At 60.3% G+C, this 230,686-nt stretch carries 205 protein-coding genes, 4 tRNA genes, 5 pseudogenes, 1 CRISPR repeat array and 1 riboswitch (2 of these 216 only partly in view); of the genes and pseudogenes, 71 read left to right on the forward strand and 143 right to left on the reverse strand.

Going from position 1 to position 230,686, the window contains the following annotated elements; translation table 11 throughout:
• Positions 1-338, forward strand: the 3' portion of a protein-coding gene (locus tag OGM61_00320) for a helix-turn-helix domain-containing protein (protein ID UYI84548.1). Its footprint begins 319 nt before the window's first position; the window shows 338 of its 657 coding nt (coding positions 320-657); its start codon lies off the left edge, out of view; its stop codon occupies positions 336-338.
• A gap of 80 nt (positions 339-418) precedes the next feature.
• Here OGM61_00320 and OGM61_00325 read toward each other — a convergent pair whose 3' ends face one another.
• From OGM61_00325 to OGM61_00335, 3 genes are all read right to left on the reverse strand, one after another.
• Positions 419-814 (reverse strand): hypothetical protein, encoded by a 396-nt coding sequence (locus OGM61_00325; GenBank protein ID UYI84549.1) that lies wholly within the window; start codon positions 812-814, stop codon positions 419-421.
• A gap of 19 nt (positions 815-833) precedes the next feature.
• Positions 834-1,148 carry a hypothetical protein gene (locus OGM61_00330; GenBank protein ID UYI84550.1) on the reverse strand — a complete coding sequence of 105 codons (315 nt, stop codon included), beginning with the start codon at positions 1,146-1,148 and terminating at the stop codon, positions 834-836.
• A gap of 266 nt (positions 1,149-1,414) precedes the next feature.
• The gene (locus OGM61_00335) at positions 1,415-2,989 is read right to left on the reverse strand and encodes a D-alanyl-D-alanine carboxypeptidase (GenBank protein ID UYI84551.1); all 1,575 of its coding nucleotides are present in this window, start codon (positions 2,987-2,989) and stop codon (positions 1,415-1,417) included.
• A 155-nt stretch (positions 2,990-3,144) separates the two neighbouring features.
• Between OGM61_00335 and OGM61_00340 the strand changes: the two genes are divergently transcribed.
• From OGM61_00340 to efp, 5 genes are all read left to right on the forward strand, one after another.
• Entirely contained in the window at positions 3,145-3,837 is a 693-nt protein-coding gene (locus OGM61_00340; GenBank protein ID UYI84552.1) for a response regulator transcription factor, read from the forward strand.
• 3 nt (positions 3,838-3,840) lie between these two features.
• Complete coding sequence (locus OGM61_00345) at positions 3,841-5,313, forward strand: HAMP domain-containing histidine kinase (protein ID UYI84553.1); 1,473 nt, start codon at positions 3,841-3,843, stop codon at positions 5,311-5,313.
• On the forward strand, positions 5,310-5,777 hold the full coding sequence (locus tag OGM61_00350; protein ID UYI84554.1) for a hypothetical protein: 468 nt from the start codon (positions 5,310-5,312) through the stop codon (positions 5,775-5,777). Before OGM61_00345 ends, OGM61_00350 begins: the two co-directional genes overlap by 4 nt.
• A 33-nt stretch (positions 5,778-5,810) precedes the next feature.
• Complete coding sequence (locus OGM61_00355) at positions 5,811-6,884, forward strand: Xaa-Pro peptidase family protein (GenBank protein ID UYI84555.1); 1,074 nt, start codon at positions 5,811-5,813, stop codon at positions 6,882-6,884.
• Between the two features lie 81 nt (positions 6,885-6,965).
• Positions 6,966-7,529: an elongation factor P gene (efp, locus tag OGM61_00360; protein UYI84556.1), complete on the forward strand. Its 564-nt coding sequence runs from the start codon at positions 6,966-6,968 to the stop codon at positions 7,527-7,529.
• 344 nt (positions 7,530-7,873) lie between these two features.
• Here efp and OGM61_00365 read toward each other — a convergent pair whose 3' ends face one another.
• Both OGM61_00365 and OGM61_00370 read right to left on the reverse strand, forming a co-directional pair.
• Entirely contained in the window at positions 7,874-9,094 is a 1,221-nt protein-coding gene (locus OGM61_00365) for a hypothetical protein (protein ID UYI84557.1), read from the reverse strand.
• Between the two features lie 174 nt (positions 9,095-9,268).
• On the reverse strand, positions 9,269-9,394 hold the full coding sequence (locus OGM61_00370; protein UYI84558.1) for a hypothetical protein: 126 nt from the start codon (positions 9,392-9,394) through the stop codon (positions 9,269-9,271).
• A gap of 289 nt (positions 9,395-9,683) precedes the next feature.
• On the opposite strand from OGM61_00370, the gene OGM61_00375 reads away from it, so the two are divergent.
• Positions 9,684-10,625, forward strand: coding sequence for a hypothetical protein (locus tag OGM61_00375; GenBank protein UYI84559.1), 942 nt, complete (start codon positions 9,684-9,686; stop codon positions 10,623-10,625).
• Positions 10,626-10,794: 169 nt separating this feature from the next.
• Positions 10,795-12,876, forward strand: coding sequence for an S-layer homology domain-containing protein (locus OGM61_00380; protein UYI84560.1), 2,082 nt, complete (start codon positions 10,795-10,797; stop codon positions 12,874-12,876).
• Positions 12,877-12,934: 58 nt separating this feature from the next.
• Here the strand turns inward: OGM61_00380 and OGM61_00385 are convergent, their stop codons facing one another.
• Entirely contained in the window at positions 12,935-13,510 is a 576-nt protein-coding gene (locus tag OGM61_00385; protein UYI84561.1) for a TetR/AcrR family transcriptional regulator, read from the reverse strand.
• A gap of 156 nt (positions 13,511-13,666) precedes the next feature.
• On the reverse strand, positions 13,667-15,019 hold the full coding sequence (locus tag OGM61_00390) for an S-layer homology domain-containing protein (GenBank protein ID UYI84562.1): 1,353 nt from the start codon (positions 15,017-15,019) through the stop codon (positions 13,667-13,669).
• Between the two features lie 544 nt (positions 15,020-15,563).
• Here OGM61_00390 and OGM61_00395 point away from each other — a divergent pair.
• From OGM61_00395 to OGM61_00470, 16 genes are all read left to right on the forward strand, one after another.
• Positions 15,564-15,953: a hypothetical protein gene (locus OGM61_00395; protein ID UYI84563.1), complete on the forward strand. Its 390-nt coding sequence runs from the start codon at positions 15,564-15,566 to the stop codon at positions 15,951-15,953.
• A complete protein-coding gene (locus OGM61_00400; protein UYI84564.1) occupies positions 15,950-16,186 on the forward strand; it encodes a hypothetical protein in 237 nt (78 codons plus the stop codon). The genes OGM61_00395 and OGM61_00400 overlap by 4 nt, the downstream gene beginning before the upstream one ends.
• Positions 16,183-16,392: a hypothetical protein gene (locus tag OGM61_00405; protein UYI84565.1), complete on the forward strand. Its 210-nt coding sequence runs from the start codon at positions 16,183-16,185 to the stop codon at positions 16,390-16,392. The genes OGM61_00400 and OGM61_00405 overlap by 4 nt, the downstream gene beginning before the upstream one ends.
• A 12-nt stretch (positions 16,393-16,404) precedes the next feature.
• The gene (locus OGM61_00410; protein ID UYI84566.1) at positions 16,405-17,802 is read left to right on the forward strand and encodes a phage terminase large subunit; all 1,398 of its coding nucleotides are present in this window, start codon (positions 16,405-16,407) and stop codon (positions 17,800-17,802) included.
• A gap of 101 nt (positions 17,803-17,903) precedes the next feature.
• Positions 17,904-19,694, forward strand: coding sequence for a hypothetical protein (locus tag OGM61_00415; GenBank protein ID UYI84567.1), 1,791 nt, complete (start codon positions 17,904-17,906; stop codon positions 19,692-19,694).
• A 21-nt stretch (positions 19,695-19,715) separates the two neighbouring features.
• Complete coding sequence (locus tag OGM61_00420) at positions 19,716-20,246, forward strand: hypothetical protein (GenBank protein ID UYI84568.1); 531 nt, start codon at positions 19,716-19,718, stop codon at positions 20,244-20,246.
• The gene (locus tag OGM61_00425) at positions 20,243-20,641 is read left to right on the forward strand and encodes a ribosomal-processing cysteine protease Prp (protein UYI84569.1); all 399 of its coding nucleotides are present in this window, start codon (positions 20,243-20,245) and stop codon (positions 20,639-20,641) included. Before OGM61_00420 ends, OGM61_00425 begins: the two co-directional genes overlap by 4 nt.
• A gap of 2 nt (positions 20,642-20,643) precedes the next feature.
• The gene (locus OGM61_00430) at positions 20,644-21,858 is read left to right on the forward strand and encodes a N4-gp56 family major capsid protein (protein UYI84570.1); all 1,215 of its coding nucleotides are present in this window, start codon (positions 20,644-20,646) and stop codon (positions 21,856-21,858) included.
• A gap of 65 nt (positions 21,859-21,923) precedes the next feature.
• Positions 21,924-22,202, forward strand: a complete 279-nt coding sequence (locus tag OGM61_00435; protein UYI84571.1) for a hypothetical protein — start codon at positions 21,924-21,926, stop codon at positions 22,200-22,202.
• Positions 22,203-22,204: 2 nt separating this feature from the next.
• Entirely contained in the window at positions 22,205-22,888 is a 684-nt protein-coding gene (locus OGM61_00440; protein ID UYI84572.1) for a collagen-like protein, read from the forward strand.
• A 1-nt stretch (position 22,889) separates the two neighbouring features.
• Positions 22,890-24,875 carry a tyrosine-protein phosphatase gene (locus OGM61_00445; protein ID UYI84573.1) on the forward strand — a complete coding sequence of 662 codons (1,986 nt, stop codon included), beginning with the start codon at positions 22,890-22,892 and terminating at the stop codon, positions 24,873-24,875.
• Between the two features lie 85 nt (positions 24,876-24,960).
• A complete protein-coding gene (locus tag OGM61_00450) occupies positions 24,961-25,653 on the forward strand; it encodes an N-acetylmuramoyl-L-alanine amidase (GenBank protein UYI84574.1) in 693 nt (230 codons plus the stop codon).
• Positions 25,654-26,124: a phage holin family protein gene (locus tag OGM61_00455; protein UYI84575.1), complete on the forward strand. Its 471-nt coding sequence runs from the start codon at positions 25,654-25,656 to the stop codon at positions 26,122-26,124. It begins immediately after the preceding gene.
• Entirely contained in the window at positions 26,121-26,333 is a 213-nt protein-coding gene (locus OGM61_00460) for a hypothetical protein (protein UYI84576.1), read from the forward strand. Before OGM61_00455 ends, OGM61_00460 begins: the two co-directional genes overlap by 4 nt.
• 11 nt (positions 26,334-26,344) lie before the next feature.
• Positions 26,345-27,646, forward strand: coding sequence for a hypothetical protein (locus tag OGM61_00465; protein ID UYI84577.1), 1,302 nt, complete (start codon positions 26,345-26,347; stop codon positions 27,644-27,646).
• A gap of 14 nt (positions 27,647-27,660) precedes the next feature.
• Positions 27,661-28,554, forward strand: a complete 894-nt coding sequence (locus OGM61_00470; GenBank protein ID UYI84578.1) for a hypothetical protein — start codon at positions 27,661-27,663, stop codon at positions 28,552-28,554.
• A 142-nt stretch (positions 28,555-28,696) separates the two neighbouring features.
• On the opposite strand, the gene OGM61_00475 is transcribed toward OGM61_00470, so the two are convergent.
• A complete protein-coding gene (locus OGM61_00475; GenBank protein ID UYI84579.1) occupies positions 28,697-32,023 on the reverse strand; it encodes a leucine-rich repeat protein in 3,327 nt (1,108 codons plus the stop codon).
• A 259-nt stretch (positions 32,024-32,282) separates the two neighbouring features.
• On the opposite strand from OGM61_00475, the gene OGM61_00480 reads away from it, so the two are divergent.
• Complete coding sequence (locus OGM61_00480) at positions 32,283-34,817, forward strand: leucine-rich repeat protein (GenBank protein ID UYI84580.1); 2,535 nt, start codon at positions 32,283-32,285, stop codon at positions 34,815-34,817.
• Positions 34,818-35,438: 621 nt separating this feature from the next.
• Positions 35,439-35,561, forward strand: coding sequence for a hypothetical protein (locus OGM61_00485; protein ID UYI84581.1), 123 nt, complete (start codon positions 35,439-35,441; stop codon positions 35,559-35,561).
• Positions 35,562-36,055: 494 nt separating this feature from the next.
• On the opposite strand, the gene OGM61_00490 is transcribed toward OGM61_00485, so the two are convergent.
• From OGM61_00490 to OGM61_00500, 3 genes are all read right to left on the reverse strand, one after another.
• Positions 36,056-36,982: a 3-phosphoglycerate dehydrogenase gene (locus tag OGM61_00490; GenBank protein ID UYI84582.1), complete on the reverse strand. Its 927-nt coding sequence runs from the start codon at positions 36,980-36,982 to the stop codon at positions 36,056-36,058.
• Between the two features lie 67 nt (positions 36,983-37,049).
• Positions 37,050-37,547, reverse strand: a complete 498-nt coding sequence (locus OGM61_00495; protein UYI84583.1) for a S1 RNA-binding domain-containing protein — start codon at positions 37,545-37,547, stop codon at positions 37,050-37,052.
• Positions 37,548-37,566: 19 nt separating this feature from the next.
• Positions 37,567-37,845 carry a septum formation initiator family protein gene (locus OGM61_00500; GenBank protein ID UYI84584.1) on the reverse strand — a complete coding sequence of 93 codons (279 nt, stop codon included), beginning with the start codon at positions 37,843-37,845 and terminating at the stop codon, positions 37,567-37,569.
• On the opposite strand from OGM61_00500, the gene OGM61_00505 reads away from it, so the two are divergent.
• Positions 37,835-38,362, forward strand: a complete 528-nt coding sequence (locus OGM61_00505; protein UYI84585.1) for a hypothetical protein — start codon at positions 37,835-37,837, stop codon at positions 38,360-38,362. The two genes, OGM61_00500 and OGM61_00505, sit on opposite strands and share 11 nt — an antisense overlap.
• Here OGM61_00505 and OGM61_00510 read toward each other — a convergent pair.
• From OGM61_00510 to OGM61_00550, 9 genes and pseudogenes are all read right to left on the reverse strand, one after another.
• A complete protein-coding gene (locus tag OGM61_00510; protein ID UYI84586.1) occupies positions 38,305-38,598 on the reverse strand; it encodes a sporulation protein in 294 nt (97 codons plus the stop codon). The two genes, OGM61_00505 and OGM61_00510, sit on opposite strands and share 58 nt — an antisense overlap.
• A gap of 344 nt (positions 38,599-38,942) precedes the next feature.
• A complete protein-coding gene (gene rsmA, locus OGM61_00515) occupies positions 38,943-39,815 on the reverse strand; it encodes a 16S rRNA (adenine(1518)-N(6)/adenine(1519)-N(6))-dimethyltransferase RsmA (GenBank protein ID UYI84587.1) in 873 nt (290 codons plus the stop codon).
• Positions 39,816-39,825: 10 nt separating this feature from the next.
• The gene (locus tag OGM61_00520; GenBank protein UYI85600.1) at positions 39,826-40,185 is read right to left on the reverse strand and encodes a GNAT family N-acetyltransferase; all 360 of its coding nucleotides are present in this window, start codon (positions 40,183-40,185) and stop codon (positions 39,826-39,828) included.
• A gap of 195 nt (positions 40,186-40,380) precedes the next feature.
• Positions 40,381-41,076 (reverse strand): annotated as a pseudogene (gene trmD / locus OGM61_00525) (tRNA (guanosine(37)-N1)-methyltransferase TrmD).
• Positions 41,077-41,116: 40 nt separating this feature from the next.
• Complete coding sequence (rimM, locus tag OGM61_00530; GenBank protein ID UYI84588.1) at positions 41,117-41,602, reverse strand: ribosome maturation factor RimM; 486 nt, start codon at positions 41,600-41,602, stop codon at positions 41,117-41,119.
• Positions 41,603-41,671: 69 nt separating this feature from the next.
• Complete coding sequence (locus tag OGM61_00535) at positions 41,672-41,902, reverse strand: KH domain-containing protein (GenBank protein ID UYI84589.1); 231 nt, start codon at positions 41,900-41,902, stop codon at positions 41,672-41,674.
• 15 nt (positions 41,903-41,917) lie between these two features.
• Positions 41,918-42,160, reverse strand: a complete 243-nt coding sequence (gene rpsP / locus OGM61_00540) for a 30S ribosomal protein S16 (protein ID UYI84590.1) — start codon at positions 42,158-42,160, stop codon at positions 41,918-41,920.
• A 62-nt stretch (positions 42,161-42,222) separates the two neighbouring features.
• Positions 42,223-43,608 carry a signal recognition particle protein gene (ffh, locus tag OGM61_00545; protein UYI84591.1) on the reverse strand — a complete coding sequence of 462 codons (1,386 nt, stop codon included), beginning with the start codon at positions 43,606-43,608 and terminating at the stop codon, positions 42,223-42,225.
• Between the two features lie 5 nt (positions 43,609-43,613).
• Positions 43,614-43,964 (reverse strand): YlxM family DNA-binding protein, encoded by a 351-nt coding sequence (locus tag OGM61_00550; GenBank protein UYI84592.1) that lies wholly within the window; start codon positions 43,962-43,964, stop codon positions 43,614-43,616.
• Between the two features lie 158 nt (positions 43,965-44,122).
• Between OGM61_00550 and OGM61_00555 the strand changes: the two genes are divergently transcribed.
• The 5 genes from OGM61_00555 (at position 44,123) to OGM61_00575 (ending at position 55,246) form a co-directional block, all read left to right on the forward strand.
• On the forward strand, positions 44,123-51,253 hold the full coding sequence (locus tag OGM61_00555) for a hypothetical protein (protein ID UYI84593.1): 7,131 nt from the start codon (positions 44,123-44,125) through the stop codon (positions 51,251-51,253).
• Between the two features lie 62 nt (positions 51,254-51,315).
• Complete coding sequence (locus OGM61_00560) at positions 51,316-52,605, forward strand: insulinase family protein (protein UYI84594.1); 1,290 nt, start codon at positions 51,316-51,318, stop codon at positions 52,603-52,605.
• The gene (locus tag OGM61_00565; GenBank protein UYI84595.1) at positions 52,595-53,884 is read left to right on the forward strand and encodes an insulinase family protein; all 1,290 of its coding nucleotides are present in this window, start codon (positions 52,595-52,597) and stop codon (positions 53,882-53,884) included. Before OGM61_00560 ends, OGM61_00565 begins: the two co-directional genes overlap by 11 nt.
• On the forward strand, positions 53,865-54,731 hold the full coding sequence (lgt, locus tag OGM61_00570; GenBank protein ID UYI84596.1) for a prolipoprotein diacylglyceryl transferase: 867 nt from the start codon (positions 53,865-53,867) through the stop codon (positions 54,729-54,731). Before OGM61_00565 ends, lgt begins: the two co-directional genes overlap by 20 nt.
• Before the next feature lie 38 nt (positions 54,732-54,769).
• The gene (locus OGM61_00575) at positions 54,770-55,246 is read left to right on the forward strand and encodes a hypothetical protein (protein ID UYI84597.1); all 477 of its coding nucleotides are present in this window, start codon (positions 54,770-54,772) and stop codon (positions 55,244-55,246) included.
• A 120-nt stretch (positions 55,247-55,366) separates the two neighbouring features.
• On the opposite strand, the gene OGM61_00580 is transcribed toward OGM61_00575, so the two are convergent.
• The 3 genes from OGM61_00580 to OGM61_00590 form a co-directional block, all read right to left on the reverse strand.
• The gene (locus OGM61_00580; protein UYI84598.1) at positions 55,367-57,175 is read right to left on the reverse strand and encodes a S8 family serine peptidase; all 1,809 of its coding nucleotides are present in this window, start codon (positions 57,173-57,175) and stop codon (positions 55,367-55,369) included.
• Between the two features lie 11 nt (positions 57,176-57,186).
• Positions 57,187-58,050: a glycoside hydrolase family 25 protein gene (locus OGM61_00585; GenBank protein UYI84599.1), complete on the reverse strand. Its 864-nt coding sequence runs from the start codon at positions 58,048-58,050 to the stop codon at positions 57,187-57,189.
• Positions 58,051-58,128: 78 nt separating this feature from the next.
• A complete protein-coding gene (locus OGM61_00590) occupies positions 58,129-58,338 on the reverse strand; it encodes a hypothetical protein (GenBank protein UYI84600.1) in 210 nt (69 codons plus the stop codon).
• Positions 58,339-58,424: 86 nt separating this feature from the next.
• Between OGM61_00590 and OGM61_00595 the strand changes: the two genes are divergently transcribed.
• Both OGM61_00595 and OGM61_00600 read left to right on the forward strand, forming a co-directional pair.
• Positions 58,425-58,500, forward strand: a tRNA-Thr gene (locus OGM61_00595).
• 21 nt (positions 58,501-58,521) lie between these two features.
• Positions 58,522-58,606 (forward strand) — tRNA-Tyr (locus OGM61_00600).
• A 278-nt stretch (positions 58,607-58,884) separates the two neighbouring features.
• Here the strand turns inward: OGM61_00600 and OGM61_00605 are convergent.
• Entirely contained in the window at positions 58,885-59,052 is a 168-nt protein-coding gene (locus tag OGM61_00605; protein UYI84601.1) for a hypothetical protein, read from the reverse strand.
• 332 nt (positions 59,053-59,384) lie between these two features.
• On the opposite strand from OGM61_00605, the gene gdhA reads away from it, so the two are divergent.
• The gene (gene gdhA, locus OGM61_00610; GenBank protein UYI84602.1) at positions 59,385-60,734 is read left to right on the forward strand and encodes an NADP-specific glutamate dehydrogenase; all 1,350 of its coding nucleotides are present in this window, start codon (positions 59,385-59,387) and stop codon (positions 60,732-60,734) included.
• A 347-nt stretch (positions 60,735-61,081) separates the two neighbouring features.
• On the opposite strand, the gene OGM61_00615 is transcribed toward gdhA, so the two are convergent.
• The 8 genes from OGM61_00615 to OGM61_00650 form a co-directional block, all read right to left on the reverse strand.
• On the reverse strand, positions 61,082-62,410 hold the full coding sequence (locus OGM61_00615; protein ID UYI84603.1) for a HAMP domain-containing histidine kinase: 1,329 nt from the start codon (positions 62,408-62,410) through the stop codon (positions 61,082-61,084).
• On the reverse strand, positions 62,403-63,104 hold the full coding sequence (locus OGM61_00620; protein ID UYI84604.1) for a response regulator transcription factor: 702 nt from the start codon (positions 63,102-63,104) through the stop codon (positions 62,403-62,405). Before OGM61_00620 ends, OGM61_00615 begins: the two co-directional genes overlap by 8 nt.
• A gap of 147 nt (positions 63,105-63,251) precedes the next feature.
• Positions 63,252-64,931 carry a leucine-rich repeat protein gene (locus OGM61_00625; protein UYI84605.1) on the reverse strand — a complete coding sequence of 560 codons (1,680 nt, stop codon included), beginning with the start codon at positions 64,929-64,931 and terminating at the stop codon, positions 63,252-63,254.
• 140 nt (positions 64,932-65,071) lie between these two features.
• Complete coding sequence (locus tag OGM61_00630; GenBank protein UYI84606.1) at positions 65,072-67,837, reverse strand: S-layer homology domain-containing protein; 2,766 nt, start codon at positions 67,835-67,837, stop codon at positions 65,072-65,074.
• 292 nt (positions 67,838-68,129) lie between these two features.
• Positions 68,130-69,701, reverse strand: a complete 1,572-nt coding sequence (locus tag OGM61_00635) for an S-layer homology domain-containing protein (protein ID UYI84607.1) — start codon at positions 69,699-69,701, stop codon at positions 68,130-68,132.
• A 173-nt stretch (positions 69,702-69,874) separates the two neighbouring features.
• Positions 69,875-71,251 carry an argininosuccinate lyase gene (gene argH, locus OGM61_00640; GenBank protein ID UYI84608.1) on the reverse strand — a complete coding sequence of 459 codons (1,377 nt, stop codon included), beginning with the start codon at positions 71,249-71,251 and terminating at the stop codon, positions 69,875-69,877.
• A gap of 142 nt (positions 71,252-71,393) precedes the next feature.
• Positions 71,394-72,614, reverse strand: a complete 1,221-nt coding sequence (locus tag OGM61_00645; protein ID UYI84609.1) for an argininosuccinate synthase — start codon at positions 72,612-72,614, stop codon at positions 71,394-71,396.
• Between the two features lie 219 nt (positions 72,615-72,833).
• Positions 72,834-74,576: an NAD(+) synthase gene (locus OGM61_00650; protein ID UYI84610.1), complete on the reverse strand. Its 1,743-nt coding sequence runs from the start codon at positions 74,574-74,576 to the stop codon at positions 72,834-72,836.
• A gap of 159 nt (positions 74,577-74,735) precedes the next feature.
• On the opposite strand from OGM61_00650, the gene OGM61_00655 reads away from it, so the two are divergent.
• The 4 genes from OGM61_00655 to OGM61_00670 all read left to right on the forward strand — a co-directional run bounded on the left by OGM61_00655 (position 74,736) and on the right by OGM61_00670 (position 79,433).
• Positions 74,736-75,371: a cyclodeaminase/cyclohydrolase family protein gene (locus tag OGM61_00655; GenBank protein UYI84611.1), complete on the forward strand. Its 636-nt coding sequence runs from the start codon at positions 74,736-74,738 to the stop codon at positions 75,369-75,371.
• A 3-nt stretch (positions 75,372-75,374) separates the two neighbouring features.
• Entirely contained in the window at positions 75,375-76,211 is an 837-nt protein-coding gene (locus OGM61_00660; protein ID UYI84612.1) for a bifunctional 5,10-methylenetetrahydrofolate dehydrogenase/5,10-methenyltetrahydrofolate cyclohydrolase, read from the forward strand.
• Between the two features lie 89 nt (positions 76,212-76,300).
• Positions 76,301-78,748 carry an HAD-IC family P-type ATPase gene (locus OGM61_00665; GenBank protein UYI84613.1) on the forward strand — a complete coding sequence of 816 codons (2,448 nt, stop codon included), beginning with the start codon at positions 76,301-76,303 and terminating at the stop codon, positions 78,746-78,748.
• A gap of 202 nt (positions 78,749-78,950) precedes the next feature.
• A complete protein-coding gene (locus tag OGM61_00670) occupies positions 78,951-79,433 on the forward strand; it encodes a hypothetical protein (protein ID UYI84614.1) in 483 nt (160 codons plus the stop codon).
• Between the two features lie 438 nt (positions 79,434-79,871).
• Here OGM61_00670 and OGM61_00675 read toward each other — a convergent pair whose 3' ends face one another.
• Both OGM61_00675 and OGM61_00680 read right to left on the reverse strand, forming a co-directional pair.
• Positions 79,872-80,762 carry a cation diffusion facilitator family transporter gene (locus OGM61_00675; protein UYI84615.1) on the reverse strand — a complete coding sequence of 297 codons (891 nt, stop codon included), beginning with the start codon at positions 80,760-80,762 and terminating at the stop codon, positions 79,872-79,874.
• Positions 80,763-80,929: 167 nt separating this feature from the next.
• Complete coding sequence (locus OGM61_00680; GenBank protein UYI84616.1) at positions 80,930-81,556, reverse strand: helix-turn-helix transcriptional regulator; 627 nt, start codon at positions 81,554-81,556, stop codon at positions 80,930-80,932.
• A 220-nt stretch (positions 81,557-81,776) separates the two neighbouring features.
• On the opposite strand from OGM61_00680, the gene OGM61_00685 reads away from it, so the two are divergent.
• Entirely contained in the window at positions 81,777-84,470 is a 2,694-nt protein-coding gene (locus OGM61_00685) for a hypothetical protein (protein UYI84617.1), read from the forward strand.
• 356 nt (positions 84,471-84,826) lie between these two features.
• Here the strand turns inward: OGM61_00685 and spo0A are convergent, their stop codons facing one another.
• The 4 genes and pseudogenes from spo0A to OGM61_00705 all read right to left on the reverse strand — a co-directional run bounded on the left by spo0A (position 84,827) and on the right by OGM61_00705 (position 90,256).
• Positions 84,827-85,612, reverse strand: a complete 786-nt coding sequence (spo0A, locus tag OGM61_00690) for a sporulation transcription factor Spo0A (protein UYI84618.1) — start codon at positions 85,610-85,612, stop codon at positions 84,827-84,829.
• Positions 85,613-86,042: 430 nt separating this feature from the next.
• A complete protein-coding gene (locus tag OGM61_00695; protein ID UYI84619.1) occupies positions 86,043-88,574 on the reverse strand; it encodes a SulP family inorganic anion transporter in 2,532 nt (843 codons plus the stop codon).
• Positions 88,575-88,765: 191 nt separating this feature from the next.
• Positions 88,766-88,897: pseudogene (locus OGM61_00700) on the reverse strand (amidohydrolase family protein).
• Between the two features lie 366 nt (positions 88,898-89,263).
• Positions 89,264-90,256 (reverse strand): PDZ domain-containing protein, encoded by a 993-nt coding sequence (locus tag OGM61_00705; protein ID UYI84620.1) that lies wholly within the window; start codon positions 90,254-90,256, stop codon positions 89,264-89,266.
• 183 nt (positions 90,257-90,439) lie between these two features.
• Between OGM61_00705 and OGM61_00710 the strand changes: the two genes are divergently transcribed.
• Both OGM61_00710 and OGM61_00715 read left to right on the forward strand, forming a co-directional pair.
• Positions 90,440-91,720, forward strand: a complete 1,281-nt coding sequence (locus OGM61_00710; protein UYI84621.1) for a M14 family metallopeptidase — start codon at positions 90,440-90,442, stop codon at positions 91,718-91,720.
• Between the two features lie 144 nt (positions 91,721-91,864).
• Entirely contained in the window at positions 91,865-92,389 is a 525-nt protein-coding gene (locus tag OGM61_00715; protein ID UYI84622.1) for a hypothetical protein, read from the forward strand.
• On the opposite strand, the gene OGM61_00720 is transcribed toward OGM61_00715, so the two are convergent.
• Genes OGM61_00720 through OGM61_00730 form a run of 3 tightly spaced genes read right to left on the reverse strand, consistent with a single transcriptional unit; the run spans position 92,362 to position 96,425 of the window.
• A complete protein-coding gene (locus tag OGM61_00720; protein UYI84623.1) occupies positions 92,362-94,059 on the reverse strand; it encodes a [FeFe] hydrogenase, group A in 1,698 nt (565 codons plus the stop codon). The genes OGM61_00715 and OGM61_00720 overlap by 28 nt on opposite strands.
• A gap of 3 nt (positions 94,060-94,062) precedes the next feature.
• A complete protein-coding gene (locus OGM61_00725) occupies positions 94,063-95,892 on the reverse strand; it encodes an NADH-quinone oxidoreductase subunit NuoF (protein ID UYI85601.1) in 1,830 nt (609 codons plus the stop codon).
• 53 nt (positions 95,893-95,945) lie between these two features.
• A complete protein-coding gene (locus OGM61_00730; GenBank protein ID UYI84624.1) occupies positions 95,946-96,425 on the reverse strand; it encodes an NAD(P)H-dependent oxidoreductase subunit E in 480 nt (159 codons plus the stop codon).
• A 428-nt stretch (positions 96,426-96,853) separates the two neighbouring features.
• On the opposite strand from OGM61_00730, the gene OGM61_00735 reads away from it, so the two are divergent.
• From OGM61_00735 to OGM61_00745, 3 genes are read left to right on the forward strand one after another with little or no spacing between them, the layout of a single operon-like run.
• Positions 96,854-97,852 carry an ABC transporter substrate-binding protein gene (locus OGM61_00735; GenBank protein UYI84625.1) on the forward strand — a complete coding sequence of 333 codons (999 nt, stop codon included), beginning with the start codon at positions 96,854-96,856 and terminating at the stop codon, positions 97,850-97,852.
• Entirely contained in the window at positions 97,849-98,595 is a 747-nt protein-coding gene (locus OGM61_00740; protein UYI84626.1) for an ABC transporter permease subunit, read from the forward strand. Before OGM61_00735 ends, OGM61_00740 begins: the two co-directional genes overlap by 4 nt.
• Positions 98,592-99,188, forward strand: coding sequence for an ATP-binding cassette domain-containing protein (locus OGM61_00745; GenBank protein UYI84627.1), 597 nt, complete (start codon positions 98,592-98,594; stop codon positions 99,186-99,188). The genes OGM61_00740 and OGM61_00745 overlap by 4 nt, the downstream gene beginning before the upstream one ends.
• A 135-nt stretch (positions 99,189-99,323) precedes the next feature.
• On the opposite strand, the gene OGM61_00750 is transcribed toward OGM61_00745, so the two are convergent.
• The 5 genes from OGM61_00750 to OGM61_00770 form a co-directional block, all read right to left on the reverse strand.
• Positions 99,324-101,084, reverse strand: a complete 1,761-nt coding sequence (locus OGM61_00750; GenBank protein UYI84628.1) for a recombinase family protein — start codon at positions 101,082-101,084, stop codon at positions 99,324-99,326.
• Positions 101,081-101,497, reverse strand: coding sequence for a recombinase family protein (locus OGM61_00755; protein UYI84629.1), 417 nt, complete (start codon positions 101,495-101,497; stop codon positions 101,081-101,083). Before OGM61_00755 ends, OGM61_00750 begins: the two co-directional genes overlap by 4 nt.
• Before the next feature lie 69 nt (positions 101,498-101,566).
• On the reverse strand, positions 101,567-101,833 hold the full coding sequence (locus tag OGM61_00760) for a transposon-encoded TnpW family protein (GenBank protein UYI84630.1): 267 nt from the start codon (positions 101,831-101,833) through the stop codon (positions 101,567-101,569).
• 324 nt (positions 101,834-102,157) lie between these two features.
• Positions 102,158-102,397: a helix-turn-helix domain-containing protein gene (locus tag OGM61_00765; GenBank protein UYI84631.1), complete on the reverse strand. Its 240-nt coding sequence runs from the start codon at positions 102,395-102,397 to the stop codon at positions 102,158-102,160.
• The gene (locus tag OGM61_00770; protein UYI84632.1) at positions 102,394-102,816 is read right to left on the reverse strand and encodes a sigma-70 family RNA polymerase sigma factor; all 423 of its coding nucleotides are present in this window, start codon (positions 102,814-102,816) and stop codon (positions 102,394-102,396) included. Before OGM61_00770 ends, OGM61_00765 begins: the two co-directional genes overlap by 4 nt.
• On the opposite strand from OGM61_00770, the gene OGM61_00775 reads away from it, so the two are divergent.
• From OGM61_00775 to OGM61_00795, 5 genes are all read left to right on the forward strand, one after another.
• Entirely contained in the window at positions 102,805-103,104 is a 300-nt protein-coding gene (locus tag OGM61_00775) for a hypothetical protein (GenBank protein UYI84633.1), read from the forward strand. The two genes, OGM61_00770 and OGM61_00775, sit on opposite strands and share 12 nt — an antisense overlap.
• Before the next feature lie 121 nt (positions 103,105-103,225).
• Positions 103,226-103,819: a type IV toxin-antitoxin system AbiEi family antitoxin domain-containing protein gene (locus OGM61_00780; protein UYI84634.1), complete on the forward strand. Its 594-nt coding sequence runs from the start codon at positions 103,226-103,228 to the stop codon at positions 103,817-103,819.
• Positions 103,816-104,661 (forward strand): nucleotidyl transferase AbiEii/AbiGii toxin family protein, encoded by an 846-nt coding sequence (locus tag OGM61_00785; GenBank protein ID UYI84635.1) that lies wholly within the window; start codon positions 103,816-103,818, stop codon positions 104,659-104,661. The genes OGM61_00780 and OGM61_00785 overlap by 4 nt, the downstream gene beginning before the upstream one ends.
• Before the next feature lie 18 nt (positions 104,662-104,679).
• On the forward strand, positions 104,680-105,072 hold the full coding sequence (locus tag OGM61_00790) for a hypothetical protein (protein UYI84636.1): 393 nt from the start codon (positions 104,680-104,682) through the stop codon (positions 105,070-105,072).
• Positions 105,073-105,238: 166 nt separating this feature from the next.
• Entirely contained in the window at positions 105,239-107,071 is a 1,833-nt protein-coding gene (locus OGM61_00795; GenBank protein UYI84637.1) for a PIN domain-containing protein, read from the forward strand.
• A 56-nt stretch (positions 107,072-107,127) separates the two neighbouring features.
• On the opposite strand, the gene OGM61_00800 is transcribed toward OGM61_00795, so the two are convergent.
• The 15 genes and pseudogenes from OGM61_00800 to hprK form a co-directional block, all read right to left on the reverse strand.
• Positions 107,128-107,346 carry a transposon-transfer assisting family protein gene (locus tag OGM61_00800; GenBank protein ID UYI84638.1) on the reverse strand — a complete coding sequence of 73 codons (219 nt, stop codon included), beginning with the start codon at positions 107,344-107,346 and terminating at the stop codon, positions 107,128-107,130.
• A gap of 2 nt (positions 107,347-107,348) precedes the next feature.
• A complete protein-coding gene (locus tag OGM61_00805; GenBank protein UYI84639.1) occupies positions 107,349-108,299 on the reverse strand; it encodes a hypothetical protein in 951 nt (316 codons plus the stop codon).
• A gap of 3 nt (positions 108,300-108,302) precedes the next feature.
• Positions 108,303-108,824, reverse strand: a pseudogene (locus OGM61_00810) (DUF4316 domain-containing protein).
• Positions 108,825-109,085: 261 nt separating this feature from the next.
• Positions 109,086-110,111: a helix-turn-helix domain-containing protein gene (locus OGM61_00815; GenBank protein UYI84640.1), complete on the reverse strand. Its 1,026-nt coding sequence runs from the start codon at positions 110,109-110,111 to the stop codon at positions 109,086-109,088.
• Between the two features lie 20 nt (positions 110,112-110,131).
• Positions 110,132-110,347, reverse strand: coding sequence for a hypothetical protein (locus tag OGM61_00820; GenBank protein UYI84641.1), 216 nt, complete (start codon positions 110,345-110,347; stop codon positions 110,132-110,134).
• A 250-nt stretch (positions 110,348-110,597) separates the two neighbouring features.
• Positions 110,598-111,155 (reverse strand): hypothetical protein, encoded by a 558-nt coding sequence (locus OGM61_00825; GenBank protein UYI84642.1) that lies wholly within the window; start codon positions 111,153-111,155, stop codon positions 110,598-110,600.
• 148 nt (positions 111,156-111,303) lie between these two features.
• Positions 111,304-113,349: a TRAP transporter permease gene (locus OGM61_00830; GenBank protein UYI84643.1), complete on the reverse strand. Its 2,046-nt coding sequence runs from the start codon at positions 113,347-113,349 to the stop codon at positions 111,304-111,306.
• A gap of 103 nt (positions 113,350-113,452) precedes the next feature.
• Positions 113,453-114,463, reverse strand: coding sequence for a TAXI family TRAP transporter solute-binding subunit (locus tag OGM61_00835; protein ID UYI84644.1), 1,011 nt, complete (start codon positions 114,461-114,463; stop codon positions 113,453-113,455).
• Positions 114,464-114,737: 274 nt separating this feature from the next.
• The gene (locus OGM61_00840) at positions 114,738-116,018 is read right to left on the reverse strand and encodes a hemolysin family protein (protein UYI84645.1); all 1,281 of its coding nucleotides are present in this window, start codon (positions 116,016-116,018) and stop codon (positions 114,738-114,740) included.
• Positions 116,015-117,310, reverse strand: a complete 1,296-nt coding sequence (locus tag OGM61_00845) for a hemolysin family protein (protein ID UYI84646.1) — start codon at positions 117,308-117,310, stop codon at positions 116,015-116,017. Before OGM61_00845 ends, OGM61_00840 begins: the two co-directional genes overlap by 4 nt.
• A 131-nt stretch (positions 117,311-117,441) precedes the next feature.
• On the reverse strand, positions 117,442-120,960 hold the full coding sequence (locus OGM61_00850) for a DNA polymerase III subunit alpha (GenBank protein ID UYI84647.1): 3,519 nt from the start codon (positions 120,958-120,960) through the stop codon (positions 117,442-117,444).
• 12 nt (positions 120,961-120,972) lie between these two features.
• Positions 120,973-121,872 (reverse strand): DNA-binding protein WhiA, encoded by a 900-nt coding sequence (whiA, locus tag OGM61_00855; GenBank protein UYI84648.1) that lies wholly within the window; start codon positions 121,870-121,872, stop codon positions 120,973-120,975.
• Positions 121,873-121,884: 12 nt separating this feature from the next.
• Positions 121,885-122,748, reverse strand: coding sequence for an RNase adapter RapZ (gene rapZ / locus OGM61_00860; protein ID UYI84649.1), 864 nt, complete (start codon positions 122,746-122,748; stop codon positions 121,885-121,887).
• A 4-nt stretch (positions 122,749-122,752) separates the two neighbouring features.
• Positions 122,753-123,670, reverse strand: a complete 918-nt coding sequence (murB, locus tag OGM61_00865; GenBank protein ID UYI84650.1) for a UDP-N-acetylmuramate dehydrogenase — start codon at positions 123,668-123,670, stop codon at positions 122,753-122,755.
• 21 nt (positions 123,671-123,691) lie between these two features.
• Positions 123,692-124,636: an HPr(Ser) kinase/phosphatase gene (gene hprK / locus OGM61_00870; protein ID UYI84651.1), complete on the reverse strand. Its 945-nt coding sequence runs from the start codon at positions 124,634-124,636 to the stop codon at positions 123,692-123,694.
• 260 nt (positions 124,637-124,896) lie between these two features.
• Here hprK and rpmB point away from each other — a divergent pair, with 260 nt between their 5' ends.
• Complete coding sequence (gene rpmB / locus OGM61_00875) at positions 124,897-125,085, forward strand: 50S ribosomal protein L28 (GenBank protein UYI84652.1); 189 nt, start codon at positions 124,897-124,899, stop codon at positions 125,083-125,085.
• A gap of 320 nt (positions 125,086-125,405) precedes the next feature.
• Here rpmB and OGM61_00880 read toward each other — a convergent pair whose 3' ends face one another.
• A complete protein-coding gene (locus OGM61_00880; protein ID UYI84653.1) occupies positions 125,406-126,797 on the reverse strand; it encodes an MATE family efflux transporter in 1,392 nt (463 codons plus the stop codon).
• Positions 126,798-126,922: 125 nt separating this feature from the next.
• On the opposite strand from OGM61_00880, the gene OGM61_00885 reads away from it, so the two are divergent.
• A tRNA-Arg gene (locus OGM61_00885) sits at positions 126,923-126,999 on the forward strand.
• Positions 127,000-127,237: 238 nt separating this feature from the next.
• Here OGM61_00885 and OGM61_00890 read toward each other — a convergent pair.
• From OGM61_00890 to OGM61_00920, 7 genes are all read right to left on the reverse strand, one after another.
• A complete protein-coding gene (locus tag OGM61_00890) occupies positions 127,238-128,233 on the reverse strand; it encodes an electron transfer flavoprotein subunit alpha/FixB family protein (GenBank protein ID UYI84654.1) in 996 nt (331 codons plus the stop codon).
• 13 nt (positions 128,234-128,246) lie between these two features.
• The gene (locus OGM61_00895) at positions 128,247-129,041 is read right to left on the reverse strand and encodes an electron transfer flavoprotein subunit beta/FixA family protein (GenBank protein ID UYI84655.1); all 795 of its coding nucleotides are present in this window, start codon (positions 129,039-129,041) and stop codon (positions 128,247-128,249) included.
• 3 nt (positions 129,042-129,044) lie between these two features.
• Positions 129,045-130,478 carry an FAD-binding oxidoreductase gene (locus OGM61_00900; GenBank protein UYI84656.1) on the reverse strand — a complete coding sequence of 478 codons (1,434 nt, stop codon included), beginning with the start codon at positions 130,476-130,478 and terminating at the stop codon, positions 129,045-129,047.
• Between the two features lie 21 nt (positions 130,479-130,499).
• Positions 130,500-130,913, reverse strand: a complete 414-nt coding sequence (locus OGM61_00905; protein ID UYI84657.1) for a hypothetical protein — start codon at positions 130,911-130,913, stop codon at positions 130,500-130,502.
• Between the two features lie 126 nt (positions 130,914-131,039).
• Positions 131,040-134,093, reverse strand: a complete 3,054-nt coding sequence (locus tag OGM61_00910; protein UYI84658.1) for an S-layer homology domain-containing protein — start codon at positions 134,091-134,093, stop codon at positions 131,040-131,042.
• A 372-nt stretch (positions 134,094-134,465) separates the two neighbouring features.
• Entirely contained in the window at positions 134,466-134,603 is a 138-nt protein-coding gene (locus OGM61_00915) for a hypothetical protein (GenBank protein UYI84659.1), read from the reverse strand.
• A 4-nt stretch (positions 134,604-134,607) separates the two neighbouring features.
• Positions 134,608-135,009, reverse strand: a complete 402-nt coding sequence (locus OGM61_00920) for a hypothetical protein (GenBank protein UYI84660.1) — start codon at positions 135,007-135,009, stop codon at positions 134,608-134,610.
• Positions 135,010-135,183: 174 nt separating this feature from the next.
• On the opposite strand from OGM61_00920, the gene OGM61_00925 reads away from it, so the two are divergent.
• Together OGM61_00925 and OGM61_00930 are read left to right on the forward strand one after the other, a co-directional pair.
• Positions 135,184-136,110: a hypothetical protein gene (locus OGM61_00925; protein UYI84661.1), complete on the forward strand. Its 927-nt coding sequence runs from the start codon at positions 135,184-135,186 to the stop codon at positions 136,108-136,110.
• A 116-nt stretch (positions 136,111-136,226) separates the two neighbouring features.
• The gene (locus OGM61_00930) at positions 136,227-136,583 is read left to right on the forward strand and encodes a hypothetical protein (GenBank protein ID UYI84662.1); all 357 of its coding nucleotides are present in this window, start codon (positions 136,227-136,229) and stop codon (positions 136,581-136,583) included.
• A 78-nt stretch (positions 136,584-136,661) separates the two neighbouring features.
• Here the strand turns inward: OGM61_00930 and OGM61_00935 are convergent, their stop codons facing one another.
• Positions 136,662-136,790, reverse strand: a complete 129-nt coding sequence (locus OGM61_00935) for a hypothetical protein (protein ID UYI84663.1) — start codon at positions 136,788-136,790, stop codon at positions 136,662-136,664.
• Between the two features lie 88 nt (positions 136,791-136,878).
• Here OGM61_00935 and OGM61_00940 point away from each other — a divergent pair, with 88 nt between their 5' ends.
• The 6 genes from OGM61_00940 (at position 136,879) to OGM61_00965 (ending at position 143,434) form a co-directional block, all read left to right on the forward strand.
• Positions 136,879-137,196 (forward strand): metal-sensing transcriptional repressor, encoded by a 318-nt coding sequence (locus OGM61_00940; protein ID UYI84664.1) that lies wholly within the window; start codon positions 136,879-136,881, stop codon positions 137,194-137,196.
• A gap of 25 nt (positions 137,197-137,221) precedes the next feature.
• Positions 137,222-139,744 (forward strand): heavy metal translocating P-type ATPase, encoded by a 2,523-nt coding sequence (locus OGM61_00945; protein UYI84665.1) that lies wholly within the window; start codon positions 137,222-137,224, stop codon positions 139,742-139,744.
• A gap of 44 nt (positions 139,745-139,788) precedes the next feature.
• Positions 139,789-139,959: a hypothetical protein gene (locus OGM61_00950; GenBank protein ID UYI84666.1), complete on the forward strand. Its 171-nt coding sequence runs from the start codon at positions 139,789-139,791 to the stop codon at positions 139,957-139,959.
• 117 nt (positions 139,960-140,076) lie between these two features.
• Entirely contained in the window at positions 140,077-141,396 is a 1,320-nt protein-coding gene (locus OGM61_00955; GenBank protein UYI84667.1) for an SPFH domain-containing protein, read from the forward strand.
• 30 nt (positions 141,397-141,426) lie between these two features.
• A complete protein-coding gene (locus tag OGM61_00960; protein ID UYI84668.1) occupies positions 141,427-142,584 on the forward strand; it encodes a hypothetical protein in 1,158 nt (385 codons plus the stop codon).
• Positions 142,585-142,597: 13 nt separating this feature from the next.
• Positions 142,598-143,434 carry a TPM domain-containing protein gene (locus OGM61_00965; GenBank protein ID UYI84669.1) on the forward strand — a complete coding sequence of 279 codons (837 nt, stop codon included), beginning with the start codon at positions 142,598-142,600 and terminating at the stop codon, positions 143,432-143,434.
• A 47-nt stretch (positions 143,435-143,481) separates the two neighbouring features.
• Here OGM61_00965 and OGM61_00970 read toward each other — a convergent pair whose 3' ends face one another.
• From OGM61_00970 to OGM61_01005, 8 genes and pseudogenes are all read right to left on the reverse strand, one after another.
• The gene (locus OGM61_00970; GenBank protein UYI84670.1) at positions 143,482-143,664 is read right to left on the reverse strand and encodes a hypothetical protein; all 183 of its coding nucleotides are present in this window, start codon (positions 143,662-143,664) and stop codon (positions 143,482-143,484) included.
• Positions 143,651-143,818 (reverse strand): annotated as a pseudogene (locus OGM61_00975) (MerR family DNA-binding transcriptional regulator). The gene OGM61_00970 and the pseudogene OGM61_00975 overlap by 14 nt, the downstream one beginning before the upstream one ends.
• 1 nt (position 143,819) lies before the next feature.
• Positions 143,820-145,166 (reverse strand): MATE family efflux transporter, encoded by a 1,347-nt coding sequence (locus OGM61_00980; GenBank protein UYI84671.1) that lies wholly within the window; start codon positions 145,164-145,166, stop codon positions 143,820-143,822.
• A gap of 111 nt (positions 145,167-145,277) precedes the next feature.
• Positions 145,278-145,769 carry a GNAT family N-acetyltransferase gene (locus OGM61_00985; GenBank protein ID UYI84672.1) on the reverse strand — a complete coding sequence of 164 codons (492 nt, stop codon included), beginning with the start codon at positions 145,767-145,769 and terminating at the stop codon, positions 145,278-145,280.
• Positions 145,770-145,771: 2 nt separating this feature from the next.
• Positions 145,772-146,437: an HAD hydrolase-like protein gene (locus OGM61_00990; protein ID UYI84673.1), complete on the reverse strand. Its 666-nt coding sequence runs from the start codon at positions 146,435-146,437 to the stop codon at positions 145,772-145,774.
• 131 nt (positions 146,438-146,568) lie between these two features.
• Complete coding sequence (locus OGM61_00995; protein ID UYI84674.1) at positions 146,569-147,330, reverse strand: conjugal transfer protein TraX; 762 nt, start codon at positions 147,328-147,330, stop codon at positions 146,569-146,571.
• A 24-nt stretch (positions 147,331-147,354) separates the two neighbouring features.
• Positions 147,355-148,170 carry a MerR family transcriptional regulator gene (locus OGM61_01000; protein ID UYI84675.1) on the reverse strand — a complete coding sequence of 272 codons (816 nt, stop codon included), beginning with the start codon at positions 148,168-148,170 and terminating at the stop codon, positions 147,355-147,357.
• Positions 148,171-148,563: 393 nt separating this feature from the next.
• On the reverse strand, positions 148,564-148,989 hold the full coding sequence (locus OGM61_01005) for a metal-dependent transcriptional regulator (GenBank protein ID UYI84676.1): 426 nt from the start codon (positions 148,987-148,989) through the stop codon (positions 148,564-148,566).
• A 223-nt stretch (positions 148,990-149,212) separates the two neighbouring features.
• On the opposite strand from OGM61_01005, the gene OGM61_01010 reads away from it, so the two are divergent.
• From OGM61_01010 to OGM61_01030, 5 genes are all read left to right on the forward strand, one after another.
• Entirely contained in the window at positions 149,213-149,425 is a 213-nt protein-coding gene (locus tag OGM61_01010) for a ferrous iron transport protein A (GenBank protein UYI84677.1), read from the forward strand.
• A 13-nt stretch (positions 149,426-149,438) separates the two neighbouring features.
• On the forward strand, positions 149,439-149,663 hold the full coding sequence (locus OGM61_01015; GenBank protein ID UYI84678.1) for a ferrous iron transport protein A: 225 nt from the start codon (positions 149,439-149,441) through the stop codon (positions 149,661-149,663).
• A gap of 76 nt (positions 149,664-149,739) precedes the next feature.
• Positions 149,740-152,223: a ferrous iron transport protein B gene (feoB, locus tag OGM61_01020; protein ID UYI84679.1), complete on the forward strand. Its 2,484-nt coding sequence runs from the start codon at positions 149,740-149,742 to the stop codon at positions 152,221-152,223.
• Positions 152,224-152,262: 39 nt separating this feature from the next.
• Positions 152,263-152,442: a FeoB-associated Cys-rich membrane protein gene (locus OGM61_01025; protein ID UYI84680.1), complete on the forward strand. Its 180-nt coding sequence runs from the start codon at positions 152,263-152,265 to the stop codon at positions 152,440-152,442.
• 193 nt (positions 152,443-152,635) lie between these two features.
• On the forward strand, positions 152,636-153,517 hold the full coding sequence (locus tag OGM61_01030; GenBank protein UYI84681.1) for a DUF1002 domain-containing protein: 882 nt from the start codon (positions 152,636-152,638) through the stop codon (positions 153,515-153,517).
• A 66-nt stretch (positions 153,518-153,583) separates the two neighbouring features.
• Here OGM61_01030 and OGM61_01035 read toward each other — a convergent pair whose 3' ends face one another.
• From OGM61_01035 to OGM61_01050, 4 genes are all read right to left on the reverse strand, one after another.
• Positions 153,584-154,978 carry an MATE family efflux transporter gene (locus tag OGM61_01035; protein UYI84682.1) on the reverse strand — a complete coding sequence of 465 codons (1,395 nt, stop codon included), beginning with the start codon at positions 154,976-154,978 and terminating at the stop codon, positions 153,584-153,586.
• A 227-nt stretch (positions 154,979-155,205) separates the two neighbouring features.
• Positions 155,206-156,558 (reverse strand): MFS transporter, encoded by a 1,353-nt coding sequence (locus OGM61_01040; GenBank protein ID UYI84683.1) that lies wholly within the window; start codon positions 156,556-156,558, stop codon positions 155,206-155,208.
• Positions 156,559-157,115: 557 nt separating this feature from the next.
• A complete protein-coding gene (locus OGM61_01045) occupies positions 157,116-157,910 on the reverse strand; it encodes an HAD-IIA family hydrolase (protein ID UYI84684.1) in 795 nt (264 codons plus the stop codon).
• 88 nt (positions 157,911-157,998) lie between these two features.
• Positions 157,999-158,475: a GNAT family N-acetyltransferase gene (locus OGM61_01050; protein ID UYI84685.1), complete on the reverse strand. Its 477-nt coding sequence runs from the start codon at positions 158,473-158,475 to the stop codon at positions 157,999-158,001.
• 146 nt (positions 158,476-158,621) lie between these two features.
• Between OGM61_01050 and OGM61_01055 the strand changes: the two genes are divergently transcribed.
• Complete coding sequence (locus tag OGM61_01055) at positions 158,622-159,524, forward strand: DMT family transporter (GenBank protein UYI84686.1); 903 nt, start codon at positions 158,622-158,624, stop codon at positions 159,522-159,524.
• A 67-nt stretch (positions 159,525-159,591) separates the two neighbouring features.
• Here the strand turns inward: OGM61_01055 and OGM61_01060 are convergent, their stop codons facing one another.
• The 3 genes and pseudogenes from OGM61_01060 to OGM61_01070 all read right to left on the reverse strand — a co-directional run bounded on the left by OGM61_01060 (position 159,592) and on the right by OGM61_01070 (position 161,064).
• Positions 159,592-160,005, reverse strand: coding sequence for an EamA family transporter (locus OGM61_01060; GenBank protein UYI84687.1), 414 nt, complete (start codon positions 160,003-160,005; stop codon positions 159,592-159,594).
• A 264-nt stretch (positions 160,006-160,269) separates the two neighbouring features.
• The gene (locus tag OGM61_01065; protein ID UYI84688.1) at positions 160,270-160,815 is read right to left on the reverse strand and encodes a TIGR00730 family Rossman fold protein; all 546 of its coding nucleotides are present in this window, start codon (positions 160,813-160,815) and stop codon (positions 160,270-160,272) included.
• 66 nt (positions 160,816-160,881) lie between these two features.
• Positions 160,882-161,064, reverse strand: a pseudogene (locus OGM61_01070) (GNAT family N-acetyltransferase).
• A gap of 253 nt (positions 161,065-161,317) precedes the next feature.
• On the opposite strand from OGM61_01070, the gene OGM61_01075 reads away from it, so the two are divergent.
• Complete coding sequence (locus tag OGM61_01075) at positions 161,318-162,853, forward strand: transposase (protein UYI84689.1); 1,536 nt, start codon at positions 161,318-161,320, stop codon at positions 162,851-162,853.
• A 435-nt stretch (positions 162,854-163,288) separates the two neighbouring features.
• Here the strand turns inward: OGM61_01075 and OGM61_01080 are convergent, their stop codons facing one another.
• From OGM61_01080 to deoD, 23 genes are all read right to left on the reverse strand, one after another.
• Positions 163,289-164,899: a recombinase family protein gene (locus OGM61_01080; protein UYI84690.1), complete on the reverse strand. Its 1,611-nt coding sequence runs from the start codon at positions 164,897-164,899 to the stop codon at positions 163,289-163,291.
• 111 nt (positions 164,900-165,010) lie between these two features.
• Entirely contained in the window at positions 165,011-165,199 is a 189-nt protein-coding gene (locus OGM61_01085; GenBank protein ID UYI84691.1) for a transposon-encoded TnpW family protein, read from the reverse strand.
• The gene (locus tag OGM61_01090) at positions 165,196-166,050 is read right to left on the reverse strand and encodes an ATP-binding protein (protein UYI84692.1); all 855 of its coding nucleotides are present in this window, start codon (positions 166,048-166,050) and stop codon (positions 165,196-165,198) included. Before OGM61_01090 ends, OGM61_01085 begins: the two co-directional genes overlap by 4 nt.
• The gene (locus OGM61_01095) at positions 166,047-166,796 is read right to left on the reverse strand and encodes a phage replisome organizer N-terminal domain-containing protein (protein ID UYI84693.1); all 750 of its coding nucleotides are present in this window, start codon (positions 166,794-166,796) and stop codon (positions 166,047-166,049) included. The genes OGM61_01090 and OGM61_01095 overlap by 4 nt, the downstream gene beginning before the upstream one ends.
• The gene (locus tag OGM61_01100) at positions 166,786-166,998 is read right to left on the reverse strand and encodes a hypothetical protein (protein ID UYI84694.1); all 213 of its coding nucleotides are present in this window, start codon (positions 166,996-166,998) and stop codon (positions 166,786-166,788) included. Before OGM61_01100 ends, OGM61_01095 begins: the two co-directional genes overlap by 11 nt.
• 185 nt (positions 166,999-167,183) lie before the next feature.
• Positions 167,184-168,806 (reverse strand): relaxase/mobilization nuclease domain-containing protein, encoded by a 1,623-nt coding sequence (locus tag OGM61_01105; protein UYI84695.1) that lies wholly within the window; start codon positions 168,804-168,806, stop codon positions 167,184-167,186.
• A complete protein-coding gene (gene mobC / locus OGM61_01110) occupies positions 168,778-169,176 on the reverse strand; it encodes a plasmid mobilization relaxosome protein MobC (protein ID UYI84696.1) in 399 nt (132 codons plus the stop codon). Before mobC ends, OGM61_01105 begins: the two co-directional genes overlap by 29 nt.
• A gap of 624 nt (positions 169,177-169,800) precedes the next feature.
• The gene (locus tag OGM61_01115) at positions 169,801-170,004 is read right to left on the reverse strand and encodes a helix-turn-helix domain-containing protein (protein UYI84697.1); all 204 of its coding nucleotides are present in this window, start codon (positions 170,002-170,004) and stop codon (positions 169,801-169,803) included.
• Positions 169,994-170,440, reverse strand: coding sequence for a sigma-70 family RNA polymerase sigma factor (locus OGM61_01120; GenBank protein UYI84698.1), 447 nt, complete (start codon positions 170,438-170,440; stop codon positions 169,994-169,996). Before OGM61_01120 ends, OGM61_01115 begins: the two co-directional genes overlap by 11 nt.
• A gap of 204 nt (positions 170,441-170,644) precedes the next feature.
• Positions 170,645-171,412, reverse strand: a complete 768-nt coding sequence (locus OGM61_01125) for a class I SAM-dependent methyltransferase (protein UYI84699.1) — start codon at positions 171,410-171,412, stop codon at positions 170,645-170,647.
• A gap of 50 nt (positions 171,413-171,462) precedes the next feature.
• A complete protein-coding gene (gene tet(W), locus OGM61_01130; GenBank protein UYI84700.1) occupies positions 171,463-173,382 on the reverse strand; it encodes a tetracycline resistance ribosomal protection protein Tet(W) in 1,920 nt (639 codons plus the stop codon).
• A gap of 384 nt (positions 173,383-173,766) precedes the next feature.
• The gene (locus tag OGM61_01135; GenBank protein UYI84701.1) at positions 173,767-174,288 is read right to left on the reverse strand and encodes an ATP-binding protein; all 522 of its coding nucleotides are present in this window, start codon (positions 174,286-174,288) and stop codon (positions 173,767-173,769) included.
• 292 nt (positions 174,289-174,580) lie between these two features.
• Positions 174,581-174,814: direct repeats of the CRISPR family, unit length 33 nt; unit sequence GATGCAAGCCGCACAGGCTACGCTGAGGCAAAG.
• Positions 174,815-174,934: 120 nt separating this feature from the next.
• On the reverse strand, positions 174,935-175,621 hold the full coding sequence (gene rplA, locus OGM61_01140; GenBank protein ID UYI84702.1) for a 50S ribosomal protein L1: 687 nt from the start codon (positions 175,619-175,621) through the stop codon (positions 174,935-174,937).
• 73 nt (positions 175,622-175,694) lie between these two features.
• Complete coding sequence (gene rplK, locus OGM61_01145) at positions 175,695-176,120, reverse strand: 50S ribosomal protein L11 (protein UYI84703.1); 426 nt, start codon at positions 176,118-176,120, stop codon at positions 175,695-175,697.
• Positions 176,121-176,147: 27 nt separating this feature from the next.
• The gene (gene nusG, locus OGM61_01150; GenBank protein UYI84704.1) at positions 176,148-176,672 is read right to left on the reverse strand and encodes a transcription termination/antitermination protein NusG; all 525 of its coding nucleotides are present in this window, start codon (positions 176,670-176,672) and stop codon (positions 176,148-176,150) included.
• Between the two features lies 1 nt (position 176,673).
• The gene (gene secE / locus OGM61_01155; protein UYI84705.1) at positions 176,674-176,940 is read right to left on the reverse strand and encodes a preprotein translocase subunit SecE; all 267 of its coding nucleotides are present in this window, start codon (positions 176,938-176,940) and stop codon (positions 176,674-176,676) included.
• Positions 176,941-176,965: 25 nt separating this feature from the next.
• On the reverse strand, positions 176,966-177,130 hold the full coding sequence (rpmG, locus tag OGM61_01160) for a 50S ribosomal protein L33 (protein ID UYI84706.1): 165 nt from the start codon (positions 177,128-177,130) through the stop codon (positions 176,966-176,968).
• Positions 177,131-177,360: 230 nt separating this feature from the next.
• A complete protein-coding gene (locus tag OGM61_01165) occupies positions 177,361-178,896 on the reverse strand; it encodes a Na+/H+ antiporter NhaC family protein (protein ID UYI85549.1) in 1,536 nt (511 codons plus the stop codon).
• 271 nt (positions 178,897-179,167) lie between these two features.
• Positions 179,168-179,334, reverse strand: a riboswitch (Lysine riboswitch).
• 314 nt (positions 179,335-179,648) lie between these two features.
• On the reverse strand, positions 179,649-180,680 hold the full coding sequence (locus tag OGM61_01170; GenBank protein ID UYI84707.1) for an ABC transporter permease: 1,032 nt from the start codon (positions 180,678-180,680) through the stop codon (positions 179,649-179,651).
• On the reverse strand, positions 180,677-181,981 hold the full coding sequence (locus OGM61_01175; GenBank protein UYI84708.1) for an ABC transporter permease: 1,305 nt from the start codon (positions 181,979-181,981) through the stop codon (positions 180,677-180,679). The genes OGM61_01170 and OGM61_01175 overlap by 4 nt, the downstream gene beginning before the upstream one ends.
• A complete protein-coding gene (locus tag OGM61_01180; protein ID UYI84709.1) occupies positions 181,978-183,525 on the reverse strand; it encodes an ABC transporter ATP-binding protein in 1,548 nt (515 codons plus the stop codon). Before OGM61_01180 ends, OGM61_01175 begins: the two co-directional genes overlap by 4 nt.
• Positions 183,526-183,925: 400 nt before the next feature.
• Positions 183,926-185,071 (reverse strand): BMP family ABC transporter substrate-binding protein, encoded by a 1,146-nt coding sequence (locus OGM61_01185; protein UYI84710.1) that lies wholly within the window; start codon positions 185,069-185,071, stop codon positions 183,926-183,928.
• 180 nt (positions 185,072-185,251) lie between these two features.
• Entirely contained in the window at positions 185,252-185,977 is a 726-nt protein-coding gene (gene deoD / locus OGM61_01190) for a purine-nucleoside phosphorylase (GenBank protein ID UYI84711.1), read from the reverse strand.
• Positions 185,978-186,128: 151 nt separating this feature from the next.
• On the opposite strand from deoD, the gene udk reads away from it, so the two are divergent.
• From udk to OGM61_01205, 3 genes are read left to right on the forward strand one after another with little or no spacing between them, the layout of a single operon-like run.
• Positions 186,129-186,743, forward strand: coding sequence for a uridine kinase (gene udk, locus OGM61_01195; protein ID UYI84712.1), 615 nt, complete (start codon positions 186,129-186,131; stop codon positions 186,741-186,743).
• Positions 186,744-187,334 (forward strand): thymidine kinase, encoded by a 591-nt coding sequence (locus tag OGM61_01200; GenBank protein UYI84713.1) that lies wholly within the window; start codon positions 186,744-186,746, stop codon positions 187,332-187,334.
• A complete protein-coding gene (locus tag OGM61_01205) occupies positions 187,331-187,753 on the forward strand; it encodes a VanZ family protein (protein ID UYI84714.1) in 423 nt (140 codons plus the stop codon). Before OGM61_01200 ends, OGM61_01205 begins: the two co-directional genes overlap by 4 nt.
• A gap of 64 nt (positions 187,754-187,817) precedes the next feature.
• Here OGM61_01205 and OGM61_01210 read toward each other — a convergent pair whose 3' ends face one another.
• The 8 genes from OGM61_01210 to OGM61_01245 form a co-directional block, all read right to left on the reverse strand.
• Complete coding sequence (locus OGM61_01210; GenBank protein ID UYI84715.1) at positions 187,818-188,492, reverse strand: hypothetical protein; 675 nt, start codon at positions 188,490-188,492, stop codon at positions 187,818-187,820.
• A gap of 27 nt (positions 188,493-188,519) precedes the next feature.
• Positions 188,520-188,759, reverse strand: a complete 240-nt coding sequence (locus tag OGM61_01215) for a helix-turn-helix domain-containing protein (protein ID UYI84716.1) — start codon at positions 188,757-188,759, stop codon at positions 188,520-188,522.
• Positions 188,760-189,120: 361 nt separating this feature from the next.
• A complete protein-coding gene (gene erm(B) / locus OGM61_01220) occupies positions 189,121-189,858 on the reverse strand; it encodes a 23S rRNA (adenine(2058)-N(6))-methyltransferase Erm(B) (GenBank protein ID UYI84717.1) in 738 nt (245 codons plus the stop codon).
• Between the two features lie 124 nt (positions 189,859-189,982).
• Positions 189,983-190,066 carry a 23S rRNA methyltransferase attenuation leader peptide gene (locus OGM61_01225; protein UYI85550.1) on the reverse strand — a complete coding sequence of 28 codons (84 nt, stop codon included), beginning with the start codon at positions 190,064-190,066 and terminating at the stop codon, positions 189,983-189,985.
• Positions 190,067-190,473: 407 nt separating this feature from the next.
• The gene (locus tag OGM61_01230) at positions 190,474-192,093 is read right to left on the reverse strand and encodes a hypothetical protein (protein ID UYI84718.1); all 1,620 of its coding nucleotides are present in this window, start codon (positions 192,091-192,093) and stop codon (positions 190,474-190,476) included.
• Positions 192,094-192,324: 231 nt separating this feature from the next.
• Positions 192,325-194,919 (reverse strand): ATP-dependent chaperone ClpB, encoded by a 2,595-nt coding sequence (gene clpB, locus OGM61_01235; protein UYI84719.1) that lies wholly within the window; start codon positions 194,917-194,919, stop codon positions 192,325-192,327.
• 60 nt (positions 194,920-194,979) lie between these two features.
• A complete protein-coding gene (locus tag OGM61_01240; GenBank protein UYI84720.1) occupies positions 194,980-195,621 on the reverse strand; it encodes a ribbon-helix-helix domain-containing protein in 642 nt (213 codons plus the stop codon).
• Positions 195,622-195,780: 159 nt separating this feature from the next.
• On the reverse strand, positions 195,781-197,037 hold the full coding sequence (locus tag OGM61_01245) for a chloride channel protein (protein ID UYI85551.1): 1,257 nt from the start codon (positions 197,035-197,037) through the stop codon (positions 195,781-195,783).
• Between the two features lie 558 nt (positions 197,038-197,595).
• Between OGM61_01245 and OGM61_01250 the strand changes: the two genes are divergently transcribed.
• Positions 197,596-197,684 (forward strand) — tRNA-Ser (locus OGM61_01250).
• A 129-nt stretch (positions 197,685-197,813) separates the two neighbouring features.
• On the opposite strand, the gene OGM61_01255 is transcribed toward OGM61_01250, so the two are convergent.
• The 27 genes from OGM61_01255 to OGM61_01385 form a co-directional block, all read right to left on the reverse strand.
• On the reverse strand, positions 197,814-199,052 hold the full coding sequence (locus OGM61_01255) for a site-specific integrase (protein UYI84721.1): 1,239 nt from the start codon (positions 199,050-199,052) through the stop codon (positions 197,814-197,816).
• Positions 199,053-199,160: 108 nt separating this feature from the next.
• Positions 199,161-199,391: a helix-turn-helix domain-containing protein gene (locus tag OGM61_01260; GenBank protein UYI84722.1), complete on the reverse strand. Its 231-nt coding sequence runs from the start codon at positions 199,389-199,391 to the stop codon at positions 199,161-199,163.
• Positions 199,382-199,609 (reverse strand): hypothetical protein, encoded by a 228-nt coding sequence (locus tag OGM61_01265; protein UYI84723.1) that lies wholly within the window; start codon positions 199,607-199,609, stop codon positions 199,382-199,384. Before OGM61_01265 ends, OGM61_01260 begins: the two co-directional genes overlap by 10 nt.
• A 65-nt stretch (positions 199,610-199,674) precedes the next feature.
• Positions 199,675-200,160 carry a hypothetical protein gene (locus OGM61_01270; GenBank protein ID UYI84724.1) on the reverse strand — a complete coding sequence of 162 codons (486 nt, stop codon included), beginning with the start codon at positions 200,158-200,160 and terminating at the stop codon, positions 199,675-199,677.
• Between the two features lie 544 nt (positions 200,161-200,704).
• A complete protein-coding gene (locus OGM61_01275) occupies positions 200,705-200,947 on the reverse strand; it encodes a hypothetical protein (protein UYI84725.1) in 243 nt (80 codons plus the stop codon).
• Between the two features lie 459 nt (positions 200,948-201,406).
• Positions 201,407-202,021, reverse strand: coding sequence for a helix-turn-helix domain-containing protein (locus tag OGM61_01280; protein UYI84726.1), 615 nt, complete (start codon positions 202,019-202,021; stop codon positions 201,407-201,409).
• A gap of 239 nt (positions 202,022-202,260) precedes the next feature.
• On the reverse strand, positions 202,261-203,235 hold the full coding sequence (locus tag OGM61_01285) for a WYL domain-containing protein (protein UYI85552.1): 975 nt from the start codon (positions 203,233-203,235) through the stop codon (positions 202,261-202,263).
• A gap of 66 nt (positions 203,236-203,301) precedes the next feature.
• Complete coding sequence (locus tag OGM61_01290) at positions 203,302-203,943, reverse strand: phospholipase D-like domain-containing protein (GenBank protein ID UYI84727.1); 642 nt, start codon at positions 203,941-203,943, stop codon at positions 203,302-203,304.
• Complete coding sequence (locus OGM61_01295; GenBank protein ID UYI84728.1) at positions 203,940-205,685, reverse strand: DUF1998 domain-containing protein; 1,746 nt, start codon at positions 205,683-205,685, stop codon at positions 203,940-203,942. The genes OGM61_01290 and OGM61_01295 overlap by 4 nt, the downstream gene beginning before the upstream one ends.
• A 6-nt stretch (positions 205,686-205,691) precedes the next feature.
• Entirely contained in the window at positions 205,692-209,033 is a 3,342-nt protein-coding gene (gene drmA, locus OGM61_01300) for a DISARM system helicase DrmA (protein UYI84729.1), read from the reverse strand.
• A gap of 12 nt (positions 209,034-209,045) precedes the next feature.
• Positions 209,046-211,664, reverse strand: coding sequence for a DISARM system SNF2-like helicase DrmD (gene drmD, locus OGM61_01305; protein ID UYI84730.1), 2,619 nt, complete (start codon positions 211,662-211,664; stop codon positions 209,046-209,048).
• Positions 211,642-212,943 carry a DNA cytosine methyltransferase gene (locus OGM61_01310; GenBank protein ID UYI84731.1) on the reverse strand — a complete coding sequence of 434 codons (1,302 nt, stop codon included), beginning with the start codon at positions 212,941-212,943 and terminating at the stop codon, positions 211,642-211,644. Before OGM61_01310 ends, drmD begins: the two co-directional genes overlap by 23 nt.
• A 26-nt stretch (positions 212,944-212,969) precedes the next feature.
• Positions 212,970-215,906: a DEAD/DEAH box helicase family protein gene (locus tag OGM61_01315; protein ID UYI84732.1), complete on the reverse strand. Its 2,937-nt coding sequence runs from the start codon at positions 215,904-215,906 to the stop codon at positions 212,970-212,972.
• A gap of 2 nt (positions 215,907-215,908) precedes the next feature.
• Positions 215,909-218,011, reverse strand: a complete 2,103-nt coding sequence (locus tag OGM61_01320) for a site-specific DNA-methyltransferase (GenBank protein UYI84733.1) — start codon at positions 218,009-218,011, stop codon at positions 215,909-215,911.
• 49 nt (positions 218,012-218,060) lie between these two features.
• The gene (locus OGM61_01325) at positions 218,061-218,267 is read right to left on the reverse strand and encodes a helix-turn-helix transcriptional regulator (GenBank protein UYI84734.1); all 207 of its coding nucleotides are present in this window, start codon (positions 218,265-218,267) and stop codon (positions 218,061-218,063) included.
• Between the two features lie 263 nt (positions 218,268-218,530).
• Entirely contained in the window at positions 218,531-220,342 is a 1,812-nt protein-coding gene (locus OGM61_01330) for a CHAP domain-containing protein (protein ID UYI84735.1), read from the reverse strand.
• Between the two features lie 29 nt (positions 220,343-220,371).
• Positions 220,372-221,157, reverse strand: a complete 786-nt coding sequence (locus OGM61_01335) for a class B sortase (protein ID UYI84736.1) — start codon at positions 221,155-221,157, stop codon at positions 220,372-220,374.
• A 33-nt stretch (positions 221,158-221,190) separates the two neighbouring features.
• On the reverse strand, positions 221,191-223,530 hold the full coding sequence (locus OGM61_01340) for an ATP-binding protein (protein ID UYI84737.1): 2,340 nt from the start codon (positions 223,528-223,530) through the stop codon (positions 221,191-221,193).
• The gene (locus OGM61_01345) at positions 223,523-223,888 is read right to left on the reverse strand and encodes a PrgI family protein (protein ID UYI84738.1); all 366 of its coding nucleotides are present in this window, start codon (positions 223,886-223,888) and stop codon (positions 223,523-223,525) included. The genes OGM61_01340 and OGM61_01345 overlap by 8 nt, the downstream gene beginning before the upstream one ends.
• A 183-nt stretch (positions 223,889-224,071) precedes the next feature.
• Entirely contained in the window at positions 224,072-225,367 is a 1,296-nt protein-coding gene (locus OGM61_01350; protein ID UYI84739.1) for an ATP-binding protein, read from the reverse strand.
• A gap of 100 nt (positions 225,368-225,467) precedes the next feature.
• Positions 225,468-226,304: a hypothetical protein gene (locus tag OGM61_01355; protein ID UYI84740.1), complete on the reverse strand. Its 837-nt coding sequence runs from the start codon at positions 226,302-226,304 to the stop codon at positions 225,468-225,470.
• A 56-nt stretch (positions 226,305-226,360) separates the two neighbouring features.
• Positions 226,361-226,711, reverse strand: coding sequence for a glutamyl-tRNA amidotransferase (locus OGM61_01360; GenBank protein ID UYI84741.1), 351 nt, complete (start codon positions 226,709-226,711; stop codon positions 226,361-226,363).
• The gene (locus OGM61_01365; GenBank protein UYI84742.1) at positions 226,698-228,524 is read right to left on the reverse strand and encodes a type IV secretory system conjugative DNA transfer family protein; all 1,827 of its coding nucleotides are present in this window, start codon (positions 228,522-228,524) and stop codon (positions 226,698-226,700) included. Before OGM61_01365 ends, OGM61_01360 begins: the two co-directional genes overlap by 14 nt.
• Entirely contained in the window at positions 228,511-228,702 is a 192-nt protein-coding gene (locus OGM61_01370) for a hypothetical protein (protein UYI84743.1), read from the reverse strand. The genes OGM61_01365 and OGM61_01370 overlap by 14 nt, the downstream gene beginning before the upstream one ends.
• Positions 228,703-228,717: 15 nt before the next feature.
• Positions 228,718-229,617, reverse strand: coding sequence for a hypothetical protein (locus OGM61_01375; GenBank protein ID UYI84744.1), 900 nt, complete (start codon positions 229,615-229,617; stop codon positions 228,718-228,720).
• A gap of 2 nt (positions 229,618-229,619) precedes the next feature.
• A complete protein-coding gene (locus OGM61_01380) occupies positions 229,620-230,450 on the reverse strand; it encodes a DUF3801 domain-containing protein (GenBank protein ID UYI84745.1) in 831 nt (276 codons plus the stop codon).
• Positions 230,341-230,686, reverse strand: the 3' end of a protein-coding gene (locus tag OGM61_01385; GenBank protein ID UYI84746.1) for a relaxase/mobilization nuclease domain-containing protein. 1,040 nt of this gene lie beyond the right edge of the window; 346 of the gene's 1,386 nt are visible here — the last part of the coding sequence; the start codon falls outside the window, past its right edge — the gene reads right to left on this strand; the stop codon is at positions 230,341-230,343. Before OGM61_01385 ends, OGM61_01380 begins: the two co-directional genes overlap by 110 nt.

The raw sequence follows: 230,686 nt of genomic DNA on the forward strand, positions 1-230,686 counted from the left end.
GGGAAAATGAAAAGAGTTATCCGGATTTACAGATTCTCATAGCAATGAGCAATCAATTTGATGTATCGCTTGATACATTACTGAAGGGGGATTCCAAAATGGTAAAAGCTATTGACAAGGAGCGCGTATTGGGAAAAATAAAGCATGAGAAATCACTCGTAGACTTCTTTACGGGTGCTGGTACAGGACTTGTTGCCTCTTGCTTTCTCTCGTCAGCGTCAACAATTAGGACTGTAGTAATGATTGTTGGCTTTGTCATGATAGGCATTGGTTGGTATAAAAGGGCTAAATCCGATAAAGAAGTGTTTAAGTATATGGAGGAGCGCGGACAGGAGTGACTTTATATGAGCATTTCTCTACTGTGCCATTAAAAAGATGCCCCTGTGAGGATTGACCTCACAGGGGCTTTCTTATTTTCTCAGGCGCTGAGAGTGCCGTTTCGTAGTGCCTCCACCAGCAGCAGCACTTGCCATTTGGGGATGGTGTACTCGTTGCCATCCAGCAGCAACAGCCAGTATACCTGCCGCTCCAGTAGCAGGGTCTTGTCCGCGTTCCATCGCTTGATGCCGACCTCGTAGACACCATCTCCCGACAGCTCCACATCGAACCGTCGGCCTTTCGGTGTCTTTGGCGGCCACTGGTATTGCAGGAACTTGCGGGCAAAGCGGTACTTGGGGTCTGGACCCATGATGCGGGACACATAGGGATACGCCCGCGTGTTGGGGATATGCGGCACGAATATGGAGTAGCCCCAGTACCAAATGTCATCGTCGTCCTCACACAGAGGAGCATTATTTCTGTGGCTCGTGTCCATCGGAGTTGCCCTCTGCCACCTACGACTCAAACCCCGGCGGCGTCAGCTTCCGAAGGATTTCCGCCGCTTCCTCGGCGGTGTAGTGATTGTAGAGGCCTGCTGACGGATTACTCTTTTCCTCATAGAGTATGTTTGCGATTTCAAGGTTTTCCTCGTCACCCATGTTACGAGCCTTGTTTCGCAAGCGTCCCAGTTCACGAAGCTCTACTTCTTCAACAGAGAGCTCACCAGAAAGGATTGCCTTTTGCCTGTCGCTGTAAAACGGCGCGAAGGGTGCCACATAGTCTGGACTATCCTTATTCGTGTAAAGGAAATGCGGCGTACCTTTTTTCATAAAAACACCTCCTGTCATAGAAAATTCTACAACAGGAGGTGCGTGCTTTGTAGCACATAACTTTGAAAATGCAGTCTTTCTTTTTTTGATGCTGAAAGCACAATCATTCACTTATGGAACGACCACGCTTCCTTCCCTCAATCCCACATCAAATCTTAGATATCCGGGCCGTCCAGAGGGCCGGAATTGTAAACAAATGATAAAGAATCGCCCGCCGGAGCACCGGCGGGCGATTCTGGGTGGGACTCGTTTGCGCGCGGGCGCGCTCAGCGGCGGCCGCTGCCGACGTGGTCGCGGTCGAATTCATGCAGCGTCTCGCGCATCTGCGCGCGGCGGCGGGCCTCCTCGGCCTCCATCTGCGCGCGGCGGCGGCGACGGCGCTCGGCCTCGATCTGCTTGCGGCGGCGCACCAGCCACAGCACATAGCCGATGACGGCCAGCACGACGAGCAGCAGCACGACGAGCACAATGGGATTCGTGAAAAAGGCGCGCAGGTGGCCGCCGATGTACGCCCCCTTCGACACGGCGACATCGACTGCCGCGACAAGCTTGACCGTGCCGTAGACCGTGCCGTCATACGACACCGTGAGCTCGCCGACCTCGTCCCCCGCCTTGACGGGGGCTTCGAGCGGTTTGCCGTCGCGCTCGGAATAGAGCGTGACCTGCTGCTCAAACTGCGGCGCGCCGCCCGCATCGGCCGACGGCAGCACGGCCGAGATGCTCTGCGCCGGGCGGACGGTCACGCTGTCACTGTCGCGCCCATAGCGCACGGGAACTTCGCAGATGAGGTCGCTCGCGCTGACGATATCGCGCCAGCCGTAGTTGGCAAACACCCAGCGGTAGGCCGTGAGCGTGTCGGAAAAGCTGCCGAAATCGGTCGTGCCGTTGGCGCGGGTCGTGCCCTTGCCGCCGAGCACGACGCACAGCAGGCGCACGCCGTCCTTCTCCGCCGTGGAGATGAGGCAGTAGCCCGCGGCATCGGTGTGGCCAGTCTTGACGCCCTTGGCGTATTCGTAATAATAGCCGCGGTACATCGGGGACTCGGGATTGATGAGGCCGTTCGTGTTCGAGAGCGTGCGCTCGTCGGACAGGTTCGTGGCCGGGACGGTGTGCTTGACCGTGTTGCAGATCGTGGCGAAGAGCTCGTGGCTGAGCGCTTCTTTCGTGATGCGGTAGAGGTCGTGCGCCGTGGTATAATGATCGTCGTTCGGCAGGCCGTGGGGGTTGACAAAGTGCGTGCCCGTGCAGCCGAGGGCCTGCGCGCGCTCGTTCATGCGCTGCACGAACGCCGAGATGCTGCCGCAGACATACTCCGCGACGACGTTGCACGCCTCGTTGGCCGAGGAGATCATGGCGCAGTAGAGAAAGTCCTCAAACGTCATGGTCTCGCCGACCTTGATGTCGGCATTGCTCGCGCCCTCGACCATGTCGGCATTGCAGTCGTCATAGGCGGTGACGGTGTCGCTCAAGTTCACGTCGCCGCGCTCGACCGCCTCGACCGCGAGCAGGAGCGTCATGATCTTCGTCAGGCTCGCGGGGTAGGCTTTGGCGTCGATGTTGCGGGTATAGTAATACTGGCCGCTGTCCTCGTCGGCGAGCAGGACGCAGTTGGCCTGCAGCTTTTCATCGAGCGCGGACTTGACCGCGTCGCTGCCGAAAACATACGACCCCTCCTGCGCCTGGACAGTGCTCTGGGGCACGCCGTCGGACGAGACGTTTGCGGTGCTCTGGGGGGTATCGGCCGAATTGTCTGCGGTGTTTTTCGCGGCGGCGGCCGGGAAAGCCGCCGTCAGCAGCAGGCAGACGATGAGCAGCAGCGGCAAAATGCGATATTTTTTCATATCTTTCTCCATGGAACTATGATATAATGGAATATCCGGCCGGAGACGGCGCTGCCGCGCGGCCGGGACAAATGGCAGTGTCTTGCCCCATTATAATAATTCCGGCGGCGAAAAGCAAATCATTTCCGCGAAAAGACGCAAACGGAGGGACCGCGATGAAAATACTGGTTGTGGACGACGAAAAAACCATCGTCAAGGGCATCAAATTCAACCTCGAAAACGAGGGCTATCAGGTGGACGTGTGCTATGACGGCGAGACCGCCGTGGACATGGCGCGCCGCGGCGAGTACGCCGTGATCCTGCTCGACCTCATGATGCCGAAGCTCGACGGGCTCGGCGCATGCCAGCAGATCCGGCAGTTTTCCACCGTGCCGATCATCATGCTCACGGCTCGCAGCGAGGACGCAGACAAGCTCATCGGCTTTGAATCCGGCGCGGACGACTATATCACGAAGCCGTTTAACATCCTCGAGCTCAAGGCGCGCATCCGCGCGCTCATTCGCCGCTCGAGCATGGCCCCCGCCGCCCCGGCCGAGCCGGACGGCGGCAAGCTCGTGCGCGGCCACATCGAGATCGACCCCGAGCGCCGCAGCGCCCGCCGCTTCGGCCAGAACGTGGAGCTGACGCTCAAGGAGTTCGACCTCATCGAGCTGCTCATGCGCAACCCCGGCAAGGTCTACTCGCGCGAGCAGCTGCTCGACCTCGTGTGGGGCTACGACTATCAGGGCGATATCCGCACCGTGGACGTGCACATCCGCCGCCTGCGCGAGAAGCTCGAGCGCAACCCCGCCGCACCCGAATACATCATCACCAAGTGGGGCGTGGGCTACTACTTCGCCGAGGCCTGACGGATGAAGCAGCATCCGTTTCGCCTCCGGCTGCCGCACAGGCTGGTATCGAGCGTGCAGTTTCGCTTCGCCGTGACGTTCACGATCCTCGTGGCGATCCTGCTCGCGCTCATGAACACCTACCCCACGCGCGCCTCGCGCGACATCGTATTCACCGAAAAGCAGAGCGCGCTGACAAACCGCGCCGCCGTCGTGTCGTCCTCCCTGTCGCTGCTCGACAATCTCACGCCGGACAACACCCGGCAGGTGCTCGCCCTGCTCGACCTGCGCGACCTGACGCGCATCATCGTGACCGACAGCGAGGGGCTGGCCGTGTATGACTCCGCGAGCGAAAACAACATCCGCGGCAAATACGTGCTCTACCCCGAGCTCGTGCGCGCGCTCGACGGACAGGCCGTGTTCTACTCGCACTACACGACCGGCGCGTTTCTCAGCCGCGCGGCCATGCCCGTCATGAACAGCGGCCGGACCGTCGGCGCCGTGTACGTTTGCGAGAGCGACGGCGAGCGCGCTGCGCTCATCGGCAGCATCCAGCGCCGGCTCGCCACGATCACGATCGGCATCGGCGCGGCCGCGCTCGTGGTGCTGTGGTTTTCCATCAAGATGCTCACGCGGCGCATCACGCAGCTGGCCGACGGCGTGCGCACCGTGCAGCGCGGCGACTACAGCTTCCGCCTGACGCTCTCGGGGCACGACGAGCTGACCGAGCTCGGGCAGGAATTCAACAACCTCACCGAACGGCTCGAGACGACCGAGGCCCAGCGCCGCCGGTTCGTCTCCGACGCATCGCACGAGCTCAAGACGCCGCTGGCGTCCATCCGCCTGCTGTCGGACAGCATCTCCCAGAGCGCGGACATGGACAGCACGACGATGCGCGAGTTCGTGGCCGACATCGGCAGCGAGGCCGAGCGCCTGCAGCGCACGACCGAGAAGCTGCTCGACCTGTCGCGGCGCGACGACGGCGTGCAGCCGGACGTGACGATCGTCGACCTGCAGCAGGCCGTGCACGGGACGCTGCACCTGCTGCGCCCGCTGGCCGACCGGAGCAGCGTGACGATCACGTGCCTCATGAGCGAGGGCGTGACCGTGCGCGCGTCCGAGGACGACATTTACCACATCGTCTTTAACCTCGTTGAAAACGCCATCAAGTACAATCTTCCGGGCGGGGACGTGACCGTGCGTGTCGAGACGCGCGGCGAGCAGAGCATCCTGTCCGTGGCCGACACCGGCATCGGCATCCCCGAGGCCGACCGGCCGAACATCTTCAACCGCTTTTACCGCGTGGACAAGGCCCGCTCGCGCGAGCACGGCGGCAGCGGTCTCGGCCTGTCGATCGTGCACGACGCGGCCGCGCTCTACGGCGGCGTCGTGACCGTGGACGGCGTGGAACCGCACGGCACGTGCTTTACCGTGACGTTCCCGCGCGCGGCGGCGAGCGGCGCGCCGGAGACGCAAAAGGAGGTGCCGGAGACATGAAGCGCTGGCTTCCCCTGCTGCTGACCCTCGCGCTCGCGCTCGGCTGCGCGGGCTGCGCCAGGCGGCAGACCGTGACGGTATACCGCATCGCAAAAGAGGGCGCTGCCCTCCTGCAGACGGAGACGATCACCGTGCCCGACGGCACGGATCCGGTGCAGGTGATGATCGACGCGCTCGGCGCGGCGCCCGGCGACAGCACGTGCTTCAACCCCGTGCGCGGGTGGCTGACGCTCGGCGGCTACCGCATCGACGATGCGGGCACGCTCTGGCTGACGGTGACAAGCTCCGACACGGCGAGCGGCATCGCGCGCACGCAGGCGCTGGCCTGTCTGGTGCTGTCCGGCACGGCGCTCGACGGCGTGTCGGCCGTCGGACTGGAAGACACGGACGGCGACGCACTGTACGCCCCGCTGACCGCAAATGACCTCGCCCTGACCGACCCGGCCACGGACGCACAATCCTGAACGCAGACCCATTCCCACGGAGGTGTATTTTTCATGCTCAACAACATTGCCCGCATCCAGCGCGCGCTGACACAGGCGCACCTGGACGCCATCCTGCTCACCGACGAAAACGACCGCCGGTTCGCCACCGGCTTCCCGTCCTCGGACGGCGCCGTGATCGTGACGGTGCACCAGGCATTTTTCATCACCGACGCCCGCTACATCGAGGCCGCGCGCGCCGCGCTGACCGGCATCGCCCAGGTGCTGCTGTGCTCGCGCGAGGCGCCGATGCGCACGCTCGTGCAGGGCATCCTGCGCGAGGCGAACGTGCAGATCCTCGGCGGCGAGGAGCAGACAACGAGCTATGCCGAGTTCACAGCCTATGAGCAGCTCTTCGGCCTGAAGCTGCAGCCGGCGCAGAACCTGATCCGCAACCTGCGCGCGGCCAAGCAGCCGGAGGAGCTGGCGATGATGTATCAGGCGCAGCAGATCACGGACGAGACGTTCGCGCAGATCTGCACTGTCATCCGCCCCGGCATGACCGAGCGCGAGATCGCGGCCGAGCTCATCTACCGCATGCTGCGTCTCGGCGCAGAGGGCACGAGCTTTGACCCCATCGTGCTCACCGGCCCGGACACGAGCATGCCCCACGGCGTGCCCGGCGACCGGCGCGTGGCCGCGGGCGACTTTGTGACGATGGACTTTGGCTGCCGCAAAAACGGCTACTGCTCGGACATGACGCGCACCGTCGCCGTCGGCATGCCGAGCGACGAGATGCGCAGCGTGTACCAGATCGTGCTCAATGCGCAGCTGGCCGGCATCGCCGCGGCAAAGGCCGGCGTGACCGGCGAGCGCGTGGACGGCGCTGCGCGCAAGGTCATCAGCGACGCGGGCTACGGCGCGTACTTCGGTCACAGCTTCGGCCACAGTCTGGGGCTCGACATTCACGAGCACCCCATCGCCGCCCCCGGCGTGCACGCGAAGCTGCCGGAGCACACCGTCATCTCCGCCGAGCCGGGCATCTACCTGCCCGGAAAATTCGGCGTGCGCATCGAGGACGTGATGCATCTGACGGCCGACGGCGCGGAAATTCTCACCCGAAGCCCGAAAAATCTCATCATTCTGTAAATACCCGCTTGTCAAACCACGCAAAATCGTGTAAACTATATAAGATTTTTGATTCTGATCATTCTTGAGGAGGATTCCTATATGATTACTGCAGGCGATTTCCGCAACGGCGTTACTTTCGAAATGGACGGCCAGGTCATGCAGGTCGTCGAGTTCCAGCACGTCAAGCCCGGCAAGGGCGCGGCTTTCGTGCGCACCAAGATGAAAAACGTCATCACCGGCGCCGTGACCGAGACGTCCTTCAACCCCACCGCCAAGTTCGAGAGCGCCACCATCGACCGCAAGACGATGGAGTACAGCTATAACGACGGCAACCTTTACTACTTCATGGACCCCGAGACCTACGAGCTCATCCCCATCGACGAGAGCGCGCTCGGCAGCAACTTCCGCTTCGTGAAGGAGAACATGGAGTGCGTCATCAGCTCCTACAAGGGCAAGGTGTTCCTGGTCGAGCCGCCCACGTTCGTCGAGCTCGAAGTGACCGACACCGATCCGGGCTTCGCCGGCAACACGGCCACCAACGCCACCAAGCCCGCCACCCTCGAGACCGGCGCTGAGATCAAGGTGCCGCTGTTCATCAACCCCGGCGACCGCATCCGCGTCGACACCCGCGTGGGCGAGTATCTCGAGCGCGCGAAGGGCTGAGAAACAACAAGATAGGAAAAAGGCGCTGCCGCGGCAGCGCCTTTTTTGTTTGCGGGTGCGGGCGGAGCGCGGTGCATGGGCGGCAGCGCCGGAAGAAACCGCGGCCCTTCCACGGCATCCGTCGCGGCGTACCGCCGCGCCACCTTCTCCTCAGGGAGAAGGCATCGCCTTGCGGCGATGCGTGATCTCATCCGAGGCGGGCCTTGCCCCCTCGGGCTCCCCTGCTACGCAAACATATATAAAATCATGCACCATTTCCCCGCGAGGAGCAAGGAGAAGGCTTGAAAAGAACCAGCGCGCCGGGCAAAGCCGGCGCGCTGGTCATTTTTTCTTTCGCATCCGCGTTATTCGGCGCTTTCCGTCTCCGGGGTCTCGGTCTGCGCTGCGGCGGCGTTGGCCGCGTTGACGTCATGATCCAGATCCTTGATGAAGCAGCGGCGGCGCTTGTGCTGCTCTTTCTCGAGCCGCTTCCACTGCGCGAGGATGTGGTCATTGAGCTCGAGCATCGGGCCGGTCTCGGCAAAGCGCACGCCGTGGCGGTTGCAGCTCTGACAGACATGATCCATCATGACGGCATTGATGCCCTCGGCCTGCAGATCAGGCCGCACGGCCGTGAGCAGCATGATGAGCGTGTCGCTGTGGTGCAGGTCGTTGAGCACGCCCGCCCAGCCGAACGGGAACAGGCGGCCGTCGGAGTGCTTGAGCGCGACCGAGGGGTCAAGCGCCGTGACGCCGAAGGCCACGAGCTGATCCTGCTCGTCAACCACGAAGCAGACAAAGTCCGGGTCTACGAGCGGGATGAACTTGTTGGCATAGCGCTCAATCTGCTCGTCCGAGAGCTCCACGACACCGTAGAGCGGCGCATAGGCCGCGTTGACCAGCTCAAAGACCTGGCGGACAAACGGGCCGTACTCGCTCTTGTGGTGCACGGTGGCCACGTGCAGGTGCTTGCGCTTGAGGATGAACTCCGAGAGCTTGTGCAGGCGCTCGGCCTCCGCGCCGCCCGGTTCGGGCACGGTGATGCGGTACTCGATCCAGTCAACATCCTTGCGGTAGCCGAGTCGGGTGAGGTGCTCGAGATAATACGGCGCGTTGTAGTTGGTGAAAAACAGGCTTCGGCGGTCAAAGCCCTCGACGAGCATACCCTCGCGGTCCATGTCCGTGAAGCCGAGCGGGCCGTGCACCTGGTCGCAGCCCTTTTCGCGCGCCCAGCGCTCGACCGTGCCGAACAGCGCCGCCGAAACCTCGGAATCATCCACGAAGTCCACCTGGCTGAAGCGCATGCGGTGCGTGCCGAACTTGTCATTGGCCTTGTGGCTGAGGATCGCGCCGATGCGGCCGACGATCTCTCCGTCGCGCCGGGCCAGCCAGCAGCGCGCCTCGCAATAATCAAACGCGGGGTTTTTGCCCGGCGTCCAGTCCGAGAGGTCATCGCCGTAGAACGAGGGAATGTAGTTTGGATTATCGGCATAGAGCCGATTGGGATACTGCATAAACTGGCGCAGCTCGTGCTTGGTCGTGACCTCGGTCACGACGACCGGGCTGTGCTTTTCAAACTTCTGCATGAGAATATGCTCCTTACAGCAACAATGACCAGTGGGGTCTGGTCTGGCGATAGTATAGCGCGCATTTCGCCGGATTTCAACCTCTGCGTGCGTGGTTATTCACCCAATCGGTACGGTTCGACACAAAAAATCCCCCGGAGCGGTGCTCCGGGGGACCATTTTTCCTGTTTCTGCTTACAGGAGCTCGGGATACCATTTGTCGATCGCGTCAACGATCGCGGCAGCCTTGCCCTCCTTGCAGATCTCCAGAATGTCGGATGCGAGGCCGAGGCCCCAGTGGACGAATGCATTTGCGTTCATGCTGCTTTACCCCTTTCTTGATGTTCCGCCGCCGCACACACTTCGGCGCCGGACAGATTGGCGGCAATACCGGTTACAGGTTTATTTTACCGGATCCGCACCGGATGTCAAGCGGACAAACAGCGCCATGTGCGCAATTTTCCTTACCGCTTTCTTAGCGCGTTCCTGACAGGTTTTCGCGGCTTTTCCCGCCGCGCGGCTTGCACTGCGCACCGGAATCGGCTATAATGAGCGTTGCGCCTGGTTTGTGTAAAAAAAAGGCGCGACCATCGTGAGGGGGGAACAGCATATGCAATGCCGCGAATGCCATGCGGAGCTGCCGCAGGGCGCGCGCCGCTGCCCGCAGTGCGGGCGGCCGGTCCTGCACGAAAAGATCTGGAACAACAAACGGCTGCGTGCGCTGCTCATCGGCATCACCATCGTGCTCATCGCCGTCGGCGCGGGATTCGCCGTCGTCGCCTCGCAGGACGCGGCCGTGAACAGCCGCGTCAAGGACGCGATCTGCAACTTCCAGTTTGACACCGCCGAGACCCTGCGCGGCGACGTCAAGCTCTTTCCCGCCGGGGACAATAGCCTGCGCACGGAGATCATCCGAACCGGCCGGCTCTATCAGGCCGGGCAGTACACGCAGGCGCTCATGTATCTCGACGACCTGCGCGAGACCTACACCGACGCAGGCCTTGCGGCCTACAGCGGCGTGCTCGACACCATAGAGGCCAAGAGCCTGCCGCAGATCTACGCCGCGGCCGCGGAGGCCTACAGCGCGCAGGATTACCAGACCGCGCTGGCAGACTACACCGTGCTCGCCGCGCGCAATTATTCCGACAGCGACAAGCGCCTGTTTCTCACCAACGCCCACCTGTGCGACAGCCTGGGCCAGCTTGCGCTCGCGTCCGGCATGACCAACGCGCAGGCCGCGCAGAAGCTCATGGAGCTTATCGGCTTTTCCGACACCAATCAGGTTATCATGCGCGACGACAGCTACGCGCAGGCGTTTTTGACCGGAAGCTGGAGCAGCGACGCGGGCGAGCTGACCGTTGCCGACGACGGCACCGTGACCTGCTCCCTGCCCGGCCTGAGCGGAAAGGAATGCTCCCTGCGCGATGGCGCCATCTACGCCGGAACGGGCGAAGACGCCGTGGCGTTTTACCGCTTTTCCGTGCTCAGCGACCGTATGATGATCGCCGACGCCGTTGGCGACGGCCGTGCTTACACCATGTTCCGGCAATAAACACCGCACATTTTCTGCCCCGCAGCGCCCATGGGCGCTGCGGGGCATTTTTTTGCCGGTCCTGAACAGGCGGATGGAAATTGTTCCTTGCTATTTCTATTTTTCATACGTATAATAAAATTGGTTGTATCTGAACTTGCAGACCGACAAAAATGGGAGGAGAAAGAACATGAAAAAGCGCATCATCAGCCTGCTGCTGTGTCTGGTGCTGACCGTGTCGCTCGTGCCGGCCGCCGCCGCGGCGGACACGGGGGACGCCAGGACCGTCACGGTACGCTACGCTTCCGGTCACGGGATCGACACCCACGACTATGAAGCGGCCTTTACGTACAGCGATGATCTGTTCACCCGGAGCGGCTACACGTACCGCAAGGATCTCGCGCTGATGTCCATGGGCCTCGCGTTCGCGGCCTATACGAGCAAGGACTCCGAAAAGACGGACAACTACGCCACCGGCAACCGCAACTTTGTGTCCATGGCCGAGCAGTGCGGCTTTGAGAATATCCGGTCGAACAAATGGATGTTCCAGCCCGCCGAGGCCGACTCCATCGGCATCAGCTGCGCCAGCAAGACCATCCGCGACAACGGCGGCAGCTACACGCTCATCGCCGTCGGCGTGCGCGGCAACAACTACCACGCCGAGTGGGGCGGCAACGCCCGGCTCGATGCTGCGGGCGAGCACAAGGGCTTCGCCCTCGGCCGCGACCAGGTGCTCGACTACCTGCGCGGCTACATTGCCGACACCGGCATCTCCGGCCGGGTGAAGATCTGGATCGCGGGCTACAGCCGCGGCGCGGCCGTGTCCAACATGGTCGGCGGCGCGCTCGACAACGGCTACAGCCTCGGCGCGGGCGTCAGCCTCAGCCCGCACGACCTGTACTGCTACTGCTATGAGCCGCCCATGGGCGCGATGAAAGAGCAGGTGCAGGGCCGCGTGTATGACAACATCCAGAATCTCGTCAATGAAAACGACCTCGTGACCTACGTCGCGTTCGACAACTGGGACTTCGCCCGCTACGGCGTCGACCGCGTCGTGCCGACCAAGGGTGACGACAACTACCTCACCTACAAGGCCGCCATGCTCAGGGAATTCGTGAAGATCCCGAACAACGGCGGCATCTACTGGCCCGACTACTTCCAGGCCTGGGGCATTGACCCGAAGGACATCACGAGCGGCGATCTGGGCAAGATCTTCAAGGTCAACATGACGCAGAAGGAATTCTACGCTGACCTCTGCGAGGCGATCACGACGTGCCTCGCCTCCTCACGCGAAGACTATGCGGAGAACATGCAGGACTTCCTTGTGGCCCTGCTGGCGGATATTTTCGGTGCGGCCGATAAGGACACCTCCGGCGTGGCCGAGGACTTCGCCAAAAAGGTGCAGGACAACTGGAAGAAACTCTTCTACTCGCTGACCATCCCCGGCATGATCAAAAACGGCACGGCCGCCAAGCTCCTGACCGGCTATCTGGTCGAGGCGCTGCAGGAAAACGGCGTTCTGACCTACGACCTTGCGGGCATCGAGGCCGCGATGGGTATGCTCGCGCCGCGCCTGTCGAAAATGGCGCTCAAATACCCCGGCACAACGATGACGCTGCTGGCAAACCTGCTCGTGATCGGGCTGGCCCACTGCGGCGAGCCGGGCCTCGCCTGGCTGCGCAGCCTGCCGGACGACTACATGACCAGCAAGCAGACCGTAAGCTACACGGGCCTGTTTGACGACGTGGCTGCGGACGCATGGTATGCCCCCGCCGTGGACTACGTCAAGTACGGCCGGATCATGAACGGCATGGGCAGCAACCGCTTCCAGCCCAACACACAGATGACGCGCGCCATGTTCGCGCAGGTGCTCTACGCGCTCGAGGGCGCGCCGTCCGTGCGCGGTCTGAGCTGCCCGTTTACCGACGCGGGCGGCAGCTGGTACACCGACGCCGTCATCTGGGCGTACAACGCGGGCGTGGTCGCCGGTGTGTCCCCGACGCAGTTTGCGCCGAACGAAGCGCTGACCCGCGAGCAGATGGTGACCATGCTCTACGGCTACGCCGGCCGCGAGCAGGCGCTCAGCGGCCCGGACGGCGCGCTCGCGGGCTATCAGGATCAGGCGCGCGTGTCCACATGGGCGCGTGAGGCCATGGCCTGGGCCGTGGGCACCGGCGTGATCGCCGGCACGTCCGCGACCACCCTCGCACCGCAGAAGACCGGCACACGCGCCGAAGTTGCGACCGTGCTGATGCGGTTTTGCGAGCAGTGATCCTGCAATCGAAAAAAACACCCGGATCTCGTGAGAGATCCGGGTGTTTTTATGCGGTTTACTGGCCGTTGGCCGCCGCCGCTTTCGCGCTGCGGCAGTTGGCGCGCAGCACCGGCATGAGCGCCGTGAGCGCAATGTCCAGCTTGCGGGAATAGTCCCCTTCCATGCCGTTGTTGATCCAGTCGATGAGCATGCCGAACATCATGTCCGTGTACATGCGGATGATCGCCTCGAGATCCTCGGGCGCGATGTCCATGTTCTGCGCGTAGCGCGTGATGACCTGGCGGGCATAGTAATCGCTCGTCTCCCACGTGAAGCGCTCGAGCTCTTCCTTGCCGTAGCCGTGGTAGATGTTCAGGATGGCCTGCCGGTCGTTCGAGAGGTTCGCCGCCAGCGTCAGAAAGCCCTCGCGCATGGTCTCGAAGTTGCCGTTCGTGTCCAGAAACTGCTGCACGCGCAGCTCAAACACGTACTGCGTGAGCACGTAAACATCCGTGAAATAATAGTAGAACGTCTTGCGGCTGCAGCCAACGGCGTCCGTGATCATCTTGACCGTGATGCGGTCGATCGTGTAGTCGTTGAGCAGGTGCATATATGCATCCGCGAGCGCCGTGCGCGTCCGGTTCTGCTTCATGAAGTGTGCCTCCGTTCCTGCGCCGGGCAAACACCGGCGCTGTTTTTTCTGGCCCTATAGTAACCCACATGTCACCATAATTCATTGGTCATTATTGCGATGATGTAACATTTTTGCACACTTTGCGAAACGATTCTACCCGTTTGTCCGGATTTTTCAGGAATCCAGCTCTCCCTGCAGGCGGCAGGTGCGCATCATGAACAGGGCAAGCTGCGCGCGGTTGGCGCCGGTATTCGGGCTGAGCTCCGTGCTGCTCGTGCCGTAAAGGATGCCCATGGAGACCGCCCACGTCGTGGCGGAATACGCCCAGTCGGGCACGGTGTTCCAGTCCGTATAGCCGCCGATTGGGCGCGGGCGGACGCCCTTTTCCGGGCCGTAGGCGCGGTAGAGCATCGTGACCAGCTGCGCGCGCGTGAGGCGGGCATCCGGCGCAAAGTGCGTGTCGTCCGTGCCGAGCACGACCTCGTTGGCATAGGCCCAGCGCACGGCGGCAGCATACCAGGTGTCGTCCGAAACGTCCACAAACGGCGCCTCCGGCAGTTCGGACACGTCCGGCTCGCCGGCCATCCGATAGAGGATCGACACGAGCATGGCGCGCGTCGTCTGCCCCATGGGGTCGAACTGGTTCTTGCCGACGCCGTTCATAAGACCGAAGAGCACGCAATAGTCAATGCCCTCGTGCATCCAGCTGCTCGCTGCCGGCATATCGTCAAACACGCCGCCGGCACAGTATTCGTCACCGACGCAGGGATCCGGGATCCTGGCCGTTTCCGTCTTGCCGCAGTCGACGCAGGTGCGCTCCATGTTCACGGCGCCGTCGTCCGTCTCGATGGCCGTCCAGGCGCTCCAGTGGTGCACCGGATAGTAGTACTGCACCGCCTCCGTGACGCGCTCGCTGCCCTTGAAATAATGCACGGTGCTGCCGTTCGTGAGCGTCATGGAATAGATCGACTTCACGGCCGGATCGAGCACGCGGTACTCCGTGGCCGAGATCTGGCCGATGATCATGACATAGTGGCCGTTGGCCGAGTAGCCGTTGAGGTGGATGATCGGCGGGCTGTAGCTGCCCGCGCCGTCGACGTAGCGCGCGATGCCCTCGGCGAGCGAGGTCTTGCTGTACGTCGCGCCGCTGAAGGCGACGTCATCCGGCGTGGTGGCAAAGGGTGTGCCGGAGTGGCCGCGGCTGCGCCAGTAATCGCCGAGCGCGCCGGGCGTGGCGTCCAGGCCGAGGTACGACAGCGCCATGGAGATGCACGCCGTGAAGCACTCGTGGTTGGCATAGTTCGTGTAGCTGCCCCAGTAATCCGAGCAGAACAGATCGCTGTAGGCCGGCACCTGGCAGACGTAGCGGACCGTGCCCGTCTTCACGTCGGCGTTTTTCGTATATTCCACGCTCGCATAGGGCGCGGCATCGACCCGGTCGGCCGCCGCAGCACCCACCGTCAGACAGGGCAGCAGCCCCGCCAGCAGGCACAGCGTCAGCGCCAGACTGAGGATTCGTTTCTTCATAGATGACTCCTTATGTTCCGGTATTTTGCCTGGTTGTTGACATAACGCATACACACAATTGTTTATCTTACACCAGCTGTTACGGAATTGCAACCTTTTTTGCTTTCTCTGCCAACTTTCGTGGGGCGCGGCGGGCAAATTGCGCCCGGTTTTGGCGCGGAAAGTGGGGACGCAGAGATTTCGACAGAATCCGAAAATGGCGTTATGTAAACCTATGAGGCGGAGAATCCGGTCGCGATCACGCGGACGTGCGCGGACGGTGCGGAATATTTTTCGTGACGTACATAATATTTCACTTGACATATATGCAAATGCATAATAAAATGGAAATAGAAGGGGCCGCTTCCGACACTGTGCGGCCAAGCGCAGCCGATCTCCGGCGCGAAGCCGGGCAAATGCGCGGCTTCCACAGCCAAAGCTGCCGCTTCGGCGGGGAAAATGCCGCCGAACCGGCGGAGGAGCAGTGTTATGTAAACCGTAAGGAGGTGAGGGACCGCCGGAATGAAAAAACGGAAACGATCCGTGGCCGGGCGCGGCCCGGGGCATGGCATGGATTGAACTGCACCAGTCGCTGCCGCAGCACCGCAAGCTGCTGGCCCTGCGCGACGCGCTGGGGCTGCGCACGCCGGCGGCACTCGGGCACATGTGCCTGCTGTGGCTGTGGGCACTGGACAATGCGCCGGACGGCGACCTATCCGCCCTGCCGGCAAGGCAGCTGGCGGAGATCTGCCAGTTCAGCGAGCGCCGGGCCGGCGACCTCGCGGTGGCGCTGCGCACGTCCGGGTTTGTGGACGCGGACTGGCGGCTGCACGACTGGGGCGACTACACCGGCCGCCTGATCGACCAGCGGGCGGCCAGCCGCGAGCGGCAGCGGCGGCGACGCGCACGGCTGCGCGCGGCGGCCATGGAAGAAAACAAGGAGGATGGTACATGAAAAAGCAGACGAACACCGACCTGCGGCGAAAGCTGCGCGAGCAGCGCGCGGCGTATGAGGAGCTGCTGGGCCTGTCGGGCGCGATTTTGGCTGCGCTGTGCGTGCGCTGCGGCGACGGCGCGACGCTGCGGCTGCCGAAGCAGGCCGTGCACGACGCGCTGGAGACCTACGAATTTGCGGCGGCTGCCGACGGCGAGGACTACGTGCTCTCGTACCGGGAGCGCGCGACATGATCGACCTCGAGGACGAGAAGGAGCGCATCCTCGAGCAGCTGGCGGCCATGGTGGCCGATGCGTCCGTGAAGCCGGAGCTGCGGCTCAAGGCGGCGGGCATGGTGCTCGGCCACGAGCGGGGCAAGGCCGCGCCCGCGAAGGACGAGGGCGCGGCCGAGCCGGAGGTGCTGCGCTTCGAGGGCGCGCTCGAGCAGTGGAGTCGGTAGTGAGGAGGCGCGATGGCACGCAAAAACGAACCCTATATTAACGAACCCTATATTTATAAGGTACTGCGGCGCGAGACGCCGAACCCGCGGCAGCAGGCGTTCTTCCGCGCGGAGGCGGCCAACATCGCCTACGGCGGGGCGCGCGGCGGCGGCAAGAGCTGGGCCATGCGGCGCAAGCTCGTGCTGCTGGCGATGCGCTATCCGGGGCTGAAGCTGCTGCTGCTGCGCCGGACGCTGCCGGAGCTGCGCGCCAACCACATCCTGCCGCTGCAGCGGGAGCTGGCGGGCTATGCCGCGTGGAGCGGCGCGGAGCGCGCGTTCCGGTTCCCGAACGGGTCGCGGCTCGTGATGGGCTACTGCGACAGCGACAGCGACTGCGCCCAGTATCAGGGGCAGGAGTACGAGGTGATCGGCTTCGAGGAGGCGACGAACTTCGAGCCCGACTGGCTGACGTTCATCGCCACCTGCCTGCGCACGACGCGCACGGACTTCGCCCCGCGCATCTACTACACGTGCAACCCCGGCGGGCCGGGCCACGCCTACATCAAGCGCCTGTTCATCGACCGCGCGTTTCACGACGGCGAAGACCCGGCAGACTATGTGTTCATCCCGGCGAAGGTCTACGACAACCAGGTGCTCATGCAGCGCGACCCCGGCTATCTCAAGCGGCTGGAGGCGCTGCCGCCCGCACGGCGGCGCGCGCATCTTGAGGGAGACTGGAACGTGTACGAGGGGCAGGTATTCGCCGAGTGGCGCGACGACCCCGCGCACTACGCCGACGGGAAGTGGACGCACGTGATCGAGCCGTTCGACATTCCGAACACGTGGCGGGTGTACCGCAGCTTCGACTTCGGGTACGCCAAGCCGTTTTCCGTGGGCTGGTGGGCGGTGGACTTCGACGGGCGGCTGTACCGCATCCTCGAGCTCTACGGCTGCGTGCCCGGCGAGCCGGACACCGGCGTGCGCTGGACGCCGGAGCAGATCTTCGAGCAGATCCGCACCACGGAGGCCACGCACCCCTATCTGCGCGGCCGGGATATCCGCGGCGTGGCCGACCCCGCGATCTGGGACGCATCGCGCGGCGACAGCATCGCCGACATTGCCGACCGGTACGGCGTGTACTTCGAGCCGGGCGACCACAAGCGCCTGCCCGGCTGGATGCAGGTGCACTATCGGCTGGCGTTCGACGCTGCCGGGCTGCCAATGCTGTATGTCTTCCGCAACTGCCGGGACACGCGGCGCACGCTGCCGCTGCTGCGCTACGACGCACACGCGCCCGAGGACGTGGACACGCGGCAGGAGGACCACATCGCCGACGAGATCCGGTATCTGTGCCAGTCCGACCCCATCGCGCCGCGGCCCGTGGTACAACGGACGCCGAAAGTGTTCGACCCGCTGAGCAGTTATTAGTTATGTAAACATAAAAAGACTGCGACGGCAGTCTCTTTTTCTCGCAAAATGCGAAAAGTTATGTAAACCATTTCGCCGGAAACGGCAGCAAAGGAGAGTCTATGACAAACGAGAAAACGAACCCCATGCCCTACCGCGCGGCGGATGCGGCGGCAGGTGCGGCAGAGGCGGCCGGGCCGGACATGGCCGCGCCCGTGATCACGCCGGACGACGTGGCGCGCGGCACGGAGCTTCTGCGCCGGTACAAGGACGGCAAGCGCGCGCTCGAGGCGCGCATCATCGCCGACGAGCAGTGGTACCGCCTGCGGCACTGGCAGTATCTGCGCGACCGCCGGCGCGAGCAGGGCGGCGACGTGGTAGAGCCGACGAGCGCGTGGCTGTTCAACGCCATTGTCTCGAAGCACGCCGACGCGATGGACAGCTTCCCGGAGGCGGTGATCCTGCCGCGCAGCGAGCAGGATGAACCGGACGCGAAGGCGCTGTCGGCCATCGTGCCGGCCGTGCTGGAAAAGACGCACTTTGAGCAGGTGTGGTCCGATGCGTGGTGGTACAAGCTCAAGCACGGGTGCGCGGCCTACGGCGTGTTCTGGGACAGCGCCGGGAGCAACGGCCTCGGCGACGTGGCCGTGCGCCAGCTCGACCTGCTGAACCTGTTCTGGGAGCCGGGCATCACGGACATTCAGGCCAGCCGCAACCTCTTCGTGTGCGCGCTCATGGACAACGACGACATTTCCGCCGCCTGGCCCGACGCGCGGCCCGGCAACTGCGGCGTGGAGCTGGCGCAGTATCTGTATGACGACGCGGTGGACACCTCGAACAAGAGTATCGTCGTCGACTGGTACTACAAAAAGCCGCTGCCCGGCGGCGGCACGGCGCTGCACCTGATCAAATTCACCGGGCGCGACCTGCTCTACGCCAGCGAGAACGACCCCGCCATGGCCGGCGGCTTCTACCCGCACGGGCAGTACCCGATCGTGTTCGACGTGCTCTACCCCGAGGCCGGCACGCCGTGCGGCTTCGGCATGATTGCCGTGAGCAAAGACCCGCAGCAGTACATCGACCGCCTGAGCGGCAACCTGCTGGAGATGAGCATGAAGGCCTCCACCCCGCGCTTCTGGGTCAAGAAGGGCTGCGGCGTGAACGCGCAGGAATTTCTCGACTGGTCGAAGCCGCTCGTCGAGGTTGAGGGCAGCATCGACGACGAACGGCTGCGCCAGATCAGCCTCTACAACCTCGACGGCCAGTGGGTGAACATGCTGCAGCTGAAGATCGACGAGCTCAAGGAGACGAGCAACAGCCGCGACGTGACGCAGGGCAGCGTGTCCGGCGGCGTGACGGCGGCGAGCGCCATCGCGGCGCTGCAGGAGGCCGGCAGCAAGTCCAGCCGTGACACGCTGCGCGCGAGCTACCGCGCGTTCGAGCGCGTGGTCGAGCTCGTGATCGAGCTCATCCGCGCGTACTACACCGAGACGCGGCCGTTTCGCGTGGCGGCGCCGGGCGCGCAGGGCTATGCGTTCTGCACGTACTCCAACGCCGGGCTGCAGGCTAGGACCGTGGGCATGGACGCCGACGGCATGGCGCTGCTGCGCGCGCCGGCATTCGACGTGTCGGTGCACGCGCAGAAGGAGAGCCCGTACGCGACCGCGTCACAAAACGAGCTGGCACGGCAGCTGTATCAGCTGGGCGTGTTTAACCCCGCGTTCGCGCAGCAGGCCGTGCCGATGCTGGAGATGATGCAGTTTCCGGGGCGCGACAAGGTGCTTGAGGCCGTGCGCAGCAGCATCGTGCCGCCGCAGCCGGAGACGCCGGACGCGGGCACGGACACGTCCGCCGACCCGCTGCTGCGGGCGCAGGCAGAGAAAAACCGCGTCATCACAGCGAGCGCCCGCTGAGGGCAGAAGGGAGCACAGAGTATGAACGAACAAAACATCCCCACCGCGCCGGAGCAGAGCGCATCCGCAGCACCCGAAACGGCCGCGCCGCGTGCGCCGGCCGAGGAGGCCGTGACCGTCGGCGCGCTGCGCGGCGCGATCGAGCGCAAGGCCCAGCAGCGGGCGCGCCGCGCGGCCGAGGAATCCGCCGCGCGCTGGTCGCGCGAGGCGGACGAGCTGGCGGCGCAGTGCCCGGACTTTGACCTGGGCGCAGCGCTGAGCGATGCACAGTTTTGCGCGCTGCTGCGCGCCGGTGTGGACGTGCGCACGGCGTGGTTCGCGCTGCACGCGCAGGCGCTGCTGGAGGCGGCCTGCGTGCGCGCGGGCCGCAGCGCCGAGCAGCGCGTGGCCGAACACATCCGCGCCCGCGGCCTGCGCCCGGCCGAAAACGGCCTGGGCGGCGGCGGGGCCGGCATCGTGGTGCGGCCGGACGTGTCGCGCATGAGCCGCGCCGACCGCGCGGCACTCGCCGCGCGCGCGGAGCGCGGCGAGCGCGTGAAGCTGAGCCTGTGACCCGCTTCGCGTACATCCGCCGGGACGGGCGGTGCGTGCTGCGCGCGGACGGCCACGCAGACTTCTGCCCGGGCAGAGACATCGTGTGCGCCGGGGCGTCGGCGCTCGTGTGCGCGCTGGCAGGCGCGCTCGATGCGCTGGGCGCGCAGGGCGTGCAGCGCGCGCTCTGCGCCGGGCACGCAGCCATCGCAGCGGACGACCGGGCCGATGTGCGCGCGGCGTTTACCGTGGCCGTGACAGGCCTGCGGCAGCTCGCCGCGGCCTACCCCGGCCACGTTGCGGAGGACACCGGCCGCGTCCCCGCGCAGGAGACAAAACCCAACGGCAGCGCAGCGGCCGGGCGCTGCCCCGGCGCTGTCCCCGGAAGCGGACAGCAGAGAAAAAAGGAGACATGAGTATGGAAAACATCCACATGGACCTGCGCCTGTTTGACGCAAACACGCAGGTGACCACCCAGCAGAGCCTGACCGAGGAGATGAAGACGTTCTACTCGGACTACCTCATCGACGCGGCCGAGCCCGAGCTCGTGCACGACCAGTTCGCGCAGAAGCACCCCATCCCCGCAAACGGCGGCAAGACGATCCAGTTCCGCCGCTTCGCCCCGCTCGGCAAGGCGCTGACCGCCCTGACCGAGGGCGTGACCCCCGACGGCCAGAGCCTGAGCATGACCACCGTCGAGGCGGCCGTGCGCCAGTACGGCGGCTACATCCAGATGAGCGACCTGCTGCTGCTGACCGCCATCGACAACAACCTCACCATGGCCACGAAGCTGCTCGGCGCGCAGGCCGGCCGCACGCTCGACACGATCACCCGCGAGGTGCTCGTCGGCGGCGACAACGTGCAGTATGCCGACGAGTCCGTGTCCGCGCGCTACCTGCTGCAGGGCGGCAACGCCAGCGCCGCCGACAACAACTACCTGACCGTCGACTGCATCCGCCGCGCCGTGCGCGCGCTCAAAAACGCCAACTGCCGCCGCATCGACGGCGCGTTCCCGGTCATCATCCACCCCGACGTGGCCTATGACCTCATGAACGACCCGAAGTGGCTCGCCCCCCACCAGTACGTTGACACCGAGCACATGTACGAGGGCGAGATCGGCAAGATTGAGGGCTGCCGCTTCGTCGAGAGCACGGAGGCAAAGATCTTCCACGCGGCCGATCTTGCCGGCGACAGCCGCACCCTGCTCACGGCCGGCGCGGTGAGCGGCAAGACCACCTTCCCGTTCGACGGCGGCACGGTCCAGGCCGGCGCACTCGTCGGCCGCCAGGTACTCATCGGCAATGCGTGCGTGACCGTCACGGCCAACACCGCAAGCTCCATGACCGTCGACGCCGCCGTCACGGCCGAGGACAACGCCATCATCTACCCCGGCGAGGCCGGCGCGCAGGGCCGCGACGTGTACGTCACGCTCGTGCTCGGCGCCGACGGCTACGGCACGACCGAGATCACCGGCGGCGGTCTGGAGCACATCGTCAAGCAGCTCGGCTCTGCCGGCACGGGCGACCCGCTCAACCAGCGCGCAAGCGTCGGCTGGAAGGCCACGAAGGTCGCCGTGCGTCTCGACGACAGCGCCATCCGCCGCATCGAGACCTGCAGCACCTACACCGAGTAAAGAAATCCACCCATGCCTCCCGCCCGCGCGGCGGGAGGCGCACCTACAACAAGGAGGAAACAACTATGGCAACCAGAAAAAAGACCGACCGCGCCGCCGCTGAGGCCTGGCTGAGCGAACCCGTGACCGTGCGTCTGTTCCGCGACAACGGCAGCTACAAGGAGGACAAGGTCGTGACCGTCAACGGCGAGACCGTGCGCATCCCGCGCGGCGAGGACGTGATCATCCCGCGCCGCTTCGCGCTCGTGCTCGCCCAGGGTGAGGCGCAGGACGCGCGCACCGGCGCGCTCATCGAGCGCGAGACCGCCCGCTTTGCCGCCGAGAGCGGTGCGCTGGGGCTCTGACCATGGCGACGCTTCAGCAGGCGCTCACGCGCATCGACACGATCTGCCCCAACGCATGGGACGACGCGGCAAAGCTGCTGTGGCTCAACGAATGCGAGAGCATGATCCAGACGCGCATCCTCGGCACTGCGCCCGAGGCGTGCATCACCTATGACGCGGACACCGCGCGCAGCACCGTGCTGCTCGTGCCCGCGCCGTTCGACCGGCTGTACGTGTACTACGTCATCGCCATGTGCGACTACGCCGCGCACGAGACGGCGCACTACGCCGACAGCATGATGCTCTTTAACGCGGCGCTCGACGAGTACGCCAAGTGGTATCAGCGCACGAACGGTACCGCGGCCGCGACCCCCGGCGCGGCGGCGCAGATCGCCGCCAACAGCGCCGCCCGGCACATGCACGAAAACAAGGGCGTGCTCGACGGCATCACGGCCGCGCGGGCCGCCGCGTGGGACGCGAAGGTCTCCCCCGCCGCGCTCGGCCCGGCCGTGAACACGGCGCTGCAGGCGGCAAAGGACTCCGGCGCGTTCCGCGGGGACAAGGGCGATCCCGGCGAAAAAGGCGAACCCGGCGCACCCGGTAAGACACCTGTCAGAGGCACGGACTATTGGACGGTAGCTGATAAGCAGGAGATTGTCAACAGCGTCATAGCCGCCCTGCCTGATGGCACGGAGGTGAGCTACTGAGATGAAAAAGCTCTACGAAGAAACCGCCGTACAGGACATTGCAGCAGCTATCCGCGAGAAAAATGGCACTGCAACGAAATACAAAGTCGCGGAGATGGGCGATGCTGTGAGGCGCTGCTTGAACACCGGAGTGGAAACCGAAGTGTACACATTTGACCAGTGCCGCGCAGAGGTAGACAGGTATCTGAAAAACGTCACTTACGACCCCTCGGACTACGCTGTCTCGCAGATACCCGAATATGTGACGACAGTGAGCGCAAACCGACCTGTTGGCGTAGACATTGTGATGAAGTCCGCCGGAACGCTGACAATCGTGGACGGGTACACAGGTAACAGTGTTTCGCAGCCGGTCAGCGCAGGAGCAATCACAATCTATAACTGCACACCGGGCTCGATATCAACTTTTGTGCTGCTTGTTGGCGGAAAAGTTATCCAGCAGGGCGTCATTAAACCGACCGGAGCGTGCCGCATGATTCATTTGCTGAACGTGGGCAACGTGCGCGATCTTGGAGGCTGGGATTGCGATGGTGGCAGGGTAAAGTACGGGCTGCTCTTCAGGGGCGGCGAGATGTATGGATATCTGACCGATGACGGCAGACAACAGGCGATTGATATGCTCGGAATCCTCAAGGAAATTGACCTGCGTTTTGCGTCTGAACTGAACGGCAGGACAGAAAGTGGCTTTGGACCGACCGTAGATATGCTGTGGGTTGATATGACATGGAACGACCTTGCGTATCAGAAGTCAAGCGGGAATATCAAGGCGATCTTCGACCCGCTCTTCGATTATGTCATCGCAAACAAGCCGACATACTTCCACTGCTCTGCGGGCGCAGATCGAACGGGCGTGGTCGCTCTGCTGTGCGAAGCGATACTTGGGGTATCACAATCCGACTGTGATAAGGATTACGAACTCTCGAGTTTTAATTCTGGCGTCAGCACAGATGCGGAAGCCCGTCGCAGGAACGAAACGCCGTGGACGCGCGAGATTAACTACTTGAATGCCTATCCTGGTGCGACATTCCGCGATAAGGTGGTTAATTTTATGGTGTCGTGCGGCATTACAATCGAAAAAATCAACGCTTTCCGAGCAGCTATGATCGACGGGACGCCGGAGACAGTGACGGCAGATATCGCAACGTACAGCATCACAAAAACACTCACTGATGTCACAGTCAGCAACGGAGCGGCATCTGTGCAGCAGTACCAGCCGTTCGTAGCAAGCATCACTCCCACGAACGGCAAATTGATTGAATCCATCAAAGTGACGATGGGCGGGAAGGACGTGACTGCTGCTGTATTGCGTGGCAGCACGGACGTGCTGAGGCGAGCTGTACGGGTCGCTTTGACAAAATGCACAAGTAGCAACCCACGCGCGTATGTCATCGACGGGCAGTCTTATTGTACTGCGATAACTGCCGACACGGGGTGCGAAGTCAGTAATGTAAAAATCATGATGGGAGGTGAGGACGTGTCCACATTTTACAAAGATGGGGTCATAGCTATTCCAGAGGTGATCGGCGATATTGTTATCACGGCAACCGCTGTAGCCCAAGCCCCAGCATATACAAACCTGCTTGATGCCGCGATTGACATGGATGGAAACGTCATCGGGCATACGCCTATGTATAAAAATATGCGATACAATAGCAGCAGCGGTGCACCTGTTGCACACTCAGGGACGAATATCACGGGCTTGCTCCCGGTCAAAAAGGGTGATGTCGTGCGTATTCGATGGAAAGGGAACACTGATGTGTCATATCAATCTATCAAGTTTTTCAAGTCTGACCGAACCCAAGTCAAAGTCGGATATACATCTTTGGCCAATATCGAAAAAGGCCAAGCAGGGCCTGTTATAAACTTTAATGCTGCCAATGGAGTTGCCGATTTTGAGTTTACCAGCTCAAATGGCGCAGCCTATTTTTCAATCGTGCTCTACGACACGCTGGAAAATGTAATTGTTACTACAAACGAAGAAATCATATAAGCCTCAAAAGAGCCTCTTGTTGATTTTACAGGATGCCCTACAGCATCGGATTGATGAGATGCAGAGATGAAGGAGGTAACAGCTGATGGAATTTGTTTCTTGCGATCCGTCAAATTACCGCGCCGGGCGCACGCAGCCGGTGCGGTACATTGTGATGCACTACACGGCAAACAACGGCGACACTGCGCGCAACAACTGCGATTACTACCACCGCGTGGGCGGCCTGCAGGCCAGCGCGCACTATTTTTGCGACGAGTATGGCGCGATGCAGTCCGTGCTCGAGTGCGACACGGCGTGGCACTGCGGCGCGCGGGCGTACTGGCACCCCGAGTGCCGCAATGCCAACAGCATCGGCATCGAGATGTGCAGCCGCAAGCGCGCCGACGGCAGCTACTACATCCTGCCGGAGACCGTGGCAAACGCCGCGACCTTGGCAAAAGGCATCATGCAGCGCTATGGCATCGACACGGAGCACGTTGTGCGGCACTACGACGTGACGGGCAAGCGCTGCCCCATGCCGTGGGTGGACGACCCGGCGCAGTGGACGGCATTTCTGGCCACGCTGATGCCGGAACACCCGAACGAAGAGGAGGAAGGACCCATGACACGATACAACAAAATCGACGACATGCCCGCGTGGGCGCGCAGCGATGCGCAGCGGCTCATCGACCGCGGCGCACTGCGGGGCAATGAACGCGGCGAGCTGGATCTCTCGCCGGACATGCTGCGCACGCTGATCGTGTGCCAGCGGATGGTCGATCAGGCAAAGGAGACATAAATGGACCGACTCACAACGATCAAAGCGGCCGCCTGCACGGCGGCCGCAGCGCTGACGGCCTTCTGGGGCTGGACGGGCTGGCTGGCGGCGGCATGGTTTCTGGCCATGCTGCTCGACTATGCCACCGGCAGCGCCGCCGCCCTGCGCGCCGGAACGTGGAGCAGCCGCGCCGCCCGCGAGGGCCTGTGGCACAAGGCGGGCAGCGTGGCGGGCGTGCTCGTGGCGGCGCTGCTGGACTTTGCCCTGCGCGTGCTGCTCGGCAGCGTGCCGGGGCTGGGCATCGACTACGACGTGCTGCTGTGCCCGCTCGTGACGGCGTGGTATCTGCTGACGGAGCTGGGCAGCATCGCCGAAAACGCGGGCGCGCTCGGCGCGCCGATGCCGCAGTTTCTCATGCGGGCGATCGCCGCCCTGCGCGCCGGCATTTCCGACCGCGGCGGCGGAGACGGGAACGGAGGCGGCGCGGCATGACGGACTTTTCCCCGCTGAATTTCCCGCTGCCGGAGCGCACCGGCGCCGAGGGGCTCGACGCGCGCGTGACGGCGCTGGAGGAGACGATCGTCCGGCTGCTGGAGGCGCTGCAGTACACACTGACGAACCTCGGGCGCGAGAACTTCAACCCCGCCGCGCTCGAACGGCTGCGCGCCGAGCTGCGCAGCGGGCAGACCACGAACCAGTAAGGAGGCAGGCAATGCATCTACCCACATTTCCCCGCGCCATGCCCGTGACGCGGCGCGTACAGACCGACTTTCGCGGCTACGACCACCGGCCGGGCTGCCCGGAGGGCGGCATCTACGAGATGACGAACGGCTCGGCAGCCGACGCGCCGCTGTTTTCCACGCGGCCGGGCCGCACGCTGACCTATCCGACCGGCGGCGGCAGCGCGAACGGCATCGACACGCCCTTTCGCGTGGGCGACGCCGTGACGTTCAGCGGCTTTTCCACGCCGGAGGACAACGGCACCTACATCATCCGCGCCATCGCGGGCGCGGTGCTCGTGTTCGACCCCGACACGTTCTCTGCCGTCGGAGCGGTCGAGCACATCACGGTCACGCGGCGCATGCCCATGGCGCTGCACGCATGCACATACGCCAACCGCATCTGGGCCTGCGCGCAGGACACCGTCTGGTGCACGAAGCTCGGCGACCCGCTGAGCTGGTACTGGTACGAGGCGGACGAAAACGGCACGGTCGCCACGGCGGCATGGAGCGTGGACGTCGGCACGCCGGGCAACTTTTCCGGCTGCGCGGCGACGGGCAGCGGCGTGGTGTTTCTCAAGCCGGACGGGCTCTGGCGGCTCTACGGCACGAAGCCGGGCAACTTCCAGCTCATCGCCTCGGCGGCGCTCGGCACGGAGAAAAACTCCGGCCGCTCGCTCGTGACGGCGGCGGAGACGCTCTACTATCTCTCCCCCGCCGGGCCGGCGCGCACCTCCGGCGGACGGCCGGTGCGCATCGGCGACGCGCTCGGGCGCACGCTCACGGCCGGCGCGGCGGGCACGGACGGTACGCGCTGGTATCTCTCGGCGCACGATCCGCAAAACGCATGGCACCTGTTCGTATACGACACGCGCAGCGGCCTGTGGAGCCGCGAGGACGCATTTCACGCATCCGGGTTCGCCCGGCACGACGGCGCGCTCTACGCGCAGGATCCGAGCGGCGTCTGGCGCTTCGGCACGGGCAGCACGGCGCAGCTGGAGAGCATGCTGGAGACGGGCGATTTCGTCAGCGGCAGCCCGGACTGCAAGCGCCTGCTGCGCGTGCAGCTGCGGCTGGAGGCGGACGCAGGCGCAAGTGTCACGGCGGCGGTGCAGTATGACTCCGACGGCGTGTGGCACACGCTGGCGACCGTGGCGGCAGGCGCGAAGCGCTCCGTCACGCTGCCGGTGCTGCCGCGCCGGTGCGACCACTTTCGCCTGCGGCTGACGGGCACGGGGGCGTGGCGGCTGCTGTCGCTCGCGCGCACGGAGACCGCCGCCGGACCGCAGCACTGAAGAAAGGAGACCTTATGGCCACAAAATACAAATACGACAAGGACACCGACTACGCCGCGCTCATGGAGCGGGCGGCGCAGCGCGGCGACAACGCGGCCGCCGCGATCTATGAGCAGCAGCGCAACGCGAAGATCCGCGGCGAGGGCATGACCGATGTGACGCAGTCGAACGACTACGCGCAGTATCTGCCGCTCGAGGACGTGCCGGACTACGACGACACGCACCGCCGCCAGGCAGAGTCCCTGCTGACCGAGCGCGACACGACCGGACAGCGCGCGCGCATCGACCAGATGCTCGACGCGCTGCTCGGCGAGGAATTCGACTACGACCCGGCATCGGACAAGCTCTACGCCGCCTACCGCCAGCAGTATGAGCGGCAGGCGGATCTCGCATCGGCCAACGCCCTCGGCGCGGCGGCCGCGCTGACGGGCGGACGGGCCTCGACGGCGGCCGTGGCGGCGGCGCAGCAGGCGGGCGGATACTACCGCGCGATGCTCGCGGGCAAGCTGCCGGAGCTGGCGCAGCTCGCCTACGAGCGCTACAACGGCGAACGCAAGACGCGCCTGAGCGCGATCGACGCGATGCTCGACGCGGCCGACAGCCGCGATGGCGTGACGAAGGCGCAGATCGCCGCGCTGCTCGACATGGACGACGCGGACTACGACCGCGCGGACAGCAAGCTGCAGCAGCAGGCCAAAGACGCGGCCGACCGCAAGGCCGCCGCCGACAAGAAGGCCAAGGAGGAAAAGGCCGCGCAGGAAGCAGCGGACAAGGCCGCGCGCAGTGAGGCGCGGCGGCAGATCACGCTCATCCTGCGCAACGGCGGCACCGTGCCCAACGACCTCTGGGAGCAGAGCGGCTACAGCGCTGTGACGATCGCGGCCATGCTGCGCGGGCGGAAGGGTTAAGCGTTATGTAAACTTAGCGCCGGTTTCGCTGCAATCAGTCGCTGTCGTGCCTTTCACTGAAAAATAGTTATGTAAACCGCGTGAAGGAAAGAAGTCCCGGAAGCGAAAACGCTTCCGGGACTTTTGCGTGCTGTGTCTGCGCTCAGGCCGTGGCCTGCTTATAGCGCATGAGGATGGTTGCGACCTGCGCGCGCGTGGTGCTGCCGCCGGGTTCGAGATAGTCCGTCTTGTCGTGCGGAAGGCCCTTGATAAGGCCGTTGCCGACGGCCCAGGCCATCGCGTCGCGGGCATAGGCCGACACGCTGCCGGCGTCGGGGTAAGCGGCGAGCGAGGCGGCGTTGCCGGTGGCGTCCGGCGCGTACTTGGCCGTGTACCGGTACAGGATGGCGGCGAGCTGCTCGCGCGTGATCTGGCCGCTGGGGTCAAACGTCGTGGCGCTCGTGCCGTTGACGATGCCCGTGAGCTTCGCCCACAAGATGGCGTTGGTATACCACTGGCCGCGCGGCACATCGTCAAACGGGGCGCGGAGCTTGGCCAGCTCATAGCCCTCAACGACCTTCGGCTCGCCCTGGATGCGGTAGAGGATGCACACGAGCTGTGCGCGCGTGCACGTGCCGCTCGGGTCGACAGTCGTGGCCGAAAGGCCGTTGATATAGCCGCTGTAGATGCAGTAATCCAGCCCCGCGTGCGCCCAGGTGCCCGGCGCGGGCATATCGCGGAAGGCGTAGCCCGGGCAGGTCGGCCCGCCGGGGCAGACAGACGGCAAACCGGTAGCAGGAATGGTTTCTGCCTTTGTCTCTCCACAGACGGAACAAGTATAAACTCGAACCCCGGATGTTGTTGCAGTCGGCTTAATAACGACCTCTCCTGCATTCATCTTATGGCCAAACGCTGCCACTTCATTGCGGTGTTCTACAGCTCCGCATTTTGCACATGTATACAGGTCATAACCATCTTCCGTGCAAGTTGCAGGAGCACGCTTTGTCAGCTGCCAAGTATGCACATGCACACCGGTCGCCGGAATCGTCTCCGTTTTGGTATCCCCGCACACAGTACAGGTATAGGTGCGGACACCTGCCATATCTTCTGTCGGCTTCGTTGTCACTGTCCCGCTGTTCCATTTGTGTCCCAGCGGTTCTGAAGCGTCATATCGCTGTGTCGTGCCGCAGACACTACATGTGCACAGGATATAACCGCCCGTCGTGCAAGTGGCCGGAATCTCCTTGGCAACAAACGTATGCTCACCCGTTGCAGGGATTGTCTCCGTCTTCGTCGCGCCGCAGTCCGTGCAAGTATAGGTGCGGACACCAGCATGAATGCAGTCCGGTTTCGTGGTCACGATGCCGGAATCCCAGGTATGGTCCCGCAGCTTCGGGATGTCCTCGCCCACGCGCGTGTTGCAGCGCGCGCAGATGTGATAGCGGTATCCGGTGGTCGTATACGTCGGCTCCTGCGTGACGACCCACTCGCCCCAGTCGTGGCCGAGGGCGGGGATGGTATCGTTATAATCTTTGCCGCAGCGCGGGCACGTGCCCTTGTAGTGGCCGGGCTCGGTGCAGGTCGGGTCGGTGTGCACGTCGGCATAGCTGTAGTCATGGCCCTTGGCGGGGATGACCTCGTCGATCTTCACGCCGCAGCGCGCGCACGTGCCGACGACGCGGCCGGGCTTCGTGCAGGTGGCGTCCGGGAGCAGATCGCAGCGGCTCAGGTCATGGCCGAGCGCGGCGATCTTCTCGGTGCGGGTCGCGCCGCAGGCCGAGCACTTGTAAAACACCGTACCCTGCTCGGTGCAGGAGGCCGGGTAGGTCTGCGTCACCCAGGTGTGGTCGGTGGCGGCGACATAGGTGTCGTCCACAGGGGCATAGGTGCAGCCCTTCACCGTGCAGGCGTGGTGCGTGTAGCCCTGCTTGGTGCAGGTGGGGGCGACGACCGTGTCGGCGAACTGGGCGATGTGGTCGCCGTGCCAGAGACCGGTCTTGTAGCCCTGCCACGTGCCGTCGTTCTTGAGCTCGGCGGCCCAGGTGTAGCTGCCCTGCGTGTAATAGACCACGCAGTCATCCGGGAAGGAACGGTTGGAGTCCGCCGCGCCGTAGATGCTCTTGGCGGGGTTGTTTTTGAAGACGGCGCGCTTGAGCTGCGTGACCTTTGCGATCTGGGTCAGGCCGGAGCTGATGTCGCCCGCAATCTCTTCGTTCCCATCCGGATCGTCCGGGGCGATGACACTCTTGAGTACCAACTCGATGGCGCGCTGCAGCGCGGCGTCCACACTGGTGAAGGCGCGGGCCTGAATCGTGTCGATCTTGTCGCCGAAGTAAGCCTCCTCGAGCAGCTCGCAGCCGGCAAAGGCGCAGCGGTCGATCTGCGCGACGCGGTTGGAGAGATCGACGGACTTCATGTGGTTATCGCCGGCAAACGCGGCCTTGCCGATCGTGAGCTTCTTGTCTCCGGGACTGAAGGTGAGCTCCTCCATATAATAGTCGCACATGAAGGCGTAGTCACCGATGCTCGTGACCTGCGAGGGGATGTTGAGCTTCTTGTGGTGGTTGACGAACGCGAACGCGCCCGTGTCGATGACCTGCAGGCTCGACGGCAGGCCGAGCGTCGTGTCCTCCTGACCAAGGATGCGGTCCCACGCGAAGGCCCACGGGCCGATATACGTCAGGCAGTTCGGCAGGCGCAGCTCGGCAAGCATGGTGCAGCTGTAAAACGCATGATCCTCGATGCGCTTGAGGCGGCTGCAGGCGCCCGCGCGCACGAAGGTGAGCGTGTCGCAGCCGTAGAAGGCGTACTGATCGATGAGCTCGAGCTTGCGCGGCATGTTGATGGCCGAGAGGTACTCGTCCGCATAAAACGCATGGTCGCCGATGGTGGCGATGCCGTCGTCGAGGAACATGCACGTCAGGTACTGGCAGTCCTTGAAGGCGCGGTCGCCGACGTTCGTGACGCCGGTGAACGACTGTTTTTTTCCATCCCACTCCTCGGTGGTCGCACCGGCGATATAGGCCAGAGCCAGATACTCCTCGCCGAGGTTTTCCACGACGGTCGCGCCGAGCTTCTGCCCCTTGTCGTTATACTCCGTGACCTCCACGTTGCCCATCCACGGGGCTTTCTGACCCTTGACCGCGTAGTCCGCCATCGGGCCGTCGCCGAAGATGTACACGCCGTAATACTGCGCGTCCTCGCGATAGTCGTGGATCTGCCAGACCTGCTGCAGGAAGGGGTTGTCCTGCACGACCGTGGGGTTCGTGACCTCGTAAATTTTATAATGTACGCTGGCCTCGTTCCCGGCGGGGCCGCAGTCGCCGTGGGCGACTTCGTTGCCGAAGAGCTTTTTGATCTGATCCGGCTGCTTGATGAAGTCCTCGAACGCACCCGCGATCGTGCCCGCCTGCGCCGGCGGGGCGCACACGCTCAGCAGTCCGGCCGCGAGCACAAAGCACAGCAGCAGCGACAACACTCGTTTTTTCATATGGTTCCTCCCTCCGAAATGGACATTCCGGTAACAATGTCTACACGGCCAGTATACAGGACGTACCCCGCTTTTGCAACGGGTCGTGCGCGCATGGGCACGAAAAAATGCACATTTTATTTACACAAATGCAACAAAATGTAACACTCAAAACGTTTTTTCGGCGATCCCCATTGCACGCTTTCCCAGGCATATGGTATATTTTCGACAGATAGGTATTACGGTTGTACACATACATCACAACAAAGGAGGACAAAGGATGAAAAAGCGCGTGCTCTCGCTGGCACTGTGTCTCGTTCTGGTCGTGGGGCTGTTCTCCGGCCTGACCGTGAACGCATCGGCCGGCAAAATCGACGATCTGAAAAAGGAGATCGCCGAGAAGCTCATCAAGGAGAAGATCGAGCAGCTCAAGGAGGAGTTTGAGATTCCGGATCTCGACACGGATGCCATTCTCAGCAGCTTTGCGAACTCAGCCACAGAGGGCGACTTCGGTGTGAACAACTGCCTGCACTGGGAGGTCTCCACGGGCGTGCTCAGCGGCAAGACGCTGACCATCTCCGGCACCGGCGCCATGCCCGACTTTGATTTTCCCAACGGCAACCTCGCCCCGTGGTGGAACTATGAGGCGCTGGGTATGCTCACGAGCTTCGGCAACTTCAAGCTGGAGGGCGAGCTGAAAAAGGTCGTCATCAAAGACGGCGTCACGAACGTGGGCGACTACGCGCTGTTCTTCCTGCCGGCCGCCACGCAGGTCACGCTGCCGGACAGCGTGACGAGCATCGGCCGCTACGGCATCGCCATGTGCTCCAAACTCACGGGCATGTCCATCCCCAAGGGCGTGACCGGGATCGGCGACTTCGGTCTCGCGGGCAACGGCCTGACCGCCGTCACGCTGCCCGACGGGCTGCAGAGCCTCGGCCGCGGCGCGTTCGACTCCTGCGCCAGCCTCACGAACACCACTCTGCCCGCCGCCATCACGGCCGTGCCCGGCAAGTGCTTTGCCGACTGCACGAAGCTGCTGAACGTCAAATACGCCGGCACCGTGACTGCCATCGGCGATCTCGCATTTGAAAGCTGCAAGGCGCTCACCGCAGCGCCCATCCCCGAGACGGTGACCGAGATCGGCGCGTCCGCCTTCACCGGCTGCACCGCGCTGACGGATGTCACCATTCCCGCGGGCGTGAGCACCATCCCCGAGGACTGCTTCCGCGGCTGCACCGCGCTGGCCGACATCGACCTGCCCGGCACGGTGACGCATGTCGGCTACAACGCCTTCACTGGCTGCACCGCGCTTAAGGACGTGCGCTGCTATGGCGCGGCCCCGGCGGTCGAGCCGGGCAACTCGGAAGCGCACAGCTTTGAGCCCGCCACCGTCACCATCCACTACAACCCCGCCATGAACTGGACGCTCGACGCGGACGGCAAGTGGCAGGGCTACACCGTCAGCGACAAGGGCGCGTGCACGCACACCGACTACGGCACGACGGAAAACACCGTGCCCGCCACCTGCGGCGAGGCCGGCCGCGTCGACACCAGCTGCTCCAACTGCGGTGAGGTCATCTCGACCAGAGAGCTCCCGCCCACCGGCGCGCACGTCTGGGGCAACGGCGTTGTGACCACCGCCCCGACCGAGACCACGCCCGGCGTGCGCACCTTCACCTGCAGCGGCTGCGACCAGACCCGGACGGAGGCCATCCCCGCCACGGGCACGCACGACTACAAGTTCACCAAAACCGTCGCCCCCACGTGCACGGACGGCGGCTATGACCTCTACACCTGCAGCGGCTGCGGCGCGACCGAACGGCGCACCCTGACCGACGCGGCCGGCCACAAGTGGGACGGCGGCACCGTGACCACCGCCCCGACCGAGACCACCCCCGGCGTGCGCACCTACACCTGCACCGTCTGCAGCCAGACCCGGACGGAGACCATCCCCGCCACGGGCGCGCACGACTACCGGTTCACCAAAACCTTCGCCCCCACGTGCACGGACGGCGGCTATGACCTCTACACCTGCAGCGGCTGCGGCGCGACCGAACGGCGCAACCTGACCGACGCGGCTGGCCACAAGTGGGACAACGGCACCGTGACCACCGCGCCGACCGAGACCACGCCCGGCGTGCGCACCTACACCTGCACCGTCTGCGGCGATATCCGCGAGGAGACCATCCCCGCCACAGGCGCAAGCACCTGCACCGGCGGCCCGAGCTGCCCGAGCTACGGCCTGCACGATGTGGCCGGGCCGGACTACTGGGCGCACAAGGGCATCGACTACTGCGTGCGCAACAGGCTGATGAACGGCGTCGGCGCGGGCACGTTCTCGCCAGACACGGCCTGCACGCGCGCACAGATCGTGAAGATCCTCTATAACCTCTCCGGCAATCAGACCGACTACAGCTACTACTACCTGCCGTTCACCGACGTCGCCCCCGGCGCGTGGTACTACAACGCCGTCGCCTGGGCGTACTACAACGACGTCACTTCCGGCACGAGCGCGACTATGTTCACGCCCAACGCCGCCATCACGCGCCAGCAGCTGGTCACGTTCCTGTACCGGTACACGGTCAAGTACGCGCCGGAATTCACCGGGAACGCCGCGCCGATCAGCGCCTTCCCCGATGCCGACAGTGTGGCCAACTGGGCCTACGCCGCGATGTCCTGGGCCGTCGGCAATGGCCTCATCCAGGGCAATGCGCACGACAACGGCCTGGACTACCTCGACCCGAATGGCAGCGCCACGCGCGCGCAGACGGCCACCATCATCATGCGCTACTGCCAGCTCATCGGCGCGTGAGCCGGCACTGCCGCCCCATAGCACCCCGCCCCGGGAGCGAACGCTCCCGGGGCTTTTGCGCGCGGTGTGGGATGGTGTGTGGGGCGCGCAGCGCGGTGCAGGGCGGCGCGGTGCAGGATGGTGCGATGCAGGCAGCGCGGGCAGACGGAGCGAGCGGAGCGCGCGGTGCGGGACAGCGCGGGCAGGCAAAAATGTGCGGCTGCGGCGGACAGGTGTGCCCGGCCGGCAGAGCCGCCGCGGAGGGCCGGGAAAGGCCATGGGAAACAGCGGCTTGTTTACATAACATCGTTAATTGCACCGCATTTATGTTGAAAAGTCTGTTGGCAATGTGGAAAAATGGTTTCCATAACGCCGATTTTGGCCGCGAAACCCGGCAACCGGCGCGCAGGTATCCATATCGGAGTCGAAAAAGCGAGCAGCAGAACGGCAATTGCATTTGACAACAATTTGACATCAAAGTTCATGACAAATTCAATCAATTTGTTACACATCGTGGGCATGTGTCCATTGAGTTTTGGCCGTTTCTTGCATATAATGCACTTGTAACCGGCAATACCAACCATCCGATGTCGTCTATTGTGTGGGACGGCGTTGGAAATCTTACGAAAGGGGTAAAGTAACATGGGTCTTATTCAGACTGGTCTTGGCATCGCTTCCGATATCCTCGGCAAGTGCGGTGAGGACAAGGCGAAGGCGATCGTTGATGCGATCTCCGATGCGCTGCCGAACTGGCTCGCCATGTAAAAACAGCATAGGAAAATCCCGGAGCTTCGGCTCCGGGATTTTTTTGTCGGAAAAACGGATGCTTCCCGCGTGCCCTACACAGCCCGCAGCATCGAAGCGCACAGAAAACGGCTGCAGCCGCCGGTGGTACTGGAAAAATGACAAACAGTTGCGAATTTCATCTAAACGTTACATTCTTCGTTATTTGTCCGTTGCGTTTTTCCTGTTTTTCGGGTATTGTGGCCTTGTAACCGGTAATATCAACCATCCGGTGTCGCCGAATGTGTGCGGCGGCATTGGAAATCTGACGAAAGGGGTAAACAGACTATGTTGTATGGCGCTCTGGAACTGACTGCGAAAATTCTCGGCATCTGCAAGGAGTACGAAGCACAGGAAATCGTGCAGGAGATCGCAAACTCTCTGACCATGCCGATCGACTGATCTGGTTTGCAGCAGCCCCGGAGCAGAAATGCTCCGGGGCTTTCTGCCGCGGCCCTTACACCGGGGAGACCCCGTCAGGATCCTATGACTTCCTTCTGCTCGGGCACGCCGGTATATTCGAACACGTAGTCCACGGCGCGGTTGCTCACGCGCTCGAGCGACTCATACGTGCTGCCGCCGATGTGGAAGGTCGCGATAAAGTTATCCAGATGGATGAGCGGGTCATCACACGCCGGGGGCTCGTGCACGAACACGTCGCTCGCCGCGGCGCGGATCTGCCCCGTGGTGAGGGCGATATAGAGATCGTGCTCGTTGACGATGCCGCCGCGCGAAGTATTGACGAGCAGCAGGTCCGGATTCGCGGCGGCAAACACCGGCGCGTTGATGAGATCGCGCGTGGCATCGCAGAGCGTGATGCTCACGTTCACGAAGTCCGAACGGCGGAAAAGCTCCGGCAGCGTCGCCACCTGCTCATAGCCCCAGGCGGCGCACTCGGCGGCCGTGCGCCGCGGATTCCAGCACAGGACGCGCACGTCGAACGCCGCGCGCAGGATGTCCGCCACGCGGTGGGCGATGTTGCCCGTGCCGACGAGGCCGAGCGTGCGGCCGGTCATCTCGTGGCACACAAACTCCTCCGCGCCGAAGTGGTCGAAGCGGCCGGCACACAGGCCGTTGTTGACAAATTTCAGTTGCCGGTTAAGCGCCAGCAGATCCGCCACGGCCAGCTCCGCGACGGCCGGCGCGCCGAGGCCCGGCACATTCGGCACGGGCACGCCGTACTCGGCGGCAGCAGCGGTGTCGATCGTGTCGCGGCTGACGCCGTGCATGGCGATGACCTTCAGGTTCGGCGCGCGCGCGATGACCGCGCGCGGCACGACCGCGCGGCGGATAATCATGGCGGCGAGCTGCTCGGGGTGGTCGAAATTGTCCACGATCTCAAAATGGCGCGCGAGCCGGGCATAGGCCGACGGCGCGATGTGTTCACTCAAGTAGACCTGCATGATGGGCTCCTTCCTTCGGAAAAAGGCCCCACTGCAAACGCAGTGGGGCCTGATGCCGTCTTTGGTTTTATCCGCGGCCGCTGCCGCGGCGGCGGCCGCGCGTGCGGTCGCTGTAGAGGCGGTTGCCGGCCATGCGGCTGTCCGACTCCTGCATGAACTGCTTGAGCCGGTCTTCAAACGCAGCGTCCCCGCTCGGGCCGCTGACCTGTCCCGCCGGCTGGGCCGAACGGTTGTTCGGGCGCGCGGCGCGCGGTGCGCCGCCGTTATGATTCGGGCGGCTGCCGCCCGGGCGGCCGCCGTGCATCGGGCGGTTGTTCGGACGCTCGGGCGCGGGCTCTGCCTTCTTGATGGACAGATTGATCTTCCCATCCGGCGTCACGGCCAGCACGCGCACCTTCACCTGATCACCCAGCTTCAAAAACTCGTTGACGTCGTTGACGTAGGTGTTGGCGATCTCGGATATGTGCACCAGACCGCTCCTGCCGTCCGGCAGGCTCACAAACGCGCCAAACTTCGTGATACCGGTGACGGTACCCTCCACAACTGCTCCGACTTCCACCTGCATACGGTTCGTTTCTCCTTGCTCAATCACTCGTGTCGTAAAAAATCTTTTCACCGGGCTTGACCAGACCGAGCTTTTCGCGCGCGACCGACTCGATCATGTCGTCGTCCTCGCTGTGGTCGATCTGATATTGCAGCTCGGCGTTGGCCTGGGTCATTTCGGACACCTGCTGCTGCAGCGTCGCCGCGCGATCCTGAAGCTGCCGGGTCTGCCGGTGCACCACAAACAGGCTGATGAGCGCGTACACCATCAGCACCGCGATGACCAGCGTTGTAAAGATGCTTGCCTTTTTGAATTTCACAGTCTGCAGAACCTCCCCCCGGATCGTATCTGCTTCCAGTAATACAGTCTATTCTAAAACATCTGCGGCGATTTTGGAAGCGTTTTTTTGCAAAAATCCAAACTTTTTTTGCAAATTTCTGTCCGGGGGCGGCAAATTGGCGCGTTTTTTGCGCGCAGCGGCGGGAAAATTGCTCCAGCGGCGGCAAAACCTGTCCGCTGACCCAGGCAAAGTAGCCCGTCCAGCCGGCCGCGATGGCGAGAAACATGAACAGGCGCACCTGCCCCGAGCCGGCCGCCATGCCGAAGGCGAACACCGTCAGCCCCACCGCCAGGCAGAACACGGCGTCGAGCACCGCGCGGAGAAAGGCCCGGCGCGCATGGCGGCGCGGCACGCGCAGCACATCGAACAGCAGCCCGAGCGCCGCGCCGAGCCCCAGCGCCAGCGCCACCTGCCCGAGCTGGGCGAGCGGGTGCAGGCTCATCCGCCGAACAGGCGCGACCAGAAGCCGCCGCCGGACGCCGTCTCCTCCGTGTAGTCGAGCGCGTCAAACGCGCCGTCGATGGCCAGCTCCCCCGTGTCGATCGCAAGGCGGCCGACGCGCAGCCCCTCCCCGTGCACGGTGAGCATCCCGCGCGACGTGCGCATGGAGACCTCCGTGTCGTCGAAGCGCACGACCTCGTCCACGCCCGTGACGGTCAGATGGCTGCGCTCGTCGAGCGTGACCGCGTGCGGCCGGCGCTGCGGCGCGGCCTTCTTGTCCTCGTATGGCATAGGCTCCCCTCCCGGTTCTGGTTTGCTACCAGCGTATGCGGGGATGGCGGGCGGTATGCGGGGATGGATGGGCAACACCGGCGGCACTGGCAGTGAAAGAACCTTTCCACCGCATCCGCTTCGCTGCGCTCAGCACCCTCTCGGCAAGGAGAAGGCAGCGCCAAAGGCGATGCACGATCTCACCCAAGGCGGGCGTTGCCCCCTCGGGCTTTCCCGCTTTCCAACATCGCTGCCGGTTGTTTGCTGTGCGTTCGGTGCGCTGCATTATGTAAACTATAAATCAACATAAATGCATAGAAAACAGGCCGTTCCTGATATGGAACGGCCTGTTTCATTTCGTTATGTCAACCTGCGCCATTGCCGAGCTCGCTGCCGAGCGCGTCGCTCAGGGCGGCGAACCGGGCCAGGCTGAGCGTCTCGCCGCGCACGCGCGCATCGAGCCCGCAGGCGGCGACAGCCGCGGCGGCGCGCGCCTTGTCACAGCCGGGCACGCCGGCCGAGAGCGCGTTGACGAGCGTCTTGCGGCGCTGATTGAACGCCGCGCGCACGACGGTGAACAGCAGCTTTTCATCCTGCACCGCAACGGGCGGGGACTTGCGCACGCGCAGGCGCACGACGGTGCTCGTGACCTTCGGCGCGGGGACAAAGCAGTGCGGCGGCACGTCGAAGAGCAGCTCCGGCTCGGCGTGCCACTGGACGAACACGGTCAGCGCGCCGTAATCCGCCGTGCCGGGCCGGGCGCACAGGCGGCGCGCGACCTCACGCTGGATCATGACGGTGACGGTGTCGAAGCAGCCGGCGGTGAGAAACGCCGTGAGCAGCGGCGACGTGACGTTATACGGCAGGTTCGCGCACACGACGGGGCGCAGGCCGGCGAAGCGCTCGGCCACCAGCTGCGGCAGGTCGAGCGCGAGCACGTCGCCAAAGACGAGCTCCACGTTTTCATACCCCGCAAGCGTCTCGGCCAGCACGGGGCGCAGGCGCTCGTCGAGCTCGACGGAGACGACCTTCCCGGCGCGCTGCGCGAGCTGCTCGGTCAGGCAGCCGATACCCGGGCCGACCTCGAGCACGCCGGTGCGCGCGTCCGCGCCGGAGGCGTCGGCAATGTCGGCCGGCACCCACGCGGCGGTGAGAAAGTTCTGCCCCAGGGACTTGGAAAAGCGGAAATCGTGCCGCGCGAGCAGCGCGCGGATGTCCGTGAGATTTGTCAGATTCATACGCAGGCCCTCACTTCAGCAGCTTTTCAAACGCCTGACGGCGCGGATCGCGCCCCGGCTCATCGCAGAGGATGTTGCCGCAGAAGCGGTAGCCGTGGCGCTCGAGGAGCTTTTTCTGCGCGCCGTTGTGCCGGTGCGTGTCCACGCGCACGGCGTGCGCGCCGCTTTCACGCGCGAGCCGCTCGACCTCCTGCATGAGCAGGTCGGACAGGCCCGTACCGCGCCAATCGGCGCTGACGGCGTTGCGGTGCAGCACGGCGGCGTGCTCCCGATCCGAGCGCCAGCGCCCGTCCGTGAGCGCGTCATAAGCAGGCTCGGGCGCGAAGGTGAGCGTAAACACGGCGGCGACCGCACCCTGATACGTGAGCACATGGCACGTGCCGGCCGCGATGTCGGCGCGGAAGGTGTCCTCGTTCGGATACGCGCCCTGCCACTGGTCAACGCGGTGGCGGCGCAGATAGTTGCGCGCCTGCTGCGCGATGGCAAGGATGGCCGGGAGGTCGTCCTCCGTTGCTATCCGGCAGACGGGCGGCTCTGTCAGCTGCGGGCGGCTGCGGTCGCGCCGGATCTTATCGAGCAGGCGCTGCTCGTCCGGCGTCGGGGGCGTCTGTTGGAAGAGGTCGGGCCGCTTTGTGAGCGTGCGCTCCAGACTCTGGCGCGTGCGCCAGGCTTCAATTTCCGCGTGGTTGCCGCCGCGCAGCACCTCCGGCACGGTGCGGCCCTCCCACGTCTCGGGGCGGGTGTACTGCGGGTACTCGAGCCGGCCGGCCCAATGGCTCTCGCCGGTGTAGCACTCGGTGTCCGACAGGACGCCCGGCACCATGCGGCAGACGCAGTCCGTGACGACCATCGCGCCGAGCTCGCCGCCCGTAAGCACAAAGTCGCCGATGGACAGCTCCTCGTCCACGCACGCCTCGATGAAGCGCTCATCCACGCCCTCATAGTGGCCGCAGACGAGCACGAGCTGGTCATAGTCGGCCTTGAGCTGGCGGGCCTTCGCCTGCGTGAACGTCGCCCCCTGCGGGGAGAGGTAAATGACGCGGCGGCGCGCTTTGGGCACAGTGCTGTCCGCGAGCGCGGCGTCGAGGCAGCTTTTGAGCGGCTGCGCCATCATGACCTGCCCCCAGCCGCCGCCGTAGGGATAGTCGTCGACCTGCTTTTGCCGGTTTTCGGTATAGTCGCGGATCTGGTGGCAGCGGATATCGAGCAGGCCGCGCGCCTGCGCCCGGCCGAGGATGCTCTCGCCGAGCATGGCGCGCATCGTGTCGGGAAAGAGGGTGAGAATGTCGATGCGCACGCGCTCACATCCCTTCGATCAGGTGCACGACCATGCGCCCGGCGGCGGGGTCGATGCTGCGCACGAACTCCGGCCGGTCGGGGATGAGCACCTCGCGGTCGCCCTGCACGACGTAGACGCTGCCGCGCGGCAGGTCCAGGATCTCGCGCAGTGTGCCGAGGGTCTCGCCCGTGTCGGTCTCGACAGCGATGCCGAGCAGGTCCTGCTGGAAATACTGCCCGTCGGGCAGCGTGACGTCCGCGCGCGCGATGGACACGACGCGGTTTTTCAGCGTCATGGCGGCGTTGACATCGTCCACGCCCTGAAACTTCACGACGAGCATGCCCTTGTGCACGCGGCTGTGCGCGACGTGCACGGGCGCGCCGTCGATATAAAACGTCCGGAAGCCGAGCAGGAACGCCGCGTCATCCGCCCACGGCTGGATGCGCACCTCGCCGCGCACGCCGTGCGTGTTGACGATCTTTCCTGCCTCCAGATACGGTTTTTGCATCGTTGGTTGTCCCCCTTTTTGGGTGTAGGTGCAAAAAACGCACTGCACGGGTGCAGCGCGTTTCCTGCGTCAATCCATGATCTCCACGGAGACTTTCTTGCCCTTTCTCTGGGCGACGGCCTTCATCAGGATGCGGATCTCTTTGACGATCCGGCCCTGACGGCCGATGACCTTGCCCATATCGCCGTCGGCGACGCGCACTTCAAACACGGTCTCGCCGTTGGCCTCGCGCTCGGTCACAGAGACCTCGTCCGGTTTTTCCACGAGGTTCTGCACAATATAGGTCAGAAGCTCTTTCATCTTTGGGGTCTCTCCTTATTCCGCTGCGATGGCTTTCTTGAGCAGCACACGAACGGTATCCGTCGGCTGTGCACCGTTGGCGAGCCAGTAGTTGGCGCGCTCGGCGTCGACGACGATCTTCTTATCCGTGCTCAGCGGATCGTACGTGCCGATCTCCTCAATGCATCTGCCGTCGCGTGCGAAACGGGAGTCCGCCACCACGATGCGGTAGTACGGGGCCTTCTTGGCGCCCATTCTGCGAAGTCTGATCTTGACCATGTATCTTCACCTCCATCAAAGTTCTCTGTATCTCCAGCTCCCTGCGGGAGCTTGGAACCAATTTAGAATCCGTACGGACGGCCGCCGCCGCCGAACAGATTGCCCAGCCCGCCGAGTCCGCCGCGGCCGCCGCGCTTCATACGCTTCATGGCCTTGCTGTTTCCGGACATCTGACGCACGAGCTGCTGCATGAGCTCGAACTGCTTGAGCAGCTTGTTGATCTCGACCACGCTCGTGCCCGCGCCCGCCGCGATGCGCTTTTTGCGGCTGGAGTTTAAGATGGCGGGGTTGTCGCGCTCGCCGGGGGTCATGGACTGGATGATCGCCTCGATGCGGCCCATGGCCTTCTCGTCGACGTTCGCGCCCGAGAGGGCCTTGGCGTCCATGCCGGGGATCATGCCGGCGATGTCCTGCAGAGAGCCCATGCCCTTGATCTGCTGGAGCTGGTCGTAATAATCCGTGAGCGTGAAGCGGTTCTGCCGCAGACGCTCGGCCATTTCCTCGGCCTTTTTCTGGTCGAGGTTCTGCTCGGCCTTTTCGATGAGCGTGAGCACATCGCCCATGCCGAGGATGCGGCTGGCCATACGGTCGGGGTGGAAGGGCTCGATCTGGTCAAGCTTCTCGCCGATGCCGGCAAACTTGATGGGCTTGCCGGTCAGCGCCTTGATCGACAGCGCGGCGCCGCCGCGGGCGTCGCCGTCGAGCTTCGTGAGCATGACGCCGGTGATATCGAGCGCGTCGTCAAAGGCCTGCGCGGTCGCCACCGCGTCCTGGCCGATCATCGCGTCGATGACGAGCAGGATCTCCGCGGGGTTGACGGCGGCCTTGATGTTCTGCAGCTCGGTCATGAGCGCCTCGTCGATGTGCAGGCGGCCGGCCGTGTCGAGAAAGACGAGGTCGTTGCCGTGCTTTTTCGCGTGCTCGATGCCGGCCTTGGCGATCTCGACCGGGTCGCCCTGCCCCATCTGGAACACGGGAATGTCGAGCTGGCGGCCGACGGTCTCAAGCTGCTGGATGGCCGCGGGACGGTACACGTCGCACGCGACGAGCAGCGGGTGCTTGCCCTGCTTGCGCATGAGGCCGGCGAGCTTGGCGCCGTTGGTCGTCTTGCCCGCGCCCTGCAGGCCGACGAGCATGACGACGCTCGGCGACTGGGAGCTGATGTTCAGCTTCTGGTTCTCGCTGCCCATGAGAGCGGTGAGCTCTTCGTTGACGATCTTGATGACCATCTGCGCGGGCGAGAGGCTCTCGAGCACATCCGCGCCCGTGGCGCGCTCGGTCACTTTGCGCACAAAGTCCTTGACGACCTTGAAGTTCACGTCCGCCTCTAGCAGCGCGAGCTTGACCTCACGCATGGCCTCCTTCACGTCGGCCTCCGTGAGCCGGCCCTTGCCGCGCAGGCGTTTGAACGCCTCGGTCAGCTTGTCCGACAGGGATTCAAATGCCATGGTATCTATCCTTTCAGATCCTGAAGCTGCCGCAGCGCCCGCTCGGCCAGCAGCCGGGCGTCGCCGCCGACGGTGTCGCGCAGCTTCGTGAGCGTATCCTCCAGCGCGGCCGCGGCCGTGCGCTGCGCAGCGAAGCGCCGCACCAGGCCGAGCCGGGCCTCCGTATCGCGCAGCGCGGCGTCCGCGCGGCGGATGTTGTCCCACACGCCCTGACGCGAAATGCCGCTGCTGGCGGCGATCTCCGCCAGAGAGAGGTCCTGATTATAATGGAGGTCGTAATACTCCCGCTGCTTGTCCGTGAGCAGATCGCCGTAAAAATCGAACAGCATCGTGCGCCACACGGTCTCGTCCGGCATGGTGGGGTCCCTCCTCGCTGTAAACCATTTTTCCTTTACAGCACGAGTAGTATACGCGCATTCCGCGCGGGTGTCAAGTATTTTTTCTTGTCACCGCATAGTTCTCGCGCCGGATGGGAAAAATTCCGGTATTGCAAACCGTTTCTGGAGGGATCTTCATGGCCGAAGCCAACACTGCCGCCCTGCGCGCACAGGGCGAGCGCGACGCCCTCGCCCTGACCGTGACCAGCCGGCGGCGCGCGGACACCGGGCGCATCCGCCGGGCGGCAAAAACGCTCGCGCGCATGGCGCGCGCCGTCACGCCCGAGACGCCGAACGGCCAGTGGCTGCACGACAACCGGAGCTTTGCCTGCGCCGCGGCGGGCGATGCCGTGGCCGCTCTGCGGCACGCGCGCGTGCGCGCATCCGGCGGGCAGACCGCGCTGGGCGTATGCTGCGCGGGGCTGCTGCGCGCGTGCGGGGAGGCGCTGACGGTCAAGGCGGCGGAGGCGTATCTGGAGGGGTTTCAGGACGCGCTGCCGCTCGAGACGGCGGAGCTTGCCCTGCTCGTGCCGGGGCTGCAGGCGGCCGTGGTGTGCGCGCTGGCGGAGAGCTATGCCGGGGGCAGCGCGGCCGCGCCAGCGCTCTTCACGTCGCTGCGCGCGCTCGGCACGGCGGCGTGGGGCATGCTCGCCGAGCGGTGCGACCGCGTGGGGCGCATCCTCGCGCGCGACCCGGTGGGCGTCTACCCCGCGATGGACGCGGCCACGCGCGCCCACTACCGGCAGACCGTGGCGCGGCTGGCGCGGCGGACGGGCCGGACGGAGATCGAGATCGCCGAGGACGTGCTCGCGCGCGCGCAGCGCAGCGAGGGCGCGCGGCGGCACGTTGGCTGGTTTTTGCTGCGCGAGGTGCTCGGCGCGCCGGAACGTCGCCGCGACGGCGGGTGGTACATCGCGGCCGTCGTGGTGGGGACGCTGTTTTTGTCGCTGCTGCTGGGCTTTGCCACGAAAAGCGTATCGGGCGCGGTGCTGCTGCTCATCCCGGTGTCGGAGGTAGTCAAGGGCCTGCTCGATGCAGTATTGCTGCGCGTGACGAAGCCGCGCTTCGTGCCGCGGCTGGCGCTGCGCCGGGGCATCCCGCCGGAGGGGCGGACGCTGTGCGTCATCGCGGCGCTGCTGACCTCCCCGGCCGACGCGCACGCGCTCTGCGCGCGGCTGGAGGAATACTACCTCTGCAACCGCGACGCGCTCGGGCAGCTCACGTTCGGCCTGCTGGCCGACCTGCCGGAGGCGGACATGGCGCACGCGCCCATTGACCCCGCCATCCTGCGCGCGGCGCGCGAGGAGATTGAGGCGCTCAACGCGCGCTGGGGCAGCCGGTTTTATCTCTTCACACGCCCTCGCGTACAGACCCCCGACGGGAAATGGAGCGCGTGGGAGCGCAAGCGCGGCGCATTACTGGAGCTGGCGCGGCTGGTGCTCGACCGGCCGGGCACGCTGCAGTGCGCCGCCGGGGACGCGGCGGGCCTGAGCGGCACGGTATACCTGCTGACGCTCGACGCCGACACGCGCCTGACGCCCGGCGCGGCGCGCGCGCTCGTGGGCGCGATGCTCCACCCGCTCAACCGCGCCGTGGTGGATGCGCAGCGCGGCGTGGTCACGCGCGGCTACGGCCTGCTGCACCCGCGCATGGCCACCGAGCTGCAGAGCGCGAACGCCACGGACTGGGCGCGCGTGTTCGCAGGGCCGGGCGGCGCCGACCCCTACGGCGGCGCGTGCGGGGAGCTGTATATGGACTGCTTTGACCGCGGCGGCTTTCCGGGCAAGGGCATTCTCGACGTGCGCGCGCTGCTCGACTGCTGCGGCGGCGGGGTCATCCCCGAAGGGCGCGTGCTGAGCCACGACGCGCTCGAGGGCGCGTACCTGCACGGCGGCTTTCTCGGCGACGTGGAGCTGACGGACACCTTCCCCGCCGCCCCGCTGGCCTGGGGCGCGCGGGCGCACCGGTGGATCCGCGGCGACTGGCAGAACGCGCCGTGGATCTTCTCCCGGCGCGGGCGGGCGCTGCACCCGATCGACCGGTTCCGGCTGGCGGACAACCTGCGGCGGTCGCTCGTCGCCCCGGCGACGTGGATTTCCATCTTCCTCGGCTGCGTGCTGCGCTGGCCGGGGCTGCGGCTGGCGGCGTATGCGGCGCTGCTGGCGCTGGCGCAGGGGCTGATCCGCGCGCTCGGCCAGCCGATCGTGCACCCGGCGGACACGCGCGTGCGCTACCACAGCGACGTGCTGCACGGGCTGGCCAGCGCCGTGGCGCAGACGGTGCTGCGGCTGATTTTGCTGCCGTGGGAGGCAATTTTGAACACCTCCGCCATCGTGACGGCGCTGTGGCGCATGGCCGTGTCGCACCGAAACCTCCTGCAGTGGCAGACGGCGGCGCAGCGCGCGGGCAGGCGCGACGGGCTGGGCGCATATTGGCGCGCGCTCTGGCCGGCGAGCGCGCTGGGCCTGCTCACGGCCGTCCTGACGCCGAGCCCGACGGGGCTGGCCGCCGGCATCGTGTGGATGCTCAGTCCCTTCGTGCTGGCGGCGCTCGGCGCGCCGAACGCGGCCGGGGCAGCGCCGCTATCGCGCGCGGCGCAGCGGGAGCTGCTGGGCTGGGCGAAGGCGACGTGGCAGTATTTCGAGACGTTCTGCACGGCCGAGGATCACTACCTGCCGCCGGACAACGTGCAGTCCCAGCCGCCGACCGGCACGGCGCACCGCACGTCGCCGACGAACATGGGGCTCGCGCTCGTGTCCGCCCTCGGCGCACACGCGCTGGGCATCGACGACGGGCAGGGGCTGGCGCTGGCGGAGCGGATGCTCACGACCATGGAGCAATTACCCCGCTGGAACGGGCACTTTTACAACTGGTATCACACGTGCACGCTGCGGCCGATGCCGCCGCTGTACGTGTCCACAGTGGACAGCGGCAACTGCGCCGCCGCCCTGCTCACGGCGGCGAACGCCCTGCGCGGCTGGGGGCAGAACGAGCTTGCGGCGCGGGCGCAGATGCTCTGCGACGGCATGGACTTCGGCCCGCTCTACGACCCGCAGCGGCGGCTGATGCACATCGGCATCGACACCGGCAGCGGCAAATGGTCGGAGAGCTATTACGATCTGCTCTCAAGCGAGGCACGGCTGACGTCTTACTTCGCCGTGGCGCGGGGCGACGTGCCGCGCGAGCACTGGCGCGCCCTGTCGCGCGCGCAGGTGCAGAAAGACCACTACCGCGGCTGCGTGTCGTGGTCGGGGTCGATGTTCGAGTACCTGATGCCGGAGCTGTTTCTGCCGCCGGTGCGCGACTCGCTGCTGTGGGAGAGCGCGAAATTCTGCCTCTACGTGCAGCGGCGGCGCGTGCGCCCGGGGCAGGCGTGGGGCGTGTCGGAGAGCGCGTACTTCGCGCTCGACAGCGCGCTGAGCTACCGCTACAAGGCGCACGGCTGCGCGGCGCTGGCCCTGCAGCCGGGCATGGACAGGGAACTGGTGCTCTCGCCGTACAGCAGCTTTCTCGCGCTGGCGGTCGAGCCGCGCGCGGCGATGCGCAACCTGCGCAGACTCGCGGCGCTCGGACTGCTGGGGCAGCACGGATTTTTCGACGCGCTCGACTGCACCCGCGCGCGCACGGGCGGCGGCGGGCAGATCGTGCGCTGCGTGATGGCGCACCATCAGGGCATGAGCCTGCTGGCGGCGTGCAACGCGCTGTGCGGAGATCAGGTGCGGCGGTGGTTTTTCGCCGACCCCGCCATGCGCGCGCACGCGACCTTGCTGTCCGAGCGGCTGCCACTGGGTGCGCCGGCGCTGCGGCGGCGCGCAGAACAGCCGGCCGAAAAGGCGCGCCGCCGCGCCCTGCCGGACTATGCGGCCGAGGGCACGGGCATCGACGCCGAAGCCCCGCGCTGCGCGCTGCTCTCCAACGGCACGTACTGCCTCGCCGTATCGGAGGCCGGGCAGAGCTTCGCGCGCTGGCACGCGCTGAGCGTCTGCCGCCGCGGCACGCGCGCAGACCCCGCCGCCGGGCCGGTCGTGCGGCTGGAGACGGACGATTTCTCCGGCCCACTGCTGCCGGGCACGGCCGCGGGCGCGCAGTGGCGCTTTACGGTGCGCGCAGCGCAGTTCACCGCCCGGCACGGGGACGTGACCGCCGTGCAGACGCTGACCGTGCCCGGCCGCGCCAACGGCGAGGTGCGCGCGCTGACGCTCTCGTCCCCGAGCGGGATTGAGGGCACGGTGCGGTTCGTGTTCGAGGCCGTGCTCGCACCGTGGGAGGATTATGTCAACCACCCGGCGTTCGCGCGGCTGGGCTTTCAGAGCGTGCTGCGGCGCGACGCGCTGCTGCTGCGGCACCTCGGCCGCGGCGAGAAGCCGGAGGCGTGGCTGTGCGCCGCGTGCGACCGGCCGGGCACGTGGCGGGCCGAAGGGCCGGTGCCGGGGTGGCTGCGCGCGGGGCGCGTGGAGCTGAGCGTGCCGGTGCACACAGCGCCGGACACGCCGTGGCGCGTGCGCTTTGCGCTCGGCGTGGGCGCGCGCGAGGACGATGCGTTCACGGCGGCGCAGCGCGCGCTCGTGCTGCCGCCGGCGATGGCGGCGGCGCTGCCGGCAGAGCTCGCCGCGCAGTACGGCATGACGGGCGCGGAGCTCGACGGCGCGATGGCGGCGGTCTCTCCCCTGCTGTTTCCGGCCGTGGCGGCGGACGCAGCGCCCGGGCAGCTCGAGCGCCCGGCGCTCTGGGCGCAGGGCATCTCGGGCGACCTGCCGGTGTGGTGCGCGCAGGCGGAGCGCGGCGTGGTGCGGCAGTGGGCACTGCTGCGCGCGCTGGGCGTGGCGTGCGACCTTGCGCTGCGCAGCGGCGACGGCGGGGACTACCGGCAGCCGACGGCCGGAAAGGTGCGCGGGTGGCTCGCGGCGCTCGACCTCGCGCACACGCTCGGCGCGCCCGGCGGCGTGCACCTCGTGCCGGAGGAAGCCTTCCCCGCCGTGGCGGCGGCCGCGGCCATCCGCCCCGGCATGGCGCGCACGCGCTGCACGCTGCCGCTGCTGCCCCCGCCGGGCGACCGGCGGTATCTGTCCACGGGCAGCGACGTGCACTGGGACGACGACGGCACGGTGTCCTTCACCGGGCTGCCGCCGCGCGCGTGGAGCCAGGTGCTGACAAACGGGCGCTTCGGCTTTCTCGCCACGGACGCGGGCACGGGCCACATGTGGCACCGCAACGCGCACACCAGGCGCATCAACCGCTGGCTATGCGACCCGTGGGTGCTGCGCGGCACGGAGACGCTGCGCATGGCATCGCGCGCGGGCGCGGTGTCGCTCTTTGACGACGACGGGCGCTCGCGGGTGGAGTACGGCTTCGGCTGGGCGGCGTGGGAGCGCAGCGTGGACGGCATGTCCGTGCGCGTGACGGCGTTCGTGCCCGAGGACGCGGACGCGCGCGTGCTGCTCATCGAGTGCGCGGGGCGCGCGCGCATCACGTGGCACACTGACCTCGTCTGCGCCGGGCGCGACGCGGACGCCCCCGCCGTCGTGACGGCATACGCCGACGGGCTGTTCACGGCAGAAAACGTGCGCGCGGACGCGCCCGAACTCTTTTGCGCGGCGGCGGGCATGCCGCTCACGGGCTGGACGTGCGACCGGTTTTCGTTCCTGCGCGGGCAGATGGACGCGCGTGCCGGTGCGGGGCTGAGCCCCTGCTTCGCGCTCGAGGGCGTGATCGACCGGCAGGGCGTGATCGTCTGCGGGTGCGACACGCGCGCGAATCTCCTGCGCCTGACGCAGCCGGATGAGGCCGCGCACGCCCTGCGCGCAACGCGCGAGCGGTGGCTGGGCGCGGTGTCGCGCCTGTGGATGACGACGCCGGACGCGGACATGAACCGCTATCTCGGCGGCTGGGCCGCGTACCAGACGCTGTGCTGCCGGCTGCTCGCGCGCACGAGCCTGTACCAGAACGGCGGCGCGTTCGGCTTCCGCGACCAGTTGCAGGATGCGGTGAACCTCCTGCTGCTCGACAGCGCGCCTGCGCGCGAGCAGATCGGCCGCGCGTGCGCGCACCAGTTCGCCGCCGGGGACGTGTGCCACTGGTGGCACGCGGGCACGGGACCCGAGCACGGCGTGCGCACGCGCATCTCGGACGACCTGCTGTGGCTGCCGTGGGCGGTGTGCGAGTACGTGGAAAAGACCGGCGACGCCGAGATCTTAAGCGCCGAGTACCCCTTCCTCGCGGGCGAGGAGCTGGAGGAAAACGAGCACGACCGCTACCAGCCGCTCGAAGTGAGTGCGGAGACCGGCACGGTGCTCGAGCACTGCCGCCGGGCGCTGATGCGCGTGCTCGCGCGCGGCGTGGGCGCGCACGGGCTGCTGCTGATCGGCACGGGCGACTGGAACGACGCCTTTGACCGCGTGGGCGCGCAGGGCCGGGGCGAGAGCGTGTGGCTGACGTGGTTTTTTGCCATCACGGCGCGGAAATTTGCCGCCCTCGTGGGCGGGCACGCGGCCGAACAGCTCGCGCTCGCCGCCGACCACTGCACGCGCGCGGCCGAGGGAGCGTGGGACGGCGCGTGGTACCGGCGCGGGTACTATGACGACGGGCGGCCGCTCGGCTCGGAAGCGTGCGGCGAGTGCCGCATCGACGCGATCGCGCAGGCGTTTGCCGCCCTCGACACGCACGCCGACCCCGGCCGCGTGCACACGGCGCTCACGAGCGCGGTGGAGCACCTGTTCGACCGGGAGCACAACGTGGTGCGGCTGTTCGACCCGCCCATCACGCGGCGCACGCCCGAGACGGGCTACGTGCGCAGCTACGGCGCGGGCCTGCGCGAAAACGGCGGGCAGTACACCCACGGCGCGCTGTGGCTGGCCATGGCGCTGCTGCGCACGGGCCGCACGGCCGAGGGCGCAGAAATATTGCACGCCGTGCTGCCCGCGGCGCACGACCCCGCGCGCTACGAGGGCGAGCCGTACGTGCTCGCGGCCGACATTGCGGGCGGGGACAACGCGGGCGTCGCCGGCTGGACGTGGTACACGGGCGCGGCGGGGTGGTACCTGCGCATCGCGGCGGAAGATCTGCTGGGGCTGCACCTGCGCGGCGGCGTGCTCTACCCCGAGCCGCACCTGCCGGCCGGCTGGCCGGAGTGTACCGTGCGCTGGCGCGACGGAGCGGGTCTGCTGCACACCATCCGCCTGCGGCCCGACGGCGTGACCGTGGACAATACGCCCTACGACGGCGGCGGCATCGGCAAAAAGCGCCCGAAACCCTATTCCCAAGATAGGTAAGGCGTGATATAATAAAGTATTCAAAAAATATGGACACACCATAGGCGAAAGGAGCGTATCTTATGGAACGCATCCGCACGGAAATTCTCCCCGGCGTGTGGCTGACCGCCCTGCGCACGGACAAGTTCAAGACCGCGTGGCTGAGCGTGAACCTGCTGACGCAGCTGCGGCGAGAAACGGCGGCGTGCACGGCCGTGCTGCCGTATGTGCTGCGGCGCGGCAGCACGCGCCTGCCCGATCTGGAGACGATCGCGGCCGAGCTCGAGAACCTCTACGGCGCGAGCATCACGCCGAGCGTGCGCAAGCTCGGCGAGATCCAGGCCGTGGGCTTCGAGGCCGAGTTTGCCGACGACGGCGCGGTGGGCGAGGAGATCTTCCCCCGGCTCGCGGCCGACGTGGCAGACCTGCTGCTGCACCCGAACACGCGCGGCGGCCTGCTGCGGCCGGATATCGTGGACAGCGAGCGTGAGAAGCTGCTCGAGCGCATCCGCGCCGGCATGAACAACAAGCGCGCCTACGCCATCGAGCGGCTGTACGCCCACATGTGCTGCTGCGAGGACTACGCCGTGCCCCGTCTCGGCGAAGAGGCGGACGCCGAGCGCATCCACTACCGCAAGCTCACGATGCGCTACCACGACGTGCTCTCGACGAGCCCCGTGGAGATCTTCTACTGCGGCTCGCTCGAGGGCGGGCGCGTCGCGCGCATCCTCACGGACGTGCTCTCGACGATGCCGCGCGGCGAGATCGACGAGGACATCGGCACGGACATCCGCATGAACGCGCTCGAAGCCGAGCCGCGCTATGTGACCGAGACGCTCCCGGTCGCGCAGGGGCAGCTCGCCGTGGGCTACCGTCTCGGCGCGTGCATGACCGAGCCGGACATCCCGGCGCTGTTCGTCTTTAACGCCCTCTACGGCGGCTGCGTCACGTCCAAGCTCTTTTTGAACGTGCGCGAGAAGCTCAGCCTGTGCTACTACGTCGGCTCGCGCCTGAGCACGCACAAGGGCCTGCTGACCGTGACGAGCGGCATCGACGTGAAAAACTACGAGCGCGCGCTCGCCGAGATCACGGCGCAGCTCGACGCCGTGCGCACCGGCGACTTTACGGACGGCGAGCTGCGCTCCGCCATCCGCAGCGTGGCCAGCGACCTGCGCGCCACGGCCGACGCGCCCGACGCGCTGGCGTGGTACTGGCTCAACCGCACGGTGCAGGGGCTGGACATCGACCCGGCCGAGATGGCCGCGCTCGTGGAAGAGGTCACGCGCACGGACGTGACGGACATCGCCGCCGGCGTCGTGTGCGACTGTGTGTATCTGCTCAAGGGAACGGAGGAGACTGCCGATGACGAATGAACGACCCGAAAACGTCTGGGCGGCGACGCTGCCGAACGGCCTGCGCGTGCGCGTGCTGTGTAAGCCCGACTTTCAGCGCAGCTACGCCGTGTTTGCCACCTGCTACGGCGGGGCGGACCGGCGCTTTCGCGTAAATGACACGTGGACGGACACGCCCGCCGGCGTGGCGCACTATCTCGAGCACAAGCTCTTTGACATGCCCGACGGGTCGGACGCGCTGCTGACGCTGAGCGAAAACGGCGCAGACCCGAACGCCTTCACGTCCACGAACATGACGGCCTACTATTTTTCCTGCACAGACCGGTTTGAGGATAACCTGCGCACGCTGCTGCGCTTTGTCTCGACGCCGTATTTCACCGACGCGAGCGTGGCCAAGGAGCAGGGCATCATCGCTCAGGAGATCCACATGGGCGAGGACGACCCCGACCGCGCCGTGTGGCGCGACCTCATGCGCTGCCTGCTTGCGCGCGACGGGGCACGCGACGCCGTGGCCGGCACGGTCGAGAGCATCGCGCAGATCACACCCGAGACGCTCTATACCTGCCACCGCGCGTTTTACGCGCCGTCGAACATGGTGCTGTGCGCCGTGTGTCAGGACACGCCCGAGCGCGTGGCCGCCATCGCGGCGGAGATCCTGCCGCCGGACCTCTCTCCCGTCCCGGCCGCCGACCACGGCGCGCCGGAGGACATGACGCCGGCGCAGGCGCGCATGCGCGTGGAGCTCGCGGTGTCCGCGCCGCAGATGCTGCTGGGCGCGAAGTTCCGCCCGGCGGAAAAGGGCGAGGCCCGCCTGCGCCAGACGCTCACGGCGGAGCTCGCGCTGCAGGCCGCCTTCGGAGAGGCGACGGCGTTTTACAACGATCTTTACCGCGCGGGGCTGCTCGGCGACGACTTCGGCTGCAGCGCGGACTACTGCGGCCCGATCGCCATGGCCGTACTCGGCGGCGAGAGCAAGGACCCCGACGCCGTGTGCGCGCGCGTGAGCGAGACCGTCGCGCAGATCGCGCGTGACGGCTTTGACGGCCCGGCCTTCGAGCGGGCGCGCCGCGCCGTGTACGGCGGCTGGCTGCGCGGGCTCGACCGGTTCGACGATGTGTGCATCGCCATGGCCGAGGGGCTCTTCGGCGGGTACGAGCACATGGACGCCTTCCCGCTGCTCGGCGAGATCACGGCGGCGGAGTGCGCCAAGTGGCTGACCGAGACGCTCGCGCCCGAGCGCCTGGCGCTCTCGGTCGTTGCCCCGAAGGGAGGCGAGGATGATGCCGACGATGATGCGTGACGCCGCCATCAGCTTTCCCCTGCTCGGCAGCTGGAGCATCGACCCCAGCGCGTCGTTCACGCTCTTCGGCCGCACGTTTTACTGGTACGGCGTGATCATCGCCGTGGGCTTCATTCTGGCGATGCTCTACTGCGCGCGGCACTGCCGCCGCTGCGGCATCGAGCCGGACACGCTCTATGACTTTCTCATCTGGATGATCCCGCTGGCCATCATCGGCGCGCGGCTGTACTACGTCATCTTCCAGTGGAGCGACTACCGCGGCCACCCCATCGACGCGCTCAAGATCTGGGAGGGCGGACTCGCCATCTACGGCGGCGTGATCGCGGGGCTGCTGACCGGCATCATCTGGTGCAGGAAAAAGAAGATCCCCTTCGGCGCGATGGCGGACGTGTGCGCGCCCGGCCTGCTCATCGGGCAGTGCATCGGCCGCTGGGGCAACTTCATCAACCGCGAAGCCTTCGGCCGCGAGACCACGGCCTTCTCCCGCATGGGGCTCACGCTCCCCGGCCGGGAGACCGTGTACGTACATCCGACGTTTCTCTACGAGAGCCTGTGGAACTTCGTGGGCTTTCTGCTGCTACACTTCTGGTTTCAAAAGCACGAGCGGAGGTTTGACGGCGAGTTCATTTTGCTCTACGCCGTGTGGTACGGCATCGGCCGCGCGCTCATCGAGGGCCTGCGCACCGACAGCCTGTACATTGCCGGCACGGGCATCCGCGTCAGCCAGCTGCTGGCCGGGGTGTCGGCGGCCGCCGCTGCCGTCGTGCTCGCGCTGTTTTACACCGGCAAGCTCCGGCACGCACCGCGCTATGTTGACCGCGGCGCGGGCGGGCAGCCGGATGCATAAACCATTTGCAGTTTCATATTTCAAGGAGGTTTTTTCCCATGAAAGATTATCATGATATGCTCAACAGCCTGAAGAACAAGGTCGTCGACGCGGCCGGCAAGGCCGGTGAAACCGTGACCAATGCCGCCAACAAGGTCGTCAGCGACGAGATGCGCGACAAGGTCGCCGGCGCTGCCCACGCCGTGGGCGACCGCGCCAAGTACGCCTCGCGCATGACGCGCATGACCGTGGACTGCAACGCCGAGCTCGAGCGCGTCAAGCGCACGTACACCGAGATCGGCCGCCTGTACTACGAAAACTACCGCGACACGGCCGACGCCTTCCTCGCCGAGCTCTGCCAGCAGGTGACGGACGCCAACGCGCGCGTCGCCGAGCTGGAGGCGCAGATGGACGAGCTGCGCGCCGCCGCTAAGGAGTACCGCCCCGCGCCGGATCTGCACACCGTCGATGCCGAGGTCGTCGAGCCGGAGGACATCGAGGTCGAAGTGACCGAGGAGCCCGCGCCGGAGGAATAAGCGTGGGCAAACGAGCCCCGCTGCGCCGGGCGCTCGTTGGAGGGGCTGCGGCCCGCTGATAATAGCAAACTCCGCCCCCGCTTCCGATCCGGAAGCGGGGGCGGAGTTTTGCTGTCATTTTTATTTGTCATAGTAGCCCATGAGGATCTTTGCGACCTGGGCGCGGGTGGCATAGCCGCGCGGCGCGAGCTGCGGGCCGGACGGCGTGCCGACGCCGCCGATCAGCCCCTGCTCGACCGCCCAGGTGAGCGCGGCGTAGGCATAGCCCGCGACCTGGCCCGCGTCCGGGAAGGCCGCGAGCGCAGTGCCGATCATAGCCGGGCGGCCGGCCTGCGCGTAGAGAATGACCGTGAAGTCCTGCCGCGTGATGGCGGCGTCGGGGGTAAACGTCGTGGGCGACGTACCGGACACGAGCCCCGTCCGATACGCCCAGTGCACCGCGTCATAATACCACGCGCCGGGCGCCACATCCGAGAACGGCATCGTGCCGGTGGTTTTCGGGCTGCCCGCCGCCGCCCAGAGCAGCTGCACGACCTGCGCGCGGGTGGCAAGCGCCTCCGGCGCGACGGTGACGGGCGTCATGCCGTGTATCAGTCCCGCCGCGATGCAGTAGTCCAGCCCGGCGTGCGACCAGGCGTCCGCGTCCGGCATGTCCGCAAAGCGCCGCCCCGGACACAGCCGGTCGTGAAAGCACTGCGTGAGCACCGGAAACCCGTTGCCGTACTGATCGTCGCGGCCGGGCACGCCGAGATCCTCGGCATAGTCGCAGAGCGTCCGGCGCACGCGCGCGGCCGTAGCGCCCGGCTGCGCGAGCTGCACGCAGGCCGCCGCCGCCGCGACATGGGGCGCAGCAAACGATGTGCCGCTGCGCACCGTCATGCCGCCGGAGAGCGCCGCGACCGCGACGCCCGTGCCCGGCGCGCACAGATCGACCGACGCGCCGGAGGCCGAATAGGTATCGTCAAACGTCCGGCTGCGGTCCACGGCCGAGACCGTGAGCACCTGCGCCTGATTGGCGGGATAGACATCGTCCGCGTTCGCGGTGGGGTTGCTCCGGCTGAGGTTGCCCGCCGCCGCGACGACGACGACGCCCGCGGCATACGCCTGCGCGAGGACACTATTTAAAAAGGAGTAGCCCTTTTCGATGGCGTTCGGCCAGCCAATGCTCATGTTGACGACGGTCGCGCCGTTTTCCAGCGCGTACTCGAGCGCCGTGAGCACGCGCGACGGCTTCGAGAGGTTGTCGTCGCCGTACACACGCAGGACCATCACGTCCACCTCGTCGGGTGTGAGGTCGGCGATGAGCCCGGCCGTGGCCGTGCCGTGGCCGTTGACGTCCGTCACGTCGGCCGTGTTGTCGGCAAAGTCATAGCTGCGGGCCGACACGCGCCCCGCGAGCAGCGGGTGCGAGACCTCCGCGCCCGTGTCGATGACGGCGACCGTCGCGCGGCGGCCGGCCGGCAGGAGCACGTCCGCCTGATGGCGCAGCGTCGTGAGGCCCATTTCGTGCCCGCCCCAGGAGCGGCTGGCCGTCTCGTCCCAGAGGCCGGCGAGCGTGTCGTCCGCCGTGACCGCCTCATCGAGAAAGCAGTCCGTCACATCGGGGTCGGAGCGCAGGCGCGCGAGCGCGCGCTGCGCCGCCGCCGCGTCGGAAAATTCGAGCACGTACTCCTGCCACGCCGCCAGATGCAGCACGCGGTCCGCGCCGTACCCGTCCGCGAGCGCGGGCGCGAAGGCGACCACGCGCGTGGGCTCGGCCGCGGCGGCGCGGGAGCGGAATCGGCCGCGCGCCGGCACCGGCTCGGCCATCGCCTGCGCCAGCTCCAGCGCGCTCGACACCTCCACCGGCATCTGTGCGGCGGCGGCCGGCAGCGCCAGCGACACCGCGAGCGCCAGCGCGAGCAGCAGGGTCAAAAGTCGTTTTTTCATCGCGCGCCTCCTCAGGTCGTGATCGGCACGAACCACAGGTCACGGTCCACGCTGCCGGAGACGCCCGGCACCGTGCCGTCGTAGCTGTACTGCCAGAAATCGTGCGCGTAGTAAAAATCGTCCGCCGTGCCCGGCGCGCTCACCCAGAAGGCGTAGTCTTTGAGCTGGGCAAAGTCGTAGTCATAGTACCCCTGCCAGCGGTTGCCGTAGACGGCGGCGTCGTAGCCCGCGGCCGTGACCGTCTCGCAGAACGCGACGGCGCAGGCCGTGACGTCCTCGCCGGTCATCTCCGCCGTGCGCACCGTGTCGCCGGCGGCGACGGTGCTCTGGTCAATGTTCTCCCAGTCGAACACGAGCGGCATGTCGATCTTGTAATCGCGCGCCGCGTCCACGAGCCACTGCGCCTCCTCGGCCGCCTCCTCGGGCGTGACCGCCTGCGAGAAGAAGTACAGCCCCACGCGCAGCCCCGCCGCGCACGCCCCGGCCACGTTCTGGCGGAAACGGTCGTCTTCGACGATGCCGCCCTTGCCGTAGCCCCGGTAGCCCGCGCGGATGACCGCGAAGGCGATGCCGGAATCCGCGACGGCCTGCCAGTCGATGTCCTGCTGGAACGTGGACACGTCGATGCCCTGCAGCACGCGGTAGGCCGTGCCGGTGTAGGTCACGCTGCCGTCCGCCCCGGCGGAAAAATCGGCCGCCGGAATGTCGAACCTGTCCACGCCTCTGGCCGGGGTGATCCACGCCGTGCCGGCGCCGGTGTTCACCTCGACCTGGCCGATGTGCAGTTCGCGCACGGAGCAGCCCGTGAGTGCGAACGTCATCGCCGCGGCCAGCAGCACGGCCAGCGCGCGGCGGAATGTGGAATTGTTTTTCATATGTAAGCGTTTCATGCCGATAAGTATACCACACCTGCCGCCGGAACGCAAACCGGGCCCGCCCGACGGCCGGCGCGGTCAGCTGCGGTCATAATAATGCGCGAGATAGCTTGCCGTGCACAGAGTCTCGCCCGCCATCTGCTCCAGGCGCGCGATGCGCGCCTCCAGATCGCGCCGGGCGCGGCCGGCACGCGGCATGGCCGCCAGCTCCAGACGCAAGGTGGCCGCGCGCGCACGCAGCGCGTTGCCCGTGGCGCGGTACTGCGCCGCCAATTCGATCAGTTGCATGTTCTCCCTCCAAAAACATTGAATTTTCCGAAAATTTTTGTTGACAAACATAGTCCGTTTTGCTATGATACATAGGCCGGTGTTGTGCTGGTATAGCTCAGTTGGTAGAGCAGCTGATTTGTAATCAGCAGGTCGGGGGTTCGAGTCCGTCTACCAGCTCCACCTTCTGACAAAATTGCATATGGGGGAATTCCCGAGTGGCCAAAGGGGACAGACTGTAAATCTGCTGGCAATGCCTTCGATGGTTCGAATCCATCTTCCCCCACCAAAAATACCAATTACCCTTTTTGGGTGATTGGTATTTTTCTTTGCGCGGAAGATGGAGTCGAAGTTTATCCTCCGAAGGAGGAAATCCATCTTCCCCCACCAAAAATACCGATTGTCCTTCTGGACGGTCGGTATTTTTCTTTTCCGGGAAGATGCACAAACGCTCGGCAAATGCACGGAGCTGAAAAAAATCTGGATCGCCTCCGTCAACACCGCGAAGAAAAACCGCACATGATCCGCCCGCCCACGGTGTGGGCGGGTTTTTGCTGCTCCGCCCCCTCACGCTCCCGGTGCGCTCAGGCGCGCGGCCAGCTCCCGCCGCGACAGGCCGCCCACGAGCGTGTCAAAGCAATCGGCGCACACCGTCAGCCCGCCGTGCGCGCACGGCCACAGGTACGCATCTTCCCACGCCGGCAGCGGCGCAAAACACACCTCGCATCGCCGCATCCGCATTCCTCCCTTCCGGCTGCAAAATTATTATGCATTTGGATAACTTTCGCTCTTAGTTTATACTCGTTAGAATAATTTGTCAAGTGCTTTTTTTGCACCTGCATAAAAATGGCGGCCGCAAATTGCCAGCTTTTACACGGGAATGTTGTTTTTTTGACGAAAACAGCGCAATTCAAAGCGCCCTTTCTGACTTTTTGCACAAAAAAATTGAGAAATTATATGGAAAACGGATATTGCAATCCCTCTCCGTTTGCGTTACCATGATAAAGGAAATTGGCCGCTCAGGCCGTTTTTGAGAGCAACGTGAATAACAAGAAAGAGGTAAGAAAATGATCAACAATGCATATCTGAACCGCGTTTTCGCCGACCTTCAGAAGAACCACCCCAACGAGCCCGAGTTCCTGCAGGCCGTTGACGAAGTCTTTGAGAGCCTCCAGTACGTCGTCGACAAGCACCCCGAGTGGGAAGAAGCCGGCCTCATGGAGCGCTTCGTTGAGCCCGAGCGCATCATCATCTTCCGCGTTCCCTGGGTGGACGACAACGGCAAGGTCCAGGTCAACCGCGGCTACCGTGTGCAGTTCAACTCCGCGATCGGCCCCTACAAGGGCGGTCTGCGCTTCCATCCCTCGGTCAACCTGTCCGTCGTCAAGTTCCTTGGCTTCGAGCAGATCCTGAAGAACTCCCTGACCACCCTGCCCATGGGCGGCGGCAAGGGCGGCTCCGACTTTGACCCCCACGGCAAGTCCGACGGTGAGGTCATGCGTTTCTGCCAGAGCTTCATGACCGAGCTCTATCGCCACATCGGCCAGTTCACTGACACCCCGGCCGGCGACATCGGCGTCGGCGCGCGCGAGGTCGGCTATATGTACGGCCAGTACAAGAAGATCGTCGACCGCTTTGAGGGCGGCGTCATCACCGGCAAGGGCCTGACCTACGGCGGCTCTCTCGCCCGCACCGAGGCCACCGGCTACGGCATCTGCTACTTCTCCGCCGAAGTGCTCAAGCACCTGAGAAACGACAGCTTCGAGGGCAAGAAGGTCATCGTGTCCGGCTCCGGCAACGTGGCGCAGTACTGCGCGCAGAAGTGCACCGAGCTCGGCGGCAAGGTCATCGCCATGAGCGACTCCAAGGGCTACGTCTACGATCCCAACGGCATCAACCTCGACGTGCTGTTTGACATCAAGCAGAAGCGCCGCGCCCGCATCAGCGTCTACGCTGACGAAGTGCCCGGCAGCGAGTACCACGAGGGCTGCAAGAACATCTGGACCGTGCCGTGCGACATCGCCATGCCGTGCGCGTCCCAGAACGAGATGGATCTCGAGGGCGCGAAGGCCGTCATCAAAAACGGCGCCATGGCCGTGTTCGAAGGCGCGAACATGCCGCTGACCCCCGAGGCCATCAACGCGGTCATCGAGGCCGGCCTGCTCTACACGCCGGGCAAGGCTTCCAACGCCGGCGGCGTTGCCACCTCCGGTCTGGAAATGAGCCAGAACTCCCTGCGCATGAGCTGGAGCTTCGAAGAAGTTGACGAGAAGCTGCACGGCATCATGAAGAGCATCTTCAAGGCCTGCTACGACGCCTCCGTCGAGTGCGGCCAGCCGGGCAACATGATGCTCGGCGCCAACGTTGCCGGCTTCCTGAAGGTCGCCAACGCCATGATGGCTCAGGGCATTGTGTGATCGCTGATCCATCACCCATACAGAGCAAAGATCCCCGAAACGTTCGTTTCGGGGATCTTTTTTGCGGGTTTGTTATGTAGAGAGGCGAGTACAGCGTTGCCTGCGCTGCGCACCCAAGCCTTGCCCTCGGGAAAAAGGTGCTGAGCGCAGCGAGGCGGATGCCGTGTTTCCTGACGTCACACACCTTGGCAATTCCGTTTCTATGCCGCTCGACCAGCATCATGGCAGAAAAGCCGCGGTTTCCTCCAGCGCCGCCGGTGGTGCACCGTGCGTTCGTCCCGCACCTCATAGGCTCCCTTGTGCAAAGGGAGCTGGCAGCCGTCAGGCTGACTGAGGGATCGATCCGCTCAGCCCTGCGCCGCGTCCGGCGGCGTGAGCGGCAGGACGAACTCGGCCGAGAAATCATCGCCCGTACGGTGGGTGAAAAACTGCCCGCCGAGCAGCTTCAGGATCGCCTCGCACGTGCGCAGGCCGATGTGGTTGCTCTCGACGCGCGCAAGCTCGCGGCGCGCGCGGTTGGCAAAGCAGACGTGCAGCCGCTCGCCCTCGCACTCGGCCAGAATGGTCAGGCGCGCGGCGGGGTCGGCGTACTTTTCGATGTTCGACAGGAGGTTATCCGTCACGCGCTTGAGCATCTGCACGTCGGTCGTGACGGTGCAGGGCGTGGTCAGCAGCAGGAGGTTGACGTCAAAGCCCCGGCTGCGCAGCTCGGCCGCGCACTCGCCGAGCAGCTGCGCGCAGAGGATCTGCGCGTCGTAGGGCTCGGGGTGCGTCTCCTGTTCGCCGCGGCTGAAGACGAGAAAATACCGGAACATCTCCCCCGTCAGGTCCTTGAGCTGATAGGCCTTGTCGCGGCTGGCGAGCACGTAGCTGCGCAGGTCCTCCGGCAGACGGTCCTGGCTCATCTCGAGCAGGTCGAGATAGCCGATGAGCGACGTGAGGGGGTTGCGGATGTCGTGCGACATGGCAGTGATGAGGTCGCTGTTGGCCTGCCAGGCGGTCTGCTCGTTGCGCGTGCGCTCCAGGATCGTGTCGCGCATGGTGTTGACGCTCGCCGCCAGCCGCGCGAGCTCGTCCGTGCCGACGACGGGGATGGTCTGGTTGAGCGCGCCCGCCGCGCCGACGGCCTCCGACAGGCGCGTGACGCGCCGCGTGAGCCGCCGCGTGAAGCCGATGGCGATGCACGAATAGACCACGAAGCCCACCACGAGCGCGCCGAAGCGCACATAGCTGTAGAGCCACGCCTCGGAATAGTCGCACACGGCGACGCGGCACTCCCCGTCGGCAAACTGCACGGGGAAGAAGCTGTAGCCCATGTCGGCAATGTCGCTCTGGGTCGTGTCGTCGAGCAGCTCGCTCGTGCCCCACGAGCCGGCCTCGTACGGGTCGCCCTCCGCCTGATAGACGATGACGTTGGCTTTTTTCTCACCGCGCGACCACTGCTCGATGGCCAGCGTGTCGCGCGAGGACACGCCGTGCGCGCTGACGTATTCCTGCAGGCGGCGCTCGTGCTCCAGATTGCGCGCGGCGACGGCGTCATCGCTCAGATACCAGTGGTCGATTGCCTCCGTGCCGAGCGCGTCTATGCCGAAATAGCACACCACGCCCAAGGCCAGCGCCGCGAGGAGCACGAAGATCATGCGCGCATTGAGCGATGAGCACCACTTTTTAATCAATCTGATACCCCTTTCCCCAGACCGTGCGGATGAGCGTCGGGTTGGCGGGGTCATCCTCGAGCTTCTTGCGCAGCTTGAGGATGTGCACCATGACGGTGTTGGCAGAGCTGGGCAGGAACTTCTCGTGCCAGACGTCCTCGTAGAGCTTGCGCGCGGACACGGCTGCGCCGCGGTTGGCGATCAGGTACTGCAGCAGCCCAAACTCCGTCTTGGTCATCTCGACGGAGCGGCCGTTTTTGCACACGGTGCCCTTGTCGCGGTTGATCTCGAGCGCGTCAATGACCGTCGGCGCGTCACCCTTGCCGTGGTAGACGCGGTAGCGGCGGATGAGCGAGTCGACCCGCAGGAACAGCTCGTGGTTGGAAAAGGGCTTGATGAGATAGTCGTCGCCGCCGCTGCCGTAGGCGTCGCTCATGTCGGCGGGCTGGGCCTTCGCCGTCAGAAACAGGATCGGCGCGACGCTGTGCTGCCGGATCTCCGCGCAAGCGGACACGCCGTCCATGCCGGGCATCATGATGTCGAGAATGATGAGGTCATAGTCCGGCTGCGTGCGCACGAGCTCCACGGCGCGCAGGCCGTTTTCGGCCTCGTCAACCTCGTAGCCGCGCGACGAGAGCAGAATGTGTAAAATATTGCGGATGTCCGGCTCGTCGTCCACGACGAGGATGCGGACAGGGGTCTCGGGGTTTTCCATGGTATCACCTCTGGGGTCTATCCTAACACATTCGCGGCGTGCGCGGACAGAGGAAACTGCCAGCTTTAAGAAAAATTAAGCGAAAACCCGGAGGGTTTTCCGACAGTCATAACCCGCCGGGGGATCCCCGGCGGGTCGATTCTGCATTCAGAGCAGGTGGGCCACGTTGCGCCCGAAGCGCGCCAGAACGGCCGCGATCTCGGCGCGCGTCGCGCTCTCGCCCGGCCGCAGCCACACCCGGCCGCCGGTGTCCTGCGTGCCGCCGAACAGGCCGAGCGCCACCGCGTCGGCCATGCCGGCACGCGCCCAGCCGGAGACGCTGCCGCCGTCGGCAAACGCGGACAGATCGGCAGGCGCGTCGCTGCCCGCAAAGCCGGGCAGGCGCGCAGCGTAGCGCATGAGCAAAACGGCCGCCTGCTCGCGCGTGACGGGCCGGCCCGGCGAAAACGTGGTGGGCGACGTGCCGTCCACGACGCCGGTCTCATATGCCCAGGCGACCGCGGCCTGATACCAGTCCGACGTGAGGTCGGTAAACGGCGTGGTCACGCCGGTCATGTCGGGATCGCCCGCGAGATGATACAGCACCTGCACGAGCTGCGCGCGCGTCGTCACGCCGCCGGGCAGGAACGTGTGCGTGTCCGTGCCGGACATGAGCCCGCGCGCCACGCAGTACTGGATGCCGTCGTACGACCACGCATTGCGGTCGATGTCATGAAACTGCTCGTACGCCGCGATCTCGGGCGGGATCGCCACCGCCTGCGTCCGGCTGCAGCGGCGGCAGGTGACGCGCCGCTCGCCCATGCGCACGCCGCTCGGGGCGCGCACGATCACGCCGTCGTCCCAGTCGTGGCCGAGCGCCGGGATCGTCTCGGACAGCGTTTTGCCGCAGCCGGGGTCGAGGCAGGTGCGCGTGCGCAGGCCGTCGTCCGTGCAGGTCGGCGCGCGGACGACCGTCCACGCCTCCGGGTACGTGTGCGCGGGCGCGGACAGGTGCACGGCGGCGGCCGTCAGGCGTGCGTTGTTCGCGCCGACGGCGACGGCGTCCCACTGCGCGCGCGTGCCGGTGAAGTACACGTCCGCGAGCGCGTCGCACCCGGCAAACGCCCCGTTGCCCACCGCCGTGACCGCGCCCTGCAGCGTCACGCGCCGCAGCCCCGTGCAGCCGCGCAGCAGGCCGCGCGGCACCTCGGTCATCGCGGCCGGGAGCACGATGTTTTGCAGCGCAGTGCAGTTTTCGCACAGGCGCGGCTCTACCCACGCCACATCGTCCGGCAGCGGCAGCTCCGTGAGCGCCGTGCAGCCGGAAAACAGCCCGCTGCCGAGCAGCGTCATGCCGTCGGGCAGGTCGATGCGCCGCAGCGCCGTGCAGGCGGCGAAGGCATACGCGCCGAGGCTGCGCACGCCGGGCGCGAGCGTGACGGCCGTCAGGCCGGTGCAGGCGGAAAACGCGCCCGTGCCGATCTCCGTGACCGTGCCGGGCACGGCCAGCTCCGTGAGCGCCGTGCAGCCGGCGAACGCCTGACTCATCACGCACGTGACCGCGCCGAACCCGTCCACGCGCCGCAGCTGCGTGCAGCCGGCGAACGCGCTGCGGCCGATGCGCGCGACCTGACCCGTGAACGTCACGGTGACGATATCGGTGCGGCCGGCGAACGCGCTGTCCGGCAGGTCGCCCGTGCCGCTGACGGTCAGCCCGCCGTCGGCGTCGAGCGTCCAGCGGACGGTGTCAAACGTGCCGCTGCCGTCCCCGGCGGCCTGCGCCGCGGCGGGCAGCAGCCCCAGCGTCAGGCACAGCGCGAGCAGCAGCGTGCAGATCCGTTTTTTCATAAGCTTCCCTCCCCGGGCGGCCGCGGCCGCCCGATGCTGCCTCCACTATACAGGATGTGCGGGCAGAAAACAAGCACTCGCGCCGAAACAAAAGAGCGGGCGTCCCCGGCGGGGACGCCCGTTAAAATGCTGTGCGCCGCTCAGCCGATGCCGAGCACTTTGGTGCACATGCGCTGCAGGAGCGCCGCGGTCTCGGCGCGCGTCGTGCCCGCGCCCGGCCGCAGCCACACCTGACCGCTGCTGTCCTGCGTGCCGCCGAACAGGCCGAGCGCCACCGCGTCGGCCATGCCGGCGCGCGCCCAGCCGGAGACGTTGCCGCCGTCGGCGAAGCCGGACAGGTCATCCGGCGTCCACGTGCGCTCCACGCCGCAGACTTTCGTCAGATAGCGCATGAGGATGACGGCAACCTGCTCGCGCGTCACGGTGTTATTCGGTGCGAAGGTCGTGGGCGACATGCCGTCCACAACGCCGGTCTTGTACGCCCAGGCGACCGCGTCCCGGTACCAGCCGGACGCGGCGTCCGTAAACGGCACGGCCACATCGCTCACGTCGGGCTTGCCCTCTAAATTATACAGCACCTGCACGAGCTGCGCGCGCGTCGTCACGGTGTTGGGCGAGAAGATCGTGTCGCTCATGCCGGACATGAGACCGTGCCGCACGCAGTATTCGATGCTGGGGTAGGCCCAGCCGTTGGGGTCGAGATCGGTGAAGCGATCCATCGGATCGGTCATATCGACGGTCGTGCGCCACAGCTGCGTGCCCATGAAGGGGTTGGCCGTGCCGATGACCATCCAGCCCTGCTCGTCGTTCACGGCGAAGGCGCGCAGGCCGTGGTTGAACGGATCGCCGAAGCCGTCGCGCGTGAGCGTGTCGAGCGTGAGCTTCCCGTTCTCGGACGTGATGGTGTACAGACCGAAGCCGCGCGTGGCGGTCGAGAGCTTGTTGAGGCAGATGACGAGATCCTTCATGTTCTCCAGCTCCGTGATGCGCACGAGCGCGTCATAGAGCTTCTTGAGCGCCTCGGGCAGCTTGTCGCTGATGCCGGAGTAGAGGTCGCAGGCCTGCTGATAGATGTCCACGAAGCCCGCGATGTCGTTCGTCTCCACGAGGTCGGTCAGCTTGGCGAGCAGGCTGTTGAGCCGGCGCAGGCTGCCGAGCGTGGACACGCTGTAGGCCGCGGCGTAAGCGCCGTCGTCGATGCCCTGGCGCAGCGTGTCATACTGCGCGTCCGTGAGCGAGAAGGTCTCGGGGCTGTCCGCCTCTTCGTTCACCGCGTCGACGGCGGCGTCGATGGCGGCGTCGGTGTCGGCGTCGGCGGCGAGCAGCGTGCCGTCGCCGGTGTTTTTATTCAGCAGCAGCTGCAGCAGCACCTTGAGGTAGCCGATCTGGCTGGCCCACTCGTCGCGCGACATGTGCAGCAGGTCGCCGTTGGTGAACTGGCCGAGCGGCTCGAGCAGGGAGCTGGTGTCGAACGTGCCGAGAAAGAGCTTGCCGTCAAACACCTTGGACTGCCAGAAGTACTGGTTTTCATAGTCGCCGAAGCCGGAGCGCTTGCACAGGATGCCGCCGGCCGGGAACATCTCCGTCGGCTCGCCGACGACGAGCTCCATCTGCTCGGTGCCGTCCGCGCCGATGGACATACGGTAGAGGTTCACCGACTGCTCAAGGTTGCGCGCAAGGAAGCCGAAGTCCTGGCTGAACATGAGCTCCTCGAGCGGGATCTCCTCGTCGTTGTATTCGCCGATGTAGAGGTAGCCGTCATAAATGCACATATTGCAGGCCGCGGCGCGGGTGCGCGCCGGGTCGATGCCGAAGGTATACTTCGCACCGTCGGCCTGGTCGCCGACGACCGGCGTCCACGTCCAGGCGTCGGGGTCATTCCAGTCGCCGGAGCAGGTGCCGCGCACGATGGCGAACGAGCGCATATTGTCGCCCACGCGCGTGGCGGGCGTGCCGGTGCACATGGCGACGTAGAGGCTGCCGTTGTACTCGACGATCTCCCAGATGCCGCCGCCGTAGACACTGTCTTTGTAGTGCACGGCGGGGTAGTTAAAGAGGTCGGACTGCGTAGCGATCTTCGTGAAGCCCTTCGACGGGTTGTCACTGATGAGCAGGTAGCCGCCGTCGACGCCGACGTTGCTGATGACGAGCTTGCCGTCGTAGACCGCCATGCCGCGGATGCCGGTGCAGACGCCGGCCTTATACGCCTGCGCGTATTCCTGCATGTTCGACAGGCCCTGATAGACGCACGTGATGCTGTCGTTGCTCGGGTCGACCTCATAGATGCTCGGCAGGCCGCCGCGGCCGTTGGCGTTGACACTGCCGCAGAAATAGAGCTTATCCTTGTAGCGGATAGCGTTGCGGAACAGCGGGGCGATACCGTTGAGCGACTTGGACATGAGCAGGGTCATCTCGCCGGTGTGTACGTTGACCTTCACGAGCACGCCGCCGGAGTTGCCGCCGTCCTCCTGCCCATAGAAGAACGTGCCGTTGAAGATGGCGTTGAGCTCGGCGCGCATGGTCTCCTCGTCGAACTTGTGGCCCATGACGGTGTCCATCGCCGTGAGCGTCTGGCCCATGGCGGCGTAGCACGTGCCGACATAGACATAGTCGCCGTAGGCCATGGCGGCCCAGGCGTAGCTCTGGCCGCGGTCGCCCTGACCGTCGGCGCCGTCGGCCGTGCCGGTCACGGCCACCGTGCCGTTGCCGGTGTAGTCGACCAGGCCGTCCGGCTGGCCGGGCGCGCTGTTCGGGTGCGAGATCTTGCCGAAGGTGTAGTCTCCGGCGTCGTAAGTGTAGGGGGTCTCGGACTGCGCGGTGTCCGCCGCCAGTGCCGGGACCATCAGGCTCATGACCATGGCTGCGATCAGCAGCAGGGTCAGGAGCTTGCGTGTTCTCTGCTTCATCGTTACGCTCCTTTCCAGATGTTACAAGATGCTTGAAATTTCCAAAGTATTCTGTGACAATATTGTAACATTTTCGTGGGGAATGTCAATGCAATTTTTCCGTTTTTTTGTGTCAAATGTGCGTATCCGTGCAAGCGCACTCCTTTTTTCTTCCATTAGCAGCCTTTTATTTCCTTCTTTGTTGCAAAACTATGAAGCGCACACGCAAGCAATAACAAAACCGGCGTCCAAAAAACAGGACGCCGGTTCGGTATCAGGCAGCAATGCACGCACGCGCGCTCCAGCCGTTTGCTCAAAGCTCCGGCATGGGCTCGTTCCAGACATTCAGTCTGCGGCAGAACCGTGCGATCATGACCGCCATCTGCTCGCGCGTGGCGCTGCTCTGCGGCTCAAGGCGCAGGCCGCCCGGGCCCGGAATGCCTTTGATCAGCCCCAGATCGCACGCCCAGTTCATGGCCGTGCGCGCATAGTAGGAGATTTGCTCACGATCCTGAAACGGGAAGAGCGCATCCCACATATAGGGGGTGTATCTGTCGAGCACCCGATCCGCAAACCTGGCCAGGAACACCGCGACCTGCTCGCGCGTGACGGGCGTGTCCGGTGCGAAGGTCGTCTCGCTCACGCCGGACGTCACGCCGGTCTGGTACGCCCAGAGCACCGCGGTCTTGTACCAGTCGGCCGTGAGATCGGTAAACGGCGTCTCGCCGCTGACCTCCGGCGCGCCCGCAAGCCGATAGAGGATCTGCACGAGCTGTGCGCGCGTGGTCAGCGTCTTCGGTTCAAACCGGCCGCCGCCGACACCGGCCATGAGCTCATAGTCGACGCAGTACTGGATGTCCTCATACGCCCAGCTGTTGGGGGCAACGTCGTCAAAGCGCTCGCTCACGGGCACCCGCGGGGCAAGCTTGGGGATCTCCTCGGTGCGCGTGGCATTGCAGCTGTAGGTCCTGCAGGTATAGGTGCGCACGCCGGTCGTGGTCTCCGTCGGCAGCGTCGTCACACGGCCGATGCCCCAGTAGTGGCCGCGGGCGGGGAGTGTCATTTCCTCCGTGTGACCGCAGCCGTCGTCGGTGCAGGTGCGGGTGCGCTTGCCCTCGGTCGTGCAGTTCGGGTCCGTGCCCGTCCAGGAACCGTAGTGGTGGATGGGCGCGTTGAAGTTCACGGTCACGCCCTCCGGCAGCGCGTTCTCGCCCTTGGTCAGCTGGGCCCACTCGGCCTCGGTTCCGCTGTAGTCGATGGCCGTGAGCGCGGTGCAGCCGGTGAAGGCGCCCGCGCCGATGCTCGTGACGCTCTTCGGGATGAGCACGCTCGTCAGCGCGGCGCAGCCGGCGAAAGCAAAGTCGCCGATCGTCTTCAGGCCGTCCGGCAGCTGAACGTCCGTCAGGCTCAGGCAGCTGGTGAAGGCCTGCGCCTCAATGGTGGTGAGGCTCGCCGGGAACGTGACCGCCGTCAGCCCCTGACAGTAACGGAACGCGCCCGTCTTGACGGTCTGCACCAAGTCGAGGATCTCATAAGCCGTGCACCTGTTCGGCGCGGCCAGCATCTGCCTGCCGTCTATGGAGATGAGGCCGCCGTTGTAGGTCCGGAGATACCGGCTGCCGATGGCCTCAAAGGAGACGAGGTTGACGCAGCGGGCCAGCACATTCTCGGCGACGCCGCGGATCTCATACCCGAGGTCAACGTGCGTGACGGCGGTCCAGTCGCCGTTCCAGCAGTCGGCCGTGGCAACGCCGCTGCCGTAGAAGGCGAGCGTTGTGCCGTCGCTTTCCAGCTCGGTTCTCACAGCGTCTGCCGCGAAGGCCGCCGGCACGAGCGCGAGCATCAGGCTCAGCACAAGCAGGATGCTCAGAAGTTTCTTTCTCATACCATTTCTCCTTTTTTCAACAAAGTGGGTATAAAAAAGAATACCATCCCCACCCCGGAAATGGCAAGCCTTTTTGCACAACTTTTTGCTTATTGTACAGGATTTTTTTGTGCAATGCAAGACCGGCGCTCCCAAATGGGAGCGCCGGTCTTGTAAAAAATATGCGTATGTGCTTATGCCTCGAGCTGCTGCGCGACCCAGGCGATCTGCGCCTCGACACTCGGCACGGACGTGCCGCCGTAGGACACGCGCCGCGTGACGCAGTTGGTGAGGTCGATGGCATCGTACACGCCGTCGTCAAAGAGGTCGCTGAAGGTGCGGAAGGTCTCGAGCGGCAGCTTTTCGAGCACGGTATTGTGCGCGATGCAGTAGGCCACGAGCTGGCCGGAGACCTTGTACGCGCTGCGGAACGGCAGGCCCTTCGTGACGAGATAGTCCGCGAGGTCGGTCGCATTCAGGAAGCCCGTCTGCGCCGCGTGGAGCATCTTGTCGGCGCGCACGGTCATGGTCGCGAGCATCGGCGCCATGACGCGCAGGCACATCTTCACGGTGTCCACCGCGTCGAACACGGCCTCCTTGTCCTCCTGCATGTCCTTATTATACGCCAGCGGCAGGCCCTTGAGCGCCGTGAGCATGGCGATGAGGTCGCCGTAGACGCGGCCGGTCTTGCCGCGCACGAGCTCGGCCATGTCGGGGTTTTTCTTCTGCGGCATGATCGACGAGCCGGTCGTGTAGCTGTCCGAGAGCTGCACGAACTGAAACTCCCAGCTCGACCACAGCACCAGCTCCTCGCTCAGGCGCGAGAGGTGCATCATCTCGATGGCGTAGGCATCGAGCAGCTCGACGCAGAAGTCCCGGTCGGACACGCCGTCGAGACTGTTGCGCGCCACGTCGTCAAAGCCGAGCTGCTTGGCCTCAAAAAACCGGTCGGTGTCATACGTCGTGCCGGCGAGCGCGCAGCAGCCGATGGGCGAGACGTTCATGCGCCTGACGGCATCCTGCATGCGGTCGATATCGCGCAGGAGCATCATGGCATAGGCCATCAGGTGGTGGCCGAAGGTGATGGGCTGCGCGCGCTGCAGGTGCGTGTAGCCGGGCAGAATGTCGCCCTTGTGCGCCCCGGCCTGCTCGACGAGCGCCGCGAGCACGTCCTTTGTGAGCGCAATGATCTCGCTCGTTTCGTTGCGCAGGTACATGCGCAGGTCGAGCGCGACCTGATCGTTGCGCGAGCGGGCGGTGTGCAGCTTCTTGCCGAGGTCGCCGATGCGCGCGGTGAGCACCTGCTCGACGAACATGTGGATGTCCTCGCACGCGGGGTCGAACGCGAGCGCGCCGCTGTCGAGATCGTCGAGGATGCCCTGCAGCGCGTCGATGATGGCATCGGCGTCCGCCTGCGGGAGGATGTGCTGCGCGCCGAGCATCGCCGCGTGCGCCATGCTGCCCGTGATGTCCTCGCGGTACATCCGGCTGTCGAAGCGGATGGAGGAGTTGAAATCGTCCGCGACCGGATCGGTCACGCCGGCCGTGCGGCCCGCCCACATTTTTGCCATGGTGATGGTCTCCCTTCGTGCGTTGTCTCCACAGAGAACCGCTTCGCTGGGTTCTCGTTTGAAAAAGCTTTTTTGACAGGCTGCCCCGCGCCGGGAGGCCCGGCGCGGGGAGAAAATCATTTCTATATATTTATTGTACCGCTTACATGCTCTTGCCGTCAACCTTTGCCTGCACGGCGATCGGCAGACCGTAGAGCTGGATGAACCCGGCGGCGTCCGCCTGGTTGTAGTCGCTCTCGCCGAAGGTGGCGATCTCCTCGGAGTACAGGGAGTACGGGCTCCAGACGCCGGCGTTGATCATGTTGCCCTTGTAGAGCTTGAGCCGCACCGTGCCGGTGACGTGCTCCTGCGTCTTGGTCACGAACGCGCTGAGCGCCTCGCGCAGCGGCGTGAACCACTGGCCGTTATACACCAGTTCGCCGAAGGTCACGGCGAGCTTCTGCTTCTCGTGCATGGTCATCTTGTCGAGGCAGAGCGTCTCGAGCACGCTGTGCGCCTTGTAGAGGATCGTGCCGCCCGGCGTCTCGTACACGCCGCGGCACTTCATGCCGACGAGCCGGTTCTCCACGATGTCCAGAATGCCGATGCCGTTGGCGCCGCCGATGGCGTTGAGCTTGAGGATGATGTCCTTGGCGCTCATCTTCTCGCCGTCGAGCGCGACGGGCTTGCCCTGCTCAAAGTCGAGCGTGACGTAGGTCGGGGCGTCCGGCGCGTCGATGGGGCTGACGCCCATCTCGAGGAAGCCCGGCTTCTCGTACTGCGGCTCGTTGCCCGGATCCTCGAGGTCGAGACCCTCGTGGCTCAGGTGCCAGAGGTTCTTGTCCTTGGAGTAGTTCGTCTCGCGGTTGATCTTCAGGGGCACGTTGTGCGCCTCGGCGTAGGCGATCTCTTCCTCACGCGACTTGATGTCCCACTCCCGCCACGGGGCGATGATGGGCATATCGGGCGCGAAGTGCTTGATGGCCAGCTCGAACCGGACCTGATCGTTGCCCTTGCCGGTGCAGCCGTGGGCGATGGCGTCGGCGCCCTCTTTCTGGGCGATCTCGACGAGGCCCTTGGCGATGCACGGCCGCGCGTGGCTCGTGCCGAGCAGGTACTCCTCGTACGCGGCGCCTGCCTGCATGGTCGGGATGATGTAATCGTCAACGTACTCGTCCGTCAGGTCGAGCACGTAGAGCTTCGACGCGCCGGTCTTGATGGCCTTCTCTTCGAGGCCGTCGAGCTCGCCGGCCTGGCCGACGTTGCCGGACACGGCGATGACTTCGCAGTTATTGTAGTTTTCCTTCAGCCAGGGGATGATGATGGACGTATCCAGACCGCCGGAGTAAGCAAGGACGACTTTTTTGATATCTTCTTTTTTCATAATGGTTGCCTCCATTGATTATTCATTCATAAGATGTGCATATTATTCACCTTTTTCGCGCAAATGTCAACCCTCTTTTTTGAATAAAATTCACGCGAGAAACGCTTTTCTTTCGGTGATATGCACAAAAGCGCGAAAGATATGCGAAAAACGCCGCCGCTCCGGCATTCAGAGCGGCGGCAGAATATGCAGTCATGCACGCATTTTTGAATATTGATCTCAGGAAAGCTCCCGGCGCAGCGCGTCGATCTCCTCGCTCCAGAGCGACCCCGCCGCGTCCGGCGGCCAGTGCAGCGCCTGCGCGCTGCTGCCGAGCGCGACGTGGTCGGGTAAGGCGGCCGGCCGCCGGAACAGGCAGCGCGTGAGCGCCGCCATGGCGCGCAGGATGTCGGCATCTGCGGCCGCGTCGCCGAAGGCGGCGCGGGCCAGGCGCAGGATGCGCCGCGGGTGCGCGCCGCAGCGCACGAGGTGGTAAAAGCAGAAGTCCGTCAGCGCGCACGAGACGCCCGCGCAGTCGGCGTCGGGCGCGGAGAGCGCGGCGCGCAGCTCCGCGCGCAGGGGCTCGGCCGCGCGCTCGGCCTCTGCCGCGATGAGCCAGCGCACGAGCGTGCGCGGCACGGCGGCGTTGACGCCGTAGGCCTCCGGCGCGCACACGGCCTCGCCCAGCAGCAGCGCCGTGAAGTCGGGCGCGGCGAGCGGGAGCGCCGCGTGCGTGCGCGCGAGCCCCGCGCGGTCGGCGTTCGGCCGCACGGACACGCCCAGCGCCTTGCACAGACGCAGCACGCGCGCCCGGTCGCCCCCCGGCTGCGTGACGGCGAGGACATCGTGCCGCGCGCGGCCGAGCAGATCCATCGTGCGCGCGCACACGAGCAGGGCGAGCACGCTGTCGAGATCGTCCGTCACGGGCAGCATGGCCGCCCGGCTGCCGGTGTGCAGCAGGCGCTTGCGCAGCCCGTGCGCCTGGATGGAAAGCAGGAGCTCGGCGCGCTTGCGGCGCAGGGCTGCATCGTCCGGCACGAACGGATGCGGCGACACCGCGCGGCTGAGCGCCGTCGGGCGCAGCGGCATGGAAAACGGCACGGCGCGCGCCCCCGCCCCCTCGGGCACAAAGGTCGTGTTGCGCCGGCGCTCGGCCGAGAGCGTCAGCAGGTCGAGCTCCGTCACGAGCAGGCCGGGCTCGGGCGCGAACGGCGCGTGCTCGGCGAGGATGTCCCCGTTTTCCGCGATGAGGTGGTGCGCGGAAAAGACGGCGCGCGCGCTCGACTCGTCCGGCCCGGCGTTGGCGTAAACATAGCCGCAGATGCCGCGCGCGCTGGCCGCGCGCAGCAGCGTGCGGCGGCGGGCGGGCTTGCCGGCCGCCTCGGGCGAGGCCGAGCAGTTGGCGATCACGGTCGCCCCGGCGAGGCACAGCCGCACCGACGGCGGTATCGGTGCCCACACGTCCTCGCACAGCTCCACGCCGAGGCGAAACGCCGGCATCTGCGCGCAGGCGAACACCAGCCCCGTGCCGAACGGCACGTCCGCCCCGCCGACGGGCACGCTGCCCGGCCCATGGTACGCCGCCGCGGAGGCAAAGCAGCGCTTTTCCGCGAACACGTCGTAGTTCGGCAGCCACGTCTTCGGCACGACGCCGAGGATGCGCCCGCGGTGCAGCACGGCCGCGCAGTTGTAGAGCTTGCCCCCGGCGCGCAGCGGCACGCCGAGCACGACGACGGGGTCGCAGTTTTGCGTGTGCGCGCAGATGTTCAGCAGTGCTTCTTCGGCCGCATCGAGCAGCAGCGCGGACAAAAACAGGTCGCCGCACGTGTAGCCGGTCACGCACAGCTCCGGCAGCACGAGCAGCGCGGCACGCGCCCGGTGCGCCTGGTCGATGCGCGCGCAGACCGCCGCCGCATTGCGCCGGGGGTCGGCCACGGCCACGGGGATGGACGCCGCCGCCGCGCGCAGGAAACCGTCTTGCATGGTCATTCCTCCCTTTTGGGTCAGTATGCCCAAAAAGCGCGCAAAAAGCCCCGCGCCCACTTTTCAACCGCCCCGCCGCGCGGTATAATACAATATAATATGTGTGCCGGTGACGGACACGACACCACACGATCATCATCCCGCAAGGAGGTTTTCCATATGACCGACCAGACGCTTACGACCGGGCGCTCCCTGTCCGAATTCACCGCGCAGCTCGCCTCCGCGCAGCCCGCACCGGGCGGCGGGGGCGCGGCCGCGCTCGCCGGGGCGCTGGCGGCGAGCCTGGCCGCGATGGCCGCGAACGTGACGGCAACCAACCCCCGCTACGCCGACCGGCACGACGCGCTCGCCACGCTGGCCGCCAGCTGCGACGCGCAGCGCACGACGCTGCTCGCGCTCATCGACGCGGACGCGGCGGGCTTTCTGCCGCTGCAGCGGGCCTACGCCATCCCGAAAGACGACCCCACGCGCGCCGCCCGGCTCGCGGACGCGGCGCACACGGCGTGCCTTGCCCCGCTGGCCATGCTGGAGCACTGCGAGCAGGTGGCGCTGCTGCTGCCCGCCGCGCTGAGCACGGCCAGCCCCCTCCTGCGCTCGGACGTCGGGTGCGCGGCGGCGCTGTGCAGCGCGGCGGCGGAGGCGGCGGAACTGAACGTGCTGGTCAACACCGGCCTGCTCGCGCCGGACGACCGCGCCGCGACCGAGGCGCGCGCCGCGCGCCTGCGCGCGACCGTGGTGCAGTGCTGCGCGCAGACTGCGGACGCGGTGCGCGCCGCGCTGCGCGGGGAGGGCTGAACCATGCCGAACACCCTGACCGGAACGGAGGCCGCCGCGGCGATCTATGCGCAGGTGCGAGCGCGCGCGGCGCGGCTCACAGAGCCACCCTGCCTCGCGGCCGTGTCCGTCGGCGCGCAGCCGGACGACCTGGCCTATCTGCGCAGCATCGCACTCTCGGCGGTCGGCTGCGGCGTCACCGTGCGCCCCGTGCCCCTGCCGGCGGACTGCGCGCCCGAAACACTGACGGACACCCTGCGCGCCCTGAGCGCGGACGACGGCGTGCACGGCGTGCTGCTGCTGCGGCCGCTGCCGGCGGCGCTGCGCGCGCAGGAAATCCTCGACGCGCTCGACGCGCGCAAGGACGTGGACGGCATGACGACATGGTCGCTCGGCGCGCTCGTGACCGGGGCGGCGGGCTTCGCCCCCTGCACGGCCGAGGCGTGCATGACTCTTCTGCGCGCGCACGGCATCGACCCCGCGGGCAAGCGCGTGACCGTCGTGGGCCGGAGTCTCGTGATCGGCCGGCCGGCCGCGCTGCTGCTCACGCGCGCGGACGCGACCGTGACGCTCTGCCACCGGAAAACGCCCGACCTCGCCGCCCGCTGCCGGGCCGCCGACATTCTGCTGGCCGCGGCGGGCGCGCCGGGGCTCATCACGCCGGAGTGCGTGCGCCCGGGGCAGATCGTGCTCGACGCGGGCGCGACCGCGCTGCCGGACGGCACGCTGCGCGGCGACGTGACGCCCGCGGCCGCCGCCATCGCCGCCTGCACGCCCGTGCCCGGCGGCATCGGCAGCGTGACGACCGCGCTGCTGCTGCGGCACACTGTGCAGGCTGCCGAAAAATCCCACCATTTTTAAGCAAATATTCACAAACTGTTGTTCCATTCCACCGCGCGAGACGCTATAATATTCGGTATATTTGGTGTTATCACATTGGAGGCAGACCTTTGGCCAATCTGATCGAAAAAATCAAAGACCGGCGCGCGCCCGCGCCCGAGACGCCGGAGCGGCGGGACGTGCCCGTCGCGCACCCCGACCCGCAGCAGGGCCTGACGAGCGCGCAGGTGCGCGAGCGCGCGGACGCCGGCTGGACGAACGCGCCCGTCGACCCGCCGGGCAAGACCGTCAAGCAGATCGTCCTGAGCAATATCTTTACCTATTTTAATATGCTGTTTTTCCTGCTGGCGCTGTGCGTGATCGCGGTGCAGCAGTGGCTGAACCTGACGTTCATGGGCGTCATCATCGTCAACACCGCCATCGGCATCATTCAGGAGATCCGCTCGAAGAAAACGCTCGACAAGCTGAGCATCCTCGCCTCGCCCAAGGCCGTCGCCGTGCGCGACGGCAGGCGCGTGACCGTGGACACCGCGCAGCTCGTGCGCGACGACATCGTCGTCTTCGCCGCCGGCAACCAGATCTATGCCGACGCCGTCGTCGCGCAAGATAGCTGCTACGTCAACGAGGCGCTCATCACGGGCGAGTCGGACGAAATTAAGAAAAACCCCGGCGACAAGCTCCTGTCGGGCAGCTTCGTCGTCAGCGGCATGTGCCGCGCGCAGCTGACGGACGTCGGCGCGGACTCCTATGTCTCGCGCCTGACGCAGGAAGCCAAGCGCGCCAAGAAGCCGCAGCAGTCGGAGATGATGCGCTCGCTGCAAAACCTCGTCAAGTGGATCGGCATCCTCGTCATCCCGCTCGGCGTGGTGATGTTCGTCAAGGAATACGTGTGGCTCGGCCGCGCCGTGCCCATCGCCGTGACGAGCACGGTCGGCTCGATCATCGGCATGATCCCCGAGGGGCTGTATCTGCTCACCAGCCTCGCGCTCGTGGCCGGCGTCGTGCGTCTGGCCCAGCGCAAGACCCTCGTGCACGAGCTCGGCTGCATCGAGACGCTCGCGCGCGTGGACACGCTGTGCGTGGACAAGACCGGCACGGTGACGGAAAACAAGATGATTGTCGAGGACGTCTGCCCCCTGTGCGACGACCGCTTCACGCTCGAGGACATCCGCATGATCATGGCCGACTACGTCTACGCCATGCAGGCCGACAACGACACGATGGCCGCGCTGCGGCGCTACTTCACGGGCGAAAAGACGCAGGACGCGACGGCGACGCTGCCGTTCTCGTCGGCGAAGAAATACGGCGGCGTGTCGTTCCACACTGAGGAGACGTACCTGCTCGGCGCGCCGGACGTGCTGCTCGCCGGGCGCGAGAACCCGTATCAGGAGCAGATCGAGGGCTACTCCGCCAAGGGCTGCCGCGTGCTGCTGCTGGGCATGTATGACGGCGCGCTCACGGACGAGACGCTCAGCGCCGGCTTTCTGCCCATCGCGCTGATCCTGCTCTCGAACAAGATCCGCGCCGAAGCGCCGGAGACGTTCGGCTACTTTGCCAGCCAGGGCGTGGCCGTGAAGGTCATCTCCGGCGACAATGCGCGCACGGTGTCCGAGGTGGCCAAGCGCGCCGGCATCGAAAACGCCGACCGCTTCGTCGACGCGCGCACGCTCACGACCGAGGAAGCCATCCGCGACGCGGCGGGCAAGTACACGGTCTTCGGCCGCGTGACCCCCGCGCAGAAGCGCAGCCTCGTGCAGGCGCTCAAGGCCGACGGCCACACCGTGGCCATGACGGGCGACGGCGTCAACGACGTGCTCGCGCTCAAGGAGGCCGACTGCTCCATCGCCATGGCCTCGGGCAGCGACGTGGCGTGTCAGGTGTCGCACATCGTGCTGCTCGACTCGAACTTTGCCTCCATGCCGTCGGTCGTGGCGGAGGGCCGCCGCGTCATCAACAACATCGAGCGCAGCGCCTCGCTGTATCTGGTCAAGAACATTTTCTCGTTCTGCCTCGCGTTTTTCACGCTCTTTGCCACGCTGCCGTACCCGTTCAGCCCCGCGCAGCTCACGCTCGTGAGCGCCGTGACCATCGGCATCCCGTCGTTCATCCTCGCCATGGAGCCGAACGAGAGCCTCGTCAAGGGAAAATTCCTGCGCAATGTGCTCTTCCGCGCGCTGCCGGCCGCGATGACGGATCTGGCGATGGTCGTGGGCATTCTGCTGTTTTATATCGCCTTCCAGCTCGACGACACGGCCATGATCACGATCTGCACCGGCGTCATGGGCATTGTCGGCCTCATGATGGTGCACCGCACGTGCCAGCCGTACAACACCATCCGCAAGGTGATGATCGTCGTGCTCGGCGTGCTGTTCGTGATCGCGTATTTCGGCTTCCCGACGCTCTTCAACCTGCAGAAGCTCGATCTGCAGAGCGCGCTCATCCTCATCGTGTTCGGCCTGCTGTCGTGGCCGGTGATGAAGGCGTTCTGCCGCCTGAACGACCATATGCGCACCCGGTTCGAGGCGTGGCGCGCGGGCAAGACCGCGAAGGCCGCGTGAGAAAGGCTGCACGGTGGCCGCAGGCACACATAGGAACGGCTGCGGAAAGGCCGCCGCACAGGATAGCCAGCAGAAAGGCAGCCGCGCCTGCGCGGCTGCTGTCACAAAACTCCGCCCAGCATCGGTTCGATGCGGGGCGGAGTTTTTCGTCTCCGTTTTGCGGAGGGCAGCGCCGGAAAGGCGCGCGTCGAACGCGCAGCGCATGACCGAAGTCGCCGCGACGGATGAGGTGGACGTGGGATATACGCTGCATGACCGGCGGTGCGGGCGATGCCGAAGTCCGTTTCCGGCCGCCGCCTACGTGATCCCCTGTTTCCAGTTTAGTATGCTTTTGCATAACTTGTCAAGCATTTTTTCTCTCGGAAAGAAAGCCAGCCAGCGCGCCCTGCGCTGCACCCGCGTCCCGCACCGCACGGCCGCCACAACGCGCCAGCCAAAAGCGTCCACCACACCCGCACCGGCCGAAAGCGCGCGCCGGACTGTGCCCGACCAAAAGCTCCTGCCGCACCCGCACATCCCCCCTGTCGGCACGCCCCCATGCTCCGCCGCGCCCGCGCCCGCCCGCAGCGGCCTGAGCGCCTTGAAACAAGTTCTCCACACGCTTTCCACAGAGTTTTCCACATTTTCGCCGGTTTCCCACAGCGGCTTTCTTTCCCCCTGGCTTTCTTTGAGAGAGACAGGGTAAGATATGCTTTGCCGTATGTTCCTGCTGTAAGGTAAGACACAGTATGGTACGGTACTGTACGGTACGGTTGGGTACGGTGCCGCGAGACGTCCGCGTGACGACACCCGCGACAGCGCCGCCCCGCCGCCCGCCATGCGCACCCCCGCGCACCCTCTGCCGTCGTGCGCGCAAGCCCTTGCGGCCGCAGGCTTTTTCGTTCGCACATCAGGTGTTATGTAAACTGCTCATCGCCGCCCGTGTCGAATCCGCGCGGATGCACGATTTCATGTCGACAAAAGGGCCTCAAAATATTTCTTAGCGGTTTCTTAGCGCGCTCTTGGCACGTTCTTAGCGCGCTTTCCGCGCGAAGAAAACGACATTCTGTCGTCTGCCGCGCGCGCAAAAAGGGCCGCCCTTTCGGGCGGCCCTTCGCACGTTTTTTCCCTTTTCCCGCCCGCGTCACGCCGGGTTGACGTGCACGGTGCAGTGCTTGACGTCCGGGTAGTCGCGCTCCAGCTCGTGGTGCACGGCCTCGGCGATGACGTGCGCGTCCCGCAGCGGCAGCGCGCCGTCGACCGCGATCTCGGCGTCGACATACGTCCGGCTGCCGAACAGCCGCGTCTTGATATCGTCCACGCGCACGACGCCGGGGGTGCGCTGCATCGTCTCGCGCATGGCGGCGACGGTGTCCGGGTCGCACGCCCGGTCGACGAGCCGGTCGATGCTCTCGTGGAAGATGCCGTAGGCCACCTTGAAGATGAACAGGCAGATGACGATCGACGCGATGGGGTCGAGGATGGGCACGCCGAGCCGCGCGCCGAGCACGCCCGCAAAGCTGCCGATGGACGACAGCGCGTCGGACCGGTGGTGCCACGCCTCGGCCTTGAGCGACACGGAGCGGATGCGTTTTGCCGCCGCGATCGTGTACCAGTACAGCCCCTCTTTCACGCCGATGGACACGACCGCCGCGATGAGCGCGAGCACGCCGGGGGCAGCCAGCGTCTCGCCGCGGACGATCTTCATCACGCCCGCGTAGCCGATGGCTGCGCCGACGAGCACGAGGATGTTGCCCAGCAGGATGGACGCGATGCACTCGAGCTTTTCGTGCCCGTAGGGGTGGCTGGCGTCGGCCGCCTTGTGGGAAAAGACCGCGCCGATCATCACGATCAGCGAACCGAGAATGTCGGACGCCGAGTGCACGGCATCGGCCACTATGGCCGACGAGTGCGCCACGATGCCGGCGACGAGTTTGAACACCGTCAGGGCCGCGTTGCACACGATGCCGACGGTGGACACCTGCATGGTCACGCGCTTGGCGTCATCGGGCGCGGTGGAAGTGCGTGTACGCATAAAAAGACTCCTTTCGCACAAAAAAAGCGCCTGTGGGGCATATGAGTCCCACAGACGCGGTGATATCCTGTCTGCTGCGGCGCGGACGCCGCCCGGCCTTTCGGCCTGCCATTAGGAGGGAGTATAGCACGTGCGCGGCCGGCCGTCAAGCGGTATTTTCGGTTTTTTCACCGGCGCAGCCAGTGCACGCCGGCGCGGTGGAGCTTCGTGCCGAGGATGAGCGCGATCTGCACCGGGACGCCGACAAAGAACACGGCCCAGATGTTATACTGCAGGTACTGAAAATAAAACGCCGTGATCGTGCTCCACACGAACAGGGACGAAAACACGCACTGCAGCGTCGTCTCCCCCTCCCAGTGGCGGGAGAAGAGGAACGCCACGGCGAACGACACCGGCACCGCCCACACGAACGCCATCCAGTACATCTTGCCGATGCTGAACTGCGAATACAAAAACACGACGACCGCGACGACCCACACCATCGTCACCCACATGGCGGCGATGAGCACCTTCGACATGAGGTAGGCGTCGTGCTGCTTTTCGCCGCCGGACTCCGTCGCTGCGGCGTATGCGGCCGCCACGCCGCCGTCCGTCAGCAGATCGTCCACGCGCAGACCGTAAAGGTCGGCGATGGTCTTGAGCATCACGACGTCGGGCAGGGAATCGCCCCGCTCCCACTTGGACACGGCCTTGTCGGAGTAATTGAACTGCGCGGCAAACTCGGCCTGGGTCAGGTTTTCTTCTTTTCTCAGCTCGGCAAGGTTGGCGGCGAGCGCGCCTCTCACATCATCCATGCTATGAGTATACCACGCCGGGCGTTCGGCCGCAAGAGCCACGTTCCACCTAAATCCTGTCATTCTCCCGCTGGTAGAATCGCCTTCTCCCAACGTTTCTACCGCTCGCGCGCGCGGAGGATGCATTTGAAAAGTCCCTGCCGTATAATGAAGTCATGAAGAAATGTGATTTTCCTGACGATATGCACGTCAGGCATCACCTGCAAGGGAGACGGATATCATGAGCAAACAGACTTTCCATCTGCCGACCTGGCGGCGCAAGCCGACGGCGGACGAGGCCGCGCCGGACATTGCCGACAGCGAGCTGGTGCCCTCGGAGAGCGCCGCGCGCCCGACACGCCGCAAGCACGGCAAGCGCACCTATGTCATCGGCGGCGCGTTGCTGGCGCTGGCGATCGCGGCGGCGATCATCATTCCCGGCGCGGCCGGCGTCGGCGACGATGACGGCGCCGGCGGCGCGAGCACAACGCTTACCCGCCCGGACGGCGACCCCTCCGGCCAGACCGCGGAGGACAATATCTACATTACGACCGGCGTCATGGATCAGGAGACCTACCGCTCCGAGACGACCGGCCAGACGAAGGCAAAGGTCGGCTTCATCGACTACAACCAGGCCGTGCACAACGTGCGCGTCGTCACGAGCGACAGCGTCTTTACCGAGGCCATCAGCACGAGCATGTTCGTCAAGCTCGGCGAGCAGAAGTACTTCAAGGACGGGGCGATCCTCGTGCGCAAGGCCGATTCCATCAGCGGCGACACCGCCACCTGGAGCGACCAGATCGTGGCCATCTCGCAGCAGGACTATGAGGACGCCTACGGGCAGGACCCGCGCAACCTCAGCAACTACGTCATCAGCCGCGACACGGTGCTCAACCCCACCATGACCGCCAACGACGACGGCACCTACACCCTCACCTTCGACCTCGAGCCGGCCGGCGCGAGCGCGTATTACCGCCACCAGGTGCGCACGTACAGCGGCGCGTCGAAAAGCCCCGAATTCACGGCCGTACACATGGTCTGGACCATTGATGCCAACTGGGACCTCCTGCAGATGGACACCGTGGAGAGCTACGCCGTGTCCATGTCCGGCCTCGGCAGCCTCAACTGCACGAGCACGCTCACCGAGGTGTTCTCGGACTTCGGCGCCGTGACCGACGACCAGACCGAGTTCCAGCACTACCTCGAGACCGAATACGACCCCAACAACCTCGGCAAGCTCTCCGACGGCGGACAGGACACGCAGGCCATCGTGCGCGACTTCTTCCGCCGCACGCCGAACTACAGCCTCACCGTCACGGCCAACGGCCAGTCCTACGGCCTGACGGCCCACGTGGACATTGACCAAACCACCTTCCAGGTGCGCGGCAACGTCGCGGGCGTCGACCTCTTCGCCGCCTACAGCAACGAGCGCGTGTACGTCGCCTTCGGCAGCCAGAAGATCGTCCTGCGCGCGTCCGACACGATCGACGCGGCGCGCACGGTCGCGGGCTACCTCGGCGTACAGATCCCGAACATCTCGCTCGACGCGGCCGGCATGACCGCGCTGACGAAAAACGTCGCCATGCAGCAGACCGACACCGGCATGACCATCCGGCTCAACGACCCGATGATCTCCGGCACCGTTCTGCTCACCAACCCGGACGCCCTGCGCCTGACGCGCGCGGACGTGGCGCTCAACTTCGGCGGCGCGCGCATGCACGTCACCGCCACGCCGTACTACGGCGGCTTCCAGGTGCAGTCGCTCAGCGGCTACACCGATCTGACCGGCGCGCTGAGCCTCGTGAGCCCCCTCATGGACGCGGCGACCGCCAAAACCGCGACCTTCAACGTCGCGCTCAGCGGCCCGCTGAGCCTCTCGGGCACGGCCACCGTGACCCGCACCTCCGGCGGCTATGACGCCGCGCTCACCACCACGATCGACGGCGTGACCGTCACGGCCGAATACATCGGCAGCACGGTGTACGTCTCGGCGGGGAACATCCACGTCAGCGGCACGGGCAGCGAGATCAAAGACCTCGTCGCCTGGGCGGGAAAGCTCGCCGGCGCGGGCGACGCCGCTGCCGCCGGCAATGCCTACGCGCAGTTTTTCCGCGAGCTCACGCCGCAGTCCGCCGTGAACAGCATCCAGGACCTCGCGTGGTCGAATAACGCGCTGCACGCGCAGCTCAACATCGCGGGCAACGCCGTCTCCGCCGCGCTCTCGGCCAACAGCGTGACCGTCACGGCCTCGGGCTGGACGGTGCGCGTGACGATCACCGGCACGTCCGGCTCCGCCACCACGCTGCATCCCACGAACGGCAATTATGTCACCCTCTCGCAGCTGCAGCCCTTCGCCCCCGTGCTCGAGCGCTATGTCGGCGCGCAGGCCATGGGCATGGACGCGACCGTGTCCGTCAACGGCTACAGCCTCGATACCGACGTCGTGCTCTCGCTCGGCAAGCCCGTCGCAGCGCGCGCCGTGTCGCAGATCCTCGGCCGCGACCTGACCGTCACGTTCTGGAACGACCGCGTCTATATCGACTACGGCTGGCACCACGTCGAGGCGTCCATGAACTCGCTCGAGCGGGCGCTCTACGCCGTGCTCACCATCACGCCGGGCGTCGACCGCCAGACCGTGCAGAATGCCATCGAGGCCTATACCTACTTCTTCGAGCACCTGTCGTTTGCGAATGTCGTCGGTGCGATCTCCGCGTTCGGCTATGCCGACGGGGCGCTGAACATCACGGCGAACATCGCGGCGTCGCCGCTGTACATCTCGCTCACGCCGAGCCAGATCACGCTGCGCACGCAGGTCGATTCGGCCACCCTCGCCGTCACGGCCACGCCGGGCAGCGCCTACGCCTCCGCGCCGGATCTGACGCCGCAGGGCGGCAGCTACCGCAATCTCGATGATTTCCTCGCCCTGTTCGGCTGAGCAGGCGCAGCGCATAAAGCTTTACTCCCGCAAGTCTCCCCCGCAAAGTTTTCCCCCAATCGCACAGCAAGCCCCCGGACATTTCGTCCGGGGGCTTTGCTGTAGTCGGGCGGCACAGCCCGCCGCCGAAGCCGCAGGGGCAAGGCCCGCCTCGAATGAGATCCATACAGAAAGCCCTCGGACAACCGTCCGGGGGCTTCCCATGCGCTTCATCCAAAACCCGCCGCGCAGCAGGTCACACACAGCCGCAGGGGAGCTCGAGGGGGCAAGGCCCGCCTCGAATGAGATCCATACAGAAAGCCCTTGGACATTTCGTCCGAGGGCTTTCTGCATCCTCTTTTTCTCCTGCTGCGCATTCAGTGCACGCTCGCCTGCTTCTGCCGCAGGCTCAGGCAGTCGGCGATCATGGCGATGAACTCCGAATTCGTCGGCTTGCCCTTGATGTTCGAGACCGTGTAGCCGAAAAACTTCTGCAGCGTCTCGATATCGCCGCGATCCCACGCGACCTCGATCGCGTGCCGGATGGCGCGCTCGACGCGCGAGGGCGTCGTGTTGAACTTGCGCGCGACCTCGGGATAGAGCACCTTCGTCACGGAGTTGATGATGTCCATGCCGTCGATGGTCAGCAAGATTGCCTCGCGCAGGTACTGGTAGCCCTTGATGTGCGCGGGCACGCCGATCTCGTGGATGACGTCGGTGACGACGCTCTCGAGCGAGGGCTCGGGCTCTGCCGCGGCGAGCTGCGTGCCCGCGCCGCCGGTGCGCTGGCGCGGCCGGGCCGTCTGGCGGATGCGCTGCACGAGCAGCGGCGGGTCAAACGGCTTTTGCATAAAGTACGTCGTGCCGAGCTCCGCACACTCCATCAGCACCTGATCGTTGCAGATCGCGGAGGTGACGATCACGCGCGACGATGCATTTTTCGCCCGCAGATGCGTCAGCAGGGACAGGCCGTCCAGATTCGGCAGCACGAGGTCGAGCACCACGACGTCGGGCTGAAATTTGGTGATGAGTTCTTCCGCGCGCAGCCCATTGTCCGTCTGGGCGACCAGTTCCATGTCCGTCTCCTGGCCGATGGCCTTGGAATAGGCCGCGCGGTACTGTTCGCCGGGATCAGCCAGCAGAACACTGATTTTCGTTTCCATAACATTCTCCTCCGCAAAAATTCAGGCTTGCGGTCAGCTCTCTGCCAAATCGCTCGTTTCCCCTGTCTTGCGAGGATATTTTACCATATCTGGAATGCGAGAACAATGTGATTTTTGGCGAATTACTCTAGTTTTCTGTTGACATAATCTGATAATAACCGTCGAAAGGTACAATTTTTCGAAGCAAACCGCAATATCTCGCCTGCGTTCGACAGACAGAATGTGTCGAATGCATATATGTGTTATGTAAACCGATATTCCGACACGTGTCTTGTCACCGCGACAGCAGCCGACCCGCTGCGCACGGCAAAGCCCGAAAACCGCCGCTTCGGCCGGCGCACGACCGGCGGCACCGCCTGCACGCAGCAAAAAGCGGAAGGGACGGCTGCCCCTTCCGCTTCATACTGTATTTTGTATCTGCGCCGCGCGCTCAGTCCCGGTCGTCCTCGCGGTGGCCGCGGGCATCCGCGCGCTCGGTATGGCGCTGCGCACGCTCGTCCGCATGGTCGGCATGGCGCTGCGCTTTTTCTGCCAGATGATCGGCCTGCCGCTGCGCGCGCTCCGCCGCGTGCTGCGCGTGGCGCTGGGCCTTCTCGGCCGCGTTCTGCGCCTTGCGGGCCAGCTCCGCCGCCTGCCGCTGCTCGCGCGCCACCTGCTTCTCCGCCTGACGGCGCAGGCGCGCCTCGAGCTGCTGCTCATGGCGCAGCTGCTGCTCGGTGGCGTGCTGCTCGTGCCGCTCCTGATACGCGGCCATGTGCTCGGCGTGCCGCTCGGACAGCTCCGCCTGATGCTGGGCGCGGCGAGCGCTGCGTTCGGCGCGCTCGTGCTCGATGCGCGCGTGCAGCTGCGTCCGGCGGGCCTCGATGCGCGCCGCGCTCGTGGGATGATTTGCGCGGAAATCGTGGTCGAGGTGGTCGCGCCGCTCGCGCACGTGCTCGACGAACTCGGGGTGCTCCTGCTCGACGCGGTCGATGAGGCTGTCGCGCTCGGCCTCGAGGTCGGTAAACACATCGTCCTCGGAGTTGCCGAGCAGCGCGGCCAGCTCGTCCGTGTGGCCCTCGAGGTGCAGCAGCACCTCGTCGGTGTCGATGCTGCCGAAGTGAAAGTCCTCGTTGAGGAAATGCTCGAGCATCGTGCGGCGCGCGTCCTTGTCCTCTGTTGTGCGCATGCGCGCGAGCAGGAGCTGCACGTTGCGCTCGATCTGCACCTCGGCGTCCGCGCCGTAGAGCCACTCGAGCTCCTGCAGCTGGCGGATATCGTCCATGTTGTCGGGGATGCGCTGCTGCGCCCCGCCGATGTCGACGGCCGCGTCGGCATCGCGCAGCGCGCCCTGGATCGTGCGGCGCACCGCGCCGGATTCGATCAGCTCCCCGGCCTCGAAGTGCCGCAGCTGGTCGTTGACCTCGCCGATGTGCTCGGTCAGGTAAAAGCGCACGCCCTGCGCGCGCAGCTTGCGGTTGAGCACGACGAGCCGGTCGCACGCCGTGATGTCCACGCTCACGATGGCGCTGCCGTCGACGATGACGGCCTGCGTATCAGGCTGCACCGCGCCCTCGATGTCCTCCTGAAAGCGGCGGATGTTGGCGAAAAACAGGCTGCCGCTGAAGCGGTAGAGCACGATGTGCGGCAGCGCCTGCACGCCGCTGACGCGGTCGATCGGGAAAAACCCGGCCTTGCCCGGCAGCGTGCCGAGGAAGGTGCGCTGGGGCGCTGCCGCGCGCATGAGCACGTCGATGAACGACAGCACCATGCCCACGAGCACGCCCTTGATCGCGCCGAGCAGCAGCACGCCGAAAAACGCCCCGGTGAAGATGCCGAGCTCCACGCGGTTGACGCGCCAGAGCCGCCGCGCGATGCCGAACTCCGTCGCCCCGATGAGCGCGTTGACGACGATGGCCGTCAGCACCGGCACGGGCAGAAAGCGGATGAGCGGCGTGGCGACGAGCAGCACGACGAGCATGGTCACGCTCGCCATGACGGACACGAGCTGCGTCCTGCCGCCGTTGCGCTCGTTGACGGCCGTGCGCGACACGCTGCCCGACACGACGCAGCAGCCGACGAGCCCGGCGGCGACGTTGCCCACGGCATACGTCACGATCTCGCGGCGGCCGTTGAGGCGGTAGCCGTTTTTCTGCGCCGTGCCGGAGGAGGCCAGCAGCGTCTCGGCCAGAATGACGGCCGCGACCGGCAGCGTCGCCACGAGCGCCTGCGTAAACGGCAGCGCGCCCAGATCCGGCAGCACGACCTTCGGCAGGCCGCGCGGCACGGCGGCCAGCAGCGCCACGCCCCAGTCGTCCAGCGGGGCGAACGCGCCGAGCAGCCCGCCCAGCACCATCATCACGAGCACCCACGGCACCTTCGGCCACTTGCGCGGCGCGATGAGCAAAATTGCGAGCGTCCCGAAGCCGAGCGCGGCGGTGGGCCAGTTGATGACTTTCGCTGCGTCAAAAACGTGCCCCAGCAGCTCGAACAGCTCGCCCGTGCCGGTCGCGGAGCCGAGCAATTTTGGCACCTGCATGAGGATGATCTCGCAGCAGACACCGCTGATGAACCCGCCCATGACGGGCTCGGAGATGTAATCGACGGCCTTGTCCGCGTGCACGAGTGCGAACACGGCCAGCCACAGCGCGACGTACAGCGTCAGCACCGGCACGATGCGCATGGCCTCCGCGCCGCCGGGCGTGACGCCGAGCGACGCGAGCACCGCGCCGATCATGGCGGCCGGCGCGGCGTCGACGCCGAAGATGAACTCCCGCGTCGTGCTGAGCATCGCAAACAGCAGAATCGGCACCAGCGACCCGTACAGCCCGTAGACCGGCGGCAGGCCGGCCAGCTGAGCATAGCCCATCGAGATCGGGATGGACAGCAGCGCAATGAGCACGCCGGAGAACAGATCCGGCCCGAGCTGCGCCCGGTCGTACCCACGCAGGGAGGCGAACAGCGGCTGGGAAAGCGCTTTCATAGTATCACCTGGTTTTAATATATAGAGTGTCCCGCTCAGGCGAGCAGGGGGTCAAGCCCGGCGTCGAGCCGGGCGTTGCGTTTCGCCTTCGGCCGGTCGATGACCCGGCCGCGCGCGACAGGGTTTCCGAGGATGCGGCGCACGAGCTTTTCGTTGTCGCGCTGCTTTTTCTGGATCTTGCCGCTGCCGGCCAGATGCACATGCATGTTGATGAGTCCGGGCAGCAGATAGCGCCCGCGCAGGTCGATGCGTGTGTACCCCGCCGGGGCAGTGCCGGCCGGCACGATGTCCGTGATCGTCTCGCCGTCCGTGAGCACGCACAGTCCGGGCTGTACGCACATATCCTTCGTGCCGTCGAGAAGGTTTGCGTTGTCAAATGCGTATTTCATGCTGCGCCTCTCTTTCCGCGGCCCGGCCGCACCGGGCAAAATGAATAAAAACAGAATATCACATTTGGCAAATATGTCAAGCCGTGCGGCACGTCCGACGCGCACCCCTTGGCTCCCTTGTGTAAAGGGCGCTGGCAGCCGTCAGGCTGACTGAGGGATTGACACGTTGATTCCTGCGCTGGCTTCGTATCTGCACCCCCTCCGTCGCGGCACAAAGCGCCGCGCCGCCGGTCACGCCCCGCGCAGCAAAGCGCGCCGGGCACTGCCCGGCGCGCCCGCACGCATCCAGAATGTGTTGTCTTACGCTGCCTTGTCCTGCGCCGCCGACGCCGCGAGCATGTCGTCGATGCTCACGCCGTAGCCCTTGGCGGGGTCTGCGAGCAGCACGTGCGTCACCGCGCCGATGAGCCTGCCGTCCTGCAAAATGGGGCTGCCGCTCATGCCCTGCACGATGCCGCCGGTCGCGGCCAGCAGGTCCGGGTCGGTGACGGTGATGAGAAAGCGCGTGCACCCGCCGTCATGATACACCCGGCTGATGTCCACCGTGTACGCCCGCACGTCCTCGCCCGCAACCGTGGACAGGATGGTCGCGCCGCCGGTTTTCACCGTGTCGGCGGATGCCGTCTCGACCGCGTCCCCGGCCGGCGGCGCGTCCAGCGTGCCGAAAATGCCAAACAGGCAGTTGCGCTCGATGCCGCCGATGCGGTCGCCGGGATCGAAGCTGCCGACGAGCTCCCCGGCCGTGCCGTGGCCGCCGGGGCGCGCGTCCGCGATAACGGCCGAGAGCACGCTGCCGTCGCGCAGCGGCATGAGCACGCCGCTCGTCTCGTCCGAGATGCCGTGGCCGAGCGCGCCGTAGCGCCCCGTGGCCGGGTCATAGTACGTGAGCGTGCCGACGCCCGTCACCCCGTCGCGCAGCCAGAGGCCAAGCTGCCGCGTGCCGTCGGCCGTGACGGCGGGCGTGACCGTCGCCGTGACCTCCGCGCCCCTGCGCAGCACGGTCACGGACATGGTGTCCCCCGCCGCGTCCATGGCGGCAAGAAAGTCCGCCGAGGACGCGATGTCCCGGCCGTCGATGCGGCAGATCACGTCACCGGGCAGCAGTCCCGCGTCCTTGGCGGGCGTGGCCTTGCCGCCGGGCGTGTCCACCTCGGCGAGATCCGCCACGAGCATGCCCGCCGTCGTCATCTGAATGCCGACGGCCCGGCCGAGCGGCACGAGCGACGCCGCCTGCGCCGACACGCCCGCGCACAGCGCGAGCGCGACCGCCGCCGTGACGGCAAACCGGCGCAAAAAATGTGGTTGTTTCCGCAAAAAATCCCCCCTTTGCGCGTGCAGTATCAGTATGCCGGGTTTCGGACAAAATAGCGGCGGAACATTCTTGCTCGATTGCCTGCCGGGGCGCAAATGCCTGCGGCGGCGTGCATACGATGTACGGAGCCAGTTTTGGTAATTCGATGCATCGGAGGCATTTCCATGACGCAAACCTTAAAACAGGGCGACCGCGGCGCGCTCGTGTCGCTGCTGCAGCTGGGCCTGCAACGCGCGGGACAGACGCCGGGCGCGCTCGACGGCATCTTCGGCGCACAGACGGCAGCGGCCGTGCGCGCGTTTCAGGCAGCCAGCGCCCTCACGCCGGACGGCATCGCGGGCGCGCGGACGCACCGCGCACTGCTGCCGTACTACACCGGCTTCGTCACGCGCACCATCCGCGCGGGCGACACGTTTTCCGCCCTCGCGCGGCAGTACGGCACGAGCGTGGACGCCATCGCGCTCGCCAATCCCTACCTCGACCCCGAGCGCCTGCCGCTCGGCCGGGCGCTGACGATCCCGCTGCCGTTTTCCGTCACGCCGGCGGACATTCCCTATTCCTCGGCGCTCATCGGGTACGTCGTGCGCGGGCTGGCCGCGCGCTATCCCATGCTCGCGGTCGGGGAGTTCGGCCGCAGCGTGCTCGGCCGCCCGCTGTGGTATCTGACGCTCGGCAGCGGGCCGAAGCTCGTGTTCTACAACGCCGCGCACCACGCCAACGAGTGGATCACGACGCCGCTGCTGCTCACGTTCTGCGAGCAGCTGTGCGCCCGCCTCGGCGACGGCGGCGACATGGAGGGGCAGAACATCCGTGACCTGCTGCCCAGGGTCACGCTCGTGCTCGCTCCGGCCGTGGACCCGGACGGCATCGACCTTGTGACCGGCGCGCTCGACGCCGAGACCACCGCCGCGGCAAAGGCGCTCGCTGAAAACTACCCCGACATTCCCTTCCCCTCCGGCTGGAAGGCGAACATCCGCGGCATCGACCTCAACCTCCAGTACCCCGCCGGGTGGAGCACCGCGCGCGAGATCAAATTCGCCGCGGGCTACACGCGCCCCGGCCCGCGCGACTATGTTGGCCCGGCGCCGCTCGTCGCGCCCGAGAGCCTGGCGATGTACGGCTTCACCCGCGCGCTCGACCCGCTGCTCACCCTGTCGTACCACACGCAGGGCCGCGTCATCTACTGGCAGTATGACGGCTACGACGTACCGGGAAGCGAAGCGATCGCCCGGCAGTTTGCCGCCGTGAGCGGCTACGACGTCGCGGCCACGCCCTACGCCGCCGGCCACGCGGGGTATAAGGACTGGTTCATTCAGGACTACCGCCGCCCCGGCTTCACGATCGAGGCGGGCAGCGGGGAAAATCCCCTGCCGCTGAGCCAGTTTCCCGATATCTGGTCGGATAACCTCGGCATCCTGCTCGGCGGCATGACCGCCGTTTTGTGACATTTGTCACAGCCTGCATCCAAACCGCCCACATGGCACATTTTGACCGTTTTTCGGCAAAAAATGCATGCTAAGACATAGGAAAGATATAGACAAAACAAGGCAAATGGTGTGTTTTTCAGTGTCACAAAGGAGGAAATTTTCATGCAGCTGTCAGACAAGATCAAAAAATTCAGCGTCGAGCAGGCCATTGACTACCGCAACCGTAACCCGGTCAAGAATCTGCCGAAGCTCCTCGACTGGGCGGACACGTTCTGCGCCGGAAAGTTTGGGGGCCAGCGCCGCGCCATCTCGTCCGAGGGCGACGAGACGACGACGGACAGCCGCCGCGCCATCTCGTCCGAGGGCGACGAGACGACGACGGACAGCCGCCGCAGCGAAAAAGAAGTAAAACGCGCGCAAAGAAAGCAAAAAATTGTGTGCAAAGAATGCAAAAGCACCGTCTCCCAGTCGGGAGACGGTGCTTTTCCAGCCTTCCCTCGAGGGGACGGCCAGGGCACACAGTCCCGCACAGGGAAAAGCGTCATCAGCGCTGCCGGTGCTGCGCCGCGTGACAGCAAAACGAAAAAACGTGCATGGAAGGGTCCTTCCATGCACGTTTCGGGTCAGATGGGGTTTCCCCGGCTTGGCCTTGCGGCGGGTCAGCTGTGCTGGCCGTGGGCCGGGTAGTGGATGTGCAGCAGCTCGTGGGCGCGGCCCTGGAGCAGGGTGTCGTAGACATAGCCCAGGTCGGGGTTCTGCTGTGGGATGCGCAGGGCGCAGGCTTCGTCTGCCTTGAAGATGGCCTCGGCGCGCTCAGCCTTGCGCTTGTTGCAGGCGGGGGGCTGGCCGCCGCCGCCGATGCAGCCGTTCGGGCAGGCCATGACCTCGATGAAGTCGAACTGCTCCTCACCGGACTCGACCTTGGCGATGAGCTTGTCGGCGTTGGCCAGACCGTTGGCCACCGCGATGCGGATGGTCAGGTCGCCGGCCGTGACGGTGAAGGCCTTGATGCCCTCGAGCCCGCGCACGCCGCACTCGGCAATGGTCTGCAGGGTGTTGGGGCTGGCATCGTCGAGCACGCGGCGGATGACGGCCTCGGTCACGCCGCCGGTCACGCCGAAGATGACGCCGGCGCCGGTGTAGTCGCCGAGCGGGGCGTCGGGCTCCTCGTCCGGGAGGTGGGCAAAGTCGATGCCGGCCTCCTCGATCATGTCGCACAGCTCGCTCGTCGTGATGACGAGGTCGATGAGCCGCTCGCCGTCCTTTTCCAGCTCGGGGCGCGCGGCCTCGAACTTCTTGCCGGTGCAGGGCATGATGGCCACGGAGTAGACGTTCTCGCCCGCAAACTGCATGCGGATGAGCGAGCCGAACATCGCCATCGGGCTGCCGCAGGTGCTCACCTGGGGCATGAGGTGCGGGTGGCGGTGCTCCACGTGCTGAATCCAGCCGGGGCAGCAGGAGGTAAACATCGGCAGCTTCGCGCCGGTCTTGACCTTCTCAAGAAACTCTGCCGACTCCTCCATGATCGTCAGGTCGGCCGTGAGGTTCGTGTCGTATACCACGTCGACGCCGAGGCGGCGCAGCGCGGCGACGAGCTTGCCGGTGCAGGGCTCATTGGCGGGCAGGCCGAAGCGCTCAGCCATGCCGACGCGCACGCTCGGCGCGTACTGCACGACGACCTTGCGGGTCTGATCCTGCAGCATAGACCAGAACTTTTCGGTCTCGTTGCGGATCGTGATCGCGCCGGTCGGGCACACGGCGGCACACTGGCCGCAGCCGACACAGTCGGTATCCTTGAGGGTCTTGCCGAAGTCGGCGGAGATGTGCGCCTTCTTGCCGCGGCCGCTGAAATCGACCGCACCGATGTTTTGAATTTCAGCGCAGGTGCGCACGCACAGTCCGCACAGGATGCACTTGCTCGGGTCGCGCACGATGCTCGGCGAGGAGAGATCCATCGGCTCGGTGCAGTAGGTGTTGGGCTCGAAACGGTGCGCGTCCACGTGGTAGCGGCGGGCGTACTCCTGCAGCTTGCAGCGGCCGCTCTGGTCGCAGGTCAGGCAGTCGGCCCGGTGGCTGCTCATGAGCAGCTGCAGCGTGGTGCGGCGGCTGTCGAGCACCTGCTTTGTATGGGTGCTCACGACCATACCGTCGCGCGGCTGCATGGAGCAGGCAGCGTCCATCTTGCCGCGGTCGTTCTCGACGAGGCACAGGCGGCAGCCGCCGTAGATGGACAGGTTTTCACAGTAGCAAAGCGAGGGGATGTCGATGCCGTTGTTGCGGGCGACCTCCAGCACATTGCGCTCGGTCGTGAACGGGCAGGACACGCCGTCGATGATCATTTTCTTTTCTTCAGCCATGGTTCACGCCTCCTTGATCGCACCGAACGGGCAGCCAGTCTTGCAGGTGCCGCACTTGATGCATTTGTCTGTGTCGATGTGGTGCGGCTTTTTCAGCTCGCCGGTGATCGCGCCGGCCGGGCAGTTGCGCGCGCACTTCGTGCAGCCCTTGCAGATGGCCGGGTCGATGACATACGTCGTCAGGCTGCGGCAGCTGCCGGTGCGGCACTTCTTGTCGAAGATATGCTCGCGGTATTCGTCCTCGAAGTTCGCGAGCGTGGACAGCACCGGGTTCGGCGCTGTTTTGCCGAGCCCGCACAGGGAGGAGTTCTGGATCATCTTGGCGAGGGAGCGCAGCTCCTCAATGTCGCCGGGGCGGCCGTTGCCCTTCGTGATCCGGGTGAGAATGTCGAGCATACGGGTCGTGCCCTCACGGCACGGGGTGCACTTGCCGCACGACTCGTTGCAGATGAAGTTCATGAAAAACTGCGCGATGGACACCATGCACGTGTCCTCGTCCATGACGACGAGGCCGCCGGAGCCGATGATCGCGCCGGCTTTTTTCAGCGAGTCAAAGTCCATGGGCAGATCCATGTGCGCCTCGGTCAGGCAGCCGCCGGACGGGCCGCCGATCTGCACGGCCTTGAACGCTTTGCCGTTTTTGATGCCGCCGCCGATGTCGTACACGACCTCGCGCATCGTCGTGCCCATGGGCACTTCGATCAGGCCAGTGTTGACGACGTTGCCCGTGAGGGCGAAGGCCTTCGTGCCGGAGCTGCCCTCCGTGCCGACGGACTTGAACCAGTCCGCGCCCTTTTTGATGATGTCGGGCACGTTGGCAAACGTCTCGACGTTGTTCAGGCAGGTGGGCTTGCCGTACAGGCCCTTGTCGACGGAGCGCGGGGGCTTCGTGCGCGGCATGCCGCGGTTGCCCTCGATGGACGCGGTCATGGCCGAGCCCTCGCCGCAGACGAACGCGCCCGCGCCGCAGTTGATGTGCATGTGGAAGTTGAAGCCGCTGCCGAGGATGTTGTCGCCCAGCAGGCCGAGCTCCTTGGCCTGCTCGATGGCGATGGTCAGCCGGTGCACGGCCATGGGGTACTCGGCGCGGACATAGATGTAGCCCTCGGTCGAGCCGGTGGCCACGCCCGCGACGATCATGCCCTCGATGACCTTGTGCGGGTCGCCCTCCATGCAGGAGCGGTCCATGAAGGCGCCGGGGTCGCCCTCGTCGCCGTTGCAGACGATGTACTTGACGGGCTCTTCCGTATGTGCCGCGACCTGCGCCCACTTGCGCCCGGTCGGGAAGCCCGCGCCGCCGCGGCCGCGCAGGCCGGAATCGCTCACGGCCTGGACGATCTCGTCCGGCTGCATCTCGAACAGGGCCTTGGCCAGCGCGCCGTAGCCGCCGATGGACAGGTACTCCTCGATGGATTCCGCGTCGATATGGCCGCAGTGCTCGAGCACGCGGCGGGTCTGCTTTTTGTAAAACGGGATGTCCTCCTGGCGCTCATACAGTTCGCCGTTCTGCTTGTAGCCCAGGCGCTCGATGAATTCGCCGCCGAGGATGGTCTTCTGGATGATCTCCTCCACGTCGCTGACCTGGCACTTCGTGTACAGCCAGCCCTCCGGCTCGATGCGCACCAGCGGGCCCATCTCGCAAAAGCCGTGGCAGCCGGACTTCTTCAGGCCGATGGCATCGGCATGGTGCTCGGTCAGGGACACCTCGCACGGGATGCCGAGCTCGTCCATGCGCTTTTTGAGCTCGTGGTAGACGTTCAGGTTGCCGCCGGCGACACAGCCCGTGCCGCAGCAGACGAGAATTTTACGTTTTTCCGCGTCGCGCGCGGCCATGTAGTCGGCCTGCAGGGCGCGGAACTGCTCCAAGGATTCGATTCTCTGACGCATTACGCACCCTCCTTTGCACGCAGCTCCTCGATGAGATCCACGGCCTTGTCGGGGGTCATGGCCGGGTGCACCGTGTCGTTGACCATGACGACCGGGCTCAGGCCGCACGCGCCGAGGCACGACACGATCTCGATGGTGAACAGGCCGTCGTCCGAGGTCGGCTTGCTCTCGCTCAGGCCGGTCGCGTCGTAGAGCGCCTGCAGGACGTTGCCGGACTTGCGCACGTGGCACGCCGTGCCGCGGCAGACCTTGAGCACGTACTTGCCCTTCACGTCGAGCGAGAAGTTCTCATAAAACGTTGCCACGCCGTAGATCTTCGACTCGCTGATGCCCACCTTGTTGGCAATGTAGCGCAGCGCGTCTTTCGGCAGATAACGATATTTTCCCTGCACGTCCTGCATGATCGCAATGATCTGCGAGGCGTCACAGGCGTGATCTGCGAGGACCTGGTCAATGAATTTGTAATCGATCTGTTCCATTTTTTCAGTTCCCTTTCCAACAAATTTGCACCGGCCGGCTCCTATTCCGGCCGGACGCAGGATTCCCTGCTTCCCATCATACAATATCTATGAAAAATTTTCAATGCCCAGTCCCGTCGTTTTGATAACGACAAACTGCGAGAATTTTTCACAAATCCGCACACTTTTCCGCCCGTGTGCAGCTTTTGGAAATTCCGGCGCAAATGCTTGACACGCCTGCCTTTCCGTGGCATAATTACAGCAAACTATGCGCCCGCGCCGCAAGCTGTGCTTCCGGCCCGGCCGCCGCCGATCCCGCACCGAATCTGACACCGAATCGCCCATGAGGTGGAAGGCTGCGTGCGTGCACTGCTGCACCGCCATGCCTTCCGGGCATGGCATTTTTTGTCTCTTCCGGCGGGCGGCTACACGAAAAGGAGAGATCTGCAATGACCCATCTGCGCAAACTCACGGCGGTGCTGCTGGCCGTCATCATGGTGTTCGCCCTCGCCGCCTGCGGCCAGAAGGACGACACCGCCGCCGTCGACAAGGACCTGACCGTCAACGTCGTCGCGCTCAACGGCACGACCGGCTTCGGCATGGCCAAGCTCATGTCCGACAGCAAGGCCGGCACGACCGCGCTGAGCTACAACTTCACCGTCGAGACCGACCCGAGCAACGCCACCGCCGCGCTCGTCAACGGCACGGCCGACATCGCCGCCCTGCCGACGAACGCCGCCGCCGCGCTCTACAACAAGACCGACGGCGCCGTGCAGGTGCTCGCGCTCAACACGCGCGGCGTGCTCTACGTCGTGACCGACGGCACGGAGAGCATCACGTCCTTTGCCGACCTGCGCGGCAAGAACGTCTGCGTCCCCGTGCAGAACCCGACGTTCATCTTCCAGTACCTGTGCGAGAAAAATGGCCTGACCGTCGGCACGGACATCACCATCGACAACACCTATGCCCAGCCGGCGGAGCTCAACACGGCGCTCGCCTCCGGCGAGGTGCACATCGCCGTGCTGCCGGAGCCGATGGTCACGATCGCCCGCGCGGCCAACCCCGCCCTCACCGTCGCGCTCGACCTGACCGCCGAGTGGGACAAGGTCGCCCCGGCCGGCAGCCTCGTGCAGGGCTGCGTCGTCGTGCGCAAGGCGTTTGCCGATGAGCACCCGAACGAGGTCAAGGCGTTCCTGACCGAGTATCAGGCGTCCATCGAGTACCTGACGGCCGAGCCCGACCAGGCCGGCCAGATGATCGAGGATGCCGGCATCTTCGCCAAGGCCGCCGTGGCCGCCAAGGCCATCCCGAACTGCAACGTCTGCTTCGTGTCCGGCGCGGACATGCAGGCCGCGCTGACGGAGTTTCTCACGGCGCTGAGCACCGTCGCCCCGCAGAGCATCGGCGGCAAGGTGCCGGCGGATGACTTCTACTGCGTGCTGAAATGAAGCGCTTTGCCCGCGGCGCGCTGACGCTCGCGTTCTGGCTTGCCGTGTGGGCGGCGCTGGCGCTGCTCGTGCACCGGGAGCTGCTGCTGCCCGCGCCGTGGACGGTCGTGCGCAGGCTGTGTGAGCTTGCCGCGACCGGGGCGTTCTGGCGCATCACGGCCGTGTCCATCGGCCGTGTGCTGCTCGGCGTGGCGGGGGCGGTCGTGCTCGGCGTGGCGCTGGCCGCCGCGTGCACGATATCGAAAACCGCCGACGCGCTGCTGCGCCCGCTCATGACGGTCGTCAAGTCCACGCCGGTGGCGTCGTTCGTCGTGCTCGCGCTCATCTGGATCGCGCGCGACTGGCTGCCGGTGTTCATCGCGCTGCTCATGGTGCTGCCCGTCGTGTGGAGCAACGTCTGCACCGGCATCCGCAGCGCCGACCCCGCGCTGCTCGAGCTTGCGCGGGTGTACGGCTGGCCGCGCGGGCGCGTCCTGCGGCGGATCTATGTGCCGAGCGTGCGGCCGCACTTTCTGGCCGCGCTGCGCTCGGGCCTCGGCTTCGGCTGGAAGGCCGGCATCGCCGCCGAGGTGCTCACCGTGCCGCACAGCGCCATCGGCCGCATGATCTATGAATCGAAGCTGTACCTACAGACCACCGACCTCTTCGCCTGGACGCTCGCGGTCATCCTGCTCAGCGTCGGGCTCGAGCGGCTGGTGCTGCGCGCACTCACTCCGCGCGGGAAAGGAGGCGGCAGCGCATGATCGAAACACGTGACCTCACCGTGACGTATGACGGCCGCGCCGTCCTGCGCGCCGTCGATCTCACCGTGCCCGACGGCGGGCACATCGCGCTCATGGGCCCGTCCGGCTGCGGCAAGACGACGCTGCTGCGCGTGCTCGCCGGGCTGCGCGCGCCGGACGGCGGCACGGTGCGCGTGTCGCCGGGGCGCATGGCCTGCGTCTTTCAGGAGCCGCGGCTGCTGCCGTGGCGCACGGCGGCGGAAAACGTCAACGCCGTGCTCTCCGACCGGGCGCAGACCATGCCGCAGGCGCTGGCGTGGCTCGAGCGGCTGGAGCTGAGCGATGCGCGCGACCAGTACCCCGCGGCGCTCTCCGGCGGCATGCAGCAGCGCGTGGCCATCGCGCGCGCGCTGGCGTATGACGCGCCGGTGCTGCTGCTCGACGAGCCGTTTCGCGGGCTGGACGCGGCGCTGCGGCAGCGCGTGACCGCGCTGGTCGCGGACGCGGCGCGGGCCAAGACCCTCGTGCTCGCCACGCACGACGCGGCCGACGCCGCCGCGCTCGGCTGCGCGGTGTATGCGTATGCCGACGGCGCGTTCCGCCGCGACGGATGAGGTGAACGTGGGACACGCACTGCCCCACCGGCGCCGCCGGAGGAAACCGCACGGCATCCAACAAAAAAACACCGTCTCCCGGATGGGGCGGTGACTTAGGAAAACATTGAAGCAAGGAACGGTGTAGCTTAACGGCTATGCCGTTCTTTGCTCTTTTTTACTTATGTTGCGGGCATTTTCGATTGCCCGTGTGAAGTCAAATGCACCGATGAAGTTATAGACGATGGTGATTTCCCGCGTTCTGGATTTCTTGTCAACATGGGAAACTTCGATCCTGTCAATGAAAGCACGGAGAACAGCCGCGTCAAGCTCCTGCAAATCCGTGTACTTCTTCACGGCAGCGATAAACGCCTTAACATTGGTTTTCTGCTGCTCCTGCTGCTTCAGATCCTTGCGCAGGACATCTGCCATTGATTTCAGGTTGCTTTGTTCCAGCTCGTAGTCATGGGACATTTTAATAAACCGTTCGTCTGACAGTTTTCCAATCACGTTGTCCTCATACAGTCGGGAGATAATGCGGTCAAGCTCGGCAATCCGCGTGTCTGCCTTTGCCAGCGTTTCACGCTTCCGAACAAACTCTGCATCTCTGTCCCGCATATCGCTCTCGGCTGCGTCCTGAATGAACTCCGCTTCATGTTCTGAAACATAGGAGATTGCTTCCCGCAGATTTCGCAGAACAATTTCGTGCAGCACAACATTCTTGATAGAATGGGTCGTGCAGAGATCCTTGCCCTTGCGGTAGGTAGAGCAGATGAAGTATTTCTGGTTCTCTGCAAAGTTGGTAGCGCGGCATTGATACATTTTGCCGCCGTACTCTGCGCAATACAGAAGCCCGGAGAACATACCCATTTCACCCATCTTGGTAGGACGGCGACGCGCCTTGCGAATACTCTGAACAATCAGGAACACGCTTTCCTCGATGATCGGCGGCTGGGTGTTCTCGAAGATCACCCAATTCTCAGGGTCATTCCAGATTTTCTTCTTACTCTTGTAGGACTTCTTTGTAGTCTTGAAGTTTACGGTATGCCCCAGATAGTCTACGCGCTCCAAAATGCGGGAAACCGTTTCATTTGTCCATTTGTATGGGTCTGCTGTCGGCTTGTTGCTGGTCGGCAGACCTTTCGCATGGCAATAGGCGGTTGGGTTCAAGATTTGCTGCTGTTTGAGCCATTTAGCAATCTGCGTGGGTCCCTTGCCAGACGCGCACAGGGAGAATATCTTCTGTACGACGGCTGCGGCTTCTTCATCGACGATCCATTTCTTTTTGTCCTCCGGGCTTTTCATATACCCATAGGGCGGAATGGTCGTCAAATGCTCGCCGGACTTGCCTTTACTCTGCCATGTAGCGCGAATCTTCTTAGAGGTATCGCGGGCATACATTTCGTTGAACACATTGCGGATCGCGGTAAACTCACTTTCGCCGCGTGTGCTGTCCACGCCGTCATTGACGGCAATGAAATGAACGCCAAACTCCGGGAAAACAACATCGGTATACATTCCCACTTGGAGATAATCGCGCCCAAAGCGGCTCATGTCCTTTACGATGACGCGCTTGATCCGTCCTGCCTTGATGTCGGCAAGCATACGCTGGAAGCCCGGACGGTTGAAGTTTGTGCCGGAATAACCGTCATCCTCGTCATAATGGCGGTAGGCGGTAATCCCGTGATTCTTGCAGTAGCGTTCCAGAATCTTCTTCTGGTTTGCTATGGAGTTACTTTCACCATCCAGCTTATCTTCCTGCGAAAGGCGCTCATACAGAGCGGTCAGACCTTCTTCCTCCGCTTCCGCAGATAGCCCCTTGGCGTAGAACTGCAAAACATTATCGCGGATCACGCTGCGAAGCTCATTGCTTAAACTGTCCTGCGGCTTCAAGCTCTGAAAGGTAAATCCTGTCATCTGCACTCACCGCCTTTCTCGGAAGAACTGCGGTAGGCGTTGACAATGCCATGATATAGATTCTGGCAAAGGGGCAGATCGCCGTCTGTAATGGAGCAAATCGCAATACCGCGCTGCTCCATATCATCAAGGAACTGCACCGCTGCAAGATAGCTGCGGTAAAGTCGGTCAAGTGATACGACAACGATTTTCTGCACGCGGTTCTCATGGATTGCTGCGATCAGATTTTGAAACGCCGGACGCTCGGCGGTCAGGCCGCTGTACCCATTGTCCACGAAGAACATATAGGTATCCAATCTGTTTTCCTGCGCATGGCTCAAAAGTCGGTGCATTTGATTGTCAAGGTTCAGGTCTGTTTGTTTGTTCGCCGCACGGTAGTAATATGCGGTGATTTTGTCGGGCTGCTTTTTCATGTTGCCTCCTATTCCGGCAGCCGGACAAACAGGTTATTTATATTATACCAGGGATCTCGCTCGCCGTCATTAGGCGGGTTCAAAATTATTTGTACCTTTTTTACCCCGCAAGTCATTCTGAATCAGGCGGCGCACCTTTGTCACGGCGTCCTCTTTTGCGCCGTCTTTGACGACGGCCTTGACGATATACGTTATATCCCCGATCTTGTACTCGCGTACAATCGGGGACGTTGTTTTCTTCACGGTTGTTTCCATAGAAACAAATCCCCCTTTCATGGGAAACAAAATAACTACAAAAGGGAATGACAAAACAGACGGCTGCTGGCGCAGCTCCAAGGGAATTTCACCCCCGCACGGTTCTCGTGCAGCCCTACCCATCGCCTGCGACGCTTTGAACGCTCGGACTGTGGCTGTAAGGTCGTATCATTATGTGTTTTGCGCGTCATCGCCTGCAAACTGCCACACTTGCGTTACGGCTCGGTATTTGTCGCTCGGCATATCCTCTCGGATATACGTCATGGCGCACCAGCCGCCCAGCTCGGCGCAAAAGGAACGTACCCGTTTTGCCTATGATGCGCCGCCGTTCTCTTGCGGGCATATTTGTCAAGGAGCATCGGACAGAAACGAGGAAAGGGGGAACACGTTTCTGTCAGGCGTCAGTTATCTCACGCGAAATGTGAGCAGTTTGGTAATGAGCTTCGTTTCCAACCTGCGCCGCAGTTCTTCATCCACGCAGAGATGGGGATTGCCGTACTCGTCGTAAAGCTCACGCATCGACAGACGGGCTATGTACCCTGCATAGTGTTTCAGAACGGCGTTGATCGCTTCCACATCACCGCCAGCAGCCGCTTCAATGACGGTCAGCGACAACAGACGGTTATTCTTCGATTGACTTGTCATCTGTTTTCTCCTCCCATCAGGTTTTTCAGCAGCTTTAGGGTGCTTGTCCTGCGATAGGCAACGGAACGGCGCACCATGTTCAGCACATTTGCAATTTCAGCGTCGGACATATCGAGAAAGTAAGACAGCAGGATAATATCTCTGCGGTCAACAGGCAGAGCGGAGATTGCTTCCGCCAGCGTTTCATCATCGATACAAACCGAATGGCCGATGACTTCAAATGTGCGGCTATCCGTGAAATAGGTATCACGGACAGCGAACTGTTCCAGCACTTCGACGGGCAGTTCGGAAAAATAGACCTCTCGGTTTCTTTTCCTTGCCAGCGCGTCTTGATAGTCCCGTGCTTCGTTCCGCAGTACCTTTTTGCAGAAGCAATCAAAGGCACGGGCAACTCCTACATTGTGCGAATGAGGTTTCATGTATACAAGAAATCCCGTGACAAGGAAAAGTATCTGCGCGGACGTGAGTGCGAAATCATTCTCTTTGAAGCGTCGGCGCGGGCGCTGAAAGCGGCGGGTATCGGTGATAAGCTCCCCGACCTTGCCAAGCTGCGCGAGGAATATTCCAGACTGTCCGAAGAAAAGGATCGGCTGTACGCTGAGTACGGAAGCCTGAAAAAACGTATGCGAGAATACGATGCCGTCAAGCAGAACATCGACAGCATCCTGTCCCCCAATCGTGTGCAGGAACAGGATAAAGCCTTATAGCTTCTCTGACAAGCACACATTATTTTCAAACAATTTAATGTGTGTTCGTCGTTTCTAGGTTGACAACCGCACATTATTTCTATATAATATAATGTGTGATTGTCAAAGCGAGGTGAGAAGCATGAACGCCAAGGAGAAAATCGAAGAACTGCTGGAAGCGTCGGAGGACGGCACGATCACCGCAGCGCAGGTGACGGAAGCCGGGCTGCACCGCAGCGTTTTACAGGAGTTTGTCAAAAGCGGTGAAATGTACCGCTTCGGGCGCGGCCTGTATGTGCGGAGCAGCGCATGGGAGGACGATTTTTACCTCTTGCAGCGCAAGTATGGGCGCGGGATTTACTCGCACGATACCGCTCTGTATCTGTTGGGCTATTCAGACCGTACCCCGGCGAAATATACGATGACCTTTCCCAAGGGCTACAATGCCCCGTCCTTAAAGCAGGAGAACTTAATCATCAAGCGCGTTGTGCCGGAGAACTATGAGTTCGGCAGAATTGAAATCGAATCCCCCTCCGGCAATCCAATTCGTGTTTACGATTTGGAACGGACGCTGTGTGACATCCTGCGCGGCAGCGGCAGCGACGTTCAGATCGTTGGAGAAGCTATGAAACGCTATGCGGCGTCCAAAGATAAGAATATTCACAAACTGATGCAGTACGCAGACCAGCTTCGCGTGAAGCCCAAGGTGCTGCGATACATGGAGGTTTTGCTATGATTACAAAAAATCCGATGCAACTAAAAGCCTTTATCAAGAACAAAGCGGCAGAAAAGCATATCTCGGCGCAGCTCGTCATGCAGAACTATATGCTTGAACGGCTGCTGGAACGGATCTCGCTCTCGCCCTATAAAAACAATTTCATTCTCAAGGGCGGATTCCTGATTTCCGCCATTGTGGGACTGGACACGCGGGCAACAATGGATCTGGACACGACAATCAAGGGCTTCACCCTGACGCATGAAGCAATCCGCAAAATCTTTACAGAGATTTGCGCTATCCAGATTGCCGACGACGTACAGCTTGAGGTTGTCGGTATCTCTGACATTCGGGAAACCGACGATTACCCCGGCATCCGGGTTGCGCTGAAAGCGAACTATCCACCGATCAGCGTACCGCTGACGGTGGATGTCACCACGGGCGACATGATAACGCCCCGCGAGGTGGAATACACATTCTCCCTGCTGTTCGATGACCGCACGATCAGTATTCTTGCCTATAACCTTGAAACGGTGCTGGCGGAAAAGCTGGAAACCGTGCTGTCCCGCAACATTGCGAATACCCGTCCGAGAGATTATTACGACGTACATATCCTGTACGCGCTGCGCGGCGCGGATTGCGACAAAGCGACGCTGCGCCGGGCGCTGGAACAAACAACTCAGAAACGCGGCAGCGGCATGATCCTGACAGACTACCCGGAGATTATGAAAGAGATCCGCGGAAGCGATACGCTTCGCAAGCTGTGGGAGAAATACAGCCGCGAGTATGAGTACGCAAAGGATATTTCCTTTGATGATACCTGTAATACCATTCAGACAATTATGGACGCAATCATGGTGTAAACGAAAGGAGGCTTCTTTATGGGTTGGCTGGCAGCGCAGGGCGCGATTATGGCGATTGGGCTTTTCATTGGGCTTGTCTGCTCGGTGATCGGACTATTCTTCGGGCATATCATTCTCTTTGACAGCATTGCTCTCGGCATCGCCGCCGGAGTGTGCTGCAATCAGTTTACTGCAATTCATCCGGCGCTGTGCCTCGTGATCGGCATTGCAACATTTCTGCTGCTATTGTGGCTGCAAAATACCAGCATTGGCTTCTGGCTCGTTGGCGGGCTGCTCACGCTGATCTATGCAGCGGTGTTCGGGCTGCTGGCCTACTTCATTTCGGAGCATGATCCCATCTGGGGCTGGGTGATTTTCGGTCTGGTGTTCCTTGTGGTCGGTGCGCTGCACCTACGCGCACGGGATAACTGAAAGCAAGTGCATAGTCACGGCCTAGAGTGCCTGTATGCCTTGCTGGGCGCGGCTTTGTAGCGCGGAGAACGCAAGGGTCGTATGTTTCTTTGCCTGTTATGAAAACCGAGTTTGAAAGCGTGACAAATGAGATTGAAAGGAATGATGGTATATGTTCAAATATCCCTTGGCAGTAACGATTGATACAAACATATTTGACGCAGCAAAATTCAACTTGGGTGATGCCAGCACCCTCAGAATACTCGAAAACTATGTTAGACGTGGGAAAATCAAGGTTGTTTTAAGTGATATTGTTGTACGGGAATCAAAAAGGCACATTGCAGCGCGGGTCAAAGAAGTCTGCGGAATTGTAAATACAGCAAGAAATAGTGCGTTGAAAGTATATAATGAGCATCTTATAAGCAGTATTGGAATGAATGAGATGTTTAGAATCGTAGAGAGCGAAGATGATATTATTGCCAAAGAAGAAAAAGTATTTGATGATTTTCTCTGTGCGATCGATGCTGAAATTCTTGGCACAGATTTGATAGATATAAATTCTGTACTAAGTGATTATTTTGGTGCAAAGCCGCCCTTCGAAGAAAGTGGGAAGAAAAAAAGTGAGTTTCCAGACGCATTTATTGCTCAACAGATCAGAAATCGATTTGGCGAAACGGAAACAGTTATAATTGTTAGTAACGATAAAGGTTTTATAAGGGCTTGCCAAGAAAGTGAAAATTGCCTTTTCTTTAACTCATTAGGCGCTCTATATAACGCAATAAGCAAAGAAGATGCTGCTTACGATGATACAATAGCCGTTATCAAGGAACTACAATTACGCATAAGCGCCGCTGTGAACGAGTATATCAAAGACAACGAAAATATAGATGTGAATGGCCTTTCATACGACAAAGACGGGATAGAATCTGGGTACGATTACAATGAATTTTATCTGCATGGTATTTCAGATGTAACATTTTCTGTCCACTCCGTAGATGAAATTTCCGACAATATTTCTATTGTCACGCTCTCATGTAAAGCAGATATTTTCGCTGATTGCTATTATGAGGATTATGCCAATGCCCCTTGGGATCCCGAAGAAAAAGAATATGTATTTGTTGATACAATAAAAATGCGCGAGGAACATAAAGCACGGTTTGGGTGCAGAATCGAGATTGACCGAGCAGAAAAGACGTTCAAAGTGTTTCCGTTTACAGTTATTTTGGGTGGCGATTCAAGACGCAACAGATATGAGGTTGAAGAACACCCCGTCGAAGATGATGAAGAAGAAATTCGGGATATGGACAGAGAAGCACTTGGATTCCAGGCGCTCGGAAGCTATGAATCATACTTAGAGGATAATTTACCTGATTCACATTTTTACGCAGATATAATCGCAAGGTTTGAGGAAATAAATGGCTTATACCGAAAGTATGATGACTGCTGTATTAGTTTTGATGATTTGTTGGCCGAACTTAATACTGCCAATCCCAAAGAGATCATCAAACTGATATACGAAAGATTGTTGGAAGTATCAGATATACCACACATTGCCAATATAGAAAACATCACAGATTCCGAGATTGAAGAAATCCAAGCATGGGCAAATGCTCAATATGAAAGAGCATCTGAGATTGCGGATATAGACACACTGCCAGATGTAATATCTTTCGGGGAAACGATTGTAATTAAGGGCGTAGACGGCGGTAAAGCATCATTGTCCATAGGTGATAATCAGATAAGTCCTGACGAGGGCAGCGAAGAAGTTATTGATATTTGCTTTTCTAACGGGGATGAAAATACGACCAGCGGATATATAAAACTGACTGTTGGCTATTTGAATTTCGATGAAGACGGGGGAGCAGCGGATGGTATAAGTGATGAGGTAGAATACGAATATCACGACATACTAAAAGAATTGGATAATTTCATTTATGCTCAAAATTGTCTTATTGAAAAAGACACTCGTATTGCTGAGATTATCAGCGAAGCCATAAAAACAAATGGTGACAATACCTAAAATAAAAAACGCGGGACGCAGCAGCCATCATCGGCTGCCGCGCCCCGCGTCATCTTTTATTCTGCGTCGGAAAGCGTCATGGTGAACTGCGCTTCCTCAAATGCTGCGTCGGTCATGTTGTGCAGCTTATGGATCGTCTGCTCCGCCAGCGGGCGCATATCTGCGTCCATATCCGGCAGCGCGTCGGAAATCGCCGCAATCGTTCTGCGGCGGTCGTGCTTGTGGTAAATGCAAATCAAGTTTTCTTCCTCAATGGTGAACGAAACATTGTCCATGCTCATACCTCCAAATCATTATCTTTCGCCTTTGCCGCTGCCTTTTTGGGTGCAGCGGCCTTTTTTGACTGCCCCTCTTTGAGCTGTGCCCGGACAGAGGGACGCTGCTTGCGCAGCGGAAGATCACGCCGCTCGTCCTTGCTGATAAAAGCGAAAACGCCGTGCCTGTCCTTTATCGAAGAAAGATACAGCGTCTTATACGGAAGCAGCGCAAATAGCCGCTCATGCTCCTTGCTGGATGCGATACGCTCAAACCACGGCGACACTTCTACTACAAAATGCGTTCCGTTGGGGCTGTTGGGCGCTTGCAGGGATTGAAACGCCGCCGAAAGGCGCTGTGCTTCGGCAAGCACCTTTTCGTCGGAGAGCCGCCCGATATGCTCCTTGAAATTGCCAGGTTTCAGCCGTTCACGCTTTCGGCTTTCGTCGCGCAGCAGATCCCGCAGCGCGTCCGGGTCATGCGGCACAGCCTCATAGCGCACGAACTTTCCATGCTCCCGATCCGGCGTCGCTTCAAAGCGGTATTCCTTGGGCATCTCCCGTGAGCCGTTTTCATAGATCAAACGGTTATTATCTGTCCGCAAGGCGGTCTGGATTGCAAGCTCGGCTTTCGCTACATAGTCCAGCTCATAAATGCTGCCTTTTACCTTGCCGCTCTCCACACCGGACAGCACCACGGCATAGGCAAGTACACGCTCCTTGGTCTGCTCATGGTAGAAACGGAACGTATTATGCTCCCGCGTTCCGCGCAGAAACACATCCCGTTCCCGCAGGCAATGCGTTCCGTTGGGGCGGGAAAACCATAGATAGACCTTATCCTCGACATTTTTACTCTTTGCCGCCCGCGTCAGAATCTTCTTGTCAATGTCAAAATCGTTCTGAAAGGCTGCTGTGTTCTGCTGCATGATCTGTTGCAGGGATGCCAGCACATCCACATTTTCAAACTTATTCATAGGTCACTCCATTTCCAAAGCCTGCCGGATGCTCCGTTTGGCTTCCTGTTCCTTTTCTCGCTGCTGCGGCTTGCAGGACTGCGCACGATCCGCTTTGAGCTGTGCGCGGATAGATGGCTTTTTGCCGTCCGGGTCGCGCTGCGGTGTTCTGCCGTCCTCAGCCTTGACCGCTGCGGCAAGCGCAGAGAGCGAGATCACCTCGCCGCGCTTTGCCTTTTCTTCCAGCTCGTCCACGGACGGGGTGTTGTTGATCTGTCCGTCAATCATGTTGTAGTTCTGCTCGGTGGATAGCTCCGCCGTGCGCATATAGTTTTCCTGCTCCCGCTGCTCGGCGGCAATGGCAAAGGCCTGTGTGCCGTTGCCCATGATAAGGTACTTGCCGTCATCGGTGCTGTGGTGATACCCATAGCCTGCGGTTTCCATCTGCTCACGGGTCATATCGGTAACGTGGAAGCTGCCACGCGGCGTTGAAACGCGCTCCCCGGTCAGGTGGGCGTCAGGGGCAGCGGATTCCTGCTGCTGGACGCTGCGCTGCACGTCAATGGGCTTTTCCCCGGAGATAGGCTGAATACAGGAAATATACCCTGCGGCGTAGTATGCGTTTTTGTTAAGCTGGCGCTGCCATGCGCCGACGCTGGGCGCCCAGCGGAAGCCGTTTGCTTTCAGCTCGTCCCGCGCTGCTTCATCCGGCTTGCCGTCAAAGAACACTTGCAGACGGTTATCTGCTTTGTTGGCTTCCACGCGCCCGCCGTCAAATTCCCATCCCGCAAAATTGGTTTCCTCATGCTACCGCACCTGTTCAATGCGCCCACGGATGCGGCGGATCTCAGCGTTGTTGTTGGAGAGCATATAGGCGGGGTACGGCCGGCTCTTATCCAGATGCCAGGACTGCGACATTTCCTGCTGCAATTTGGTGATCTGCTCCGGCGTCAGACTGGGGCAGCCCTCCAAAGTCTTATTCTTACGGAAATAGGCATTGACGGCTTTCATGGTTTCCTGCGCCGATTCCAGCTTGACGAGCTTGGCTTCCAGCTTTGCCGCTGCCTGCGGGTCGTCCATGACAAACTCGATGTGGCTGCTGTTCAGCTTCAAGAATTTGCTCTTTACCAGCTCGGCAGGGTAATCGTCGCCAGCGATGCGGAGCGTCTTTCGCGCAGAGCAGACAGTTTCCAGCATAAGGTCTACGATCTCGTCCAAACGCTCCTTGTCCATTTTCGGGTCCTGCGTGAGCGTGTCATACTCGATATTCTCCATGATGATTTCACGGTAAATATCTACGGCGCTCTGTTTGAACGCTTCCGTTCCTTTCCGTTCCGGCGCAGCCCTGCAAGGTGAGGGGTCAGGGGAAAGGATAGGAAAGGAATCGGTACTTGATAGATCCGTAATTGATTTTTCTTTCTTTGATAAGTTAGTTCTTGATCTGTCTTTATTTAATTGCGTTGGATTTTCCGACGTCGGATTATCCGTTGTCGGATTTTCCAACATCGGTTTACCCGGTATTGGATTTTCCAACATCGGCTGCGGCTGCTCATAGATGGTATATTCGATAGCAGTCATTTTGCCTTTTTCATCGCGCCCCTGCCGCCGCAGGATATATCCGGCTTTTTCAAGCTCCCATACGGCGGTGCGGATCGCGTCAATGCTCTCACGGTTGATATGGGACAGCCCTGCAAGGGTATAGTCCCAATCCTCCGGCAGGGACAGCATTTGCGACAACAGCCCCTTGGCTTTCAAGGTCAGCTCCTTGTTTCGCAGATGGTGGTTTGACATGACGGTGTACCCGCTGTTGCGCTCCACCCGAAATACTGCCATAGGTTATCAGCTCCTTTCGCTCACTTCGCTGTGCCGCGACGGATGGCGGTCAGCTTGCCCGGCTCATACGGACATTCCGCATACACACAGAACTGGTACTTCCAATGCGGACGGTAAAAGTGACAGGTATTGCAATCCTCACAGTCGGCACAGCCGCCGTTTTCGTAGCGGTCAAAGCCGGGCTTTCCCCGCATGAGCATTTCAAACGCACGGCTGCTGCCGTTCGTAAAGTACATTGTGGCTGCACCTCCTTTCAGATTTGGGCAGAAAAAAACGCCGTAGACTTTTCTCAAAATCTACGGCGTGGGCGTATGCGAAAAGGGATGCTGCCTTGCGGTAACATCCCTTTTGTCGCTTAGTTATTCAATTTTTGAGCTAACCTGTTTGCCCTCTGCCCTTAAAAGCGTTGATTTTACTGGGTTTCTGCTTGTTTTCCTATGTCAACGCTCTTGATGGGAGACGGTGTTTTTTGCACGCACTGCGTTTTCAAGACCCGCTGCCGGACGTCTGCGTGGGCGCCGTGACCTCCGTGCGCGTGACGCCCTTGGAGAAGGTCAGGCTCTTGAGGATGGCCGAAAAGTCGTTGGACATGCTGCGGTAGAGGTCGGCGTTCTCGTTGGCGAACTGCACGTCGGTCGGCAGCTCGGCAATAAGGTTGTAGTTCGCGCCGTCGACGGTCAGGCCGCAGATGGCCTGATACTCCGGCAGCACGGTATAGTCATAATCGGTGGGAAAGACCTCAAGCATGAACAGAAAGCCGCCCAGACCGTTGTCATAGTCGGTCTTTTCGTAAAAGCCGACGTAATAGCCACCGTCGTTGGCGCCGCATTCGGTCAGGTAATCGTCGCCCCAGCTGGCCGGCAGCGTGACGGAAAAATAGCCGCCCTTGCCGTCGTCATACGTCGGACAGAGGGTGATGTTCCCCGCCTTGTCGGCCGCAACCGTCGGCTGGGCGGACGCGGCGGTCTTCTCGCTACGGCCGCAGGCGGCCAGAGACAGCGCGAGCGCCAGCGCCAGCACGAGCGCCGGGATGTTTCGTTTCATGCAGATCGCTCCTTTCCGAATCTTCGCACGGGAATATTATACGCCGCCGGCCCGCGTGTGTAAACCTCTGGGCCGGGCGGCGCGCGGCGCGCAAAAAGATGCACGTCAGATATTCTGACGTGCATCCGAGCGAAAGGTTCCGGTTTTTTTACGCGGCGGCGGGCTTGCTGTGCTTGCGCAGGACGATCTGCAGCACGATGACGACCACGATGACCGCGACGCCGACGACGTCGGTCATGAACTCCGGGTCAATCAGGCACAGGCCGCCGGCGGCGAGCAGGATGCGCTGCCACCAGGGCGCGCGCGTGACGATATAGCCCTCGAGCGCGGCGGCGATGCCGAAGATGCCGAGGCACGACGTGATGATGACCTGAATGGCGGCGAGCACGCCCTGATCCATGAGCAGCATGGAGGGGTTCATCGCAAAGATGTACGGCACGATGAACGCCGCGATGGCGAGCTTCGTGGCATTGATGCCGGTCTTCATGGGGTCGGACTTGGCGATGGCGGAGCCGGCGTAGGCCGCCAGCGCGACCGGCGGCGTGATATCGGCGACGATGCCGAAGTAGAACACGAAGAAGTGGGCCGCGACCTTCGGGATGCCGAGCGTGATGAGGATCGGCGCGCAGGTGGAGGCCATGATGCAGTAGTTGGCGGTCGTGGGCACGCCCATGCCGAGCACGATGCAGCAGAGCATCGTCAGGAAGAGCGCCAGCAGCAGCGAGAGCGTCGGGTTCGGGATGGCGCTGCTGATCGCAATGACGCCGCTGATGAGCTTGGACGCCAGGCCCGTGACGGTGATGCAGCCCGCGATCATGCCGGCCATGGCGCAGGCCACGGCGACAGTGATGCTGCCCTTGCCGCCGGCCTCGAGCGAGTCGAGGATCATGCGGCCGGTCTTTTTGGCGGTGATGCCGGCGACGCTGCCGGTCTTGGTCTCCCGCACCTCGGCCGAGGCGTCACAGATGGTGCCGACCAGGCTCACGGCGATGGAGATCAGGATGGCGATCGCGGCGGAAAACTGCAGCGAGCGGATGTTCGCCGTGACCATCCAGATCAGGAACACAAGCGGCAGCAGCAGATAGACGTTGCGGATGAGGTACTTGAAGCGGGGCAGCTCCGAGCGCGGGATGCCCTTGAGGCCGAGCTTCTTGGCCTCGAGATGCACGGAGATGAAGATGCCGCCGAAATACAGCACGGCGGGCAGGATCGCCCAGAGTGTGACCTGACCATAGGTCACGCCCATGTACTCGGCCATGAGGAACGCGGCCGCGCCCATGATGGGCGGCATGATCTGGCCGCCGGTGGAGGCCGCCGCCTCGACGGCGCCGGCGAACTCCGGCTTGTAGCCGGTCTTTTTCATCATCGGGATCGTGACCGAGCCGGTGGTGACGGTGTTGCCGACGGACGAGCCGGACACCATGCCGCACAGCGCGGACGAGATAACGGCGACCTTGGCCGGGCCGCCGGAGGTCCAGCCGGCGATGGCGTTGGCTGCGTCAATGAAGAAGCTGGCGATGCCGGTTCGCTCAAGGAAGCCGCCGAAGATGATGAACACGGCGATGAACTTCGCGCACACCTGCACGGGCGTGCTCAGCACGCCGGACGTGCCGAAAAAGAGCGTGTAGATCACGCGGCTGAGCACCTGCTGGAACGTCTGCCCGGCGTTGAGCATGCTCACGAACGTGTACACGAGCAGCGCGCCGACGACCACGAGGATCGGCAGGCCGACGCAGCGGCGGCACAGCTCGGCCAGCACGAGGATGCCGGCCACGCCGACGGCGATGAGAAACGGCGTCATCTTGGCGGCGCTGGTGAGCGTCTTGATGAGCACGGAATAGTTAAAGCAATAGTAGAAAAACGCAGCCGCGCCGATGACCATGATGACGATATCGTACCACGGCAGGCGGTTGGCGTGCACATGCTTCTTGCTGGCGGGGTAGGTCAGGTAGCCCATGATGACGATCAGCCCGAGGAACGCGGTCAGGCGGATCTCGAGCGCGGCCGTGCTGAACAGCGTCGACCAGATGCAGTAGATTGAAAACAGCGCCATGACGACGGAGATAACGATCTTGGGCTTGCCCGCCCAGATGCGGGTGGCGGATTCGCGGTCATACTTGCGCATGACGGCGTCCATTTCCTCCTGCAGCGAAGCGCTTGCCGCGGCGTCCGCGGCCTTTTTGTTGTCAGACATAGAGGGAAACCTCCGTTCCGGTTAGGATGGAAAAGCTACGGCGTCAGGGGTACTGACGCCGTAGCGAACGTTTACGGGATGCAGCGCATCACCGCCTCGGGCATCAATAGGTGCCGGCCTTGATGGTGGCGGCGGTGTAGTACGGGGACGCGGACAGCAGGGACTGCACATGGCTGTCGTCGAGGCTGACGAGGTAGACGCTGCCGGCGGTGGCAAGGTCGGTGATGGCCGTGGTGGGCGCACCGGCGACGATGAACGCGGCGTCGATCTTGCCGTCCTTCAGGCTCTCGGCGCTGTCGCCGAAGCTCTGGTACACGGCAGAGATGTCAGACTCCTTGAGGTCGTAAGCGCTGAGCACGTCAATGGCGTTGAAGTACACGCCCGAGCCGGCTGCACCGATGGAAACCTTCTTGCCGGCGAGGTCGGCAACGGTCTTGATGTCGGGGTTGGTGGTGACGATCTGCACCTGCTCCTGATACAGCTGAGCCACGACGGAGAAGCCGGTGACGGGGCTGTCAAACAGGCGCTGGCCGTTGTAGGCGTAGTTCATGACGTCGCTCTGCACGAACGCGAGCTGGACGTTGCCGTTGGTCAGATCCTCGACGTTGGCCTGAGAGCCGCCGGAGGTGAGGGCCGTGACCTTGCAGTCGGACTTGCCGGAGACGAAGGAAGCGAGCACACCGCCGAAGGCGTAGTACGTGCCGGACTCGCCGCCGGTGCCGAAGCTGAGCGCGGAAGCAGTGCCGTTGCCGGCGCCTTCCTTGACCGCGTCGACCTTGAAGCCCTTCTCCTCAAAGTACTTGGCAGCGCCGGGGTGATACGGCACGCCCTTGACGGAGGCGGCAGCCTCGATGCTCAGCTCCGCGCCCTTGGCGTGCTGAGCGGTGATGGCGTCGAGATTGTCAAAGATGGTGGACACGAACGCATAGATCTCGTCGGTCGGGACATCGTCGCGGGCGATGACGATCGCGCCGACGGAGACGGTGTTGGTATCGACCTTGGAAGCGGAACCCGTGTCGTCGGTCTTGGTGTCGGTATTGCCGCCGCCGCAGGCGCACAGCGCAAACACCATGACGAGGGCGAGCGCCAGCGCCACGATTTTGTTGAACTTCATAGTTGATTCTCTCCTTTTTGAAATTTTCCTCTTGCAAAGATTCAATATGCGTTCATTATACCTGCAATTTGTGCAAATTTCAAGCGAAAAAATGAAACTTTATGCCTGTTCGTGTGCAAAAACTTTCACACACTAACAGTTTTCTGATACAAATCGCCACATCTTGCGCCGCTTGGGCAAATTTTCCCACTCCGGGCACAAGATGCCTCACACAAGTAAGCAAAAATCCGGCCTGTGCAAAATTTGCACAGGCCGGATCATCGACCGGAATGCGTTATGCGTCCTTGTCCTTGTCCGCGTCCGGGTCGGGCTGCACGAGCACGCGCTCGACGCGGCGGCCGTCCATGGCGAGGACCGTGACGGTGAGGTTTTCGTACCGGAAGCTGTCGCCCACCTTCGGGAACGTGCCGAAGCGCTCGAGCGTCCAGCCGCCGACGGTGGTGCTGTCGGCGTCGTCGAGGGCGTCCTCGTTCCAGTCGAGCAGCTCGAGAAAGTCCGAGAGCGTCATGGCGCCGTCGAGCTCATAGCCGCCGTCGGGCCGCGTGACGACCTCGTTTTCCACCACGTCCTTCTCGTCCCAGATGTCGCCGACAAGCTCCTCGAGCACGTCCTCCATCGTGATGACACCGAGCGTGCCGCCGTATTCGTCCGTGACGACGGCGAGGTGCTTCTGCTCGCGGCGGAGCTTTGCCAGCACGTCGGGCAGGCGCGTGGTCTTGTAGACGAAGCACGGCGGAATGAGCTGCGCGCGCAGATCGTCCGGCCGGCCGTCCATCATGGCCTTGTAAAAGCGGTTGAGGTACAGGAAACCGATGATATTGTCCACGCTGCCGGAGTAGACCGGCAGGCGGGAATACGACGAATCGTTGATGATGCGCACGATCTCGTCCCAGTCGTCGTCGATGTCGATGGCGACCATGTCGACGCGGGCGGTCATGGCCTCGCTCGCGCTGACGTCGGAAAAGTCGAGCGCGGAGCGCAGCAGCTCGCTGCGGTCCTCGTCGAGCACGTCCTCGTCCTCGGCCGTCTCGATGATCGACTGCAGCTCCTGCGAGGCGGCCTCCTCGGGATCGCCGTCGCCGGCATCGCCGTGCAGCGGGCGCGTGATGAGGTGCACGAGCCCGACGACGAGCCAGATCACGGGGTAGAGGATGACCGACAGCGCGCGGATGATATAGGCATTGCGCAGGGCGATGCCGTTGGCGTTCTGCTTGGCGACGATCTTCGGCATCGTCTCGCCGAAGATGATGACCAGCAGCGTCAGCACGACGGTGGACACCCACGTCCACTGCTCGCCCGCGAGCAGGATGACGATCACGGAGCCGAGCGACGACGCCGCGATGTTGACGAGGTTGTTGCCGATGAGGATGGCGCTGAGGGTGCGGTCGAAGTGGTCGAGGATGCCGACGGCCGTTTTCGCGCGGCGGTCGCCGTCCTCGGCGGCGTTTTCGAGCCGCAGGCGGTTGGCCGACGAATACGACATTTCCGACGCGGAGAAGAACGCCGACAGCGCGATCAGCACGACGAGCGCGGCAAAATACCACACGATGCTCATGCCGGCTCGCCCCCTTTCTCCGGGGCGGCGTCCGCGGGGGCGGCCTCGTCGGTCTCCTCCGGCAGCAGGCGCACGACGAGCTTGACGATGCGCTTTTGCTTCATGTCGGAAATGCGCACGTCGAGCCGGTGATAGCGGAAGCCCTCCCGCTCGCGCGGGATATAGGAAAACTGCTCATACGTCCACTCGCCGAGCAGCTTGTAGCGCAGCTCCTCGTCGTCCTCGGGGTCGGTGTAGTCGAGCCGGTCGAACACCTCGCCGACGGTCATCTCGGCATCGACCTCGTAGCGGCCGCCGCCGAGCGGCACGAACGACTCCTCGACCACGTCGTCCTCGTCCCAGATCTCGCCGACGAGCTCCTCGACGATGTCCTCCACGGTCACGATGCCGAGCGTGCCGCCGTAGTTGTCGGTGACGATGGCGAGGTTTGCCTTGCGGCTGCTCAGCTCGGGCAGCACCTCGGCGATGAGGGTGCTCTGGTGCACGAACACGGGCTCGTCGAGCAGGGGGCGCACGTCCACGGCCTTGCCGCCGGCGGCAATGCACGCCTTGATGTATTTGCGGATCTGCAGGATGCCGATCACATTGTCAATGCTGTCGGCATACACGGGCAGACGGCTGTGGCGCTGCTCGCGCACGTAGGCGAGGATCTCCTCCGGGGGATCGTCCACGTCCACGGCGGCGACGTCCACGCGCGCCGTGATGACGCTCTCGACCGGCACGTCGGCAAACGACAGGGCCGAGCTCATGAGCTCGCCGCGCTCGGCGGTCAGCTCCCCGTCGTCGGTCATGTTCTCGATGATGTCGGCCAGCTCATCCTCCGTCACGGTCACGGCGGGCTCGCTCTGTACGCGGCGGGCGACGGCGTTGCCGAAGGCGGTGAGCAGGGCGGACAGGGGCTTGAAGAGCACCATGAAAAACCGCAGCGAGCGCGCCGTGCGCATGGCCAGCCGCTCGGCGTATTTCTTGGCGATGCTCTTCGGCAGCATCTCGCCTGCGAAGAACACGACCACGGTCGTGACGAGCGTGCCGGCGGTGACGGCCCACATGCCCCACTGCCGCTGCACGGCCACGGTCACGAGCGTTGCGATCGTCAGGTGCAGAATGTTCGTGCCGATCAGCAGCGTCGTGATCGCCTGATCGAAGTGGTCGAGCACATACAGCGCCTGCTCGGCGCGGCGGTTGCCGTGGTCAGCGGCGGCTTTGAGCCGGATGCGGCTCGCGGATGCAAACGCTGTCTCCATGACGGCGAAATAGGCCGCGCCAAGGAGCAGCACGATGATAACAGGCAAAATATTCCATAAATCCTGCTTAGGGCCAGCGTCCATTGCGGATCATCACACTCCTGAATACCTCCCCCGGCCGGTGCCTATCCGGACGGGAGATAAATTAACGTTCATGATACCATAAAATACCCGGCGCGTCAACGGCTTTTCTCCTCCGTGACGGCGACGTTGCCCGGCCCTGCCAGCTCGCGCAGCTCCTCGACGAGCGCGGGGTGCACGACGCAGCGGGCCGCGGCGCGCCGGCCCGTGTCCTCAAACACGAGCACGAGCTGCTCGTCGCCGGGGAACATCTCGAGGATGAGCTCGATGCGCTTCACGGCCGGGTGGTCCTTATCCGGCAGCCGCACCCAGAGCCGGTGACGCTTCGGCGGCTCGGGCCGCGGCGGCGGGTCGCGGCGCGGCGGCGTGCGCAGGGTCTCGAGCCCCTGCTCCGTCAGCGGCAGGACCTTGTCCGCCACGAGCTGCGGGTCGGATTCATCCCGCGTCGAGATGCGCCCGGCGACAAACAGCGCGGGGTTTTCCTGCGCCAGCAGGTCGCGGCAGGCGTCGAGCGCGGGCGAAAACACGAGCACCTCCATGCTGCCGCCGTCGTCCTCGAGCTGGAGGTAGGCCATGCGGGTGTTCTTGCGCGTGGCGCGCTCGCGGCTGGCGGTGCAGATACCGGCCAGCACGACGCGCTGCCCGTCGCGGTAGCGGTGCGCGGCCGTGGCCGGGGCGTGGAAGCTCGCGAGAATGTCGCCCATGGGCGCGGCCTTGGCCTGCTGCGCGAGCGCGCGGTAGTCGTCCATCGGGTGGCCGGTGAGGTACAGCCCCGTCGTCTCGCGCTCCATGGCTATGAGCTCCGCGCGCGTGAACTCCTCCACGTCCGGCAGCACGAGCTGCGTCGTGTCGGCGGGCGCTCCCCCGTCGTCCGGCGCGCTGAAGAGGTTCATCTGGCCGGTGAGGTTCATGCGGCTCTCGCTCGCCGCGCCGCCCAGCACGCGGTCAACCGACTGCATGAGCGCCTTGCGCTTGTAGCCCATGCGGTCGAAGCACCCGGCGCGGATGAGGCTCTCGACGGCGCGGCGGTTGAGGTCGTGCCCGTTCATGCGGCGGCAGAACTCGTCAAACGCCGTGAACGGCCCGCCGATCTCCCGCTCGCGCATGAGCGCCTGGATGAGTCCGCGCCCCACGCCCTTGATGGCCACAAGGCCGAAGCGCAGATCACCCTCCTCGACGGTGAAGTCGGCGTCGGACGCATTGATGTCCGGCGGCAGCAGGCGGATGCCCAGCTCGCGGCACTCGGCGATGTACTCCGTGACCTTCGGCGTGTTGTCGAGCACGGAGGTCAAAAGCGCTGCCATGTATTCGTGCGGGTAGTTGCGCTTCATGTACGCCGTGCGGTAGGACACGATGGCGTAGGACACGGCGTGCGCCTTGTTGAAGGCGTAGCTTGCAAAGGCGAGGATCTCGTCGTAAATTTCGTTTGCCGTCCGCTCCGGCACGCCGCGCGCCACCGCACCGGGGATATTCCGCTCCGGGTCGCCGTGCACGAACGCGGCGCGCTCGGCCGTGATGACGGCCTCTTTCTTCTTCGACATGGCGCGGCGGATCATGTCCGCCTGCCCGAGCGAGAACCCGGCCAGCTGCCGGAAGATCTCGATGACCTGCTCCTGATAGACGATGCAGCCGTAGGTCACGGACAGGATCGGCTCGAGCAGGGGGTGCTTGTAGGTGATGCGCTCCGGGTGCGCCGAGCAGGCGAGAAACCGCGGGATGCTCTCCATCGGCCCGGGGCGGTAGAGCGCGATGACGGCGGTGATGTCCTCGATGCTGCGCGGGCGCAGCCCCATGCACACGGCCGTGATGCCCGCGCTCTCGAGCTGGAACACGCCGACGGTGCGCCCGGCGGCGAGCATGTCAAACGTCTTCTTATCGTCGAGCGGGATGTGCTCGACCTGGAACCCCGGCTCGCGGCGGCGCACCTGCCGCGCCGCGTCCTCGAGCACGGTGAGGTTGCGCAGGCCGAGAAAGTCCATCTTCAGCAGTCCCAGCTCCTCGAGCGTCGTCATCTGGAACTGGCACACGAGCGCGCCGTCGTTGCTCGCCAGCGGCACGTAGGCGTACACCGGCTGCTCCGTGATGACCACGCCCGCCGCGTGCGTGGACGCATGCCGCGGCATGCCCTCGATGGCGCGGGCCGTGTCGATGAGCTGGTGCAGCCGGTCGTCCCCGTCATACATGGCGCGCAGCGTCTGCGACTGCTGCAGCGCCTCGTCGAGCGTGGTGTTGATGCCGCCGGGGATGGCCTTGGCCACAGCGTCCACCTCGGCGTAGGTCATGTTCATGACCCGGCCGACGTCGCGCACTGCCGCGCGCGCGGCCATCGTGCCGAACGTGACGATCTGCGCCACGTGGTCGGCGCCGTATTTGCGGATGACGTAGTCGATCACTTCCCCGCGCCGCTGCACGCAGAAGTCCACGTCGATATCCGGCATGCTTACGCGCTCGGGGTTGAGAAAGCGCTCGAAGTAGAGGTTATACTGCACGGGGTCCACGTCCGTGATGCCGAGGCAGTAGGACACGACGCTGCCGGCAGCGCTGCCGCGCCCCGGCCCGACGGGGATGTGCTGGGCCTTGGCGTAGCCGATGAAATCGCTCACGATGAGAAAGTAGTCCACAAAGCCCATGCGCCGGATTATGTTGAGCTCATAATCCAGCCGCTTTCGCACCTCCGGCCGGTCGCCGTAGCGTTTGGCAAAGCCGCGCGCGCACAGCTTCGTGAGATAGGCGTCCGCGTCCGTCTCCCCCTCCGGCAGCAGAAAGCGCGGCAGGTGGTAGTGGCCGAACGTGAAGTCGAAATGACACCGGTCAGCAATGCGCTGCGTGTTTTCCACCGCGTCGGGATATTCGTCAAAGAGCGCGCGCATCTCGGCCTCGCTCTTGAGGTAAAACTCGTCGTTCGGGAAGCGCAGGCGGTCCGGGCTGTCGAGCGTCTGCCCGGTCTGGATGCACAGCAGCACGTCCTGATCGTAGGCGTCCTGTTTTTTAATATAGTGTACGTCGTTCGTCGCCGCGAGGGGGATGCCCGTCTCGCGGTGGATGCGCAGCAGCGCCGCACGCACGCGCGCCTCGTCGGTCATGTGGTGGTTCTGCAGCTCAAGGTAGAAGTTCCCCTCACCGAAGAGCTCCTGCAGCTCCATGGCGCGTGCCTTGGCCGCCTCATAATCTCCCCGCAGCACCGCGCGCGGAATGTCGCCCGCCACGCAGCCGCTCAGGCAGATGAGACCGTCTGCATGTTTGTGCAGCAGCGGCCAGTCGATGCGCGGCTTGCCGTAAAACCCGCGCTCGAACGCGGCCGACACGAGATAGCACAGGTTGTGGTAGCCCGTCTCGTCGCGGCAGAGCAGGATCAGGTGCGTGTAAGCATCGTCCACGCCGTGGACGCGGTCGGTCATGCCGCGCGGGGCGACATAGACCTCGCAGCCGATGATCGGCCGGATGCCGGCAGCGACCGCCGCCTTGTAAAAAGCGACCGCGCCGTACATGACACCGTGGTCGGTGATCGCCAGCGCGGTCTGGCCCAGCTCCTTGGCGCGCTCGATGAGCGGCCCGATGCGGCATGCGCCGTCGAGCAGGCTGTATTCACTATGTACGTGCAGGTGTGCAAACCCCATCGTGCGTTCCTTTCAGTCGTCCATGTGAAATTCCATGAGTTTTTTCAGCCGGTAGTTCAGGCAGCTCTTCGTCACCGGCGGATACGAGAGCGTGGCGAGGTCGGCCAGGCTGGCCTCGGGATTGGCAATGCGCAGCAGCGCCGCGCTCTGCAGCTTTTCCGGCAGCACGTCGAGCCCGTAGTCGCGCTCGATGCGGCGGATGGCGTCGATCTGCTCCTGCGCCGCGGCGACGACCTTGTCGGCGTTGGCGGTGTCGCAGTTGACCTTGCGGTTGATGGAGTTGTTCATGGACTTCTCCACCTTGGCGGACATGATGTCCATGGCGGCGCAGGGCGCGCCGATCTTGGTCAGGAAGTCCTCGATGGCCTCGGACTTCTTGAAATAGAGCACGGTGTTCGCGCCGCGGTCGATGCTGCGCGCGGCAAAGCCCAGCTCCGTGAGCAGGGCGGCCGTCTCGCGGCTGACGCTCGCGTGCGCCGTGATGAGCTCGAGGTGGTAGTTCTTGCTCGGGGCGGTCACGCTGCCGCCCGCGAGAAACGCCCCCCGCAGGAACGACGCCTTGCAGCAGTCGTTTTCGAGCACGGCGAGGTTGATGTGGTGCGCGACCGTGCGCGAGAGATCAGCGCCGAAGGCGGCGAACACCGTCTCGACGGCGGCGCGGTCGGTGATGGTCAGCACGTGGCGGCCGCCGGCCTTTTCCCCGGCCGGCAGGGCAAAGTGCGCGCCGAACGCGCGGCGAAACAGCTTCGGCAGCCGCTCGGCAAAGGCGTCGCACGCCGTGACGATGCGGATCTCCCGCGTCGTGAACGTGTGGCAGTACAGCAGCACGCCATAGGCCTCGGCCACGGCGCAGCAGTGGCGGCTGACCGGCACGCGGCACAGCTCGTTTTTCACTTCGGATGCAAAGGACATGGCGCGCCTCCGTCAGGTCTTGGGAAAGTCCCGGTTGCGCAGGCGGACGTTGGCGTCGCGCGCGGCGAGGTAGTCCGTCAGTACCTTGGCCACGGCCACGCTGCGGTGCTGCCCGCCCGTGCAGCCGATGCCGATCGTGAGCGCATAGCGCCCCTCGGCGGCGTACTGCGGCAGGAGAAAATCGACCATGTCGGTGAGCTTGGAGAGGAAATTTTTCGCCACGTCGCTGCGCAGGACGTATTCCTGCACCTCGGCGTCCATGCCGCTCATGGGGCGGAGCTTTTCGACGTAAAACGGGTTCGGCAGAAAGCGCACGTCGAACACGAGGTCGGCGTCGATCGGGATGCCGTACTTGAAGCCGAAGGACACGACGTTGACGAGAATGTCGCGCCGCGTGCCGCCGTCGGCAAAATACTCGCAGATGCGCTTTTGCAGCATGGCGAGCGTGAGGCCCGTCGTGTTGATGACGAAGTCCGCGCGCTCGCGCACGGGGGCGAGCAGCTCGCTCTCGCGGCGCACGGCCTCGGGCAGGGAGCAGCCGCTCTCGGCCTGCAGCGGGTGCGGCCGGCGCGACTCCTTGTAGCGGCGCACGATGGCGCTCTCCGACGCCTCGACGAACAGAATGCGGTAGTGCACGCCCATGCTCTTAAGCTCCCCGAGCGCGGCAAACAGCTCGGAAAAGCTCTCCTGACTGCGGATGTCCGTCACGAGCGCGACCTTTTCATACCGTCCGCGCGTGGCCAGGCACAGCTCGGCAAACTTCGTCAGCAGTGCCGTGGGCATATTGTCCACGCAGTAAAAGTCCAGATCCTCCAGCACGTCGGCCGCGCGGCTCTTGCCGCCGCCGGACAGGCCCGATACGATCAGAAATTCCATCCCGTCACCCCCGGATGATCTTCACTTCCGGCTCGAGCTCCACGCCGGACGTGCGCAGCACCTCGCTGCGGATGTGATCCATGAGCCGCAGCACATCGTCAAACGTGGCCCCGCCGCGGTTGACAACGAAGCCCGCGTGCTTTTCACTCACCTGCGCGCCGCCGACGGCATAGCCCTTGAGGCCGGCCGCGTCGATGAGCGCAGCGGCGTAGCCCCCAACAGGGCGCTTGAACGTGCTGCCCGCGCTCGGCAGGTCGAGCGGCTGGCGGCTGCGGCGGCGCTCGCTCAGGTCGAGCATACGTGCCCGGATCTCCGCCGGGTCGCCCGGCGTGAGCGCGAGCGTGCTGCCGAGCACGACGCAGTCCGTGTCGGAAAACACGCTGTGCCGGTAGCCGAAATCATGCGCCGCGCCCTCTGCCTCGCACAGGTTCAGGTCATGGTCAAGATAGCGCGTGGAGACGACGACGTCCTTCATCTCGCCGCCGTAAGCGCCCGCGTTCATCGACACCGCGCCGCCCAGCGAGCCGGGGATGCCGTGGGCAAATTCCAGCCCCGCGAGCCCATAGCCCAGCGCCGCCTGCGCCAGCCGCGCGAGCGGGATGCCCGCGCCCGCGCGCAGGTGCGTCGCGTCGGTGCGCGCCACGTCCGCCATGCGCTCGCCCATCTGCACGACGATGCGGTCAACATCGCCGTCGGTGATCAGCAGGTTCGTGCCGTTGCCGATGAGGAGCGGCTGCGCGCCGCCGCCGCGCACGATGCGGCAGACGGCCGCCGTCTCCTCCGCGGACGCGGGGCGCACGAGCGCGCGCGCCGGCCCGCCGATGCGAAACGAGCAGTGCGCGCGCATCGGTTCGTATTCCAAAAGCTCCAGCTCCGGCAGCTGCTCGCGCAGCGCGCGGACGATGGGGTCGAGATTCGTCATAACTTCCTGTTCCTTTCCGGGTCAGAACCCGATGCCGAGGTCGATGCTGCGGTCGTGCTCGTCGGCGAGCTTCTGCGCCGCGTTGTAGCCCATGCCCTTCTGGCGGTTGTTCATGGCGGCGAGCTCGAGGATGACCGCGAGGTTGCGTCCCGGCCCGACCGGGATCGTCACGCACGGCACGCGCACGTTGAGGATCTCGCAGTATTCCGTCGTCAGGCCCAGCCGGTCATAGGCCCGGCCGTCCTCCCACGGCTCGAGCTGCACGACGAGATCCACGCGCGTCTCGGGCTTGACCGCGCCGACGCCGTAGATCTGCCGCGCGTCGATCACGCCGATGCCGCGCAGCTCCATGTAGTAGCGGATCATCTCGGGCGCGGAGCCCATGAGCGTCGTGCGGTTGATGCGCTTGATCTCCACGGCGTCGTCCGCGACGAGGCGGTGGCCGCGCTTGATGAGCTCGAGCGCCGTCTCGCTCTTGCCCACGCCGCTATCGCCCGTGATGAGCACGCCCTCGCCGAACACCTCGACGAGCACGCCGTGCTGCGTCAGACGCGGGGCGAGATAGCTCGAGAGCGCGGCGATGAGGTCGGCCATGAACTCCGACGTGTCCTTGCGCACGAGAAAGAGGTTGCGGTCGTACTTTTCGGCCATCTCCAGACACTCGGGAAACGGATCCATCCCGTGGCAGATGACGAGGCCGATGATGTTGTAGCGCATGAACTGCTCAAAGCGTTCGCGCCGCTGGTCGGGGGTCAGCGTCTCGAGATACGTGCTCTCGACGCGGCCGATGATCTGCATCCGTTCGGGGTCGAAGTAGTTGTAAAACCCGGCGAGCTGCAGCCCCGGGCGGTTGACGTCGGCGGTGCGGATCTCGCGCGTGGCGTAGTCCTGGGCCGCGTGCAGGACGGTCAGCCCCTGCTCGGCAGCGATCTTTTGCAGCGCGACGGTATAATGCGGTGCGCCCATCGTGCGCGCCTCCTTTCCGGTAAAGCCGCCGGTGCGGCGGCGAAGTTGTTTCGTCCGGGCGGAGCACCTGCTCCCCCGCTTCCCATTGTACCCAAAGCGGCGGCGTTTGGCAACGGCTTTTGCAGCGTGCCAGGCATTTTTTCCGGCCGCGGAACGGAAAATGCGCAGAAAATGTGAAAATCATCTTGCAATCGGCCGGGGTTTCTGCTATTATGAGAAAGCTGTTCTCGCAGACAATAGAGAAGGAGGTGCTTCAACCAATGGCAAAATGTCAGTTTTGCGACAAGGGCTTGAGCTTCGGCATCAAAGTGAGCCACTCTCACCGCCGCTCGAACCGCACTTGGAAACCCAATGTGAAGCGCGTCAAGGCCATCGTGGACGGCAAACCCCAGCACGTCTACGCATGCACCCGCTGCCTCCGCAGCGGCAAGGTCACCCGCGCTGTGTGAATTGCAATGATTGCACCGAACAAGGCTCGCCCGATTGGGCGAGCCTTTTTCGCATATTCGGGCATTGATTTTGCAGCTTTGCGCGGGGATGCGCGCTGCTGCTTGCCAAGAGAATGGTCTCATTTCAAAGCCATTTGCGCCGCAGGGGAGCCCGAGGGGGCAAGGCCCGCCTCGGATGAGATCCGGCATCGCCTTTGGCAACGCCTTCTCCTCACGAAGCGAATGGCGCACCATCCCAAGAGCGTCTGAGCCGCAGGGGAGCCCGAGGGGGCAAGGCCCGCCTCGGATGAGATCCGGCATCGCCTTTGGCAATGCCCCCGTCACGCCTCCAGCTCCCCCGCGCCGCGGGTCACATCGTGGATCCACCTGCCGGAGCGCAGCCGCGGGAAACACAAAAAGATCTGCACGATCACATCGATCGACATGAGCGGGTACACATACCGGATGTCGAGCTTCCACACCAGCGCCGCGAGCGCCGCCAGCGGCAGGCACACGGCGTACAGCGGCCCGACATCGCACAGCATCGCATAGCGCACGTCGCCGCCGCCGCGCAGCACGCCGACGATGTTCGTCAGGCTCACGCTCGACACCGGCTGCACGAGCATCAAGATCCCCATCATATACATCGCAATGTCGCACGCTTCGCCCTCCATGTGCATCAGCGGCAGGATGTACGGCCGCAGCAGCACATTGCGCACGAGCGCGATGATGCCCATGCACACGAATCCGACGACGAGCGCCAGAGCGTCGAGCACCCACGCCTTGCGCTGCACGCTGCCGCGGTTGCCGCGGCCGATCTCCCGCCCGATGAGCACGGCGGCCGCGCCGCCCGCGGCGAACGACGCCGGGGTCATCATGCGCTGCAGATTCCCGGCGATGGTGTAGGCCGAGAGGATGGGCGTGTTGTCCGCCATATGCCCCATGATGACCGTGTAGAGCGAAAACGCGAGCGACCACAGGCACTCGTTGCACACGACGGGCAGGGCGTATTTGGCGAAGTCCTTTGCGATCACGCGGCCGGGGTGCAGCAGCGCGCGCGGCATGAGCGGCAGCCGGCGGCTGACGGCGGCATACACGCACAGCACCGCGACCTCGAACGCGCGGCTGATGAGCGTGGCGACGGCCGCGCCCGCGCAGCCGAGCATGGGCGCGCCGAGCTTGCCGTAGATGAGCACCCAGTTGAGGAAGATGTTCAGCGCGCCGGACACGGTGAGCAGCACGGCGCCGAGGCGGGGATTTTCCGTGCTGCGCTGGGCGGCGATGTACACGCCGCTGATGGCGGAGAAGAAATACGAAAAGCCGACGTAGCGCGTGTACGCCGCGCCGGGCGCGACGAGGTCGGCATTGTTGGTGAGCACGCGCATGATCTGCTCCGGGATGCAGAACGCCGTGATGGCGAGCAGGCCCGTGATCGTCGTGGACACGAACAGCGCGATGCCCATCACGCGGTTGATGGCCTCCTGATCGCCGCGGCCGTGGTACTGCGCCACGAGCACGCTCATGCCGCTCTGCACGCCGAAGATCATCAGCTGCATGACGTAAAACGGACTGTTGGCCATCGTCACGGCGGCGAGCGCCGTCTCGCCGAGCACGCCGACCATGAACGTGTCGGCCATGGACATGGAAAACGTCACAAAATTTTGCAAGATCATCGGGAGCATGAGCAAAACGGCCTCCCGGATGAAGGTTTTTTCCTCGCGGATGAGACGCATGGGGCTACCTCCTTTGCGCAGTCTGTTTATCATACCATGATTTCCCGCCGCGCGCAACCGTGCGGCCCGTTTCCGCCGCCGGTCATTGACACCCGCCGCCCTTTGCGCTAAAATAACGCTGTTGTGCCCCCGTAGCTCAGTTGGATAGAGCGGCCGCCTCCTAAGCGGCAGGCCACTGGTTCGAATCCAGCCGGGGGTGCCAGAAAAAAGGACCTTGCATATGCCAGGTCCTTTTTTGCTTTTTGTTTTATGGTATGCCCTTTGCCCAGCCCGGATCTTTGAAGATGCTGCGTCCGACGCGCTCATCGGCTGCATACCGATATCCTTTGCGCCGGACGGGCTTCCGGCAGCACTACCTGCTGGACTATGACGCCTACGACACGGTGGGCAACACGCAAAAAAGCACCCTCTCGGGTGCTTTTTTGCATGTTTGCCCCGGCTCACTCGCCGAGCTTTGCGAGCATGGCCTCGCAGACCTCGTCCATGTCGCCGACGATGCCGTAGGTGCAGTAGTTGAAGATCGCCGCCTCGGGATCGGTGTTCACGGCGACGACCACGTCCGCGTCCGAAAAGCCCGTGACGTGGTTGACCGCGCCCGACACGCCGAACGACAGCAGCAGCTTCGGCTTGACCACGGCGCCGGACTGCCCGATGACGAGCTTGAACGGCAGCACGCCGCGGTCAAACACCGGACGCGTGCAGGCGACCTTGCCGCCGAGGCGCTCGGCCAGGCGGCGGTAGCGCGGCAGGGCGTCCGCCCCCTTGATCGCGTTGCCGACGCAGACGATCACGTCCGCGTCCGCGATGTTCAGGCTCTCGTCGAGATCGTCGGCGCGGAAATCGAGAATCTCGGTGCGGATGTCCGCGACCGGGAAGTCGATGTGCTCCTCGGTGACCTCGTGCGCACGCGCGCCGCAGGGCACACACTTGAACGTGCCCGGGCGGATCGTGCCGACCTGCGGGCGCGCCACCGGAACGGTGATGACGGCCATCATCTTGCCGCCGACAGCAGGCTCAACGAACTCGATGTCCGTCGTCTTGGGATCCCAGACGAGCTCGGTCGCGTCCGAAGTGCAGCCGGTGCCGAGGCGCGCGGCGAAGCGCGGCGCAAAGTCGCGCCCGTTGATCGTGCCGCCGACCATGACCGCCGTGGGCCGGTACTTCCGGCACAGGACGGTGAAGAGGTTGGTGTACGCATCGTTATTGAAGTAGTCATAGCCCGTGCCGGTCACGTGGATGACCTTGTCCACGCCGCAGTCGAGCACGCGCTGCAGCTCGCCGTCCGAGATGCTGCCGACGATGACCGCGACGAGTTTCTCGCCGCTCGCATCGCAGAGCTTGCGCGTTTCCGAGCACAGCTCGAGCGAGACCGGCAGCACGCTGTCGCCGTCGCGCTCGATGAAGACCCACATGTCTTTGTAATCTGTCTTATTCACTGCCTGCACCTCCTCAAAGCACGTCCGCGATCCGCTCGAAGAGCCGGTCCACGTTCTTTTCCGTGCTGCCCTCGTCGATCATGCTGCCCTTCGCGCCGACCTCCGGCGGGTAGGTGCGCGGCACTTTCGTGGGCGAGCCGGGGTCGCCGATCTGCGCGGAGTCGAGCCCCGGGATGGTGGCCGCGCTGTAGACCGCAATGGGCGCGGTGCGCGAGGCCTTCCAGCGCTTCAGGTTCGGGATGCGGGGGCGGAAGTTCGCCTTCTCGACCGTGAGCAGGCAGGGATACTTCGCGCGCAGCACCTCCGTGCCGCGCTCGAGGTCGCGCTCGGCCGTGATGGTGTGCGCGGCCGTGTCCACCTCGACGATCTTCGCCGTCGAGGAGATCTGGCTCGCGCCGAAGCGCTCGGCCAGCTGCGAGCCCATCTGCCCGGTCGCGCCGTCGAGCGACTCCTTGCCGCAGAAGATGAGGTCAAACGCACCGAGCAGCTTTGCCGCGCTCGCAATGACGTAGCTCGTGGCGAGGGTGTCGGCGTTGGCAAACGCGCGGTCAGACAGCAGCACGGCGCGGTCCGCGCCCGCGGCGAGGCACTCGCGCAGCGCCTCCTTGGCCATGTCCGGCCCCATCGTGATGACGGTGACCGTGCCGCCGTGCGCCTCCTTGACGCGTACGGCCGCCTCAAGCGCGTTGGCGTCCAGCGGATTGAGGATCGCCGGCACGCCCGCGCGGATCAGGCTGCCCGTGACGGGGTCCATCTTCACGAGGTTGATGTCGGGCACCTGCTTGACGCAAACAAGAATATTCAGCATGCTTCAGCCCTCCTCCACATTGGTGCAGACCTTGCCGGGGTTGAGGATGCCCTTGGGGTCAAACACCTGCTTGATCGCCTGCATGAGCCCGAACGCCGTCTCGCCGGCGGACTCCACCAGGTACTGCTTCTTTGCGTGGCCGATGGCGTGCTCGCCGGAGACCTGCCCGCCGAACTCGATGCACTTGGCATAGCATTTGTCCATGACGGCCTTGCTGCGGCGCTTGAACTCGTCGAGCGCCATGTCGTTGGCGCAGCAGTAGATGTGCAGGTTGCCGTCGCCCGCGTGGCCGAAGTTGCGGATGGTGATGCCCTCCGCCTTGCCGGTGGCGCGGGTGTAGACGAGAAACTCCGCGATGCGGTCGACCGGCACGACGACGTCCATCTCGTCGAGCAGCTTCGTGTCCGCCTCGATGACGGTCAGGAACGCGCTGCGCGCGGCCCAGACGTCCTTTTTCAAGCCGTCGGTCCAGACGACGAGCGTGTCGTACGCGCCGCACTGCTCGGCAAGCGCGCCGAGGCGGTCCATCTTCGCGGTCAGTTCGGCCTCGCTGTCGCCGACGAGGGTGACGAGGATGTACGCGCCCGCCTCTTTGCCGTCCACGACCGTGGGGAAGATGGTGTTGCCGGTGAATGCCGCCGAGGAATCGACGATGTCGCGCTCCATGAACTCGATCGACTGCGGGTCGAGGTTGGCCAGCTTGATCTTCGGCACGGAGGCGATGGCGGTCTCCACGTCGGCAAACGGGAGGATGAGGCTCACGTTCATTTCCGGCTTCGGGATGAGCTTGAGCGTCAGCTCCGTGATGACGCCAAGCGTGCCCTCCGAGCCGATCATCAGGTGCAGCAGGCTGTAGCCGGAGCTGGTCTTGCACACGGTCTTGCCGAGCTCCATGACTCTGCCGTCGGGCAGCACCACAGTCATGGCCAGCACATAGTCGCGCGTGACGCCGTACTTCACGGCGCGCATGCCGCCCGCGTTCGTGGACACGTTGCCGCCCACGGTCGCGGTCTTTTCGCCCGGGTCGGGCGGGTACATCAGGCCGTGCGTGAGCGCGTCGGCCGCGAGGTCGCACAGCAGCACGCCGGGCTGGATGTGCACGACGAGGTTGTTCATGTCATAGGAGAGGATCTTGTTCATGCGCGTCGTGCACAGCACCACGCCGCCGCACAGCGGCACGCATCCACCGACGAGGCCCGTGCCCGCGCCGCGCGGCGTGACGGGGATGTTGTTGTCATAGCACACGCGCAGAATTGCGGACACTTCCTCGGTGCTCTCGGCCTCGCAGACCACCTCGGGGTAATACTTGCCGTAAATGGGCATTTCGTCGTGGCTGAAGTCGTCCTTCACCGCGTCGCCTGCGAAAAAGCGCTTCGCGCCCACGATGGCCTGAAGCTGCGCGGCGATCTCCGGCGTGACCTGATTGTATTTCGTCATTTCTGACCTCCTTATGGATTTTCAGCATAACGGATCGTTCCCGCTGCGGCCGCAGCCGCAAAGCAGGAGAGTCATTATAGCATAAAGCCGGTGGATATTGTCAAGCGGCGCCGGGTTTTCCCGCAAAACTGTCCGGCAAAACGCAACTTCCGGGTCAAAAACTGTCACCCGGCGCAAGGTTTCCGGCGCTTTCCCCGCCGCGGCGGATGCCGGGGACCGGCGGGCCGCGGCGCCGCTCCCCCGCTCCCCCGCTCCCCCGCCCGGCCGAGCGCGCGCCGTCTCGACGGTGAAAAAGCGGTCGACGAGCTGGTTTGCCTGTACGCAGCTGAGGTTTGGCGCATGATTGGCGAACGTGACCGCGCCGTCCGGCGTCAGCGTGACGGTCAGGTCGCCGGCGGAATATTTGGCGGCGTTGCTCAGGATGTTGTCAAACACGCGCCGCAGCGCGCAAGAGAGCTTCCGGCGTGATCCTCAAACGGCAAGCCGTCTGTACAAAAAACCAGCGCCCATTGCATTCGCAATGGGCGCTGCCGCTTTTTGGGGTGATTTTCTGTGTCTTGCTCAGGCCTGCGTGTCGCCGCGGTAGAGCATGCACACGATCTGGCCGCGCGTGCATGCGTCGTCCGGGCTGAAGGTGGTGGCGCTCGTGCCGACGGTCACGCCGTTGGCTGCCGCCCATGCAACAGCATCGGCGTAGTAGGCGTCTGCCGCCACATCCGCGAAGCTCACCGTGTCGCTCACGGCCGGTGCGCCGGCTGCGTTATACAGCAGCGTGACGGCCTGTGCGCGCGTGCATGTGTCGTTCGGGCTGAAGGTGGTGGCGCTCGTGCCGGCGGTCACGCCGTTGGCTGCCGCCCACTTCACCGCGTCGGTATAGTAGGCATCCTCGGCCACATCCGTGAACGGAAGCGCCGTGCCGGACACATCCGGCTCACCGGCCAGACGGTACAGGAAGGTGACAACCTCGGCACGGGTGCAGGTGCTGGCGGGGGCAAAGGTGGTCTCGGTCACGCCGACCGTGATCTGCGGGGCGCTGAAGTAGGCCCACTTCACAGCGGCGTAGAGCTCGGTGTCTGCGGGGACGTCCGTGAACGGAAGCGCCGGAACGGCCGGGATCTTATCAACGGGGATCTCCGCGCTGACGGAAGCGTTTTCGAGCGTGATCTGGTAGTCCTGGCTGTAGTTGGCCTTGCCCGGCTCATAGGTGTAGATCACGAGTGCGAGCTTGTGGCCTTCCTTGACGGTGTAGAGGTTCGGCTGCAGGTAGATGGTGTAGTCGTGGTTCTCGCCGACCTTGAGGGCGACCTTCGTGCCGGCGGAGGCGGAGTCATAGCCAGCGCCGGGGTTGCAGAGGTCCATCCAGCCGCGCGCAATGATCTTGTAGCTGACGTCGGTGGCGTTGAGCTCGGCGTAGTCATAGTTGTTCAGGCCGCCGCCCATCCACGCGCCGCCGGCGGTGATGGTCTTGGGCACATAGCTGCCCTGCGTGTTGTAGGCCGGGAACGTCGTGCCCTCGGGCGCGATGTCGACGAGCATGGCGCTGACCATGAGCGCGTCGCGGTCGATCAGATCGGCGCCGTCCGGCAGGGACACGGTCACAGCGCCGTCAGCGCTCGCCGCGCCAACGTAGTTGTCGTGGTCAAGGGCGTTCGTCTCTTCGCCGACATAGTTGTCGTGGTCGACGGTGCCGCGCGGGCTGGTCGTCTCCGGCGCGTCATAGTTATCAGCGCTGGCGGTGAAGCTCACGGCCACGCTGCCCTTGATGACGGTGTCGGCGTCGACATCCATGGTGTACATGGCGCTCACGTCGGTGGAGCCGGCGGTCAGCGCGTCACGCCAGTTTCTGCGGTTGATGCCCTGCGTGGCGTAGTCGCTGTTGATGGTGGTCGTGCCGGTGTCGTCGGCGTTGGAGAGGGCAATGCTCTCGTCGGTCGTCCAGCTGTCATAGGTGTTCCAGACGGAGGCGTCGACATTGCTCTGCGCGGTGACGGCGGCCATGTTCTCGGCGCCGTTTTCCACGCCGCACAGGTAGTGGCTGAACCAGCGGTTGAGGACGTTGTTGTAGCTCTCGCCGTCAATGTAGAACTCGAGGTTGCCGGCGGGGTAGCTCGGGGTCAGGTGCGCATCCTGATGCAGCAGGAGCTTAACGTTCACGCCGGCCTTCTGATAGGCCTGATACATGAGGTCAAATTCCTTCGTGCGCACGTTGTCGTCGTTGAGGCCGTGCACGATCAGCGCCGGGCACTTGATGTTTTCCGCGTCAAGCGTGTAGTCGCGGGTCGCCCAGTGCTCGGAGTAGTCGCCGTTGCTCTTGAGCTGATCCTGCTGGATCTGGTACATGTAGTTGCCGTACTTTTCGGCGATGGTCGCGTAGTCGTCCGGATCGAGGTAGCGGCCGTTGCAGTACCAGCCGAGCCGCTCGGAGTAGTTGACGAGGCTGTTGGTGGAGATGCCCTGAGAGTTGGTGTACTCATACCAGCTCGCGATGCCGGCGACGGGGACGATGGTCTCAAGGCCGGCGACGCCGGTCGTTGCCAGACCGAACTGCGTCGTGCCGGCGTAGGAGCGGCCGGTCATGCCGATCTTGCCGCTCGACCAGTCGGCCGAGATGGCGACGTTGCTGGTCTTGTCGGTGTAGGCCACGCGGTCGCCGTGCAGCCATTCGATCACGCACTTGAACGCATCGATCTCCAGATCGGTGCCGCAGGTCTCAAAGCCGTCGGAGCCCTTCGTGCCCAGACCGCCGCACTCGACCACGGCAAAGCCGCGCACAAGATAGTAGTCATACCAGTTGAGGTCCTCGTAGTCGTACATCTGCTCATACGGGTTCCAGTAGTACCAGTCGGCACTGTCGGCAGCAGCTGCCGCGTCCGCGGTCGTGGCGGTGCCGGCGGGCACGCGCTTGTCCGGCTGGCTGTAGAGCTTGGAGATGTCATAGCTCTCGCTGCCGAGGTTCTTGCCGGGGTTCATGCTCTCGTTGCAGCCGGTGATGTACGGGCGCGCCTCGTAGATGGTGGCCGCCTTGTAGTTGCCCTCCATCGCTGCGCGCGGGATCTGCACGAGCGCCTTGACGAGGTCGAGCTTGCCGTCGTCGTCGGTGTCGTAGTTGGTCTCGACATAGACGCAGTAGCGGATGATGTCGCTCTCGTCGTTGCTGTAGCCCTCCGTGACCTCGCCGGTCGTGTAGGGGAAGATGGGCTGCGCCATACCGTTCATGTACAGCGGCTGCAGCTTGTCGGCGTGCAGCGCGTCATACATCTGGTCGGCGACCGCCTTCATCTGGCGGTAAGCCGCGAGCGTGCAGGGCGCGTCGGCGTCGGTGTCCGTGTCGATCATGCCCATGCTGCGGGCCTGAGCCAGATAGTCATCCGGGAACGAGCCGAGCTGCTGCTCGGTCATGCCCGTCCACAGCAGCAGTGCACGCACTGCGTCCGCTACGGTCAGTTCCGTGTTTTCGCCTGCGCCGTCAGGGACGAGCGCAGTACCGTTGATGTCTGCCAGATCGGCATACGTCACGGCGGGTGCGCTGCTGTCGTTCACGGCGAGCGCCGTGCCGGGCAGAAGCGACAGCACCATGACCAGCGTCAGCAGCAGAGTCAAGATTCTCCTCTTCATGATAAGCCTTCTTTCTGTATGAGATTGGATTCTTCACCGCCGGAGCAGCAGGAGTGCGCCGCAGACGGAAAAAATCTTATGTGCAGTTTACGTCTGAAATGTAAGTTTTTCAATTGACAAAGCACACAAGGTTTTTGGTGAATTTAATTTCATTATTCGTCGTATTATTAGCATATTCATACATGAATTATTTTGGATACGGTTATATGCGCTTATTATAGGTCTGAAAACCCATATATTCCAGCGTTTTTCCAGCTTTGCGGGCAATTGAGGAGAAACGGCGCTCATTAGTATTTATTCATTCAATTTTTTGTTTTATTCGCACGCGGGCAGAAAAACACCGCCGCAGGGAAAACCCTGCGGCGGTGTTTTTTACGTTTTGCAAAGAAGCAGCAGGTACAGCGGCAGATGACGGCGCGTGCTTTGCTTGTCCCAGCGCCTAGTCAGCGCCTGCCGCCGTTTGAGCAGCCGCTTTTTCAGACTGATTTTTGAACTCTGTTTTCCGCGCATGTCATCACCGCGGCTTTCTGCCGTCGTTGTGATCGGGGGAAGCCACGACTGACGCTCGCGCTTCCGGCTTTTCCGCCTGCAGGAGCGGGTTGTCGATGCGCGTGATCACCGCATACCCCACCACATGCGCGCCTTCCTGCATCGGGATCCGTTTTCCGACCCACAGGCAATGCGGATACGCCTCGGGAGAAAGGAACGTGATCGTTCCGCGGGCCGACGCGCCCGGCGGCACGGAGCCCACATCATAATAATAGTGAACGCCGGTCGTCAGACAGGTATCGGTCAGCCGATGCGCCGGGCGATACCCGTCACGGGCGGGGCTTTTCCGAACGTCATTGAATGAAAAAAACGCCTCTACGTCCGGCGGGCGCTCCGGAACAGGCGTTACTGGAATTCGTTGTCTCATCTGGTGCGTTCCCTCCGTTCTGCTGACAGAATATCCTGCGACGGAGGCCCTGTCAAGCGCAAAAAATCCGCCCGCCGCAGGCGTTCTGCCCGCGGGCGTCTATCGTTCGTTTCCTCCGGCTGCCTTTTTATGCTATCATGGAACAAAATCCGCAAAAGGGAGGGGACTCGAGACATGAAAAAAACATGGCATACCATATTTCTGATCCTGCTGATCTGTCTGGACGCGGCGCTGCTGCTTCTGCCGCTGCTGCCCGGTTATCGCGCGCTGTTCGATATCGGCCCGTATCCCGGCCGGCCGCCCGCGTTCCGCTTCCTGAAGCTGGCCGGTTATGCCCTGTTTTTCCCTCTGACGGCATACGGCTGCGGCAGGCTGCTGGCGCGCATCCGCACCCCCCGGCTCCGCTGGCTGCCGGCGGCGGTCTTTGCGCTGATCGCCACGGCGCTGGTCTGCCTGCACAACAACGAGCTGCACATGCTCTGCCAGCTGGACAGCGGCTGGGTACACGTGCCGCATATGTATGAAAACCTCGTGCGCACAGACCTGACTTACCGCGGCGGCATCGGCATCTTCCGGTATGTGCTCCCGTGGGCCGGTACCTTTCTGCTGTGCGTTCTGGCCGGAACATACAGCCTGCAGCAGTTCCTGTCGCTCTGCCGGAAGGCGTTCGCGGCACTGCGGCGGCGCTGCCTGCTGCGCCGCACGCAAGCGCGTCAGGCGCTGCCCTGTTCCCTGCTGGTGCTCAGCATGGCGGACCGTGCACAGTTCGCCGCCGAGCTCGCGGACCGGCTCGACCACGCGCACGTCGTGCGCACCGGCGGCGCGCAGCTGCGCAGCCGGTGCGCCACACCGTCCGGGGCGCTCGACGATACGGCGGGGTCGCTGTGCGGAAACGCCGACCTTCTGGTCGTGGAGGATCTCGAGGCGTTTGTCTGCGGCACGGAGCAGTGGCAGAGAGTCTGCGCGTTTTTCTTCCAGAACATCATCGAGGACGGGACCGATGTCATCGCAGCGGCGGACGATCCGGCAAAAACCGCGCCGGAATTCTGGTACCGCATGACCTGCGCCTGCCCGTTTTCCGTCCGAACGCTGAAAGAATGACCGGCGGGCGCAACATTCACATCTGAATTTTGCACCCCAGGGTGGTATTTCTGCGAATTTTGATGTAAAATGCCTGCGAAAACACCGAAAACACCATCACCAAGGAGGGACTGCCCATGACCCACCGCAAACACGCGGCCGCGCTGCTGACCGCCGTGCTCCTGCTGGCGCTGACTGCCTGCGGCAGGCAGACCGCCGCCGCATCCGATCCCGCACAGACGCCTGCGGCCCCGGCCGTTGAGACGCCCGTCATCGCCGCCCCGGCCGCGACACCGACGCCCGCCGCCGGAAAAGACGCCGGCAGCGACGGCTGGAAGGCCGAGTTTGAACGGAGCCTGCTCGAAGACTACGGCGTCACGCCCGACCACTACGAGGATCTCGGAAACGGCATCTATCAGGTCTATGTGAAGCTCGACGGCAAAGTCGTGCCCTACGTCACGGTCGATTCCGCGACCGGCGACTACCACGGCTGAGCACCGGCAGCAAAATAAAAACCACGCCCCTGCGCGCCATTCCGGCGCGCAGGGGCGTGGCGGTTTTCTGCCTGCAACTTATCCGCGCAGGCCGACGGCCTCGAGCACGGCCTCGATGCGGTCGGACGCCTGCACCGGCCAGCCGCCCTTGACGTTCTGGTAGCCGGCGGAATCGAGCAGATCGCGCGCGCCCGCTGTCAAGAACATGCGCATTTTCGCTTGACAAATACCCTCGGGGGGTATATATTCAAAAATACCCCCAAGGGGTATACGGGAAACAATGAGGTACGAATATATGGACGATGAGAAAAAAACGTGCTGCTGCGGCTGTTCGCAGCGCAAAAAGGAGCGCTCGCCGGAGGAATACAAGCGGCTCATCCACCGGCTCAACCGCATCGAGGGCCAGATCCGCGGCATCCGCGGCATGGTCGAAAACGACGCCTACTGCCCGGACATTCTCGTGCAGTCGGCGGCGGCGGGCGCGGCGCTCAACGCATTCAATAAGGAGCTGCTGGCCAGTCACATCCGCACCTGCGTCGTCGAGGACATCCGCGACGGCAAGGATGAGGTGATCGACGAGCTGGTGGCGACGCTGCAGAAGCTCATGAAATAAGCCGCACCGCAAAGGAGGAACGACATTGAAGCAATATAACGTCACCGGCATGAGCTGCGCGGCCTGCTCGGCGCGCGTGGAAAAGGCGGTGTCGAACGTACCGGGCGTGACGGCGTGCTCGGTCAGCCTGCTGACCAACTCCATGGGAGTGGAGGGCACGGCGGCCGATCAGGCTATCATCGACGCGGTGCAGGCCGCGGGCTACGGCGCATCGGTCAAGGGCGCGCAGCAGAGCGCAGGCCCCGCCGCCGGCGCCGACGCGCTCGCCGACCACGAGACGCCGAAGCTGCGGCGCAGGCTCTTCTGGTCGCTGGGCTTTCTGCTCGTGCTGATGTATTTTTCCATGGGCCACATGATGTGGGGCTGGCCGCTGCCGAAGTTTTATGATGGCAACCACGTCGCCATGGGCCTGACGCAGTTGCTGCTGACGGTGATCATCATGGTCATCAACCAGAAGTTTTTCATCAGCGGCTTCCAGGCGCTCTGGCACCGCGCGCCGAACATGGACACGCTCGTGGCCCTCGGGGCGACGGCGGCGTTCGTGTACAGCACGTACGCGCTCTTTGCCATGACGGGCGCGCAGGTGCGCGGTGACGAGCAGGCCGTCATGAACTACATGATGGACTTTTACTTCGAGTCCGCCGCCATGATCCTCACGCTCATCACGGTGGGCAAGACGCTCGAGGCCCGCTCGAAGGGCAAGACGACCGACGCACTGCGCAGCCTCATGGAGCTCGCGCCGAAGACCGCCACCGTCGAGCGCGACGGCGCGGAGGTGACCGTCCCGGTCGAGCAGGTGCAAACCGGCGACGTGTTCGTCGTCCGCCCGGGCGAGCGCATCCCGGTCGACGGGGTCGTGCTCGCCGGCACGAGCGCGGTCAACGAGGCGGCGCTCACGGGCGAGAGCATCCCGGCCGACAAAGCGCCGGGCGCGGCCGTCTCGGCCGCGACGGTGAACCAGTCGGGCTTTCTCAAGTGCCGCGCCACGCGCGTCGGCGAGGACACGACGCTCTCGCAGATCATCCAGATGGTCAGCGACGCGGCGGCCACGAAAGCGCCGATCGCGAAGATCGCCGACAAGGTGTCCGGCGTGTTCGTACCGGCGGTCATGGGCATCGCGCTCGTGACGTTCGTCGTCTGGCTGCTGCTCGGCCGCACCGTGGGCTATGCGCTCGCGCGCGGCATCTCCGTGCTCGTCATCAGCTGCCCGTGCGCGCTCGGCCTCGCCACCCCGGTGGCAATCATGGTCGGCAGCGGCATGGGCGCGAAAAACGGCATCCTCTTCAAGACGGCGGCCTCCCTTGAGGAGACCGGCCGCATCCAGATCGTCGCGCTCGACAAGACCGGCACCATCACCTCCGGCGACCCGACCGTGACGGACCTCTGCCCCGCCCCGGGCGTGACGGAGATGGAGCTGCTGCGCCTGGCCTATGCGCTCGAGCGCCGGAGCGAGCACCCGCTGGCCAAGGCGGTGCTGCGCCGCGCGGAGGCGGACGGGCTGACCGCCGCCGAGGTCGCGGACTTTCAGGCCCTGCCGGGCAACGGGCTCAGGGCCACGCTCGACGGGCAGCCGCTCTGCGGCGGCAACGCGGACTTCATCCGCACGGCGGCCGACATTCCCGCGCCCATGCAGGCGCAGGCGCAGGCGCTGGCCGAGGCCGGCAAGACGCCGCTGTTTTTCGCCCGCGGCGAAAAGCTGCTCGGCATCGTCGCCGTGGCGGACGTGCTCAAGCCCGACAGCCCGCAGGCCATCCGTGAGCTGCAGAATATGGGCATCCGCGTCGTCATGATCACGGGCGACAACGCGCGCACGGCCAGGGCCATCGGCGCGCAGGCCGGCGTGGACGAGGTGATCGCGGGCGTGCTGCCCGACGGCAAGGAGCGCGAGATCCGCCGCCTGAGCGCGCGCGGCAAGGTCGCCATGGTCGGCGACGGCATCAACGACGCGCCGGCGCTCACACGCGCGGACATCGGCATCGCCATCGGCGCGGGCACGGACGTGGCCATCGACGCGGCCGACGTCGTGCTCGTCAACAGCCATCTGAGCGACGTGCCGGCGGCCATCCGGCTCAGCCGCGCGACGCTGCGCAACATCCACGAGAATCTGTTCTGGGCGTTTTTCTACAACACCATCGGCATCCCCATCGCGGCGGGCGTGTTCGTCCCGCTCGGCCTGACGCTCAACCCCATGATCGGCGCGGCGGCCATGAGCCTGTCGAGCTTCTGTGTGGTCACGAACGCCCTGCGCCTGAATCTGTTCAAGCTGCGCGATACGCGCCACGATCATAAACGTGCAAACCATCTCAAAGAAGTACCCGAAATCAAGGAGGAAACTGCAATGAAAAAGACCATTCAAATCGAAGGCATGATGTGCGCTCACTGCGAGGCGACCGTGAAAAAGGCGCTCGAGGCGCTGCCGGAAGTCACCGAGGCCGAGGTCAGCCACACGGCGGGCACAGCCGTCGTGACGCTCAGCACCCCGGTGGACGACGCCGTGCTCAAGAGCACGGTCGAGGCCAAGGACTATAAGGTCACCGGCATCGCGTAATGCATCCAAAACCGCAGCAAAGGCGTCCCCTCTCGGGGACGCCTTTGCTGTTTTCTGCTCACTTTTTGTGCGCGTCGATCGGCTGCGTGAACAGCCCGTGCTGCGTGCAGTACCACAGCAGCGTGCCGTGCACGAAGTACGGCAGGGCGCGGGCGCTGTCAAGCGGGCGGCGAAAAATCGCGCCGGGACGGGAAAAAATTCTGAATTTTGCCTGAATTTTTGCTTCCGGTGTAGCTTTTGCGCGCGCGCGCCCTTATAATGTAAGCGCGGACGAAAAACCATCACAACCATCCGCATCCGACGAAAAACCATCACCAAAAAGGAGTTTGTATATGGGACTGATCAAAGCTGCCGCGGGCGCTGCCGGCGGCGTTCTGGCCGACCAGTGGAAGGAATTTTTCCTCTGTGAGGCCCTGCCGGCAAACGTGCTGGCCGTGAAGGGACAGAAAAAAACCACCCGCCGCTCGAGCAACACGCACGGCGACGAGAACATCATCACCACCGGCTCGCGCATCGCCGTCGCCGACGGGCAGTGCATGCTCATCGTCGAGCAGGGCAAGGTCGTGGAGGTCTGCGCCGAGCCGGGCGAGTACACGTATGACGCATCGACCGAGCCGTCGATCTTCGCCGGGAACCTCGGCGAGAGCATCGGTGAGGTGTTCCGCAACATCGGCAAGCGCTTCACCTTCGGCGGCGAGGCCCCGAAGGACCAGCGCATCTACTACTTCAACACCAAGGAGCTGACCGGCAACAAGTACGGTACGCCGAGCCCCGTGCCGTTTCGCGTGGTGGATCAGCGTGCCGGCATCGACATCGACATCGGCATCCGCTGCTTCGGCGAGTACAGCTACCACATCGCAAACCCGCTGCTGTTTTACACCAACGTCTGCGGCAACGTGACCGAGGACTACACGCGCGACACGCTCGACGGACAGCTCAAGAGCGAGCTGCTCACGGCGCTGCAGCCGGCGTTCGCGCGCATCAGCGACATGGGCATCCGCTACTCGGCGCTGCCCGGCCACACGCGGGAGATCGCCGCGGCGCTCAACGAAGAGCTCTCGGCCCAGTGGCGCGACCGCCGGGGTCTGGAGATCGTGGCCTTCGGCGTCTCGTCCGTGAAGGCCGACGAGGCCGACGAGCAGATGATTAAGGACATGCAGCGCGACGCGGCCTACATGGACCCGACGCGCGCGGCGGCGATGCTCTCGCGCTCGCAGGGCGATGCGATGAAGGCAGCCGCGTCCAACACGGCCACCGGCCCGGCCATGGCGTTCATGGGCATGGGCATGGCCGGCCAGATGGGCGGCGTCAACGCGCAGGACCTCTATGCCATGGGCCGGCAACAGGCGGCCCAGCAGCCCGCCGCCCCGGCGGCCGGGAGCTGGACGTGCGCCTGCGGCCAGACGGGCAACACCGGCAAGTTCTGCGGCAACTGCGGCCGGCCGCGCCCGGCCGCGCCGGAGGGCTGGACGTGCGTGTGCGGCGCGGTGAACAAGGGCAAGTTCTGCTCCGAGTGCGGCCGCCCGAAACCGGCCGGCACACCGAAATACAAGTGCGACAAATGCGGCTGGGAGCCGGACGACCCGACCCACCCGCCGAAATTCTGCCCCGAGTGCGGCGACCCGTTTGACGATGGGGACATCCAGTCGTAACCCCCGCCCGGACGAAAGGAGGCACGCGCCATGCCGACCCAGGTAACGAACTATCAGTGCCCGGCCTGCACCGCCCCGCTGCACTATTCGGCCAAGAGCGGCAAGCTCGAGTGCGACTACTGCGGCTCGTCATTCGACGTGGCCGAGATCGAGGCGCTCTATGCCCGCAAGGAGGCCGAGGCCGCCGCAGCCAAGCAGGCGGCCGACGCGAAGGCCGAAGCAGCGCAGGCTGCCAAGGCCGAGGCTGCGGAAGCCGCCGCGGCCTCCGGCGGCTGGGACACCTCCGACCTCAGCCGCGACTGGGGCGCGGAGGCGGACGGCCTGCGCGTCTACAGCTGCCCGTCGTGCGGCGCGGAGCTCATCTGCGACCAGAGCACCGCGGCCACGGCCTGCCCCTACTGCGGCAACCCGGCGATCGTGCCGGGGCAGTTTTCGGGCGCGCTGCGGCCGGACTCTATCCTCCCGTTTCGCCTGAGCAAGGACGACGCCGTGCAGGCGCTGCGCGCGCACTACAAGGGCAAGCCCTTCCTGCCGCGCTCGTTCACGTCCGCCAACCACATCGAGCAGATCCAGGGCGTGTACGTCCCGTTCTGGCTGTTTGACGGCGGCGCGGAGGGCGCGGCCAGCTATCGCGCCAGCAACACGAATGTGTACGAGACCGGCGACTATGAGATCACCGAGACGCGGCACTACCACGTGGTGCGCGCCGGGTCGCTCGCGTTTGAGAAGATCCCGGTCGACGCATCCTCCAAGATGCCGGACGACCACATGGACTCCATCGAGCCGTTTGACTATGCCCAGCTGCGCCCGTTTTCCACGGCGTACCTGCCGGGTTATCTGGCGGATAAATACGACGTGACCATCGACGACAGCCGCGACCGGGCGGACACGCGCTGCAGCGAGACGCTCGCGCAGGCCCTGCGCGACACCGTCACCGGCTACGGCGCGTGCGTGACCGAGCGCGAGGACATCGCGCTGCGGCGCGGCAAGGTGCACTACGCCCTGCTGCCGGTTTGGATGCTGAGCACGAAGTGGCGCGGGCAGGACTTCCTCTTCGCCATGAACGGCCAGACCGGCAAGCTCGTCGGCGACCTGCCGACGGACCGCGGCCGCTTCTGGGGCATGTTCGCCGCCATCGCGGCCCCGCTCACGGTGGCGCTGACTGCAATTTTGCAGTTCCTGCTGTAAGGAGGCGACGGATATGAAACGCAAACTGACCGCCCTGCTGCTCGTGCTGCTGCTGGCCGTGACGCTCGCAGTACCGGCGCTGGCCGCCGGGGACTGGGTCACGGACGAGGCCGGCCTGCTCACCGACCAACAGATCAGCCAGCTCTCGCAGCGCGCCGCCGCCCTCGCGCACAGCAGCGGCGTCGGCGTGTACATCCGCACCGTGGACGACTATGCCGACTACGGCTTCACCGACGTGGAGACGGCGTCCTACACGCTCTACCACAACGACTCGCTCGGCGTCGGTGACGGGCGCGACGGTGTGCTCCTGCTGCTGAGCGTGTCGAACCGCAAGTACGCCGCCTTCGTCTACGGCGACAAGGCAGAGCTCCTCTTCCCGGACTCTGCCCTGCAGCAGCTCGAGGACGGCTTTCTCGACGACTTCCGCAACGACGACTGGTACGGCGGCTTCTGCGACTACATCGACGGCTGCGCCGGCCTGCTCAGCGGCGAGTCCTATACCGGCAGCGACTCTGACTATGCCTACAGCCCCGGCCATGACGCCGACGTTGACCCCGGCTTCTCCGCGCCGTCGCTGCTGCGCAATTTGGGCATCGCGCTCGTGATCTCGTGCGTCATCGCGCTCATCGTCTGCCTGATTCTCAAGGCGAAGATGCGCTCCGTGCGCCGCCAGACCGAGGCGCGCGCCTACGTCACGCCCGCGGGCCTGCACCTGACGCGGCGCGACGATGTCTACACCCACACGACCACGACGCGCCGCAAGATCGAGCGCGACAACGACCAGCACTCCGGTGGCGGCGGGTCGAGCTTTTCCGGTGGCGGCGGCCACGGCCGCAGCGGCAGCTTCTGACGCACCAAAGCGCAAAAACGCTGTCCCATTTTCGGGACAGCGTTTTTTCATGCCTCCGTGACGGGGATGCGGATCTCGGTCACGAATTTTTCCGGGTCGCTCGTCAGGCCGTAGTCGATCATCGTGATCTCGCGCGAGAAGTCCGCCGTCGCGGTTGCGCAGAAAGGCGCGGATCTGCCCGAGCGGCATATCCAGCGCGCGCAGGTAGCGGATGGTGTTGAGCACCTCAAACTGCCGCGGCCCGTAGTAGCGGTAGCCGGTCGCGGGGTCGGTGTATTCCGGCGTAAGCAGGCCGATGGTCTCATAGTGGCGCAGGCTGCTCACGCTCAGGTGAAACAGCTGCGCCACGTCGCCGATGGAAAACAGCTCCTGTGTCCGCGCCATGTCAGTCCTCCTCCGGCACGAGCCGGCCGCGCCGGCGCAGCACGAGAAACGCGATCACGCAGATGATGACCGACAGCAGCGAGCCCGCCGCCGTGGCCAGGCCCATGGGCAGCAGCGTCGTGGGAAACCACTTGCTCATCAGGTACGCGCCCGGCACGCGCACGAGCACCACGGCCGTGATGTTGTGCAGAAACGACAGCTCCGAGCGGCCGATGGCGCAGAAATACCCGCTGAAGCAAAAGTGCAGCCCGGCAAAACAGCAGTCGAGGATGTACCCGCGCAGGTACTGCCCGCCCGCGGCGGCGACGGCCGCGCTGTCCGTGAACAGGCCCACGACGGGCTCTGCCACGAACTGGATGACGATCGTGATGAGCACGCCGAAGCCGAACGCAACGGCGATGGCGTACCACAGCGTCTGCAGCGCACGGCGGGGCTTGCCCGCGCCGATGCATTGCGCACCGAGGGCCGACACCGTCGAGAGCATGGACGACGGCACGAGGAACAAAAAGCTGATGATCTTCTCCACGATGCCGACGGCGGCGGCGTCCGTGAGGCCGCGGCGGTTGGCGATGACGGTGATAAACAAAAACGCGATCTGGATCAGCCCATCCTGCAGCGCGACCGGCACGCCGATGCGCAAAATGCGCCCCATGACCGCCCGCCGCGGGCGCAGATCGCTCCGCGTGAGGGCGATGCCGTCGCGCTCGCGGCGGATGACGGCCAGCGACACGACCACGCTGGCCGCCTGCGCCAGCGTCGTGCCGAGCGCGGCGCCCGCCGGGCCCATGTGCAGCGCGCCCATGAACAGATAGTCGAGCGCGATGTTTGCCGCGCACGCGATGGCGATGAAGTACATCGGGCGCTTCGAGTCGCCCAGACCGCGGAAGATGGATGCGATGATGTTGTACGCCGTGATCAGTGGCACGCCGAGAAAGCAGATGCGCAGATAGGCGACCGTGCCGGGCACGGCCTCGGCCGGCGTGGACATGACCGCCGCGATCGGCCGCGCGAGCGCCAGCAGCACCCCCGTCACCACGACGCTCAGCGCCAGAAACAGCGTCGTCGTGTTGCCGATGTAGCCCGCCGCGCCCCGGCGGTCGCGCGCGCCGACGGCCTGACCGATCGTGACCGTCGCGCCCATGGCAAGGCCCACGATCATGACCGTGAGCATGTGCATGACCTGACTGCCGATGGACACGGCCGTCGTGCTGGCCACGCCCTCGTACTGGCCGATGATGAACAGGTCGGCCATGCCGTAGAGCGTTTGCAGGAAGTACGAGAGCAGATACGGCAGCGAAAAGCGCACAATGTTGCCAAAGACGCTGCCGGTCGTGAGATTTTTCTCCATGGCGTTTGCCCCTTTGCGTGGAATACCGTCATTGTAAACTCTACAACGGTTGTAGAGTCAAGGTTTTGTTTTGCCCCGGCGCGGATGTTTTTCGCGCCGGGGCTGCATTTTTCAGAACGTCAGGCGCATCTGATACCAGACGACGCCGCCGTGGGTAGAGCTCGACACGCCCTCGCTCACGAAGCCGAACTTCGCGTAGTAGTGCACGAGCCGGTCCTTGCACGTGAGCACGAGGCCGCGGCGGCCCTGCGCGCGCGCGTCGGCGATGGCGCGCTCGATGAGCTGTCCCGCATAGCCGTGCCGGCGGTAGTCTGGCAGCGTGTTCACGCCGAAGATCATCTGCCACGCGCCGTGCGCGTCGTGCAGCGCGGCGTCCGCGTAGAGGTCGTCCGTGAGGTCGGTGCGGTCCGTGACCATGCCGTCCACGAACGCGATGAGCGTGCCGCCGTCAAACATCAGCCAGAAGTGGTCGCCATAGTGCGCCAGCCGGCCTGCGAGCTCCTCCCGCGTCGCGGCCTCCGCCGCCGGGAAGCACGCTGCCTCCACCGCCGCCACGGCGTCGAGGTCGGCGAGGGTCGCCGTGCGAATCATCCTAGTATCCATCGTTATGCCTCCGTTTCGTCCAGCAGCAGCGCCGCCAGCTCCGCCACCGTGCGGCAGTAGTGCGGGCAGATGCACTGCATCGTTTCGATGATGTGCGGCACGGTGTGCGTCCACCCCGCCGCGATGAAGTCCACGCCCGCGCGGTCAGCCATGTCCTTGCCGGGCTTGAGATCGTCGATGACCACGAGCTGCTCCGGCCGCAGGCCGAGCTCCCGCTCGATCTGGTAGATGGGCCACGGCGCGGGCTTGCGCCGCTCGGGGTCTGAATCCCAGCCGTAGATGCGCTCCGGCGTGGGCAGGTCGTGCGCGCGGTAGTCGCGCAGGATGTTTTCCGGCACGGAGTGGCTCACGACACAGATATGCCCGCCCGCGGCGTGAAACCGCTGCAGCAGGTCGCGCATACCGGGGAACGTGTCGGGCACGTGCGTGCGCACATAATCCAGCCACGTCTGGTACTGGATGTCCATCTCCGCATCGGAAAAGCCCAGAATATCGCTGCACAGCGCGCCGAAGCCCGGCTCGAACGAGTAGGAAAAAAAGTCGTCGAGCGTCATGTGTACGTCCGGCCGCAGCTTTTGCAGCGTCTGCACGAAGGCCGGGTAATTGATGGTCGCGGTGCTATTGACGACGGTGTCGTCATGGTCGAGCACCAGACACTGGTAGCGCACGCGCGCCGCCTCCTTTGTCTCACATTGCACAGCATTTTACCACGAACCCCGGCGAAATGCCACCACCGGGCGCAAAAACGCCCGGACGAAGTTTTCCCCCGTCCGGGCGGATGCCGTTGTGCACATTGCCGTCAGAAGCTGCCGGCGGCGGTGGACGCCCCCGCGCCCCAGAGCAGCACGCGCAGCACGCCGATGAGCGCGAGGTGCGCGGGATAATAGACGTAAAAGAGCCAGCCCATGCCGCGCCATTTGCCCCGCGTGCCGTCATAGCACCGCAGCAGCGGGATGGCGAGCGCCGTGCCAAGCTGCACGAGTGCGTATACCTTATCTATAAAGAAGAAATACACGAGCGCGTACACGGCCGACCACACCATGAGCCAGCCCATCTGCTTTCGGAAGTCCCCGCGCGCCTGCCCCATGAACAAGATCGCCATCGCGGCCACGCAGCTCCAGTCCGACGGGAAGGTGATGGCGCAGATCACAAACGTCAGCGCGATCTTGACCCAGTCTTTCAGCCGCGCGTCGTCGTGGATGACGAGCAGCACCAGCCCCCACGCGAGCGACCACACGACGCCCGTCTGATTGAACGGCCCGGTGGACAGCGGCACAAACGGGATGCCGAAGCAGAAATCATACGCAAAGTGCGAGATGAGCGCGAGCGCGAACAGGCGCGCGGCGTACTTTTTCACATCGTGCGTGTAGTGGTAGCCCTCGACGATGAAAAACCACATGATCGGCGCCGTCACGCGGCCGAGCACATGGCACACGAGCACCCACCAGTCGGTGGCGTAGCCGGGCCAGAGCGTCCACGTGAGGTGGTCGAGCGTCATGGCGAGGATGGCGATGCCCTTGAGCGCGTTGCCGCTCAGGGCCGGTCTGCGGGTCTGGAGCATGGGGGCACCTCCGGAAAAATGGGGTTATGCCTCCCGCACCGGGAAACACACCTCGGTCACAAATTCGTCAGGGTTTTGCGTCTCGTGCGGGCTGACGTGGTAGATGTTGAACATCGGCCCCGCGCTCTCGTAGCCGTTGGCCGCGACCCACGCCGCGACGGCTGCGATCACGTCGCTGATCTGCGCGTAGCTGCCGCGGTACACGCAGCCGGCATACGTGACGGGCGGCAGCGTCCGGAACCTGACGTGCTCCGTGTCGGGGTAGCGGCCGCGGACGGTCTTGCTCGCCTCGATGAGCACGTCGCGCTCCTTATATTCCTCGTCGAGGAACGTCACGCTGCAATAGCACGGGTCGTCGGGCACGAGGTGCATGTGGTCGGTCTCGCGGCACAGCACGTCCCACACCGTGCCCTCGGCGTCGTAGCAGGGGATGGTCATGCGCACGCACGCGGCGTAACGCTCGGGCAGTGTCCTGATGGTCACATTGTAGTTCATGTCTGCTTCCTTTCTCAGCCGCTCACGGGCTGTGTCCAGAAGCCGCAGTTTCTGCGCCGTGTCGGCGGCGAGCGCCTCCAGCCGGGTGCGCTGCGCGGCCAGGCGCGCATCGAGCGCCGCGCGGTCGTCGTACAGGCGCAGCAGCTCGCGCGTCTCGCTCAGGCCGAAGCCGAGCGCGCGCAGCGCGGCGATGCGTCCGGCGGTGATGAGCTGCCGCTCGCTGTAGTAGCGGTAGCCGGTCATGGAATCGACCTCCGACGGGGCGAGCAGCCCCACCTCATCATAGTGGCGCAGCATACGAACGCTGACTCTGGACAGTTTTGAAAATTCACCGATTTTCAGCATGGCGGTACCTCCGTGCCGGTCGTATTTTTTTGAGCTCACGCACAGCATAAGCCCTCTCACCGTGTCAGAGTCAAGGGGGTATTTTCTCTTTTTCAGCATAGCAAATCCGCGCCGCCGCGTCAATGCCCGCGGGCGGCCCAGCGTGTCAAAAAAGCCTCGCAGAGTTTGCCGCCCGCAGGCGGCAAAGCATTGCAATCATTTTCTCTCGCGACATGTGCGTGAGAGAAAATACTTCTCTGGCTGCAAGTGTGGACTTTGTGCGCCCCCGGCGTACAAAGTCTGCGCGCAGCAGCCTGCAGGCCTTTTGTCGGGAAAGCCCTCCGGGTTTTCCCGACAAGCAAAACCGCCCGCGGCAGCCAGAGCTGCCGCGGGCGGAACTGTCCGGAGGCGTGTTCAGTTCTCGTCGGTCCCGGCCGTCTCGCCGAGGCCCGCATCGTCCTCCCCGAGGATGCCGAGGTTGCCGATGGCGTGGCGGCAGAGCGCCGTGTACGTCTGCTCGCTGATGTCATGCTCCATCTTGCAGGCGTCCTCCTCGGCGGTCTTGGCGTCGACGCCGAGCTCCATGAGAAACTTCGTGAGCGTGTGGTGCCGGTCGAGCATGCGCGCGGCAATGTCCATGCCGCTCGGCGTGAGCGTGATGAGCCCGTCGCGGTCCATCGTGATGTAGCCGTTTTCGCGCAGGCGCTTGGTCGTGTAGGTCACGCTCGGCTTCGTCACGCCGAGCTGCTCCGCGATGTCGATCGAGCGGATGTAACCGTGTTTCTGCTGCATCATCAGCATTGCTTCCAGATAGTCTTCCGCAGCTCTCAAGATCTGCATAGCGGATTCCACCAACCTTTTCGTAAAATTGCTTCTAGGTTAGCACACCTTAACCAAAAATGCAAGCAATGCAAAAATTTTTACAAATACCCCTTGACACGCGATGTTAGATAGATTAAACTTTAGCAAGGTTAGGGAAGTTTAACTCATGTTAAACAAATATAACCGTTCTTTTTTCATCCAAGGTTAGCACGCTCTAACCGTTACCAGTGGAGGGATATCTATGATGCCGCTGAATCTCGCCAATGTCGGCGAGGAGACACTGATTCTGAAAGTCGGCGGAAACCCGGAGACCAGAAAGCACTTGGAAGATCTGGGTTTCGTCCCCGGTGGGACGGCCACGGTCGTATCGGCGATCGGCGGGAATCTGATCGTGAAGGTCAAAGAATCCCGCGTTGCCATCAGCGATGAAATGGCACGCAAAATCATGATTTAAGGGAGGAAGCACGATGAAAACGCTGCGAGAAGCCAAGATCGGCGAAACGGTCAAGGTGGTGAAGCTGCATGGTGAAGGCGCCATCAAGCGCCGCATCATGGACATGGGCATCACGAAGGGCACCGAAGTGTATGTGCGCAAGGTCGCACCGCTCGGCGATCCGGTGGAAGTCACGGTCCGCGGCTATGAGCTGAGTCTGCGCAAGGCCGATGCCGAGATGATCGAGATCCAGGCATAATCATCCGTAAGCAAAATTTATTACATAAGGTAGGATCCCCCATCAACAGAGGAGAATATCGCAAAGGAGCATCCGAATGGAAAAGCAAATCAAGATTGCCTTAGCCGGCAACCCGAACTGCGGCAAAACGACGCTGTTCAATGCGCTGACCGGCTCCAATCAGTTTGTGGGCAACTGGCCGGGCGTCACGGTCGAGAAAAAGGAAGGCCGCCTGAAAAAGCATGACGACGTTGTCATCATGGACCTTCCCGGCATCTACTCGCTCAGCCCGTACACGCTCGAAGAGGTCGTCGCCCGCAACTATCTGATCGACGAGCGTCCGGACGCCATCCTCAACATCGTGGACGGCACGAACCTCGAGCGCAACCTGTACCTGACCACGCAGCTGACCGAACTGGGCATCCCGGTGGTCATGGCCGTGAACATGATGGACATCGTGCGCAAGAGCGGCGACCAGATCAACATCAGCCAGCTGTCGCAGCAGCTCGGCTGCAAGGTCGTGGAGATCTCGGCCCTGAAGGGTGACGGCGTCATGGACGCGGCAGAAGCCGCCATCGAGGCCGCCAAGTCCACCAAGACCGTGCCGATGCACACGTTCTCCGGCCCGGTCGAGCACGCGATCGCCCACATCGAAGAGGCGGCCGTGCACAAGATGCCGGAAGAGCAGCAGCGCTGGTACGCCATCAAGATCTTTGAGCGCGACGACAAGGTGCTCGCCAAGCTCCACATCCCCGAGGATGTGCACCAGCACATCGAGGCAGACATCAAGGCCGCCGAGGAAGAGCTCGACGACGATGCCGAGTCCATCATCACCAACGAGCGCTACGTCTACATCGCGGAAGTCATCCGCGCCTGCTACCGCAAGAAATCCAAGGCCACGCAGTCCACGTCCGATAAGATCGACCGCATCGTCACCAACCGCTGGCTGGGCCTGCCGATCTTCGCCGTGGTCATGTTCCTGGTCTACTGGGTCGCCATGGTCGCCGTCGGCGCGCCCGCGACCGACTGGGCCAATGACGGCGTGTTCGGCGACGGCTGGCACCTGCTGGGCATCGGCTCGAGCGCTTATAACGACGCCAACGACGAATACACCGCCGCGACCGAAGCGGTCGACGCGTTCCTGGGTCTCGACACCGAAGCCGAAGACTTCGACGCCGACGCCACCCTCGCGGAAATGAAAGCCTTCCAGCCCACCTCCGACACCGCGACCACCATGGTCGAGGATGAGGAGACCCTGGCTGAGAATGAAATGACCGCCTACTACGACAACATCCCCGATGACGCCGACGAGGACAGCACCGTGAGCATGACGTATGTCGATGCGGTCGCCTACCTCGAAGCCAACGGCTTTGACGCGCCCGATCCGGCCGACTACGGCGTCTGGGTTCCGGGCATTCCGGTCCTGATCGGCAACGGTCTGGAGAAGGCGGGCTGCGCCGACTGGCTGCAGGGCCTGATCCTCGACGGCATTGTCGCCGGTGTCGGCGCGGTGCTCGGCTTCGTGCCGCAGATGCTCGTCCTGTTTTTGATGCTGGCCTTCCTCGAGGCCTGCGGCTACATGTCCCGTATCGCCTTCGTGCTCGACCGTATCTTCCGCAAGTTCGGCCTGAGCGGCAAGTCCTTCATCCCGATGCTCATCGGCGTCGGCTGCGGCGTGCCGGGCGTTATGGCCTCCCGTACCATTGAAAACGAGCGTGATCGCCGCATGACGATCATGACCACCACCTTTATCCCCTGCGGCGCGAAAGTGCCCTTCATCGGCATGATCGCCGGCGCTCTGTTCGGCGGCAGCGCCTGGGTCTCCACCTCCGCGTACTTCATCGGCATGGCCGCGATCATCGTCTCCGGCATCATGCTCAAGAAGACGAAGATGTTCGCCGGCGATCCGGCTCCGTTCGTCATGGAGCTGCCGGCCTACCACTGGCCGACGCTGGGCAACGTCCTCCGCTCCATGTGGGAGCGCGGCTGGTCCTTCATCAAGAAGGCCGGCACGATCATCCTGCTGTCCACGATCCTCGTCTGGTTCACCACGTACTTCGGCACGGTCGACGGCACGTTCCGTATGCTGTCCGAGGACGAGATCGACTACTCCATCCTCGCTGCCATCGGCGGCGTCGTCGCCTGGATCTTCAAGCCCCTCGGCTGGGGCAACTGGCAGGCGGCAGTCGCCTCCATCACCGGCCTCGTTGCCAAGGAGAACATCGTCGGCACGCTCGGCATCCTCTACGGCGGCGGCGACGGCAGCGTGTACCAGAACATCGCAGCTGCCTTCAACGGCATCAGCGGTTACAGCTTCCTGGTGTTCAACCTCCTGTGCGCTCCGTGCTTCGCGGCTATCGGCGCCATCAAGCGCGAGATGAACAGCCAGAAGTGGACGTGGTTCGCCATCGGCTATCAGTGCGGCTTCGCTTACCTGTGCGGCCTGATGATCTACCAGTTCGGCTGCGCCTTCACGGGCAACCTGAACGTGATCGGCCTCATCTGCGCGATCCTGGCGCTGGCCGGCATCATCTACATGCTGGTGCGTCCCTACAAGGAAGCCACCACGCTCAAGGCCTGAGCCTTTCCAAAATTCGTAAACGCAAAGGAGTGATTTTCCATGTTCAGCTGGATTGGCGCGAACCTCTCTACGATTTTGATTTCGATTGTACTTATCGCCATTGTCACCTTCATTTCCCTTTCCCTGATCCGCCAGAAGCGGCAAGGGAAATCCTCCTGCGGTGGCAACTGTGCCCATTGCGGTGCGCAGTGCCATAGCTGCCACCCCAAAGGGCAGTGAATCCGATTTGGACAGACAGAGTCCCCCAACTCTGTCTGTCCATTTTTATATGCGGCGCGCAATATCTTAACAAACAATTCAGGCGATTCTTCACAGAATCGTCATCCTTTTTTCGGGAACCAATTTACAATGGTAGCGTCTCATCCTGTAAAGCACCGCAGCCCATGGAGCGCGGGGAAAGGAAACCAACACCATGAAATTTCTCAAACGGGCCCTGCCCATTGTACTTGCCGTGTGCCTGCTCGCAAGCCTTGGCGCCGTGTCGGCCATTGACGCCGGCGAGACGCGCACCGTCATCGGCGCAGACCTCACGGACGACCAGATCAAGACCGTCTACAAGGCCTTCGGCATCGAGCGCGGCAGCGTCAAGGAGCTGACCGTCACGAACAAGGACGAGCGGCAGTATCTCAGCGGCGTCATCAGCGACGAGCAGATCGGCACGAAGTCCATCTCCTGCATCTCCATCGAGGTGCTCGACGCCGGCAAGGGCATGACCGTCGACACGTCGCACATCACCTACTGCACGAGCCAGATGTACATCAGCGCGCTGGCCACCGCCGGCATCACGGATGCGAAGATCACCGTAACCGCGCCGTTCGACGTCTCGGGCACGGCGGCGCTGACGGGCGTGTACAAAGCATACGAGGACATCACGGGCACGAAGCTCGACGAGACCGCCAAGGCCGTCTCCTCGCAGGAGCTGGCCACGACGGCGGAGCTCGCGCAGGCCATCGGCGACTATGACTCGGTCGAGATCGTCAATGAGCTCAAGCTCATCCTCAACGAGACGAAGGACATGACCGACGCCGAACTGCGCGCCAAGATCAAAGAGATTGCCGCCGAGTACGACGTCACACTCACGGACGACCAGATGACCCAGCTCGTAAACCTCTGCCGCTCGCTCGAAAAGCTGGACACGAACGCCCTGCTCTCGAAGGTGCACGCCGTGCAGGATACGCTCAAACAGCTCGCCGGCGCGAAGGACAAGATCGCGTCCTTCACCGGCAAGGTCAAGGACGTCATCACCGCCATCGGCGATTTCTTCGACCGCGTGATCGCCCTCTTCCGCAAGTAAACCCGGATAGAAAGAACCCGCCCGCAGGCACTGCCTGCGGGCGGGCTTTTATGCGCATTTTTCGTCTTAGCCGCGCAGCGCCCGGTCCGTGCGCACGAGCACCGGCACGGTCACGATAAACGTCACCGCATCGGCCGCCGCCATGAAATACAGCACGCCGTCGAGCCCGAACCACACCGGCAGCAGCAGCACGAGCCCCACGCCCAGCACGATCTCGCGCAAGAGCGACAGCGCCGTGCTCGTCCACGCCTTGCCGAGCGCCTGCAGGTAGATCATCGCGCCCTTGTTCACGCACGAGAGCGCGGCCGCGCCGAGAAACCACCGGATGCACCGTACGGCGAAGTCCGTGTAGTACGCGCTCTCGTTTTTCGCGCCGAAAAGATCGGCAAACACGCCCGGGCAGCTCTCAAACAGCGCCGTCGCCACGAGCCCCACGACCGCCTCGGCCAGCAGCAGCCGGTGCAGCAGCGCCCGCGCCCGGTCGCGCCGCCCGGCGCCGATGTTGTACCCCACGACGGGGATGCACCCGGCCGAGAGCCCGATGGCAATGGAGATGACGATCTGGAAAAACTTCATGACGATGCCCACGACCGCCGTCGGGATCTGCGCATACTGCGCCTGGCCGAACACGGGGTCGAGCGCGCCGTATTTGCGGCACATATTGAGCACCGCCGCCATGGAAAACACGATGCTGATCTGCGACAAAAAGCTCGTCATGCCCAGCGGCAGAAACGCGCGCAGCAGCTCACCCCGCAGCCGGAAGCTGCTCCGCTGCAGCCGCACGGCCTTCATGTGCAGCAGATACGCCGCCGCCAACACAGCCGAGAGGATCTGGCCGATGACCGTTGCAACGGCCGCGCCCATCATGCCCCACCCGCACGGGAAGATGAAGATGGGGTCGAGGATGATGTTGCACACCGCGCCCGCCAGCAGCGACAGCATGGCGTAGCGCGGGCTGCCGTCGGAGCGAATGATGGGGTTCATCGCCTGCCCGAACATGTAAAACGGGATGCCGAGCGCGATCCAGAAGCAGTATTCGCGCGAGAGGGCGAACGTCTCGGCGTTGACCGTCGCGCCGAACGCCGTCAGGATCGGATCCATGAAAATGAGGTACACCGCCATGAGCACGACGCTGACGATGAGCGTGAGCACGATAGCGTTGCCGACGCTGCGGTGCGCCTGCTCCTGCTCCCCCGCGCCGAGGCGGATGCTGACATAGGCGCAGCAGCCGTCGCCGATCATGGTGGCGATGGCGAGCGCGATGACCGTCAGCGGGAACACGACGCTGTTGGCCGCGTTGCCGTAAGAGCCGAGGTAGCTCGCGTTGGCGATGAAGAGCTGGTCGACGATGTTGTACAGCGCGCCGACGAGCAGCGACAGGATGCACGGCAGCGAGAATTTGCGCATCAGCGCACCGACCGGCTGCTCGGCGAGAAAGGAATTGGACTGGGATTCGTTCATGCTTGCCTCCGATTTTCCGCCCAAAGGCAAAAAAACGGCACACGCCGCGCGTGTGCCTGCAAACCTCGGAAGCCGACACACACCACGCTCGCATACCGTTTCGTATCCGAATGCTGTGCATCCGTGTATCGTGCCTTCAAGCCAGATTTGAAATTTTACAGGAGATATTATACCAGCCCGCGCCCGAAAAAGCAAGCCCCCGCGGTCTCGCACGGGGGCAGTGCGTGTCATTTCTCCAGCGCGGCGAGCTTCTCGCGGCGGATGCGGTCGGCGTCCCGGCGGACGAAGTACGCGGGGATGAGGATGAACACCGCGCTCACGGCCGCGGCCAGGAACAGCTCATACGGATAGAGGTAGCTGCCGGCGTAGCTCGGGTACTTGGCGAGAATGGCCGCCGTCGGCTCGAGCGCGACGGCTTTGATGATGAGCGGGTCGATGATGCTCGCGAGCACCATGGGCAGCATGATGTAGATGACCATCTTCACGCTCTGCGACGCGCCGGCGCGCCCGGCGGGCGTATAGTCGCGCGACGAGGCGGTGAACAGCCCCGCCATGGCGAGGTTGCCGGCCATGATGCACGTGCCGCCGACGCACAGCAGCGGCATGGCGTGGCCGACGAACTTGATGCTGTAGGCGATCAGGCCGCCGAGCACCTGCAAAATTGCCACGGGGTAATAAAACTTCTCCTTGCCGAAGCGGTCCATGACCTTGCCCGCGAGCACGGACAGCACGGCCGAGGCAAGCACGACGATGCCGATGGGCAGGATGTAGTTGTCGATGCCGAGCGTGACCTCGACGAGCGAGATCATGTACGGCTGCCACAGCTGCATGGCAAGGCCGGAGAACATCATGCCGAGAAAGCAGATATAGATCATCTTATTGGCGCGGATGTTCGCCGGGCGGAAGGCGTAGAGCACGTCGCGCAGGTACGTGTCGCCCTGCACGGGGCGCAGGGCCGGACTGTCGCGGAAGATACACAGGCCGAGCACGCCGGCCGCGCTCGTCAGGCCGCCGAGCACGAGGAAAAAGCCCGTCCAGTTGCCGTGCACGGTCATGCCGTCAAAGCCCGCAAAGATGACGATGAGCGCGAGGATGGGCATGATGCTCAGCACGATGTCCACGACGCCGCGGTTCGTGACGTCGGTCACGTCCGTGACCCAGGCGGAAAAGGCCGAGTCGTTGGCCGTGCTGCCGATGGCGGACATGATGCAGTCCATAACGACGAAGAGCGTCACCGCGAGACCGACGTCGCCGCCGACCTGCCCGTTGCCGAAGAGCGCGAACGCCGCCGTCGTGATGCCCCAGAGGATATACCCCCAGCAGACGAAGGCGCGGCGCTTGCCCACGCGGTCCGACCACGCGGCGCTGAAGATCGTCGCCAGCGCGGCGGCGATGGCGCTGGCCGCGACGGTCGCGGACGTGGCCCAGCCGGCGGCCGTGATGTTTTTCTGAATGTAGGTGGAAAAGTAGACGTTCTCGACCATCCAGGCGATCTGCCCGATGAAGCCGAACACCAGCAGACTCGTCCAGACGCGCGCGCCGAGCGGCGTCGCCTTTTTGACGACCAGATTCTCCTGCATGAAAGTTCTCCCCTTTGCAAGGCGTTGTCACCCGATTATACCATGTTCTCCCCCCGCCCGGCAACCGGGAAACCGGCTTCCTGCCGCACGGCGATCCGCGTCAAAAAATTTTCAAAAATATTTTTTCGTTTTTGCATTAAAAAAAGAAGTTGGCGCATTATTATAGCAGAACGGAAATGAAACATGTTTTCGTGAGACAGAGCTTGCTTTCCTCATAAGGTTGTTTACCGGTTATTTACAACTTTACCCCACACACACAAAACTTTTGCTTGCTCTGCAGCGCCCGCGCGGTATCGCGCGGGCGCGTTCTCTTTTAAACGCCGTGTTCTCTTTCGAAAGAAATAACACCGCCCGGGACTGCTTTCGCCCCGGGCGTTTTTCCGTTTTCCCCTTTTGGCGGCGATCTGCCGTGCGTTTGGAAAGCCTTTCCCTTTGCGGGGAAGGCTTGGGGTGCGCCCCGATCACGCAGTCTCTCGCAAAGCATCTGAGCCGCAGGGGAGCCCGAGGGGGCAAGGCCCGCCTCGGATGTGATCCTGCATCGCCGTTCGGCGATGCCCTCACCCCTGCTGCGCCAGCCGCGGGATGTCCCCCACGCCGTCGAGCACGACGCTCGGCCGGTAGGCAAACTCGTCCAATGTTGCGCGCGTGGACACGCCGCTGAGCACGAGCACGGTGGCCATGCCGCTCTCCATGCCGGAGATGACGTCGGTGTCCATGCGGTCGCCGATCATGGCGGCCTCGCCCGAGTGGCAGCCGAGCATGCGCAGGCCGGTGCGCATCATGAGCGGGTTCGGCTTGCCGCAGAAATACGCCTGCTTGCCGGTGGCGATCTCGACCGGGGCGATCAGCGCGCGGCACGCGGGGGCGATGCCCTCGTCCGTCGGGCCGCAGGTGTCGGAGTTCGCGCCGATGAGCTTCGCGCCCGCGAGCACGAGATTCGTCGCCTTCGTGAGCGTGTCGAGCGAGTAGGCCCGCGCCTCGCCGATGACGACGTAATCGGGGTTGACGTCGTTCATGGTGATGCCGCGGTCATACAGCGCATTGAGCAGCCCCGCCTCGCCGAGGGCGTACACCGAGCAGCCGGGCGCCTGGTCGGCCAGAAAGGCCGCCGTGGCCAGCGCGCTGGTGTAAAAATGCTCCTCCGGCACGTCGAGCCCCATACGCCAGAGCTTCTGGTGCAGCTCGCGCGGGGTCATGCCGCTGTTATTGGTCAAAAACAGGTATTTCTTGTGCGTGTCCTGCAGCCAGTGGATGAACTCCGCCGCGCCGGGCAGGATGTGGTTGCCGTGGTAGATGACGCCGTCCATGTCGCACAGGAAGCCTTTTTTCGCGTTGAAATCGATCATTTCCATGTCCAGTCTCCTTATTCTTGCTTCTGCTCTCAGCTTACCACGCATCCTGCCGCCGGGCAAGCGGCGGGCGCGTCAAATTTGCGTAAAGTCACAGGTCCAGCCGCAGGAAGATCGTCGTGTCCAGCGGGCTGTCGTTGTACGGCGGGATGTCGTAAAACCCGAGCGCGCGGTACATTTTGATCGCGCTCGTGAGAAACGGCAGCGTGTCGAGCAGCATGGCCGTGTAGCCGATGGCGCGGGCATCATCGAGGATGCGCTGCATCATCGCCCCGGCGATGCCCCGGCCGCGAAACGCGGGGCGCACATACAGCCGCTTGAGCTCGCACGTCGTGCCGGCGAGCCGGCGCAGCGCGATGCACCCGGCCGGCTGCCCATCGCACCACGCGACGTAGAGCCGTCCGTCCGGCAGGCCGTACTTTTGCGTCGGGTCGGCGACCTCGGCGTCGTAGTGCTGCAGGTCGAGATAGGCCTGAAAATACGGGTCATGCGCGACGAGCATGTGCGTATATTCCGCAAACAGCTCCCGCACCGCCTCCGGTGTGGCATAGCCCAGTTTCAGCTCCATACGTGTCCCTCCCGCGTGTCTCGATGGCATTATTTTACCGCATCTGCGCCCCGCGTCAAGCCCCCGTGAAAAAGGACGCGCCGGGCATTGACGCGCGCGGGCAAAGCGGCTAAACTAGACCTCAGTTTCTGTTCTCGGAGGCGTCTATGAAAACGACAACCACTCCTTCCGGCACCGGCCGCGCGCGGCTGGGCCTGATCGTGTCCATGACGGTGTTCGGCACGATCGGCCTATTCGTGCGCCGGATCGAGATCACCTCGGCCGAGCTCGCGCTCTGCCGCGCGGGGCTCGCGGCCGTGTTTCTGCTGCTGTATTTTCTCGTCACGCGCAGGCGGCTGTGCCTGAGCGAGATCAAAAAGTCGCTCTGGCTGCTGCTGGCTTCGGGCGCGGCCATGGGCATCAACTGGATGCTGCTGTTCGAGGCATACAAGTACACGACCATTTCCCTCGCCACACTCAGCTACTACCTCGCGCCCGTGATCGTCACGGCGCTGTGCCCGCTGCTGTTTCATGAGCGGATGACGCGCACGCAGCTGCTCTGCTTTCTCATGTCCACGCTCGGCGTCGCACTCATCATCGGCTCGGGCGGCGTGCAGGGCGGCGGGTCGGATGTGCGCGGCATTGGCTTCGGCGTGAGCGCCGCGGTGTTTTACGCCACTGTCATCCTGCTCAACAAGTATATCACCGGTGTTCCGGCGCTCGAGCGCACGTTCGTGCAGTTTCTCGCGGCCATTCTGGTGCTCACGCCGTATGTCGCGCTCACATCGGGCTTTCACCCGGGCGTGATGTCCGCGGCCGGGTGGGTGAACCTGCTCATCGTCGGCCTCGTGCACACGGGCCTGACGTACTGCATGTATTTCTCCGCCATCCGGACGCTGCCGGGGCAGGAGTCGTCGCTGCTGAGCTACATCGACCCCATCGTGTCCGTGCTCGTGTCGGTGCTGCTGCTCGGCGAACCGCTCGCCCCGGTGCAGATCGTCGGCATCGTGCTGTTTCTCGGTTTCGCCATCGTAAACGAGCTCACGCACAAAAACGCCGAGACCTCATAAGCGCCCAAAACAGAAAAACGCCGGCCTGCGGAGCATTCCGCAGGCCGGCGGCCGTTTTTATCCGATATCACAAAACCATCAGCAGCGTCCCCGCGCCGATGAGCAGACAGCCGATCAGGGACTTGGGCGTGAAGCGCTCATGCAAAAACACGAACGCCAGCACGAGCGTGATGACCACGCTGAGCTTATCGATCGGCACAACCTTCGACGCCTCCCCGATCTGCAGTGCGCGGTAATAGCACAGCCACGACGCCCCCGTCGCCAGACCCGAGAGGATCAAAAACAGCCAGCTCTTCTTGCTGATGTCCGTGAGTCCGCCCTGCGTGTTGGTCACGAACACCATGCCCCATGCCATCGCCAGCACGACCATCGTGCGGATGGCGGTCGCAAGGTTGGAGTTCACGCCCTCGATGCCCACCTTGGCCAGAATGGACGTCAGCGCCGCGAACACGGCCGATAGCAGGGCAAATACGAACCACATACCTATCCCTCCGTTTCCAACGCGGGTCACGCGCGCAGCACCGCCGCCCGCAGGCGGCAAAAAAGTGAAATCATTTTCTCGCGCGACATGTGCGTGAGAGAAAATACTGCTCAGGCTGCAAGTGTGGAATTTGTGCGCCGCAGGCACACAAATTCTGCGCGCAGCAGTCTGCAAGCCTTTTGTCGGAAAACCCTCCGGGTTTTCCGACAGTCTCAGCCCCACCGGCCTGCGATGTTCGCGGGCCGGTGGGGTTTTGTGCGTCTGTCACCCGGCGCACGCCGGGCCGAGGAGCTGCCGGATCTGCTCGAGATCGTCGGCAAAATAGATGCCCCGCTGCCGCGCCTCGCTCGACAGGCCCAGCTCGATCATGTGCGCCAGCTGCGTGCGCAGACCGTCGTAGTAGCCGTTGAGGTTATAGAGGATGCACGGCGCGTCCAGCTGCCCGAGCGCAACGCGGGACATCACCTCCGCGATCTCCTCGAGCGTGCCCGTGCCGCCCGGAAAGGCGATGAACGCATCGCCCAGCTCCAGCATCTTCGCCTTGCGCTCCGGAAAGTCGCGCGTGACGATGAGCTCGGTCAGCTCGTCGTACAAAAAGCCCTGATCCACAAAAACTTGCGGCTCGACGCCCGTCGCCCTGCCGCCCGCGGCGAGCACGCTCTCGGCGAGCGCGCCCATGAGCCCGTTTTTCGACCCGCCATAGACGAGCGCGTTGCCGCTCTCGCCGATCCAGCGGCCGAGCGCGCGCACCGCGTCGCGCAGCGCGGGGTCATTGCCCGCGTTCGCGCCCAGATAGACCGTAATGTTCATAACCGGTTTTCCTCCCATGTCCGCAGGGCCGCTCCGCCCCGCTTTTTTGCCTGTGCTTTCAAGATATCACGCCCGCCGCATATACAGCAGCGGGTACGGCCCGCCTTGCTCATCGCGGTCGGTGCGTTTGTAGGTCACAAAGCCCATGTGCTCGTAAAAGCCGACGGCCTGCGGGTTCTGCTCGTTGACTGTGACCTCCCGAATGCCGTAGTGTTCCACGCCGTATTCCAGCAGCCGCCGGCCGATGCCCGGCATCGGGCTGCGCGGCTCAGCAACAGGATACGCCATTTGCCGCCGCTTGTAAACCCCGCCGCCCTGCACAGATCGACCGCAGTGTGTGCTTGGTCAGGGCCTATTCTCCAGAATTCCCCGTCATTTTACTATCTGGAAATTCGTGCTGGATATTTTGCCACTGCAAAGGTATACTGTTATTAGCGCCGACGAGTTGCAGCGCGCATTGCATAGGCTGACTTAATATACCGTCTTAGAGGAGGGGAGTTTCATGGCAAAATGCAGCACAGACACATGTTGCCTGACACTGCCTTTAAGACTGGAAAAATGGCAGGAAGACCGCCTCGCGAAACGGTTTGAGATTGCCCGGCAGATTTATAACACCATGGTTCGCGCCGAACTCAAAAAACTGCGAGCAATGGAACAGTCCGAACCATATAAAGCAAATCAGGAAAAGATCCAAGCACTTGACTGGAAAACACAAACAGACAAGCAAGCGCTGAAAGCACTCTACAAAGAACGAGATAAGCTCTTACGAGACGGCGGATTTTCGGAATATGGCTTCAAGTCTGATATCAAGAATTATTACAAGCACTTTAACAACAACATTGGTTCCAACGTCGCCTTCCACGGGATCGCACCTCAAGTTTGGGCTGCATTTGAAAAAATGCTTTTCAAAAAAGAAGGAAAAAAAGTCCACTTCAAGAAAAAAGGGGACATACATTCCCTGCGCGGATATTCTGCAGCCGGGAAAAGCGGCGGCGTTGAGATTATTTTCCGAGAAACATATATTGAATGGAAAGGGCTCAAATTGCCGCTAAAGCTTTCACCGGACAATATCTACGAAACGCAGATGCTGAGTTATCGGGTCAAATATGTTCGTTTACTCAGAAAACCCGGAAAACGCAAAGACCGCTGGTACGCACAGCTCTCGCTTGAAGGAAAGCCGGTGATCAAGTATAACCCCAAAACCGGAGAAGTACGGCATCCCATTGGAAAGGGCGCTGTTGGTCTGGACATCGGTCCGCAAACGCTTGCTTATTCTGCAGCCACCGGGGCGGACTTGGTGGAACTCGCCAATCAGGTGCAGAATGTTGAGCAGGAAAAGCGCCGCCTACAGCGAAAATTAGATCGCAGTAGACGAGCTACCAACCCAGGTAATTACGCGGATGATGGAACAATTCGACGCGGAATAGCATTGACACACAATAAATCGAAGCGCTATCTAAGAACACAGCAGGAATTAAAATATCTCCAGCATCAGCAAGCTGAAATTCGAAAGCGGCAGCACACAGAGCTGGCCAATCATCTACTCTCATTGGGCGACTGCTTCTATGTGGAAAAAATGGTGTGGACTTCCCTCACGCATCGTGCGAAAGAAACCGAAATATCCGAAAAAACCGGAAAAATCAAAAGGAAAAAGAGGTTCGGGAAATCCGTCGCTAACAAAGCTCCAGCCACGCTAATCGGAATACTGCAGCGAAAAAGCGCAGCCCTCGGCATTCCCGGTGTAATTGAAGTTCCTACCTCCGTCAAGGCAAGCCAATACAATCATCAATCCGGCACATATACACCCAAGCCACTGTCACAGCGCTGGAACAACATGCCTGACGGGGAACGCATCCAGCGAGATCTCTACTCCGCATTTTTATTACAGCATTACGACCCGCAAACAAACACTTTTGACGCCAATTCCCTTCATCAAGACTACCCTCAGTTTGTCCAATACCATCACGATGCGGTGTTGCGGCTGTACGCAATGCCAAAGACCCCCTCCAGTATGGGAATTAAAAGAAGCCTTCGTTAGTGCGAAGGTGTTTTGATCAGAAAAAACGGTGCAGTTCGCACCACAAAACCGGTCGATTGTCCGTCCGGGGCTGCCGATAATGGCGATATGGATCGCTTTGGCAGCAGAAGAGTTTGGGAAAATAGTCAGCGCGGGTGTCTGATTCTCCGACACCCGAAAAGCTATCTACCAACTCACAGCGTAATCCACAAAAGTGCGATCCGCGTTTTGGCTATATTTGCCGATGCAAGCCGCACAGGCTACGCTGAGGCAAAGATGATGTCGTTCGGCCGGATGGACTCCCCATAGGCGATGCAAGCCGCACAGGCTACGCTGAGGCAAAGTCACGGAGATCCCCGGAGGCTTTACTGATGTGCGATAAAGAAGTAATAGAAGTGTAAAAAATTTTGCCGTTCCTATCCGGCACTTGCGCATTGTGTCGGATAGGTCGGGCGGTTATTCGGGCAAGTCCACCTTGCCAACAAAAGAATAATAAATCTCAATGTCCTGTCTGCGGGTCTTGTTCTCGTCATAGCTGCACTCATGCACAACGATTTTCTCTACAAACTCCCGCAGCAGAGTAGGGGTAAGTTCTTCAAAGCTGGTATGCCGCCGGACAACATTCATAAACTTTTCTGCGTTCACGGTGGCTTCCTGTGCTTTGGAAAGCTCCGCTTGAATAGCAGCGGCTCTTTCTTTCAGCTCCCGTTGCTCTGCTTCATAGTCTGCCGACAGCTCTGTGAAACGCTCGTCTGATATGCGCCCGGTCACGCTGTCCTCATACAGCCGCTTGAAGATAGCGGATAACTCGGCTATGCGTTTCTCGGAGGCTTCCAGTTCCTTTTTCTTGGCGGCGTTCCTGCGTTTGCCCCCGTCCTCGTTCTGCTCAATCAAGAGTTTCATAAACCGGGCTTCATGCTTTGCCGCATAGCTGGTCACTTTCCGCAGATTGGAGAGTACACCAGCGGTCAAGAGGTCGGTGCGGATAAAGTGCGCCGTACAGTCATGGGTGCGTTTCTTGTAGTTGCCGCAGATATAACAGTCCTGCTTGCGCTTGTCCGTCTGGTATCGCTGCTGATACATCACGCTGCCGCAGTCCGCACAGAACAGTATGCCGGAGAACAAACCCACTTCATCATAGCGGTTTGGGCGTTTGCGCTGTTTGCGAAGCTCCTGCACCCGTTCCCATGTTTGGGTGTCTATGATAGGCTCGTGGTGGTTCTCGAAAATCACTTGCTTTTCCGGGGGATTTTCTACACTGTGCTTGACTTTGTAAGAAAGTTTTTCTGTCTTGAAATTTACCAGACAGCCTGTGTATTCCCGGTTTTCAAGGATATGCACTACGGTATTGGTCGCCCACTTGCACTCATAGCCGGGGTGGTAGCGGCGGGTGCTGCCCGTCCTGCGGTATTCAAGCGTTCCCGGCGTGGGGATTTGCTGCTCTGTGAGCATACGGGCTATCTTGGTCGGACCATTCCCGGCAAGACAGAGGTTGTATATCTGCTTGACTACGGGTGCAGCTTCCTCGTCAATAATGAAATTTTCATCCTCGTCCATGAGGTAGCCATACACAGGCTTGCTTGTGATGGGCTTGCCATTCATGCCTTTTGAGCGTTTTACTGCTTTGATTTTCTTGCTCGTATCTCTCACCAGCCATTCGTTAAAGATATTCCGCAGCGGGGCAAAGTCATTGTCGCCCTGTGCGCTGTCCACTCCGTCATTGATAGCGATGAAGCGGACACCTTTCTGTGGGAAAATCATTTCCGTGTACATTCCCACTTGCAGGTAGTTTCGCCCTAACCTCGACATATCCTTTACGATAACTGTCCCGACTTTTCCGGCTTCAATGTCCGCAAGCATGGCTTGAAAACCGGGTCTTTGAAAGTTCGCACCAGAATAACCGTCGTCCGTGTACCAGCGCAGATTGGAAAAGCCGTTCTGCTTTGCATAGGTTTCAAGGATACGCTTCTGATTGGAAATGGAATTGCTTTCGCCTTGCAGCTCGTCCTCATGGGATAGTCTTGGGTAAAGGGCGGTAATTGGTTGTTGGTTGGTCTGTCTTAACATAAAATCCTCCGTTTCCGACAGCCAGCCCCACTATTCCGTACCTTGATTGTACCACATGGGGCGGCTGTCTGTATAGCGGCAAAAGCGTCAAATCTGCTTCTTTATGGTCGGTCAAATCGCCGTTTTTTGTGTAGCAGCTTCCGCTTCCAGCACTTTCATCATCTTGTCGGCTGCGGTGTCGGTTGCGCCCTGCTTGAAGAAGCCGGAAACGGTAAGGACGGAGTTGCCCATGCGGATTTCCGTCACACAGTCCGGGCGGCGGTCTGTTTTGGTGGTGCTTGTCTGTTTCGTTTCTGTCATAGGCTCTCCTTTCGCTGCTTCATCAGTTGCTTTAAGCGTTCCAGCTTTTCCTGTGCGGTTTCCTTTCGGAAGTTGCTGCCCGTGAAGCGGACGGGGGCGCACATGGAAGTCAGCCTGTCATAGATACGGGCGTGGGGCGTGTCCTGCGGGTGCTGCAATTCCTCCAGCGTGAGGTTGGTCGTGGCGATCAGCGGCTTGCCGCTTCGGTAACGGCTGTCAATCACGCTGTAAACCTGTTCCAGCCCGTATTCTGTTCCTCGCTCCATACCGAAATCATCAAGTATCAGCAGAGGGTAGCTGCAAAGGCGGGAAATATATTCGTTCCTGCCCTCAAAGCTGGCGGCAAGGTCACCCAGTATCGTTGCAAAGTTTGTCATGCAGACGGCAACCTCTTTTTCCATAAGGGCGTTGGCGATACAGGCGGCAAGGTAGCTTTTTCCCGTCCCCACGCCGCCCCAAAACAGGTAGCCGATATTTTCAGCCTGCATGGTTTCCCAGCTCTCCACATAAAAGCGGGCGGTTTCGGTCTGCGGGTTTCTGCCGTTGTCATGCTCAAATGTCCAGTTCCGCATAGCAGGGTCGGTAAAGCCCCGGCGTTTCAAGTCCTCCACTTTTTCAAGGTGCTTCTGTCGGCTTTCGGCGGCTTGCTGCTTTTCACGGGCTGCCCGCTGGCAGTCGCACTCTGCCGGGTGGCGGTCACGCCCGAAACAAGTCTTTCCCTCTGCAAAATAGGCTTCTTTGGGCGTATGGCACTTACCGCAGTATAAAAGCCCGTCCTCGCCTGTGTAGTCCTCCGCTTCGGCGGTAGTGGCTGTAATGTCCGTAATCATAGCTTCAATTCCGTTTTTCATAAGCTCTCGCCCTCCTTGCATGAATAATCGGGTATGCCCTGTTTCGGGGCAGCCTTGCCTTTGGCAGCGTCCTCCTGCGCCCACTTGTAAATGGTGGCTGCATGGCTGTGGTACTGTTTCCCGGTGGAAGCGATATGGCAGGAAAGCCGGTCAATATAATACTCCCACTTGTCGGGCAACTCTGTTTTTAGCCCGGAAAGCTCTGTATCGGTCAGTATCACATTGTTGTATCTGCCATAAGCGGCGGGGGCGGGGTGTCCCGTTTCTCCCTCTCTCTCTTTTTCTATCTCTATCTCTTTCTCTAACTCTATCTCTATCTCTGGTGGACGAATGTCGGACAAATGTCCGCCTTTTGTCCGGGGCGGTAAAAGTGCCTTGTTTTCCAGTCTTGCAGCCCGTTTCCGCTCGGCTTCGGTAGAGGACTGTCCTATCATCAGCTCAATGTCGGTCATATAGAAAGCCCCGCTGTCAAGCTGCTCCACAAGCCCCAACTGCCGGAAAATCTCTAAAGCCCTCTCAACCGTCCCTATCTGGTGGCGGGTCAGTGTCGCTATCATCTGCGCTGTGTAGGGGATATGCTCGTCAAGCTGCAATTTCCCGCCGTTTTTCAGCGATTTTAAGTACAGCTTCAAGAGGATATTGGAGTATAAAATCCCGTCTTTCATATCTTCCAGCAGCACAATGGAGTCGCTGTCAAAAAAGTTCTCTTTCAGCTTGAGGTAGTAATACTTGCGGTTATCTGCCATTGTCCCTGTCCTCCTTTTTCCGGCGTTTGGAGTAGTAGTGGGGGCAGAGTATGATAACCGCCCGGAAGCTCTGCTTGCAGCTATGGGTACAGCCCCGGCAGAGGTCATTGTATGTGATACGATCGCAGGTGGAATTCCCGACTTTCACTTGCCGCAGGAAAAAAGACCATTCCAGCCGCCGTTTCTTGCTCATTCTTGGCATGGGTGCGCTCCTTTCTGCCGTTTCCGCTGGTGTGGCGGTATCGGCGGTAATTCTGTATCATCTCGGTATCATTTTCGGGTTTTTTCTGCCCTATAAGCCCGTTAAAAAATCCTTTGGTATTTGCGGATAGGGTACGGGGCAGCCCCCTTGTTCTGTATAGGTTCGGGTACATTTTGGGGCGGTTTTTATCGTTCCTGTTCCTGCCTTTTCACAGGCTTGCGCTCCCGGTGTAAAATCTGGTCGATATTGCCCTTGACAGTCTGTAAGCGGCGGTATTCCTCCCGTTTTGCCCGGTAATCGTTGTAGCCGCTGTTTTTCTCTTGGATAAGGGTTTCAATCTCTGCTTGCAGGGCTTTATAGCTCGGCAGCTTGGAAATGCCGTTTTCCCTGAAATAGCGGGCGGCTGCGTCTGCTATGATAAAGTCGCTTTCGTACTTCTGACGGTAGGCTGCTTTTGCTTTGGCGTTTTTCTGCTGTTTCAGCCCGTCCCGGACAGGGCGGGTCTTGGAATAGGCAAGCACCTGCCGTTGCAGCTCCTTTTTCCCGTTCAGCGTCTTTTCCATCTGCTTCAGCTCTGTAAGGCTTTCCCGCATGGCGGTATAGGCGGCAGAACAGGCTTCGTCCAGTTCCTCCGGGGAAGAAAAGCCGTACTGCTGATAGGCGGTAACGGTAGCTGCCATTTGCTTTAGGTTGTGCTTTGCCGCCCAGCGGTCATAGCCCACGCCCTTGCCCTCGGCTCGCTTGGCTTCCCGGTCAACCATGCGCTGCAAGGTGTTGTCTGCCGGGGTGGTTTTTGTGGTTTTTTCCCCTTGTGACAGCTTTTTAACCGCGGCAGGGTATTCGAGTATGGCTTTGCTCTGTTCGGCGGCTCTGTGGGCGTTCTGCGTAAGCAGGACAAGGACAGCAGCCTTGTCAAAATCGTCCCCCAGCTTCCGGGCTGTGATAGGCTTTGTCCTGTCCGGCGTGAGGTAGGAAAGCCGCCCCCGGCTCTCCTTGACGGTCACACCCTCCCGCAGCAAAAGGGAAGAAAATTCGTCAAAGCTGCCAGCTTGGGAAAGTGCCTGCCGTATCGTCCGGCGCAGCTTCGCCTTGTCCGTTTCAAACTTGGTGGGCTTGGTCGGCTGTCCTGCGGCTTCTCTGACAGCGTTCTCTTTATCAAGGGCAAGCTGTCCTTTCTTTGCCGCCCAGTATTCCCGTTCGGTTATCCGTTCCTTGCTGCCGCTTAGGAGGTCGATTTGGTAAAGCCCCTCCCGGTGGCATATCTCCATGACTTCACTCTTGAAATATTCCATAGCGGCGTTGGTGCAGCGGTGCTTGCAGCCCTCCCGTGTGTCGGCTGGTCTGTCCATGTAGGGCAGAAGCGGGACTTCATAAATCCGCAGGGAGTTGATGACGATATGCACATGGATATTGCCGCTGTGGTTATGCCCGTCCGGGTGGGTGCAGACTAAGGCTTGGTGTCCGGGGAAATGCTCTTTACAGAACTGCTCGCCCAGCTCCTGCGCCCGGTCTACGGTCAAGCCGTTGTCTGTCCCGTCCCGTGGGTCAAAGCTGATGATATAGTGGTGGCTTTTCACATCTTCCCGTTTTTGGTTTTTCTCATAGCGGAGATTAGCCCGCATACAGGCAACAGCGAAATCCTCGCCCCCACAGTTGAGGGAAGAAATGCGGTAATCCTCCCTCGGTATCAGCCGCCCGTTTTCATCAAGGGTGGGCTTCATGGTAAACTCGTCATGCTCAAATGTGAGATAGGCTTCCGCTGCGCCATAGTCCGCATTTTTAGAGCTGATATGTTTGAATGTTGCCAACAGCGTCACCCACTTTCTGCAAGACTTCAAACTTTAGGGCAGCAAGGTCGGAAACCGCCGCCCGTACCTCCCCGGCAAGCTGCGGGTAGGGGCTGTGCCACTCGTTCAGCGTCCGGGCTATCTGGTTTAAGTTGCCGCCGATCCTGCCGTATTCGGCGGTCAGCTTCCCGACAGCGGCAAGCAACTCGTCATTGACGGGGGAAACGGTTATGATGGGGCGTATGGCTGCCCCGGTTATGGCTTGCCGGATAAACTCGGCTTGGCTCATGTTGTAAGCAGAAAGCCTTTCCGCAAACTCGGCGTATTCTTCCTCGGTCATGCGTGTCTTGACTACCCGGCTGCGGTGCGGCGTGTTATATCGTTTTCGCATGGTAAAACCTCCTTCGGCTGTGCGTGGTGTCCTCTCACTAATAGGAGAAAAACAGGGTGTAAAGCGGAACTGTTTTTGAAAAATCCGAAAAATTATTTTGAGGGATTTTCCAGCGGCGTAAGCCGCATAAGCAGGGTTTGGGGAAGGCACTCCCCAACAAGATTCCCGCAGGGGCAAAATGAGCGATAAGCGAATTTTGGTACTGCGGTAGAATCTTGCTCTGAAAAACTCCGGCGTTCCCCGGCTTCCGTACTTTCCGCTAACAAGACGTTTCAAAAGGGCTTTGCTACCCGCTATTCCGGCATATCTTGAAAATTTTCCTTTCACTACCTACAACACCACGCAAAGCAAAATGGACGGAGATTTTTAGAATTTCCCCTTATTCCCTACAACACCACGCAAGCCGAAAAAGGCGGACAATGGCAGTATTTTTTTCTTTGATACCCTCCACGGATAAGTAAGGGATTTTGCCAACTGCGGCGGCAATTTTCCCTTTTGTTTTTTCATACTGGGGATTTTCAAAAATGCCAAACAGGAACGAAAAAAAGCAGCAAATCTGTTGAATAGATTTACTGCTTTCTGGTTGCCGGCGAAGCGGCGGTTATTCAGTTGTAGGCGGTAGGGCTATCTCCCAAAGCGGAACTTGAAAATAGCTGTGAGAAGCGTCTGGGTGATGTAGTCCTCTGTATCTTGGTCTACCCGTCCATTCACACGGGCGGCACATTGTATGCGGCGGCGGTAATACTGCAATACAGTTCCCACCGCTTCCGGCTCCCCGCTGGTGGCTTGGACGATTGTTTCATAGGGGAGAAGCCTATTATTTCTCATATGCCATTCCCTCCATTTCCGCTTGGAGCTGCCGTAGGACTTTTCGGATATGGTAGCCCGCTGTGCTGCGGCTGCGCCCGTACTGTCTGCCAATTTCGTGCTGTGGAATACGCTTGAAAAAGGACAGGTAAATCATTTCCCGCTCCCGTTCGTCCAGCCGTGACAGGGCTTCCGCAAGTAAGCCGCTGCTGAAAATGACCGTATCGCCGCAAAGGGTAAGTATGTATTCCTCGTCCGGCTCCGGGGCTTGGAAATATTCATCTGTCGTGCCTAAAGGGTAGTGCTTTTCGTCTGTGAGGTATTCAAGGGATATTTCTCTTTTGTGCTTCCTGCTCCGTGTCCTCGCTGCGTTGATCGTTGCATTTCGGATAACGACTTTGCAAAAGGCATGGAAAGTGTACTCGATATGTTCCCGATATTCTTCTGTACAGGTCATGGAAAATCCCCCTTTCCTCCCAAAAGGGCTGTGGCTGGTTAGTAGTTGCTTTTTATGATAGTAAGGGGCGGCAGCACTTTAGGCTGTCGCTCCTTGACTGCCTAACTGCAAAACCGGGCGGGGCTGTCAACGGCGGGCGAAGCCCGTTCATCTTGACCGTTGACTGGCTCGGCCAGGTTTGCTATTTATCCGGCAAACTTGAATTTATTTTAAGCTATCACGTTTTACCTTTTTAAGCCTTACTATCATTACCATAGGAATTTCTTTGTTGTTTTTGAAACATTCTTCATAAAATCCATCAATGACAAATCCAGCTCTAAAACAAAGGTTAAAAATATCTTGTATGGAACGATGATAATAAATCTGCTCCTCCGGTTGCCCTTCAATCGCTATACCATAGTAACTGTGCGGTGTCATATATTTTTCAGTCAACGTGATAAAACAAGGGTGTTGCGTTGCAAAGACAAAAATTCCGCTTTCCTGCAACAGTTCATAAACAGCCATAAGAAGTGGTTCAATATCCGTAATATCCATAATTGCCATATTAGAAACTGCTTTCGTAAAGGCTCGATTTCTTTTTAATTCTAATATACTTTTTCTATCGGTCGCATCCGCCACACAAAATTCAATTTGTTTTGCATATTGTGATTGCCGTCTTTTAGCCAATTCTATCATTTTTTTGCTGTAATCAAAAGCGACAACCGAAGCGCCTCTTTGTGCAAGATACGAAGAATAATTTCCATTGCCACACGCAATATCCAAAATGTAATCCGCAGGATTAGGAGATAGAAGTTCCGTTACTTTGGGACGCACTACCTCTCTGTGAAATTCATTAGATTCGTCACCCATTGCATTATCCCAAAATTGTGCGTTCTCCTCCCAGATTTTTTTACTTTCCTCTGTTCCCATGTTCTCTCCCACTCCCCAAATTTGCTTTTTTGCTTCCATTAAATCTTCCTTACTATATTCCATTGTTACCCTCCATAACTTCTGATTGTTGCCGTCTTGACGATTATGTATCTTTACATTACCTTCTGAAACATATAGCGCACCTTGTCCAGGCGGCTGTTTGGACGGCGGGGCTGGATGACTGGCTTGCCGACAGCGGCCTGATACCCTTTCAGTTCTGTAAGGCATACGCTCTGCCCGTTGGTGTAAAAGGCCAGATCAGTACGGTATGCCTGTATACAGCGGGCGGGAATCTCGCCAGTAAAGACAACTTCATCCTTTTTTACCTGGACCGTTTCGATGGTGGCACAGTATTTCGGTGCATCATGATAAGCCCTGGAAAGATATTCCCGGGGCGCATAGAGGGTGAAGGAGAGATAAGGTTCCAGCAGTTGCGTCCCTGATTCCTTCAATGCCTGTTCCAATACAATCGGGGCCAATGAGCGGAAGTCCGCCGGCGTGCTGACCGGACTGTAATAAAGCCCGTATTCAAAGCAAATCTTACAGTCCGTTACGTTCCAGCCGAACAAGCCCTGCTCCAGCCCGTAACGGATACCATCCCTGACAGCGTTTTGAAAACTCTGGTTCAAGTATCCCAGCGAAACCCGGCTCTCGTATTGTACACCGGAGCCAAGCGGGAGTGGTGTAACAGACAGTCCGATGGATGCCCAAAACGGGTTGGGCGGCACCTCGATATGGATGGTGTGGCTGGCTGCTTTGAGCGGCCGCTCCATATAAATGACGGTGGGTTCCTTTACCACTGTTTCAAGCTTGTATTTTTCCGACAGCAAAGCGGAAACAACCTCCAACTGCACCCGGCCCAAAAAAGAAAGAATGATCTCATGGGTGATGGAATCCACCTCGCAGCGCAAAAGCGGGTCAGTATCCGCAAGTTGCGTAAGAGCGTCCAGCAGCCGTTCTCTTTGCGCTGCCGTTTTCGGCGCAATCGACGTCCGCAGCATGGGGAGGGGGTCCTCACGCCACCTTTTACGAGGGAGCCGGGTTGGGTCCCCTAATACATCGTTTAACCTCACGCTGTCGCTGGGAAGGATAACAATTTCACCCGGATAAGCGGTGTCTGTCCGAACAATTTCCCCTTTGGATGGAATACGCATCTCTGTGATTTTCAGCTTTTCTCTCCCGGCCAGGGCCACCGTATCCCGCAGGCGCAGCGTTCCGCTGTATAGCCGTAGATAGACACGCCGCTGGCCGCAATCTGTATACTCCACCTTGAAAACGCTGCCGCATAGGGCGGCGCTCCCCTGTTCCCCAATCGGTTGGAACAGCCCTGTCACCGCATCCATCAACGGTTGAATGCCAAGGCCCTTTTTGGCGCTGCCATAATAGACCGGGAACAGGGAGGCGTCTTGAACCCGCCGCTGTTCCTCCCGCACAAGTTTTTCCCGGCTGATTGGTTCTCCTGCGATATACTTTTCCAATAATTTATCGTTATTTTCGATGACCGCATCCCATGCTTCTATGTCGGTATTTTCCTCCAGGACTATTTCCGGGGACAGCGACACCGTCTGCTTGATGATAATATCGGCGGAGAGCTTATCCCGAACAGACTGAACCACGCTCTGCAAATCAACGCCAGCCTGGTCGATCTTGTTGATAAAGATAACGGTGGGAATGTTCATTTTCCGCAGGGCATGGAACAGAATACGGGTCTGGGCCTGCACGCCATCTTTAGCGGAGATCACCAAGATGGCCCCATCTAAAACAGCCAAAGAGCGGTACACCTCCGCCAAAAAATCCATGTGGCCGGGCGTATCCACAATGTTGACTTTACATCTGTGCCACTGGAAGGAAGTGACTGCCGCTTGAATGGTAATCCCACGCTGCCGCTCCAAAAACATGGTGTCCGTCCTCGTTGTCCCTTTTTCGACGCTCCCCGGTTCTGAAATGGCTCCGCTGGCATATAGCAGGCTCTCCGTCAAGGTCGTCTTTCCAGCGTCTACATGGGCAAGAATTCCAATATTGATTATTTTCATGTGATTGTCCTCCCTTTACTGCCCCGAAGGGCATAAAAATCCCCAGCAGTAAAATACTTTTACCACTGGGGATGATAATTTGCGGACATACACATATACAGCATACACCTGTTTGTGAGTGCTGTTTTTGGGGATATGTCAAAATTGATAAGGCAAAAGTATTCTTAAATTGGGTACAAAAAACTAAGCCCCTACAAAAGGGACTATCATAATCCTTTGTTCCCACTATTTGATTATAGTTTTATTTAAGAATACCTTGCCGCATATTTTTTACTCCTTTTCTGGAATTGAATTATTATATCACATCAGTTTAATTATTATATCACATCAGTTTTAGGAAAACAAGTATCTAAAAGAAATTTTTCTTCCCCTTATATGTAACAATCATACCGGCTTCCTAACGTTCAGAATGGTTTCTACTGTCTGCTGCGGTGTTTGGTTGGAATTGTCCAGCCAAAAGCCGATCCGTGGTGTTGTCTGCATAAATGTATCGTATAAGGTTTCAACCGTAAAGCCGGAATAGCCTGTTTTCTCCCTGTATCGTTCCCTTTCTTTTATTGTTTCCACATCTGGACAAAGAACGACAACCTCAACAGGGTATTTATGCAGATAATTTATCATTCGGTTTAATTCATCACCGTAGTAGTTATCTTGGATCACTACAGAAAAGCCGTTGTCAAAGTATGACCTTGCCGCATCAGCAGTCAATTTGTATCGAAGGTACAGCTGGCGGACTGCTTCCGCTGATGGGGTAGCTGACATATTTTCTCTGCCTGAAATAATCATTTTTCGGAACACATCACCACGAAGATGGACGCATTTTTCTATTGATTTTGCCAGTAAATCGGAAACTGTAGATTTTCCAGAAGCCATTAAGCCTGTAATGAGATAAATTTTTTGTTTCATTTCACTTCCTCCGGCACAAAAAATATGTACATGTAACTAATTCAACACATTTATAATTTGAATAGGGACATTATAGCATTTACTAAATACAAATTCAATGTATACGGAAAGAAAGATATAAGGAGTGGGAGGGATTCCGCCGTAGTCGGCATTGTAGGAAAATCCAAAAGTTTAGATTTTCCCACAATGCTTATCTTTTGGTCTTTGGTTCGGAATAGTGTAGTGCTGGCGGTCTATCTCTTGTTTTCGGTTGCTTGCTTCCTTACCGTACATGAGCATTGCCTCCGGGGATGATGCAAGCCGCACAGGCTACGCTGAGGCAAAGATTGCAAGTCAGCATATCGTTCACCACCTTTCGTGATGCAAGCCGCACAGGCTACGCTGAGGCAAAGGGGAAAAAGTGTGGCTATGCGAATGAATCACATTGGATGCAAGCCGCACAGGCTACGCTGAGGCAAAGTGGATGCTGCGCGTCAGGATCGTGAGCATCCGGGATGCAAGCCGCACAGGCTACTGTGCAAGGCAAAAGCAAACGTCTGCCGCAAAGCAGGAAATATTTGAATGCGTTGAAAAACAGAACCAATGGCACTAACTATGAAAACGCAAAAACACCCCGCCGAAGGCGGGGTGTTTTGCTGTCAGGCGATCAGATCTTCGTGACGATCTTGATGCCGGGGCCCATGGTGGACGCCGTGACGCAGGACTTGATGTACTGGCCCTTCGCGGCGGCCGGCTTGGCCTTGATGATCGCGCCGATGAGCGCGTTGTAGTTCTCGGTGAGCTTCTCAGCGCCAAAGCTGACCTTGCCGATCGGGCAGTGGATGATGTTGGTCTTGTCGAGACGGTACTCGATCTTACCGGCTTTGGCTTCCTTGATGGCGTTGGCAATATTCGGCGTGACGGTGCCGGCCTTCGGGGACGGCATCAGGCCCTTGGGGCCGAGCACTTTGCCGAGACGGCCGACGACGCCCATCATGTTGGGAGAGGCGATGACGGTGTCGAACTCGAACCAGTTCTCGCCCTGGATCTTCGCAACAAGATCCTGGCCGCCGGCGTAATCGGCACCGGCGTCGAGCGCTTCCTGGACCTGCTCTTCCTTGCAGAAGACGAGCACGCGGTTGACTTTGCCGGTGCCGTGGGGCAGGACGATGGCGCCGCGGACCTGCTGGTCGGCGTGACGGGAGTCAACGCCCAGCTTCACGTGCAGCTCGACGGTCTCGTCAAACTTGGCCTTGGCGGTCTTGGTGATGAGCTCGAAGGCTTCCTGCGGCTCGTACTGAGCCTGCTTATCAATGAGCTTAGCGCTCTCTTTATAATTTTTACCTCTGAACAATTCAGTTTCCTCCTAATAAAGTGGTTCGTCGGATGGATGATCCTCCCACGATCAGGGAGCGGAATCTGACGGCTTATTCGCCGACCAGAACGCCCATGCTGCGGCAGGTGCCTGCGATCATGCTCATAGCAGACTCGATGCTCGAGCAGTTGAGATCGGGCATCTTCTGCTCTGCGATCTTGCGCAGGTCTTCCTTGCTGATGGTCGCGACCTTATCTCTCTGGGGCACGCCGGAAGCATGCTCGATGCCGCAGGCCTTCTTGATGAGCAGGGCTGCCGGGGGCGTCTTGGTAATGAACGAGAAGCTGCGGTCGGCGTACACGGTGATGACGACCGGGATCATCATGCCCATGTCGCCCTTGGTGCGCTCGTTGAAGTCCTTGGTGAACTGGCCAATGTTGATGCCATACTGGCCGAGCGCGGGGCCGACCGGGGGAGCCGGCGTTGCCTTGCCGGCGGGAACCTGGAATCTGACGTATCCAACTATTTTCTGTGCCACTTGAAAGCACCTCTTTCTTGTAAGATTTTAATCCTTGATCGCTTCGACCTGATCGAGTTCGAGGTCGACGGGCGTCTCTCTGCCGAACATGGAAACGACGACGCGGACACGGTCCTTGTCGGGCTCGAGCTCGTCCACCGTGCCGATGAAGCCCTCGAGCGGGCCGTCGGTGATCTTGACGGAGTCGCCGAGCTCATAGCCGACCACCACTTCGTGATGCTCGACGCCGAGGTCGTAAATTTCCTGTTCTGTCAGGGGGATCGCCTTCCCGTCGGAGCCGACGAAGCCCGCGGCGCCGCGCACGTTGTGCACGAGATGCCAGCTCTCATCGGTCAGCACCATCTTCACGAGCACGTAGCCCGGAAAGACCTTGCGCTCGACGGTCTTTTCACCGGAATCGGTGATCTCCTTGACCGTCTCCATCGGGATGTTGACTTCCTGGATCAGATCCTGCATTTTGCGGTTTTCCGCCGCCTTTAGGATGTTCGCGGCCACGCTGTTTTCGTAGCCGGAGTAGGTATGGACAACATACCATTTTGCAAGTTCAGACATGTTACCCACCCAGCTTCAGCAGAAGCTGCACGCCCTGATCGGCCAGCGAGTCGAAGCCCCACAGCACCAGTGCGGAGGCGAGCATGACCACCAGGCAGACCGCGGTGTTGTTTGCCGTCTGCTTCGGCGTCGGCCACACGACCTTTTTGAGCTCGCTCTTCATGTCGCGGAACCATTTGCCGATGCGTTTGAAAAACGGGAGTTTTTTATCGACTTTCTTGACGGCTTCGGTGGAAGTTTCTTTCTTTTCCGGTTTCTTATCAGCCATGAATCATTCCGTCCTTTCGAAAGTCTTATTTGGTTTCAACGTGCTTGGTGTGCTTGCGGCAGAAGGGGCAATACTTACTCAGTTCGAGCTTTTCGGTAGTGTTCTTCTTGTTCTTCATGGTGTTGTAGTTCCGCTGCTTGCACTCTGCGCATCTGAGCGTCACCTTGACACGGGATCCAGCTTTAGCCATATTTTTCGGCACCTCCTTATTGATTTCGTCCCTGTCGGGACGTGATTGCCTCCCTGTATGAGCCGAAAGGGCATAAAAAGGGAACCTCTCGACTGACAGGTAGATTCACTATACCACACTCTCTGTCAAAGGTCAAGCCTTTTTGCGCCGCCGCAAAAAGACGCAAAACGCCGCCTCCGAAAGCCCGGAGGCGGCGTTGAACATATGGGTTTCTATGCGGTTTTGCTCTCTCAGGCGACGTCCTCGAAGCCGGGCAGCGGCTTCTTGGCGGTGATGGCGCGGATGACGAACAGGGCCGCGACCACGAGCACCACACCGATGGCGAGGCAGATATAAACGTTCTGGATGAAGCCCGCCAGGATGTAGTTGACAAAGCAGATGATACCGACGGTGCCGGCATACGGCAGCTGCGTGGACACGTGGTTGACGTGGTTGCACATCGCACCGGCGGAGGCCATGATGGTCGTGTCGGAAATGGGCGAGCAGTGGTCGCCGAACACGGCACCGGCCAGGCACGCGGACACGCCGATGATGAACAGGCTGCTCGACGGGTCGAACACATAGGTGACGATCGGCAGCAGGATGCCAAACGTGCCCCAGCTCGTGCCGGTGGAGAAGCTCAGCACACCGGCGACAAGGAAGATGATCGCCGGCAGGAAGCTGAACAGCGACCCGGCCGCAGAGTTCATGACGGAGGCGACGAAGTACTTGCCGCCGAGCAGGCCGGTCATGTTCTTGAGCGAGGTGGCGAAGGTCAGGATCATGATGGCGGGGACCATGTTGATGAAGCCCTTCGGCAGGCAGGCCATGGAATCCTTGAAGGTGATGAGACGGCGGCACAGGAAGTAGATGATCGTGAACACGAGCGCGATCAGCGAGCCCCAGGGCAGGGCGACAAAGGCGTCCGTGTTGCCGAAAGCGCCGACGAAGTCGTGGTAGTAGTCACCGGAAGCGTCCCAGTAACCGCCGGCGTAGACGAGGCCGGCAAAGCACGTCACGATCAGCACGGCGACGGGCAGGATCAGGTCGATGACGCGGCCGTTCTGGTTGCAGTCGATGGCATCATTGTTCCCGTCGGCGCGGTCGCCGGTGGTGTAGAGGTCGTTCTTGAAGCGGGCGTTCATCTCGTGCAGGCGCATCGGGCCGTAGTCGAACTTCATGAGGATGAGCGCGATGATGAACACGAACGTGAGCAGCGAGTAGAAGTTATACGGAATGGCGCGCACGAACAGGTCGAAGCCGTTGTAGTCCTCGACGACGCCGGACACGGCGGCGGCCCAGGAGGAGATCGGCGCGATCATGCACACGGGTGCGGCCGTGGCGTCGATGAGGTAGGCGAGCTTGGCGCGGGAGATCTTGTGCCGGTCGGTGACGGGCAGCATGACCGAACCGACGGTCAGGCAGTTGAAGTAGTCATCGACGAAAATGAGCACGCCGAGCAGGAAGGTGGCGAACATGGCGCCGGCGCGGGTCTTGATGTGGGTCTCGGCCCAGCGGCCGAAGGCGGCGGAGCCGCCGGCGCGGTTGATGAGCGCGACCATGGCGCCGAGGATGACGAGGAAGAGCATGATGCCGGCGCTGTCGGCGACGGCGGGCACCATACCGTCGTTGATGATGGCGTCAAGGCCGGTGATCGGGTTAAAGTTGGAGTAAAACAGCGCACCGAGCAGGATGCCGACGAACAGCGACGAGTAAACTTCCTTCGTGATGAGTGCGAGGATGATGGCGACGATCGGCGGCACGAGTGCCCAGAACGAAAACGCCATGCGGCTGGTGGATGTGATCTCGCCGGTGCCCTCGCAGGCACTGCATTCTTCACCCTGCGAGATGCCGGTACCATTGCACGTGGTGCAGGTGATGGACTTTGCCACATCGTCCCCGTCATCGGCGGCGAGCGCGCACACGCTCAGCAGCGACACGGCCATGACGACGAGCAGCAGAACAGCCAGGATCTTGCGTCTGGAATTCATCTTGAAATTCCTCCTATAAAAAAATGTCATGAACAGAGCATACTGTTCATGACACTTGAAACTCCTGGTCAATGACAGCGCTCCGCGTATGCGGCAGTCCGGCGGATGTTCTCCGACGGCCCAGGCAATCCCGCGGCAGGAACCTGCGAGACCCTTCGGCGGCTGCCCCTTTCCCCTCCCGGTTACCTGCCGGTGAGCGAGGGTACTGATGACTTCCGCGCCTCTATCATGCTTTGTTCAGCAAGTTCAGTATACGGTCGCCCCTACGAAATGTCAACCAGTTTTATGACCATTTTGTGAATTTTGTATGTTTTTGCGTTTTTCACAGGAAATGCACATATTGTTTGTGCGATTTTAATAAAAACGTGTGGATGGTCAAGCCTGACCGGCCAAAGCGCGAGAAGCCGCCGCTGCCTGCCGGATATCCGAGCCACAGGGGGTGCTCGAGGGGGCAGAGCCCGCCTCGAATGGGATCTGTGCGTTCCATTTGCAAAATGGAACGCACCTGCCGGATGCCCGGCAGGTGCGGAATGGAACGGTCGTCCGGCTCAGCGGCTGCCCTTGTCGTAGGGGATGCCCTCGGCCTTGGGGGCGCGGGAGCTCTTGGACGTAAAGGCGAGCACGATGATCGTGATGAGGTACGGCAGCATCTGATAGAAGTGCGCGCTGATGCCGATCTGCGCGAGCAGATACACGCCGTCGCCGTTGATGTCGAGGCTGGTGTAGGCCGCGGCGATGCACTTGAACAGGCCGAACAGCAGCGACGCGCCCGCGATGTTCAGCGGCTTCCAGTTGCCGAAGATCATGACGGCGAGGGCCAAAAAGCCGAAGCCCGCCACGTCGCCGTTGGACGAGCAGTTGGCCGTGGTCAGCGCGTAGACGAAGCCGCCCATACCGGCCAGCGCGCCGGAGATGGTCGTGCCGGCATAGCGCATCTTGTAGACGTTGATGCCGAGCGAGTCGGCCGCCTGCGGATTTTCGCCGCACGCGCGCAGGCGCAGGCCAAAGCGCGTCTTGTACAGCAGGATCGACAGGATGATGAACACCAGGATGCACACATAGGTGGCCAGATACACCTTGTTGATAAACGTCTCGCCGAAGAAACCGAGATCGACGGACTTGTCGATGCCGAGCGTGCTCTTTTTGATCATAAACCAGCTGGCCGAGTCACCGCTGGCCATGTTGAGGGTGTTCTGGTTGGCGATGATGCGGATGAAGAACAGCACCAGCGCGGGCGCCAGCAGGTTGAGCGCCGTGCCGCCGATGGTCTGGTCGGCGCGCAGGTTGATCGACGCGAACGACAGCAGCAGCGAAAACAGCGCGCCCATGGCCGCCGACACGAGCATGGCCAGCAGCACGAGGCCCTGCAGCGTGCCCCAGTCCCCGGCCGCTTTGGCGGCGTTGAAGACCTCCAGGCCCTGCATCTGGCGCACGAAGAGCACGCCGATGAACGCGCCGAAGATCATGATGCCCTCGAGTGCGAGGTTGATGATGCCGCTGCGCTCGGCAAACACGCCGGCGAGCGCCACGATCATGAGCGGGACGGCATAGATCAGTGTCTGTTGGATGAGAAAGCTCATGCCTGCTCGCCTCCTTCCGCGACGGGCGCATCCGCGTCCGGGTCTGTGATGGCCGGGTCCGGATGCAGATCCGGGTCTCCGAGCGACTGCGCGGGCTCGACGGGCTGATCGTCCGCCGGCGTGTCGCCGGACTTGCGCTTTTTCTTCCGGCCGTCGAGCAGCATGCGGATCACGAGCGAGAACGCGCTCAGATACACGATGGCCGCAATGATGACGTCCGTGATGTATTCGTTATACGCCGTGAGGTTGGTCAGCTGCAGGCCCGCAATGTCGAGCACGGACATGAAGATGGCCGTGAAGATGACGGCAATGGGGTTGTTGACCGCGAGCAGGGCGACCGGGATGCCGTTGAAGCCCTCGGCCGGGAGCGTCTGGTACGTGCTCCAGAAAAACTCCGTATTGCCGGACAGGTAGTACAGCGCAGCGCCGCCGCCGGCGAGTCCGCCCGCGATGGCCATGGACAGGACGATGTTGCGCTTGTCGCGGATGCCGGCGTAGCGGGCGCTGTGGCGGTTCATGCCGCAGGCCTTGAGCTCGTAGCCGAGCGTCGTCTTGTTCATGAGGATGTACATGCCGATGGCGAAGAGAATCGCCACGAGGATACCGGCATTGACCTGCGAGTTCGGGAAGAGCTTGTCGAGCCCGAGCTTCGCCGTGGCCACGTCGTTATAGGTCGTCTTGTAGATGTAGCCGGACTTGGTGTTCTCGACCAGGTTTTTGAAGTTGCTGATGTCGAACATCCACGTCACGAGGTTTGCCGCCAGCCAGTTGGTCATGATGCTCGCCAGCACCTCGTTGATGTTCAAAAACGCCTTGAGCGCGCCGGGGATCGCGCCCCAGAGCGCACCGGCGGCGACGCCGCCGAGAAACGCAAGGATCCAGATCAGCCACGGGGCGACGCTGCTCGATGGGATGCCGAGCGCGATGCACAGCGACACGAGCGTGCCCATGAGGTACTGGCCGGGCGCGCCGATGTTGAACAGGCCGGTCTTGAACGCCACGGCGACGGACAGGCCCGTCATAATCAGCGGCGTGGCGCGGAAGAGCATATTGCCGAAGTTCGTAGAGTTGAAGCCCCAGGTGAGCACGCCGGAGGCGGTGCGGCCGGTGCTGAACAGGCCGGCGAACACGATGCGGATGCCGTCCCAGACGCTCGACGCGCCGAGCTCCGGATTCGAGAAGCCGACGGCGGCGATGATGACGCTGCCGACAACGAGACCGATGAGGATCGACAGCAGCGACGCGAGGATCTTCTTGGTCATGTCCTTTTCATAAAGGGTGCGGAGTTTGTTCTGCTTCATGCCGATTCACCGTCCTTCCCGCTGCGCTTGGCGCCGGACATATACAGACCGAGCTCCTGCACGGTCGTCTGCTTCGGGTCGAGCTCGCCGACGATCTGCCCCTCGTACATGACGAGGATGCGGTCGGACAGGCTCATGACCTCGTCGAGCTCGAGCGACACGAGCAGCACGGCCTTGCCCGCGTCGCGCTGGGCGACGAGCTGCTTGTGGATGTATTCGATCGCGCCGACGTCGAGGCCGCGCGTGGGCTGCACGGCGATGATGAGCGGTTTGTCCCGGTCGACCTCGCGGGCGATGATGGCCTTCTGCTGGTTGCCGCCGGACATGCTGCGCGCGATCGTGACGGCGCCCTGGCCGCTGCGGACGTCGAACTGCTCGATGAGCCGGTCGGCGTAGGCGCGCACGGCGTCGCGGCGGATGAAGCCGCCGTGCTGGAACTGCGGCTCTTTATAGCGCTGGAGCACCATGTTCTGCTCGAGCGTGAAGTCGAGCACGAGGCCGTGCTTGTGCCGGTCCTCGGGGATGTGGCTCATGTTCCTGCCGCGGCGGCGGATGGAGGCGTGCGTGATCGTCTCGCCGCAGAGCGTGACCGAGCCGCCCGTGATCTTGTCCAGGCCGGTCAGGCCGTGGATGAGCTCCGTCTGGCCGTTGCCGTCGATGCCGGCGATGCAGACGATCTCGCCCGCGCGGACATTGAACGACACATGATCGACGGCGTTGCGCTTGTGCAGGTGCGACAGGACGCACAGATCCTCCACATGCAAAATCTCCTCGCCGGGGTGAGCCGGCGTCTTGTCGATGACGAGCTGCACGGGGCGGCCGACCATCATGTTCGACAGCTCCTGCTTGTTCGTGTCGCAGGTGTTGACCGTGCCGATGCACTTGCCCTTGCGCAGGACGGTCACGCGGTCGGCCACGGCCATGATCTCATTGAGCTTGTGCGAGATGAAGAGGATGGACTTGCCCTCGCGCGCAAACTCCTTCATCGTGGCCATGAGCTCGTCGATCTCCTGCGGGGTGAGCACGGCGGTCGGCTCGTCGAAGATGAGAATCTCATTGTCGCGGTAGAGCATCTTGAGGATCTCGACGCGCTGCTGCATGCCGACGGTGATGTCCTCGACCTTGGCATCGAGGTCGACCTTCAGGCCGTATTTTTCCGAGAGCTCCTCGACCTTTTTGCGCGCTTCCTTGCGCTGGATGAAACCGAGCTTCGTCGTCTCCGCGCCGAGGATGATGTTGTCGAGCACGGTGAACACGTCGATGAGCTTGAAGTGCTGGTGCACCATGCCGATGCCGAGCGCGGTGGCATCATTGGGGTTGTCGATCTTGACGGGCTTGCCGTTTTTGCGGATCTCGCCCGCCTCCGGCTGGTACAGGCCGAAGAGCACGCTCATGAGCGTGGATTTGCCGGCGCCGTTTTCACCGAGCAGGGCGTGGATCTCGCCCTTTTTGAGCTGCAGGGTGATGTCGTCGTTGGCCTTAATACCGGGGAACTCCTTGGTGATGTGAAGCATTTCGATCACATACGGAGGAGCGTTGTCCATACCGCCACCTACTTTCCTATTTCTGTTTCTGTGTTTGCATATCGGCAGCCGCCGGACGGGAAACCGCGCTGCCCGGCGCGCGAAATGGCTCTTCTAATATTTTGATTATACCTGTTTGATCGCCTGATTTCAAGGCATTCCGCCCCAAATGTGTACAGAATGCAAACGAAAAAAGGAGAGAAAGCCAAAGCTTTCTCTCAGCCCGGGCGAAAACCCGGAGTTTTTCACCCGGGCCGAGACGCCGCCCGCCGGGCGGCAATGGATCTCATCCGAGGCGGGCCCTTCGCCCCCTCGGGCTCCCCCGCGGCGCACAGGTCTGCACACGGCGCGGCTGTTCCGGGGCAAACAAGAAAAGGAGAGAAAGCCAAAGCTTTCTCTCCTTAAAAGGAATCCGGTCAAATTACTTGACGAGATTGAGGGTGACGTGATCGGTGCTGGCGAGCTTGGTGAAGTCGTTGTCGATGGTGATCTCGCCCTTGACGATCTTCTCGAACATGGCCTTGTACTGGTCAACGGTCCAGTTCTTGAGGCTCCAGGTGTCGGTCGGCAGACCAACAGCGCCCTCGGCCGCGCCCAGGGTGGTGAGCTTGCCGCCGTAGTTGGCCCAATCGCTGCCGTAAGCGGCGGTCAGAGCCTGCTGAGCAGCCTCGCCGATGCCCTTGAGGGCGGAGGTGATGACGGTGTCGGAGGTGTAGGACTGGTCGACGTCCACGCCGATGACAGCCGCGTCGTTCGCGGAAGCAGCAGCGGTGATGGAGTCGAAGATGGAGCCGCCGCAGGAGAAGATGACCTCGGTGCCGTTCTTGTACCAGCCGGAGGCCAGGGTCTGCAGCTCAGCGGAGGGCTGGAAGCTCTCGCCGTATTTCCAGGTGTAGTTCATCTCGACCTTGACGTTCTTTTCGGCTGCAGCAGCCTCAGCGCCCTGAACGTAACCGTAGCCGTAACGGCAGCAGGCATCGTTCGTGCCGCCGCCACCGCCGCAGAAGCCGAGCTTGGTGTAGCCTTCCATGACGGCAGCATAGCCGGCCAGGTAGCCGCACTGCTCTTCACGGAAGCTGATGGCAGCGAGGTTGGTCACGCCGTCGACGGGCGAACCGTCAATGAACACGAACTTGGTGTCCGTGAATTCCTTCGCGGCCTTCTCGAGGGCAGCGCCCTGCAGGAAGCCGGCGGCCACAACGACCTCTGCGCCGTTGTCGACAGCGGCCTTCATGGCGTCGTAACGATCGTCATCGGTGGCCTTGTCGCCGTTGGCGGGCTTATAGTACTTGTAGGACTTGCTGTTGGCATTGGCGTACAGCTTCACGCCATCGTAAGTGCCCTGGTTGAAGGACTTATCCTTCAGATCGCCCACGTCGGTGACGAACGCGACCTGATACTTGCCATCGCTGGACGTCATTTCGTCCGGGATGTCGTCTGCCTTCATAGCCGTTTTTTTGCCGTCGTCTTTCTTGCCCGTGTCCTGATTGTCCTTGGGACCGCAGGCGCACAGCGCAAAGACCATGACGAGCGCGAGGAGCAGAGCAACGAGCTTCTTCATGTTCATGCTATTTTTTCCTCCATTAAAATTTTACCCGACATTCGGGTGGTTTTTTGTTGTGTTTTCACAACTGTCTTTAGTATACCACGCGCCGGAATTGCAAGCAATCCTATTTGTTTCGAAAATATAAAAAAAATATAAACAAATTGGGCATCTGTCCGTTTCTCGCGGACAGATGCCCTTGCGTTACAGATTTGCCATGTTGACGGCGGTGTCGAGCGCAATCGTAATCATCTGCACGAAGGAGTTCTGCCGCTGTTCGCTCGTGAGCTCCTCGGCGCGGTAGATGTGATCGGAGATCGTGAACAGGCCGAGCGCGCGCTTGCCGGCGCGGGCGGCGTTCATGTACAGGCCGGCGGCCTCCATCTCGACGGCGAGCACGCCCATCTTCTTCCACTGATCCGGACCGTCGCTGCCGTCGTCGTAGAAGTTATCGGCCGAGAGCACGTTGCCGACGTGCAGCGTCACGCCATTGGCGGCCGCCGCGGCGACGGCCTGGCTGAGCAGCGTGTAGTCCGCGATGGGCGCGAACGTGCCGTTGAGGCCGAACTGGTGCGCGAAGTTGGAGTCCGTGCACGCGCCCGCACCGGCGACAACGTCCATGAGGTTCAGGTCGTCCGCGAGCGCGCCGGCCGAGCCGACGCGGATGATGTTGTCGACATCGTAGAAGTTGTACAGCTCCCAGCTGTAGATGCCGATCGACGGGATGCCCATGCCGGAGGCCATCACGGTCACGGGCACGCCCTTCCACGTGCCGGTGTAACCCTGCACGCCGCGGACGTTGTTGACGAGCACGGGATTTTCCAGAAAGGTCTCGGCGATGAACTTCGAGCGCAGCGGGTCGCCGGGCATGAGCACGGTCTTGGCGATGTCTCCGGCTTTGGCTGCGATATGCGGCGTGGGAACAGGCATGATACTACCTCCGTTTTTCTATTTTTTCAGGTTTGGCCGCGCGCAGCGGCCGGTTTTATTTTAACCGCAAAAAATGCAAAAGTCAAATTGCAACGGCCCTGCGCCTGTGGTAGAATGTTGGAGAAAAAAGCGACACACGGGAGGCGGCACCATGAGCGACGTCATCACCATCGGCATCGCCGGCGGCACCGGCAGCGGCAAGACCACCATCACGCGGCGCATTCTCGACGAATTCGGCGGCGATGTGAGCGTGCTGTACCACGACAATTATTACAAGCGGCACGACGACATTCCCTTCCCCGAGCGCAAAAAGCTCAACTACGACCACCCGAATGCGTTCGACACGCAGCTGCTCGTGCAGCATCTCGACGCGCTGCGCGCCGGGCAGGCGGTGGAATGCCCGATCTACGACTACACGGTGCACAACCGCGCGGCCGAGACGACCACGGTCACGCCGGCCAAGGTCATCGTCGTCGAGGGCATCCTCATCTTTGCCGAGCCGGAGCTGCGCGAGCGGCTGGACATCAAGCTCTTTGTCGACACGGATGCCGATGTGCGCATCCTGCGGCGCGACGTGCGCGACCGCGGCCGCGACCTGGAGTCGATCGTCACGCAGTATCTGACCACGGTCAAGCCCATGCACGAGATGTTCGTCGAGCCGTCGAAGCGCTATGCCGATATTATTATCCCTGAAGGCGGGCATAATCAGGTTGCGCTCGATTTTGTCATGGAGCGCATCCGGGCCTATGTAAAGGAGCGGGATTAAATGGCCAAACTCTACTTTAAATACGGCGCCATGGGCTCGTCGAAGTCCGCACAGGCGCTCATCACGCAGTTCAACTATGAGGAGCTGGGCATGACGGTCTGGCTCATCAAGCCGTCGGTCGACGACCGCGACGGGGCGAACATCATCCGCTCGCGCATCGGCCTGCAGCGCGAGGCGCAGGTCATCCACCCGGACGAGGACATCATCGCCACGTTCGCGCGCGCGGGCCACGCCGATGTCATCATCGCGGACGAGGCGCAGTTTTTCTCCCCCGAGCAGATTGACCAGCTGCGCCGCATCGTTGACGAGCAGAACATCCCGGTGCTGTGCTTCGGCCTGCGGACGGATTTTCTCACGCACTTCTTCCCCGGCGCGCGGCGGCTCATGGAGCTGGCCGATTCCATCACGGAGATCAAGACCGTGTGCGCCTGCGGCCGCAAGGCGACGGTCAACGCCCGCATCGACGGCAGCGGCCGCGTCATCACCGAGGGCGGGCAGATCCTCCTCGGCGGCAATGACAGCTATGTCGCCATGTGCCACAAGTGCTGGGTGGACAAGATCCGCGCGCAGAAGGAAGCAGAGGGCAAATGAACCGCCGCGCCAGCCGCATCCTGACGGTCTGCGCTGCCGTGTGGCTGCTGGTCATCTGGGGCCACTCGTGCCTGCCTGCGGCACAGAGCGGCGCCGAGAGCGGCGCGCTGCTGGTCGTGGTGCAAGATCTGCTGCCGTGGATGACCGACCATGTGCTGCGCAAGTGCGCGCACTTTGCCGAGTACGCCGTGCTCGGCGCGCTGACGGCCGCCGCGCTGCGCACGAGCGCGCATTTTTCGTGGCCGCGCGCGCTGCTGCCAGGCCCCTTTGCCGCGCTGTGCGACGAGACGATCCAGCTCTTCGTCCCCGGCCGCAGCGGCCGCATCGCGGACGTCTGGCTCGACACGGCGGGCTACCTCACCGGCGCGCTGCTGACACTGCTGATCTTCCGCCTGTGCCGGAAACAGCCGAAAGCCTGAAAAAAAACAATTCTCAGTTAAGTGAAAAGGTGCGGGAATCATGATGACTCCCGCACCTTTTAATTTATTTCAAATACTCATACTCAAACAGTGTCGGGACAATTTCGGAGTTATAATACTCTTTCACCAGCGTTTTCAATCCTACCAGCGCCGTATGCAACTCCACGTTTTCCCAAACCGTATCCCCCGTCACTTCGTCTTTATGCGAGGTATCCAATTCTGAAGAGATTTGGTATACGCCATAGGTCAATGCAGGGTCATAGTTTTTTGCCTGCTTTGCCCAGTGCAAAACGGTTTCCCACTGTTCCAAAAGTTTGGTCTCCTTATCGCCTACTAAAAGAGCTTTTACATCTTGTAGGGCAATTGTTTCTCCGTTCGTATCATCAAAACACAGCTCGTTACGGTAAAAGCGTCCGTCGCTGCCTGTAAATGTCCTCATGTGGTTTTGCGTTTCTAAACAGGTAAACAGAAGGCATTTTAAGAGAAATTGTGTCAGTTTCCCGCTTGCAACATCTGCGTGATACCTATCCGCGCCGTCTGCTGACTTCATAATGCGGGCACGTTCCGTCCACGCCCTGTTATATGTGATATAACGCGAGGCGCAGAACATGGGGAGTTTTTCGAGATAGTTGTCTTTTCGCAAGAAAAAGCCATTGCCATTATATATGCCTGCGCGAATTAAAACGGCGTGTAAATCAGGGTTATCAAAGCCCGGGCCATCAACTACGAGATATCCCATAATGTTCGTTAAATATATTAACGACAATCATTGCTTCTCTTCTTCTATTTGCAACTCTACTTGTTCTAATTCATTAGGAATTAAGTCAATAACTAAGGTTGAGTTTGTCAATTCTGCAATTCGTTCCAATGTTTTTAATGTCGGATCTGATTTTCCTGATTCAATCAATGAATAATTTGATCTACTCATTTCTAATTCTTGGGAGAATTTTTCTTTTGATTTGGTACCTCTCATCTTTTTTAAGCTTTCTCTAAATGCTAGTTCCAAGTTTCTCCCTCCTGTTTATGTAAATATTTTGCACGTTTTCCATTTAATTATATCGTTACACCTTGTAAATCACAAGTGATTAATCACAAATCACTTGTGATTAGTGATTGTTATTGGTGTTGCCTAGAACGATTCTAAGCACATGTTTAATTTTAAAGTGGGCAATTATCTTTAAAATGTCCTACAATGATTCAATAAAAGCATGGCTGCTAGTGAAACTTGCGACCATGCTTTTAAAAATACTTAATGGGGTCCCGAGCGCTTTAGCTCCTTGGAAGCTGTCAGTAGTATACCTAATAATTTATCTACATTCCCTTTAGTAACGTGTAACTTTCCAAATTTACAAAAGCGACTCATAGAATTATTTCCTCCCGTTAAATAATAGATAACTATTAAAAATAGACAATACTTGCTCATAAGTAACGGTACTTAAATTGTTTACTTTGGCGTGTTTCATTGCTTGATGAAACTGATTTTTAGTAAACAGTTGACGATATTCTCGATTGACCCATTTTGAAACAAAGTACGTATATAGCTTCCAATATTTATCTGGAACATCTGTGGTATGGCGGGTAAGTTTTATTAAGACACTGTTTACTTTTGGTTTAGGATGAAAGCATTCCGCTGGCAGCTTAAGCAATTGCTGAATCGAGACTTGAGTGTGCAAGAGCAACCCTAGTGTTCGGTGAATATCCAAGGTACGCTTGTAGAATCCTTCTTCAACAATCAGATAGATGTCAGACGCATGGCTTTCAAAAACCACTTTTTTAATAATTTGTGTGCTTAAATGGTAAGGAATACTCCCAACAATTTTATACCTCTGTTTGTTAGGGAATTGAAACTGTAGAATATCTTGGTGAATTAAAGTGACACGAGTATTCAGTTTTAATTTTTCTGACGATAAGTTGAATAGATGACTGTCTAATTCAATAGACGTTACCTGTTTACTTATTTTAGCCAGTTTCGTCGTTAAATGCCCTTTACCTGTTCCAATTTCGTAAACGGTATCGGTTTCTTTTAAATTCAATTGTTTTATTATTTGGTTGAGTACTTTTTCACTCGTTAAAAAGTTTTGAGAATATTTTATATTTTTGTTCATGTAATCACTCCTGAAGTGATTACATCTATAAATAAATACAGAAGTTAAACGATTTGTTTGTAATTTTAGTTATCTGTTTAAAAAGTCATAAGATTAGTCACTGGTAGGAATTAATCTAACGTATTTATTTATCTGCGTAATCACTGTTTTTAGTCTGTTTCAAAACAGTAGATGTTTTATCTACATTACGCATTTGGAATACCAACATGACGAATCCCTCCTTCTTAATTACAAATTTTTAGCATCTAATTTAACTTCAATTCCTATTATACAAAATTTTAAGATAATGCACTATCAACACACTCTTAAGTTTGCTTCTAAGTCTTATTTCCATAACTTTAGGGTTAACCATACGCAAGACCAATCACTCTCGGACAATACTCATGATTTTCGGTAAAAAACGTAAAAGAAATAAGAACAATTAACAAAATGTATAATAACAATCAATAGCGACTAATGATTTTCATGTAAAAGGACACCAAACTATACGGTGTCCTTTTCAAATTCTTACGTCATATCAAGGCTCATTCAATCGTGGTAAATTCGTGGTAAAATGAGTGCTTTCCTATATTTCAAAATGCTTGAAAGTATAGTGTTTATGCGGATAATCAAAAATCAGATATAAAATTTAATAATAAACAATGGCTTTATCCGCATTTTTTGATTTACTGCCAAGCCGCCATCATGCTGTAGCAAAACCCCATTCTCTGTGTCATCCGGAAATGTCCTCTTGTCATAATAGGTTTTGCTATACATGGTATGAATGCGCTTAACACATAGCATTCCAAAATCATCTAATGTCTCGTTGGGAGCAATATCATAGCCATGAATTTCAATATTATCAATGTTTGCCTCTGCCTGACCCCAATAGGCGCACATGATGCAGGCATCAATATTTGTGTGGAAGTGCCGTCTGTTAAACGCGAAACCTCCTAAGAATTCTTTATTGATCAAGTGCTGTGCTTTCCAATACTTGACCGGGGAATAAACAATATAGCTATCCGTTGGCTGGCGCAGATAATACTTGAAGGCGGACCAAATAAAGGCGTTACCCAAATCATTGGTAGCAGTCCCTTTGACCTCTTTTTTCATTTCTGAGACAACATAGCTGTTTTTCCATGTGGATGATTTCTTGCCTACACCATGACGTTGATGTTCAACGCTAGTTGTTTCAGCGTAGGGCGGGTTTTCAAACAAAATCACCGTGCATTGCGGATTGTCAAGGTACTGCTTAATGACGGAATTTTCAATATATTCACGGCTTAAAGCGTCCGCACCTGTTACAAGTCCGGCGTTGAATGTCTCAGCTGTTTCAACAGGCGGGATAATATGGCGCACTTTTGCACCGAGCAATTCTTGTAGCACCTTGTATTCGTAATATTCGACCGTAGAAACAATACAATGCGTGAGTTCATCGTCCGTCAATCCCGCCTCAAGATTGCCTGTCCCTGCACACCTGTCTAGAATGATATAGTCATTTCCGGCGGGCACACGAGCAATAGCGGCACGTACAAGTTCGATCGACTTTTCAGCGTAAAGATGATGTGTATAGAATGCACCAAGGTTCTTTTTCTGCAAGGTGTCATTTAACTTGTCCATCAAGTAGTTAAACTTGATGTTTGTCTGTCCTTCATAAGGGTATATATACTGTGCAAAGTGAACTGGTTTTCTGATTTCACCAATTGTTTTATGCTTGCCTGTGTCATCACCCAAAAAGTCCTCTTTGCGCGCTGTGGGAACAGCCTTGTAAAAAGATGTAGCCCAACCGACGATGCAGTTTTCATCAATATGTATTTTGGTAAAACTATTTTCTTTGAGCAAGGCAACAATACCTTCAGCATCAAGTTGCTTTTCATAATGCAGCACCCGCTCAGCATCTCCGCCAATAAATCCGCTGTTATCCTTTGATGCACCGCCGAAATACAGCTTTTCAATATCCGCCAAATAAGGCGCGGATCGGTACAGCCAAACGCACGCGGCGTTCACATCTATGATCAGAATGTTAGCTGGAACAGGCTTCCCCTTGACACGCAGAGCAGACAGGTATTTGATACACTGAAACAGCACAGAGTTCAAATCTGTAACGTGAAGCTTAAACTCTAACAGATTGCCATTGATAACGCCATCGTTGCTGTCAGATATAATTTCATCAATATTTAATTGGGGATCAACACGTGGAAGAAAAGTCTTGTAAAAATCAAGCTGACCATCTCTTTCCAAGACATACTTATCCATAACAAGCCCGCCTTTTCCGCTAATAATCCGCGCCGTTTCACGGCTATCGTGACAGGCCATTAGAGGCTTATCATGGTTTATGCAATAAACCATGAGGCTGGCCAGCCTCGATTTTTTGTATGCCTATTATAGCATTTTCTGCTTAAAACACAAGGAATAATTAACAAGGGCAAAAGCAAAACCCCGGGAACCTGTGCACGATGCACAGATTCCCGGGGTCATTTTTATGCCTTATGCCTTCACGCGGCAGACAAGCGCGCCGTTCTCGGCGTCCACGACGAGCGTGTCGCCGGCGTGCAGGTCGCCGGAGAGGATGGTGCGGGCAATGAGCGTCTCGGCGTGGCTCTGCAGGTAGCGCTTGAGCGGACGCGCGCCGTAGACCGGGTCATACCCGTTGGCGATGATGAGCGCCTTGGCGGCGTCGGTCATCTCGAGGTTCAGCGTGCGGTCAGCCAGGCGGCTGCGCAGGGCGGCGACGAGGTTGTCGATGATGTGCGACAGGTTGTCGCGCGTGAGCGGACGGAACATGAGGATCTCATCCAGACGATTGAGGAACTCCGGCCGGAAGGCGCGGCGCAGCTCGCCCTGCACGCGCTCGCGCGCGTCCGCGGTGATCTCGCCGTCCGGGCCGATGCCGTCGAGCAGGTACTGGCTGCCGAGGTTCGACGTGAGGATGATGATCGTGTTCTTGAAGTCCACCGTGCGGCCCTGGCTGTCCGTGATGCGGCCGTCGTCGAGGATCTGCAGCAGGATGTTGAACACATCCGGGTGCGCCTTTTCGACCTCATCGAACAGCACGACGGAGTACGGTTTGCGGCGCACGGCCTCGGTAAGCTGACCGCCCTCGTCGTAGCCGACGTATCCGGGAGGCGCACCGATGAGACGCGAGACGGAGAATTTCTCCATGTACTCGGTCATGTCGATGCGCACCATGCTGCGCTCATCGTCAAACAGGCTCTCGGCCAGCGCCTTGGCCAGTTCCGTCTTGCCGACGCCCGTCGGGCCGAGGAACAGGAACGAGCCGATCGGGCGGTTCGGGTCGCTGATGCCGGCACGCGAGCGCTGGATGGCCTCGCAGACCTTCTCCACGGCCTCGTCCTGGCCGATCAGGCGGCGGTGCAGCACTTCGTCGAGGTGCAGCAGCTTCTCGCGCTCACCCTCCATGAGCTTTGCCACCGGGATGCCGGTCCACTTGGCAACGATGCCGGCGATCTCCTCCTCGGTCACGGTGTCGTGCACGAGGGAGTTGTCGCTCTTGCGGCGCTCGGCCGCGGCTTCGGCCTCGGTGAGCTCCTTCTCGAGGTTCGGCAGGTCGGAGTACTGCAGGCGCGCGGCCTTTTCATACTCATAGTTGCGCTGGGCCTCTTCGATCTGGGCGTGCAGGTGGTCAATGTCCGCCTTGAGGGACTTGACCTCCTCGACGCTGTTCTTCTCGGCCTCCCAGCGGGCCTTCTGCTCGTTGAAGCGGTCCTTGAGCTCGGCGAGCTCCTGCGTGAGCTTTTCGAGCCGGTCGCGCGAGAGCTGGTCGTCCTCTTTCTTGAGGGCCATCTCCTCGATCTCCATCTGCATAATGCGGCGGCGCAGGTCGTCGAGCTCCGACGGCATGGAGTCGATCTCCGTGCGGATCATGGCGCAGGCCTCATCGACGAGGTCGATGGCCTTGTCAGGCAGGAAACGGTCGGTGATATAGCGGTTGGAGAGCGTGGCCGCGGCGACGAGCGCGTTGTCGTGGATGCGCACGCCGTGGTAGATCTCGTAGCGCTCTTTCAGGCCGCGGAGGATGGAGATGGTGTCCTCCACCGTCGGCTCATCGACCTGCACGGGCTGGAAGCGGCGCTCGAGCGCGGCATCCTTTTCGATATACTTGCGGTACTCGTCGAGCGTCGTCGCGCCGATGCAGTGCAGCTCGCCGCGGGCGAGCATCGGCTTGAGCAGGTTGCCGGCGTCCATGCTGCCCTCGGTCTTGCCCGCGCCGACGATGGTGTGCAGCTCATCGATGAACAGCAGGATGCGCCCCTCGCTCTTGCGCACTTCCTCGAGCACGGCCTTGAGCCGCTCCTCGAATTCGCCGCGGTACTTTGCGCCCGCGACCAGCGCGCCCATATCGAGCGAGAAAATGGTCTTGTCCTTCAGGCCCTCGGGCACGTCGCCGCGCACGATGCGCTGCGCCAGCCCTTCGGCGATGGCCGTCTTGCCGACGCCCGGCTCGCCGATGAGCACGGGGTTGTTCTTTGTTTTGCGCGAGAGGATGCGGATAACGTTGCGGATCTCCTGATCGCGACCGATGACCGGGTCCATCTTGCCTTCGCGGGCGCGCTCGACGAGGTCGGTGCCGTACTTTTTCAGCGCGTCATAGGTGTCCTCCGGGTTGTCGCTCGTGACGGGGCCGGTCTTGACCTTTTTGAGCTCCGCCACAAAGCCCGCCTTCGTGATGCCGTGCGCGCTGAAGATGCGCTTGATGGCGGCGGTCTCGTTGGCGAAGATGCCGAGCATCAGGTGCTCGACGGAGACGTAGGCGTCGCCGCCGGATTTGGCCTCGCGCTCGGCGAAATTGAAGATCTTGCTCGTTTCCGGCGAGGCGTACACCTCGCCGCTGCCGCCGGAGACCTTCGGCAGCTGGTCAATGGCGGTGTCCAGCTCGCTGAGCACGGCGTTGCAGTCCACGCCCATGCGGCCGAGCAGCGTACCGATCAGGCCGCCGTCGGCGTCAACGAGCGCATAGAGCAGGTGCTCCGGCGTGAGATACTGGTTGCCGTTTTCCTGCGCCATGCTCTGGGCGGTCTGGATGGTTTCGATTGTCTTTTGCGTGAATTTATCAGCGTTCATAGTCGGGTTGCTGCGTGTTCCGGCACGCAGCGCCTCCTTTCATGGATGGTTGCGAATGGATCAGATGAGGATCGCCGCGCGCTGCTGCTGCGCGCAGTAGAGCGCCTCGATCTCAGGCGGGGTGTACTTCCCGGCGAGGTATGCCTTCATGAGCCGGTCAAACAGCTGCACGTAGTCCGAGATCGCGCGGGCAATCTCCTCGCTCGTGTAGTCGTGATCGGGCGGCAGCGAGAGCGTGCGCACGAACTTGCCGTCGTACAGCGCGTAATCCGGCTCCACGCCGGACAGGTGCGCGTCCTCGATCTGCTTCCAGAGGCGGAAAAACTGCGTCATGCTCTGCAGCAGTTGCGCCGACTGGGTGCGGAAGATGACGGCCAGCTCGCCGAGCCCCTCCTGCTTGTCGCCGTAGAGCGCGACCTCGTACTTGACCGTCGGGCGGTACTTGTACTCCAGGCTGCTCTTGAGCGACATGCTCGTCGTGTGCGGCGCGAAAAACGGCACCAGGTCGCGCGCCGGCGCGACGAGCTGCTCGATCTCGTGGAAGATGTTCTCGATGCGGCGCTCCGGCGTCACGACCGAGGTATAGTCGGCAAGGATCTGATTGATGAGTGCCGAGCGGTTCGTGCCCATGCGGTGGGCCATGCGGTCGATCTCGCGCACGACCTCCTCGTTGAGCATGAGGCTGTATAGAGTTTTCTTCATCGGTTGGTCACCGCTTTCTTTTTTCTTACATTGTGCATTGTACACCCGCCTTATAACTTTGTCAAGCATTTTTATATAAATTTATACGCAAATTATATAATTTTTTTCGGCGTCAAAATTGCCCGGACACGTTCCGTGTCCGGGCATGGCGCTTGCATTTTATTTTGCGTGGATGTTGATAAACTCCGTCCTCAGCTTGGAATAAAGGATCTTCTGGCTGCTGTAGAGCCCGAAGTAGCCCGAGAGCATATAGGCGATGCCGCACGCGAGTGCAAAGTACACGAGCTGCCCCGCGCCGAAGAGCTCGATGCTCAGCACGATCGACGCGATCGGGCAGTTGACCGCGCCGCAGAACACGCACACGAGTCCGAGCGCCGCGGCAAATCCGGCCGGGATGCCGAGCAGTCCGCCGAGCACACAGCCGAGCGTCGCGCCGATGAAAAACGTCGGCACGACCTCGCCGCCCTTGAACCCGCTGCCGATGGTGACAGCGGTGAACAGCAGCTTCCAGAAAAATGCGTCCGGCGCGGCCTGCCCGCCCTCGATGGCGCGGGTGATGACGTCCATGCCGGCGCCGTTGTAGTCCCCCGTGTCAACGAGCAGCGTCAGCACGACCACGATCGCGCCGCCGGCGGCGATGCGCAGCCACGGGTTCTGGATGCGGCCGGCAAAGAGCCGCTCCGTGCCGTGCATGGTCACGCAAAAGAGGATGCTCATGAGCGAGCACACGGCGGCGAGCGCCGCCACGCGCAGAAGCAGCAGCTTCGGCACGGCCGTGAGCGCGAACGTGAAGTGCGTCGGCGCGATGCCGAAGGCATTCGAGATCGCGAGCGCCGCGAGCGACGCGACGATGCACGGCACGAGCGCGGAGTAATAAAACACGCCCACGCTGATGACCTCGAGCGCGAAGATCGTCGCCGTCAGCGGCGTGCCGAACAGGGCCGAGAACACGGCGCTCATGCCGCAGAGCGTGGCGATGCGCATGTCCTTTTCATCGAGGCGGAACAGCTGCCCGACGTAGCAGCCGAGGCTGCCGCCGATCTGCAGCGCAGCGCCCTCGCGCCCGGCGCTGCCGCCGAACAGGTGCGTAATAACGGTCGACAGATAGATCGCCGGCACGAGCAGCAGCGGCACCTTGTCGCCGAAGTGGATGGCGTCGATGATGGCGTTGGTGTTCTTGTTTTCCATTTTGGTCAGGCGGTAAATGGCCGCGATGAGCAGGCCGCCTATTGGCAGCAGCCACAGCAGCCACGGGTGCGCGGCGCGAAACGCCGCCGCCCAGTTCACGCTCAGGTGAAAGGCCGAGCCGACCAGCCCGCCGATGCCGCCGGTCACGCCCGCGATCACGAGCCACTTGAGAAACGTGCGCACGAACTGCCACATGGTGCGCGCCTCGCGTTCGGCCTCTTTTTTCATATCGTCCACGGTGATGGTGTCCTTTTTGCGCAGAATTTGCGCCATATTAGCGCATACGCAAGTACTATACAACAGAATTTGCAGAAATTCCACCGCCATACTTGATTTTTTTCGCGGGATTGGTTATAATCATCCGTGCGTTCGTGAAACGCATTCATGGATAGGTATCGAAGTGGTCATAACGGCCCTGACTCGAAATTTCGGCAGAAGCTGGGAATTTCATCCCCCTGATTCTCCTTGATATTCCTCAACACAGAAAATCTCAAAATCGAATATTTTTTGCCGTCTCTCCTGTTTTCTCTCCAACGAATTTTTGAGCAAATTTCTGGAAAGAAAACCGGACGAAAATAGACACGGAGAGTTGTCCGAGTGGTCGAAGGTGCAGCACTCGAAATCCTCCGCAGCTCAGGCTTTTTCGTCCACCCGTTTCCCTTTGTTTTCAAGGGTTTTCGCGGGTTCTAAAAACTAAATATTTCGCTGTTCTAACACGCCGTTCTAACATTTTGGTTTTCCCTCTTTTTTGAGGTTCAAGATGTTTTGACCGTGTTTGACATACACGGAGAGGTATCGAAGTGGTCATAACGGGGCTGACTCGAAATCAGTTTGCGAGCAATCGCACATGGGTTCGAATCCCATCCTCTCCGCCAAAAAAGTCCAGCAAACTCAAGGGTTTGCTGGACTTTCCTTTTTTGTCCGACTCCTTGAATTTTCCGATTTTCGCGTTAGAACGGCGTTAGAATTGGCCGTTTTTGCGTTAGAACAGCGTGTTTTTTTAGTCAAAAACCCGGGTTCAAATCCGGTTCTGTTATTTTGCCCTGCTCGGTTACATTTTCCCAGCGGCTCCCGAAATCATCTGACCTCGGAAGGAGCATTCCCTGCTCCATGGCCTGCGCCGAGGATATTTTGGATCTGTAGTCGAGATGGGCATAAATATTAGCGGTCGTGCTGAAATCCGAGTGGCCGAGCCATTCTTGGATTTGCTTTAACGGCACGCCGTTGGCCAGCAGCAAGCTGGCGCAGCTATGGCGAAGATCATGAAACCGCATCTTCGGCATCCCGTGTTTTGCTATGTACTTAGGAAAGTACTCCGTCAAATAGTTGGGGCGCATGCGCTCTCCCAGCTCGTTCACAAAGACATAACCGTCGTACTCGTAGTTATAGCAATTGCCGCAAACTTTCTTGTTTAGCTCCTGGGCCTCTTTTACCTTTTGAAAGTAGTCGCGGAAGCTCCCCACCAAAGGAAGCGTTCTCAGGCTTGATTTGGTCTTAGCAGAATCCTGCTCGATAATTTTCATGGTGCCGTCAATCGTTGCCTCAGTGACTGTTCGTTTGATGGTCAGCGTTCCGCGATTGAAATCGATCGCATCCCACTTTAACCCGAGCACCTCACCACGGCGCAGTCCATAAAAAGCAGCAACCAAAACCGGAAGCTCCAGCCGCGTTCCCTTGACAATCTCGAACAACTTCTGCATTTGCTCTGCGTCAAGAAAGGTCGGCTGAAACGAGTTCTTCCTCGGCCTATCCACCTTCATGGCAACATTCTGCGGTACCATGTCGGTTTTCATCGCATACTTCAAGGCCTGATAAATCACCGCATGATAGTGGATAACTGAATTCGGCGTAACGGTTTTCAGCTTCTCCGTATAAAACTGTTGGATGTGCCGAGCCTCCAGCTCTTTTAAGGTTAGCTCTTTTTTGCGGAAATACGGGCCAATCGTGCTTTTGACCATCCCTTGATACGAGCCGAATGTTGCGGGCTTGATCCTCGCTCTGACAACCTCAAGCCATTGATCCAAATAGTCTGCAAAGAGCATATTGGAGTTTAATTCTCCAGCAGCCGGAGGAATCTCAAATTCGCTGCGAATACGAATAAGTTCCTGTTCTGCCCGGCGCTTATTGCCTTTTTGGGGCAATCCTGTCGATACCCATTTTTGATGGCGTTTTCCTGCTGCGTCCTGATAGCTGAGAACGGCATAATAGTAGCCGTTCTTCAGCGCAAGAGTTCCTGATACCATTTTTATTACCTCCGGAATCATTGAATTGTATACAGGCATCTCCCACCGACATCTATATTTTATTCGGTCGGTGGGAGATACTCAAATATGCGATCATCAAAACAGAGTTCAAATCACACTTTTTCCCTGATCCATGACATACTCGATGACATTGACCTTGGGTATCCGGAACGCATTTCCGATTTTCAGTCCTCTGATATACCCGTCATTGATCAAGTCATAGGCAAGATGGCGGCTGATACCAAGCATCGATTGGAGCTGAGTGATGTTCACAATGTCCGGATACTCCGGAAACATCATCAAGTACAGTTCTCTCAGCTCAGACTTTTTCATTGCCATTCGTCTGCCACCTCATCTTTCTTTTCTGTTTTGGAGTAGATGATGAAATCGTACCCGTTGCGATAATTACAGAAATCACAGCGCTCTTTTGCTTGTCCGTGATTTTCCCGCACGATCTTATAGCTTCCTGTGTCAAGGAACTGACCAAGGCAAACCGGGCAAAGGCACAAATACATCGGTCTATTCAAAACGGAGTTCTTCTCGTTCAAATGGTTCATATTCTGCTGCTCCTTTGTTTTCGAAATAATCCTTTCACTTGGTAGGCAACGAAAACGGGCAAAAATTAACCCCCATACAGAAGTTTTTTGAGTTTTGCGATTTTTTTGCAGATCGCGGCGGGGGCAATGCCGCGAATTTCTGCAACCTCCCGCTGTGAATATCCTTCAAATGCGATCAGCGTCAGCAGGTCCATATCTCTTTTAGGCAGAGAAATAATCTTCCGATATAATTCGTCATTCTCCATTTCATCAACCCACGCAAAGCGGGGGTCACTTTGGAAAGAATACTTGTCGCACACAGAAAGCGCACTGGAGAACTTTTTTAATAGGGCAGACATAGATTCACCCTGTTCGGTTCCGTCGTCACAGGAGCTTTCTGAGAGGGGCTGTGTGCGCTGGCATTCCGTCCTGTTTTTCCTGAACACATTCAGGTCGAACGCATAGATATCCTGAATATCCTCTTCGCTCATGCCGGCAGCTTTATATTCGCGGTAGAGCTTCTTCCACTCCTCGGTGAACTTTCTCTTTTCGAGTCCATAATTAAATCCCATTTGTCGTAATCTCCTTTGAATTTTTGAATTTGGGTGAAAGTCAAAAATTCGGAGATCACGGGTATTCAGCGATATAGCAGAGCCACTGATCGCACATAAAAAGTCCTTTCCGCCTGCTGCGGTCCAAAGGACACAACTACGCTGGCGAAAAGGACTCCCGATGCTGCTTGCCTGAAAAAGGGTGCAGAAATCTAAGGGTACCCATACTGCTTTTTCAAATAGATTTGAAATCAGCGTATTTGTATCCTTGGCCCTTGTACTTCAGGCTGCGAATATGTATTTGTAATGTCGGTAAAAAACAAAAAAAGGCCACCGACAAGGCAGACCTATAGATAGAACTATAGTGTCTTACCTTGCCGGTGGCCTCTCACGTATGTCTGGAATAACTACCGGTTCATGTTCGGGCTAATGCCCACGATCAAGTGACCTGGAAGCGGATTTCGTGTGGCCCTGTTTCAGCCCGACCGTTCCGTCGTGATGTCGTTGATTCAGTTGTTATAGGAACTCGCTTCGATGTTCTTCATGCAGATCAATGGGGGGATTATCATCCCGCCAGATTAGGGCTCATGCCATGCTCGTGCAGCCATGCCTTTGCTTTGCTTAAAATGGCCGCTGGCGCATCCTTGATACCGCAGATGGCCTTGTACACGGATGCCCAGAAAACAACATCGGGTGTCTGCGCAATTTCCGTTTCTCCATATTTGATCATGTAGGCCTCGATCTTCTTTCGGTCAAGGCTGAACAGCGCCTCGTTGCGCTCTTTTACAAAAGCCTCTAACATCGTCATATCAATACTCCCTCAATTCCAGTTCGCTATGTTCCATTCCTGACGGAGCGAACATATCAATCACATCATGCCGCCTGCTTACAACCGTGCGGACCATTTCAACGCCGCACTTTGTGCAAATAACTCTGATTTGATTTTTCTTGTTTTTTAGCCCCGCTACCTGCGTCTTACAGTTTGGGCAATACCAAGAGTAAATCGTCCAGTCCTCCAGCATCGCCATACTCCTTTTATCTTTTTTTGCTCAACGGAACGAGGAGATTGCAATCCGCCATCTGATATACCGGAACACGCTTGCTTTTAGCGTACTCCAATATTTGAATAGCGTTATAGCAGCTCTCACATTCCATCCATCCGTCGGTCTCATCTAAATCGAGACTCCTGTTGACTGTGCCGCAAATCGGGCATTTCACATCTTTTGCATTCAAAACAACACATCTCCCATCGAATCAAGATTATTGTTTAGAGTGATTTTATTACGTGCCGAGCAACGCCTTGTACCTGAAAGCTCCGCACCTTTATTGTTTTGCCCGGGTATCGAGCCTCGTTTTCGTATTCGAGGATGTAATACCCACTGTCCTTGTCGTAGCCGGCGTATCGCTTCAGCGTATTCTGGTTGTCCTCGTCCAGCGCAACGACTATATCCCCCTCGAGAGCAGGGCAATTGCGCTCGATAACAAGCAGATCGTCCTCGTCAATTCCGGCATCCACCATGGAATCGCCTTTGGCGCGGAGAATATAGAAATCTCCCTTGCCAAACATAGAGACCGGGAGGCTGACATACTCCTCAATCGACTCTTCCTCATCCTCCGGATTGCCGCAGCGAATAGAGCCTACTAACGGGGCGGATACATAGGCCGTTTTCATTTTGGCGCTCTGGGGAGCAGACAAGATACCTCGGCTGTAGTCAATCAGGTTGCGATCACTCAGTTCCTGAAGGTAGCGATGCGTAGTGGATCTGGCAACGCCAGCGCCTTCAGCAACATCGTTGATCGTAGGAGAGCTGTGGTGCTCCTGATAATACTTGTTTACGAACTTCAATATCCTGTCCAGAGTTTCTTGATTCTTTGTTCTCATATCAGCACCTCTGTTTCTATATGGGATTTCAAATCCCATAATGTTATTATACTCGGCAATTTTATAATTTCAAGGGGGTATTTCGATGGTGTCGGTCGTAAGTGACAATAGATTTTAAAAAAAGAGATGGCACAGAGTGCCATCTCCAGAAATTAAGTTGTTTAGTTTTATCGAGAATAGATTATATGCTGGAAGTGCTTCTGCATGAGCAGATCAGCATATATTGTAAATATTATTTCTCACTCAATCATCTCAGCCGCACGACGCACCATATCTTCATACTGCTGTTTCACATTTTCGGGTGCCTTAATCCTGACCTTGCCCTCAAAGCCGAAAATCCAATTGAAAAACACCTTGCCGACAGCAACCTCTTCGATTACACGAAAATTCTGACGGTCGCAGGCGTAGGTATGCACATCCGTCCCGAAGCGGTCAATCATGGCGTCCATAAGACTATTATCGCAGATGAGTTCTACTTCAATGCGTGGCGCGTTATACATCCGGAATGTCGCCTTGATATACTTGTTCATATCAAAGCCCATAGGCTGCGGCACAGCAGGCTCATCCAGAATCTCCGGCTGTTTTGCGATTCGGTCAACTCGGTGACTTCCAATGCTCTTGTATTTATCCGAATAGCCGACAACATAATAAAAATCGCCGTCCCAGATAAGAGAATATGGGCTGAATGTGTACTTTTCACCATTGTTATGCAGCACAACTTCCTTGCGAATATTGTACTCAGTTTTTTGAAAACGAATTTTTCTGCGATGGTTGATTGCCTCGTTGATTACATCGACAATATAGAAAATCTGCTCATTCTCTGGTTTGATTCTTCCGTCAACGGCAAGATTGCGCTTGAGTTCTCTGCCCTTGAAGGCACCGGCGAATGAAGTCAACTTGGCGACAAGCTGCTCACTCTTGCTCTTGGTAATGAATTTGGAAGACTCTACCGCATCAATCAACAGCTTGAGTTCGGCAATATCGAATTCACGGTCTATGAAGTTGTATTGATTTTGCGATGACCGCACCGCCTGTATGCCGATTCCGGCTTGCTGGAGCATCTCAATATCGCTCTTTATCGTCGTGCGATGTGTCTCCATACCGTACTCATCCTTCAGAATGGCGCAAAGTTGAGGAGTAGTCAGGTAGTGGTCCTCGTCCGTACGTTCCTTCAGTATTTGGGTAAGGTATAAAGGCCTGAGTTTTGCATCTATGTCCATTGGGTATACCTCGCTTAGTATGTATGGGTTGCGCCAGTTTTTCTATAAGAGTTCCAATTCTTATAATTCAACGAATGCTTTCTTGAACACCAACTTGGTGAATACATCTTCAACCTGTCTTGCTAAATCCCTAGAATGGATTTTTGTGCCGAGCTCAATATTGCCTTCTTGCCCGTGATAGGAAAGGTTCGCGGATGTAATCAAAGTGTCCTGCTGATCAACAGAAATCACTTTGGCATGAAGTGCAGACATCTTGTCTTCCTGTTTCGGATAATTGTAAATTCTCAAGAATCTGCCCTTATACCGGCATAAACGATCAAAAGATTTCTGGCTATCAATATCGTTCACAAAGAACTTGACAAGCACCCCCTCTTGACTTTTCCGGATGACACAATCAACCAAATCGCTGAAATAGTCAGAGAGTGAATATCCGGTAATAAGGATGCTGCTTTTCGCATTTGAGAGCATTGCGTTTACAACTACTTTGGTCGGTTTGACTCTCAACGCAAAGGATGGTGATGCAGTGATAATCAGTTCTGCACTATCATCACTGCGCTCCGCTGCTGACGATATCATAGAAAATATCTCCGATGCTTCTCGCTCTGAAAGAGATGGATATCTCCTTTGAATCGCGCGGACTGATTCATTCGCCCCCGCCAAAGCATCTGAGAGGATCTGGTCTAATAAGATATCCAAGTTCATGCATCCAGTTGACATAATTCTTCCACCAAAGCTTTGAAATAAGCTTGATCCTCCCTACCATCAATGGGGACAATAAGTCCTCTATCCAGCATTCGATTCCCGTTTTCACATGCGGTTTCAGAAATCATGCAGCACGAATGACAGGCCGCGCCGTTTGAATTGTTTCCGGCCGGCGTGTTATTTAAGCATTCCGGGTCATTAGTGCAAACCAGAGCTTCTTGAAATGCATCTCGCATTAGAATTCTAAGCTGGCTGATGTTGCCCAACTCAACTAATCCACCAAGAGAGCCCTCCTTATCTGAACTTCCAGTGTAGAGCAATACACCGGACATATCATCTCCGAAGTAGATTCGTTCGCGAATTGCGGAAGATGAGTAGCCAGATGCCATTGACATTTGTTTTATCAGCAAATGTGCAAAGGTATGCATTAGAACATATCGCGCATCTCTCAAAGTGGTTATCGTCCATTCTTTTGATTCGCAAAATTCCTTGTAACACTGCGCATATTTCTGAGATAGCGCACTCAGTTGCGGTGAACTCAACCAAGAGTCAATGGTATCCCTGTTAAACTCAATAAAGACTCCCTCACCATGAATCTCAGCAGCTGGTAGCCAGCGTTCAGTTTTTCCTTTGTTGAGATAGACGATATTGGTCTGTTCGTCTGCGTCTGGGTCTGGCGCATCAACTCTTGTAAAACCAAGCAATACTCGCACCTCGCGCAAGCGTGTTATACGAATCACGCGCTTGAAATATGGGCGCAAATACTCAGGCAGCGGATCTTCTTCCGCCTTAAAGTGCATCTTATTGGACGCGTACACAGGATCAGCATGATGTGTGATCGCATTGTACTCCATCTGCTTGATCTCTGTGAACTCCTTGATATTCTGCCTTCTCCGCAATAAAGCCGCATCAAATTCCTCTCTTGTGAAAGCAGAGAAGAATTTCTGATATGCCTTATCTAAGCCCATGTCTCCGAAATCTTCTTCATAGCTATCAATTAACCGCAAATGCTCATCAATCAAGTTGTAAAGTGGGTTTATCCAAGGTGGAATAGAAATGGCACTTCTCATTACCGGGAAGTAGACGTTTGATGCACCGCGCTGAGACGGAATCAAGATTTTATCGCATTTCTCATTCTTGTGATGTGGGCGAAACGGGTGATGTCCGGAGCAGGTCATGCCTTCAAAATTTTCTTTCTGAGTTGCACCGCTCATGCTTCTCTTCGCTCCGCACGAGCACTCCACCCACATATCTGCAAGCGTAGATGTATTGCCCGTGGAATACATGCGCAGCGTACCTTTACATGTGGAACTCCCATTATGAACCCACCAGCTCCAAGGAAAATCGTTCATATGTCCATTCTCGCAAATCGTGATAAAACGAGAAGGATACGCCGGTTTGTGACAGAATGGGCAGGTTACACCAAATTTCAGGTACCTGTCCAAGTCGAAGTTATCTCTGACATCAAAGATCCTTCCGCACTTGACACTGGAGCATACATGCATATAAGGGAAGGATGTTGCCGGAATATCTCCACTATAAGATGTTCTTGGCATATAAAAGCAATCGACATTCAAGTAGGAGGCCAATCTTCCGTCGATGATTTTCTTTCCTTTTTCCTTCCAATAGTTTAGGTCAAGTATGGTGACGGAGTCCTTTACCGCATCCACAATCGCACCTGGTCCAAATGTTGTAATCAACTGATTAGGACGAATTTCGCCTAATTTATTATTGTCAAACATAGGCTTTTACTCCTCCGTGTAATAATACATGTTGGCTGAGCTTTCTACTTCTCTCATAGAGCGAAGCGTTGCCTTCTCGAAATCAGTGCAAACTTCACCATAGCTATTCATCAAGCGGTTATATTTTTCCGTCTTGAAGACATAGTATTTGAGGCCTTTCGGCTGCGCAGCTAAAAATTTCCAGTTGCAAATAAAATCATCAATTTCTTGTTCAGCATCTGCCTTCGCCGTTGGCTTGATAATATTCAGCCTGTTCAGAATCAACGCTTTAATCTCATCAAGCTGCTGATCTGTCAGTTCTGAAATCGCCGCAGCTCCGTCATTATTGGCCAAGTTCGGATAATGCAAACGGATTGCCGAAATAACTAAAGCGTGCAATACCCGGTCACGCGCTCTTGCAGAGAACGGCGTTGCTGTAGTCCCCTCAACGAAGCGATAAAGCTGAGAATGGTAACCTGTAAAGTTCTCATAATGCGATAGGTCACGAGGCCTGTATGGGTTATATAGCGTTACGACCAATCCAGGGAAAGAACGTCCAATACGGCTGGTTGCCTGGATGTACTCGGAGTTCTGCTTAGGCTGACCAGTTACAACCATCAAGCCGAGGCGATCTACATCCATACCTACAGCAATCATGTTTGTTGCAATGGCAGTATCTAGACATTCTTTAGATGTATATGGTATCTCCAGTTGGCTTAACTTTTTCGGAATGTCGTAGGAAGACATTCGTGAAGTTATCTCAACCTTGTGGTTGAGGAAACGCTGTTTACTCATACCATATTTTTTCTTGATGCGCTGGATTCTGTCCGGAATGTCATCTTGAAGCAAGCGCACTGCGCCGCCAAGCTCTCGAATACTGTTATAATATCCGACAAGGGTATAGTACGGGTCGATGTAATCCTTACATTCCTCTTCTTGAGACAGGTTATATGCCGCCTGTAGGACAATGGCATAGACTCGCAGCAAGGCGGTCTTTACAGATTGCCCAGACGCACAAATGCCCACATACCTTCTGAACGGATCATTCTCAACCGGAATTTCACGAATAAAGAAGCTATCTCCGATTTCAAAACCATTTGGCGGGAATTGGGCAGTTTCTTTTCTGCCATAGAGACATTTGGTCTGTTCGGCTGCATTTTTTATCGTAGCCGTTGATACCACATATTTCGGTTTAATTGTCTTTCCGGCAGCAGAATATGTACACAAGTCCTCTATGATAGTTTCATAGGCACCATATATGGTTCCCAGTGGGCCGGTAATCAGATGGAGCTCGTCCTGGATAATCAATTCGGGCGGCAGGAACGGCTTAATCGGTGTCAATATGGATGTCGGCAGTTCTTCCGTACGATTGTGTCTGGAATGCTCTGCGCCAATTGCAACATAGCCATCGCGACTGCATAGCCTATCAACACGACCAAAGATGGTGTTCGTATTAACATCCCAAGGCAGACGTGCAAATTTATCCACCGTGGACAAGATGATTGTCGGACACTTTGCGTATATTTCTTCATCGACAAGATAAACCGGTATTTTCATCTTGTTGCCCTGTTTATAGCGATAGAACATGCACATTTTATCCGAGCAGTAGATGTTAACCGACTTTGTAGGGATATCAATATAAAAGTTCTCATCCTTCAGCGGCTTTCCACAGAATGGACAAGTTAAAAGCTGCTTATAGATAAGGTTCTTCTTGCTCCTAGCATTCCGTGTCTTTTGCGGATCTTCCGGATCTTCTTTAAGCTCTTCAAAGGTATTTGGGGTAACGCCTCCGCCGACCCAGAATCCAATGCTGATTGGCTCTTTGCCGTATTTTGGATATTCCCTTGCGCGAATCATTTCTGCAGCCAAAACCATCTTTGTGATACGGTCTCTCTGCTGAGTAGTAAGAAGACGAAGCGTATAACGCAAAATTGCCGTTACGCCTCCATCGCGGTTATATTCATCGGTATCTTTGGAACGCAATCTTCTGTTTGCAATGACAAAGGCCATAAGGCCCAAGTATGCTTCTGTCTTACCGCCACCAGTCGGAAAATAGAGAAGGTCAACGATCTCTCGTTCTTTGCCTGCTGGATCAACAATCGCTTTCAAATTCATCAGAATGAAGGCAATCTGGAACGGTCTCCACCCGAAATTGTTCTCCGGCTTACGCGGATCGACGAAATCCTTGAAGCTACATTCAACACCCGCACCGTGCTTCTTCGAGAAATTCATAATATTTCTCTGTAAGATCATCGCACGGTTCATAAAGCAGAACGCATCAAATACAACGGCATCCTCAACAAGCAGCTGAATACCGGCGCGGATTCTGTTCAATGCCTCGACGCATTTATTGATGATATCGTTGCCAATTTCTTCTCTAAACTTCTTGTCTGCCATCTTGGAATCTTCAACCAGCTTCTCCTGAATCCAAGAGGCATACGAATCTGCTAGGACATTAAGGCGGGCAATGATGTCATCTTTATTTTTCAAAACAGAAAGTGTACGCATGGAAAAATAGAAGGGATCAAAGCCTTCCAGTGCAGCACTTACGCCCGGAAACTCATATTCCGGTATAAATGTTGATGATATCTCCGAAGCGCGGCCATTTGCATTTGCCTTCCAAGTTGCTGCGCAGCCGCGACCTCTTCCTAAGATAGGGCGCTGTGCAAAGTAGAATTCATCCACTGCAAGAATCTTCCTGCAAATATGCTCAGCAAAGAAAATGTTTTCTCCACTCGGCGAGTAGGCACGCAGCTTGACCTGAAACATCAGCCCGGCAATGTCACTTTCGGAATTATTCCGGCGGTTAATGACATACGCTGTTACCAAAGTATAGCCTTGCCGTAATCCGATCTTGGAAATATACAGGACAACATTGGAGTCACAAACTAACGGATATTCTTGACTCTTACTAAAGGAATCCAGCTCAATCGCAATAGTCTCTTTCTGCGGATGCCGAGTGTATGTATTGACATTGATTTCTTTGCCATCCTTATTAACGGTCTTATCAGTCGATTTTACATAGTCTCCCCAAGACACATCGACATTAAATCCAGAAGTGCCGCTTTCTACATAAAAGCTAATGCCAATGGAGGACGGTGTCTTAAATCGATTGGTAGAAACAGGCTCGTTGTCGTCCTCTTCGCCCGCTGTGTAATTATCGTCTCCTTCAAAAGAGGCATCGCCATCGACTTCCTGCTCATTTGATCCATCATCCTCATTCGTTTGAGGCGCAAGCATCCCGACTAAATACTCAAATCGTGGGTTCTGCGATAGCACTTCCTCTTCGCTGCTAGGACCCAGCAGATCCATCTTCATTATATCAATGACCTTTTGCCGCACTTCAGCGAACTTAAATCTATCTGCCATTTGCTCCTCCTATCAGAACTTCAAAACAATGTTGACGAGAAGTATCGGATTGATCTCTTGAGAACGATTGAAACTATCAATTTCATTCTTGGCTTCGTTCTCTATTTCATTTTGCCGTTTTGGGAATTCTCTCTGAAGCTTGTCCATCCGCTTTTTCGCTTCTGCCGTCTTCTTACGAATGTCCTTTTTTTCAAGAGAATCCGATGCCGTCATCTCCGCAAAAATGAGATCTTCGACTTCTTTTTTCGATTCTCCAAGCTGGACTTGCAGTTGCTCTCGCTGAACATTAACCCAGTTCTCGATTTTTCTCTTATTGTAGGCGAGAACTGGTGCCACTGCTTTATCGTGCTGACTTTTGGCCTCGCCAATCAGTCGATTGTATATGCGATTAAAATTGGCCTGTTCTGCCTCTGTTGGCTTGAAGTAGCGAATATCCGAATCATCCGCGTCCTCCAATGCAGAAACGATATCATCTTCCGTAAAGTCTATATATTCGCCATTCTCATCGCAAAGCAGGAGTACAGGGAACAATAGCTTTGTGTTGTCCATAAAGGCTCCGAGAAATAATGTTCCATGAGAACCGAAGATGCGTTCACCCCAGTTATCGATTTGCCAATAATACAAGCTGCGATCCATTTCCGGCTCGCTGAACTTGCTCCAATATTCGACATCGTGGAGATACTTCTCGATATCTGCTTTTGTCTTCTCTAAGGCTTCTCCCTTAGCTTCTCGGCTTTCGGTAAGCAGGATGGAACGAAGCTCCGCAGCATGCGCATTGATTTTTGAATCGAGCTGACGATTCAGTTTATCAAACTCACGGTCAATCTCTTTGACTGTTCCACATTGCTGATATATTTCCAAAATACGCTTCTCAAAGCTTACTCCGGATTCCAGAGCACCGAGGGCAACATCGGATGCGCCAAAGACTCCATCGAAAAGTTCAAATTTTCTTGAAAGAATATCGTATACTCTTCGATCTGCTTCGTTATCGGTGTTCAGGAAGTTGACGGCGACAACATCATGGGTTTGGCCATAGCGGTGGCAGCGGCCAATACGCTGTTCGATTTTCTGCGGGTTCCAAGGTAAGTCATAGTTGAGAATCGTATTGCAAAACTGCAAGTTCAAACCTTCTGAACCGGCATCGGTGACGATCAACACTTTAGCGTGATCCTTAAAGTAATCCACGATAGCGTGCTTATACTCTACGCTACGGCCATAATCGGGCTTTCCATAATTTTTAACACGCCAAGTCCGATAAATTTCCTTAGTCATAGCGTCGTCGAAGTCACCATTAAAAAGAAGGATATCTTTTTCATCGTAGCCAGACTTTCTAAGCTCCGCTGCAATGTATTTCTGCGTTCTCTTAGATTCTGTAAATACAACGGCTTTCTCAGCAATCCCTTCTGAACGTTGACGGGCAAATGCCGTAGCTAGAGCTTCTTGTAATGCCTTAATCTTGGCGTTCGATTTTATTTCTCTTGCGACATCAAGAATCCTGTGTACTTCATCAAGTTCGTCCTGAATCTCTTGCTTTTTTGCGACGGTCTCATCATCCTCAATATCATCGAATCCCGTCTCGTCGATCTCATCCTCGACAAAAGCCCAGAAAAGGTCGAATCCTTCTTGAGCTTTTGCAGATTTTGTGCCTTCATACAACTTTTCCAAGCGCTTTTGCAGGACTTCAAAAGTATCAATCAACGCAAAGCTCGATGATGCTAGGAGCTTTCGCACAACAAGGATAATGAGAGCACGATTGGATGACGGAATCGAATACAGATTTTCTTTTTTCAGGAAGTTGTTTACTGCTTCATAAAGTTCCCGTTCCTCTTTCCCTAGGTGAAAGTCCACAGTGATACAGGTTCTCTTGCTGAAGGCCATGTATTTGCCGACATCCCGACGAAGTGTGCGATAAAGAACCGGGAGTAGTTCCTGCTTCAACTCCTCGTAGTCGCCGCCTTCAACGAAACGCCTGTTAAAGACTTTCTCTGAGCCAAAAATTCTAGGGTCAATGAAAGACACCAAGCCATGCAGATCTGTCAGCGCATTTTGCAGAGGCGTTGCGGTAAGCAGGAGCTTCGGAATCCCATGCGTCAAATCATAGAGATTCTTTGCACGCTTTGTCCCATGGAAGACATTCCGGAGATTGTGCGCCTCATCAATGATAAGGAAGTCCCATTTGATATGGCGAAAACGCCTGATCAGTTTGGATGAGTAATCATACGATGTCAGTACAATGTTTACTTTCTCTCGATTCTCAAGCTGGTGCTGAATGTTGGATGTATCATGCTCAACCGTGTATCGGTCAAGAATGACAGAATGCAGCCCGAACTTCTCCAAGAGTTCAATTTCCCATTGCTTCCGCAATGTCGCAGGAAGGGAAATAAGCACCTTTTTCGCACCGGAATCCAACACATAGTTGAGCACTAGGCCGGCTTCAATCGTTTTGCCCAAGCCGACTTCGTCCGCCAAAATGATTCCGCCGGTCTTTAATGCCTGTATTGCGGCGCAAAATGCATTGATCTGATGGGGATTAAGTTCAATGTTTGCGTTCAGCAAGCATTTGAACGGGGATTCGTCCAAATACCGCTTTTTATACCAGCTATACTGTTCAAGTAGGAGATTGCTTTCCATCCTTATCCTCCTGACTTAGCTCTGTGGCAATTCCTGCCGCAATTTCTTTTGCCATCAGTACTGGAACCGCATTGCCGATTTGTACGAACTGTGCGGTTCTTGGCCCCTCAAAGTAATAGTCATCCGGGAAAGATTGAATTCGTGCTGCTTCTCGAACCGTTATTGAACGGTGCTGCTCTATGTCTGGGTGAATGAAGTAATGCCCATCTTTCGAGATGTGTGCCAACATTGTGTGGCAGCATTCTAAATCACCCTCCACAACCTTGAAACGATCGAGGAAAGAACTTCTGTTCTTATGCGTCTTCAGTTCGTCTGGCAGATCGTTGTAGTTTAGCCGCTTGTGCCCATCATTCCACAATGCAATGGTGCGTTTATAAATCGCAATATCTCTCTGTTTATTTGGCCTTGCGCAATGGTGCGTCAGGACATCACTTTCTTTACGAATCCCGGTGCTTCTCAGGTATTCGCTGACCGCGCCGGAGCCGTATTCATTAGCCCCTTCGCCTGGATGTAGCGCCGGTAAATCGCTGAGTATATCGTTTACCTTTGCGCTAGCAGGCTTTTTCTCAAATTCTGGATAAGACAGGCCGCTATCTTTCAGCCATCCGACAATGATGATTCTTCTGCGGTTTTGAAGCACGCCGTAATCCTTTGAATTTTGTTCGCGCCAATCGATTTCATAGCCAACGGAGCGCAATGACTCCTGAACTTTTTTCCAAGTCTCACCTCCATTTGCAGACTGAATTCCCATCACATTTTCAAATACGAAAAGCCTCGGCTTGTATCTATCGAGGAATCTTGCGTAAAGCTTATAAAGGTCATTTCTTGGGTCGGCTGACATTGGTGTGCCCATGTGGCTGCTCTGCGCCCGTCCAACTAGTGAATAAGCCTGGCAAGGCGGTCCGCCGATGATGACATCCACCTTTTCGATGCCGCGCTGCTTGAGGATATTGTCGATCTTGGCAAACAGCCCCGGAAGGGTCTCATCCGACATGGTTTCGCAGAGCACAGAATCCAGCTGATCTTTCGGAACTGCACTTAAAAACTCATCGCGGGAGATTTTCCCTTGGATGTAGTTGCGATAAACATCAAGCTGTCCTTTTTCCTTGAGGCAGTAGTATCCCGTTCGTGTTTCCAATGTTTGTGCGGCAAAGGCATTCATCTCCACATGCGCCACAGGGGAGAACCCGGCCTGTATAAAGCCTTCGGATAATCCACCGGCTCCTGCAAACAAATCTATAAAGTTGTACGAGCCTGCTGTGGCACTACTGTGTTTCATCATGAACCCCTGCCTATATAATAAGTTTAATCTTCAAACACACCGTCTGTATCAAAGATGTGGTCTAACTCATCCGTATTGATGGCCGCCAACACCTTGTTTCGGATGGTGCCTTTTGCAAGATCCAGCCGCTTGAAACGGTCGTTTTTTGCTGCATCTTTTCCGATGCGAATCAGCTGCACCCTGCCAATTCTCGGCTCGTTTGCTGCATAGTTTGCAAGTCCTTTAGCTTTGCCCAAGTTGTCCTTGAAGTCCGGATTATGCGGTTCCAATATATCTATCACATATGTAAGAATCGGATCGCGACGGACGATGATAAAATCCGGATACATCTCTTTGCATTTTCCGTCAATTTCGTATGGCATACGCAGCGCCCAAGCTTGGCGCGACGGATTTCTGAGCCAGCAAACATAGTCCTCTCGTTTCTGCTCTTCAGCTAGAACGGCCTGTTCCCAACCATTCAGCTTGATTTTCGCAACGCCATCTGCATTGGCAAAAAGATGGTCAGTGTACTTTATTCCGTCTGCTTCTACCTTGGCACTGATCGTTTCCGGAAGAGTAAAATTGTGCTTACTGATTTCATCGCCGTTGGCGACAATATCGCTGTACTGCTTTTGACATTTCTCCGGTTTAGCCACTATGTATTTACGGTACTCATCATTCAGCTCGTGGAACTTCTTCTCGGCGTACTGATTCAACTCCGCGATGCATTCACTGTCGAACGCAAACAGAATACAATCCACCTTAAAGGCGTTCGGATTACTGAGGTCAAAGTATTTACGACCATACGCCAAGTGGAATCCGCAACCACCCATCTTGGTGTCCGCCACTCTCATCTGGCGGTCAAGATCGGACTCCGATGTTGTAAACAGATCGATCTGCTGGTCGGTATGGATTGCTTCGCCAAAGACGTCAAATATCTGGACGGAAAGCTTCATTTCCATGACTTGCTTTGTGAGCTCGGCATATTTTCCGGCCTTACGCAAATCGGTCACATACTTGCGAATCAGCTCCGAAACATCGTTCTTCACATCGTCCGTTGCCGTAATGCAAATATTGAACTGCGTCAGCAATCCTGCTAGGCTCATTAGAGATTTCAGGTAGCTGTTGATTTTTACGGAGCGGACAATATAGGTCAAATAGCCCTGTTCGTTGATAAACTTTGTGATACCTTCACGGTCTATAGTTGGAAGTAGGGAAAGCTGTGGAACAACCGGTGTCAGCATCGGCGGTTCTTTCTTTTGGATATGTTCGTCTTCGCCGGTTGTTGGTGTGCCAGCTACGGCCGGTTCCTGGTGTGCAGGCGTCTGTGTTGCGGGTACACCGTTTGTAGGCATTGTTGTCTGAGGATTCGACGGCGTTGCCGGAGTAGAAACAGTCGGTGCTGGTGTTGTCGGAGCAACGGTTTCATCCTGCTTCTGTGCCATAGTTGTCGAATCCGATGTGCCGCTGGTCAGTGCTGGCGCATCGCCAGCCGGAACGGAAGACGATGCCGCAGGTTCGCCTTGGAATCCATTCGGATAATCGAATATTGTCATCTGACCGGGCGTTTGCTGCGGTGTTTTCTTTCTTCCGGAGTGAACCGACCAAGTGTCATAAGTCTGTTCATCCATAGATTCGCCATCGATGACCGTTGGAATCTCTCCGCCTTCAGTCGCCTGCAATTCGTCAATCACTTTCTGCACGGTATCTTGGTTAAAATACGGCAGGAACAGACGCACATCGTTCAAAGAATCGTCAACGAGAACATGACACTGAAGTGGAGTACGAACCATACGTCCGAGCAGCTGCGCAATATATGTCGCATCCTCTGCACGACGGAAAGACATCATGGTTTCTGCACGAGGGCAATCCCAACCGGTAGACAGATTCTCTTTGAAGAGAACCACACGGATGCGGCGGTCTTCCGCAATCTCCGAAGGCTCAATATGAGGCACATTCAATCCGTGGATCATCAACGCGCCTGTAGAGCCAAAGGTATGTACAACCTCGTTTTCCTTGAAGCTGTCGCCCATGCGCTCTTCGATTTTGGCAATTACATCGTCCAGATCGGTGTCAGATACTCTCGTACCGGAGCCGGCACAGACTTGGATAACAAAAACAGGATTTACATTTGTGTAGTGCTGCTCATAGGTATACTGATACCAGTGCTTGCACTTATCCTGCCACTCATCTGTTGCCGCTTGGAGCACAGCCATGTCGCCGTGCTTGGTCGGGTCTTCCGGATAAGTGATGATAATACGATCTTTAAGAAGTCCGGACTGGCGAACTTGAGCCGGTGAAATGACAACCTTATGCAATGTAGAGCTAGTGCCTTGGCCTACCAAAGCATTAAAACGATCAGCGGTCGCACTCATTCCGATGACGACCGGGACGGGTGAAAGATTTTGCTCGTTGCTGCCCTTGATAAATTGCTGCATGATGGTAGTCGCTGTTCCGGCCTGGCGGCCCTGCATACCACGATGTGCTTCATCAATGATAAAATAAAGGCGGTCGGATTTTTGACGCGCTGTGTTTTCGATGGTCTCCCAAATTGTGTACTGACGTGTGTCTGAATGACGGCTCAGATTACCGGCTTTGCCGAGTTTCTGTGTATTCAGGAAGTAGATATGACCATCTTCCAGAATCTCTCTGTCAAAGGATTCGTCGGAGATCACAACACACTGGTCAATGCGGATTTTATCTGCCTTCTGCTCAATTTTCTGCTTGGACTGTTCATTCAGTTGCGGAGAGTCCGAGAGCCATACGAAAATTGCGTCTGGTTGTTCCGTGAACTGCTCCGAGCCGTAGAAGATATCTTCAATCAGAGCGGACATGATAATTGTCTTGCCAGACCCCGTAGGAGCCTGGAGCGAAACTACCTGAGGGATTTTCAGCATGCGATAGTTATTCAGCGCCATAGCCACGCGGAGGCGCATATCGTTGACCGCCTGCTTTTGGAATGGGAATAGTTCGCAAATCATTCTTAATTCCTCCCTCTGTTCAAACGGAAGTGATCTAGGTAATCCCGGTAAAGCTGATACGCCTCTGTGACATTCAGATTTTTCACCATGGACTGATAATTCACTTCGTAATCGGTCGCCAAGAAAACAGTTTGAACCTCCGGATGCTCAGCCAGCTTTTCGGCAAAACTGGCAAACGCATTCTCATTGATCAAGACTGCAAATTTGTTTTCCGGCAAAATCAGCATATCCGGAATCTGCTCACTGGAAAGCTCCGGGCATTTTCCCTTCGCACCGGCTTTCAGCCACAAGGTAGGCAGCATTTCCGAAAAGCGCATACCGAGAGAAACCGCCGTCGGATCTAAGAAGCCGAGTTTGAAGAATGCAGCATTTGCTTTGAATCCGTCCGCCATATGCAGGGGCGGTTCGCTTCCGAGATAATCACCCTTGAGCGGGTTGCCGTTTACATCATGTCCCTCTATGGAGCAGACCGTGCGCGGCCATGTAACATAGTTGGCAATGCCGAGCTTTTCCCACTCCTCGTCGCCGGGCTGATATCCTTTGTCTTTCAACATCTTCGCTTCATCTGCGGAGACCTCATTGTTGGTCACCATAATGCAGCGTCGATGCCCGCCGTCCTCAGCGTTGAGCAAATTCACTGCGTGCATAGTCGTGCCACTGCCCGCAAAGAAGTCAACAATGAGGGCGTTTGGTTTGTTTGCAACGAAGAATTGGACAGCATCGTGGGTAGCATATACAGACTTTGGGAAAGTAAATCTACGCCCAATAATATCGTTTAACATTTTCGTCCCTTTTTGTGTGGCATCGTGGCTTGTTATCCACCATTGCGTACCGGGAAGAAATCTGGCCTCATATCCACTCTCATCAACAATGATAGAACCATCAGGATTGTATCCAACAACCGGGAAATCGCCGTTTTCAACTTTTGCCTGTTCGCCTTGTGCCAGATATGTAATTGCTGCCCTATCACCTTGAATTTTTCCAATATGAACGTAGTGTTTCTCGATCAGTTCAATCAATGTATCCCGACCTAAGCGCCACCGGCCCTCTCTTCCGTCTGGGAAAATTGGCCAGATTGCAATTTGACCTGCTGGTGCTTGAATTGCCGTCCTGTCTACATTAAGAGGTATGCTATTTCCGACTTCAACTATCTTCGTGCCATCATTCGTTATAAATATCGGGTAAAACATGTTTGGCCTATCAGAACGCAGTGTTGCAGTTCCTGATCTTTGAAGGCCATTCCAGCGCAACTTGTCTTTATATCCGCCTTTTATTTTCCCCCGCCAATCTTCACTAAGGCACAGCGGAGATGGTGCACATGTGCCAAAGGTTAAGAAGAAAATATATTCATCTGTTCTGGCGAATTGGCCTCCTCGACTTACACCTGCGGGATTTATCACAGATGAAACCATTTGCATATTAGCCTCTGGAAACATTTCTTCCAACAAGCAACCAAGATGCAGATATTCCTTTTCATCAATAGTTACAATCAGTACAGAATCTTTGGGATTGAGCAACTTTTTAGCAAGCTTCAGGCGGCGCTGCATGAAGGAGAGCCACTTGCTATGACGGTAAGCGTCACTTCCGTCCACATAGTCATTGTTGTATTTCCAGTCCTTTGCGCCGGTATTGTAGGGCGGATCGATGTAGATGCAGTCCACCTTGCCTGCGTACAGGTATTCCAACAGTTGCAGGGCATGATAGTTGTCTGCCTCGATCAGCGTGTGCCACAGGTCGCTGTCCGGTGCATTGCAAACAGTGTCAATCGGCTTTAAGTACGGATAAATTGGCTCGCCGAATTCCGCAACCGTCACAAGGTCGTCAAGGGCAATCTCCGCAGTTTCCTTGGATTCTCGATGCAGGCACTGTGCCGTATTGTCCTCAATACAGAGAACTTTATAAACATCATTGACCTCACCGGCCTTCTTCGCTACAAGCGCGCCAGCCTTCACAGGGATATCGTAAAGCGGCGTACATTCCGGCAGATGCTCCTCGAACACCAGCCCAAATTTTTTCTGTTTGGAAAGGCGATCTACTTCCTTTGCAATGCGCTCCCGCAGTGCGATATCTTCAATTTGCGCTATCAAATCATTTATGGCTGCCATAAATAGTCCTCACTTATCGTAGTTGTGTTATTATAAAGGCCTGCAATTTCTAGTTGTCTTCAACCATCTCTACTACATCCCCGATATCGCAGTGGAACACCTGACATATTTTCATGATTGCATCAAGGGAGACCGGCTCATCTTTATACATCTTTCCCATGGTGTACGTGCTTACACCGGCAGCAGCAGCGAGATCGTATCTTTTCATCTTGTTTTTTGCAAGTAAACGCCAGAGTTTATCGTAACTTATTCTCATGTGCCGTATCCTCCATTGACTATTGGCTTGGCGTGTGCGAGACCATTCGAATATATTTATACAGAATATAGTATATCACAAAGGCTGGTGAGATTCAATGGATATCGGCGAAATTTATGATTGTAAGTGCCTTTTTGTCGTTCAAAGGCGACATTATCGTAGCTTAAGCCTATGTTAAGTAGTGTCCTCTGCCTCCTTAAGCAGAAAAAATCCAGCACCAAGCCCATTCCTGAGCCTAGTGCTGGATAAAATGAGAATTCGCTTTACGGATTCGGCACCCCATATCCGAGAATTTCATAATAGCCAACCGGGTACTGATTGACGCGGCAGCTATCGCCGGAGTTGCCCTCGATGGTGTAGACAACGCCGTTTTCGACCTTCTGGACGATACCGACATGGTCGGACTGACCGTCCTGCAGGCCGGAGTTGCCCTTGTTGTCCCAATCGAAGAAGACGATCATGCCGGGCGAGGGCTCCATGGCGTTATCCGCCCACTGCCCACGCTCCCGGAACCACTGGACGCCGTTGACACAGCCTGCGAACTTAGGAATGACACCGGTGTCGATATAGCCGCACTGATCAGCACACCAGCTGACGAAACAGGCGCACCACTCCACACGGCTGCCGAAGCCGTACCATGACCAATAGGGCTCTCCGCCCACATTGCCCACCTGCGACAGCGCCACGGCAACGATTTGGTCATCCACTCCGTAGATTCCGTAAAGCACCGCCGCCCACATGCTGCTATCCTGCGCAAGCAGTTCTGTAAGTTGCTGCTTTTGATCCTCATTGAAGCCGTACTGCCCAGCCATCTCATCCGCCGTCTTGTGGCTGACAGTAATATAGAGCGTCGTAATCGTCTCCTGCACTTCTTCCTCAAGAATATTACCATTGCCGTCATCCGTCTCTATAATAACCGTCTCGGTCTTTGTTTCCGTCCGGTGGGTGATTTCGTTCATCTCCCAGAACAGGTCCTTCAAAAGCTGTTCCTTTTCCGGAGTGATTGTTGCCACCTCCTGGGGATTATCCGGGTCGGAGGTCGTCTTGACGGCATAGACCGACAACACCTCCGGCCACACGGCACGGGAACCGGACATTTCAAGCGCATCGTACACAACGGAATCCTTGATGGCATCCAGCTCGTTCTGGTAATCCAGGTTGATTTCCTGAACGACCTGCCGCATCGTTTTTTCTGAGCCGGTATCTTCGCTGGAAAAGAAAATGCCAAAGCAGGAGCAGGCGATCAAGGCAACAAGACAGATAACCACGACGACCACGACCGCAACCCAGCCACCGGCAGCGATAGCCGCAACCAGTGCTTTCATCGCCGCTGCGATGGCCTTGATTGCCGCCGCAACAGCTTTCGCCGCCGCAACAGCCGCTTTGTAGGCAGCTATGGCAGTCTGACGGGCAATCTCCGCCGCCTTCTGCGCGGCCTTTGCAGCCGCTGCCGCTGCCTTCTGTGTTGCCTTCGCCGTTGCCTCTGCAGTTTTGATGGCAGCCTTGGAGGTTTTCTCCGCAGTCTTTACGGCTTTCTCCGTTGACTTTACCGTTCCCTTTGCACCGGCTTTTACTGTCTGTTTCCCGGCAGAGCGAGCAGACTGCTTGATGGTGCGTTCGGTACGCTCCGCAGATTTGATGGTCTGGTTTCGTCTGCTACGGATGCTTGTCCGTGTGGCCTCCGTATTTTGCCGCGCTGCCTGCCGTGCAGCCTCCTCTCGCGGCGTTCTGCTTGGCGCGCCCCTACGCGGCTCCTCCTCATAGCGGCGAACCCGTTCTTCATTTTTGTGGATGCGCTTTTCATTGCGGCGCTCCCGGTGTGCCTCCTTGCCTTTTTCAATGGCTTTTTTCGTTTGGCCGGAAACCTCGTGCCAAACCTGATCGGTCACATCCTCAGCGGCATAGCGGATTTTGTCCTCCGCGTATTCGGAGGGGGAAATCTGCCCATCGGCCATCAGGTTTTCCGCCTGATCCTTGGAACGGACGAGCGCCGTCTTCATGCGCTCGGAGACAACCGCCGCTTTATCAAGAATCTTGATATCCTTAACGCTCTCTCTTGTTTTTATCCTGCCCAAAGCCATCGCCTCCCTTCAGAGCAGACAAGTCACACCTTCTTCGCTACGACAACGAAGCGACCGTTGGGATAGGTATATTCGCAGGTGGAAAGGGTCAAAAGCTGGTCCCCGTATTCAGCAGTAATGCCCGTGTCATAGAGCTGTCTTGCGCGGACATTCTCCATGAACTCGGCAAACTGTACTTCATCCATCAGCGTGTATTCGTTGTACTTGAAGGTCTCGCGGTTCGTATTGAATTTGAAAGCAGCAACGACCTCATATTTGCCGAGGTTGGAGAGCGTGTCAAAGGCAATCTCCGGATGCTCCTTACAGAAGTCAGCATCAGCGTATTTGCAGAGGTCGGCAAACATAGAGCCGTCGTTCATGTGGTGCCCATAAATCACAAGGTTGTTGCTGATCCCGGTCATGCAGGTCTCGTCGATGTACGGAACACCGTAGTCGCTGTATGATTTATCAAAGCTGCGCTTCAGATAGAAGTCCGGCTTGCTCGGGGTCTGCATGACGGGGTAATTGACATTCGTACCATCGATCTTGATCCATCCGATAAAGTCGTTGTTCTGCGCAAACAGCGCCGCATACTTTTCACGGGCCAGCGCCGCCTCTGCCGCCGCCAGTTCTTCTGCGCTCAGATCGGCTTCCTCCGCTTCGGTATCCTTCTGCGGCTCGTCGATTTCCGCAATCAGATTTGTCAGATCGTCAAATGCTGCCTTGCTGTTCTTGGCATCCAGATACTGATGCGTAAACATGGCGCTGCAGAAGATCGCTGCCGCGCCGAGTACGGAAACGATGATGATTCCAAGGGTTTTCTTTTTCATTTTGTATTCCTCCCAAAAGAATGGAGGACGGGGTTAATCCCGTCCTCTTGCAAATTTGCCCTCGCCGGGGCGCGTGGTCATAAGCTGATAGAGCTTGGTATCCTGCGGGAACCGATTGATAAAGGGCACCAGCGCAGAGCCGTATTTTATCAGTCCGCAGCCGGCGTCGGCATTGGTGATATAGCTCATCTGCTCATTGGAGATGTTCAGGAGCTTGGCAAGCTGGCCTCTGTCGGATGCAGCCTGATTCAGCATGACCACAAATTCCGAGTTGGAAAGCATGGTGCTGGCCTGAACGGAATCCAGCAGATACTCCACATTCTGCGTGATCGCCGTGGGGTAGGCGTTGCGCTTACGGAACTGCCGCCATGCGGAGTTGAAGAACTGCGCCGAGAACTCGTTCTCGAACACCACATGGAACTCGTCAATAAAGACATGGGTGCGCTTGCCCTTCTTCCAGTTCAGCGTCACACGGTTGAGCATGGTGTCCGTGATCACCAGCAGGCCGGTGGGCTTAAGCTGGGAACCGAGGCCGTGAATGTCGAATACCACAACACGCTTGTCGAGATCCACATTGGACTGCTTGCCGAAGATGTCCAGAGAACCGGTGGTATAGAGCTCAAGGGACAGCGCGATCTGCTTCGCTTCAGGCTCAGGCTGCTCCAGCAGCATATCGCGGAGGGTGCAGAGAGTGGGAATCGTCCCGGTGTCCGCCGCATTGCGGTACACATTGGTGATGCAGCGGTCGATGATAGACTTGTGCTGCGGGCCGACGCCCTTCTTGTCGATCTGCTCGATCAGAGACATGATGAACTCCGACTTTACGACAATGGGGTTGTTTTCACCGTACCCGTCCACCATATACATGGCATTCAGTCTGTCTCTGCCGCCGGCAGACACACGGATCACCGAGCCGAGATCGCCCATGGCTTCAATAAGCGGCGCGTATTCTCCCTCGGGGTCACAGATCAGAATATCATCGTTGGTGTTCAGAATGAGGAAGGTGATCAGCTCCTTTGCCGAGAACGACTTACCGGAGCCGGGGACACCGAGCAGAAATGCGGACTGGTTCAGGAGATTTGCCTTGTTGCACATGATGAGATTGTGGGAAATGGCATTTTCACCGAAGTAAATGCCGCCCTTATCCATGATCTCCTGTACCTTAAAAGGCATCAGTACCGCAAGGCTTTCTGTCGTTAGGGTTCGGAAGGCATTGATTTTTCTCGTCCCGATGGGGAGCACCGTGTTCAGTCCATCCGTCTGCTGGTACTTCAGCGTGGCCATCTGACACATGTGCTTTCTCGCTGTAGACAGCACCGTTTCCGTATCCAGATCCAACTGCTCCTTGGTGTCTGCGGTAATCACCATTGTGACCACCGCAAACATCATGCGCTGGTCACGGGTAGTCAGGTCGTCCAAAAACTCTTTGGATTCCTTGCGCTGAAGCTCCATGTCGTAGGGAACCACAGCGGAGAAATTGTTGTTCTGATTCTGCCTTCTCTGCCAGCCGGTGATGTTCGTTTCCACGCCCAGCAAGAGGCGCTCCACCTCACGGACGGCTTCATCGGTGGGAATGGGAATCACATCAATGGAGAGCATGAGATTGCGGTTTAGCTCGGTCAGCTCCGAGAACATGCTGTCCTTGATATAGCTGGCGTAGTCCTTGAGGAAAAGCACTCTGGCATATTTCTCGCCCAGCTTGATATGATCCGCAGTACGCTCTATGCTGTCCGGGCAGATGTAGTCACGGAAATCATGCCCCAGACGCGCCTTCCGGTTCATATCAAACGAGAATGCCGCCTCATCACCGGGGCGATAAAAGTCGTGGAGAATGCGCAGCCGCTCAACGGCGTTCAGGGGCACACACTTAGAACCTAGGTTTGCGAAATGGGCGGTCAAATCCGCTCCGATTCTCGCAAAATATGCCCGTGCTTCCTCAATGTCCTTCTTGGCCACGGTAATGGTAATATACTTTTCCTGCGTGATACCGTTTGCTCCGGTCGCCTTGTCCAGAAGCATATCGTTATACTCCTTGCGGTACTCATCCAGCCCGTCCTGCTTCATGGGCATCAGGATGGATTCCTCAAAATCAGACTTGTTCAGCCTGTGATTGTTGATGGTGATCTTCGTGGTAGCTCCGCTGTCCAAGCTGTTCAAAAGCTCCGAGTATGTCAGAAACATGCTCTCTTTATCCTCACGGCTTGCCACCAGATAGTTGATGTCCGAGAATCGGAAGGACTTGGAGAACTTATTCCCAACCTTGAAAATGCCATCCGGCCAGATGTTCTTGATCGGAATAAGGTCCTGCACTTTTCTCGGAACCTTAAACTTTTCCTTGTCCTGTGCAAGGATCGCTTTGATACTCTTAATCATTGTGCTTGGAAACCTCCTTTTCATGTTCATCGATCGCGTCCTTCAACGCCTCGTAGTAGATATTCACCGGCTCGAATTTGATCTGCTTGGGCTCCAGCATTTCGCTACGGAGCCAAGCCCACACAAATTTCTCTGCGGTCATACCGTTGTAGTTCACAAAGCCCATTGCCGCAAAGGGAGCAGCACCAAGGATGCACATCCACGAAACCGTCTCGGTTCCCACATAGGGCTTCAAAACAAAGTACAAAAGCACTGCAACGCCAACAGCCAGTAAAGAAAAAACGAACTGTCTGAGGGACAGTCCGAAAAACATAGACTCGGTATAGTTCCGAATCTCTCTATTGATTTTGACCTCCAAGAGGATACCTCCTTCTGTTTCAGATAAGAAAAACGCCCTCCTTTTGGAAGGCGTCAAAGTCTTGTGTAGGGAACTTTACTGTAGAAGTACGGAGTCAACAGTTCCCTACATGGTTTTATCGGGCGGTTTAGGTTTAGACAGAAAAAGTGCCATTGGATTTCTCCCATGGCACTTCATACAACATTATTTTTCTATTTGGATATTCGGTATTCCACCGTATTTTCCGGCAAAGTATCCTTTACGGATATTCTCCGTCGTGCGGGTGGAAAACTCGCTGATCGTATACAACTCAGAAGTGCCGTCATTGTCACGCTTATCGACAAAATACAGCTGGTCCTTTCGCAGCAGCTCCAGATTCATCAGCTCCGTATTGTGTGTTGTAAAAACAATCTGTGCGCCATTTGGATTTGTGGTCTTGCTTTGAAACTTTGCAATGATATTGTCCACCAGCAAGGGGTGAAGCTCACGCTCCAGCCCATCCACCAGTAATATGCCGCCGGTGCGCAGCGCAGACTCGATTGCAGGGGCCAGTGCCATCAGCTTTCTGGTACCGTCCGACTCATCAGAAAGCTCCAGCGAATAGGTCGCCTTCCGGCCATCACGGTTTTCACCCTGGTGGCTGGCCTTTGCGGAAACCTCACCCATTTTCAAGTGTACTTCTCCATTGTTGGAGGTTTCGGCGAGAGTATGCATAAACTGCACCAGTGCAGCCTTGATCCCCTCCGGGATGTTATCCGGCAGGCTTTCATCATCTTGAATCTCATTGCTGTTGAACTCAAACTGCATATCCAAGATGCCCAAGTCTGCTGCCTTTGCATAATCTGAAATTGCCCTCAGCATATTCTTATCTTCCGAATACTCGATCAACTGCCGCGGAATATCAGAATAGTCCCGTGAAAAGAACACCTGATCCCGGAACCACCGCATAGCAGCAACACAAGCCGCATCGTTCATGGTGCATGCCACTGAGAAGAACAGCTGGTTTTCAGCGACCATTTCGCCAATCAGCGCTCGCTTTGATTTATCCTCTGTGAAATCGAAGTGCTGCTCTGTACGCTTAAACACCAAAGCTTTCTGCCCCTTCGGTGCATGGTAGAGATACTCTGCGTAAATCTTCTCGCGCGTAGCGGCGAAGCCATACCAATACTTCACGCCGCCCGAAGTGTACTCAAATGCAAACTCTGTGGGTTCATCCTTGGAATAGTCATTCAGTGCAAATGGATTGACAGGAATCGCAGCACGCTCGTGCTGCGTTCTCTGCGCATTTCGGATAAACTGAACGGCCAGCCAAAAGGCACGAATCACATTACTCTTACCACCGCCGTTTTTGCCGTAAATTGCAATGGCAGGAAGCAGCTTTACTGTAGACGACAGCGGAATCAAGCAACTTTTGAAGGAACTCAGTCCGGTCGCTTCCATGGAAAGCACCGCCTCATCCCGAAAAGAACGATAGTTTTTGAAGCGAAATTCAATCAGCATTAAAATCACCTCCGTATATTTCATCTATAGTATACCACCGATTTTTCGGAAATACAACCTGTAAAATCAAAATTTCTGATTTTTACTTCTCAATTTTGAATTAAATACCCATCATCTCCTTCACAAGCCGGTCTGCCATCTTCACTGCGCCGACCAGAATGAGCATGTTGAAAATCAGCTCGCCGATGTAGCTCCACACCATAGAAGCCGGAGCTGCATTCGGATCAACAAAAGGCGGGCTGGACGCAAACACGGAGAAGATGATGCAGGCCAGAACAATGATCGCTCCCTCCAGGCATACCGACGCATAGCTTTTTAGGAAGCTCTTTCCGATGTTCTGCGTAGGCTCTCCGGCAAAGGCCGAAAGAGGAATCGGTGCAAGCGCGGTGTACATGTACATTTTGAAAAAGCGGCCATAGACGCTCATAATCATCACGAAGGACAGCACCCAAATGAACAGTCCGCCGATCAGCGTCACCGCCCACAAGGGGATGGACTCAAAGAAGCCGCAATCCTCCACCGCCGTGATGATCTCCTGCGGCAGCACCGTTGCCTGCGGGCTTCCAAATCCGGCAGAGTTCATGATCGTGCTGACCACGCCCTGAATAATCTCCAAAATCGCCATCATCAGCTCCATGCCGTAGGTAATCAATCCCTTGGCAATCGCAAAGCGAACGAACAGCTTCACTGCGTGCTCCGGCTTTTTCAGCTCGGCAAAGGAGCCGCAGGTCTTTACGACTCCCACCACAAAGAACAGAACCAGCAGAGCATAGCCGATGGCCTGCAGCGCTCCGTGGATGCTGCAAATAATCGACCAAATCGAGCCACCTTTGAATGTCTGCGGTGACTGCGTGATCAACTGCCAAATCTCAGACAGCTTATCGTTCCATACTTCCAACGCATTTTCGAGGTTCTGCACAACCCAGTTATCCGACATTCGTTACACCTCCCTTCGGGGCGGTCTTTACGACCGCCCCTTTTGCGGAAACCGGATCAGCCAACAATGAGGTTGAGGATTTCCTTGGCAAAGGTGATGATGACGCCGCCGGCCAGGGTCAGGAAACCGTTGGAACGCTGGCTGGGATCGTGGGACTGGAAGCTGAGACCGACCTGCACAATGCCCCAGCCAAGCAGAATCAGGCCGACCGCGCGGATGAGGCCGAAGATAAAGTCGCTGAGGTTGTTGACGACGGTAATGGGGTCGCCTGCGGCAAAGGCGGTCACGCCCATGCTCATGGTAAGCGTAAGGGCAAGGACAGCCATCACATAAATGCGGTAGCCCTTCTTGACCTTGCCGGGAATCTCCGGCTTGTTGGTGTTCTTCTTTGCATTAAGTTTCTTCATTGTCTTTTTTCTCCTTTTCGTCAAGTAGTTCTTCCAGCTCCTCTTCCGAGTAGAGCAAGAATTCGTGTTTTTCTGCCTCCAGCTTTTCGGCGTTTTTGACAGCCTTCTTGTCGAAGCTGAACGCCATGGAAGCGATACTTCGGGTATCTTCGCCGTGAGTATAGGCCGGTGCGGAACCGTCCGTCGTAAGCGCCACATTGGGATGATGAAGGATGTCATACTTGAGATCCCGGATGGGGCGCTCTCCGCGTATAAAAAGAAGTGCGTACCGGTTGTCCAGCATACGCACTTCGTCAGGTGTCATCAGCTCTCGTCCGGCAAGCTGATAGTTGGTAGAATAGCTTCCGTTTCTGCCGCGAGACCGTCCGTAGGTATTCGTATCGATGGTCTCCTTGCCCAGCAGCTTGGAAACATACTCGTGGGTACTCTGCTCGTTACCGCCCAGGTACAGAAATTCATCGCAGTTGCCCACAATACTCTCCCATTGCTTCTCGAACAGAGCTTTCAGCTGCGCAAGATTCTGAATGATGATGGAAACGGAAATCTCACGGCTTCGCATGGTGGACAGGAGCTTATCAAACTCATCCGGCAGGGCGACATTGGCAAACTCGTCCATGACGAAATGCACATGCACGGGCAGCCTGCCGCCGTGAACGGAGTCGGCCTGATAGTAGAGCTGCTGAAACAGCTGGGTATAGAGCATACCCACGATGAAATTGAAGGAGCTGTCGTTATCAGGAATTACGGCGAATACCGCCGTTTTCTTTTCGCCGATTTGCCCCAAATCCATCTCATCGCATTGGGTGATGCCGGCCAGTGAATCCAGATTGAACTTTTCCAAACGGGAGACAAGGGAAATCTGAATGGATTTCAGTGTCTTAGCGCTGCCGGAGTGATACGCCCGATAATACTTGAGAGCGATATGCTCCGGGTTTCTTTCCTCCAATCTCTCAAAAAGCTCATCGAGAACAGATTGATACTCCTCGTTGTCCTCCTTTACATCGCCGGCTCTGATCATCTCCATGACCATGGAGAAGTTCTGCTCATCAGGCGGAGCCTCATAATGGAGATAGCAGACAAGGGCCTTGAGCAGCATCGCTGCCGTCTGATCCCAGAACGGGTCCTGCGTCTGACTGCCTTTGGGCGTTGTGTTCTTAAAAAGGTTTGTGGTAAGCCGCTGAATATCATCATCGCTGCTGATATACACGAACGGGTTGTAGCAATGGCTTTTCTCCATATCAATGAGGTCAAGGACTTTGATCTCATAGCCCTTCTCCTCCAGCAGATGGCCGGTATCCCGGAGCAGCTCACCCTTGGGGTCAAGCACAACGAAAGAAGTATTCGCATTCATAATGTTGGGCTTGGCGTAGAAGCGTGTTTTGCCTGCACCGGAACCGCCGCATACAAGTACATTCAGATTTCTGCGGTGCTTTCTTCCGTCCAGGCCGATGGCGACATTTTGCGTCAGCAGCTTGTTTTCCGTCTTATCCTTGTTGGCATATTTCTTGTTGACCGAACCAGCCGCGCCCCATTTAGCTGATCCGTGCTCTTCTCGCCGTCTGTAATTGTGCTCCGTGGAGAGATAGACGCCGATGGCGATCCCGTACACCAAAAGCAAAGTGAGGACAGTTTTTACACTGTCCTCACAAAGCTGTATCTGGAATGGGTTTTGCATCACCGATCCGAACTGCTGAACCAGTCCGGGCAATCCATCCTTTAAGCAGGGAGCAATCAACAGGCCGAGCCACACAACCGGAATTATGCCGCAAAGATAAAGGATCACATTCTGCTTGGAGAGCTTATCTTGCCTCACGGTCGGCTCTCCGTTTCTCTTTCTTTGTTGGGGCATCAATGACCTTCAGGATCAAATCGTTAATGTCTTCTGTGGGCTTTTCGTCCCGGAGAAGATCGTTCCGAAAATCCATCAGGCCGCTGACCATCAGACGCTGCTCAAAATCGTCCAGCGTGACGACTTTCTTTTCCTCAGCCATATTGGGGGCACCTCCTTATCTCGCTTCATCCCTGCGTTCCTTGGGCTTCATGCTCTTGTCCAGCACCTTCGCCATGTCGGACGAGATCTCATTGGCCACATCTCTGATCTTGGACAGCCCGTTTCTCACACTGCGGGCATCCATCGTAGAGAATCCTTCGGGAAGTCTGTCAAAGCGGAACATATCCTTTGGCACATTGTACCGGCTGCAGAGCACATATGACACGCAGTAGGCGGTAAAGGCATGGTCGCTGCGCTTATATGCGCCGTCGTCCAGATGCGCGTGAGCAAGCTCCTGAGAAATGCCGCGGAAAATGTCACCGGCCTCCAGCCCAGGTCTAACATAGATTTTCTTGTCGTCGGGACGATATACCGCGTTGATGTTCTCCGGCAGCTTTTGTCTGATCTCGATGGGGCAAGGTGCATTGTGGATGATGGCTTTCAGAAGCAGCCGCTCGTCCCGCTTCATTGCGGGGCGGTCCTTGGCCTTTGCGGTCGTCTGGGAAATGTCGAACACCTTCTTGGAGTTGTAGCTGACACCCACGGTGCCGTCCTCCTTGGTGTATTCCTCGCCGGGCTCCAGCAATACGATTCCGCTTTCGCCCTTTTTGATGAACACACCGTTATTCTTCCAGCCCTTAAAATCCGAAAGCTGGGTGGCGTCGGCTTTCTGGGCGGTGATCAGAACCGCATTGCCCACAGAGTAGCGGTCAAAACGCGCCTGCACATCCAGATAGGATTGGAAGCGGCTGCCGTCATTTGCCATGCGCTGTGCAGTCTCATCAATCATGACAAAAGCGCGCTCACGCTCCTGCTTCTTCTGTGCAGCCCACTCCTCCTTGTTGAAGGAAACGAAGCTCTTATCCTCCGTACCCTTCTGCGCGGAGGCATTGAAAATATCATCATAGTTTGCCATGGTCATCTCTCCTTGTCTTTTTTCTTTTTCGGCACAGGCCTGTGCTCAGAGGTTCTGTTGGGTTCGTCCTTGCTTTTCTGCGCGGAGCTCGTCCTCTGTCTCTGCTCCTCCCGGATCTCCTTCATTTCCTGCCGGACAGACGGGCGGGAGCGTTCCATAGGATCAGAGATACCCCTGACGGTTTTCTCGCGCTGATTTGATGTAGGCTCGGACGGACGGGATTTCGCAGCCGGGCCTTGTGTGGGGTTTTGCGTTTGCGCCTCCTCCTTATTGGGCGCAGGGGCAAGAAGCGCATCCAGGAAGGCTTCCTCCTTGTCCTTTTCCGTGGTGCTGCGGTCGGGAACAGGAATGTCCGCGTTCTTCTGTTCCTCCTTTGCCTTGACGATTTCGGTACGCGCCGAGCCGATGTCTGCGGTGGCAATGCCGAAGCGGTCAAAAATGCGGTTGATCTTGCTGGCGTCCTCTGCGCGGACAAACACATCGGTGTGGCCGTCGTTCGCCGTTTTGTCCTTCAAAATGCAATACAGGATGCCGTACTTCTTTGCCTCACGGCAGAACTTTTCAAGATCTCTGTCGCCAATGGCAAAGACCTTGAGTTCCTTCCCGCTGCGGAGCATACTGTTGAGCCGTGTTTTCCCGCGCGTCTTTTTTTGGTCCTTCAGCACCGCATAAAGCAGCACTGCCAAACGCTCAGCGGCTTTCCCGCTGATTTTTGCAGCCACCTCAACGCCGTTGAGTGTCATCCTCACGACCTGCTCGGCTGCTTCCCCTGACGAGTAACTCATTTTCCGTTTTCTCCTTTCGTTCGATTTTCTGCTGCTCGATTTGCTCAAGATTCTTACGAACCTGTTCCGACCGATCAGCGATGTCGGAGCACAGCACAATATCCCTCCGGCAGGTTTTCAGCTCTGTGGTCAGCTCCGCGATCCGGGCTCTTGTTGCTTCGGCACTTTGAGAATCTTCTTTTCTTATGTGCCGCTTCAGTTCATTCTTCAGTCCCGTGCGCTGCTGCGTCAAAGCTTCCACCTGCTTTTCCTTTTCGGCCTTATAGCCGGCAAGGGTCTCCACA

Source organism: Clostridiales bacterium, from assembly GCA_025757645.1.
Lineage (GTDB): Bacteria > Bacillota > Clostridia > Oscillospirales > Oscillospiraceae > CAG-103.

Coding starts and splice junctions, on each gene's coding strand:
- murB (UYI84650.1), bottom strand. CDS start 123,670: ATGACGAATCTCGACCCCATCGTCCGCGCGCTGCGCGAGCAGCTGCCG.
- OGM61_01290 (UYI84727.1), bottom strand. CDS start 203,943: ATGAACTTGGATATCTTATTAGACCAGATCCTCTCAGATGCTTTGGCG.
- OGM61_01000 (UYI84675.1), bottom strand. CDS start 148,170: ATGCTGAAAATCGGTGAATTTTCAAAACTGTCCAGAGTCAGCGTTCGT.
- OGM61_00820 (UYI84641.1), bottom strand. CDS start 110,347: ATGTACTTTACGAACGGCAGCAGCCGTGCGTTTGAAATGCTCATGCGG.
- OGM61_01255 (UYI84721.1), bottom strand. CDS start 199,052: ATGGTATCAGGAACTCTTGCGCTGAAGAACGGCTACTATTATGCCGTT.
- OGM61_00765 (UYI84631.1), bottom strand. CDS start 102,397: ATGACAAGTCAATCGAAGAATAACCGTCTGTTGTCGCTGACCGTCATT.
- OGM61_01335 (UYI84736.1), bottom strand. CDS start 221,157: ATGAAAAAGAAAACCCTTGGAATCATCATCGTTTCCGTACTCGGCGCG.
- OGM61_00715 (UYI84622.1), top strand. CDS start 91,865: ATGCAGCTGTCAGACAAGATCAAAAAATTCAGCGTCGAGCAGGCCATT.
- OGM61_01025 (UYI84680.1), top strand. CDS start 152,263: ATGTTCAGCTGGATTGGCGCGAACCTCTCTACGATTTTGATTTCGATT.
- OGM61_00485 (UYI84581.1), top strand. CDS start 35,439: ATGGGTCTTATTCAGACTGGTCTTGGCATCGCTTCCGATATCCTCGGC.
- OGM61_00325 (UYI84549.1), bottom strand. CDS start 814: ATGGACACGAGCCACAGAAATAATGCTCCTCTGTGTGAGGACGACGAT.
- clpB (UYI84719.1), bottom strand. CDS start 194,919: ATGAACGCTGATAAATTCACGCAAAAGACAATCGAAACCATCCAGACC.
- OGM61_00985 (UYI84672.1), bottom strand. CDS start 145,769: ATGGATACTAGGATGATTCGCACGGCGACCCTCGCCGACCTCGACGCC.
- OGM61_01005 (UYI84676.1), bottom strand. CDS start 148,989: ATGCAGATCTTGAGAGCTGCGGAAGACTATCTGGAAGCAATGCTGATG.
- mobC (UYI84696.1), bottom strand. CDS start 169,176: ATGCGAAAACGATATAACACGCCGCACCGCAGCCGGGTAGTCAAGACA.
- OGM61_01135 (UYI84701.1), bottom strand. CDS start 174,288: ATGAAACAAAAAATTTATCTCATTACAGGCTTAATGGCTTCTGGAAAA.
- OGM61_01295 (UYI84728.1), bottom strand. CDS start 205,685: ATGTTTGACAATAATAAATTAGGCGAAATTCGTCCTAATCAGTTGATT.
- OGM61_00745 (UYI84627.1), top strand. CDS start 98,592: ATGATCGAAACACGTGACCTCACCGTGACGTATGACGGCCGCGCCGTC.
- OGM61_00850 (UYI84647.1), bottom strand. CDS start 120,960: ATGGGGTTTGCACACCTGCACGTACATAGTGAATACAGCCTGCTCGAC.
- OGM61_00880 (UYI84653.1), bottom strand. CDS start 126,797: ATGCGTCTCATCCGCGAGGAAAAAACCTTCATCCGGGAGGCCGTTTTG.
- OGM61_00800 (UYI84638.1), bottom strand. CDS start 107,346: ATGGACAATGTTTCGTTCACCATTGAGGAAGAAAACTTGATTTGCATT.
- OGM61_01325 (UYI84734.1), bottom strand. CDS start 218,267: ATGAGAATAAGTTACGATAAACTCTGGCGTTTACTTGCAAAAAACAAG.
- OGM61_00650 (UYI84610.1), bottom strand. CDS start 74,576: ATGCAAGACGGTTTCCTGCGCGCGGCGGCGGCGTCCATCCCCGTGGCC.
- OGM61_01350 (UYI84739.1), bottom strand. CDS start 225,367: ATGCTGATTGAATTTCGCTTCAAAAACTATCGTTCTTTTCGGGATGAG.
- OGM61_00695 (UYI84619.1), bottom strand. CDS start 88,574: ATGAAAGCGCTTTCCCAGCCGCTGTTCGCCTCCCTGCGTGGGTACGAC.
- OGM61_00365 (UYI84557.1), bottom strand. CDS start 9,094: ATGCAGAAGTTTGAAAAGCACAGCCCGGTCGTCGTGACCGAGGTCACG.
- OGM61_00935 (UYI84663.1), bottom strand. CDS start 136,790: ATGTTCTTGACAGCGGGCGCGCGCGATCTGCTCGATTCCGCCGGCTAC.
- OGM61_01100 (UYI84694.1), bottom strand. CDS start 166,998: ATGCCAAGAATGAGCAAGAAACGGCGGCTGGAATGGTCTTTTTTCCTG.
- OGM61_00840 (UYI84645.1), bottom strand. CDS start 116,018: ATGAGCATCGTGTGGTATTTTGCCGCGCTCGTCGTGCTGATCGCGCTG.
- OGM61_00620 (UYI84604.1), bottom strand. CDS start 63,104: ATGGAAAACCCCGAGACCCCTGTCCGCATCCTCGTCGTGGACGACGAG.
- OGM61_00355 (UYI84555.1), top strand. CDS start 5,811: ATGCTCAACAACATTGCCCGCATCCAGCGCGCGCTGACACAGGCGCAC.
- OGM61_00805 (UYI84639.1), bottom strand. CDS start 108,299: ATGAATAAGTTTGAAAATGTGGATGTGCTGGCATCCCTGCAACAGATC.
- OGM61_01170 (UYI84707.1), bottom strand. CDS start 180,680: ATGAGCTTTCTCATCCAACAGACACTGATCTATGCCGTCCCGCTCATG.
- OGM61_01010 (UYI84677.1), top strand. CDS start 149,213: ATGATGCCGCTGAATCTCGCCAATGTCGGCGAGGAGACACTGATTCTG.
- OGM61_00915 (UYI84659.1), bottom strand. CDS start 134,603: ATGCGCGGAAAACAGAGTTCAAAAATCAGTCTGAAAAAGCGGCTGCTC.
- OGM61_01030 (UYI84681.1), top strand. CDS start 152,636: ATGAAATTTCTCAAACGGGCCCTGCCCATTGTACTTGCCGTGTGCCTG.
- OGM61_00410 (UYI84566.1), top strand. CDS start 16,405: ATGGCACGCAAAAACGAACCCTATATTAACGAACCCTATATTTATAAG.
- OGM61_01240 (UYI84720.1), bottom strand. CDS start 195,621: ATGAAGAAAACTCTATACAGCCTCATGCTCAACGAGGAGGTCGTGCGC.
- OGM61_01360 (UYI84741.1), bottom strand. CDS start 226,711: ATGAAGAAACTTAATGCAAAGAAGAACACCAACAAGCCGGAGATTCCC.
- OGM61_00445 (UYI84573.1), top strand. CDS start 22,890: ATGAAAAAGCTCTACGAAGAAACCGCCGTACAGGACATTGCAGCAGCT.
- OGM61_01040 (UYI84683.1), bottom strand. CDS start 156,558: ATGCAGGAGAATCTGGTCGTCAAAAAGGCGACGCCGCTCGGCGCGCGC.
- OGM61_01175 (UYI84708.1), bottom strand. CDS start 181,981: ATGAAGCAGAACAAACTCCGCACCCTTTATGAAAAGGACATGACCAAG.
- OGM61_01205 (UYI84714.1), top strand. CDS start 187,331: ATGAACCGCCGCGCCAGCCGCATCCTGACGGTCTGCGCTGCCGTGTGG.
- OGM61_00770 (UYI84632.1), bottom strand. CDS start 102,816: ATGAAACCTCATTCGCACAATGTAGGAGTTGCCCGTGCCTTTGATTGC.
- OGM61_00450 (UYI84574.1), top strand. CDS start 24,961: ATGGAATTTGTTTCTTGCGATCCGTCAAATTACCGCGCCGGGCGCACG.
- OGM61_00580 (UYI84598.1), bottom strand. CDS start 57,175: ATGAAAAAACGACTTTTGACCCTGCTGCTCGCGCTGGCGCTCGCGGTG.
- OGM61_00390 (UYI84562.1), bottom strand. CDS start 15,019: ATGAAGAAACGAATCCTCAGTCTGGCGCTGACGCTGTGCCTGCTGGCG.
- OGM61_00660 (UYI84612.1), top strand. CDS start 75,375: ATGCCGAACACCCTGACCGGAACGGAGGCCGCCGCGGCGATCTATGCG.
- OGM61_00350 (UYI84554.1), top strand. CDS start 5,310: ATGAAGCGCTGGCTTCCCCTGCTGCTGACCCTCGCGCTCGCGCTCGGC.
- OGM61_00555 (UYI84593.1), top strand. CDS start 44,123: ATGGCCGAAGCCAACACTGCCGCCCTGCGCGCACAGGGCGAGCGCGAC.
- OGM61_00630 (UYI84606.1), bottom strand. CDS start 67,837: ATGAAGCAGAGAACACGCAAGCTCCTGACCCTGCTGCTGATCGCAGCC.
- OGM61_01225 (UYI85550.1), bottom strand. CDS start 190,066: ATGTTGGTATTCCAAATGCGTAATGTAGATAAAACATCTACTGTTTTG.
- OGM61_00900 (UYI84656.1), bottom strand. CDS start 130,478: ATGACGAAATACAATCAGGTCACGCCGGAGATCGCCGCGCAGCTTCAG.
- lgt (UYI84596.1), top strand. CDS start 53,865: ATGCCGACGATGATGCGTGACGCCGCCATCAGCTTTCCCCTGCTCGGC.
- OGM61_00430 (UYI84570.1), top strand. CDS start 20,644: ATGGAAAACATCCACATGGACCTGCGCCTGTTTGACGCAAACACGCAG.
- OGM61_00495 (UYI84583.1), bottom strand. CDS start 37,547: ATGCAGGTGGAAGTCGGAGCAGTTGTGGAGGGTACCGTCACCGGTATC.
- OGM61_01200 (UYI84713.1), top strand. CDS start 186,744: ATGGCCAAACTCTACTTTAAATACGGCGCCATGGGCTCGTCGAAGTCC.
- OGM61_01090 (UYI84692.1), bottom strand. CDS start 166,050: ATGAAAAACGGAATTGAAGCTATGATTACGGACATTACAGCCACTACC.
- OGM61_01060 (UYI84687.1), bottom strand. CDS start 160,005: ATGTGGTTCGTATTTGCCCTGCTATCGGCCGTGTTCGCGGCGCTGACG.
- OGM61_00710 (UYI84621.1), top strand. CDS start 90,440: ATGACGCAAACCTTAAAACAGGGCGACCGCGGCGCGCTCGTGTCGCTG.
- efp (UYI84556.1), top strand. CDS start 6,966: ATGATTACTGCAGGCGATTTCCGCAACGGCGTTACTTTCGAAATGGAC.
- whiA (UYI84648.1), bottom strand. CDS start 121,872: ATGTCCTTTGCATCCGAAGTGAAAAACGAGCTGTGCCGCGTGCCGGTC.
- rsmA (UYI84587.1), bottom strand. CDS start 39,815: ATGAATCTGACAAATCTCACGGACATCCGCGCGCTGCTCGCGCGGCAC.
- OGM61_00920 (UYI84660.1), bottom strand. CDS start 135,009: ATGAGACAACGAATTCCAGTAACGCCTGTTCCGGAGCGCCCGCCGGAC.
- secE (UYI84705.1), bottom strand. CDS start 176,940: ATGGCTGATAAGAAACCGGAAAAGAAAGAAACTTCCACCGAAGCCGTC.
- OGM61_01340 (UYI84737.1), bottom strand. CDS start 223,530: ATGATTAAGAGTATCAAAGCGATCCTTGCACAGGACAAGGAAAAGTTT.
- OGM61_00645 (UYI84609.1), bottom strand. CDS start 72,614: ATGAAAAAAGAAGATATCAAAAAAGTCGTCCTTGCTTACTCCGGCGGT.
- OGM61_01315 (UYI84732.1), bottom strand. CDS start 215,906: ATGATTTGCGAACTATTCCCATTCCAAAAGCAGGCGGTCAACGATATG.
- OGM61_00440 (UYI84572.1), top strand. CDS start 22,205: ATGGCGACGCTTCAGCAGGCGCTCACGCGCATCGACACGATCTGCCCC.
- OGM61_01055 (UYI84686.1), top strand. CDS start 158,622: ATGAAAACGACAACCACTCCTTCCGGCACCGGCCGCGCGCGGCTGGGC.
- OGM61_00400 (UYI84564.1), top strand. CDS start 15,950: ATGAAAAAGCAGACGAACACCGACCTGCGGCGAAAGCTGCGCGAGCAG.
- OGM61_01270 (UYI84724.1), bottom strand. CDS start 200,160: ATGGGATTTAATTATGGACTCGAAAAGAGAAAGTTCACCGAGGAGTGG.
- OGM61_00815 (UYI84640.1), bottom strand. CDS start 110,111: ATGGCAGTATTTCGGGTGGAGCGCAACAGCGGGTACACCGTCATGTCA.
- OGM61_01180 (UYI84709.1), bottom strand. CDS start 183,525: ATGGACAACGCTCCTCCGTATGTGATCGAAATGCTTCACATCACCAAG.
- OGM61_00910 (UYI84658.1), bottom strand. CDS start 134,093: ATGAAGAGGAGAATCTTGACTCTGCTGCTGACGCTGGTCATGGTGCTG.
- OGM61_00940 (UYI84664.1), top strand. CDS start 136,879: ATGGACGATGAGAAAAAAACGTGCTGCTGCGGCTGTTCGCAGCGCAAA.
- OGM61_00470 (UYI84578.1), top strand. CDS start 27,661: ATGGCCACAAAATACAAATACGACAAGGACACCGACTACGCCGCGCTC.
- OGM61_00980 (UYI84671.1), bottom strand. CDS start 145,166: ATGGAGAAAAATCTCACGACCGGCAGCGTCTTTGGCAACATTGTGCGC.
- OGM61_00480 (UYI84580.1), top strand. CDS start 32,283: ATGAAAAAGCGCGTGCTCTCGCTGGCACTGTGTCTCGTTCTGGTCGTG.
- OGM61_00375 (UYI84559.1), top strand. CDS start 9,684: ATGCAATGCCGCGAATGCCATGCGGAGCTGCCGCAGGGCGCGCGCCGC.
- OGM61_01275 (UYI84725.1), bottom strand. CDS start 200,947: ATGACGATGTTAGAGGCTTTTGTAAAAGAGCGCAACGAGGCGCTGTTC.
- OGM61_01355 (UYI84740.1), bottom strand. CDS start 226,304: ATGTCGGATAACTGGGTTGTGCAGAACCTCGAAAATGCGTTGGAAGTA.
- OGM61_00340 (UYI84552.1), top strand. CDS start 3,145: ATGAAAATACTGGTTGTGGACGACGAAAAAACCATCGTCAAGGGCATC.
- OGM61_01015 (UYI84678.1), top strand. CDS start 149,439: ATGAAAACGCTGCGAGAAGCCAAGATCGGCGAAACGGTCAAGGTGGTG.
- OGM61_01065 (UYI84688.1), bottom strand. CDS start 160,815: ATGAACATTACGGTCTATCTGGGCGCGAACGCGGGCAATGACCCCGCG.
- OGM61_00750 (UYI84628.1), bottom strand. CDS start 101,084: ATGACAGGATTTACCTTTCAGAGCTTGAAGCCGCAGGACAGTTTAAGC.
- OGM61_00930 (UYI84662.1), top strand. CDS start 136,227: ATGACCCACCGCAAACACGCGGCCGCGCTGCTGACCGCCGTGCTCCTG.
- OGM61_00895 (UYI84655.1), bottom strand. CDS start 129,041: ATGCTGAATATTCTTGTTTGCGTCAAGCAGGTGCCCGACATCAACCTC.
- OGM61_00370 (UYI84558.1), bottom strand. CDS start 9,394: ATGAACGCAAATGCATTCGTCCACTGGGGCCTCGGCCTCGCATCCGAC.
- OGM61_00775 (UYI84633.1), top strand. CDS start 102,805: ATGAGGTTTCATGTATACAAGAAATCCCGTGACAAGGAAAAGTATCTG.
- OGM61_00635 (UYI84607.1), bottom strand. CDS start 69,701: ATGAGAAAGAAACTTCTGAGCATCCTGCTTGTGCTGAGCCTGATGCTC.
- OGM61_01245 (UYI85551.1), bottom strand. CDS start 197,037: ATGAAAAAAGAGGCCGAACGCGAGGCGCGCACCATGTGGCAGTTCGTG.
- spo0A (UYI84618.1), bottom strand. CDS start 85,612: ATGGAAACGAAAATCAGTGTTCTGCTGGCTGATCCCGGCGAACAGTAC.
- feoB (UYI84679.1), top strand. CDS start 149,740: ATGGAAAAGCAAATCAAGATTGCCTTAGCCGGCAACCCGAACTGCGGC.
- OGM61_01045 (UYI84684.1), bottom strand. CDS start 157,910: ATGGAAATGATCGATTTCAACGCGAAAAAAGGCTTCCTGTGCGACATG.
- rpmG (UYI84706.1), bottom strand. CDS start 177,130: ATGGCTAAAGCTGGATCCCGTGTCAAGGTGACGCTCAGATGCGCAGAG.
- OGM61_00345 (UYI84553.1), top strand. CDS start 3,841: ATGAAGCAGCATCCGTTTCGCCTCCGGCTGCCGCACAGGCTGGTATCG.
- OGM61_00490 (UYI84582.1), bottom strand. CDS start 36,982: ATGCAGGTCTACTTGAGTGAACACATCGCGCCGTCGGCCTATGCCCGG.
- OGM61_00830 (UYI84643.1), bottom strand. CDS start 113,349: ATGTCTGACAACAAAAAGGCCGCGGACGCCGCGGCAAGCGCTTCGCTG.
- OGM61_00605 (UYI84601.1), bottom strand. CDS start 59,052: ATGCGGCGATGCGAGGTGTGTTTTGCGCCGCTGCCGGCGTGGGAAGAT.
- OGM61_00560 (UYI84594.1), top strand. CDS start 51,316: ATGGAACGCATCCGCACGGAAATTCTCCCCGGCGTGTGGCTGACCGCC.
- OGM61_00460 (UYI84576.1), top strand. CDS start 26,121: ATGACGGACTTTTCCCCGCTGAATTTCCCGCTGCCGGAGCGCACCGGC.
- OGM61_00405 (UYI84565.1), top strand. CDS start 16,183: ATGATCGACCTCGAGGACGAGAAGGAGCGCATCCTCGAGCAGCTGGCG.
- rimM (UYI84588.1), bottom strand. CDS start 41,602: ATGCAAAAACCGTATCTGGAGGCAGGAAAGATCGTCAACACGCACGGC.
- OGM61_01095 (UYI84693.1), bottom strand. CDS start 166,796: ATGGCAGATAACCGCAAGTATTACTACCTCAAGCTGAAAGAGAACTTT.
- OGM61_00435 (UYI84571.1), top strand. CDS start 21,924: ATGGCAACCAGAAAAAAGACCGACCGCGCCGCCGCTGAGGCCTGGCTG.
- OGM61_00465 (UYI84577.1), top strand. CDS start 26,345: ATGCATCTACCCACATTTCCCCGCGCCATGCCCGTGACGCGGCGCGTA.
- OGM61_00575 (UYI84597.1), top strand. CDS start 54,770: ATGAAAGATTATCATGATATGCTCAACAGCCTGAAGAACAAGGTCGTC.
- hprK (UYI84651.1), bottom strand. CDS start 124,636: ATGGGCGCACCGCATTATACCGTCGCGCTGCAAAAGATCGCTGCCGAG.
- OGM61_00965 (UYI84669.1), top strand. CDS start 142,598: ATGAAACGCAAACTGACCGCCCTGCTGCTCGTGCTGCTGCTGGCCGTG.
- OGM61_00655 (UYI84611.1), top strand. CDS start 74,736: ATGACCGACCAGACGCTTACGACCGGGCGCTCCCTGTCCGAATTCACC.
- OGM61_00960 (UYI84668.1), top strand. CDS start 141,427: ATGCCGACCCAGGTAACGAACTATCAGTGCCCGGCCTGCACCGCCCCG.
- OGM61_00380 (UYI84560.1), top strand. CDS start 10,795: ATGAAAAAGCGCATCATCAGCCTGCTGCTGTGTCTGGTGCTGACCGTG.
- udk (UYI84712.1), top strand. CDS start 186,129: ATGAGCGACGTCATCACCATCGGCATCGCCGGCGGCACCGGCAGCGGC.
- OGM61_00510 (UYI84586.1), bottom strand. CDS start 38,598: ATGCCATACGAGGACAAGAAGGCCGCGCCGCAGCGCCGGCCGCACGCG.
- OGM61_00780 (UYI84634.1), top strand. CDS start 103,226: ATGAACGCCAAGGAGAAAATCGAAGAACTGCTGGAAGCGTCGGAGGAC.
- OGM61_01260 (UYI84722.1), bottom strand. CDS start 199,391: ATGGCAATGAAAAAGTCTGAGCTGAGAGAACTGTACTTGATGATGTTT.
- OGM61_00395 (UYI84563.1), top strand. CDS start 15,564: ATGGCATGGATTGAACTGCACCAGTCGCTGCCGCAGCACCGCAAGCTG.
- OGM61_01370 (UYI84743.1), bottom strand. CDS start 228,702: ATGGCTGAGGAAAAGAAAGTCGTCACGCTGGACGATTTTGAGCAGCGT.
- OGM61_00420 (UYI84568.1), top strand. CDS start 19,716: ATGAACGAACAAAACATCCCCACCGCGCCGGAGCAGAGCGCATCCGCA.
- OGM61_00565 (UYI84595.1), top strand. CDS start 52,595: ATGACGAATGAACGACCCGAAAACGTCTGGGCGGCGACGCTGCCGAAC.
- nusG (UYI84704.1), bottom strand. CDS start 176,672: ATGTCTGAACTTGCAAAATGGTATGTTGTCCATACCTACTCCGGCTAC.
- OGM61_00385 (UYI84561.1), bottom strand. CDS start 13,510: ATGAAGCAGAACCGGACGCGCACGGCGCTCGCGGATGCATATATGCAC.
- OGM61_00735 (UYI84625.1), top strand. CDS start 96,854: ATGACCCATCTGCGCAAACTCACGGCGGTGCTGCTGGCCGTCATCATG.
- OGM61_01375 (UYI84744.1), bottom strand. CDS start 229,617: ATGGCAAACTATGATGATATTTTCAATGCCTCCGCGCAGAAGGGTACG.
- OGM61_00675 (UYI84615.1), bottom strand. CDS start 80,762: ATGCGTACACGCACTTCCACCGCGCCCGATGACGCCAAGCGCGTGACC.
- OGM61_00680 (UYI84616.1), bottom strand. CDS start 81,556: ATGGATGATGTGAGAGGCGCGCTCGCCGCCAACCTTGCCGAGCTGAGA.
- OGM61_01230 (UYI84718.1), bottom strand. CDS start 192,093: ATGGATAAGTATGTCTTGGAAAGAGATGGTCAGCTTGATTTTTACAAG.
- OGM61_00835 (UYI84644.1), bottom strand. CDS start 114,463: ATGAAGTTCAACAAAATCGTGGCGCTGGCGCTCGCCCTCGTCATGGTG.
- OGM61_00415 (UYI84567.1), top strand. CDS start 17,904: ATGACAAACGAGAAAACGAACCCCATGCCCTACCGCGCGGCGGATGCG.
- OGM61_00725 (UYI85601.1), bottom strand. CDS start 95,892: ATGGCCGCGCGCGACGCGGAAAAACGTAAAATTCTCGTCTGCTGCGGC.
- OGM61_00785 (UYI84635.1), top strand. CDS start 103,816: ATGATTACAAAAAATCCGATGCAACTAAAAGCCTTTATCAAGAACAAA.
- OGM61_00955 (UYI84667.1), top strand. CDS start 140,077: ATGGGACTGATCAAAGCTGCCGCGGGCGCTGCCGGCGGCGTTCTGGCC.
- OGM61_01265 (UYI84723.1), bottom strand. CDS start 199,609: ATGAACCATTTGAACGAGAAGAACTCCGTTTTGAATAGACCGATGTAT.
- gdhA (UYI84602.1), top strand. CDS start 59,385: ATGATCAACAATGCATATCTGAACCGCGTTTTCGCCGACCTTCAGAAG.
- OGM61_00730 (UYI84624.1), bottom strand. CDS start 96,425: ATGGAACAGATCGATTACAAATTCATTGACCAGGTCCTCGCAGATCAC.
- drmD (UYI84730.1), bottom strand. CDS start 211,664: ATGGAAAGCAATCTCCTACTTGAACAGTATAGCTGGTATAAAAAGCGG.
- OGM61_00475 (UYI84579.1), bottom strand. CDS start 32,023: ATGAAAAAACGAGTGTTGTCGCTGCTGCTGTGCTTTGTGCTCGCGGCC.
- OGM61_00685 (UYI84617.1), top strand. CDS start 81,777: ATGAGCAAACAGACTTTCCATCTGCCGACCTGGCGGCGCAAGCCGACG.
- OGM61_00755 (UYI84629.1), bottom strand. CDS start 101,497: ATGAAAAAGCAGCCCGACAAAATCACCGCATATTACTACCGTGCGGCG.
- OGM61_01320 (UYI84733.1), bottom strand. CDS start 218,011: ATGGCAGCCATAAATGATTTGATAGCGCAAATTGAAGATATCGCACTG.
- OGM61_01050 (UYI84685.1), bottom strand. CDS start 158,475: ATGGAGCTGAAACTGGGCTATGCCACACCGGAGGCGGTGCGGGAGCTG.
- rpmB (UYI84652.1), top strand. CDS start 124,897: ATGGCAAAATGTCAGTTTTGCGACAAGGGCTTGAGCTTCGGCATCAAA.
- OGM61_00790 (UYI84636.1), top strand. CDS start 104,680: ATGGGTTGGCTGGCAGCGCAGGGCGCGATTATGGCGATTGGGCTTTTC.
- OGM61_00590 (UYI84600.1), bottom strand. CDS start 58,338: ATGCAACTGATCGAATTGGCGGCGCAGTACCGCGCCACGGGCAACGCG.
- OGM61_01035 (UYI84682.1), bottom strand. CDS start 154,978: ATGAACGAATCCCAGTCCAATTCCTTTCTCGCCGAGCAGCCGGTCGGT.
- OGM61_00670 (UYI84614.1), top strand. CDS start 78,951: ATGACCGAAGTCGCCGCGACGGATGAGGTGGACGTGGGATATACGCTG.
- OGM61_00550 (UYI84592.1), bottom strand. CDS start 43,964: ATGCCGGACGAGACCGTGTGGCGCACGATGCTGTTCGATTTTTACGGC.
- rpsP (UYI84590.1), bottom strand. CDS start 42,160: ATGGTCAAGATCAGACTTCGCAGAATGGGCGCCAAGAAGGCCCCGTAC.
- OGM61_01310 (UYI84731.1), bottom strand. CDS start 212,943: ATGAAACACAGTAGTGCCACAGCAGGCTCGTACAACTTTATAGATTTG.
- OGM61_00720 (UYI84623.1), bottom strand. CDS start 94,059: ATGGCTGAAGAAAAGAAAATGATCATCGACGGCGTGTCCTGCCCGTTC.
- OGM61_00335 (UYI84551.1), bottom strand. CDS start 2,989: ATGAAAAAATATCGCATTTTGCCGCTGCTGCTCATCGTCTGCCTGCTG.
- OGM61_01115 (UYI84697.1), bottom strand. CDS start 170,004: ATGAGAAATAATAGGCTTCTCCCCTATGAAACAATCGTCCAAGCCACC.
- OGM61_01075 (UYI84689.1), top strand. CDS start 161,318: ATGGCAAAATGCAGCACAGACACATGTTGCCTGACACTGCCTTTAAGA.
- drmA (UYI84729.1), bottom strand. CDS start 209,033: ATGGCAGATAGATTTAAGTTCGCTGAAGTGCGGCAAAAGGTCATTGAT.
- OGM61_01080 (UYI84690.1), bottom strand. CDS start 164,899: ATGTTAAGACAGACCAACCAACAACCAATTACCGCCCTTTACCCAAGA.
- OGM61_01165 (UYI85549.1), bottom strand. CDS start 178,896: ATGGCGTTTTCGTTCTGGGCACTCGTGCCGCCGATCGTCGCCATCATC.
- OGM61_00330 (UYI84550.1), bottom strand. CDS start 1,148: ATGAAAAAAGGTACGCCGCATTTCCTTTACACGAATAAGGATAGTCCA.
- OGM61_01125 (UYI84699.1), bottom strand. CDS start 171,412: ATGGAATATAGTAAGGAAGATTTAATGGAAGCAAAAAAGCAAATTTGG.
- ffh (UYI84591.1), bottom strand. CDS start 43,608: ATGGCATTTGAATCCCTGTCGGACAAGCTGACCGAGGCGTTCAAACGC.
- OGM61_00925 (UYI84661.1), top strand. CDS start 135,184: ATGAAAAAAACATGGCATACCATATTTCTGATCCTGCTGATCTGTCTG.
- OGM61_01185 (UYI84710.1), bottom strand. CDS start 185,071: ATGAACATGAAGAAGCTCGTTGCTCTGCTCCTCGCGCTCGTCATGGTC.
- OGM61_01120 (UYI84698.1), bottom strand. CDS start 170,440: ATGACCTGTACAGAAGAATATCGGGAACATATCGAGTACACTTTCCAT.
- OGM61_00625 (UYI84605.1), bottom strand. CDS start 64,931: ATGAAAAAACGGATCTGCACGCTGCTGCTCGCGCTGTGCCTGACGCTG.
- OGM61_00585 (UYI84599.1), bottom strand. CDS start 58,050: ATGAAAAACAATTCCACATTCCGCCGCGCGCTGGCCGTGCTGCTGGCC.
- OGM61_00535 (UYI84589.1), bottom strand. CDS start 41,902: ATGAAAGAGCTTCTGACCTATATTGTGCAGAACCTCGTGGAAAAACCG.
- OGM61_01085 (UYI84691.1), bottom strand. CDS start 165,199: ATGACAGAAACGAAACAGACAAGCACCACCAAAACAGACCGCCGCCCG.
- OGM61_01280 (UYI84726.1), bottom strand. CDS start 202,021: ATGAGAACAAAGAATCAAGAAACTCTGGACAGGATATTGAAGTTCGTA.
- OGM61_00825 (UYI84642.1), bottom strand. CDS start 111,155: ATGAAACGAAACATCCCGGCGCTCGTGCTGGCGCTGGCGCTCGCGCTG.
- OGM61_00455 (UYI84575.1), top strand. CDS start 25,654: ATGGACCGACTCACAACGATCAAAGCGGCCGCCTGCACGGCGGCCGCA.
- argH (UYI84608.1), bottom strand. CDS start 71,251: ATGGCAAAAATGTGGGCGGGCCGCACGGCCGGCGTGACCGATCCGGTC.
- OGM61_00995 (UYI84674.1), bottom strand. CDS start 147,330: ATGCTCCAGACCCGCAGACCGGCCCTGAGCGGCAACGCGCTCAAGGGC.
- rapZ (UYI84649.1), bottom strand. CDS start 122,748: ATGGAATTTCTGATCGTATCGGGCCTGTCCGGCGGCGGCAAGAGCCGC.
- OGM61_00740 (UYI84626.1), top strand. CDS start 97,849: ATGAAGCGCTTTGCCCGCGGCGCGCTGACGCTCGCGTTCTGGCTTGCC.
- deoD (UYI84711.1), bottom strand. CDS start 185,977: ATGCCTGTTCCCACGCCGCATATCGCAGCCAAAGCCGGAGACATCGCC.
- OGM61_01210 (UYI84715.1), bottom strand. CDS start 188,492: ATGGGATATCTCGTAGTTGATGGCCCGGGCTTTGATAACCCTGATTTA.